This window comes from Litoribaculum gwangyangense (assembly GCF_039543505.1).
Lineage (GTDB): Bacteria > Bacteroidota > Bacteroidia > Flavobacteriales > Flavobacteriaceae > Litoribaculum > Litoribaculum gwangyangense.
The window spans coordinates 288357-519042 of the sequence record NZ_BAABJW010000001.1 but is presented as its reverse complement, the minus strand read 5'-3'; the positions used below and the strand labels follow the sequence as shown (position 1 = coordinate 519042).

At 33.6% G+C, this 230686-nt stretch carries 208 protein-coding genes, 3 tRNA genes and 1 pseudogene (2 of these 212 only partly in view); 112 read left to right on the top strand and 100 right to left on the bottom strand.

Annotated features, from left to right (window positions below):
* Positions 1–48, top strand: partial view of a hypothetical protein gene (locus ABD963_RS02255; protein WP_345275309.1) — the 3' portion only. It extends 147 nt beyond the left edge of the window; 48 of the gene's 195 nt are visible here — the last part of the coding sequence; its start codon lies beyond the left edge, outside the window; its stop codon occupies positions 46–48.
* Positions 49–56: 8 nt separating this feature from the next.
* Here ABD963_RS02255 and ABD963_RS02250 read toward each other — a convergent pair whose 3' ends face one another.
* Complete coding sequence (locus tag ABD963_RS02250) at positions 57–644, bottom strand: riboflavin synthase (protein WP_345275308.1); 588 nt, start codon at positions 642–644, stop codon at positions 57–59.
* Between the two features lie 66 nt (positions 645–710).
* On the opposite strand from ABD963_RS02250, the gene pdxA reads away from it, so the two are divergent.
* The 11 genes from pdxA to ABD963_RS02195 all read left to right on the top strand — a co-directional run bounded on the left by pdxA (position 711) and on the right by ABD963_RS02195 (position 10474).
* Positions 711–1763: a 4-hydroxythreonine-4-phosphate dehydrogenase PdxA gene (gene pdxA, locus ABD963_RS02245; RefSeq protein ID WP_345275307.1), complete on the top strand. Its 1053-nt coding sequence runs from the start codon at positions 711–713 to the stop codon at positions 1761–1763.
* A gap of 126 nt (positions 1764–1889) precedes the next feature.
* Entirely contained in the window at positions 1890–2429 is a 540-nt protein-coding gene (locus ABD963_RS02240) for a YceD family protein (protein ID WP_345275306.1), read from the top strand.
* Positions 2430–2438: 9 nt separating this feature from the next.
* Positions 2439–2642 (top strand): 50S ribosomal protein L32, encoded by a 204-nt coding sequence (gene rpmF, locus ABD963_RS02235; protein ID WP_345275305.1) that lies wholly within the window; start codon positions 2439–2441, stop codon positions 2640–2642.
* A gap of 181 nt (positions 2643–2823) precedes the next feature.
* On the top strand, positions 2824–3825 hold the full coding sequence (locus ABD963_RS02230) for a beta-ketoacyl-ACP synthase III (protein ID WP_345275304.1): 1002 nt from the start codon (positions 2824–2826) through the stop codon (positions 3823–3825).
* Between the two features lie 22 nt (positions 3826–3847).
* Positions 3848–4333 (top strand): acetyl-CoA carboxylase biotin carboxyl carrier protein, encoded by a 486-nt coding sequence (accB, locus tag ABD963_RS02225; protein WP_345275303.1) that lies wholly within the window; start codon positions 3848–3850, stop codon positions 4331–4333.
* A gap of 92 nt (positions 4334–4425) precedes the next feature.
* Positions 4426–5778 carry an acetyl-CoA carboxylase biotin carboxylase subunit gene (accC, locus tag ABD963_RS02220; RefSeq protein ID WP_345275302.1) on the top strand — a complete coding sequence of 451 codons (1353 nt, stop codon included), beginning with the start codon at positions 4426–4428 and terminating at the stop codon, positions 5776–5778.
* A 169-nt stretch (positions 5779–5947) separates the two neighbouring features.
* Positions 5948–7060 (top strand): NAD(P)/FAD-dependent oxidoreductase, encoded by a 1113-nt coding sequence (locus tag ABD963_RS02215; RefSeq protein WP_345275301.1) that lies wholly within the window; start codon positions 5948–5950, stop codon positions 7058–7060.
* Between the two features lies 1 nt (position 7061).
* A complete protein-coding gene (mtgA, locus tag ABD963_RS02210; protein WP_345275300.1) occupies positions 7062–7766 on the top strand; it encodes a monofunctional biosynthetic peptidoglycan transglycosylase in 705 nt (234 codons plus the stop codon).
* The gene (locus ABD963_RS02205) at positions 7747–8010 is read left to right on the top strand and encodes a hypothetical protein (RefSeq protein ID WP_345275299.1); all 264 of its coding nucleotides are present in this window, start codon (positions 7747–7749) and stop codon (positions 8008–8010) included. The genes mtgA and ABD963_RS02205 overlap by 20 nt, the downstream gene beginning before the upstream one ends.
* A 19-nt stretch (positions 8011–8029) precedes the next feature.
* On the top strand, positions 8030–8212 hold the full coding sequence (locus ABD963_RS02200; RefSeq protein WP_345275298.1) for a hypothetical protein: 183 nt from the start codon (positions 8030–8032) through the stop codon (positions 8210–8212).
* 9 nt (positions 8213–8221) lie between these two features.
* Positions 8222–10474 carry an efflux RND transporter permease subunit gene (locus ABD963_RS02195; RefSeq protein ID WP_345275297.1) on the top strand — a complete coding sequence of 751 codons (2253 nt, stop codon included), beginning with the start codon at positions 8222–8224 and terminating at the stop codon, positions 10472–10474.
* A 1-nt stretch (position 10475) separates the two neighbouring features.
* Here the strand turns inward: ABD963_RS02195 and ABD963_RS02190 are convergent, their stop codons facing one another.
* The 10 genes from ABD963_RS02190 to ABD963_RS02145 all read right to left on the bottom strand — a co-directional run bounded on the left by ABD963_RS02190 (position 10476) and on the right by ABD963_RS02145 (position 23549).
* Positions 10476–11387, bottom strand: a complete 912-nt coding sequence (locus ABD963_RS02190; RefSeq protein WP_345275296.1) for an ABC transporter ATP-binding protein — start codon at positions 11385–11387, stop codon at positions 10476–10478.
* An 84-nt stretch (positions 11388–11471) separates the two neighbouring features.
* A complete protein-coding gene (locus ABD963_RS02185; protein ID WP_345275295.1) occupies positions 11472–12920 on the bottom strand; it encodes a TolC family protein in 1449 nt (482 codons plus the stop codon).
* Positions 12907–16161: an efflux RND transporter permease subunit gene (locus ABD963_RS02180; RefSeq protein WP_345275294.1), complete on the bottom strand. Its 3255-nt coding sequence runs from the start codon at positions 16159–16161 to the stop codon at positions 12907–12909. Before ABD963_RS02180 ends, ABD963_RS02185 begins: the two co-directional genes overlap by 14 nt.
* A gap of 25 nt (positions 16162–16186) precedes the next feature.
* The gene (locus ABD963_RS02175; protein WP_345275293.1) at positions 16187–17269 is read right to left on the bottom strand and encodes an efflux RND transporter periplasmic adaptor subunit; all 1083 of its coding nucleotides are present in this window, start codon (positions 17267–17269) and stop codon (positions 16187–16189) included.
* A 129-nt stretch (positions 17270–17398) separates the two neighbouring features.
* Entirely contained in the window at positions 17399–17821 is a 423-nt protein-coding gene (locus ABD963_RS02170) for a hypothetical protein (RefSeq protein ID WP_345275292.1), read from the bottom strand.
* A gap of 186 nt (positions 17822–18007) precedes the next feature.
* On the bottom strand, positions 18008–20086 hold the full coding sequence (locus ABD963_RS02165; RefSeq protein ID WP_345275937.1) for a prolyl oligopeptidase family serine peptidase: 2079 nt from the start codon (positions 20084–20086) through the stop codon (positions 18008–18010).
* 144 nt (positions 20087–20230) lie between these two features.
* A complete protein-coding gene (locus ABD963_RS02160; RefSeq protein ID WP_345275291.1) occupies positions 20231–21220 on the bottom strand; it encodes an aspartate-semialdehyde dehydrogenase in 990 nt (329 codons plus the stop codon).
* A 110-nt stretch (positions 21221–21330) separates the two neighbouring features.
* Positions 21331–21732 (bottom strand): large-conductance mechanosensitive channel protein MscL, encoded by a 402-nt coding sequence (gene mscL / locus ABD963_RS02155; protein WP_345275290.1) that lies wholly within the window; start codon positions 21730–21732, stop codon positions 21331–21333.
* Positions 21733–21799: 67 nt separating this feature from the next.
* On the bottom strand, positions 21800–22906 hold the full coding sequence (gene alr / locus ABD963_RS02150) for an alanine racemase (protein WP_345275289.1): 1107 nt from the start codon (positions 22904–22906) through the stop codon (positions 21800–21802).
* Positions 22899–23549 carry a thymidine kinase gene (locus ABD963_RS02145; protein WP_345275288.1) on the bottom strand — a complete coding sequence of 217 codons (651 nt, stop codon included), beginning with the start codon at positions 23547–23549 and terminating at the stop codon, positions 22899–22901. The genes alr and ABD963_RS02145 overlap by 8 nt, the downstream gene beginning before the upstream one ends.
* A 107-nt stretch (positions 23550–23656) precedes the next feature.
* Between ABD963_RS02145 and ABD963_RS02140 the strand changes: the two genes are divergently transcribed.
* Together ABD963_RS02140 and rsmI are read left to right on the top strand one after the other, a co-directional pair.
* Complete coding sequence (locus ABD963_RS02140; RefSeq protein ID WP_345275287.1) at positions 23657–24409, top strand: hypothetical protein; 753 nt, start codon at positions 23657–23659, stop codon at positions 24407–24409.
* Positions 24409–25080 carry a 16S rRNA (cytidine(1402)-2'-O)-methyltransferase gene (gene rsmI, locus ABD963_RS02135; RefSeq protein WP_345275286.1) on the top strand — a complete coding sequence of 224 codons (672 nt, stop codon included), beginning with the start codon at positions 24409–24411 and terminating at the stop codon, positions 25078–25080. The genes ABD963_RS02140 and rsmI overlap by 1 nt, the downstream gene beginning before the upstream one ends.
* Before the next feature lie 8 nt (positions 25081–25088).
* Here the strand turns inward: rsmI and ABD963_RS02130 are convergent, their stop codons facing one another.
* Both ABD963_RS02130 and ABD963_RS02125 read right to left on the bottom strand, forming a co-directional pair.
* On the bottom strand, positions 25089–25871 hold the full coding sequence (locus ABD963_RS02130; RefSeq protein WP_345275285.1) for a toxin-antitoxin system YwqK family antitoxin: 783 nt from the start codon (positions 25869–25871) through the stop codon (positions 25089–25091).
* Between the two features lie 13 nt (positions 25872–25884).
* Positions 25885–26475 (bottom strand): carboxymuconolactone decarboxylase family protein, encoded by a 591-nt coding sequence (locus ABD963_RS02125; RefSeq protein WP_345275284.1) that lies wholly within the window; start codon positions 26473–26475, stop codon positions 25885–25887.
* 145 nt (positions 26476–26620) lie between these two features.
* Here ABD963_RS02125 and ABD963_RS02120 point away from each other — a divergent pair, with 145 nt between their 5' ends.
* Genes ABD963_RS02120 through ABD963_RS02110 form a run of 3 tightly spaced genes read left to right on the top strand, consistent with a single transcriptional unit; the run spans position 26621 to position 30036 of the window.
* Entirely contained in the window at positions 26621–27043 is a 423-nt protein-coding gene (locus ABD963_RS02120) for an OsmC family protein (protein ID WP_345275283.1), read from the top strand.
* Positions 27044–27072: 29 nt separating this feature from the next.
* Entirely contained in the window at positions 27073–28767 is a 1695-nt protein-coding gene (recJ, locus tag ABD963_RS02115) for a single-stranded-DNA-specific exonuclease RecJ (RefSeq protein ID WP_345275282.1), read from the top strand.
* 3 nt (positions 28768–28770) lie between these two features.
* Positions 28771–30036 carry an MFS transporter gene (locus ABD963_RS02110; protein WP_345275281.1) on the top strand — a complete coding sequence of 422 codons (1266 nt, stop codon included), beginning with the start codon at positions 28771–28773 and terminating at the stop codon, positions 30034–30036.
* On the opposite strand, the gene ABD963_RS02105 is transcribed toward ABD963_RS02110, so the two are convergent.
* Both ABD963_RS02105 and ABD963_RS02100 read right to left on the bottom strand, forming a co-directional pair.
* On the bottom strand, positions 30033–30791 hold the full coding sequence (locus ABD963_RS02105; RefSeq protein ID WP_345275280.1) for a UDP-2,3-diacylglucosamine diphosphatase: 759 nt from the start codon (positions 30789–30791) through the stop codon (positions 30033–30035). The genes ABD963_RS02110 and ABD963_RS02105 overlap by 4 nt on opposite strands.
* Positions 30792–30931: 140 nt before the next feature.
* Positions 30932–31387, bottom strand: coding sequence for a 6-pyruvoyl trahydropterin synthase family protein (locus ABD963_RS02100; protein ID WP_345275279.1), 456 nt, complete (start codon positions 31385–31387; stop codon positions 30932–30934).
* A 110-nt stretch (positions 31388–31497) separates the two neighbouring features.
* On the opposite strand from ABD963_RS02100, the gene ABD963_RS02095 reads away from it, so the two are divergent.
* Positions 31498–32127 (top strand): 2OG-Fe(II) oxygenase, encoded by a 630-nt coding sequence (locus tag ABD963_RS02095; protein ID WP_345275278.1) that lies wholly within the window; start codon positions 31498–31500, stop codon positions 32125–32127.
* A gap of 108 nt (positions 32128–32235) precedes the next feature.
* On the opposite strand, the gene ABD963_RS02090 is transcribed toward ABD963_RS02095, so the two are convergent.
* The gene (locus ABD963_RS02090) at positions 32236–33570 is read right to left on the bottom strand and encodes an MATE family efflux transporter (protein ID WP_345275277.1); all 1335 of its coding nucleotides are present in this window, start codon (positions 33568–33570) and stop codon (positions 32236–32238) included.
* The gene (locus ABD963_RS02085) at positions 33567–34067 is read right to left on the bottom strand and encodes a GNAT family N-acetyltransferase (protein ID WP_345275276.1); all 501 of its coding nucleotides are present in this window, start codon (positions 34065–34067) and stop codon (positions 33567–33569) included. Before ABD963_RS02085 ends, ABD963_RS02090 begins: the two co-directional genes overlap by 4 nt.
* Positions 34068–34124: 57 nt before the next feature.
* On the opposite strand from ABD963_RS02085, the gene ABD963_RS02080 reads away from it, so the two are divergent.
* Complete coding sequence (locus tag ABD963_RS02080; RefSeq protein ID WP_345275275.1) at positions 34125–34919, top strand: universal stress protein; 795 nt, start codon at positions 34125–34127, stop codon at positions 34917–34919.
* A gap of 6 nt (positions 34920–34925) precedes the next feature.
* Positions 34926–34999, top strand: a tRNA-Ala gene (locus tag ABD963_RS02075).
* Positions 35000–35103: 104 nt separating this feature from the next.
* On the opposite strand, the gene ABD963_RS02070 is transcribed toward ABD963_RS02075, so the two are convergent.
* The 7 genes from ABD963_RS02070 to ABD963_RS02040 form a co-directional block, all read right to left on the bottom strand.
* Positions 35104–35991 carry a T9SS type A sorting domain-containing protein gene (locus ABD963_RS02070; RefSeq protein ID WP_345275274.1) on the bottom strand — a complete coding sequence of 296 codons (888 nt, stop codon included), beginning with the start codon at positions 35989–35991 and terminating at the stop codon, positions 35104–35106.
* 95 nt (positions 35992–36086) lie between these two features.
* The gene (locus tag ABD963_RS02065) at positions 36087–37463 is read right to left on the bottom strand and encodes an Ig-like domain-containing protein (protein ID WP_345275273.1); all 1377 of its coding nucleotides are present in this window, start codon (positions 37461–37463) and stop codon (positions 36087–36089) included.
* A 63-nt stretch (positions 37464–37526) separates the two neighbouring features.
* Positions 37527–39302, bottom strand: coding sequence for an Ig-like domain-containing protein (locus tag ABD963_RS02060; protein WP_345275272.1), 1776 nt, complete (start codon positions 39300–39302; stop codon positions 37527–37529).
* A gap of 37 nt (positions 39303–39339) precedes the next feature.
* Positions 39340–40809 (bottom strand): SLC13 family permease, encoded by a 1470-nt coding sequence (locus tag ABD963_RS02055; protein WP_345275271.1) that lies wholly within the window; start codon positions 40807–40809, stop codon positions 39340–39342.
* Positions 40806–41588: a hypothetical protein gene (locus ABD963_RS02050; RefSeq protein ID WP_345275270.1), complete on the bottom strand. Its 783-nt coding sequence runs from the start codon at positions 41586–41588 to the stop codon at positions 40806–40808. Before ABD963_RS02050 ends, ABD963_RS02055 begins: the two co-directional genes overlap by 4 nt.
* A 15-nt stretch (positions 41589–41603) precedes the next feature.
* Positions 41604–43007, bottom strand: a complete 1404-nt coding sequence (locus tag ABD963_RS02045; protein WP_345275269.1) for a SusD/RagB family nutrient-binding outer membrane lipoprotein — start codon at positions 43005–43007, stop codon at positions 41604–41606.
* Between the two features lie 103 nt (positions 43008–43110).
* Positions 43111–46371 carry a SusC/RagA family TonB-linked outer membrane protein gene (locus tag ABD963_RS02040; protein WP_345275268.1) on the bottom strand — a complete coding sequence of 1087 codons (3261 nt, stop codon included), beginning with the start codon at positions 46369–46371 and terminating at the stop codon, positions 43111–43113.
* A gap of 204 nt (positions 46372–46575) precedes the next feature.
* On the opposite strand from ABD963_RS02040, the gene ABD963_RS02035 reads away from it, so the two are divergent.
* Entirely contained in the window at positions 46576–47733 is a 1158-nt protein-coding gene (locus ABD963_RS02035) for a hypothetical protein (RefSeq protein ID WP_345275267.1), read from the top strand.
* Positions 47734–47768: 35 nt separating this feature from the next.
* Here the strand turns inward: ABD963_RS02035 and ABD963_RS02030 are convergent, their stop codons facing one another.
* The 5 genes from ABD963_RS02030 to ABD963_RS02010 form a co-directional block, all read right to left on the bottom strand.
* Positions 47769–48611, bottom strand: coding sequence for an alpha/beta hydrolase family protein (locus ABD963_RS02030; RefSeq protein WP_345275266.1), 843 nt, complete (start codon positions 48609–48611; stop codon positions 47769–47771).
* On the bottom strand, positions 48598–51366 hold the full coding sequence (locus ABD963_RS02025) for a PD-(D/E)XK nuclease family protein (protein WP_345275265.1): 2769 nt from the start codon (positions 51364–51366) through the stop codon (positions 48598–48600). The genes ABD963_RS02030 and ABD963_RS02025 overlap by 14 nt, the downstream gene beginning before the upstream one ends.
* A gap of 77 nt (positions 51367–51443) precedes the next feature.
* Positions 51444–52811, bottom strand: a complete 1368-nt coding sequence (locus tag ABD963_RS02020) for an OmpA family protein (protein WP_345275264.1) — start codon at positions 52809–52811, stop codon at positions 51444–51446.
* A 123-nt stretch (positions 52812–52934) separates the two neighbouring features.
* Entirely contained in the window at positions 52935–54128 is a 1194-nt protein-coding gene (gene kbl, locus ABD963_RS02015) for a glycine C-acetyltransferase (protein WP_345275263.1), read from the bottom strand.
* A 21-nt stretch (positions 54129–54149) separates the two neighbouring features.
* Positions 54150–57284 carry a UvrD-helicase domain-containing protein gene (locus tag ABD963_RS02010; RefSeq protein WP_345275262.1) on the bottom strand — a complete coding sequence of 1045 codons (3135 nt, stop codon included), beginning with the start codon at positions 57282–57284 and terminating at the stop codon, positions 54150–54152.
* 133 nt (positions 57285–57417) lie between these two features.
* Here ABD963_RS02010 and ABD963_RS02005 point away from each other — a divergent pair, with 133 nt between their 5' ends.
* On the top strand, positions 57418–58026 hold the full coding sequence (locus ABD963_RS02005; RefSeq protein ID WP_345275261.1) for a superoxide dismutase: 609 nt from the start codon (positions 57418–57420) through the stop codon (positions 58024–58026).
* Between the two features lie 64 nt (positions 58027–58090).
* On the opposite strand, the gene ABD963_RS02000 is transcribed toward ABD963_RS02005, so the two are convergent.
* The 5 genes from ABD963_RS02000 to purN all read right to left on the bottom strand — a co-directional run bounded on the left by ABD963_RS02000 (position 58091) and on the right by purN (position 63573).
* On the bottom strand, positions 58091–58825 hold the full coding sequence (locus tag ABD963_RS02000) for a DUF6090 family protein (RefSeq protein WP_345275260.1): 735 nt from the start codon (positions 58823–58825) through the stop codon (positions 58091–58093).
* Positions 58826–59348: 523 nt separating this feature from the next.
* The gene (locus ABD963_RS01995; protein ID WP_345275259.1) at positions 59349–61247 is read right to left on the bottom strand and encodes an amidophosphoribosyltransferase; all 1899 of its coding nucleotides are present in this window, start codon (positions 61245–61247) and stop codon (positions 59349–59351) included.
* Between the two features lie 91 nt (positions 61248–61338).
* Positions 61339–62265 (bottom strand): PfkB family carbohydrate kinase, encoded by a 927-nt coding sequence (locus ABD963_RS01990; protein WP_345275258.1) that lies wholly within the window; start codon positions 62263–62265, stop codon positions 61339–61341.
* A gap of 56 nt (positions 62266–62321) precedes the next feature.
* Positions 62322–62960 (bottom strand): ribonuclease H1 domain-containing protein, encoded by a 639-nt coding sequence (locus ABD963_RS01985; protein ID WP_345275936.1) that lies wholly within the window; start codon positions 62958–62960, stop codon positions 62322–62324.
* Positions 62961–63003: 43 nt separating this feature from the next.
* Positions 63004–63573: a phosphoribosylglycinamide formyltransferase gene (gene purN / locus ABD963_RS01980; RefSeq protein WP_345275257.1), complete on the bottom strand. Its 570-nt coding sequence runs from the start codon at positions 63571–63573 to the stop codon at positions 63004–63006.
* 275 nt (positions 63574–63848) lie between these two features.
* Between purN and ABD963_RS01975 the strand changes: the two genes are divergently transcribed.
* The 5 genes from ABD963_RS01975 to pyk all read left to right on the top strand — a co-directional run bounded on the left by ABD963_RS01975 (position 63849) and on the right by pyk (position 68125).
* Positions 63849–64082, top strand: coding sequence for an acyl carrier protein (locus ABD963_RS01975; RefSeq protein WP_007647141.1), 234 nt, complete (start codon positions 63849–63851; stop codon positions 64080–64082).
* Between the two features lie 12 nt (positions 64083–64094).
* Entirely contained in the window at positions 64095–65345 is a 1251-nt protein-coding gene (fabF, locus tag ABD963_RS01970; RefSeq protein WP_345275256.1) for a beta-ketoacyl-ACP synthase II, read from the top strand.
* Between the two features lie 7 nt (positions 65346–65352).
* Positions 65353–66093, top strand: a complete 741-nt coding sequence (gene rnc, locus ABD963_RS01965) for a ribonuclease III (RefSeq protein ID WP_345275255.1) — start codon at positions 65353–65355, stop codon at positions 66091–66093.
* A gap of 116 nt (positions 66094–66209) precedes the next feature.
* Positions 66210–66689: an IPExxxVDY family protein gene (locus ABD963_RS01960; protein WP_345275254.1), complete on the top strand. Its 480-nt coding sequence runs from the start codon at positions 66210–66212 to the stop codon at positions 66687–66689.
* Entirely contained in the window at positions 66689–68125 is a 1437-nt protein-coding gene (pyk, locus tag ABD963_RS01955) for a pyruvate kinase (RefSeq protein ID WP_345275253.1), read from the top strand. Before ABD963_RS01960 ends, pyk begins: the two co-directional genes overlap by 1 nt.
* Before the next feature lie 123 nt (positions 68126–68248).
* Here pyk and ABD963_RS01950 read toward each other — a convergent pair whose 3' ends face one another.
* Together ABD963_RS01950 and dinB are read right to left on the bottom strand one after the other, a co-directional pair.
* Positions 68249–69028: a hypothetical protein gene (locus ABD963_RS01950; protein WP_345275252.1), complete on the bottom strand. Its 780-nt coding sequence runs from the start codon at positions 69026–69028 to the stop codon at positions 68249–68251.
* A gap of 356 nt (positions 69029–69384) precedes the next feature.
* Complete coding sequence (dinB, locus tag ABD963_RS01945; RefSeq protein ID WP_345275251.1) at positions 69385–70482, bottom strand: DNA polymerase IV; 1098 nt, start codon at positions 70480–70482, stop codon at positions 69385–69387.
* A gap of 74 nt (positions 70483–70556) precedes the next feature.
* Between dinB and ABD963_RS01940 the strand changes: the two genes are divergently transcribed.
* The 3 genes from ABD963_RS01940 to ABD963_RS01930 all read left to right on the top strand — a co-directional run bounded on the left by ABD963_RS01940 (position 70557) and on the right by ABD963_RS01930 (position 73778).
* Complete coding sequence (locus ABD963_RS01940; protein ID WP_345275250.1) at positions 70557–71030, top strand: CYTH domain-containing protein; 474 nt, start codon at positions 70557–70559, stop codon at positions 71028–71030.
* 10 nt (positions 71031–71040) lie between these two features.
* A complete protein-coding gene (locus ABD963_RS01935; RefSeq protein ID WP_345275249.1) occupies positions 71041–71592 on the top strand; it encodes a YciI family protein in 552 nt (183 codons plus the stop codon).
* Between the two features lie 287 nt (positions 71593–71879).
* Positions 71880–73778 (top strand): T9SS type B sorting domain-containing protein, encoded by a 1899-nt coding sequence (locus tag ABD963_RS01930; protein ID WP_345275248.1) that lies wholly within the window; start codon positions 71880–71882, stop codon positions 73776–73778.
* Between the two features lie 7 nt (positions 73779–73785).
* On the opposite strand, the gene ABD963_RS01925 is transcribed toward ABD963_RS01930, so the two are convergent.
* Positions 73786–74241: a hypothetical protein gene (locus ABD963_RS01925; RefSeq protein WP_345275247.1), complete on the bottom strand. Its 456-nt coding sequence runs from the start codon at positions 74239–74241 to the stop codon at positions 73786–73788.
* A gap of 266 nt (positions 74242–74507) precedes the next feature.
* Positions 74508–75562, bottom strand: a pseudogene (locus ABD963_RS01920) (isoaspartyl peptidase/L-asparaginase family protein).
* Between the two features lie 122 nt (positions 75563–75684).
* Here ABD963_RS01920 and amaB point away from each other — a divergent pair.
* A complete protein-coding gene (gene amaB, locus ABD963_RS01915) occupies positions 75685–77235 on the top strand; it encodes an L-piperidine-6-carboxylate dehydrogenase (protein ID WP_345275246.1) in 1551 nt (516 codons plus the stop codon).
* A 147-nt stretch (positions 77236–77382) separates the two neighbouring features.
* On the opposite strand, the gene ABD963_RS01910 is transcribed toward amaB, so the two are convergent.
* Together ABD963_RS01910 and ABD963_RS01905 are read right to left on the bottom strand one after the other, a co-directional pair.
* Positions 77383–78516 (bottom strand): ATP-binding protein, encoded by a 1134-nt coding sequence (locus ABD963_RS01910; protein ID WP_345275245.1) that lies wholly within the window; start codon positions 78514–78516, stop codon positions 77383–77385.
* A gap of 30 nt (positions 78517–78546) precedes the next feature.
* Positions 78547–79299, bottom strand: a complete 753-nt coding sequence (locus tag ABD963_RS01905) for an SDR family NAD(P)-dependent oxidoreductase (protein ID WP_345275935.1) — start codon at positions 79297–79299, stop codon at positions 78547–78549.
* Positions 79300–79535: 236 nt separating this feature from the next.
* Between ABD963_RS01905 and ABD963_RS01900 the strand changes: the two genes are divergently transcribed.
* The 17 genes from ABD963_RS01900 (at position 79536) to ABD963_RS01820 (ending at position 97397) form a co-directional block, all read left to right on the top strand.
* Positions 79536–80633, top strand: a complete 1098-nt coding sequence (locus ABD963_RS01900; RefSeq protein WP_345275244.1) for a DUF4382 domain-containing protein — start codon at positions 79536–79538, stop codon at positions 80631–80633.
* Positions 80634–80818: 185 nt separating this feature from the next.
* Entirely contained in the window at positions 80819–81820 is a 1002-nt protein-coding gene (locus ABD963_RS01895) for an AAA family ATPase (RefSeq protein ID WP_345275934.1), read from the top strand.
* Between the two features lie 77 nt (positions 81821–81897).
* Positions 81898–82764 (top strand): DUF58 domain-containing protein, encoded by an 867-nt coding sequence (locus tag ABD963_RS01890; RefSeq protein ID WP_345275243.1) that lies wholly within the window; start codon positions 81898–81900, stop codon positions 82762–82764.
* 4 nt (positions 82765–82768) lie between these two features.
* On the top strand, positions 82769–84421 hold the full coding sequence (locus tag ABD963_RS01885) for a BatD family protein (protein WP_425562784.1): 1653 nt from the start codon (positions 82769–82771) through the stop codon (positions 84419–84421).
* Positions 84421–85428: a vWA domain-containing protein gene (locus ABD963_RS01880; RefSeq protein WP_345275241.1), complete on the top strand. Its 1008-nt coding sequence runs from the start codon at positions 84421–84423 to the stop codon at positions 85426–85428. The genes ABD963_RS01885 and ABD963_RS01880 overlap by 1 nt, the downstream gene beginning before the upstream one ends.
* A gap of 11 nt (positions 85429–85439) precedes the next feature.
* Entirely contained in the window at positions 85440–86486 is a 1047-nt protein-coding gene (locus tag ABD963_RS01875) for a VWA domain-containing protein (protein ID WP_345275240.1), read from the top strand.
* A gap of 19 nt (positions 86487–86505) precedes the next feature.
* Positions 86506–86997: a hypothetical protein gene (locus ABD963_RS01870; RefSeq protein WP_345275239.1), complete on the top strand. Its 492-nt coding sequence runs from the start codon at positions 86506–86508 to the stop codon at positions 86995–86997.
* Between the two features lie 111 nt (positions 86998–87108).
* Positions 87109–87975 carry a tetratricopeptide repeat protein gene (locus ABD963_RS01865; protein WP_345275238.1) on the top strand — a complete coding sequence of 289 codons (867 nt, stop codon included), beginning with the start codon at positions 87109–87111 and terminating at the stop codon, positions 87973–87975.
* A 100-nt stretch (positions 87976–88075) separates the two neighbouring features.
* Positions 88076–89848: a BatD family protein gene (locus ABD963_RS01860; RefSeq protein ID WP_345275237.1), complete on the top strand. Its 1773-nt coding sequence runs from the start codon at positions 88076–88078 to the stop codon at positions 89846–89848.
* 1 nt (position 89849) lies between these two features.
* Positions 89850–90608 carry a tetratricopeptide repeat protein gene (locus ABD963_RS01855; protein ID WP_345275236.1) on the top strand — a complete coding sequence of 253 codons (759 nt, stop codon included), beginning with the start codon at positions 89850–89852 and terminating at the stop codon, positions 90606–90608.
* Positions 90609–90666: 58 nt separating this feature from the next.
* Positions 90667–90951, top strand: coding sequence for a hypothetical protein (locus ABD963_RS01850; RefSeq protein ID WP_345275235.1), 285 nt, complete (start codon positions 90667–90669; stop codon positions 90949–90951).
* 85 nt (positions 90952–91036) lie between these two features.
* On the top strand, positions 91037–92629 hold the full coding sequence (locus ABD963_RS01845; RefSeq protein WP_345275234.1) for a SulP family inorganic anion transporter: 1593 nt from the start codon (positions 91037–91039) through the stop codon (positions 92627–92629).
* 5 nt (positions 92630–92634) lie between these two features.
* A complete protein-coding gene (locus ABD963_RS01840) occupies positions 92635–93471 on the top strand; it encodes a universal stress protein (RefSeq protein ID WP_345275233.1) in 837 nt (278 codons plus the stop codon).
* Positions 93472–93478: 7 nt separating this feature from the next.
* Positions 93479–94108: a carbonic anhydrase family protein gene (locus ABD963_RS01835; protein ID WP_345275232.1), complete on the top strand. Its 630-nt coding sequence runs from the start codon at positions 93479–93481 to the stop codon at positions 94106–94108.
* Positions 94109–94175: 67 nt separating this feature from the next.
* A complete protein-coding gene (locus tag ABD963_RS01830) occupies positions 94176–94796 on the top strand; it encodes a DUF2490 domain-containing protein (protein WP_345275231.1) in 621 nt (206 codons plus the stop codon).
* Between the two features lie 102 nt (positions 94797–94898).
* On the top strand, positions 94899–96761 hold the full coding sequence (locus tag ABD963_RS01825; protein WP_345275230.1) for a SulP family inorganic anion transporter: 1863 nt from the start codon (positions 94899–94901) through the stop codon (positions 96759–96761).
* 9 nt (positions 96762–96770) lie between these two features.
* Complete coding sequence (locus ABD963_RS01820) at positions 96771–97397, top strand: carbonic anhydrase (RefSeq protein WP_345275229.1); 627 nt, start codon at positions 96771–96773, stop codon at positions 97395–97397.
* 28 nt (positions 97398–97425) lie between these two features.
* Here the strand turns inward: ABD963_RS01820 and ABD963_RS01815 are convergent, their stop codons facing one another.
* Positions 97426–97941: a CvpA family protein gene (locus ABD963_RS01815; RefSeq protein WP_345275228.1), complete on the bottom strand. Its 516-nt coding sequence runs from the start codon at positions 97939–97941 to the stop codon at positions 97426–97428.
* A 73-nt stretch (positions 97942–98014) separates the two neighbouring features.
* On the opposite strand from ABD963_RS01815, the gene ABD963_RS01810 reads away from it, so the two are divergent.
* The 3 genes from ABD963_RS01810 to ABD963_RS01800 all read left to right on the top strand — a co-directional run bounded on the left by ABD963_RS01810 (position 98015) and on the right by ABD963_RS01800 (position 99925).
* The gene (locus ABD963_RS01810) at positions 98015–98371 is read left to right on the top strand and encodes a hypothetical protein (RefSeq protein WP_345275227.1); all 357 of its coding nucleotides are present in this window, start codon (positions 98015–98017) and stop codon (positions 98369–98371) included.
* 34 nt (positions 98372–98405) lie between these two features.
* Complete coding sequence (gene pheS, locus ABD963_RS01805) at positions 98406–99425, top strand: phenylalanine--tRNA ligase subunit alpha (protein WP_345275226.1); 1020 nt, start codon at positions 98406–98408, stop codon at positions 99423–99425.
* A 104-nt stretch (positions 99426–99529) separates the two neighbouring features.
* Positions 99530–99925, top strand: coding sequence for a hypothetical protein (locus tag ABD963_RS01800; RefSeq protein ID WP_345275225.1), 396 nt, complete (start codon positions 99530–99532; stop codon positions 99923–99925).
* Between the two features lie 61 nt (positions 99926–99986).
* Here the strand turns inward: ABD963_RS01800 and ABD963_RS01795 are convergent, their stop codons facing one another.
* Complete coding sequence (locus ABD963_RS01795; protein WP_345275224.1) at positions 99987–100988, bottom strand: NAD(P)H-dependent glycerol-3-phosphate dehydrogenase; 1002 nt, start codon at positions 100986–100988, stop codon at positions 99987–99989.
* Between the two features lie 131 nt (positions 100989–101119).
* Here ABD963_RS01795 and ABD963_RS01790 point away from each other — a divergent pair, with 131 nt between their 5' ends.
* Complete coding sequence (locus ABD963_RS01790; protein WP_345275223.1) at positions 101120–102070, top strand: nicotinic acid mononucleotide adenyltransferase; 951 nt, start codon at positions 101120–101122, stop codon at positions 102068–102070.
* Positions 102071–102118: 48 nt separating this feature from the next.
* Here ABD963_RS01790 and ABD963_RS01785 read toward each other — a convergent pair whose 3' ends face one another.
* The 7 genes from ABD963_RS01785 to ABD963_RS01755 form a co-directional block, all read right to left on the bottom strand.
* Positions 102119–102376: a hypothetical protein gene (locus ABD963_RS01785; RefSeq protein ID WP_345275222.1), complete on the bottom strand. Its 258-nt coding sequence runs from the start codon at positions 102374–102376 to the stop codon at positions 102119–102121.
* Positions 102377–102512: 136 nt separating this feature from the next.
* Complete coding sequence (locus ABD963_RS01780; RefSeq protein ID WP_345275221.1) at positions 102513–103100, bottom strand: exosortase/archaeosortase family protein; 588 nt, start codon at positions 103098–103100, stop codon at positions 102513–102515.
* On the bottom strand, positions 103100–103348 hold the full coding sequence (locus ABD963_RS01775) for a PID-CTERM protein-sorting domain-containing protein (protein ID WP_345275220.1): 249 nt from the start codon (positions 103346–103348) through the stop codon (positions 103100–103102). The genes ABD963_RS01780 and ABD963_RS01775 overlap by 1 nt, the downstream gene beginning before the upstream one ends.
* A 241-nt stretch (positions 103349–103589) precedes the next feature.
* Positions 103590–103769: a PID-CTERM protein-sorting domain-containing protein gene (locus tag ABD963_RS01770; RefSeq protein ID WP_345275219.1), complete on the bottom strand. Its 180-nt coding sequence runs from the start codon at positions 103767–103769 to the stop codon at positions 103590–103592.
* A 237-nt stretch (positions 103770–104006) separates the two neighbouring features.
* The gene (gene nadD, locus ABD963_RS01765; protein WP_345275218.1) at positions 104007–104585 is read right to left on the bottom strand and encodes a nicotinate (nicotinamide) nucleotide adenylyltransferase; all 579 of its coding nucleotides are present in this window, start codon (positions 104583–104585) and stop codon (positions 104007–104009) included.
* A 2-nt stretch (positions 104586–104587) separates the two neighbouring features.
* Complete coding sequence (gene gmk, locus ABD963_RS01760) at positions 104588–105175, bottom strand: guanylate kinase (protein ID WP_345275217.1); 588 nt, start codon at positions 105173–105175, stop codon at positions 104588–104590.
* A gap of 14 nt (positions 105176–105189) precedes the next feature.
* Positions 105190–106047, bottom strand: a complete 858-nt coding sequence (locus ABD963_RS01755; protein WP_345275216.1) for a YicC/YloC family endoribonuclease — start codon at positions 106045–106047, stop codon at positions 105190–105192.
* Between the two features lie 161 nt (positions 106048–106208).
* Between ABD963_RS01755 and ABD963_RS01750 the strand changes: the two genes are divergently transcribed.
* Together ABD963_RS01750 and ABD963_RS01745 are read left to right on the top strand one after the other, a co-directional pair.
* Entirely contained in the window at positions 106209–107315 is a 1107-nt protein-coding gene (locus ABD963_RS01750; RefSeq protein WP_345275215.1) for a formylglycine-generating enzyme family protein, read from the top strand.
* A gap of 61 nt (positions 107316–107376) precedes the next feature.
* Entirely contained in the window at positions 107377–107937 is a 561-nt protein-coding gene (locus ABD963_RS01745; protein WP_345275214.1) for a hypothetical protein, read from the top strand.
* A 133-nt stretch (positions 107938–108070) separates the two neighbouring features.
* Here ABD963_RS01745 and ABD963_RS01740 read toward each other — a convergent pair whose 3' ends face one another.
* From ABD963_RS01740 to ABD963_RS01730, 3 genes are all read right to left on the bottom strand, one after another.
* Complete coding sequence (locus ABD963_RS01740; protein ID WP_345275213.1) at positions 108071–109558, bottom strand: aminotransferase class V-fold PLP-dependent enzyme; 1488 nt, start codon at positions 109556–109558, stop codon at positions 108071–108073.
* A gap of 2 nt (positions 109559–109560) precedes the next feature.
* Complete coding sequence (locus ABD963_RS01735; RefSeq protein ID WP_345275212.1) at positions 109561–111576, bottom strand: protein-disulfide reductase DsbD family protein; 2016 nt, start codon at positions 111574–111576, stop codon at positions 109561–109563.
* A 307-nt stretch (positions 111577–111883) separates the two neighbouring features.
* Positions 111884–111965: transfer RNA gene (locus ABD963_RS01730), tRNA-Leu, on the bottom strand.
* 146 nt (positions 111966–112111) lie between these two features.
* On the opposite strand from ABD963_RS01730, the gene ABD963_RS01725 reads away from it, so the two are divergent.
* From ABD963_RS01725 to pth, 3 genes are all read left to right on the top strand, one after another.
* Complete coding sequence (locus ABD963_RS01725; RefSeq protein ID WP_345275211.1) at positions 112112–113053, top strand: ribose-phosphate pyrophosphokinase; 942 nt, start codon at positions 112112–112114, stop codon at positions 113051–113053.
* Positions 113054–113096: 43 nt separating this feature from the next.
* Complete coding sequence (locus tag ABD963_RS01720) at positions 113097–113747, top strand: 50S ribosomal protein L25/general stress protein Ctc (RefSeq protein ID WP_345275210.1); 651 nt, start codon at positions 113097–113099, stop codon at positions 113745–113747.
* A gap of 140 nt (positions 113748–113887) precedes the next feature.
* Positions 113888–114454: an aminoacyl-tRNA hydrolase gene (pth, locus tag ABD963_RS01715; protein WP_425562783.1), complete on the top strand. Its 567-nt coding sequence runs from the start codon at positions 113888–113890 to the stop codon at positions 114452–114454.
* 26 nt (positions 114455–114480) lie between these two features.
* Here the strand turns inward: pth and ABD963_RS01710 are convergent, their stop codons facing one another.
* On the bottom strand, positions 114481–117126 hold the full coding sequence (locus ABD963_RS01710; RefSeq protein WP_345275208.1) for a zinc-dependent metalloprotease: 2646 nt from the start codon (positions 117124–117126) through the stop codon (positions 114481–114483).
* An 82-nt stretch (positions 117127–117208) separates the two neighbouring features.
* Here ABD963_RS01710 and ABD963_RS01705 point away from each other — a divergent pair, with 82 nt between their 5' ends.
* The 19 genes from ABD963_RS01705 to ABD963_RS01615 all read left to right on the top strand — a co-directional run bounded on the left by ABD963_RS01705 (position 117209) and on the right by ABD963_RS01615 (position 131824).
* Positions 117209–118144 carry a bifunctional riboflavin kinase/FAD synthetase gene (locus ABD963_RS01705; RefSeq protein ID WP_345275207.1) on the top strand — a complete coding sequence of 312 codons (936 nt, stop codon included), beginning with the start codon at positions 117209–117211 and terminating at the stop codon, positions 118142–118144.
* A complete protein-coding gene (locus ABD963_RS01700; protein ID WP_345275933.1) occupies positions 118137–119453 on the top strand; it encodes an HTTM domain-containing protein in 1317 nt (438 codons plus the stop codon). Before ABD963_RS01705 ends, ABD963_RS01700 begins: the two co-directional genes overlap by 8 nt.
* Before the next feature lie 44 nt (positions 119454–119497).
* The gene (serS, locus tag ABD963_RS01695; protein ID WP_345275206.1) at positions 119498–120769 is read left to right on the top strand and encodes a serine--tRNA ligase; all 1272 of its coding nucleotides are present in this window, start codon (positions 119498–119500) and stop codon (positions 120767–120769) included.
* A 158-nt stretch (positions 120770–120927) separates the two neighbouring features.
* Positions 120928–121050 carry a hypothetical protein gene (locus ABD963_RS01690; protein WP_345275205.1) on the top strand — a complete coding sequence of 41 codons (123 nt, stop codon included), beginning with the start codon at positions 120928–120930 and terminating at the stop codon, positions 121048–121050.
* A 218-nt stretch (positions 121051–121268) separates the two neighbouring features.
* Positions 121269–123044: a tetratricopeptide repeat protein gene (locus ABD963_RS01685; RefSeq protein ID WP_345275204.1), complete on the top strand. Its 1776-nt coding sequence runs from the start codon at positions 121269–121271 to the stop codon at positions 123042–123044.
* Between the two features lie 19 nt (positions 123045–123063).
* On the top strand, positions 123064–123384 hold the full coding sequence (locus ABD963_RS01680; RefSeq protein WP_345275203.1) for a DUF4286 family protein: 321 nt from the start codon (positions 123064–123066) through the stop codon (positions 123382–123384).
* 67 nt (positions 123385–123451) lie between these two features.
* Positions 123452–124246 carry a 16S rRNA (adenine(1518)-N(6)/adenine(1519)-N(6))-dimethyltransferase RsmA gene (gene rsmA / locus ABD963_RS01675; RefSeq protein WP_345275202.1) on the top strand — a complete coding sequence of 265 codons (795 nt, stop codon included), beginning with the start codon at positions 123452–123454 and terminating at the stop codon, positions 124244–124246.
* Between the two features lie 18 nt (positions 124247–124264).
* A complete protein-coding gene (gene mgtE / locus ABD963_RS01670; RefSeq protein WP_345275932.1) occupies positions 124265–125635 on the top strand; it encodes a magnesium transporter in 1371 nt (456 codons plus the stop codon).
* A 122-nt stretch (positions 125636–125757) separates the two neighbouring features.
* Positions 125758–126714, top strand: coding sequence for a 2-hydroxyacid dehydrogenase (locus ABD963_RS01665; RefSeq protein ID WP_345275201.1), 957 nt, complete (start codon positions 125758–125760; stop codon positions 126712–126714).
* 9 nt (positions 126715–126723) lie between these two features.
* Positions 126724–127134, top strand: a complete 411-nt coding sequence (locus ABD963_RS01660) for a LuxR C-terminal-related transcriptional regulator (protein WP_345275200.1) — start codon at positions 126724–126726, stop codon at positions 127132–127134.
* Between the two features lie 104 nt (positions 127135–127238).
* Positions 127239–127745 (top strand): DUF4199 domain-containing protein, encoded by a 507-nt coding sequence (locus ABD963_RS01655; protein WP_345275199.1) that lies wholly within the window; start codon positions 127239–127241, stop codon positions 127743–127745.
* A 7-nt stretch (positions 127746–127752) separates the two neighbouring features.
* Positions 127753–128217 (top strand): DUF1801 domain-containing protein, encoded by a 465-nt coding sequence (locus ABD963_RS01650; RefSeq protein ID WP_345275198.1) that lies wholly within the window; start codon positions 127753–127755, stop codon positions 128215–128217.
* 11 nt (positions 128218–128228) lie between these two features.
* The gene (locus ABD963_RS01645) at positions 128229–128600 is read left to right on the top strand and encodes a VOC family protein (protein ID WP_345275197.1); all 372 of its coding nucleotides are present in this window, start codon (positions 128229–128231) and stop codon (positions 128598–128600) included.
* Positions 128601–128614: 14 nt separating this feature from the next.
* The gene (locus ABD963_RS01640) at positions 128615–129001 is read left to right on the top strand and encodes a VOC family protein (protein ID WP_345275196.1); all 387 of its coding nucleotides are present in this window, start codon (positions 128615–128617) and stop codon (positions 128999–129001) included.
* Positions 129002–129025: 24 nt separating this feature from the next.
* Positions 129026–129790 (top strand): sulfite exporter TauE/SafE family protein, encoded by a 765-nt coding sequence (locus ABD963_RS01635; protein ID WP_345275195.1) that lies wholly within the window; start codon positions 129026–129028, stop codon positions 129788–129790.
* 93 nt (positions 129791–129883) lie between these two features.
* Positions 129884–130330, top strand: a complete 447-nt coding sequence (locus tag ABD963_RS01630) for a TM2 domain-containing protein (protein ID WP_345275194.1) — start codon at positions 129884–129886, stop codon at positions 130328–130330.
* Positions 130331–130441: 111 nt separating this feature from the next.
* Positions 130442–130765, top strand: coding sequence for an ArsR/SmtB family transcription factor (locus ABD963_RS01625; RefSeq protein WP_345275193.1), 324 nt, complete (start codon positions 130442–130444; stop codon positions 130763–130765).
* A gap of 41 nt (positions 130766–130806) precedes the next feature.
* Complete coding sequence (locus tag ABD963_RS01620; RefSeq protein WP_345275192.1) at positions 130807–131304, top strand: DUF6428 family protein; 498 nt, start codon at positions 130807–130809, stop codon at positions 131302–131304.
* Positions 131305–131398: 94 nt separating this feature from the next.
* Positions 131399–131824: an arsenate reductase ArsC gene (locus ABD963_RS01615; protein ID WP_345275191.1), complete on the top strand. Its 426-nt coding sequence runs from the start codon at positions 131399–131401 to the stop codon at positions 131822–131824.
* Here ABD963_RS01615 and ABD963_RS01610 read toward each other — a convergent pair.
* Genes ABD963_RS01610 through ABD963_RS01600 form a run of 3 tightly spaced genes read right to left on the bottom strand, consistent with a single transcriptional unit; the run spans position 131821 to position 135405 of the window.
* Positions 131821–133650 carry a GNAT family N-acyltransferase gene (locus tag ABD963_RS01610; protein ID WP_345275190.1) on the bottom strand — a complete coding sequence of 610 codons (1830 nt, stop codon included), beginning with the start codon at positions 133648–133650 and terminating at the stop codon, positions 131821–131823. The two genes, ABD963_RS01615 and ABD963_RS01610, sit on opposite strands and share 4 nt — an antisense overlap.
* 23 nt (positions 133651–133673) lie before the next feature.
* The gene (locus ABD963_RS01605; protein WP_345275189.1) at positions 133674–134924 is read right to left on the bottom strand and encodes an aspartate kinase; all 1251 of its coding nucleotides are present in this window, start codon (positions 134922–134924) and stop codon (positions 133674–133676) included.
* 1 nt (position 134925) lies between these two features.
* Positions 134926–135405, bottom strand: coding sequence for a GNAT family N-acetyltransferase (locus tag ABD963_RS01600; RefSeq protein ID WP_345275188.1), 480 nt, complete (start codon positions 135403–135405; stop codon positions 134926–134928).
* Between the two features lie 117 nt (positions 135406–135522).
* On the opposite strand from ABD963_RS01600, the gene fbp reads away from it, so the two are divergent.
* Positions 135523–136527, top strand: a complete 1005-nt coding sequence (gene fbp / locus ABD963_RS01595) for a class 1 fructose-bisphosphatase (protein ID WP_345275187.1) — start codon at positions 135523–135525, stop codon at positions 136525–136527.
* Positions 136528–136578: 51 nt separating this feature from the next.
* Here the strand turns inward: fbp and ABD963_RS01590 are convergent, their stop codons facing one another.
* The gene (locus ABD963_RS01590) at positions 136579–138042 is read right to left on the bottom strand and encodes a glutamate synthase subunit beta (protein ID WP_345275186.1); all 1464 of its coding nucleotides are present in this window, start codon (positions 138040–138042) and stop codon (positions 136579–136581) included.
* A 4-nt stretch (positions 138043–138046) separates the two neighbouring features.
* The gene (gltB, locus tag ABD963_RS01585) at positions 138047–142561 is read right to left on the bottom strand and encodes a glutamate synthase large subunit (RefSeq protein WP_345275185.1); all 4515 of its coding nucleotides are present in this window, start codon (positions 142559–142561) and stop codon (positions 138047–138049) included.
* A 465-nt stretch (positions 142562–143026) separates the two neighbouring features.
* Here gltB and ABD963_RS01580 point away from each other — a divergent pair, with 465 nt between their 5' ends.
* The 4 genes from ABD963_RS01580 to ABD963_RS01565 all read left to right on the top strand — a co-directional run bounded on the left by ABD963_RS01580 (position 143027) and on the right by ABD963_RS01565 (position 147220).
* Positions 143027–144061: a porin gene (locus tag ABD963_RS01580; protein WP_345275184.1), complete on the top strand. Its 1035-nt coding sequence runs from the start codon at positions 143027–143029 to the stop codon at positions 144059–144061.
* Positions 144062–144146: 85 nt separating this feature from the next.
* Positions 144147–145433 carry an ammonium transporter gene (locus tag ABD963_RS01575; RefSeq protein ID WP_345275183.1) on the top strand — a complete coding sequence of 429 codons (1287 nt, stop codon included), beginning with the start codon at positions 144147–144149 and terminating at the stop codon, positions 145431–145433.
* Positions 145434–145622: 189 nt separating this feature from the next.
* The gene (locus ABD963_RS01570; RefSeq protein ID WP_345275182.1) at positions 145623–145961 is read left to right on the top strand and encodes a P-II family nitrogen regulator; all 339 of its coding nucleotides are present in this window, start codon (positions 145623–145625) and stop codon (positions 145959–145961) included.
* Between the two features lie 26 nt (positions 145962–145987).
* On the top strand, positions 145988–147220 hold the full coding sequence (locus ABD963_RS01565; protein WP_345275181.1) for an ammonium transporter: 1233 nt from the start codon (positions 145988–145990) through the stop codon (positions 147218–147220).
* Between the two features lie 88 nt (positions 147221–147308).
* Here the strand turns inward: ABD963_RS01565 and ABD963_RS01560 are convergent, their stop codons facing one another.
* From ABD963_RS01560 to ABD963_RS01550, 3 genes are all read right to left on the bottom strand, one after another.
* Positions 147309–148724, bottom strand: coding sequence for an amidohydrolase family protein (locus ABD963_RS01560; RefSeq protein WP_345275180.1), 1416 nt, complete (start codon positions 148722–148724; stop codon positions 147309–147311).
* A gap of 67 nt (positions 148725–148791) precedes the next feature.
* A complete protein-coding gene (locus tag ABD963_RS01555; protein WP_345275179.1) occupies positions 148792–151380 on the bottom strand; it encodes a phosphoenolpyruvate carboxylase in 2589 nt (862 codons plus the stop codon).
* Between the two features lie 268 nt (positions 151381–151648).
* Complete coding sequence (locus ABD963_RS01550; RefSeq protein ID WP_345275178.1) at positions 151649–151981, bottom strand: single-stranded DNA-binding protein; 333 nt, start codon at positions 151979–151981, stop codon at positions 151649–151651.
* 192 nt (positions 151982–152173) lie between these two features.
* Here ABD963_RS01550 and ABD963_RS01545 point away from each other — a divergent pair, with 192 nt between their 5' ends.
* Entirely contained in the window at positions 152174–152521 is a 348-nt protein-coding gene (locus ABD963_RS01545; protein ID WP_345275177.1) for a hypothetical protein, read from the top strand.
* A gap of 59 nt (positions 152522–152580) precedes the next feature.
* On the top strand, positions 152581–153282 hold the full coding sequence (locus tag ABD963_RS01540; protein ID WP_345275176.1) for a hypothetical protein: 702 nt from the start codon (positions 152581–152583) through the stop codon (positions 153280–153282).
* Position 153283: 1 nt separating this feature from the next.
* On the opposite strand, the gene ABD963_RS01535 is transcribed toward ABD963_RS01540, so the two are convergent.
* Positions 153284–153751 (bottom strand): CBS domain-containing protein, encoded by a 468-nt coding sequence (locus ABD963_RS01535; protein WP_345275175.1) that lies wholly within the window; start codon positions 153749–153751, stop codon positions 153284–153286.
* Positions 153752–153942: 191 nt separating this feature from the next.
* On the opposite strand from ABD963_RS01535, the gene ABD963_RS01530 reads away from it, so the two are divergent.
* The gene (locus tag ABD963_RS01530; RefSeq protein WP_345275174.1) at positions 153943–154656 is read left to right on the top strand and encodes a tetratricopeptide repeat protein; all 714 of its coding nucleotides are present in this window, start codon (positions 153943–153945) and stop codon (positions 154654–154656) included.
* Between the two features lie 73 nt (positions 154657–154729).
* On the opposite strand, the gene ABD963_RS01525 is transcribed toward ABD963_RS01530, so the two are convergent.
* Entirely contained in the window at positions 154730–155251 is a 522-nt protein-coding gene (locus tag ABD963_RS01525) for a hypothetical protein (protein WP_345275173.1), read from the bottom strand.
* 165 nt (positions 155252–155416) lie between these two features.
* On the opposite strand from ABD963_RS01525, the gene ABD963_RS01520 reads away from it, so the two are divergent.
* The 4 genes from ABD963_RS01520 to ABD963_RS01505 all read left to right on the top strand — a co-directional run bounded on the left by ABD963_RS01520 (position 155417) and on the right by ABD963_RS01505 (position 159227).
* Positions 155417–156388 (top strand): NAD-dependent epimerase/dehydratase family protein, encoded by a 972-nt coding sequence (locus tag ABD963_RS01520; RefSeq protein ID WP_345275172.1) that lies wholly within the window; start codon positions 155417–155419, stop codon positions 156386–156388.
* A gap of 36 nt (positions 156389–156424) precedes the next feature.
* Positions 156425–157015 carry a HupE/UreJ family protein gene (locus tag ABD963_RS01515; RefSeq protein WP_345275171.1) on the top strand — a complete coding sequence of 197 codons (591 nt, stop codon included), beginning with the start codon at positions 156425–156427 and terminating at the stop codon, positions 157013–157015.
* A 188-nt stretch (positions 157016–157203) separates the two neighbouring features.
* Positions 157204–157635: a deoxycytidylate deaminase gene (locus ABD963_RS01510; protein ID WP_345275170.1), complete on the top strand. Its 432-nt coding sequence runs from the start codon at positions 157204–157206 to the stop codon at positions 157633–157635.
* Positions 157635–159227 (top strand): S41 family peptidase, encoded by a 1593-nt coding sequence (locus ABD963_RS01505; RefSeq protein WP_345275169.1) that lies wholly within the window; start codon positions 157635–157637, stop codon positions 159225–159227. The genes ABD963_RS01510 and ABD963_RS01505 overlap by 1 nt, the downstream gene beginning before the upstream one ends.
* Here the strand turns inward: ABD963_RS01505 and ABD963_RS01500 are convergent.
* The 3 genes from ABD963_RS01500 to ABD963_RS01490 are packed head-to-tail and all read right to left on the bottom strand — an operon-like array spanning position 159224 to position 160638.
* Positions 159224–159832 (bottom strand): FAD-dependent oxidoreductase, encoded by a 609-nt coding sequence (locus ABD963_RS01500; protein WP_345275168.1) that lies wholly within the window; start codon positions 159830–159832, stop codon positions 159224–159226. The two genes, ABD963_RS01505 and ABD963_RS01500, sit on opposite strands and share 4 nt — an antisense overlap.
* Before the next feature lies 1 nt (position 159833).
* The gene (locus tag ABD963_RS01495) at positions 159834–160037 is read right to left on the bottom strand and encodes a hypothetical protein (protein WP_345275167.1); all 204 of its coding nucleotides are present in this window, start codon (positions 160035–160037) and stop codon (positions 159834–159836) included.
* 13 nt (positions 160038–160050) lie between these two features.
* Positions 160051–160638, bottom strand: coding sequence for a MarC family protein (locus ABD963_RS01490; protein ID WP_345275931.1), 588 nt, complete (start codon positions 160636–160638; stop codon positions 160051–160053).
* A gap of 99 nt (positions 160639–160737) precedes the next feature.
* Between ABD963_RS01490 and ABD963_RS01485 the strand changes: the two genes are divergently transcribed.
* The 3 genes from ABD963_RS01485 to ABD963_RS01475 all read left to right on the top strand — a co-directional run bounded on the left by ABD963_RS01485 (position 160738) and on the right by ABD963_RS01475 (position 165254).
* Positions 160738–161313: a DUF3109 family protein gene (locus ABD963_RS01485; protein ID WP_345275166.1), complete on the top strand. Its 576-nt coding sequence runs from the start codon at positions 160738–160740 to the stop codon at positions 161311–161313.
* Between the two features lie 286 nt (positions 161314–161599).
* Entirely contained in the window at positions 161600–162583 is a 984-nt protein-coding gene (locus ABD963_RS01480; RefSeq protein ID WP_345275165.1) for a ribonucleotide-diphosphate reductase subunit beta, read from the top strand.
* 178 nt (positions 162584–162761) lie between these two features.
* Complete coding sequence (locus tag ABD963_RS01475; RefSeq protein ID WP_345275164.1) at positions 162762–165254, top strand: ribonucleoside-diphosphate reductase subunit alpha; 2493 nt, start codon at positions 162762–162764, stop codon at positions 165252–165254.
* A gap of 94 nt (positions 165255–165348) precedes the next feature.
* Here the strand turns inward: ABD963_RS01475 and ABD963_RS01470 are convergent, their stop codons facing one another.
* Positions 165349–166071: a DUF6503 family protein gene (locus tag ABD963_RS01470; protein WP_345275163.1), complete on the bottom strand. Its 723-nt coding sequence runs from the start codon at positions 166069–166071 to the stop codon at positions 165349–165351.
* A 145-nt stretch (positions 166072–166216) separates the two neighbouring features.
* Between ABD963_RS01470 and ABD963_RS01465 the strand changes: the two genes are divergently transcribed.
* On the top strand, positions 166217–168694 hold the full coding sequence (locus ABD963_RS01465) for a TonB-dependent receptor (RefSeq protein WP_345275162.1): 2478 nt from the start codon (positions 166217–166219) through the stop codon (positions 168692–168694).
* A gap of 70 nt (positions 168695–168764) precedes the next feature.
* Here ABD963_RS01465 and ABD963_RS01460 read toward each other — a convergent pair whose 3' ends face one another.
* On the bottom strand, positions 168765–171050 hold the full coding sequence (locus ABD963_RS01460) for an inorganic phosphate transporter (protein WP_345275161.1): 2286 nt from the start codon (positions 171048–171050) through the stop codon (positions 168765–168767).
* 289 nt (positions 171051–171339) lie between these two features.
* On the opposite strand from ABD963_RS01460, the gene ABD963_RS01455 reads away from it, so the two are divergent.
* The gene (locus ABD963_RS01455; RefSeq protein WP_345275160.1) at positions 171340–171654 is read left to right on the top strand and encodes a toxin-antitoxin system YwqK family antitoxin; all 315 of its coding nucleotides are present in this window, start codon (positions 171340–171342) and stop codon (positions 171652–171654) included.
* A 78-nt stretch (positions 171655–171732) separates the two neighbouring features.
* Here the strand turns inward: ABD963_RS01455 and ABD963_RS01450 are convergent, their stop codons facing one another.
* The 3 genes from ABD963_RS01450 to ABD963_RS01440 all read right to left on the bottom strand — a co-directional run bounded on the left by ABD963_RS01450 (position 171733) and on the right by ABD963_RS01440 (position 176449).
* The gene (locus ABD963_RS01450; RefSeq protein WP_345275159.1) at positions 171733–172959 is read right to left on the bottom strand and encodes a multidrug transporter; all 1227 of its coding nucleotides are present in this window, start codon (positions 172957–172959) and stop codon (positions 171733–171735) included.
* A gap of 40 nt (positions 172960–172999) precedes the next feature.
* Complete coding sequence (locus ABD963_RS01445; RefSeq protein ID WP_345275158.1) at positions 173000–175810, bottom strand: TonB-dependent receptor; 2811 nt, start codon at positions 175808–175810, stop codon at positions 173000–173002.
* 252 nt (positions 175811–176062) lie between these two features.
* Positions 176063–176449, bottom strand: coding sequence for a carboxypeptidase-like regulatory domain-containing protein (locus ABD963_RS01440; protein WP_345275157.1), 387 nt, complete (start codon positions 176447–176449; stop codon positions 176063–176065).
* A gap of 161 nt (positions 176450–176610) precedes the next feature.
* Here ABD963_RS01440 and dgt point away from each other — a divergent pair, with 161 nt between their 5' ends.
* Entirely contained in the window at positions 176611–177951 is a 1341-nt protein-coding gene (gene dgt / locus ABD963_RS01435) for a dGTP triphosphohydrolase (RefSeq protein ID WP_345275156.1), read from the top strand.
* A 78-nt stretch (positions 177952–178029) separates the two neighbouring features.
* Here dgt and ABD963_RS01430 read toward each other — a convergent pair whose 3' ends face one another.
* Both ABD963_RS01430 and dxs read right to left on the bottom strand, forming a co-directional pair.
* On the bottom strand, positions 178030–179568 hold the full coding sequence (locus tag ABD963_RS01430) for a sugar porter family MFS transporter (RefSeq protein ID WP_345275155.1): 1539 nt from the start codon (positions 179566–179568) through the stop codon (positions 178030–178032).
* Between the two features lie 167 nt (positions 179569–179735).
* Positions 179736–181493, bottom strand: coding sequence for a 1-deoxy-D-xylulose-5-phosphate synthase (dxs, locus tag ABD963_RS01425; RefSeq protein ID WP_345275154.1), 1758 nt, complete (start codon positions 181491–181493; stop codon positions 179736–179738).
* A gap of 39 nt (positions 181494–181532) precedes the next feature.
* Here dxs and ABD963_RS01420 point away from each other — a divergent pair, with 39 nt between their 5' ends.
* Entirely contained in the window at positions 181533–181982 is a 450-nt protein-coding gene (locus ABD963_RS01420) for a nucleoside deaminase (RefSeq protein ID WP_345275153.1), read from the top strand.
* Here ABD963_RS01420 and ABD963_RS01415 read toward each other — a convergent pair.
* Genes ABD963_RS01415 through aspS form a run of 3 tightly spaced genes read right to left on the bottom strand, consistent with a single transcriptional unit; the run spans position 181979 to position 185850 of the window.
* Positions 181979–182215, bottom strand: a complete 237-nt coding sequence (locus ABD963_RS01415; protein ID WP_345275152.1) for a hypothetical protein — start codon at positions 182213–182215, stop codon at positions 181979–181981. The genes ABD963_RS01420 and ABD963_RS01415 overlap by 4 nt on opposite strands.
* A gap of 37 nt (positions 182216–182252) precedes the next feature.
* Positions 182253–184040, bottom strand: coding sequence for a chloride channel protein (locus tag ABD963_RS01410; protein ID WP_345275151.1), 1788 nt, complete (start codon positions 184038–184040; stop codon positions 182253–182255).
* A 55-nt stretch (positions 184041–184095) separates the two neighbouring features.
* Positions 184096–185850 carry an aspartate--tRNA ligase gene (gene aspS / locus ABD963_RS01405; protein WP_345275150.1) on the bottom strand — a complete coding sequence of 585 codons (1755 nt, stop codon included), beginning with the start codon at positions 185848–185850 and terminating at the stop codon, positions 184096–184098.
* A 260-nt stretch (positions 185851–186110) separates the two neighbouring features.
* Here aspS and ABD963_RS01400 point away from each other — a divergent pair, with 260 nt between their 5' ends.
* Positions 186111–189011, top strand: a complete 2901-nt coding sequence (locus ABD963_RS01400; protein ID WP_345275149.1) for a TonB-dependent receptor — start codon at positions 186111–186113, stop codon at positions 189009–189011.
* A gap of 92 nt (positions 189012–189103) precedes the next feature.
* Here ABD963_RS01400 and ABD963_RS01395 read toward each other — a convergent pair whose 3' ends face one another.
* Complete coding sequence (locus ABD963_RS01395) at positions 189104–190021, bottom strand: LysR family transcriptional regulator (RefSeq protein ID WP_345275148.1); 918 nt, start codon at positions 190019–190021, stop codon at positions 189104–189106.
* 98 nt (positions 190022–190119) lie between these two features.
* Here ABD963_RS01395 and ABD963_RS01390 point away from each other — a divergent pair, with 98 nt between their 5' ends.
* The 3 genes from ABD963_RS01390 (at position 190120) to ABD963_RS01380 (ending at position 194485) form a co-directional block, all read left to right on the top strand.
* Positions 190120–190449 (top strand): hypothetical protein, encoded by a 330-nt coding sequence (locus ABD963_RS01390; protein WP_345275147.1) that lies wholly within the window; start codon positions 190120–190122, stop codon positions 190447–190449.
* A gap of 206 nt (positions 190450–190655) precedes the next feature.
* Entirely contained in the window at positions 190656–192089 is a 1434-nt protein-coding gene (locus ABD963_RS01385; protein ID WP_345275146.1) for a proton-conducting transporter transmembrane domain-containing protein, read from the top strand.
* Between the two features lie 2 nt (positions 192090–192091).
* Positions 192092–194485, top strand: a complete 2394-nt coding sequence (locus tag ABD963_RS01380; RefSeq protein ID WP_345275145.1) for a DUF2309 domain-containing protein — start codon at positions 192092–192094, stop codon at positions 194483–194485.
* Between the two features lie 62 nt (positions 194486–194547).
* On the opposite strand, the gene ABD963_RS01375 is transcribed toward ABD963_RS01380, so the two are convergent.
* From ABD963_RS01375 to ABD963_RS01360, 4 genes are read right to left on the bottom strand one after another with little or no spacing between them, the layout of a single operon-like run.
* Positions 194548–198078, bottom strand: a complete 3531-nt coding sequence (locus ABD963_RS01375) for an efflux RND transporter permease subunit (RefSeq protein ID WP_345275144.1) — start codon at positions 198076–198078, stop codon at positions 194548–194550.
* Positions 198079–198099: 21 nt separating this feature from the next.
* Positions 198100–199278 carry an efflux RND transporter periplasmic adaptor subunit gene (locus ABD963_RS01370; protein WP_345275143.1) on the bottom strand — a complete coding sequence of 393 codons (1179 nt, stop codon included), beginning with the start codon at positions 199276–199278 and terminating at the stop codon, positions 198100–198102.
* Positions 199279–199282: 4 nt separating this feature from the next.
* Positions 199283–200608 (bottom strand): TolC family protein, encoded by a 1326-nt coding sequence (locus ABD963_RS01365; protein ID WP_345275142.1) that lies wholly within the window; start codon positions 200606–200608, stop codon positions 199283–199285.
* Between the two features lie 3 nt (positions 200609–200611).
* Positions 200612–201217, bottom strand: a complete 606-nt coding sequence (locus ABD963_RS01360) for a TetR/AcrR family transcriptional regulator (RefSeq protein ID WP_345275141.1) — start codon at positions 201215–201217, stop codon at positions 200612–200614.
* Positions 201218–201330: 113 nt separating this feature from the next.
* Here ABD963_RS01360 and ABD963_RS01355 point away from each other — a divergent pair, with 113 nt between their 5' ends.
* Both ABD963_RS01355 and ABD963_RS01350 read left to right on the top strand, forming a co-directional pair.
* Positions 201331–202305 (top strand): polyprenyl synthetase family protein, encoded by a 975-nt coding sequence (locus ABD963_RS01355; protein WP_345275140.1) that lies wholly within the window; start codon positions 201331–201333, stop codon positions 202303–202305.
* A complete protein-coding gene (locus ABD963_RS01350) occupies positions 202305–202655 on the top strand; it encodes a hypothetical protein (RefSeq protein ID WP_345275139.1) in 351 nt (116 codons plus the stop codon). The genes ABD963_RS01355 and ABD963_RS01350 overlap by 1 nt, the downstream gene beginning before the upstream one ends.
* Here the strand turns inward: ABD963_RS01350 and ABD963_RS01345 are convergent.
* The 8 genes from ABD963_RS01345 to ABD963_RS01310 form a co-directional block, all read right to left on the bottom strand.
* Positions 202652–203434, bottom strand: a complete 783-nt coding sequence (locus tag ABD963_RS01345; RefSeq protein ID WP_345275138.1) for an ABC transporter permease — start codon at positions 203432–203434, stop codon at positions 202652–202654. The two genes, ABD963_RS01350 and ABD963_RS01345, sit on opposite strands and share 4 nt — an antisense overlap.
* Positions 203427–204134, bottom strand: coding sequence for an ABC transporter ATP-binding protein (locus ABD963_RS01340; protein ID WP_345275137.1), 708 nt, complete (start codon positions 204132–204134; stop codon positions 203427–203429). The genes ABD963_RS01345 and ABD963_RS01340 overlap by 8 nt, the downstream gene beginning before the upstream one ends.
* Positions 204128–205363 carry a nitrous oxide reductase family maturation protein NosD gene (locus ABD963_RS01335; RefSeq protein WP_345275136.1) on the bottom strand — a complete coding sequence of 412 codons (1236 nt, stop codon included), beginning with the start codon at positions 205361–205363 and terminating at the stop codon, positions 204128–204130. Before ABD963_RS01335 ends, ABD963_RS01340 begins: the two co-directional genes overlap by 7 nt.
* A gap of 4 nt (positions 205364–205367) precedes the next feature.
* A complete protein-coding gene (locus ABD963_RS01330; RefSeq protein WP_345275135.1) occupies positions 205368–205808 on the bottom strand; it encodes a nitrous oxide reductase accessory protein NosL in 441 nt (146 codons plus the stop codon).
* Positions 205809–205819: 11 nt separating this feature from the next.
* Positions 205820–206416 carry a hypothetical protein gene (locus ABD963_RS01325; RefSeq protein ID WP_345275134.1) on the bottom strand — a complete coding sequence of 199 codons (597 nt, stop codon included), beginning with the start codon at positions 206414–206416 and terminating at the stop codon, positions 205820–205822.
* Between the two features lie 136 nt (positions 206417–206552).
* Entirely contained in the window at positions 206553–208523 is a 1971-nt protein-coding gene (gene nosZ, locus ABD963_RS01320; RefSeq protein WP_345275133.1) for a Sec-dependent nitrous-oxide reductase, read from the bottom strand.
* 27 nt (positions 208524–208550) lie between these two features.
* A complete protein-coding gene (locus ABD963_RS01315; protein ID WP_345275132.1) occupies positions 208551–209129 on the bottom strand; it encodes a fasciclin domain-containing protein in 579 nt (192 codons plus the stop codon).
* 7 nt (positions 209130–209136) lie between these two features.
* Complete coding sequence (locus ABD963_RS01310) at positions 209137–209640, bottom strand: c-type cytochrome (protein ID WP_345275131.1); 504 nt, start codon at positions 209638–209640, stop codon at positions 209137–209139.
* 115 nt (positions 209641–209755) lie between these two features.
* Here ABD963_RS01310 and ABD963_RS01305 point away from each other — a divergent pair, with 115 nt between their 5' ends.
* A complete protein-coding gene (locus tag ABD963_RS01305; protein WP_345275130.1) occupies positions 209756–210187 on the top strand; it encodes an RrF2 family transcriptional regulator in 432 nt (143 codons plus the stop codon).
* 1 nt (position 210188) lies between these two features.
* Here the strand turns inward: ABD963_RS01305 and ABD963_RS01300 are convergent, their stop codons facing one another.
* A complete protein-coding gene (locus ABD963_RS01300; RefSeq protein ID WP_345275129.1) occupies positions 210189–210719 on the bottom strand; it encodes an alpha-ketoglutarate decarboxylase in 531 nt (176 codons plus the stop codon).
* Positions 210720–210878: 159 nt separating this feature from the next.
* Between ABD963_RS01300 and ABD963_RS01295 the strand changes: the two genes are divergently transcribed.
* A complete protein-coding gene (locus ABD963_RS01295; RefSeq protein ID WP_345275128.1) occupies positions 210879–213623 on the top strand; it encodes a 2-oxoglutarate dehydrogenase E1 component in 2745 nt (914 codons plus the stop codon).
* Positions 213624–213655: 32 nt separating this feature from the next.
* Complete coding sequence (gene odhB / locus ABD963_RS01290) at positions 213656–214867, top strand: 2-oxoglutarate dehydrogenase complex dihydrolipoyllysine-residue succinyltransferase (protein WP_345275127.1); 1212 nt, start codon at positions 213656–213658, stop codon at positions 214865–214867.
* A 479-nt stretch (positions 214868–215346) separates the two neighbouring features.
* Here the strand turns inward: odhB and ABD963_RS01285 are convergent, their stop codons facing one another.
* Both ABD963_RS01285 and ABD963_RS01280 read right to left on the bottom strand, forming a co-directional pair.
* Positions 215347–215979, bottom strand: coding sequence for a response regulator (locus ABD963_RS01285; RefSeq protein WP_345275126.1), 633 nt, complete (start codon positions 215977–215979; stop codon positions 215347–215349).
* Positions 215980–216009: 30 nt separating this feature from the next.
* A complete protein-coding gene (locus ABD963_RS01280; RefSeq protein ID WP_345275125.1) occupies positions 216010–216444 on the bottom strand; it encodes a retropepsin-like aspartic protease in 435 nt (144 codons plus the stop codon).
* 56 nt (positions 216445–216500) lie between these two features.
* Between ABD963_RS01280 and ABD963_RS01275 the strand changes: the two genes are divergently transcribed.
* The 8 genes from ABD963_RS01275 (at position 216501) to ABD963_RS01240 (ending at position 221679) form a co-directional block, all read left to right on the top strand.
* Positions 216501–217268 (top strand): TatD family hydrolase, encoded by a 768-nt coding sequence (locus ABD963_RS01275; protein ID WP_345275124.1) that lies wholly within the window; start codon positions 216501–216503, stop codon positions 217266–217268.
* Positions 217269–217271: 3 nt separating this feature from the next.
* Positions 217272–218303 (top strand): asparaginase, encoded by a 1032-nt coding sequence (locus ABD963_RS01270; RefSeq protein ID WP_345275123.1) that lies wholly within the window; start codon positions 217272–217274, stop codon positions 218301–218303.
* A gap of 75 nt (positions 218304–218378) precedes the next feature.
* A tRNA-Ser gene (locus ABD963_RS01265) sits at positions 218379–218466 on the top strand.
* Between the two features lie 73 nt (positions 218467–218539).
* Positions 218540–219313 carry a MotA/TolQ/ExbB proton channel family protein gene (locus ABD963_RS01260; RefSeq protein ID WP_345275122.1) on the top strand — a complete coding sequence of 258 codons (774 nt, stop codon included), beginning with the start codon at positions 218540–218542 and terminating at the stop codon, positions 219311–219313.
* A gap of 23 nt (positions 219314–219336) precedes the next feature.
* Complete coding sequence (locus tag ABD963_RS01255; RefSeq protein WP_345275121.1) at positions 219337–219768, top strand: hypothetical protein; 432 nt, start codon at positions 219337–219339, stop codon at positions 219766–219768.
* Between the two features lie 3 nt (positions 219769–219771).
* Positions 219772–220359, top strand: coding sequence for an ExbD/TolR family protein (locus ABD963_RS01250; RefSeq protein WP_345275120.1), 588 nt, complete (start codon positions 219772–219774; stop codon positions 220357–220359).
* Positions 220360–220382: 23 nt separating this feature from the next.
* Positions 220383–220859, top strand: coding sequence for an ExbD/TolR family protein (locus tag ABD963_RS01245; RefSeq protein WP_345275119.1), 477 nt, complete (start codon positions 220383–220385; stop codon positions 220857–220859).
* A 130-nt stretch (positions 220860–220989) separates the two neighbouring features.
* On the top strand, positions 220990–221679 hold the full coding sequence (locus ABD963_RS01240; RefSeq protein ID WP_345275118.1) for a porin family protein: 690 nt from the start codon (positions 220990–220992) through the stop codon (positions 221677–221679).
* Here the strand turns inward: ABD963_RS01240 and ABD963_RS01235 are convergent.
* The 8 genes from ABD963_RS01235 to tsf form a co-directional block, all read right to left on the bottom strand.
* On the bottom strand, positions 221674–222279 hold the full coding sequence (locus tag ABD963_RS01235) for a hypothetical protein (RefSeq protein WP_345275117.1): 606 nt from the start codon (positions 222277–222279) through the stop codon (positions 221674–221676). The genes ABD963_RS01240 and ABD963_RS01235 overlap by 6 nt on opposite strands.
* Complete coding sequence (gene rpoN / locus ABD963_RS01230) at positions 222279–223739, bottom strand: RNA polymerase factor sigma-54 (protein WP_345275116.1); 1461 nt, start codon at positions 223737–223739, stop codon at positions 222279–222281. Before rpoN ends, ABD963_RS01235 begins: the two co-directional genes overlap by 1 nt.
* 78 nt (positions 223740–223817) lie before the next feature.
* Positions 223818–225251 carry an asparagine--tRNA ligase gene (gene asnS, locus ABD963_RS01225; protein WP_345275115.1) on the bottom strand — a complete coding sequence of 478 codons (1434 nt, stop codon included), beginning with the start codon at positions 225249–225251 and terminating at the stop codon, positions 223818–223820.
* Between the two features lie 77 nt (positions 225252–225328).
* Positions 225329–227716: an efflux RND transporter permease subunit gene (locus ABD963_RS01220; RefSeq protein ID WP_345275114.1), complete on the bottom strand. Its 2388-nt coding sequence runs from the start codon at positions 227714–227716 to the stop codon at positions 225329–225331.
* Positions 227717–227763: 47 nt separating this feature from the next.
* Positions 227764–229026 (bottom strand): hypothetical protein, encoded by a 1263-nt coding sequence (locus ABD963_RS01215; protein ID WP_345275113.1) that lies wholly within the window; start codon positions 229024–229026, stop codon positions 227764–227766.
* A gap of 54 nt (positions 229027–229080) precedes the next feature.
* Positions 229081–229638 carry a ribosome recycling factor gene (gene frr, locus ABD963_RS01210; protein ID WP_345275112.1) on the bottom strand — a complete coding sequence of 186 codons (558 nt, stop codon included), beginning with the start codon at positions 229636–229638 and terminating at the stop codon, positions 229081–229083.
* Between the two features lie 45 nt (positions 229639–229683).
* Positions 229684–230391, bottom strand: coding sequence for a UMP kinase (pyrH, locus tag ABD963_RS01205; RefSeq protein ID WP_345275111.1), 708 nt, complete (start codon positions 230389–230391; stop codon positions 229684–229686).
* A gap of 140 nt (positions 230392–230531) precedes the next feature.
* Positions 230532–230686, bottom strand: partial view of a translation elongation factor Ts gene (gene tsf / locus ABD963_RS01200; protein ID WP_345275110.1) — the end only. It continues 820 nt past the right edge of the window; the window shows 155 of its 975 coding nt (coding positions 821–975); its start codon lies off the right edge, out of view — the gene reads right to left on this strand; its stop codon occupies positions 230532–230534.

The following is a 230686-nucleotide window of genomic DNA, read 5'->3' as shown; positions in this document are numbered from 1 at the left end:
GCTTTATTTTATGGTGTTAAAAAAATATTGTTAAAAAAAGAAGACTAAACAGTTTTCTAGTTAAGGTCTACAAGTTTCGCTACATATTTTCCCAAAACATCAAATTCCAAATTCACTATCGTGCCAACGGTAAAGGTATTGAAGTTCGTATGCCCATAAGTGTAAGGTATGATGGCCACACTAAAAGTATCTTTTTTTGAATTTACAACAGTTAAACTTACCCCGTTTACGGTAATAGACCCTTTTTCAATAGTGATATTATTAAAAGCGGCATCATAACTAAAAGTAAATACCCAACTGCCATTGGCTTCTTCAACATGAGTACAGGTGGCGGTTTGATCTACATGACCTTGTACAATATGGCCATCCAGTCTATCCCCTAGTTTCATAGCGCGTTCCAGATTCACTTTATCATGAAGCTTCAAGGAATTAAGGTTGGTTTTATCCAAGGTTTCCTTAATAGCCGTTACTGTGTATTCATCATTATTGATAGAAACCACTGTTAAACAAACACCATTATGTGCCACACTTTGGTCTATTTTCAATTCTGAAGTCATGTTACTTTTAATGGATACATGAAGATTACCTAATTCTTCTTTTAAATTCGATACGACACCTATGTCTTCAATTATTCCTGTAAACATATTATTATGTATTTATTTAGTTAAATTTGCAACATCAAAATTACAAACAAAAGTTATCATTTTTTAATGAAGGAAGCAGAAAATATAATAGTTGGCATTTCCATTGGCGATTTAAATGGCATAGGTGGTGAAATCATTTTAAAGACATTTGAAGACAGTAGAATGTTGGAATTTTGCACACCAGTGGTTTTTGCTTCATCAAAAGCAATGAACTTTTTTAAAACACATTTTAAATCTGAGATTAATTTTCATGTTATAAATAATTTGGACCAAATAACCATTGGAAAAGTAAATGTTTTTAACTGTTGGCAAGAACCTGTAAATATTGAGTTTGGTAAAGAAGACCAAAATATAGGTGCTTATGCTATTAAATCCTTACAAGAAGCAACAAAAGCCTTAAAAAATAATGTGATTGATGTTCTGGTTACTGCTCCCATAAATAAGCATAATATTCAATCAGAAGAGTTTAAATTTCCGGGTCACACCGATTATTTGGCAAAAGAACTTGGAGGAGACAGTTTAATGTTTATGATAACCGAAAACTTAAGGGTTGGATTGTTAACAGACCATGTTCCGGTAAAGGATATTGCCAACCATATTACTCCAGATTTAATTAAGAAAAAAATAAATACGGTTTACGAATCATTAAAAGTAGATTTCAATATTCAAAAACCAAAAATTGCAGTTTTGGGTATTAACCCCCACACTGGCGATAACGGCGTTATAGGGAAAGAAGATGACGATGTTTTAAGACCGACGCTTCAAAAAATTAAGGCCTCTGGAAAATTAGTTTTTGGTCCTTATGCGGCCGATAGTTTTTTTGGATCAAACAATTACAAAAATTTTGATGCGATTATAGCATCATACCACGATCAAGGTTTAATACCTTTTAAAACGCTATCTTTTGGACAAGGTGTTAATTACACAGCAGGATTAAATAGGGTTAGAACATCGCCCGACCACGGAACAGCTTATGAAATTGCAGGAAAAGGAGTCGCTGATGAAAACTCATTCAAGGAAGCTATTTTCAGTGCCATTCAAATTTTTAAAAATAGGGCTGATTACGAGCAACTTACCCAAAATCCATTAAAGAAAGCCTCAAAAAAGCAATTAAGTTAAGAGAGGTTTAATAGCTTAAAAATAAATGAACTCGTGTTGTTTTAAGATATGAACAAAAAATTGTTTGTAAGTAATGCCGAGTAAATAAAAATTTATATATTTGCAGGCTCAAATTAGAAGCGAGAAATGAAGCCATTGAAAGAATTTACGATTCCATTTGTGGGATTAAAGATAGGGAAGCATCATTTTGAGTATAAAGTTGAACAAGCGTTCTTTGAACATTTTGAGTATGAAGATTTTAATGATGTAAACATCGACGTAAATGTTGAATTAGAAAAAAAATCAACATTATTGGAATTGCATTTTAAAATTTCGGGATGGGTTAATGTTAATTGTGATATAACCAACGAGCCTTACAATCAAAACATAGAAAATAATTTTGATTTAGTAGTTAAGTTTGGAGACGAATATAATGATGAATATATAGACATTCTTATAGTTCCACATGGAACTTACGAAATTAATATTCAGCAATATATTTACGAACTCAGTATATTAGCCGTGCCCATCAAAAGAGTCCATCCAGGAGTTAATGATGGAACATTAGATTCCGATATACTCAAAAAATTAGAAGAGCTAAGCCCAAAGGTAAAAGAAAAAAAAGAAAAAGAAGAGGATATTGACCCTCGATGGAATACATTAAAGAAATTATTAACGGATAAATAAACATATAAAATGGCACATCCTAAAAGAAAAATCTCAAAAACCAGAAGAGATAAAAGAAGAACTCATTATAAAGCAACTGCGCCAACAATTGCTACATGCCCAACAACAGGTGAAGCACATTTATATCACAGAGCTCACTGGCATGAAGGAAAACTGTACTACAGAGGACAAGTATTAATTGACAATTCTGAAGAAGTAGAAAACGTTGCATAAATCTAATGTGCAAGTGAATTATAAAACGCTCATAATTGAGCGTTTTTTTTATGAAATGCTTTTTCTAAATCACAAAAACACTTAATTTGCATGATATTACGTCAAAATTCAGTAATTTTCGTGAAATTTTTAACGTTTTTGCCCAATTTTAACGATTTTTGATCGAATTAATAATTAAGGTATGAGTAAAATCTCAGCAGCCATCACAGCTGTAGGCGCCTATGTGCCAGAATATGTATTAACCAATCAAATTCTTGAGACCATGGTTGATACAAATGACGAATGGATTACTACCCGAACTGGAATAAAAGAGCGACGAATTCTAAAAGAAGAAGGAAAGGGCACCTCTTTTCTCGCCGTAAAAGCAGCTCAAGATTTAATAAATAAGAAGGGAATTAACCCTAAGGACATAGAACTTGTTATTGTAGCCACTGCGACCCCAGACATGAAGGCAGCATCAACTGCGGCATTTACTGCGTCTGAAATTGGAGCAACAAATGCTTTTTCATTTGATATGGACGCCGCTTGCTCAAGTTTTTTATATGGAATGTCCGTTGCATCGAGCTACATAGAGTCTGGAAGGTATAAAAGTATTTTATTAATTGGAGCAGATAAAATGTCTTCATTAATAAACTATAAAGACAGAGCGACTTGTATTATTTTTGGGGATGGGGCAGGAGCCGTTTTATTTGAACCTAATAGAGACGGTTTAGGCTTACAAGATGAATATTTAAGAAGTGATGGAACTGGTAGAGAGTTTTTACAAGCGACTTATGGTGGTTCTCAGCATCCTTTAACACATGAAAAACTTGATGAAGGAGGGCATTATGCCTTCCAAGAAGGGAAGACAGTTTTCAAAAATGCTGTTTTTAATATGGCCGATGCGACAGTTAAAATTTTAGAACGAAATAACCTTACCAAAGACGATGTCAATTGGCTAGTAGCCCATCAAGCTAACAAGCGTATTATTGATGCTACGGCCCAAAGAATAGATTTAGAAGAAGAAAAGGTAATGATGAATATTCAAAAGTATGGCAACACCACATCTGCCACATTACCATTACTTTTAAATGATTATGAATCGCAACTAAAAAAAGGAGATAACTTAATATTCGCTGCTTTTGGTGGCGGATTTAATTGGGGAGCCATTTATTTAAAATGGGCCTATAATTCAGTAAACTAACCATTAACTAATTAGCAAAATTATGGACATAAAAGAAATTCAAAACTTAATTAAGTTTGTTGCCAAATCTGGTGCAAGTGAGGTTAAATTGGAAATGGACGATATTAAAATTACCATTAAAACAGGAACGGAAACTGAAGGTACGGCCATCCAGTACGCACCTGTTGCAGCGCCAGTACCACAACAAGTTGCAGCGCCTGTCGCACCAGTAACTGAAGCTTCTTCGCCTCAAAAACCAGCTGCTCCAGCAGCTTCGGATGATTCAAAATATATTACTATAAAATCCCCCATCATTGGGACATTCTACAGAAAGCCAGCTCCAGACAAACCGTTGTTTGTTGAGGTAGGTCAAACTATATCAGAAGGAGATGTGCTTTGTATTATTGAAGCGATGAAACTTTTCAACGAAATTGAATCTGAAGTTTCAGGAAAGATTGTGAAAATATTAGTTGACGATTCTTCGCCAGTAGAGTTCGATCAACCTTTATTTCTAGTAGACCCATCCTAATTTGAAGTTTAAAGTTTAAAGTTTAAAGTTCGAACGCAATAGCAATTAAACTTATAAACAACTAAACCATAAACTCTTAAACTCAAAAGATTATGTTTAAAAAAATATTGATTGCCAATAGAGGGGAAATAGCATTACGCGTTATTAGAACCTGTAAAGAAATGGGTATTAAAACAGTGGCGGTTTATTCCACTGTAGATGCTGAAAGCTTACATGTTAAATTTGCCGATGAAGCTGTTTGTATTGGGCCAGCACCAAGTAGTGAATCGTACCTTAAAATGTCTAATATTATTGCGGCTGCCGAAATTACAAATGCAGACGCCATTCACCCCGGATATGGGTTTTTATCTGAAAATGCTAAATTCTCAAAAATTTGTGAAGAGCATGGTATCAAATTCATTGGTGCTTCACCAGAAATGATAGATAAAATGGGAGACAAGGCAAATGCAAAAGCTACTATGAAAGCAGCTGGCGTACCTTGTGTACCTGGTAGCGATGGTGTTATACAAACATTTGAAGAATGTCAAAAAGTTGCCAAAACAACGGGATATCCTGTAATGCTTAAAGCATCAGCTGGAGGAGGAGGGAAAGGGATGCGTGCCGTATGGAAACCAGAAGATTTAAAAGCGGCATGGGACTCTGCTAGACAAGAAAGTAAAGCCGCGTTTGGTAATGATGATATGTATATGGAAAAGCTTATTGAAGAACCGCGCCATATTGAAATTCAGGTGGTTGGTGATTCTCGTGGCAAAGCCTGTCATTTATCAGAAAGAGATTGTTCCATTCAACGTCGTCATCAAAAACTAACAGAAGAAACACCGTCTCCATTTATGACGGAGAAACTTCGTAATGATATGGGTAACGCCGCAGTAAAAGCAGCAGAATATATTAATTACGAAGGGGCTGGAACCATAGAGTTTTTAGTGGATAAGCATCGTAATTTTTACTTCATGGAAATGAATACGCGTATTCAAGTGGAGCATCCAATTACAGAACAAGTCATTGATTTCGATTTAATACGTGAACAGATTTTAGTAGCAGCAGGTGTGCCAATTTCAGGTAAAAACTACACACCGAAACTACACTCCATAGAGTGTCGTATTAATGCTGAAGACCCTTATAATGGATTTCGTCCATCGCCTGGGGTAATTACTACCCTTCACGCTCCTGGAGGCCATGGGGTACGATTAGACACCCATGTTTATGCAGGTTATGCGATTCCTCCAAACTATGACTCTATGATTGCTAAGTTGATTACAACCGCACAAACTAGAGAAGAAGCTATCAATAAAATGAAGCGCGCTTTGGATGAGTTTGTGATTGAAGGTATAAAAACTACGATTCCTTTCCACAGGCAGCTCATGGATCATCCAGATTATTTAGCAGGTAATTATACCACTAAGTTTATGGAAGATTTCGTTATGGAAAAGCGAGTAGAAGAATAAATAATGATAACTCCGGAAGCACTTTCGGAGTTTTTTTATGATGTGATTTTGATTTTTAAAATCAAAATAAAGTTTTCACAAGTTGTTTTTCAAATAACACAGCCTATTGATCCATTTCTAACACCTCTGTTTAAAATTCTTAAATTTAAAAACAGCTAATTTAGCAAAGATGAATTTGTCTTACTGGGAAATAAAATCATGGTTAACAAATATTGACTTCACGATAGTGGGTAGCGGTATCGTTGGTTTAAGTTGTGCTTTACATTTAAAGGAGCGTTATCCCAAAACTAAAATTTTAATTCTCGAAAAAGGGATTTTGCCTCAAGGTGCCAGCACAAAAAATGCTGGTTTTGCATGTTTTGGAAGCCTAAGTGAAATTATTGAGGATTTAAAAACCCATACAGAACAAGAAGTTGTTGAATTAATTCAAAAACGCATTGATGGGCTGCACCTATTAAGACAAACGTTAGGCGATAAAAACATGGACTACCAACAATTCGGTGGTTACGAGTTATTTTCAAAAAACGATGATTTATTTGAAACCTGTTTTGCAAAAAAAGACTCTATAAATCAATTACTTAAACCTGTTATTAAGGACCAGGTTTTCAGGTTGAAAGAGAATTCGTTTAATTTCAAAAATATAAAAAACCAATATATTTTTAATGCTTTTGAAGGACAATTGGACACCGGTAAAATGATGGAAGCTTTATTAAAAAAGGCACAATCAAAAGGTATTAAAGTTTTGAATAACATTAAGGTTGAAAGGTTTTCAGAAGAACAAGAATCGGTAAAAATCTTGACTAATCAATTTGAGGTTTCTACTTCAAAATTACTATTAGCCACCAACGGCTTTGCTTTGGAACTAAACATACAAGATGTTAAACCGGCAAGAGCCCAAATACTCATTACCAAACCCATTAAAAACTTACATATTAAAGGGACCTTTCATTTGGATAAGGGCTATTACTATTTTAGAAATATAGACGATAGGATTTTGTTTGGCGGTGGACGTCATCTGGATTTCAAAACCGAAGAAACCACTGTTTTTGCTGAAACCAGTTTAATTCAAAATAAGCTGGAGGAGCTTTTAAAAACCACTATTTTACCCAAAACTCACTTTGAAATTGAACACCGATGGAGTGGTATTATGGGAATTGGCAACCAAAAGAAAGCACTTGTTAAGCCATTGTCAAGCCATGTATTTTGTGGAGTACGCTTAGGTGGTATGGGTGTTGCTATTGGTAGTTTAATAGGTAAGGAATTAGCGGAATTAATAGATTAATATGATAAAAAAGCTTTTAAAGTTAGTCGTTAATGTTGTTGTTTGGTTTTTTATCATTTCGATAGGTTTAGTCGTTATATTTAAATGGGTTCCCGTTCCAGCTACACCACTAATGGTGATAAGAAGTATTCAACAAAAGTCTGAAGGGCAAGATATAATTTGGAAACATGATTGGATTTCTAAGGGTCATATTTCAAAAAACATGCAACTTGCTGTAATTTGTAGTGAAGACCAAAACTTTTTGAGCCATAATGGATTTGATTTTGATGCTATTAAAAAAGCTATGGAGAACAATCAAAAAGGCAGACGCATAAAAGGCGCCAGCACCATAAGTCAACAAACCGCAAAAAATGTGTTTTTATGGCCTGAACGTAGTTGGTTTCGTAAAGGGTTGGAAGCTTATTTTACGTTTTTAATCGAAATCGTCTGGACTAAAGAACGCATTTTAGAAGTTTATTTAAACAGTATTGAAATGGGGAATGGTATTTATGGCATTGAAGCAGCATCGCAATATTGGTTTAAAAAACCAGCTTCCAAATTATCGCGTTATGAAGCTGCTGCCATTGCAGCCATTTTACCCAGACCTTTAAAATATAAAGCCAATCCTGCCTCAACTTACATACAAGGAAGAAAGGAATGGATAGTTCGCCAAATGGGTTATTACGGTGCTTTAGATTTCGAATTAAATGAAGATGAGCGAAAGTAATATTAAGCAACAATTACATGAAGCGTGTTTGGAGTTTATTGATAACAGATTTCAAGCGGTTAAAAAAACGATAAATGAAATCCAAGAATCACTGCTTTCCGAAACTAAAAGTAGTGCAGGAGATAAGCATGAAACGGGACGTGCTATGATTCAAATAGAGCGTGAAAAAGCGGGAAATCAACTCGCTGAAATTGAAAAAACGAAACAAATTCTTTCTAAAATAAACACTCAGCATTCCCAGTAAAATAGTTGCTTTTGGTAGTTTGGTATACACAACAAAATTCAATTATTTCATTGCTATAAGTGCAGGAGAAATTACTATTGGTGAAGAAAAATTTTATGCTATTTCTTCATACACACCTATTGCTAAACTCCTATTAACAAAAACTATTGGTGATAAAATTCAGTTTTTAAACGATACCTTTGTTATTAAAAAAATTGAATAGAAAACAGCAATGCAAAAGCTCGAGCAAATCATTTCCCTAATTATAAAATTTAGAATCTCAATTATTGTTTTGATTTCGGTTTTAATGGCCATTTCAGGATATCAAACCATTAATAAATTACGTATTGACAATTCCCTTTCTATTTGGTTCTTAGAAGACGACCCTAGTTATAAAGCTTACATCGATTTTCAAGAAAAATTTGGTTCAGACGAGATTTTTATAGCGATGTTGCCAGTAGAAAATGCCATTGGAGACAATGAAAAAGGGCAATTACTTAAATTACATAAAGCCATTGATAGCTTACAATATGTGAACACGTCATTTAGTATAGCCAAGGCCAAATACCCTATTTATACCAACAATACTATTGTTTTTGATGAACTTTATAATACAGAGAGAAGCGAAAAGGGATTAAAAAATTTATTATCGAAGCTTCCTAATATCAGCACTCAATTGGTGTCGGAGGATTTTAAAAATCAGTTTTTTTATATTCAGTTGAATCCAACGCCTACTATTGAAACCAAACGAAAAGATATTCTGGGGGAAATATCAGGAATCATTCAACAAAATTACGACAACTATTATTTGACCGGACCACCAGTTTTAAATGAGGCTTACAGTAAAGGAATTTATAAAGAAAGTCTCATTTTTGGTGTCTTAACGGTTTTGGTAATCACACTAATGCTTGTGTTTTTGTTACCAAGTAAACGCTATTTAATAATTTCTTTGTTATCAGTAGCAGTTCCTGTATCACTATTATTTGGCATTATTACCTCTCAAGGGTATGCTCTAAACATGATTTCGATGCTTATTCCAACCATTTTAATGGTTTACAGTGTTAGTGATGTTGTACATATTATTAATATTTATCATAAAGAAGGACTTGTAAACAAATCGTTTACAAAAATTCAGTTATTGACTATGGCGGTTCGAAAAAGTTTTACGCCTTGTTTTTATACCACACTAACTACTTTTGTTGGATATTTTGCATTGTTTTTATCACCTTTACCAGCCTTTAAAAATATGGGTATTTTTACTTGTATTGGTTTAGTATTGAGTTTCTTGTTGGTTTACGTTATCACTATTATTGGCTTTAGTTTTATGAGTCTTAATTTTAAAGAAGCAAAACCTTTTATTGCTTTTAAAAGGATTAGTCAACATGGATTTATAACCTGGTTAAATGGGTTTACAACACAATATAAAAACAGCATCATTATCACGTTTACTTTTATTTTGATATATGGTATATACTCAGTGTTTCAAGTTAAAATTGATACTAATTCTCAAGACCTTTTAGCTGAAGGAAAAGAAAAACAAGATTTACGTATTGTGGAAAGTCAGCTTAAGGGAAGCTCAAGAATGCAGTTAAACATCTCCACAGTTAATGGCGATAAAATTCTAACTAAAGATGCGATGTCTCAGTTGGAAGATTTTCAAAAGGAGCTAGAAAAAAACCCATTGATTAATGCACCAGTTTCTGCTGTAAATATTAAATCCTTTTTAGAAAAAAGAACACCTGTACTTTTTCAAACAACTGTTTCAGATGAAAAGATAGAGAACACATTGGCATCTGTTGATAATAGTGATAATAGTTTTTTTAAGTTATTCTCAAACGATTTTACTTCGGCAGGTATTACAATTAGTTTTAAAGATATTAAAACGTCACAACTAGAACAACTTATAAGTGATATTCAAAAGGATTTTGAGGCAACTTTTAATATAAAAGATTACCAATTAAAAATTAATGGGTTTGCAGTGGTTTTTGCTCAATTAAACAACTTTATACTTCAAACGCAGTTCAAATCTTTTTTTGCTGCCTTTTTTGTGGCTTTTATTTGTCTTTGGTTTTTTATCAGAAGTATAAAAACCACCTTTTTAGTATTAATCCCTAATATATTACCATTAGCTATATTAGCTATTTTAATGAGTTGGTTAGATATTCCATTAGATGTTACAACGGCCATGATAACGCCCATTATGTTGGGAATTGCTATGGACGACACCATACATTTAGTATACAAATACAGAAAAAATGAAGTTAAAACAGAAACACCTGAGACCAGAATGAATAATGCGATGCGTTATACTGGTAGCGCTTTGTTTTCAACAACTTTTGCGTTGGTAGCAGGGTTTTTAATTATTGCATCAAGCGCAACGCCATCGGTAAGGGATTTTGGATTGCTATGCGCTGTAACGGTGGCTATAGCTTTAATTACGGATATTTTTTATTTACCAGCGCTTTTAAAGAAGTATGACAGGTAAATTATGCTGTAATTTTTAAATAAATCGTTTGATTTTTTTCCAATATTGAATGATGTTGAAAAAATACTTTTTCTGCTTCTAAATTCGCTTCAATTAAAAAATAATGCCCTTTAAAATAGCTTTGAATAACGGTTGCTTTTAAATTCGATTTTTCAGTTAGTTTAACTTGATGTGCATAAATTATTTTGTTTTTAATCACATTAAATTCTCCAAAAAAAGAAGCAATTAAAGGCGTTTTCGGATTTTGATATAAGACTTCTGGATGGTCGTTTACTGCAATGCTATTATTATTTAAAACAATCATGCAATCGGCGAAACCCAAAACATCTTCTCTATCATGGGTAGCAACAATACAGGTAATATTTTTGTTTTTTAAGTATTTAAAAACACTGCGTCTTAAACTTTGTTTTTGAAAATTATCAATATGGCTAAAAGGCTCATCCAATAAAATAATTTCGGGTTCTTTAGCTAAAGCACGTGCTAATGCCACACGTTGTTTTTGTCCGCCACTTAAGGTTTTCACTTTAACATTTGCAAATTCAGTAAGCTCAACAACCTCCAGAAGTTCTGCTGTTCTGGCTTTTTTTTCTTCTGGAAAGAAGTTTGAAAGATGTTTGCCAATATTTTCTGCTACGGTTATAAAAGGCATCAAATTGAATTCTTGAGACACGTATTTCATGAACTCATAACCCACAACAAGGTTGTATTTAGGCCCTAAAATCTCAGTATCTTTCCAAAAAATGCTTCCTTCATTTACATCGAATTCACCGTAAAGTAAATTTAATAAGGTGCTTTTCCCTGAGCCACTTTCCCCAATAATAGCTAGGTTTTCGCCCTCTTTTGCTTCAAAAGAAATAGCTTTTAAAACAGGGGTTTTAGTATATGAAAAACTTATGTTTTCTACTTTAAGCATAAATTTTATTAAGATGTAAAAATAGCATAAAAAAACCGCTCGACTTTTAAGCGGAGCGGTTTTTAATTTTAGTTCGTTTTGGTTTTATTTCCAACCGCCACCTAAAGCTTGATACAACCTTACGTTTGCCAATAGCTGGTCGCGTTTGGTTTCTATAATTTCAATTTTTGAGTCTAAAGCCTCTCTTTGAGTCAATAAAACTTCGGTATATTCGGCTCTTGCCGATTTAAAAAGTTGAATGGATAAATCAATCGATTCTGTAAGTGCTTTTACCTGTGCTTCTTTTAGCAAGTAACTTTCCTTTAAATTTTTAACGTTAGATAACTGATTTTCAACCTCAATGTAAGCATTTAATATGGCTTTTTCATACTCGAAAACAGCATGTAATTGTCGCTTATTGGCAGTGCTATATTCCGCTTTAATTGCGTTTCTGTTAATTAATGGCGATACCAAATCTCCAACCAGCGAATAGGCTAACGACTCTGGCGTGTGGGTTAAAAATTTAGGTTTAAAAGCTTCTAAACCTAAACCAGCTTTAATACCAACAGATGGGAAAAAGTTGGCTTTTGCCACCTTAACATTCAATTTTGAAGCAGATAATTCGAATTCAGCTTTTCTAATATCTGGTCGATTGACTAATAATTGTGAAGGTAATCCAGAGGTAATTGTATCAACCTTGGTAGTAATAAATTCTTGAGAACTTCTTTGAACTTTTTGCGGATAACGACCCATTAAAAAGTTAATTAAATTCTCGGTTTCTACAATTTTTTGCTGAATTTGAAATTTATTACTTTGGTTTTTAAACACCTCAGCTTCAAAACGTCTAACCCCCAATTGGGTTGCACGTGCCGCTTCTTTTTGAAGCTTAACCATTTCTAGTGCGTTTTGCTGAATATCTAAATTCTGCTCGATAATGCTTAATTGATTATCTAAAGCTAAAAGCTCGTAATAGGCACTTGCAATTTCTGAAACCAGTTGCGTTACCATGAAATTTTTACCTTCAACAGATGCTAGGTATTCTAAAACCGCTGCTTTTTTTCCGTTGCGCAGTTTTTTCCAAATGTCCAATTCCCATGAAGCAGAAAGACCAGCAGAAAAATTGGTTAAAGGTTCTGGAAACTCCTCATCTTCGCGAATGTTAAGGTTTTTTTCAACAGCACCATTTCTAGTAAATTCTCCAACTTTCTCCACTTCTGCACCGGCATAAAAACCTACAAAAGGTAAATATTCGCCTTGTCTTGCTTTAATTTCATTTTTCGACATGTCTACCTTTTGCAACATCATGTTTAGCTCTTGGTTATTTGCCAAAGCACTATCGATTAAGGTGACTAAATTAGCATCTGAAAAAAAGGCTTTCCAGTTTACGGTTGCTATGTTTGTGGTATCTAAAGATTGGTTTTTGTACTGTTCTGGAACTTCTTTGTTTTCTTCACGAATGCTTTTTGTAGGCACACAAGAATACAAAGCCATTAAAGCCAGTACAACAACCAAACCGTGTTTCCTTAGGTTCATATGTGTTTTAATATGATTCATCTTGATTGTTTTTACGAAGTTTTTTCAACAATTTCTTTAATTTACTGATGCTATCGGTGTTCACTTTTGTTTGGTTTTCCACCTCATTATGTCGGATGAATTCCTCTGAAAGTGGTTCGCTAGATTCATCATTAATCAGGTTTTTGCCTTCGGCCATTTTAGCAAAAATGTAATACAGACCAGGTATGATAAGAACCCCAAACAGCGTTCCAATAAGCATTCCTCCTAAAGACGATCCACCTATGGTTCGATTACCAATAGCGCCTGCGCCAGTGGCGACAACCAAGGGTATTAATCCTGCAATGAATGCAAAAGAGGTCATTAAAATAGGTCTAAAACGTGCTTTTGAGCCTTCGATAGCGGCTTCTAAAATGGTGGCACCTTGCCTATGTTTTTGTACCGCAAATTCAACAATTAACACCGCATTTTTACCTAATAAACCCACAAGCATAATCACACCAATTTGTGCGTAAACATCGTTTGCTAATCCCATGGCTTTTAAGAGTACGAAAGACCCAAAAACCCCAACAGGTAGCGATAAAATAACTGCAAATGGCAATAAGAAACTTTCGTATTGTGCCGCTAGAACAAAGTACACAAATACCAATACAACTATGAAAATGTATAACGACTCGTTGCCTCTTTGTGCCTCATCAAACGATAAGCCTTCCCAAGCAATATCATACCCTTGTGGTAATTGTTTTGCAGCCACTTCTTTAATGGCATTAATAGCATCACCGCTTGTAAAACCCTCAGAAGGAAGCCCTCTAATGGAAGCTGAATTATAAAGATTATATCGAGTAATTTCATTAGGCCCCAATTTTTTCTCAATACTCATAAATGCAGAATAAGGCACCATCTCGCCAGCTTCATTTTTAACAAACAACTTTTCAAGATCCGATGGTAAACGCCTGTACTCGGGTGCTGCTTGGGTATATACTTTGAAGAATCTACCAAAACGAATAAATCCTTGCTCGTAAGTACTACCAATTAAGATGTTGAGGTTTTCCATAGCATTCCCTATAGTAACCCCTTTTTGCATCGCAATTTTGTTATTAATCTTCAATTCGTATTGCGGATAGTTTGCCGAAAAGAACGTGAATAATCCAGTAAGCTCTTTGCGCTTAGACAAAGCCTCCATAAATTCGTTATTGATTTTCTCAAATTGATGATAGTCTGTAGAGTTTGTTTTATCTAATAAACGCAGCGAAAATCCACCAGATGAACCAAATCCAGGTACTGCAGGTGGCTCAAAATACTCGATAACGGCGCCTAAATTTTTGGTTTCTTCTTCCAGTTCTTCCATAATTTGATGCACGGAATGATGACGCTCCGACCAGGGTTTTAAGTTAATTAAACAGGTACCCGCGTTAGAACCACGACCTTCAGTCATAATTTCGTAACCCGCTAATGAGGAAACCGACTCAACACCTTCTGTTTCTTCACAAATTTTTTGAAGTTTTCTGGCAACATCATTAGTACGCTCTAAAGTGGCACCTGGAGGCGTTTGGATGATGGCGTAAATCATCCCTTGATCTTCATTCGGTATAAAACCTGCTGGTAATACCCGGTTTGTTAAATAGATACCGGCACAAAACGCTGCTAAAATTCCGAAAGTAACAATACGTCTAGCAACGATTTTGTTAAGAATGGTAACATATTTTCCTGTTAAGCGCTCAAAACCTTTATTAAACCAATTAATAAAACGGTCTAAGGGCGATTTTTTTACTTTCCCATGATTGTTTTTAAGTAACATGGCGCATAAAACTGGGGTAAGTGTAAGCGCTACAACCGCAGAAATGATGATAGATCCTGCCATGGTAATAGAGAACTGGCGGTAGAACACACCCACTGGACCCGTCATAAAAGAAATAGGAATAAACACAGACACCATAACCAAGGTAATAGCTATAATAGCGCCACCAATTTCACCCAAAACTTCAGTCGAGGCTTTGTAAGGCGACAAATGTTCTTCTTCCATTTTAACGTGTACCGCTTCAACCACAACAATGGCGTTATCTACCACAATACCAATGGCCAATACAAGTGCAAAAAGGGTAATTAAATTAATGGAAAGTCCAAACAATTGCATCACAAAAAAAGCACCAATTAACGATACAGGCACCGCTATAATAGGAATGAGTGTAGAGCGCCAATCGCCTAAAAATAAGAATACCACTATAGCCACCAGAATAAACGCATCTCTTAGAGTGTGCAATACTTGTTCTATAGAAGCATCTAAAAAGCTAGAAACGTCGTAACTAATTTGAAAATCTACATCGGGTGGTAAATCTACTTTTAGCTCGTCTAGTTTTTCTTTAACTGCTTTAATAACATCGCTACCATTACTTCCAAAGGTTTGTTTTAATATGATAGAGGCTGAAGGTTTCCCATCGAGATTGGAATAGATATCGAAAAATTCGCTACCTAACTTTACATCGGCAATATCTTCTAGTTTGATGATTTCACCTTCTTCATTAGCACGAATAATAATGACTTTATACTGTTCAGGTTCGTTATATCGGTCTTGATAGGTTAATACATATTCTAACGACTGTGAAGTAATGCCCGAACTTTGTCCTAATCGCCCTGGTCTTGCCAAAATACTTTGGTCTTGCATGGCTTCTAAAACTTCTTCAGCAGAGATATTGTAAGCTCGCATACGGTCTGGTTTTAACCAAACGCGCATAGCGTATTTTCTACTACCTAAAATTTGTGCACTCGCAATACCATTAATACGTTGAATTTCTGGAATTACCTTTGTATAGGCGTAATTGTAAAGAAACTTTTCGTCATTATTTTTATCGGAACTAGAGAGGTTAACGTACATTAACATACTAGGTTGTACCGGTGTAATAATAATACCTTCGCGTTGCACCAATTCAGGAAGTAAAGGCATCACTTGGTCTACACGTGTTTTTACCCTAACAACAGCTTCGTTAGGGTCTACACCGGGTTCAAAAATTACACGAATGGTAGCTTCACCTGCACTGGTAGCATCGGAAGCTATGTATCGCATGTCTTCTACACCATTGATGGCAGTTTCTAAAGGAATTAAGGTGGAGTTAACCAACACCTCTGAACTCGACCCTGGATACGCAATAAAAATATTAACTGTAGTGGGTGCTATTTGAGGAAATTGTGAAATAGGTAGTTGCTTTATGGCAAGCCCACCTATAAAAACGATCATTACCGAAATGACGATTGCCAAAACGGGTCTTTTTATAAATTTTTTAAACATGTCTTTTGTAGATTAAATTCTAAAATTATTCAGCATATAAGTCTAATTCAGACAATATTTTGTTGGGTTCTAAATATTTGGTTAGAATTTTTTGGTTGTTTTTCACCATTCTAATACCATCAAGTAAAATGGTATCTTTTTCTGTAAGCCCTTTATTAACAATGTATAAATGAGGTAACTCTGCACCAATAGTAATCTCTTGTTGTCTTACAATATGGTCTTTCCCAATAACAAAAACATAGGTTTTATCTAAAATTTCAAAGGTGGCTTTTTGTGGTATGATAATAACATCTTTAAAAGGCACATTCATTAAAACACTGCCAGTTTCACCGTGTCTTAAAATCCCATCAGGATTAGGAAAAGTAGCTCTAAAAGCAATATTTCCTGTTTCACTATTAAACTCGCCTTCAATGGTTTCGACAATCCCTTTTTGATTAAAAAGTTTATTGTTTGCCATTAAAAGGCTCACTTCTTTTTTAGTACCCTTGTCTGCGCTAATAATATAATCTAGATATTCAGCCTCTGGCACATTAAAATACACCCACATTTTACTATTGTCAGACAACTTGGTTAAGAGCTCGCCTTCATCTAAAAGGCTTCCTTCGCGCGCTTCCAAATGGTCCATAATACCATCAAAAGGCGCACTAATTTTTGTAAAACCTAAGTGTGTTTGTGCTAGCACTACCTCAGCATTTGCTTTATCATAATTTGCCTTGGCTATTGCTAATTCGTTTGGTGATACTACATTACCATCAGCTAAAAGTTTGGTGTTTTTCAGCTCAATTTCTGCAGCATTCGATTCAGCTTTGGCTTTTTGCAATTCTGCCTGATAAATATTTGGCATGATTTGAAACATGGCTTGCCCCGTTTTTACATGCTGGCCTTCGTCTACAAAAATTTGCTTTAAATAGCCTTTTTCCAAGGCCCTTATTTCTATGTGTTTAATTGAGTGAATTTGACTCACATAGTCTTTGGTAATTATGGTATCTTTTTTAATGGGGCTGGTAACAAGAAAAGCGGTTTCGGCTTTCTTTTCTTCTTTTTTTGATTGGCAACTTGTTTGAAATAAAAACACAAACAAGCCAACATAAACAATTGTTTTTTTCATAAAAAATTTATTTAAAATTTGAATTTAAACCCTGTAATGGAATGCCTTAACGTATTTAGAGGCTAGCCATTTTTTACTAGAATTGAATTAAAATGAGTAAATCAGTGAATTGATTTACAGGGAGTTTTATCAAATAATAAATACTTGAAGCCTTACATGAAGTTTTGTTGCAGACTTATCAAAATAATTTTTATGATGATTTAATAAAACCTGATGTAACTTAAATGCTAATTCATTAAATAATTGAGCATTTAAAACATGAGCTGTTTGAGGAAAGTAAGATAAAAAAGCGCTCTCACCAGATGATTCTTCATTTTCTATTTCTAGAACTTCAGGAATTTCAAAAGGAATATACCTTTGGTTTTCCTCATTTGAAGAATGAAATATTAAAACATTTGAATAGGAGTTTACGTGAGCATTACAAGTATTAAGATAGGTTTCTAAAATATTGTTATTGGAATTTTCAAATTCAGAATTTGCATGAAGGTTTAATCCACTTGTAAAAAGCAGAATACTTAAAAGCCATGTAAAATTTTTGAAAATTTTGCTCATTTCAACTGCGAAATTATATTAAACGCAGCTTATAAACAAATAATGGTTATTTAAAATTATGGGACAATCAATAAATATGTTTTTAACGAAAAAGCTAATGAGTTTTTAATAAAAATTAAAATATGAGCTAGCTATTTTAACTTATTGTATATCTATTTAAAACGGATTGCTATAAAATTTCTATGATTATTTTTCAGTTAACGTTTTAAAACCCATATTATAAAATGTAAACCCTAAAATATCAGCGTGTAATTCAATGGTTTTACTTAGTGGAGTTCCAGCACCATGGCCAGCATTTGTTTCAATCCGGATTAAGGTGGGGTTGTTACCCGTTTGTTTGCTCTGTAACTCGGCTGCAAATTTAAAACTATGTGCAGGTACAACTCTATCATCGTGATCTGCAGTTGTAATTAAGGTAGCTGGATACGAAACGCTTTCTTTCACATTATGGACTGGTGAATACGCTTTTAAATATTCAAACATCTCTATACTATCATCTGAAGTTCCATAATCGTATGCCCAAGCAGCTCCAATAGTAAATTTATGATATCGTAACATATCTAAAACGCCTACTGCAGGTAATGCTACTTTTGCCAAATCTGGTCGCTGAGTCATAACAGCACCTACTAATAAACCCCCATTAGAGCCCCCTGATAAAGCTAAATAGTTTGATGAGGTGTACTTATTATCTATAAGAAATTCAGCTGCAGCTATAAAATCATCAAAAACATTTTGTTTTTGCATTTTTGTGCCTGCATCATGCCATTTTTTGCCATATTCGCCTCCTCCTCGAATGTTTGCTACCGCATAAATTCCACCTTGCTCCATCCATACAGCATTGGGAATTCTAAAATTAGGTGTTTGACTGATATTAAAACCACCATAACCATACAAAATAGTTGGGTTTTTACCAGAAGGCTTAATGCCTTTTTTATGAGTAATAATCATAGGTATTCGAGTACCATCTTTTGAGGTGAAGAAGACTTGATTACTTATATAATCTTCACTATTAAACGATATTTCTGGTTCCCAGTAAAGGGAAACGTCACCAGTTACAGTATCTAATTTATAAATACTTGTAGGAGTATTATAGTTGGTAAACGAAAAGTAATCTATGCTTTCTTGTTTTTTACCCCCAAATCCACTTGCAGACCCAATACCGGGAAGTTTAATTTCTCTGATTAATAAGCCTTCAAAGTTGTATTGCTTTACTTTAGAAATGGCATCAATCATATAATGAGCCAAGATAAAGTTTCCACTAATAGATGCGCTCAATACATTAGTGGTTTCTGGAATAACATCAATCCAATTTTCAGGTTTTGGATTTGAGGCATCTACCGAGACTACTTTTTTATTTGGCGCGTTTAAGTTTGTAGTAAAAAACAATTTACTGCCAATATTTTCAAGTAAGTAAGTATCGCTCTCTAAATCATCTAAAATTGTTACAAAATCACTATTCGGGATTGATAAGTCTTTAATTAATAATTTATTGCCTGATGATGATTCAGCTGGTAAAATAACGAGATAGTTATCATCTCTTGTTACGTAGGCTCTGGTATATAAGTGTTTTTCATTGCTTTTTCCTCCGTAAATTAAAACATCATCTTTTTGAGACGTGCCTATTTTATGATAAAATACTTTATGATTATTATTTTCCTCTGAAAGTTCGCTACCATGAGGTTTATCATAACTAGAGTAATAAAAACCATCATTTTTAAACCATGAAATACCACTAAATTTTATGTTTTTAAGGGTGTCACTTATAGGTTCTTTGGTTTCAGCATCTATTACAATTACTTTCCTCCAATCGCTTCCACTCTCTGAAATAGAATAAGCTGCTTTTTTCCCGTTTTTTGAAAAATGTAATCCGTATAGAGAAATAGTGCCGTCTTTAGAAAACATATTTGGGTCCAAGAATATCTCAGGCCTTTGATTGTCTTTTTTCCTGTAGATTACATTTTGATTTTGTAAACCATTATTTTTTGTAAAATAGGTATAATCACCTTCTTTAAATGGCGCACCAAGCTTTTCATAATTCCAAATTTCGGATAATCTTACTTTTAAATCTTCTCTATAAGGAATAGTACTTAAATAATTACTGGTAATGTTATTTTGAGCTTTAACCCATTCTTCGGTTTCTTCACTTCTATCGTTTTCTAACCATCTGTAAGGGTCTTTTACTTCTATATCAAAAAAAGTTTCGATGGTATCAACAGTTTTAGTTTGAGGATACAATATTTTAGAAGGAATTAAATTCTGTGCCATAAAATTGGTAGAAATCAAAAAAGAGAATATTTTAATGTATAAACCTTTCATGATTAAGCTATTTTGAATTTTTCAAAAATAAACAAAAAAGCTCCTTCATTAATATTGAAGGAGCTTAAAGTTGTAGTTTGGTTGATAAAAGTATTACACCAAACCATGTTCAATTAAATATTCGGCGATTTGGATAGTGTTTGTTGCTGCTCCTTTGCGAAGGTTATCGGCAACTATCCACATATTTAAAGTATTGGGTTGCGATTCGTCTCTTCTAATTCTTCCCACAAAAACCTCATCTTTATCGTGTGCATAAATGGGCATGGGGTAAGTATTTGTGTCCGTATTGTCTTGAACTACAACACCCGGTGTTTCATTTAATAGCCTTCTTACTTCAGACAAGTCGAAATCATTTTCAAACTCTACATTTACAGATTCTGAATGCCCACCCGAAGTTGGAATTCTAACAGCGGTGGCTGACACAGAAAATGAACGGTCGTTCATTATTTTTTGAGGCTCTCTGGCAAGTTTCATTTCTTCTTTGGTGTATCCGTTTTCTTCAAAAACATCACAATGAGGTAATGCATTTCTTCCTATAGGATATGGATATGCCATCTCACCTTGCACGCCTGCAATTTCGTTTTCTAATTGTCTTACAGCTTTTACACCTGTTCCTGAAACCGATTGATAGGTTGAAACGACTACTCGTTTCATTTTATATTTTTTATGAAGAGGGTTTAATGCCATGACTAATTGAATAGTTGAGCAATTTGGATTGGCAATAATTTTATCGTCTTTTGTTAATTCGGATGCATTAATTTCTGGAACCACCAATTTTTTTGTAGGATCCATTCTCCAAGCCGAAGAATTATCAACAACGGTGGTGCCTACTTCAGCAAATTTGGGAGCCCATTCCAATGATGTTCCTCCTCCAGCTGAAAATAAGGCAATATCAGGTCGCATGGAAACTGCCGTTTCCAATCCAACCACTTTATAATCAGTTCCTTCATACGAGATTGTTTTCCCAACAGATCTTTCAGAAGCTACAGGGATTAATTCTGTAACAGGGAAATTACGTTCTGCCAAAACTCTTAGCATTACTTCGCCAACCATACCAGTGGCACCAACAACAGCTACTTTCATTTTTAAATTCAGTTTTAATTTGAGGCAAATCTAAATAAAAAAAGACCTTATTTTTATAAAACAAGGTCTTTTAACAAGAAATAACACTAGGTTATATATTTAACACTAAGTTATTTTTTTAACAAATCTCTAATTTCAGCAAGTAGGTCTTCTTGCGATGGACCTTTAGGAGCTTCAGGAGCCGGCTCTTCTTTTTTCTTCATGCTGTTTACACCTTTAATAATCATGAACATAACAAAAGCCACAATGATGAAATCTATAACATTTGTTAAAAAATCACCCCACATGACGGCTACCTCTCCTACTGTTTCACCAGCATCATTTATAGCACCTTCGGTTATAATCCATTTTTGGTCTTTGAAGTCTGATTTGAAAATCAATCCAATAAGCGGGGACACAATGCCACCAGTAAATGAGCTTACCACTTTATTGAAAGCAGCACCCATTACAAAAGCAACAGCAATGTCGACAAGGTTGCCTTTCATTGCAAATTCTTTAAACTCTTTTAACATAATACATTAAATTTTTAGTTAGTGAAATACTAAAGTAGTTAAAAACTTTAACATTTGTTAATTTTTTTTACTTGATATAGTGCCGTTTTACACGTTGAGAAATGGCGGTAATTAGCTCGTAAGAGATTGTGTTGGCTGTTTCGGCAAAAGACTCGGCGGTGCTTTCAGGTCCAAAAACAATAACCTCATCACCTTCTTTACAATCAATATGGGTAATGTTTACCATAATCATGTCCATGCAAACATTTCCAATAATTGGGGCCTTTTTCCCATTAATCATCACAAAACCTTTGCCGTTACCGTATTGTCGTCCAATGCCATCAGCATGGCCAATAGGCAAGGTTGCCGTTTTTAAGAAGCCATCACTTTTAAATGCGCGATTATAACCCACAGACTCGCCTTTTTTTATAGTATGAATTTGGGATATAATGGTTTTTAAAGTTCCTATGGGTTTTAAATTTTTGTTTTCTTTTTCTGAATTTCCAAACCCATATAACCCAATACCACTTCTTACCATATCTAAATGAGCTTCTGGATAGTTTAAAATTCCAGAAGTATTGCATATATGAAGCATGGGTTTGTAGCCTAATGTTGTAATGACATTATCTGCAATTGAGATAAAGTTTCCTATTTGATTTTCTGTAAATACTTTTTCATTCAAATCTTCACTAGCAGCTAAATGGGAAAAGATGGATTTTACTTTGATAGCATTTGTGCCTTTTAATTTTGAAGCGATGTAATCCACATCGTTTTCCCAAAACCCCAAACGGTTTAAGCCTGTGTTAAATTTAATATGTACAGGATAATTTGTTTGTTTTTCCTTAGTAGCAATTTCAATAAATTCGTTAAAAATTTTTGAGCTGTAAAGGCTAGGTTCCAAACAATATTCTATTAAATTTTTGAAATTCACAGCTTGAGGGTGTAGCACTAAAATAGGCGTTTTCACTCCAGCATTTCTTAGGGCAATACCTTCCTTAACATAGGCTACAGCAAAATAATCCACGTTTAGCTCTTGAAGATATTTGGCAATTTCAATAGCATCGCTACCATAAGCAAAAGCCTTAACAACCGCTAAAAATTTAGTGTTGGATTTTAATTTAGATTTAAGATGTTCAAAATTATGTTTTAGAGCTTTTAAATCAATTTCTAGAACCGTTTCTTGTGCTTTAGGCATTGGAGTCTTTGGTTGATTTAGGGCTAACTTCCTGTGGGTCATTAACCTTCATATTTCTAACTTTATCGCGCATCATGGCTTTATAATACGCGGCTCTACTTAAGGGTTCATATTCATCAACCTCACCTAATAGCACTAAGTTATCGCTTTTGGCTTTTCGGTAACTGTACTGTGCCAAATTTCCAGTTCTGGTACAAACGGCGTGTACTTTGGTCACATATTCGGCGGTTGCCATCAGGTTGGGCATGGGGCCAAAGGGGTTGCCTTTAAAATCCATGTCTAATCCAGCAACAATTACCCGAACCCCTTTATTAGCTAAATCGTTACAAATTCGTACAATTTCATCATCAAAAAACTGGGCTTCATCAATACCAACCACATCACAACCATCAGCTAAAATAGGGATGTTGGCTGCAGCAGGCACCGGTGTAGAGCGAATTTCATTAGCATCATGAGATACCACCATATCTTCATTATAGCGCACATCAATGGTAGGTTTAAAAATTTCAACTTTCTGTCTTGCAAATTGGGCGCGTTTTAACCTTCGAATCAGTTCTTCGGTTTTTCCAGAAAACATGGAGCCGCAGATAACTTCAATCCAACCAAATTGTTCTTTATGATTTACCGTATTTTCAAGAAACATTTCGTAAATTTAACACTAAAACCAAGCGATTATTCGTTTGTATAAAGGTGACGTAAATTTATTAAAAATCAAAAGCCAACATAATAATAATTAAAAAATTATAAACAATGAAGAAGAAGTTGGAATCTGAACTCATTAGTATAGCTCACAGAATCCTAAAACTTAAGGGTAAGGAAGATGTTATTAAAATGCATGCTGAAGTTTCTTTGCTCCATGAAAAACTCTCTGTATTAAAATTTGCTCATGATAACTTTGAAGGAAACATACCTACCATTGGCAGCGACTCTTCATTTTTTGGCATGTTGGACGATGCTTTTAATAATAAAATAAGCGATACTATTGAGGTTGAAGATAAATTATACATCAATCTTGATGAGGTTGAAGATGATGGTATTATGGAGCCTGTAATGAACAAAATCAAAGATATGGTTTCGCACATGCCTGATGAATCTCAAGAATCTGAAGAAATAGATGCTGTTTTTGAAGAGGCTATTACACAAAAGAAATACCATAAAATAGATTTTGAGGAAATTACGGCTGGGTTTAAGGAGACACCGGTTTTTGAGCCTGTTTCGAAAATAAAAAATGGCGTTTCAAACGAAAAAAAATCTTTAAACGATAAACTTAAAGCACATAATTTTAACATTGGCTTGAATGATAAAATAGCTTTTATAAAACATTTATTTGCCGGAAATAGTGACGACTATAACAGAGTGGTGTCTCAATTAAATACTTTAGAATCTTATAAAGATGCTCAACATTTTATTGAAAACATGGTAAAGCCAGATTACAATAATTGGATAGGTAAAGAAGAATTTGAAGAGCGCTTTTTAGAAATTATAGAAGCAAAGTTTGATTAATGAGTAAACTTTTTATAGTTCCTACGCCTATAGGTAATTTAAAAGACATGACTTTTAGGGCTATTGACGTTTTAAAAGAGGTCGATTTAATACTGGCCGAAGACACCCGAACTTCAGGAAAGCTTTTAAAACATTTTGAAATTTCAACTCATATGCAATCGCACCACATGCATAATGAGCATAAAGCTGTTGAAAATTTAATACAAAAATTAAAAAGCGGAATAAACATGGCTTTAATAAGTGATGCCGGAACACCTGCTATTTCCGATCCTGGGTTCTTACTTATAAGAGCTTGTATAGAAAATAATATTGAGGTGGATTGTTTACCTGGAGCCACAGCATTTGTCCCTGCCTTAGTGAATTCTGGATTGCCAAATGATAAGTTTGTTTTTGAGGGCTTTTTGCCTGTAAAAAAAGGACGTCAAACCAGATTGTTGGCGCTTGCTGAAGAAACCCGAACCATGATTTTTTATGAAAGCCCGCATAAACTTATTAAAACATTAGGGCATTTTAGCGAGTATTTTGGTGAAGATAGACCTGTTTCTGTTTCAAGAGAGTTAACAAAATTGTACGAAGAAACCATTCGTGGCTCAGCCAAAGAAGTTTTAGAACATTATACCAACAAACCCCCTAAAGGTGAAATTGTTATTTGTGTTGGTGGGAAGAAATAGGATATTATTTAAAACTCACCAAAAAGAGCTCTAAATTTTAAAGCCTCTTCAGGGTTTTCTTTTAGGTTAATTCGCTTTATTTCTTCACCATTTTCATTTCTTTCAATTATAAAAGCATTTTCTTCATCAACTAACATCTGTATAAACAATTTTAGAGAACCATCTTCATTATAGAATTTTACAGCTTCAAAATTGTCATAAGTTGAAGAAATACTTTCTGAAAAAACCTTTCCATTTTTTATATATTGTGTTATCTTTTTACCGTCTTCAATAAACATTTGAGACTCTATTTTACCAATAATATCATAGGAAATAGATTCAATAACTTTTTCATTTTCAATTTTAGATTCCGATTGAAGTTCCCCACTTTCATAATAACTAAGACTTTTACCGTACTTAACACCGTTTTTGTAAGTATTAAGTGTTTTTAATTTTCCTGATAAAGAATAAATTTTCTCCTCACCGTCTAGTTTTCCGTTTAAATAATTAGTTTCTGAAAAAACTTCACCATTGTTATGAAAAACAAAACTTGGTCCATTCAAAATACCATTTTCAACTCTGAACTCTTCCCATTTTTTAAATTTATCGCCTACCACATAATAACCATTTAGTGGTTTCCTGGTTTCATTATCTCTGTAAACACTAATACCATCATAGTTGTCTATGAAATATGAGTTTCTTTCAACAAGTTTGAAGTTTGAATCGTCTGTATTTGATTTGTTTTTACATGAAAAGATTGATACGGCTAGAAAAAGAATAGCAACTGACAGCTTATTTTTAATTAATTTCATAAATAATCAATTTTTATAAATGCTTCCCTTTCTCCCACCCATGTTTACCTAAATAGTGCACACCACTTTCAACGGCACCATCCTCCATAGAAGTCCCCATACTATCATTCCACCGGTTTAAATATCCAAACAAGGAAATCACCCCCAACATTTCTACAATCTCCCCTTCATCCCAGTGCTCATACAAACGTTCTTTAATAGCTTCATCAACCGCATTTGGTACTTGGCTTGCCGCTAAACTAAAATCCAATGCAGCACGTTCGGCCTCATTAAATGCAGGGTGTGTTCGGTAGTCCCAAATATTATTCAATTGTTCTTGTTCTGCACCATAACGCTCTGCGGCACGAATGGCATGTGCTTGACAATACCGACAACCTGTAGCGTTACTACTTACCCAAGCAATCATGCGTTTTAAAGCAGAGGTTACACGTCCTTCATTCGCCATAACCGCTTTATTCAAATTAATAAAAGCCTTACTTATGGCAGGACGACGTTGCATGGTTAAAACTGAATTTGGGCAAAAGCCTAAGGTTTCGTTAAAGAATGTGGCGAGTTCTTTGGTCTCCAAATCATGGTCAGCAGATAATGGTGTTACTAAAGGCATAATTAATTTTTTAAATAGTATTTTTGGCATCTACAAGAAACATCCTTAATTAGTACCATAAATTTTAAAAGAATAGTTTAAGATGTTACTTGTGTCCGACTTTTTAAATATTTTCACCACAAGAAACAAAAAATAATTCACAATAATGGCAGATCATATTACTACAACTTGGTTAGGCGACATGAAGTTTGAAAGCACTAATCCATCGGGACACAATTTATTTATTGAAGCAGGACCAGATAGCGGAGGCAAAGGGGAAGGCTATCGCCCAAAAGCTTTAATGCTATCTAGTTTGGCTGGATGTTCAGGATTGGATGTGGCCGCTATTATTGAAAAAATGAAGTTAAAGTTAGATACTTTTAAAATTGAAATTGAGGCTAATTTAACTGAAGAGCATCCAAAATATTATGATAAAGTATCGATGCATTTTCATTTTTACGGGAATGAATTGAATGAAAAAAGACTTCAAAAGGCGGTTGACTTATCTGTTGAAAAATATTGTGGTGTCATGGAAATGTTTCGTCAGTTTTCGGAAATGGAAATAAAAACTCATTTTCATAAAAAATAAATTTCACCTTTGCGTAATTAAAAAGGGATATGCGCTGGACATTAAAACCCAAACCTCAAACTAAAAAAGTTGAAACCTTGCAAAAGGCTTTAGACGTTGATGCTAATATTGCCTCATTGTTAGTACAAAGAGGTATTGAAACTTTTGAGGAAGCCAAAGCGTTTTTTAGACCCAGTTTAGATGATTTGCACGATCCATTCTTGATGAAAGATATGGATAGAGCTGTTGCTAGAATAGAAAAAGCTGTAGCTAATGAGGAGAATATTTTAGTATATGGAGATTATGATGTTGATGGTACAACATCTGTAGCACTAGTAGCGTCTTATTTAAAAACAAAAACAGAAAATATTGCGACTTATATTCCCGATAGGTATGATGAAGGATACGGTATTTCATATTTAAGTATTGATTATGCTTTAGACAATGAATTCACCCTCATAATCGCACTGGATTGCGGAATAAAAGCCATCGAAAAAGTGGCTCATGCAAAAAGTCTGGGTATCGATTTTATTATATGCGACCATCATAGACCTGGAGAACACTTACCAAAGGCAGAAGCTGTTTTAGACCCTAAAAGAGACGATTGTTATTATCCTTACAAAGAACTTTGCGGATGTGGGGTTGGTTTTAAATTAGTTCAAGCCCTGGCTTTAAGGGAAGGAAAAACCATTGATGACTTAACGGAATATCTGGATTTAGTAGCCACGGCCATTGGGGCAGATATTGTTCCTATTGATGGCGAAAACCGCGTGTTGGCATATTTTGGCCTTCAAGTTATAAACCATAAACCACGTCCGGGAATAGCTGCGCTGATTTCAGAAATTAACAAAAAGGAACTTTCCATAACCGATGTGGTTTTTATTATTGCACCAAGAATAAATGCGGCAGGGCGCATGAAGCATGGAGATTATGCCGTTTCGCTTTTAACTGAAACTAATTACAGTTTAGCACAAAAATATGCGGTTGAAATTGAAACGTTTAATACCGACAGGCGTGATGCAGATAAACAAATTACCGAACAAGCCCTTAAACAAATTGAAGAACAAAATGAACAGAATCGCCTCACTACTGTTGTTTACCATAAAGATTGGCATAAAGGCGTTATTGGTATTGTTGCTTCTAGATTAACAGAAACCTATTACAGACCAACCTTGGTTTTTACTAAAAGCGGCGATTTTTTGGCGGCATCGGCACGTTCGGTTAGGGATTTCGATATTTATAATGCTTTGGAAGCTTGTAGCGAAAACATTGAACAATTTGGAGGCCATAAATACGCTGCAGGTTTAACCCTGAAGGAAGAAAATTATGAAGCCTTCAAACGAGCTTTTGAAGAAGTAGTAACTAAAACTATTGACAGGAATTTACTAACACCAGAAATCAAAATTGATTGTAAAATTGATTTAGACGATATTACTCCTAAATTTTATAGAATCTTAAAACAATTTGCTCCTTATGGCCCCAGTAATATGACGCCTGTTTTTATGACCGAAAATTTAGTGGATACAGGCTACGGAAAATGTGTTGGAACTGATGAAACCCATTTACGATTAACCGTAACCCAACCCAACTCAAATGTGCGATTTGTAGGTATTGGGTTTAGTATGGGCGATAAATTTGATATTATTTCTGAAGGAAAATCTTTTAAAGCCGCTTACTCCCTTGATGAAAACGAATGGCAAGGAAATGTGAGTTTGCAGCTTAAATTAAGAGATATAAAAGCATAAATCATGGCTCAAAAAGATCCGTATGCAGCACTGAGAATTAAAGAATTTAATATCTTTTTATTGGTTCGTTTTGTCTTGGTATTTGGGTGGTCTATGCAATTCATAGTTATTGAGTGGCAAGTATATAGCTTAACCAAGGATCCATTATCCCTGGGCATAATTGGATTAATGGAAATTATACCAGCCTTCACCATGGCTTTGTTTGCAGGGCATATTGTAGACCAAAAAGAAAAACGAAACCTTTTGGCAACCTGTATTGCTGCGTTTTCCTTGATTAGTTTAGGACTGTTTTTATTAACGTGGGATGCCGTTGTTGGTGATTGGTCCACCCAAACCATTTTATATTCTATATATGCGCTTGTATTTTTTGGAGGGTTTTTGAGGTCATTCTTTGGGCCAACTATTTTTTCACTGGTAGCGCTTATTGTCCCCAAAAAAATATATCCCAATGCTGCCACTTGGAACAGTTCCACATGGCAAATGGCAAGTGTTTTAGGACCTGCATTTGGTGGTTTTTCAATTGGATTAATTGGGGTTCATTGGTCGCTTTGTATTGTATTTGGGTTAGTATTGTTGTCACTTTTCATTTTAGTACAGATTAAGAGAAAGCCTATTTTGAATCCAAAAATTGGCGAACCTGTTATTGAAAGTTTAAAGGAAGGTGTGCGTTTTGTATTTAAAACCAAAGCCATTTTGGGCGCTATGACCTTGGATATGATAGCTGTTTTATTTGGTGGCGCTATTGCACTTTTACCGGTTTTTGCTCAAGATATTTTAAAAGTAGGAAGTGAAGGTTTTGGGGTGTTAAGAGCAGCTCCAGCAGTGGGCGCTTTTATCACCATGTTGGTTACAGCATACATACCAATTAGTAAAAATGCGGGTATGAAATTATTGATTGCAGTGTTTGGTTTTGGGATATGCATTATTGTTTTCGGCTTATCCTCTGTGTTTTGGATTTCACTTCTGGCACTATTTTTCAGCGGAGTTACAGATGGCGTTTCCATGGTGATACGTCAAACCATTTTACAAATTAAAACCCCCGACCACATGCGCGGTCGCGTGTCATCGGTAAACTCTATGTTTGTTGGTTCTTCAAACGAGTTAGGTGCTTTTGAAAGTGGTTTGACCGCAAAACTTATGGGAACCGTTACCGCTGTGGTTTTTGGAGGCACTATGACGTTACTAACCGTTATCACAACAGGGTTGGTGTCGCCGTCTTTTAGAAAACTGGATTTAACTAAGGATTTGGAAGAACACGAGAAAGATTAAGGTTGATATTCCTTCAACTGAAAAGTATCACCATCAAAAACACCGTAGGTATAATAGGTTATCCAATCGCCCAAATTGATATATTTTGAGGTTTCGTTTAGGTCGATATTTAAGGGTAAATGTCGGTGTCCAAACACGAAATAATCGCGGTGTTTGTCTTTTAATTTTTCTTTGGAATACTGCACCAACCACTCGTTATCTTCCCCTAAAAAGGTAGCATCATCATCACCAGAAATCAATTTGTTTTTAACTGATAAATATTGAGCAATTCGCATACCGATATCAGGGTGTGCCCATTTAAAAACCCATTTAAAAAACGGATTAGTGAACACCTTTTTCATGCGTTTGTAGCCTTTATCGTAGGGTCCCAAACCATCGCCATGACCTATAAAAAAGGTTTTTTTGTTAAAGGTAAATTCTTTTGGTTTATGGTAAACGGGTATGTTTAGTTCTTCTTCAAAATAGCCATGCATCCACAAATCGTGGTTGCCTACAAAGTAATAGATAGGAATTCCAGAATCGCTAATTTCGGCAAGTTTTCCTAAGGTACGCGTAAAGCCTTTGGGAACTACTTTACTATACTCAAACCAGAAGTCGAATAAATCTCCCAAAAGGAAAATCGCAGCGGCGTCATGTTTTATAGTATCTAACCAAGCTACAAATTTTTTTTCGCGAGGTCGGGAAGCTTCCTGAGTAGGAGCTCCTAAGTGATTATCGGAAGCGAAATAAATGTTTTTGCCTTTTGGTATTTGCATGCTGTAAATATAGATAATTCCTGCGAACGCAGGAATCTCTTTTTTGCGTTAGGCATTAAAGTGGAAATCCTATTTTAATTTTTTTAAAATATTTCGACTGCAATCAATATGACAAATTGAAAAGGGTATCATGTAACGCCTTAAATATTATCATAAGCAAACCATTCGGCAAAGGAGCTTTCGGTTTCTTGCAATTTTAATGAGTGTAGTGTAATATGACTTGGTAGGTGTTTTTTAATTTTTTTTGCAAAATCTATCACCATCATTTCGCTAGTTGGTTGGTAATCTACCAGCAACACATTATGTCCGCGGTCTTCAAGTTCTTTGGCAAGTTCAACATGCGGGGTGTTTTTATTAAATACGGTAGCGTGGTCGAATACATTCACAATTTCTTCTTTCACTATTTTTTTTAAGTCGCCAAAATCGATAACCATTCCAAATTTAACGTGATTTTTGTCGGTAATAGGTTTGCCTATAACGGTTACCGAGAGTTTGTAACTATGCCCATGAACATTTCTACATTTTCCATCATAACCATAAAGGGCATGACCTGTTTCAAAAGAGAATTGTTTTGTAATGCGAATATGATAGCTCATGAAATAAAAATTTAGATTACAAAGATATTCATTTTGTTTAACGAAAACATTTTTAGATTACATTTGCGCACTTTTATCTACAATAGATAGATGGTTTATTATTTAAACTTATGGGTCATCTATTTGAGGCGATTGATTTTGTTGAAAATCCGCTATACGAAAAAATAATTTCGGATATAGCTAAACAACGCTTTAGTATTACAGACGATTTTTTTTCTTTAGAAGAAGTGGACTTATTGAGGCAATCACTTTTTGAAAGACATGCCGAAGACGGTTTTAAAAAGGCAGCTATTGGCAATAAATTGAATGAAACGATTGTGAAATCTATTAGGGGTGATTTGATTTTTTGGATGGATGAAACAAAGGCCAACACTGAAGAAAATCTGTTTTTTAACAAGATAAACAGTCTGGTAAGTTATCTTAACAAAACCTGTTTTTTAGGTATTTTACATAAGGAATTTCATTATGCTATTTACCCAAAAGGAACCTTTTACAAAAAACATATTGATACCTTTCAAAATGATGATAGGCGTAAATTATCGTTTGTTTGTTATTTAAATGAAGATGGCTGGTTGCCAGAAAATGGTGGGGAATTGGTGTTGTATTTGGAACATGAAGAAAAAATAATCTACCCTTTACCAGGTAGGGTAGTTATTTTTGAAAGCCAAATTATTGAACACGAGGTAAAACCTGTAAATTCTGAAAGGTTGAGTATAACAGGCTGGTTAAAAACCCGATAAATTAACGTTTTCTATTTCTATTGTAAAAGTAGATAATAATCAAAACGATAGCCAGAATAAGAAATAATCTATTTCCCATGATGTTTATTTTATAAATGTGTAATAAAGTTAATTCTTTTTAGCGAGTGGCATAAAAATTTGTCTAAATTTTATGATTAGGGGAAACCCTCTTGAAGCTATCCAAACCGTAAGCGCAATAAAAATGGCATAGAGTTTATAATCTAAATAATCTAGCCAAAACAAAACAGGTACAAATACCAGAAAGGTTGAAAACAATAAAACATTTCTAAGGTATTTCATTTTACCTAAGCCTTTAAAGATACCGTCAAAAATAAAAGCCAAAGCACAAAGAGGCTGAATGAGTAAAACAATATAAAAAACCGAATAAAAAGCTTGTAAAACTTCAGGGTCGTCTGTAAATATGGTTCCTATGGGGTAATATAAAACAGCACCCAAGCTAGCGGTTATAACCCCCAAGATAATACCGTATTTAATAAGCTTGTTACTAAGCAAAATTAAGGTGCTGTATTCTTTTCCTCCCAATAATTTTCCAGACAAAATATTGCCTGCACTGGCATAACCATCAATTATAAAAGCCCCCAGAAACCAAAGATTTATAGCAATAGTGTAAGCAGCGATGTATTTAGCCCCATAACTTGTAGCAAAAGCGCTGGCAAAGTACAGCGTAACGTTTAGCGCAAGGGTTCTAACAAAAAGGTTGAGAATCATTAATACGAAACGATTAATTTCCTTATTAAAAGGAAAGCTAATTTTTAATGGAATAACCGTTTTTTTCAATAAATAATAGGCCGATAGAAGCGCCATAAAAAATTGCGCTATAACACTCGCATAAGCCGCTCCTTTGATATTCATTGCAGGTAAAACGCCTTCAATTCCATAAACTAAAACAATATCTAAGACAATATTTAATAAAGAACCTAATATAGCAATAATCATAGGGTAATAGGTGTTTTGCAAACCTCTAAAAGCACCAAAAACGGCTATGGTGAAAAGGGTAAAAGGAAATCCAAAAACGCGAATTCTATAATAATCAATACAATAATTTAAAATTAAATCTGAGGCGTTATAAAGTTTAAAAATACTTTTCGCAAAAGGATATGTGCCTAAAATTATTAAAAGACTTAAAGATGTAATTATAAAAATAGCTTGAGCAGGTAGGTTTTTTATTTTATCCAATTCGTTGGCGCCAACATATTGAGATACTATGGATGAAATGGCACTTCGTGTTTGCCCTAAAATCCAAATGAGCATGGATAAAAATGTTGTAACTATACCAACGGCTGCCAACGATTCCGTAGCATTGAAGTTAATATTACCAACAATGGCAGCATCAGTTAACGATAAAATAGGCTCTGATATTCCAGAAATTAATGCGGGAATGGCCAATTTATTTATATGTTTCAGGCTGATATCTGTTTTCAAATCACAAGTTCATAACAGTAAAAGGGATATTCACTTTGTTTAGGAAAGAAAACCTCTCCCAAACGGATATAGCCTCTTAATTCGTAAAATTTTAGGTTTCTCGGGTTTTGTGAAAATGTATCGAGCCTAATGGAAACAACATTATTTTGTTTCGCATAATTTTCGGCATAGTCCATAAGTCTTTGGGCATAACCTTTTCCTTGTTGTTCTGGGTGAACGGCCAATCTATGTATATAAATGTTTTTTGTATTTGGGGTTAACCAATGGATGGGGATATATTCTTCATCCATAAAAGTTGAAATAGTGATACAACCAGAAATAGCATTATCAATTGTAATAACATATAATTCATCTCGCGACAAATCTTTTAAAAAGGCTTTTTTATTGGGGTAATATTCGTTCCATTGAAAAATATTTTTACTTACCATATAACGGGCACATGCTCTGGTTATCTCTAAAAGTTCATCAATATCTTTAGCTGTTGCTTTACGAATCATATAAATGTTTACTTTTGCTTCAAATTTATTGTAAATTTAGCTTTAAACTTTATAGTTATGAAGAATATTTTAGTTCCTGTTGGGTCTTCTAAAAATGCATCAAGCCATTTGCAATATGCAGTAGATTTCGCCAAATCCTTTGGTTCAAAACTTTTTGTGGTACAAGTTTACAATGTATATACAAAAGCTGGAACGATGATTAAGGTAAATCATATTATTGAGAGAGAAAGTTTGGCTTATTTAAACGATTTGATATCAAAATTAGATACGAAAGGCGTAGATATTACCGTAAAAGTTTTAAAAGGAAAACTTATTGATACTTTAGAGCTGGCCTGTAAAGCTGCCGATATTGATTTGATATTGATTGAACCTAGAACGAACTCCATAAGGGAAGAGGTTTTTTTAGGGAAAACGTCGGGCAAAATTATCAAGCAAACCCAATTACCCTCTCTTATTGTACCAGAAGGCTATAAGTTTAAACCTGTTACCAATATATTGTTTGCAGTAAAATCGGCAATTATCAAAAAGAACAATGCACTTGAACCTTTAATTTCTGTAAAAAGCCATTTTAAAGCTATAGTGAACTTATTGTTGGTGAAAACGCCGTTTTACAATAAAGGTGATTTTGAACTGAAAAAAGAAATAAAAGATATTGTAGATAAGGTTACCAAAACAGAAAATGCTACGACCTTTCAAGGGGTATTACAGCATTTACAATCCATAAATCCAGATATGCTTTGTGTAGTGAGACGAAAAAGAGGATTTTTTGCTCAAAAATGGGAAAATAATGTAATTTTGAAAAAAGATTTTTCAAGCAATATTCCTGTATTGGTTTTAAGAGGCTTGAAATAAGAAAATGGGGATGTAGCTCAGTTGGCTAGAGCGCTTGACTGGCAGTCAAGAGGTCGTCGGTTCGAGCCCGATCTTCTCCACAATTTATCAATAAATGTTTATTTAACACAAACATTATTAAGGGTTTAAACAAAAAAAGCATTTTAGGAAACTAAAATGCTTTTTTTATAATAATAATATTTCACTACTTAATTAGTATTTTATTTATTGAAGAACGATCTTCTATTGTAACCTTTAAAAGGTATAAACCAGAGCCTAAAGAGCGAACATCTAATACATCTGTATTTAATTTAGTGTTAATTACACTTCTTCCCATGACATCAAACAACTCTATGTTTTTGTCTCCAGATAAATTAGACTTAATGTTAACAAGACCGTTGTTTACAGGGTTTGGAAAAATAGATAATTCAGATTTTGAATAACTAGAATTAGATAATGTTTTCCATGAACCTAAAGTAATTACTGTTTCATACAAAGCGCCAACAAACATACTAGATTTAGCACAATTGCCATAATCATCTAAAAAATTTAAAGCAGATATGTTCCAATCACTAATAACGAATGTACCTGTTTCTGTAGTTCCAGCTTTTCTTTCAGCAAAGGCATCTCCATGTTCCCAAGGTTTCCCTGTTCCATCTTCTAAGTCAACACCAAATTGACTAATAACAGTGCCATCTGTCTTGGCAAGTTGATAAGCATCATTTCCATTAGTAGCAGTACTAACAATAACTGAATTTGATGACGTGATTCCTGCATTAGGAAAATCGGCTTGCATTAATGCTAAGTCCCTAATTATGTATACATAGGTATTGGTTTGAACTCCAAGGCCTGAGATATCAATTAAATTTGGAGCCGAATTGTCGCCACTTGGGTCAAATCCATTTCCATTTTGGCTATAACGTAATTGGATATCATCATTTGCAAAATCAATAGTTCCAGTTACAGCAATTTCAACCGTTTTAATAAAAGGAGAAGAACAAGGTGTTTCAATAACCTTTGTTATAGTGGCGTTTTGTCCAAATAGTAATGAGGACATGCCTGTTAAAATAAATAAAACGTAAAGTTTTTTCATAATTATAATTGTTTAGTTAATAGGTTATAAAAAATGATTTAGGGAGTATGTTCATTTAAAGTTACTAAAAATAAGAATAACTATTAATTTTTTAATTATTGATTATCAATTATATACTGCTTAAATTCAGAGGAATTAAACATGCTATTGGCATCATGACCCACATTATTAACAATAATTTTTTTATGATTGTTGGTCGTGGGATAGAATGTTTCCATATATAAAAACATGTTTTCGCCTCGTTTTAATCGGTTTTCGCCTAATAGCACTGCTTGACATTCCGAGGTGTTTAAAGAGCCTACAGTGGAGGTATCATTACTGCCCAACAAATAAGTGGTATTTCTGGTAACTTGTTGCTCTGTTATAACAGATTGCTCAATACCACTAAGATAAGGTACAGCAAATTGATATCCGTAAGGCCAAAAGTCATACCCAGAACATCCTATGGGGGTTACAAATTGTTGCGTGGTTTCATCATATCTCAATCCGTCAGGATAATAAAAATATTGATTATTGGCAATGCCATATTCAAAGTTAATTTCCGGAAATGAATTTTCGGATTTGTTAGCTAAAGCATAATGTTGAGCAAAAGCCGCACCAGATGAGTGACCAATTACAAAAACAGTATTTAAATTAGGGAAATTACCAGAAGCAAGGACTTTATCAATAACCGAATCAATAACTGTAAATGAGCTTATAGAAGCAGATGTATTGCCTGAATTGGCACCTTCTCTCCATCTAGTATCCCAATATAAATCACTACCAGTTGCAGCTGCATTGTCTTTAAAATAAGGCGATACAAGCAATGTCGTTTCTTCCTTATTTATGCTCTTCAAAGAGTTACCCATGTATGAGAAATACTCGTCAGCATTTCTTGTTAAACCATGTACAACAATAACTAATTGATTTATGGAATTATATGTAAATTGTGTATCATCAATAAAATCATAATTGCTATACATATCAAAATTAAATTCCGCACCAGACCCATTCACAAGCTTCATTTTTTGTATACAAGCACTGCTTCCGTTCAAACAAGGTGTTTTGCCTAAATTAGTCACAAATGATATCTCCAGCCCACCTTTAAAAAGTTCTCCGTTTGGGCCTAAATTGCCTGCTTGTATAGATAGGCTATACGAAGTATTAACATCCATTTGAGCAAGACTTATAGTCGCTTTTGTGGAAGCATTTGAATATGAAACCGTATATTCAAGATTAGAAGACCCATTTGTTATGGAAAGCAATCCTTCAAATTTAGAAGGGACAATTTCCGATGAAAAAGCCACATCTATAACAGAATTTAAAGGAATATTTAAAGATCCATCTTCAAGAGGGGTGCCATTTGCTGATATAGATAATATGGATAGTGACAACAAATCATTGTCATCATCATTACAGCTCACCAAGAATGTCAATGATAAAACCATTAAAAAGACACTGACTTTTTTAAAAATAGTTCTTGTTGTATTCATAAAGTATTTATTTTTTTTAAGGTAACTATAAAATGGAAACATGTAAAAGCGCATAATTCAAAATTAATCACACTGAGGATAAGCACAAGATGAACTTTGGGTGGAGGTGGATCCAGCGGCACAATCTACGCCGCCTGTTATCCAATTCCCATTTAGTTTATAGGCCCATGAACCTGCATATTCCCAACTTTGGCCAGTACCATCAACGTTTGCATCTCCATAAGTTTCAATCACATCATTACCCTCAAAAAGTTCTATAGCATCATCTCCATTTTGATTCATTGAACCAGATTCAATAATATGCTCAAACGTGTTAATACAAGCCCCAAAGTAGCTAGCAATTGTAGCTGTTTCTCTTGCCAGCAAAATATCTTCTCCTTCTGAAACAGATATAGCGGGGAATGTAAATTCTATACCGTCTGTTCCTCCGCCATTATTGGCAACACCAATGCTGTAAATGCTTAAGTCGGCAATATTTTTTTGGGCTTTTAAATGAACTGCCTTACCACCGTTAACACCGCTTCCATCCCATAGTATGGCCATAACACCTTGAAGTATTAAAGGTTGTGCGCAAATGGGGTATACACAACTTGAACTTTGTGTGGTTGTAGAGCCAATAGAACAATCAATACCCCCGTAGGTCCAAACTCCATCAAACTTATAGGCCCAAGAGCCTGTGTATTCCCATACTTCACCAGTTCCGTCAACATCAGCATCGCCATAGGTTTCAATTACTGTTGTTTCACTAAATAATTCAATCGCGTCATCTCCATTTTGGCTAATTGAAGTATTAGCTTGAAAGATATGTTCAAATTCGTTGGCGCAATCACCAAAATAGGTTGATAACAAGGCTGGTTCTCTGGCTACAAGGATATCATCGCCTGCAGAAACAGATTGCACTGGGAATGAATATTCCAATCCATCGGTACCTCCTCCATTATTAGCTACCCCAAGGCCGTAAACGCTCAAATCTGCTATATCTTGATTGGCAATTAAATGAATGGCCTTTCCATCATTAGTGCCAGAGCCATCCCATGTTAAGGCCATGACGCCCTTTAATGAAATAGCAGGTAATTGTTCTTTAAGAATGATTGTAAGATTTTGAGAACTATTATTAGCATTAACAACGTTAGTTAATGATAATATGATGGTTTCATCACCCTCATTTTCACTATCTAATATAGAAGTCAACAAGATTGATGTTGACGTGCTTCCTGCAGGGATGGATATATTTAAACTTCCTGAAATATTATAATCTTCCGTATCTGTTGCAGTACCACTTATTTCGATCGTAGCTGTCACATCATCTTGTGAGGCCTTATCTAAACTTATTGTTATGGTTGCTGTATCAGAGTTTTCTTCTAATTCTAATTTATCACTAGATAAACTTAGTACAGGAGGCACAAATGGTGCGGTTGTAAAACTCAATGACAAGGCTTCTTTAAATGATTCTCCAGCTAAGCCATAATCTCCAGCAGGCAATGTTAGAGTATATCTACTTTCGTAGGCCAATGGTGTATTTGGAGTTAAAGTTATTGTTGAGTTAGTATTTGAAAAAATTAGAGAATAATCAACATTTCCAGAGTCAGAATTGAGTTTTAATGATGAGGTAAATAATTCTGTATTTAAAGTATGAGAAAAAATAATTTCAATACTTGCATTTACATTTACATTTTCAATACCATTATCAAATTTAATATCATTAATAGTTTTTACCATAACTATTAATGTGTTATCAACAATAGAACCATCATCATCTTTATCACATCCTACTAAAAATATTGTAAGAAATACCATTGGGATAAGCATGTAAACAGAAATTTTTTTAATAATCTTCATGATATGTTTAGTTTTACGTTTTATTATAGGTTTCTTTTTATCTTATGAATTCTTTGAAATCGCTGGGATTAAAATCCCATATTATAGGTAGTAAAAAATACACCATTACCGTTAAAAATATTATTGACAAAATATTCATCCAGACCCCAGATTTTATCATATCGGGTATTCTTAGATAACCCGATCCAAATACTACCGCATTTGGAGGAGTTGCAACTGGCATCATAAATGCACATGAAGCAGCTATGGTACATGACACCATGAGAATATAGGGATTCGTATTTAATGAAATTGCTATAGGAGCCAAAATCGGCAACAGCATAGCCGTAGTTGCTAAATTTGATGTAAACTCAGTAAAGAAGTTAACCAAAGTAATGATTACAAGCACCAATAAAAGAAGCGATAAACCTTGAAGCATAGACATTTGAGAACCTAACCATGCGGCTAGTCCTGTAATTTGAAATCCTGCAGCTAGAGCCATACCTCCACCAAATAACAGAATAATTCCCCAAGGTAATTTTACAGCATCTTCCCACGTAATAAGACGTTTTTTGAAATCGCTAGCCGGAACAATAAATAATAATATCCCTGCAGCTATAGCTATTATAGTATCGTCTATAAAAGGAAAAAATTTCTGTAAAATAAACGATCTGGTAATCCAGCAAAACGCTGTTAAAATAAAAATTATAGAAACAATTTTTTCTTCTTGTTTCATTGGTCCGATAGCTAATAATAGCCTATTAATTTCGTTTTTTCCACCAGGGAATTCTTTTTGCTTAAACTTAAAAGCAAATTTTGTTAAATAAATCCATGCTACCAATAATAATGGAATAGCTATTGGTAATCCAAATTTTAACCATTGCAAAAATGTGATTTCAATACCATAAACCTCTTCGACATACCCAGCAAACACTAAATTTGGAGGTGTGCCTATAAGTGTTGCCATACCACCTATTGAGGCGCTATAAGCAATACTTAGCATAAGTGCTTTACCAAAAATTAAATTCTCGTTTTCTTCGGTGTTTGGATTATCTTGAAGTTGAGTCACTATGGACATTCCTATTGGTAACATCATTACAGCTGTTGCTGTATTAGATATCCACATAGATAAAAACGCTGTGGCTACCATAAACCCTAAAATAATTTTAGAGACGTTAGTGCCTATTATTTTAATAATATTTAAAGCGATACGTTTATGTAAATTCCACTTTTCAATTGCAATAGCCAGCATAAAACCACCCATGTAAAGAAATATGTATTTATGTCCAAATGAAGCTGTAGTGGTTTCTAAATCAATAGCTCCAGTCATTGGAAATAATATTATGGGTAGAAGTGCTGTTACAGATATTGGAACAGATTCAGTAACCCACCATAAGGCCATCCATAAGGTTATTGAAAGTAAGTCATATGCTTTGTCTGGCATACCAACTGGTGGATCAAAACACTGTAATAAAACAAACAGTAAAGGTCCAGAGATTAAAAAAATACTTTTTTGTATCGACTTCATTCCTTTTCTGTTTTGATAGATTCAATATTAGACTCTTCAACGAGTTGTTTAAAGAACAACGAATTTTCTTCTAACACAAAAGATAGGTATAGCTTTTCTCCATCTTTATCAAAAGTTGTTACTCTATGAGGTATGTCGGCAATGGATTTTCCTGTAAGTGTCTTATAAAAAATTAAAGCTATTAAATAACTTCCATCATATGACGGATGTTTATCATCAAAATAAAAATTTAAATCAGGTCTAAGCTCTCTAGCCCTCATCCAAATAGGACCAACGGGAATTACTTTAGCATTTAATTTATTTGCTAAGTCTAAGTAACCTTTTGTGATTGTAGGTTGCATTAAAGGATTAGATTTATATGCCCAAGTAAGATAGAATAGAGGTTCAGCACCAATAGAACGAACTAAATCAGAAAACTTTTTTGCATATTCATCAAAACGTTCAGGTGCCTCAATAGTACTTAAACTGTGGTCACCAAGAATTACATAATCCCATTTTTTTTCTTTTAAAAGTTTTCTAGTAAGTGTTCCTTTTTCTTCATTCCAATGCTGTTTTAAATTACTTCCTCCTACTGTAGATTGATGGATATCTAAAGAAACTCCTTGAAACTCACCCATAGCTTTTACCAATTGAGGCATATTCCAGAAAAAGGTAAAACTATTACCTACAAATAATACTTTAAGAGGTTTTTCTTCCTGTGAAAACAAACCTGTAGGAAACAGTATTATTATTACTAAAACTAAAAGGAAATGGATTCTTATATGTTTAAGTTCTCTCATTTAAATCAAAGTTTGCTATTGGTTTATTTGTGTTTTATCAAAGAAATCAGGTATAGGATTAGGAATGTTGGAGTTCCTGTCAATCTCTGATTGCGGATAAATAAAACGTTGAGGTAAAACACTACCATTATTCGGAGTAATTGGAACTCTAACGGCAGACTCTGTTTCTGTTCTTCGAGTATCATTAAAAACTTCAATTTGTCCAAATAAAGTAACATAACGTTCTTCCAGTATTTCCCTTAGTAGCGCATTATCGGCACTTATGTTATCAGGGTTTTCTATGCCACCAGAATTAAAATCTGATGCCGTATAAGCTTCATATAAAATATTTGCGGCATTGGCATTTCTCAAGTAGCCGCCGCTATTCATAAATGCTCTAAAATTATTTAGGTGAGTTAATCCGTTTGCAAATCCATTTGTTCTGAATCCCGCTTCGGCTAAAATTAAAAGATTTTCTTGATAAGTAACCAAAGCAGCTGGAGCAGTTTGGGCTGCAAAGCCATTACTTGTATTAGGTTGAACGCCTAAAGCGTTGGTTGTAAAATAAAAATTGTTTCTACCAATTTCATTAGTTTTAGAATTCCCTCTATACGTTGAACTTGTTGGATTGATTAAACCAGACATGAAACTGGAAACAACCAAATCACTTTGTCTAACCTCAACTGCGAAAAATTGATAGTTTAAATTAGAGTCCTCAGCAGCAGTACCATGAGGACCATTCATGCTATTATTTAACGAATTAATACCGTTTTGCGCAGCAGCATAGGCTTTAGGATAATCTTTTACATGCATATAAAATCGTGCCTTTAAGGTATAAGCGTTTTGGATCCAAGCCTGAGGGTTTCCATCAAAATAAATATCAGAACCCGTAGCTGGTCTGCCTGAACCTTGCTGTAAATTTGAAATGGCTTTATCCAACAATGCTTGAATTTTAGAGTAAACGGCCATTTGATTTTCAAACATTGGATCTGAAAAATTGATATCAACAGCTTCATCAAAAGGAATATCGCCATAAAGTGAGGCTAGAGTGCCAAATGCTTGCGCTTGCAAAACCTGTGTTATTCCAATAGTTATGGCTCCTGCACCATCAGTTATTGCTGTTTCTTCAGTAACTTTTGCATTTCTTAAGGCATCTACAAAGCCATCATTCCAGAGACTATTAAAGTCACCTGGTGTAACAGAGTACTCATTAAATCCAAGATGTTGTCTGTTTATTCCGGTATATTGGCCCGCAAAAATACAAGCTCTTCTGGCATTTTCTCCAGTTTGAAATAAAATACTGCCCACCTGAGCCCCTGTTAAAATATTTTGATAAGCACTTTGGGTTAGGTTATTAGGATCATTATTTATGTCCGCTACCAAATCACTACAAGATTGTGTTAGAATAGCTATAAGAAATAATAAAATATATGATTTCATAATTAAATATTTGTTATTTGGATTTTTATATGTTGTAGCCTCAACTGTTTTTGTTAAAGTGGTGAAAGTTTGTGATAACGAATTCATAATATTATTTTCTTGATTATAAATTTAATGTTACACTAAAAAGAAACGACTTGGTAGCAGGATTATTAAAATAATCAATTCCTCTTGCTGCACTAACCCCAGATAAATTAGTATCTGGGTCATTACCTTCAAACTTAGTCCATAAAAACAAATTTCGTCCTGTTGCAGAAAACTCAACAGATTTTAAGCTTGTTGTATTTTTTAACCAATCTGATTGCCATAAATATGATAAAGTAAGCTCTCGTAATCTCGTCCAAGAACCATCTTCTATATATAATTCATCATTCCCCCCACTAAAAAAACCACCATCACCAGTATACCAAGGCTCAGTTAAAGCTACGGGACCTGCACCAAAATCTGCTACATTACCACGAAACGTTTCACCTATGTTGATGATGTTGCCATTAGCTTCAAAATAATTTCTTGTGGCAGTTACTTGATTTCCTGTATCATACCATATTCCATAATCTCTTAGAGCAGATTTTGTTCCGGCAAAAATATCAGCTCCTTGGTAGGTTTCAAATAAAACGGAAAGTCTAAAATTTTTATATTTAAATGTACTGGTAATACCACCTTGCCAATCTGGATTTGGATCACCAATAACCCCTTCTCCTGTTCTATCTTGCTCAGGAAATCCATACTCATCAAATACTATCTCCCCATCTTCATTTCGCAAAGTTCTAGACCCCCATAAAACACCTAGGGGTTGTCCTTCTACGGCTCTAGAGTCTACTGCTGCTAAGCCCCCTAGAGGTACTGATAATGCACCATCTAAATCTGTAACTAAATTCCTAACTCTTGTAAAATTAGCATCAATTGACCAAGAAAAATCATTCGTGTTTAATATTTTATATCCTAAATCTATTTCTAATCCTTTGTTTTCTATTTCTGCCCCATTGGTATAAATTAAAGAATAACCAATTGAGTTTGCAACTGGAAAATTCAAAAGAACATCCTCGGTAACATTTTCAAAATAGGTTATCCCAAAAGAAAGTTTATTTTTAAAAAACCTCAAATCTGTACCAAGTTCAAATTCTTTTTTACGTTCTGGTTTAAGGGACGCATTACCTCTATTTGTGCTAGGTACAAAAGTGCCGTTGCCAAACAACCCAGCATTTAATCCTCCTCCAAGAGCATCGCTATATGTTGGTGATACAAAGGTATTTAGGGTTTTATAGCGTTCAGGTTGAACACCAACTTCGGCATATGATGCTCTAAGCTTTCCAAAGGATAAAAAATCACTATTCTTAAAAATATCTAATTGTGAAAATTGCCATGCTAAGGATGTTGAAGGGAACATAAAAGGTTTGTCTGAATTTTCACCGAATGTTGATGCGTTTTCAATTCTAATGGTACTTTCAACAAAAAACATATCATAAGCCGAAAAAGAGAGTGATGAATATAAACCAGCTGTTCGTTCTTGACCAAATGAACTGCTGACCACCGTATTTTCTATAAGTGTATTATCGATATCGCGAATACCACTAGCTACATCTAAAAATTGTATAAAACCTGTTCCTTCTACACCATTAACGTTTCTAGATTTACTGTTGTAATTAAAGCCTATTAAAAAACTACCATCAGTAATAATGTCTTCAATATTAAATGTAGTTTTAGCTATAAAATCGGTATTAAAAATGGTGTTAGAAGCAGTAGATTGGTCTATGAAGCCTGATGAAAATGCACCAGAGGCAGAGCCAGGGGTTATAAATTCAGACTTATTCTCACTGTAATGATCAACCCCCGCTCTGGCTATAAAGGTTAACCAGCTGTTGGGCGAGGTCATAAACTCAAAATTAGTAATAAAACGATTGACATTTGCAGTATTTTCTTGCTCGTTAATAGTCCAAAGCGGGTTGTTAAACCTTGCGTTATTATTTTCTCCAATTGGATCTCTATAAGATCGATGTCTATTTGGAATTGGTGAACTATTACTAGAGGCATAATAGTCCCCGCGATAACCAGAAATATCAAAATCGACAGGAGTTCTTAGTAAACCCAAGTAAAGCCCCGAGGAATTAGCACCTAACCTAATACGATTTGAAGATGTTCTTGAATAGGTAGAACTTACTTTTAAACTGGTGGCATCTGTAAAATTTTGTTTAGCATTAAACCTAACCGTAGATCTTCTATAATCAGAATTATTTCTTACTATTCCCTTTTGATCCAAATCACTTAAACTAAAAAACATAGTACTTTTTGCAGTGCCTCCACTAATGCTTAAATTATTTTCTAAAAAATGCCCATTACCAAAAATTTGGTCAAAATTAGAATCATTATAGAGGGCTTGTGAGTTCTTATTTAAAATAGGATAATAAACTCGTCCGTCCTGGTCTAAATAAAACCCTCCTGAAGTATCGAATTCATCATTTCCACCAGATCGGGCTGAAATTAAATCCCCCCAAGAGTTTGTTACTCTAGGATCATTATTGAAAAGTCCATTTTCTCCTTGGCCATATTTTGTTTGAACAGGATACTTTGCATTAATCTGGTCTAAGGAATAAGTGGATTTTAAACTTACAGACAGCTTGCTATTATTCTTTCCCGTTTTGGTCGTAATATTAATAACCCCCCCTAGAGCTTGCGTACCCCATAAAGCCGCTGCTGAAGCTCCTTTTAACACAGTAATGGATTCAATATCATTTGGATTGATATCGTTAAGACGAGATTGTTGGCTAACACCTCCTCTATCGCTATTTCCACGAACATCATTGCTTATTGGGATACCATCTAAAATAATTAGTGGTTGATTTTCTCTGGTTATTGTTGAAAGCCCTCTAATTTGAATAAATGAACCAGCTCCTGGATCACCTGAGTTTCTCGATATTCTCACACCAGATGATTTACCAGATAACCCATTTATAACATTACCTTCGCCAGACTCAGCTATGGCACCCCCTTTGACAGTTGAACTTGCATAACCCAAATTATCCTTTTTCTTTGTGAATCCTATGGCATTTACAATTACAGCATCTAAATTTTCCACATCCTCTATCATGATGACATCTATGATAGTTTTATCTTTTACTTCAATCGTTACGGTTTTAAAACCTATATAGCTAAAAGTTAAACTAGGATTATTTGTTTCCAAGGTAATTAAATACTTTCCGTCAAAATCTGAAATAGCCCCGTTGGAGACATTTTTTTCTATAACACTTACACCCGATAATGGTACACCCTGCTCGTCTGTAATAGTTCCTTCAACAACCACTTGAGATATTAACATTTGAAATGAAAAGAGAAAAAGAAAAATTAATGTTTTAGTTATGCATTTCATCTTAATATTGTTTTTAAAAGTTTAGTTTTACTTTAAAATTATAATTCATTTACAGAAGGACTTAAATAGGAAAGCCTTAAATAATCAGTGAAATTTTTCTCAAGTATATAATTTTTTGACATTATTTTTATGGTTTTAATAAATTTTATCAAATTTTATCAAATTTAATTACATTTAAGTACTTTTAAATCTATACAATTTTTAATGGAGAGTCATAAAAATACAGAAGACCTACACAAAAAATTTATTGCTAAATTGGCAATACGCTATGGCGTATTTGATGATTTAACAAATAAATTTGAGTCTACAAGCAACTCTATTGTTGCAAGGGATTTATTTTATAGCGATTCTCAGTTTTCTAGACTAATAAATAATACGGCCTCTGAAGGAGAATTTAAAAGAGCTTTGGGCAATATAGAACGCCTACTTGTTTTAGATCGTTTAAAAGAAGGAGTACCAGAAAGTGTAATTAATCCTAGGAAAAAAGAGCCTTTAAACAGAAATATTTTATTTTTAGCTATTGGTGTTTTAGGACTTTTAATAATTCTATCATCATTATACTTTAATAAATTTGTCGGTAATAAAAACGGGAATGTAGCCACTAGCGATTCTCGGTACGATATGCTTCAATGGGGTTTTGAGAACAACTTTATACAACCTTATGTAAAGCTAAAAGAACTTCCTAAAGATTGCTATTACCCTTGTTATAAATATCAAGGAAAATGGCGTTTAAAAAATGAGTATAAAATACCATTTTACAGAGAAAGAAATGGGTTTCACTATGTAGCAAAGGAAGCGATTATGTATGCGAGATGTATGGATGAAAGGGATGATAGAGGCGAATCTTTTGAAGGATATGAATATCAAAAACACGAGATATGGTACGATAAGAGAGAGTTTCCAATTGACTCTTTCATAACCAAAGGATCGAACACACAAATAAGAGATTCCTATAATTTTTCTGATTTAAACGAAGATGAAAATTTTATTAAAATTGCTTATGTACATACTTTTTTTAGAACAGAATTTAAAATTGATAGTAGTTTAATAAGTAGAACAGGAAAGGCACTTGGACGAGATATTGAATTTGTAAATGATAAATTATTAAAAGAGCAACTCAAAAATGATGGTTCTTTAGTTGGAATAAAAGATGAAATAAAAGCCATATCAATAAACCGTTTAGAAGATTATTCAAAACCGATTACTTGTCAACCTACACTTGCCCCTGATGTTAATTTTAACCTTGTAGAGGAGGGTGATGAGATGAGTTTTAATTGTCATTTTAGTATTGGTCATTTTATTGTCAATTATAATAAAACTTATGTTTTTCAAGATCAATACATAAATAATTATTGTAGATAATTATTTATTTCCATCTTATTTCCACAATAACTTATTTAGTCTTTTATAAAAGCTGTCGTTTTTTTTATAACTATTTTTAATTCCTTTGGTAATGAATCTTTTTTCCATGGGTGACTTGCTGAAAAGACATGATTGGCTCCTTCAATAATTTCAAGGCAACTTTTTTTGTTCCACTTATGCAAGCTATAAGCTTCATCAATTAAAACACTCGTATCATCATCTCCATGAATGATTAAATAAGGTATTTTTAAATTTGAAACCGCTCGTTTTATGGAAAGACGTTCTTCATTAGCAATAAAGTCTTCATAAAATTGGTAATAGTGTGGCATTTGTTGTTTGGTTCGCCCGTTTAAAACATATTTGACTCCGTCATTTTTCCATTGTTCTAAATCACCTTTGTTAGAAGTTCTAGCACCAAAATCACAAACACCTGCAAGACTTATTACTTTTGTTATTCGAGAGTCTTCTTCAGCTTTTATGGTTACAATGCCACCAGCCCTGCTATGCCCAATAAGGTTTATATTGTTTACGTCTCCTTCTTTTTTTATTTTGTTGTTTGCATATAACCAATCTATTACAGTTTCTAAATCGTCCAACTCCTTGGTATAATTATTATTCCCAAAAGCCTCTAAATCTGGAAAGTCTATGGGTTGTACAACGGTTCCTCCATTGTGTGAGAAATTAAATTTTATAAAATAAAAACCAGTTTTAGCAAAAGCTTCAGCCATCAAATTCCATGCGCCCCAATCTTTAAACCCTTTATAGCCATGGCAAAATACAATAATGGGTTTGGGCTTCTTATTTTCAACATAAAATACATCAGTAAGAATGGGTTTACCGTGCTTACCTTCTAAAATAATATTTTTAGTGATTTTCATTTAACACCTCTTTTTCAATAAAATCAATATTAGGATTACAAATTTCTAGTATAAGTTTTTTGAGTTCTTCACTAAAATTTTCTATGGTTTCTTGGGTAATTAAAAAGTTTTTGTTTCTGTTAAATGCACTTTCTTTTTTTGAGAATTTTAAAAACCCTGAACTTAAATTTTTAAATGAAATAATACCGGCCTCAATAGGAAGATGTATCGTTTTTGATTGTACCATCATTAAGGCATAACATAGTACTTGAAAGCTTTTGCTATACTTTTTATAATCGGTGTTCAAATCTTCCCAATTAACAATCTCCACTTGATTTTGTTGTACACTTCCCGTTTTATAATCAATAATTCTGGTGGTTCCGTTATATATATCAACTCTATCAACTTTTCCTTTTAACTTAACAGGAAAGTTAAGTTCTGGAATATCAAGTAAAATAGTATTCTCAGTTTCAATAGCTAATATTTTTATTTCATCTCCAGCTTCTAAATTTTTTATTTCCAAATCTAAAAAATTTGACACATAGCGTTTGGCTATTTCAAAGATGATGAGGTTTTTGCCTTTATTTATATCACCTTCTTTATATTCATTTTTAAAATGATAAGTGACGGTTTCTTCTATTTTAAACTTGAGTTTTTTAATGGTTTTAGGAGTTAAAAATTGTCCTTCTAAAGGCTTGTAAAAGTCCTCTAAAGTATTATGCACTACGGTTCCTAAAGTATTGGCGGCAACGGTTTCCTCAACATCGTTATGTTCTTTTATTTTTAATATTTTTTGATAATAAAAATCAATAGGATTTCTAATATAATTAGTTAATGATGATGGTGAGAAACCAACATTTGCTAATGGGATAATCTCTTTTAGAAGCGTATCCGTTTTCCTAACTATATTTAAATGAGTTTGAATAATGGGTACCTTTGGCGTTACAATTTGATGATTTATATGATGTATGCCTTCTAATTCTAATTGGGTAATAAATCTACTCTTTTCACCCCCAGTCAGCACGTCTGCTTCAGTGTTGTATAAAATGAAAATATTTTTTGCGCGCTGTAATAGATGGTAAAAATGGTAAGTATAAACAGCGTCCTTTTCTTTATAGGTTGGTAAATTATTTTCCAATTTCAAATCAAAAGGAATAAATGAATTGTTGCTTTTGCCTGATGGTAAAATACCTTCATTGACAGAAGAAATAATAACGTTTTCAAAATCTAAAACACGCGATTCCAACATCCCCATTATTTGCAATCCCTGCAAAGGCTCACCTTGAAAATCCAAACTATTATTGTTTAAAATATCCTTGTAAACGTTATGCAGTGATGATATATCTGAGATATGATTATATTCTGAATTTAATCTTATAAGTTCGTTAAAAAGTTCATGGAAACGAAAGGTATATTCTAAAGCTAGCAAATGTCTTGGTTTATCTTTCTCCAAGTAATTTTTAATGGATACAATTAACTCTTGACAATTTTTAAGACAGGTTTCGATTGAATTATACCAATCTGAGAATAATAAATGTAATATATGTGAAGCTTCTTCATTAGTTATTTCTAAAATTCTGCCCTTATTTAAGTAAACTAAATTATTGGCATCAATAGTTTCAATTATTTTAGCTGATAAATCGTTACCATTAATATTAAGCAATGGTTTTATAAATTGATGCGACAAAATTTTAATTACGTCTTTGTAATAAAATGAATTCGAAGTTTTGTGTAAATGAAACAAGGCTTCAAATAGGGTAGCCAAAGGAATGGATTTTAAAGGGAAACCCATAGTTATGTTTAACGCAATAATAGATTTAGGAAGTGAATTAAGAACGGGAATTAATAAATTTTCATCACTTAAAACTATTGCGGTATTTTGCAATGAGGGGTTATTTTTTTGTAAGTTTGATAAAAGCGATCCCATGTGTTTTGCTTGACCAATATTTTTTGGAATACCATATACAGATATGTTTTTTGGTTTTGAATAGTATTCTGTTATCCAATTGAAAGGATGGTTTTTAAAAAATGGCCATTTTTTATGCTGTCTTATAAATAATGCAGCGTCGTGATTGGGGTTATTTGTGAAAACAGCATCAGTATCCCAAAAAATGGTTGCCATATCGTTTTGGAGTAATTCCTGAATGATTGTTTCTTCAGCGGTATTTAAGGCATTAAAACCTAAAAATACGTGTTGTTTTTTGGAATTATTTTGAATATAATCTTCCAGGCTGGAGACAGCTTCTCTATAGATTAAGCCTTGATATCCTAGTTTTTTACCTATAAGAGATTTAGTAAATTGGTTGTAATATTTATGGAGCTTATTCCAAAAAGATAAATATTTTTTAACAAAATCTGTCTTATTTTCTTCTAACGACCAGTGTTTTAAATCTTGAATAGCACTTAGATAATTAAATATTTTTTCCTGCGGAATTAAATAGCGATCTATTTCGTTGAAATCCTGAAGTAATATTTGTGCCCACTTTGAAAACGATTCAAAAGTATCTCGATCTTCTTTTTTAGTTATTTCTTTATAAGTATTGTAAAATTCAAAAAGAAGTTCTGTATTTGTAATGGTTTTTAATTGTGATAATACCTCAACAAATTCCTCTATACTAAGGATTTCAGGAGAGAATATGGTTTGTTTGGTAATAATGTGTAATTGATGTTTTAGAAAAAGACCAGCTCTTTTACTAGGCAAAATAAAAGTTAGCTCGGAAAGATTTTTGTTATTATTTTTTAAATCTTGTAAAACATCAAAAATGAAAGTAGTCATATCATAAAAATAAAAAACGCTTCGGATTTCCGAAGCGTTTTTTGTAAACTTATTTTAAGGAATTAATTAGCTAATAATTATTTTGCTAAGTTAATTTCTACACGTCTATTGTTAGCTCTACCAGCTCTAGTATTGTTAGTGTCAATTGGTTTAGATTCACCGTAACCAAGAGCAGATAATCTAAATTCATCAATACCATTTTCAACTAAATATTCTTTCACTGAAAGTGCTCTAGCTTCAGATAATGATTGGTTTAGTTTTTCACTACCAACACTATCAGTATGTCCTTCAACTGTAAATTTAGCACTTGGATATTCTTTAAGAATAGCAATAATATCCGCTAAAACTTTTGCAGACTGTGCTTTTATAGTTGATTTGCCAGTATCAAATAAGATTGTTTTAGCATATTCGTTAAGCGTTTTTTGAACTTCAGCACTAACTTCTGGACAACCATTGTTAGCTACAGTACCTTTAACATCTGGACATTTATCATCTTTATCTATTACACCGTCACCATCAGTGTCTGGCCATGGGCAACCTTTGTTTGCAGCAGGACCAGCTGTATTAGGACAAGCATCGTCAGCATCAGTTACACCATCACCATCAGCATCTGGACAACCAGCTAAAGCTTTTAAACCAGCTACAGTAGGACAGTTGTCATCTTTATCAGCAACACCGTCACCATCAGTATCAGGACATCCATTCATTTCAGCTAAACCAGCTTCATTGGGACAATCATCTTTAGAGTCTTCAATGCCATCACCATCAGTATCAGGACATCCATTGAAAGCTTCTAAGCCAGGAACATCTGGACAAGCATCATCTTTATCATAAATACCATCACCATCAGTATCTGTACCACCAAATTTAATTGATAGACCAACTGTATGTTGGAAATGCGTTTGTAAATAATCTTCAAAAGCATGTTTGTATGCTGTCTGAACTGTTAAGCCGATATTTTCACTGAACCAAACATTTAAACCTAAAGTTCCGTTTAAAGTACCAGCACCAATTTCATCTACCCAAGTGTAACCACCACCAACACCTAAATAAGGATCGATTTTTGTTCCAGATAAGAAATTGTATTTGATGGTACCATCAACAGCATAATAAGATAAATCATCCACTCTTAAGGCACTCCCATCAGGATTTTCACCCCATTTTTCTATTTTGTTTATGGATCCAGCTACACCAAATGAAAATCCATCACTTAGATATTTGGATACAGAGATGGTTGACAAAGAAGGTAAAATGTTGTAGTTGTCAACATCAAAGAATTTACTAAAAACAGTTTCACTAAAAGGCACATCGTCTCCAGAGGGATATGCATCAACTGCGTTAATACCTATGGTAATTTGCCAAGGGTTGTTTTCGTCTTGCGCATTTACGTTGCTATAACCAAGTACAAGCAACATAGCGAACAATAATCTGCTAAGATTTTTCATATTCAAAAGTTTAATTTTTAAGTGTTAATTGTAAACAAAAGTAAGTTGTTAAATGTTATTAACAAAGACAAATATATAAAAAAATACAACAAATGGTTTATTCATCGATATTTCAGAATGATTTTAGATAATTTTTAATTTTTTGCCAACCTTAGTGAAAGCTTCAATGGCTCTATCTATATGTGATTTAGTATGGGCTGCCGACAATTGCACTCTTATTCTGGCTTTTTCTTTTGGAACTACGGGAAAAAAGAACCCAATTACGTAAATCCCTTCCTGCAAAAGCATATTTGCCATGGTTTGCGATAATTTAGCATCATAGAGCATGACTGGAACAATCGCAGAATCCCCATCAATAATATCAAAACCAGCTTCTTTCATGCCTTTTTTAAAATAGTTGGTGTTCCATTCTAGAGTATCTCTTAACTTGGTATTGTTTTTCAGCATGTCAAAAACCTTAATGGAAGCGCCAACAATAGCTGGAGCCAGCGAGTTAGAAAATAAATATGGTCTTGACCGTTGGCGCAACATATCGATAATTTCCTTTTTACCTGTTGTATAACCACCCATGGCGCCACCCAAAGCCTTTCCAAGTGTGCCAGTAATGATATCAATTCTACCCATTACACCTTTTTCTTCTAGCGTTCCCTTTCCTGTTTTTCCAATAAAACCAGCAGCATGACATTCGTCAATCATTACCAAAGCATCATATTTCTCAGCTAAATCACAAATTTTATCAAGCGGCGCAACTAATCCATCCATTGAGAAAACACCATCGGTAACTATAATTTTAAAACGGGCACCGTTTTCATTCGCGGCAATAAGTTGTTTTTCCAAATCCTCCATATTACTGTTTTCATAACGATAACGAGCTGCTTTACATAAACGAACACCATCAATAATGGAAGCATGGTTTAAAGAATCTGAAATAATAGCGTCTTCAGCCCCGAGTATAGGCTCAAAAACACCACCGTTGGCATCAAAGGCGGCAGCATACAATATGGTATCTTCGGTTTGATAAAATTCTGCTATTTTTTGTTCAAGTTCTTTGTGGATGTCTTGTGTGCCACAAATAAAGCGAACCGAACTCATTCCAAAACCATGGCTATCCAAAGTATCTTTTGCAGCTTGAACAACTTCTGGATGTGATGATAGCCCAAGATAATTGTTGGCGCAAAAGTTTAAAACGGTTTCTCCTGTATTTAAAGTTATTTCCGCCCCTTGAGATGATGTGATGATGCGTTCTTCCTTAAAAAGTCCGTTATTTTTAATCTCTTGAAGTTCTTCTTTTAAATAATCTTGCAGTTTTCCGTACATAGTTTTGAGTTTTATGCAAATTTAAACATCTTTCACTTTTATATCATCGTTTATGTACACAAGTATTTTCTTTTTTATTTTCAAATTCATGTCTTCCAAAACATCTTGATATAATTGCAATTGTTGTTCGTGTTTTTTGTCTTCAACACCGGTTTTGTAATCAATTATTACAACTTCATTTCCTTTCACAACGAGCCTATCAGGTCTAAGAATTTGGCCGTTTTTAGAAATGATATCTCGCTCGTTATAAATGGTGTAGTTTGATGTGAAAAAATCTTCAAGTTTTGGGTGTTCTAGAATTTGAAGCACCAAAGGCTTTAGTATAATTGCTTGTTTTTCATTAAGCAAGGAAGTATTTAAAAAATCACTGATTGCAAAATCGATGTCTTCTTTAGTTTTTATTTCAGCCAATATATTATGTATGAGATTTCCTTTTTCAATGGCCTCTTGTTGATTGGTATCCCAGAGCAAACCAGATTTTGTTACTAATTTTATATTATGGTCTTCTTTTGATGTTGAAATAAATTGATTCTGTAAAGTAGTGGCTTTTGAAGGTGATGTATTTTGAACAGTTCTTTCTGGATTTCCGAAGCTGTACTTTAATTGCGAATCTTGCCATAAACCTAAATGAGAGAGATAATTAATAAGCAATCCCGAATATTTTTTTTCATTGACGATACCTTTTGAGGAGATATCTTTTGCTGAAATAACATACAATTGCTCGATAGCTCTTGTTAATGTTACGTAAAACAAATTAATATTGTCTAACTCCAGTTCAGATTGATGCTTGTTGTAAATTTCTAAACCTTCTTCGCCAAAACACTCAAAATCTTTATTGTAATTTAAGAGTGTATAAGAGAAACCTTGGTATTTTTCTTCATCCAGTTTAAACCATTCTTTTGGCTCCAATTCTCTGTATATATCCAAATCGGCATAAGGGAAAATAACCACAGGAAATTCTAATCCTTTGGATTTATGGATGGTCATAATTTGAACCGCATTTTGTCCTTTGGGCGAAATAATACTTAAACTTTCTTTTTTCTTATTGAAATACTCTAAAAACCCAGAAATATCAGAGCCTTTTTTTTGCGAAAAATCTAAAACAACATCCAAATAAAATTGTATGTAAGCATTGGATATTTCAACCAAATTAAAACTTCTTACAATGGTTTCGGCTAAGTCATAAAGCGGCAGTTGCAATAAGTTTTCACTGTTTATAAAAACATTAAAAGCCTCGAAACTTTTAAATAGTTTATTAAGCGAAAGGCCTAAATGCTCATTAAAAAAACCGTGTTTATCTTCAATATTATAAAGTGTGGTTAAATAATTTAAAACCGAAATTTTTATTTCGTTGTTTTTGGGTTGAATTAATAGCGATAAAATATCATTTATAAAAGCAACTTCAGGAGCCTTGTAAATCAAAAGAGTTTCAGATGAAATGATAGGAATATTACGTTGGCTTAAATAATTTGCCACAGCAACACCTTCCTTTTTCTTACGTACCAAAACACAAATGTCCTCGAGATTATAACCGTTTTCTATGCAATTTTTGATGGTTTTAAAAACGTCCTCTGAAAACAATTCATCTCTATCATCTTCTTTTTCAATATCCAAAAAAGATAATTCCACATAGCCGCTTTCTTTTTTTGTTATAATTTGGTTTGAGTTTTCATATAGGTTTTTATAATCATCATTGTTAAAAACGGTATGTGCTAAAAACTTAAAAAAGCCATTGTTAAAATCGACAATTTCTCTAAAGCTTCTGAAGTTTGAAGGAAGATTTTCAACATGCTGATTAACAAACGGAAATGGTATTTTATCTTTATTGAACAAATTTATAAACTGTTCTGCTTTTCCGCCTCGCCATCGGTATATGGCCTGTTTAGCATCGCCAACCAACAAGGAGCTTCCCGATTCGGTAGACAGTGAATTTCCTAATAAGGGCATTAAGTTTTCCCATTGCATTACGGAGGTATCCTGAAACTCATCAATGAAATAATGGCTAAATTTTTCGCCAATACGCTCGTAAATAAATGGAGTAGGTTGTTCTTTAATTTCGTTGCTAATAATGGAGTTGAATTCTGAAATAAGCATTTTGTTTTGGGCTTCTTTCAAGGTGTTTAATTCTTTATTTATGGCATTTAAAACCGAAAGCGGTGTGATGTTTTTATAGAAATTTTTCAAGAATTTAATTTGAAAAACAGCCTGCTTTGTCTCATTAAAAGCGGATGCTATTTGTGGTTGAATTTGATCAATTGTTGATGCAAGATCTTCTGTTACGCGTTTGGGGTATAAGGTATTTGATTCTATATTTTCTTGCCATTTTGTACCAAAACTCACATCAAAATTCTTTTCAGTTAACTTTTGAAAATGCTTGGGCAAATAACTTCCAGAGAAATCATCAAACTGTAAACCCGCTTCTTCAATTAAGGTTAAAATATGTTTTGCTCTTTCAACAATGGTTGTTTCGGTAGCTGCAATATCTTTTTTAAGTTGGTTTTTTAAAGCCTTAAAATCGTCTAAAGTTTTGTCCTTTAACTTCTCAATAAAAGGAATATCATTTTCGTTAACCAATAATTTCGCAATCTTATTAAAATCAAAAGACACGTCCCAGCTTTTATCGTCATCAGCTTTTTCAATGGCAAAATCCACCAAAATATTTGTTAGTTCTTCATCTGTTCCAGCTTTAGATATTAAGCTATCAACAGCTTCATTTAAAAGAGTGTCTTGGTCTAATTCCACTTCAAAATTTAAAGGTAGTTTTAAATCGTGGGCAAAAGTCCTGATGATTTTATGGGTAAAACCATCAATAGTCGAAATATCAAAAGCCGCATAATTGTGTATGATGGTATTTAGTAATATGTCTGCTTTTTTATGAAGATCTATTTGATTCATTTTTAACTCTTCAGCAATGGCAACAAACATTTCGTTTGTGTTCTCTAAAATGTTTGTATCGGCAAAGGTTTTTAGCATATCAATTATGCGATCTTTCATCTCGGCGACGGCCTTATTGGTAAATGTAATGGCTAAAATATTTTTAAAATGATAGAGGTTGTTTGACGCTAATAAAATTTTTAAATACTCTTTTACAAGTGTGTATGTTTTTCCGCTCCCAGCAGAAGCATTGTAAATTGTAAAAGGAGTATTATGTTGCATCTAACAAAATTTGCATACAAGATAAAAACTATCAATGAGTTGATAGCAATTAATTATTTTAATTGAAGTCTTTTTGTCTGTAAATGTTTAAATTTGATAGAAATTGAATATTAATATTATAAAACAATAAATTATGGCTTTCGAATTACCGAAATTAGGATATGCTTATGATGCTTTAGAACCTCATATAGATGCAAGAACCATGGAAATACACCATACTAAACATCATCAAGGATATACAAACAATTTAAACAATGCAATAGCAGGAACCGATTTAGAAGGAAAATCTATTGAAGATATTCTTACAAATTTAGACATGAATAATATGGCCGTTAGAAATAATGGTGGCGGATTTTACAACCATTCCTTATTCTGGGAGGTTATGAATCCTGAAGGAAAAGGCTATTTATCCGGAGAGCTTAAAGACGCTATTGAAACTGCTTTTGGTTCAAAGGAAGGTTTTATGGATGCTTTCTCAAAGGCTGCAGCCACGCGTTTTGGTTCAGGATGGGCTTGGTTGTGTGTTCACAAGGGTGGTAAAGTTGATGTTTGTTCAACACCTAATCAAGACAATCCATTAATGCCTGGAGTTGGCTGTGGAGGAACCCCGATTTTAGGAATTGATGTTTGGGAACACGCTTACTACTTAAACTATCAAAACCGTCGTCCAGATTACATCAATGCCTTTTTTAATGTAATTAATTGGAACGAAGTTGAAAAACGTTACGCAGAAGCTAAGTAAAACAAACTTTATTTAATAAAAAAACCCACTAATTGTGGGTTTTTTTATGATTTTATAATACCTTTTATTTGCCTCTTTCGCTTAATTCTATCTCTATAAGTTTTTGTAATTCTTCGTTTTCCATTATTCCGTTTTCATACAACTTGTTCATGTAAACATAAAAAATTAGTGCTTGTTTAAGGGCTTCTTTAAAATGTATATTGTTTTGTGTCTCCAATAAATTAATGGGTTCTGCTAAAGTTTGTCCTTCGCCAAATATCACTTTAACATTTTTATGGAATTCACTTTCATGGAGTACTTTGGTAGACTCATAATCTCTTCTCAAATCTTCAGTGATATAATAATATTTAAAATCGTATAATTCTGAAATAGCAATTCTAAGAGAATCACTTTTAATAATATCCACTCCCTTGGCTTTTAGGTTTGCATATGCTACGGTTATGGGTTCAAAATTACCTCTGCCAATTAAGTTAAAATAAGACAACCTTAAGGAATCTGTTAAAGGCGTTTTTGCTTCCAGATGCTCTAATACCTTTTTATTAACTGTTATTTTATCTAGGTTAAAATTAATCTTAGAATTTAGATTGTTAACATCCTTTTTAAGATTAACTAAAATTTCTTTTAGGATATTAGTTTCAAGTTTTCGTTCAATTCTTTCATTATTCCAATTATTGATTTGTAACGCAATCAATATTCCAATAACCACAAGGATAATTTCGCCAAATGCATATTTTAGGTATTTGCTAGTTTCCCCATTTACAAGTAGTTGCCGCCGGATGTGTCTAAAAAATTTTATCATGGGTTAGAGGTTTCAGCGAAAAGAAAGGATAATACATTTCCTATAAACTTTTATCGCCATATCATGTAAAGATAGTTTTTTAGGCAAAATTGAGTACAAGAAAAGGTATCCATTTTTATGGAAACAATAGAAAATGAAAAAGGCGGACGAGTGTCCACCTTTTTGCCCCAAATCTACCATAAACTTAACCTACTTATGTTATGGTGGTTCAAATATATAATGGTTAACGAGCTTACAAAAATATTTTAGTTAAACGACGTAAATATTGGCTTAAAAGAGATTGTAGAAAAAAAAGGGAATTCTATAAAATTATAATTAGGGATTTTTAGTTCCATAAAAAAAGGCGAACAGATGTTCACCTTTTTTTGCCCCAAATCTACCATGAACTTAACCTACTTATGTTATGGTGAAACTAAAGTATATGTAATTTTACATATTCTATTTATTTTTAGATAAACGGCATATATATCGGACGAAATGTATTTTGAAGATTTTTTCATGGCTAAAATTATTAATTTGATAATTAATAGGCACGTTCTTTGTTGCCTTCGTAAAAGTTAATAAAAGCTCTGTTTACAACTCGGTTACCACCAACGGTTGGATAGTTTCCTGTAAAATACCAATCGCCCAAATGTTCCGGGCAAGCCTTATGCAAATTTTCTACAGGTTGAAAGATAATTTTAACTTCAGCATTGATGCTTTCATGACTTAATAGTTCTGATATTTTATCTGAAATTTGTTCTTCTGTAAAAGGGTCGTAAATTTCCTTTACAAAGTTTTGCACATATCTATCCTCTAGTTCTGTTTGCTCAATACACTTCTTATAAACCTCTTCTATAATATGATATGTATTGGCTTCTTTTAATAATTCTAACGCCGCTCTAAAAGCTACTAAATCTTCCAATCGCGCCATATCAATCCCATAACAATCTGGATAACGTATTTGTGGCGCTGACGACACCACAATAATTTTCTTTGGATGTAAGCGATCCAACATTTTTAAGATACTCTTTTTTAATGTGGTACCTCTTACGATGCTGTCGTCAATTATAACCAAATTGTCTGTAGGCTTTATAACGCCATACGTTACGTCGTAAACGTGCGCTACCAAATCATCGCGACTACTATCTTCAGTAATAAAGGTTCTAAGTTTTACATCTTTGATAGCAATTTTTTCAACACGTATCCTTTCCGATAAAATTTCCGTCACTTTTTCTGCTGAAATATTTCGTTTTCCACTTAAAAGGGTTTTGGTTTTGGTTTTATTCAGTTCATTTTCGGCGGTTTCCACCATGCCAAAAAAGGATGTTTCAGCTGTGTTTGGAATGTATGAAAATACCGTATTTTTGGTATCATTATCAATTGCCTCCATAACTTTGGGCATTAATAATTTACCCAACATTTTGCGTTCTTTATATATTTCGGCATCACTTCCTCGAGAAAAATAAATACGCTCAAACGAACAGGCTTTTCTTTCTAAGGGCTCTAAAATTTTCTTGATAGATACTTTACCCGATTTTTTTGTGATGATGGCATGCCCGGGTTCTAACTCAAAAACATCCTCAAATTTTACATTAAAAACCGTTTGGATTACTGGACGTTCTGAAGCAACTACTACAATTTCGTCATCTTGATAATAATATGCAGGCCGAATACCAGCTGGATCTCTCAAAACAAACGAATCGCCATGACCAATAAGTCCCGCCATGGCATACCCGCCATCCCAGTTTTTAGCGGCACGTTTTAATATTTTGGCAACGTTTAAACGTTCGGCAATTTGAGGTGAAGCCTCTCTCTTATTATAACCTTCTTTTTTTAAATCTTTATATATTTTGCTAACGGCATCATCCAAAAAATGTCCTATTTTCTCCATAATAGTTATGGTATCTGTGTATTCTTTTGGATGTTGTCCTAATTCAATGAGATTACTGAAAAGCTCTTTAACGTTGGTCATATTAAAGTTTCCAGCCATAATTAAATTTCTGTGCATCCAGTTGTTTTGTCTTAAAAACGGATGTACACTTTCAACACTATTTTTACCAAAAGTTCCGTATCGCACATGGCCTAAAAACACTTCCCCTATATAAGGGATATTCTTTTTTTGAGCTGCTACATCATTTAAATATTCAGGATGTTCGTTAAACTCTTTATTAACTCTATCATTTATTTGAGCAAAGATATCTTGGATAGGTTGTTGGGCTACAGATCGTACTCTACTTATATAGCGTTCTCCAGGTTTCACATTTAGTTTAATGCTCGCAAAACCGGCGCCATCTTGCCCACGATTGTGTTGCTTTTCCATCATGAGGTACATTTTGTTTACGCCATAAAATGCACTTCCATATTTTTCTTTGTAATACTCTAATGGTTTTTTAAGTCTTATGAGGGCAATCCCGCACTCATGTTTTAAAGCATCGCTCATGGTTGTGTTGTAGTTTTTAATTGCTCCAAAATTATAATTTTTTTGGATTTAGTTTTAAATAAAAAACGCGCCCAATTTTGAGCGCGTTTTTTTATAATAATTCAATATTAAATTGTGTTAGTTGCTTAAATTCCTGCATGCGTTTTAAGACCTCATCGTCTTTCAAGTTCAACATACGTTCTGTACCAAATTTTTCTACACAAAAGGAGGCCAATGTAGAGCCATAAATGACCGCATTTTTCATGTTTTCAAACGAATAGTCCTCAGTTTTTGCCAGATATCCAGCAAAACCACCAGCAAATGTATCTCCAGCTCCTGTAGGGTCAAAGACTTCTTCTAATGGCAAAGCAGGGGCATAAAACATATGGCTATTATGAAACAACAAAGCACCATGCTCCCCTTTTTTAATCACGACATACTTTGGGCCCATACTATGGATTTTGCGAGCAGCAACCACTAACGAATATTCGCCTGTTAGTTGTCTAGCTTCCTCATCATTTATAGTAATCACATCAATGCGTTCAATAACCTTATGTAAATCATTCAAGGCACTATCCATCCAGAAATTCATGGTATCCAAAACCACTAATTTTGGTTTTTCCTTCATTTGGTCTAAAACACTAGATTGTATTATGGGGTGTAAATTCCCAAGCATAACCACTTCAGCATCACGATAATTTTCGGGAACAACCGGTTTAAAATCCGCAAGCGTATTCAGTTCTGTTATTAAAGTGTCGCGAGTATTCATATCGTTATGATACTTTCCACTCCAGAAAAATGTTTTGCCTTCTTTTACAATATCGACACCTTCAATATCTATGTTTCTATCTTTTAAAAGGTTTAAATATTCCTGCGGAAAATCACCACCAACCACTGAAACGGCTGCAGCATTAATCTTAAAATGTGAAGCAGCTAAACCTATAAAGGTAGCGGCACCACCAAGAATTTTATCGGTTTTCCCGAAAGGCGTTTCAATAGCATCAAAAGCTATGGTGCCTACTATAACTAATTTGCTCATTAAGGCATTTTAAAATTTGCTGCAAATATAAGCCTTTTAACTGCTAAAAACCGAATTTATTTTCTGCCAAAATCGGCAGGGATTTCGCCCCAAGCTTTGGTTTCCCATTTTACAATAGGCGTGCTGTAGGTATTATTTTTTAACCAATTAACGGCTCTATCAACCAGTTCAAACAAAGCTTTGTTTTTTTCGTTTCGCTCTAATTTAGTGTTACAGGTTTTCTTTTTCACCCAACTTATAGCCGTTTTAGAGTCGGTATAGATCATATGAGAACTATTGTTCTTTTTTAAAAACGCTAAACCATGCACAATGGCCAGAAACTCACCTATGTTATTGGTACCTTCTTCAAACGGTCCTTGAATAAAGAGTTGTTTTTTTGTTTTGGTATCAACGCCTCGATATTCCATTTTACCTGGATTTCCAGAGGAAGCGGCATCTACTGAAATGGAATGGTAATTAGGCTGCCCAATTTTTTTAAGTTGCGCTTCAGAAAGTTCACTTTTAAATTTTGAGGTTTTACCAATATAGTCTTTGTAGTTGCCTTTTAGAGCGGCTTTTGCAGCATCAAAGGTTGAAAACGATTTGTAAATAGCGCCTTCAAAATTGGTTATTTGGGCTTTACAATCGTCCCAAGATTCAAAAACGCCTGTGTTATGGCCTTTCCAAACGGTATAATATTTCTTTTTGTTTGACATATACGTCATCCTGCACTTGTTTCAGGATCTTTAGATTTATTATCTATTTATTCTTAAGAAGTTCCTCAATAACCTTCGGAAAATGTTCCATCTCTAATTCGTGAATTTTAGCTGCAACATCTTCTGCTGTATCAGTTGGGAGCACCTCACATGTTGCCTGAAAAATAATAGCACCTTCATCATAATGTTCATTAACGTAATGAATGGTAATGCCTGTTTCGGTTTCTTTATGGTTCACAACCGCTTCGTGCACATGTATACCATACATACCTTTCCCTCCATATTTGGGTAATAATGCAGGGTGAACATTAATCACTTTATTAGGAAATTCATTTAAAATAGCTTCAGGGAATTTCCACAAAAAACCGGCTAAAACAATTAGGTCTGGATGAGCTGCTTTAAGAATATTTAGCACATCATCTGTTTCATAAAACGCTGTTCGGTTAAACGATAAACCACTCACTTTCAAATTTTTAGCGCGTTCTAATACTTTGGCATGGGGATTGTTAGTAAGCACCTGAATAACAGATGCATGATTTCTGTTTTGAAAAAACTTAATTAAATTTTCAGCATTAGTACCACTTCCGGAAGCAAAAATCACAATACGTTTCATCAAATGAGCTTTATTTTAAAATTAATGTCAGATGTAATGAGTCAATTGAATTTACCTGAATGTTATCAAAATTCTTAAGTTCTTCTAAAAAACAGACCATCAATGTTAGGATTATTCAAACAAAAAAAAGAATAATTATTAACAATTAGAAGGTAAAATCCAAATACTTAAAAGTAATTTATTAAATTACAATCACATTTTTAAATTAAAGATGTGTTTTAAAAATAAAGTTTTTTATTTTTGCCAACTAATTAAAACCTTAAAACTAAAAGATTATGTCAGACATTGCATCAAGAGTAAAAGCGATTATCGTAGACAAATTAGGAGTTGATGAAAACGAAGTTGTAACTGAAGCTAGCTTCACAAACGATTTAGGAGCAGACTCTTTAGATACTGTAGAATTAATCATGGAATTTGAAAAAGAATTCGACATCCAAATTCCAGATGATCAAGCTGAAAATATTGCAACAGTTGGTCAAGCTATATCATACATAGAAGCTGCAAAATAAGCAAAACACTTTATGGATTTAAAGCGAGTTGTAGTCACAGGATTAGGAGCTTTAACACCTGTAGGCAATACCAAAGATGAATATTGGGAAGGCTTAATTGGTGGCAAAAGTGGTGCTGCGCCTATAACCTATTTTGATACCGATAAGTTCAAAACAAAATTTGCTTGCGAATTAAAAAACTTTAATGCTACTGATTTTATAGACAGAAAAGAGGCCAGAAAAATGGACAAATTTGCGCAATACGCTATGGTTGCTGCAGACGAAGCCATTGGGGACTCTAAGTTAAATCTAGAAGAAGTTAATAAATTGCGAGTAGGTGTTATATGGGGTGCAGGAATTGGTGGTTTGGAAACCTTTCAAGACGAAGTTTTAAACTTTGCTTCAGGTGATGGAACACCGAGGTTTAACCCATTCTTTATTCCTAAAATGATTGCAGACATTGCGCCTGGTAACATTTCCATTAAGTATGGTTTTATGGGACCAAATTATACCACCGTCTCTGCTTGTGCGTCCTCTGCTAACGCTATGTTTGATGCCTTAAACTCCATACGTTTGGGACATTGTGATGTAGTTATTACAGGAGGTAGTGAAGCAGCAGTTACCATTGCAGGTATGGGTGGGTTTAATGCGATGCATGCCTTATCCACAAGAAACGAAAGTCCGGAAACTGCTTCTCGTCCGTTTGATGCTACCAGAGATGGTTTTGTATTGGGTGAAGGCGCTGGAGCTCTCGTTTTGGAAGAGTATGAGCATGCCAAAGCTAGAGGCGCAAAAATATATGCGGAATTTATTGGAGGAGGCTTATCCTCAGATGCTTACCACATGACGGCACCACATCCAGACGGTATAGGAGTTATTGCTGTTATGAAAAATTGTTTAGAGAATGCGGGAGTGAAACCAGAAGAAGTAGATCATATAAATACTCACGGTACCTCAACGCCTCTAGGCGATGTAGCAGAGCTTAAAGCCATTTCAGAAGTGTTTGGAAGTCATGCTAAAAACATAAATATAAATTCAACCAAATCAATGACGGGACACCTTTTAGGTGCAGCTGGAGCTATCGAAGCTATATCGGTTATTTTGGCTATGGAAAACGGCGTTGTCCCTCCAACCATTAATCATACAACAGTAGATGAAAACATTGATCCTGAATTAAATTTAACTCTTAACAAAGCTCAAAAGCGTGACGTTAAAATAGCTATGAGTAATACATTTGGATTTGGCGGACATAACGCTTGTGTATTATTCAAAAAATTAGATTAAATCCCGAATGAGGAACATTCGTAACATATTAAATTCCCGTTTTAAACGCAACGGGAATTTTTTTATGGAGTTAAATAACATTTTAGGATTTAAACCTAAACAAATAAAGTATTACCAAAAAGCCTTTACACACCGTTCTATGAACACAAAAGACAGTAAAGGCAATCCTTTTAACTATGAAAGGTTGGAGTTTTTGGGAGATGCTATGTTAAGTTCCGTTATTGCGTCTCATTTGTATTTGGAGGTGCCAAGTGGAGACGAAGGGTACTTAACCAAAATGCGCTCAAAAATTGTAAGTCGAGAACATTTAAATGAATTGGGAAGAGACTTAAAGCTTATTAATTTTGTGGAAAGCAAAATTCCCGCAGGACATTTTGGAGATAATATTCACGGTAATTTATTCGAAGCTTTGGTTGGAGCTATATTTTTGGACAGGGGCTATAAATACTGCGAAAAATTTATTTATAAACGCGTTATTACCCCTTATGTTGATATTGAAACTTTGGAAGGTAAGGTAATTAGCTATAAAAGTCTGTTAATTGAATGGTGCCAAAAGGAGAAAAAGACTTTTGGTTACAACGTATACGAAGATACTGGGAATGATGAAGTAAGACATTTTTCGGTAAAACTTTCCATAGACGAAAAGGTAGTTGCAAAAGCAAGAGCAACTTCCAAGAAAAAGGCCGAAGAAAAAGCTTCAAAGCGCGCCTTTTTTGCTTACCAAAACAGAATTTCAAAAACCATTTAAAAATTTTAAAGTTAAAATACAACTACAACGTTTTAGTTGTCTTTGTTGTTAAGATTACTATAATCTTAATAAACTCAATATTATAAATATTATATTTACGAAGTTTTAGGTAAGTTATGGCTGTTCACAAACTTAATTTTGATGATGCTTTTGATGAGGTGTTATATACCTTAATAGCTATGCATTGTTCTCTTGAAGATTACAGATTAGCTTATCTTTTAAATAAAAATTTAGGAATATCTCTTAAAAGAAAATCGGAAGATTTAGATTACAGCAGTGGACTGGCGTCATACTCAATTTTTGAATGGGAAGACAGTAAACAATTAATAACTTGGAATTTGGTTTCTAACATATGTAAAACCCAAATCATTCAAAAGGCTGATTACCAATCGTTATTTAATACCACACAAACCAAAACTTTTTATTTATTACCAGAATACAAAGCGGTAAATTATTTTTTAAAAATAGACAGTGAGTTCAGTTTCAGTAAAGAAAAATTTATTTTAAACCATATCCTAAGTATGCCTCAAATTGTAACAGCATACAGTATTAATACCAATCAATTACAATCAAAAGAAAATCTAATTTTTAGCTAATGTCAATAACAAAAAAAACCAAAATAGTAGCCACTCTCGGACCCGCTACAAGTACCAAAGAAGTTTTAAAAGGCATGCTTGATGAAGGCGCAAACGTTTTTAGAATTAACTTTTCTCACGCCGATTATAAAGATGTTAAAGAACGCATCCAAATGATACGCGATTTAAATGACGAATTTGGTTACAATGCCGCTATACTAGCAGATTTACAGGGGCCTAAACTTCGTGTTGGGGTTATGAAAGAGGAGGTGGTTGTAAGTCCAGGAGACGAAATTATATTTGCCACAGGAAAACGATTTGAAGGCACAAAGGAACGTGTTTATATGACGTATGATAAATTCCCGCAAGACGCGAAACCAGGTGAGCGCATTCTTTTAGATGATGGCAAACTAATTTTTGAAGTCGTTTCAACTAATAAAAAAGACGAAGTAAAAGCGAAGGTTGTTCAAGGAGGACCATTAAAATCCAAAAAGGGTGTAAACTTACCTAACACCAATATTTCGCAACCAGCCTTAACCGAAAAAGATATTGAAGACGCTATTTTCGCTATAAAGGAAGACGTGGACTGGATTGCTTTATCCTTTGTTCGTCATGCAGAAGATTTAATGCAACTCCGCGATTTAATAGCTAAGCATAGTGATTACAAAATTCCCATTATAGCAAAAATTGAAAAGCCAGAAGCTGTAGAAAACATTGATAAAATTGTAGCACATTGTGATGGTTTAATGGTAGCTCGTGGCGATTTAGGAGTAGAGGTTCCAGCCCAAGAAGTACCGCTTATTCAAAAAGAATTAGTATTACGTGCAAAGAGAGCCAGAATTCCTGTAATTATAGCTACCCAAATGATGGAAACTATGATAACAAGTTTAACTCCTACACGAGCAGAAGTAAACGATGTAGCAAACTCTGTAATGGATGGTGCAGATGCGGTAATGCTTTCTGGTGAAACATCTGTTGGGAAATACCCCATACAAGTAATTAAGCAAATGGCAGACATTTTAAAGAGTGTCGAAAATTCAGAACTTATAAAAGTGCCACAACTACACCCTCATATTCGTACCAATCGTTACATTACAAAAGCGATCTGTTATCATGCCGCAAATATGGCGAATGAAATTAATGCCAAAGCCATTTCAACATTAACAAATAGTGGTTACACTGCATTTCAAATTTCATCTTGGAGGCCACTGTGTCACATACTAGTTTTCACATCCAACAAACGTATTTTAACCCAGTTAAGTTTACTATGGGGAGTTCAAGCCTTTTTCTATGACAGCTTTATCTCAACCGATCAAACAGTTGTAGATACGAATAGAATTGCAAAAGCTGAAGGATATGTAGCTAAAGGCGACATGGTTATTAGTTTAGCATCTATGCCAATGGCAGAAAAGGGTATGGTAAATACACTACGAGTAAGAGAAATTACAGGAGATTAACTTTTTTAAATTATCAATATTTGGGCGTTACCCTTTTTAACAAAATAAAAAGGGTAACGCTTTTTTTTTATCTGATAATTTAGCCGGTTTTTAATAACTTTATTAAGTTTGATTTACATTTTTTTACAGTTCGCGGTTTTCAATAGCATCATTCAACGAATTCACAAAGTTATTTTTATCATCTATATAAAAAGCTATATTATGGTAATTTCGTTTGATTCCATAAAGTCCTGTCAATGTGTTTTTTTCTTTCAAATGAATAACAATATTATGGCTTTCTAACTCACCCAAAAACGATAGTTTCCGAGTTTCTTTGTTTAATTCAATATCTTTTGATGATATCTCAATGCTGTCGATATTTCTCAAATCAATGATGGTTTCATTCATAATTCCATACCGAAGGTGTAACTTACCATTTTCTATTGATACAGGTCTTTGGTACATAGACTTTAAAAATCCGAAAATTTGAATTCCTGAATAAATACTTATAAAGGTCAAAACCCAAGCTGCTATGTCGCTCCATTTTGAGAGTAGAATATGTAGTACAACTGTTTCAATTGCAACAATACATATTATAGCAAGTAGTAAAGTTACTGTTCCGCTATCTTTATGGTAAGAAAATTCGTTTTTATAAAGTTTCCTCTTTCGCCAATTGATAAATCCATAGTAAAAAACGGCAATTTCGGTAACCACAGGAATGGCAACCCTTTTCGGGAGTATTTCAGAGCAAGTGCTTTTCAATGTTGTGAAGAAATCAAACGATTCGTTTTTGTTTAAATTAAAACGCTTAACAGCCTTACTAACCTTGTAAATCACGTATGATACTATAGAAAGTTCTACAATAGGAAATATCCAAGTCTTAAAAATGTCGAGATAGTATTGATTTTCGCTTGGAAGTATCATTGAGCATGTTACCATTCCGAGTATCAAAAAAGGTACGACTGTTGTTTTGGGAATTTTTGTTTTTCTAATTAATAAAAAAAATATAATAGGAACAGTAAATAATAAGTCGAACGTTATACCTGCTGATAAGCTATTTGGGCTTGTTGAAAAAACTGGTGATTTGGCAATGAAAACCATTATTCCGATTAATAATAATGGTATTCCGAAAATAATTAGATTATTCTGAAGGTTAAATGTTTTGTTCATCGGTTTGTGTTTAATGACTTACAACACTCTGAAAATGAATTCGTTTCGTTAAACAAAGCTATCCATTTTTTCTGACAAAATCAAGTTATACCATATTCGTTTTTCTAGGTTTAGAATTCAAATTTTAATTGGACACTTACACTTTTTTGTTCTTGCGTTTTCTTAGTTTCTGTATTTAAATTTGATAACGAAATACCTAACAATCGTACAGAGGTGTTCAGTTTTTCTTGGTACAATAAATCTTTTGCAGTGTCTAGAATAATATGTTTATCACTCATAAAATAGGGCAAGGTTTTACTGCGTGTATGTAAAGTAAAATCGCTATACTTTATTTTTAAAGTCACTGTTTTTCCAGCAACGTTACTTTTGCGCAATCTTCTAGAAACTTCTTCAGCTATGTGCTCTAGTTTTTCTAACATAAAAACTTCAGAAGATAAATTTTCACTAAATGTTCGTTCGGCAGCCAAACTTTTTCTGATGCGGTTTGGTTTAACTTCACTATTATGAATTCCCCGAACCACGTGATAATAATACCTGCCAGACTTACCAAAGTTTTCATCTAAATATTCCAAGGATTTTTGTTTCAAATCCCAACCGGTAAAAATCCCTTTTTGGTACATTTTTTCTGCAGTAACTTTACCAACCCCATAAAATTTCCGAATATCCAATTGCTCCAAAAATTGAATCACTTCTTCAGGATTTACGGTTTTTTGTCCGTTGGGTTTGTTATAATCACTAGCTACTTTAGCAATAAATTTATTGATGGATATGCCTGCAGAAGCCGTGAGTCCAATTTCATTTAAAATACGTTCTCTAATTTCTTTGGCAAGTAAAGACGCACTGGGATTACCCTTTTTATTTTCGGTCACATCTAAATATGCTTCATCTAGAGAAAGAGGTTCTACCAAATCGGTATATTCATGAAATATCCTCCTAATTTTTTTTGATATTTCAGTATATCTATCAAAACGGGGTTTTACAAAAATTAAATCAGGACATAATTTTGAAGCTAAATTCCCGGCCATGGCACTCTTTACACCAAATTTTCGCGCTTCATAACTCGCAGCACTAATTACACCACGTTTTTCACTACCGCCAACAGCCACAGGTTTTCCTTTTAAATCGGGGTTATCCATCTGCTCAACGGAGGCATAAAAGGCATCCATATCTACATGAATAATTTTTCGTATTGGTAAATCGACAGACATAGTGTAAATTTAGGCATTATATGCTTTTTAATTATTAAATTTTCAGAAAGCAAAATATTATAATTAGATGTTCGATGATAGAGATAGAGCGTAAATTTTTAGTAAAATCGGATGCGTTTAAAACAGATTCTTTTAAAAAAACTAGAATTATTCAAGGGTTTTTGAATTCTCATAAAGAACGCACTGTTAGGGTAAGAATAAAAGAGGAAGTGGGTTTTTTAACTATTAAAGGCATGTCATCAAAAAATGGATTATCACGGTTCGAATGGGAAAGGGAAATCAAAAAAGAGGATGCACAAGCGTTATTAAAACTCTGTGAACCTGGTATTATTGATAAAATGCGTTATGAGGTGATTATTAAAAATCATACTTTTGAAATAGATGAGTTTTTTGGTGACAACGAAGGGTTGGTAATCGCCGAAGTCGAGTTAATGCACGAAACCGACATTTTTGAAAAACCAAATTGGTTAGGTGAGGAAGTCACAGGAAACATAAAATATTATAATTCGCAATTGAGTCTAAATCCATACAAATCTTGGAAACAATAAATTTAAACCGATGAAAAAATTCGCAACTATCTGCATCTTATCATTCCTTTTTATAGCGTGTAAAAACGAACCCAAAACCTCAATATCTGAAATTGAAAATGATATTTCAGAATCTATTGATAAAGCTACAGATTCTTTAATTACTGAGACTAGTGAGGACATTAATTCTATAAAATCAACCAAAGCGCTTAAAGAAGAATTAACCTTAAATGGATTTGAAACTTTTGATTATGTAGATGAAAAAACCAAAGACACTATTTTAATGCAGAAATATTTTATAGTTTTTTTAAAAAGAGGTCCTATTAGAGGTCAAAATGAAGAAGAAACTGCCGAACTTCAAAAAGAACATTTAGCACATTTAGCAAAGATGTATGAGTTGGGTTATGCTGATATTTCTGGACCTTTTGGTGATGATGGTGAAATTAGAGGCATTACTATTTACAACGTGCCAACGCTTAAAATGGCCGATAGTTTAGCCAATGCAGACCCTATGGTGAAGGCTGGGCGTTTGGAAATAGAAGTACACCCCTGGTGGGCAGCAAAAGGATTTTCGCTTAGATAGACCTCCATCACATTAGTTTAAAAAAACCGTAGGGGTTTTGTATGGTTTTATTTCGATAAATGAATTTTAATTTCTTTAAGTTTTTTTTAATATAGCTTGTTGAAATTATATGCTATAATAGGGTTTTTAGCTTTTAAATTATAAATTCTGAATGCGCTATTATTTGTATAATTTTTGTTGTCATTTTTAAAGCGACAATTAGGGTTTTGTTTGAGAAATTAAGAAGTGGGTTGTTTCTTAACTCGCACAGTATTTTTAGCAACCTCTACCCTTTTAAAATAACTCAAATGCTTAAATACCTTATTGCCTTATTTGTAGTCCTACTAACCAGTTTTTCATTCGGTCAGATTGTTTTAACACAGAACCAAAGTGATGCAAGTATAGGGCTAGACAGGAAAGCTTGGAGTGGATTAGGCAATACAGCTCCATTAAGCGACGGATATGCCCATGATTTTATTTTGCCGACAAGGACAAATCCTTGTCAGCAGATAACAGGCATAAGAATAGAGATAAGTTTTACAAATTATTTTAATAATAATGTGTGTCCCCATTTCGAAACCTACTATAATCTATTTTATGGATGTACCACATACGCGGGTGGAGCTACATGTTTACCAGCGACCAATTTAATTGCAGAACCTAATTACGCTCCAATAACAAATCCACCAATATTTAATTATGGAAGCCCTTTGGGAAGTCCCCTTAATTCTAATATTGTCCCAGATTTTGGAGAAAACTTAAGTATAGATATAATACCTGTTTCTAATCCAGGATGCAATCCTGTGACTAATGGTAATATAAGGTATGAATATACCATAACAGTTACGGTTACAGTTACAGACATACTCACTGTACAACCTCCATCGGTGAACTGTTGGGACAACTATGTATTTAATACAACAACTTGTGTTTGGGAAAACTTGGGCACACAACCTGTACAACCTACTTCAGTGAATTGTTGGGATAATTATGTATTTAATACAACAACTTGTGCATGGGAAAATTTGGGTACGCAACCTGTACAACCTACTTCGGTGAACTGTTGGGATAACTATGTATTTAATACAGCAACTTGTGTTTGGGAAAACTTGGGCACGCAACCTGTACAACCTCCTTTGTTGAACTGTTGGGATAACTATGTATTTAATACAACAACTTGTGTTTGGGAAAATTTGGGTACACAACCTGTACAACCTTCTTCGGTGAACTGTTGGGATAACTATGTATTTAATACAACTGCTTGTGTTTGGGAAAATTTGGGTACACAACCTGTACAACCTCCTTTGTTGAATTGTTGGGATAATTATGTATTTAATAAAACAACTTGTGTTTGGGAAAATTTGGGTACGCAACCTGTACAACCTTCTTCGGTGAACTGTTGGGATAATTATGTATTTAATACCACGACTTGCGTTTGGGAAAATTTGGGTACGCAACCTGTACAACCTACTTCGGTGAACTGTTGGGACAACTATGTATTTAATACGAATGCTTGCGTTTGGGAAAATTTGGGTACGCAACCAGGAAATTTAAAAGAAGTAAATTTAAATTTATGTGTAGGAGAAACTATTGATTTGTTTGCTCAAACCAACATTATTAATCCAAGTTTTAATTGGAGTAACGGTGCTAATTCTCAATCTATAAGCATTACTAATGGTGGCAGATACACTGTTGAAATTACAAGTACGTTGTGTTCTTTTGAAACAGTAATTTTTAATGTAACACCTTTAGAAGCTCCTGTTTTAGATAATGTATTTACAGATGGAAACGATATTATTGTATCAACAGTGAACTCTGGAAATTTTCAGTATTCTTTAGATGGTTTTAATTTTCAGTCAACCCCTATATTTCGCGATGTTATAGGAGGTCTTTACACTATTTATGTGAAGCGTCAAGATTGCACAGAAGTAGTCACAACTCAACATTTACATTTTTATATTCCTAAGTTTTTTACACCAAATAATGATGGTGTTAACGACACTTTCAATTTGGCAGGTATTGAGTTTTATAGTGATTCCCAAGTCTCTATTTTTAATCGCTACGGAAAACTAATAAAATTTTCCAAAAATAGCCCACTAAATTGGGATGGTACTTATAATGGCGAACTGCTGCCGTCTGATGATTATTGGTACGAAATTATCATTGAGAATAATATTTTCACAGGGCATTTTACATTGAAGCGTTAATTTTTATTCATTTTATTACGGTTATTAGATAATTGCCATTATAATCCTCAATTGATAGGATATTACCGTTGTAAGTTGCAGTATTTAATGTAAAAAAATTTATGCCACAAATAGTAGAATCTAGAGTTAAGTCGAGAACCAAAGTATCTATAACACTATTCGATAATTCAATTTCATAATCATTTTTCCCATTTTTTCCAAAAAGGGTTAATGTGATGAGGTTTTTGATGGTTTCAACATTTTTAAAAACAACATTTGTATACTCATTTCCATTCATTCGTACTTTAATGTCCTCAGCTATATAAGTTTCATTTTCAATGAGGTTATTTCCACTATTATCTACAATTTTAATATGTAGATTTCTGACAAAAGGATCAAATAGGGCGCAATCAATATTAGAGTCATCATCGTTTTTACATGATAGTAAACACAAAAAGAAAAGCATTAATGTGAAGGATTTCATAGAGTATTTTTGTTGATAGATGCGTTGTTTAATAAAAGGTTGCGCTATTTATAGTTAATTATTAAAAATTAAAATGTTGCGTTTTTTTAACATTCCTAAATTAATCTACAACGATAATTAATTGTTCTCTATGTTTTGGTATTACAGCAAATTATTGAATTGATTTAGTTGAAGCTATGTGTAAAATAAAGTTGTATTTTATTAGAGTGTGCTTTCTTTAGCACGAAATCATTGGTTTTTTGTTTGTTATAAGGTAGCTAAATTTATTAATCTTTGTAAATTCCTATAATAAGTTCACCTTTATCATTCATGCTTGCGCGGTACATTCCTGCCGTATTAAATTCCATCGCTATAGCACCATTTTTGTCAATAGCAATAATACCACCATCACCTCCAAGGGCTGGTACTTTTTTTGAATCACTTCTTTTGCTGCTTCTTGTAATGATAATCCTTTGTATTCCATTAAAGCTGAAATATCATGAGCCACCATGGCACGAATAAAAAATTCACCCCAACCAGTACTTGAAACCGCACAGGTATTATTGTTGGCGTAAGTGCCTGCGCCAATAATTGGGGCATCACCTATACGTCCATACCGTTTGTTTGTCATACCTCCTGTTGAGGTTCCAGCAGCTAAATCTCCATTTTTATCTAAAGCTACACAACCTACAGTACCAAATTTAGAGTCCTTAATTTCAGGATCATAAAAAGCCAGCTTATTATTATGGTTTAGTTCTGTTTTTTCAGAATTTTTAATTTTTATTAGGGACTTTAATCTGTTTTCAGTAGAGAAATAACTTGGTTCAACAATAACCAAACCTTGTTCCTCAGCAAACGTTTCAGCACCTTTGCCAGAAAGCATCACATGGGGCGATTTTTCCATTATAGCTCTGGCTAGGTTTATTGGGTTTCTTACCGTGGTTGTCCCTGCCGAAGCTCCTGCATTTAAGGTCTTTCCATCCATAATAGATGCATCTAACTCAATGGTTTCGGCATTTGTAAATACAGCACCCTTTCCTGCATTAAACAAGGGTGAATCTTCTAAAACATTAATGGTTTTTTCAACAGCATCAAGACTACTGCCACCATTTTTTAAAATATTAAAACCAACTCTAATAGCTTCTTCAAGTTTAGCTTTATAAGCAGCTTCTTTTTCAGGGCTCATATTTTTTCTCAAAATAGTTCCTGCGCCACCATGGATAACAATTGAGAATTGGGCTTTTTCAGGTTCTTGAGTGGTTTGTGTATTGTTTGGCTTAACGTCATTTTTACAAGAAGTAAAGGCAAAGAAAACAGCAATTAAAAAGGGGATATTTTTCATAAAATATGGTATAATTTAGCGCTTTAAAGTTAATGGTTTTATCATTACTAAACTTTAATAAAAACGACTTTTTATTAGTATATTCGCAAATAATTCAAAGATAATTAATAAATCAATAATTAATGAAAGTGATAACTGATTTTGGGATTGAAAAAGCTCTTAAAACTTTAGGGGTTAAAGATATAAACGAGGGGACTTCAACGGGCTTAAATAACTTTTCAAATGGGGAAGTTTTAGAATCATGTTCTCCTGTGGATGGACTATTAATAGGTCGAGTGAAAACAACCACAAAAAAAGATTATGAAAATGTGATGGATGCCGCAACCAAGGCCTTTAAAACCTGGCGTGTAATGCCAGCCCCCCAGCGCGGTGAGATTGTGCGTCAATTTGGTGAAAAATTAAGAGAAAAAAAGGAAGCTCTGGGAAAATTGGTGTCCTATGAAATGGGGAAATCCTTTCAAGAAGGTTTAGGAGAAGTTCAAGAAATGATTGATATCTGCGATTTTGCAGTTGGTTTATCGCGTCAACTTCACGGATTAACGATGCATAGTGAACGCCCAGGACACAGAATGTATGAGCAATATCATCCATTAGGTGTTGTTGGCATAATATCAGCTTTCAACTTTCCAGTTGCCGTTTGGAGTTGGAATACAGCTTTGGCTTGGATTTGTGGGGATGTGTGTGTTTGGAAACCCAGTGAAAAAGCACCACTTTGTGGTATTGCCTGCCAAAATATCGTGGCTGAGGTTTTTGCAAAAAACAATTTACCAGAGGGCATTTCATGTTTAATTAATGGCGATTACCGTGTTGGGGAAATGATGACTAAAGATGTTAGGATACCATTAGTGTCTGCAACAGGATCTACCAGAATGGGTAAAATCGTAGCTCAAGAAGTAGCGTCTCGGTTAGGGAAAAGCTTACTAGAGTTAGGAGGCAATAATGCGATTATAGTAACTCCAGATGCCGATATAAAAATGACGGTTATCGGTGCTGTATTTGGCGCTGTTGGTACTGCAGGACAGCGTTGTACTTCAACCAGACGTTTAATAATTCATGAAAGCGTTTACGATAAGGTGAAAAACGCCATCGTTGACGCTTACAAGCAATTGCGAATAGGAAATCCCTTAGATGAAAATAATCACGTTGGACCATTAATTGATAAAGATGCTGTTAAGATGTATCTAAATGCTTTGGAAAATGTAGTTGAAGAAGGAGGAAATTTAGTTATTGAAGGTGGTGTTTTAAATGGTGAAGGTTATGAAAGTGGGTGTTATGTAAAGCCGGCTATTGCTGAAGCACAACCTCACTATAAAATAGTCCAGCATGAAACGTTTGCGCCAGTTTTATATTTATTGAAATACAAAGGTGGTGTAGAAAATGCCATTGAAATTCAAAATAATGTTGCTCAAGGATTAAGTTCTGCTATCATGACTAATAATTTGCGAGAAGCAGAACGTTTTTTGTCTGTTCAAGGTTCTGATTGTGGCATCGCTAATGTAAACATTGGAACTTCAGGCGCTGAAATTGGGGGTGCTTTTGGAGGTGAAAAAGAAACAGGTGGTGGACGCGAATCTGGTTCTGATGCTTGGAAAGTTTATATGCGCCGACAAACCAATACCATTAATTATACAACCGAATTACCTTTAGCACAAGGGATTAAGTTTGACTTATAGTTTAGAAAAGAAATAAAAAAAACCTTGCCTCAATGCCGATTTTTTCGGGAGAAACAAGGTCATATCTTAGAAAAGATTAATAGCACTGCAAAAATGTTATTTTCTTGTTTAATTTAGATAATTGATAGGTTAAATTATAGTTAAGTTTTAACTGTATTTTACTTTTCTTAAAATTCGCAAAGTTTCCTTGTGTAAGTTGTATAATTCTAGATTGTAAGCTTTTAAATAAGGTTTCGCTTCGTGAAGTTTGTCAATGGCCTCATGAAACAAATTAAGGTAGCAAATTAAATAAGTAGCTGGCAGATTTTTTAAATCTGATTCTTCTCTTCTTGTTAGGGTTACTCCTTTTTTAAGTTTTTCTAAAATAGCATTGTTAGCATTATAGATATGAAATAATACTTTTTTGTCGTATTGGGGTGGTTCAAATAAAAGTTTAGTATCAATATTATAACTCGCATTATTTTCAAATTTAATAATAGTTTCTTCTAAAGGGTAATATTTATTAGAACCCTGTAAGCCTAAATTAACATACTCTATAATTTTAAAATTATCTTCGTCCATATAAATCGACACTTCATCTAATGCCGAAAAAAACAATCTCACCTGTTCATTTATAAGTTCAATATCAACTCTTGAGAAGAATGTCTCATCTTTAACCACTTTTTTTTGTCCTGCCCAACAAACCACAAAATACTCTTTAAAAACTTTGTATTGTGCATTATAATCTTTACGTTTATTCATAAAATCGAAAACTCCATTTAATGTATGTTCAATATTGTTTTGAGCATTGTTTTCAATGGCCTCTACAATCTTAGAGTTGACATCTTTTATTTCAATGTCGAATACTTTGGGCATACTCATACTACCATCTCTAAAAAACACCGAGCCACCATAGTATTTCCAAATGTTTTTTCGGAGTGATGTTATTTTACCTGTGGCTCTTATAGTTACCAAGCCTACTACCTTATCGTCAGGTAAATGTGGAAATGGAATATTTTCGTACTGAACGATGGGGGGATGGGTTAAATAGGCATTGATAAGATTTTGAATTTTACTGTCATCAAAAAAATCAACACCAACAATATTGTTATCTTCATCTTCCACACCAATAACAATGTACGAGTTGTTTTTTGGGTTACTGTTGGATAGTGCGCAAATATGCTTTAAAAACTTAGCTTTTCCTTCTTTATGGCTAATGTCAATTTTACGCTTTTTATCATAAAAACTATTCTCATCGTTATGAGCTAAAAGATGTTTTATGAGTAGGCGTTTGTTAATCATGATTTTATTTCTGGGAATGCAGAATCTAATTTAAATATCCTTTTTTACGGTAGTGCTATTGGCCTGAGCCGTTGGAAACACCAATAAATCTGCAATATTTACATGGTTTGGTCTGGAAACAACAAAGTAGATAATTTCAGCAATATCTTTTGCTTGCAATGCCTTAAAGCCTTTATAAACCGTTTCCGCAATTGCATCACCCTTAAAGCGCACTTTAGAAAATTCGGTTTCAACCAATCCAGGGTTAACAGCACCCACTTTTATTCCATAGGGGTTTAAATCTACGCGCATACCTTCTGTAATAGCTAAAACGGCATGCTTACTGGCACAATACACATTGCCTTTAGGGTATACCTCTTTTCCAGCTGAGGAGCCTATATTGATAATATGCCCTGATTGGCGCTCAGTCATTTGAGGAATGATGGCTTTACTAACATACAAAAGCCCTTTTACATTGATATCCATCATGGCATCCCAATCGTCTAAACTTCCTTCGTTTATGGGGTCCAATCCATGTGCGTTTCCGGCGTTATTTATTAAAATATCGATTTCCTTAAAGGTCTCGGGTAATGATTCAATGGCTATAAATGTGTCTTTTTTATTGCTTACATCAAAGTTTAAAATATGTACATCGGTTAATCGCTCCAAAGCTTTCTTTATGGTTTGAAGTCGTTCCAATCGTCTTCCACAAAGCACCAACTTAATGCCTTGTTTAGCAAACTCATAAGCGGTTGCTTCTCCAATACCACTTGTTGCACCTGTAATTAGGGCTGTTTTTTTCATCATGCTTTTATATTTTCGTTCAAGCATAAAAATACTCAAAACAGATTTAATATTATTATCTAGAAAATAAATGAGTTTATTTTTAAATGAAAAATTATTTTATCCTGAAATTCAGCATAATAACTATTTTTTTTTCTTAAAGCAGAATGTTAAACTAAATTTGCAGAGTCCAAATTCACATTAACTAACGTATATCTTTGTGACACTAATAATTATTAAGAACTAAAATTTAAAATATGATTAAGAAACTTAAAATTACCATTTTTTCAGTCTTATTATTATCTAGCATGGGATGTAGTAATAGTAATAATACTCCAGACCTAAATGCATCGGCTCCAACCATTACGGTTCGGCTTGTAGACGCTCCAGGTGATTACAAAGCAGTTAATGTTGAAGTTGTTGATGTTAAGATTAAAATGGATAATGAAAGTGATGACGAAAGTGGTTGGATTTCATTGAATGCACAAAACGAAACAATTAACTTACTTGATTTTACAGGAGGCGTTAGCAAAGTTCTTGTTGATAGATTTCCAATTCCTGCAGGCACCTTAACTCAGATGCGTTTAGTGTTAGGGGATGGAAACACCATTGTTATTGAAGAAGAAAATGAGACCGAGGTTGAATACGATTTAAAAACCCCAAGTGCGCAACAATCTGGTTTAAAACTAAAAACTAGTGCATTAATTGAAGAAGGATTTACTTATGATTTCGTGTTAGATTTTGATGTTGAAAAATCAATTGTAAAGGCTGGAAATTCGGGTAATATTATTCTTAAGCCAGTACTTTATATGAGTGCGGAGGTAAATTCAGGAATTATAGAAGGAACTGTTGTTCCTGCCGATGTGCCATCTATGGTTTCTGTTTTGGTAGATGATATGGATAATGATGATCCAGTTGATGATTTTGTAATTTCAGCCTACACTAATGATTCTGGAGCATTCGCATTATGGGGTGTTCCTGAAGGAACTTACGATGTAGTTGTTACACCAACTGATGAAACCTCAGATTATGACGTAACTACCATATCAGGAATTGTTGTTACCAAAGGAGAGATTACCACTATTTCAGATCCTATAGAACTTAATCTTAAGCCTGCCACGATTAATGGGACTATATCTGGTTTAGCCGACGGGGTTATAGCAACCATTTCTATTAATGATACAAATTCCACTACTGTTGTAACAAATACTAGTGGAGAATATACTATGGAAGGTATTGTGCCTGGGGGTTATATAGTAACCATAGGTGCTACCGGATATGTAACAAAAGAATTTACCATTACATTAGAGCCCGCAGAAGTTGAAGTACTTGATGCAACTTTAGTATTACAATAAAAGAGATAAAAATAAAAATATTTAGAGAGCAATACCATTTGGTATTGCTCTTTTTTTAAGCTTTAATTAACGCAACAAAGTCTAATATTTTAACCAATTGTTAACAAGGTTTAAAGAAAATTTTTAACAATTTGCGATGCTTAAGCAAGGACATTACATTTGGGCCTTTAATTAAATAAAAAATGATGGAAGAAACAGGTACAATTGATATTAAGACAATTAACGAGAAAATTGAGAAGGAGAGCGCTTTTGTAGATTTACTGATGCTGGAGATGAATAAAGTCATCGTGGGTCAAAAACACATGGTAGAGAGGTTACTTATTGGTCTTCTTGGACAAGGACATATTTTATTGGAAGGTGTTCCGGGGTTAGCAAAAACGCTAGCCATCAATACCTTGGCACAAGCGGTAGATGGAAGTTTTAGCAGGATACAATTTACTCCTGATTTATTACCGGCGGATGTTACAGGGACATTAATTTATAACATGAAAGCCAATGATTTCTCTATAAAAAAAGGACCCATTTTTGCCAACTTTGTTCTCGCAGATGAGATTAACAGAGCACCTGCAAAAGTTCAATCAGCGTTGTTGGAAGCTATGCAAGAAAAGCAAGTTACTATTGGTGATGAAACCTTTATTTTAGACAAACCATTTTTAGTAATGGCCACCCAAAACCCTGTAGAGCAAGAAGGAACTTATCCCTTACCAGAAGCTCAGGTAGACCGTTTTATGTTGAAAACCGTTATTGACTACCCAAAAATTGCGGAAGAACAACTTATTATGAGAGCCAATATGAAAGGCGCTTGGGAAAAAGTAAACTCAGTTATTTCAACCCAAAAAATCCTTGATGCCCAAAAAGCCGTGAGAGAGGTTTACATGGATGAGAAAATTGAAAAATATATTTTGGATATTATTTTCGCTTCGCGTTATCCTGAAAAATATAAACTTGCCGATTTAAAACCACTTATTTCGTTCGGTGCTTCACCACGTGGTAGTATCAACTTAGCAACCGCTGCAAAATGCTACGCTTTTATTAAACGTCGCGGATATGTGATTCCCGAAGACGTGCGTGCCGTTGTTTATGATGTATTGCGCCATAGAATAGGTATTACCTACGAAGCAGAGGCAGAAAACGTTACCTCAGTTGACATCATCAACAAGATAATAAACGAAATAGAAGTACCTTAAAATTGACAATTGATAATTGACAATTGATTATTAATATTGACAAATAATCAATTAAATATTCAATAGACAATTAAAGTATGGATACTAAAGAATTACTAAAAAAAGTACGGAAAATTGAGATTAAGACACGTCGTTTGTCTGATCACATTTTTGGAGGCGAATACCACTCTACCTTCAAGGGGCGTGGTATGACTTTTAGTGAAGTTCGCCAGTATCAATTTGGAGATGATGTTAGAAATATAGACTGGAATGTAACTGCACGTTACAATGAACCTTTTATTAAGGTTTTTGAGGAAGAACGCGAACTTACTATGATGCTTATGGTTGATGTTTCGGGTTCTGAAATGTTTGGTACCAGTCAGCAATTTAAAAATGAAGTTGTTACTGAAATAGCAGCAACCTTAGCCTTTTCCGCAACCCAAAACAATGATAAAATAGGATTGATTTTATTTTCGGATAAAGTTGAATTATACATTCCTCCAAAAAAGGGACGTTCGCACGTACTTAGAATCATTCGTGAACTGATAGAATTCGAACCAGAAAGTAAGCAAACCAATTTAGCTGAAGCCTTAAAATTTATGCAAAACGTTATGAAAAAAAAGGCGATAGTGTTTGTGTTATCTGATTTTATTGCAGATGATTATCATCAAACAATGAAAATTGTCTCAGGGAAACACGATGTTACAGGTATTAGAGTTTATGATAAACGTGAAGAGGAGATACCAAATTTAGGTCTGGTACAAATGGAGGATGAAGAAACGGGCGAATTGATGTTGGTTAATACATCCTCAAAAAAAGTAAGGCTTAATTACGGCAAGTATTATCGTGATAAAGTAGAATATTTTAAAGAAAGCTTTAATAAATCAGGAGCTGGAAGTATAGATTGTAGAGTGGATGAAAGCTATGTAAAAAAGCTTTTGGGTTATTTTAAAAGAAGAGGATAAAAGGATGTTGAATTACGGATTGTGCATTACGAATTTTAAAACAAAAAAATCAAGAAGTATTATTTTTTACATTTACTTGGTTTTTTCTTCTTGGTTCTCTTTTGCGCAAGTTTCATCTGCTATTGATTCTACTTCAATAAAAATAGGTGAACAAATCACGTATCAAATTCAAGTAGAAACCGATACTACAAGTTTAGTGGTTTTTCCTGAAGGACAAACATTTTCACCTTTGGAAATGATAGATTCTTATCCCGTTGATACGATCAAAAACAAGGACAAATACAACCTAATTAAAAAATACGGTTTAACTCAGTTCGATTCCGGAAAATATACCATACCTAAACAAAAAATTATAGTTGGGGATAAAACTTTTTTCACCGATTCTCTGAAAGTTGAAGTTAACAATATTGCAGTAGATACCACAAAACAAGGCCTGTATGAAATAAAACCAATTATTGATGTTGAAAAACCATCGAGCAATTGGTGGAAATATCTTCTCATAATCCTTCTAATTATAGGTGTTATAGCCTTTTTAATATATTGGTTTATATGGCGAAAAAAACCATTAACCGAGCAAGAACAAATAGCCTTATTACCACCTTATGACAGAGCTAAACTGGCCCTAAAAAAACTAGATGAAAGCCATTATTTAGAGAACGAAAATTTAAAAGATTATTATTCTGATCTGACGTTTATCATTAGGAAATATCTAGATGAAAAGGTTTATGATAGAGCTTTAGAAAGCACTACCGATGAGCTTATAGGCCGATTAAAATTATTAAAAGAGGGTAATCAGGTCGATTTAAGCAATGACGATATTAAAAACTTAGAAAGTATATTAAAACGTGCCGATTTAGTAAAATTCGCAAAATCTGCCCCAGACATTGAGTTGGCAAAAATTGACCGTGATACCATTGATGTGGAGATAGATCATGTAAAAGAAGCTTTACCCGAGCCAACCGAGGAAGAAAAGCTTCTTGACGCGAAGTATAGAGAAGAATTGGAGCGTAAAAAGAAGCGCAACAAAATAATTCTAACGGTTGCATTAAGCTTGTTTTTAATTGCTGCTACCATTGTTGGCTTTTCCATAAAATATGGTTTTAATTATGTAAAAGACACCATCATTGGGCACCAAAGCAAAGAACTTTTAGAAGGCGATTGGGTATCTAGTGATTATGGTTTTCCACCCATAACAATTAGTACACCTGAAGTTTTAAAAAGAATAGAAACTCCAATCCCCAACGAATTGCAAGGTCAAATGAAAGTAAACACATTTGGTTTTGAACAAAAGGCCAGAATTACAATAGTAGTATCCAATACGGTACTTGTTCAGGCTCAAGATAGTTTAGATATTAATCAAGCTATTGAAGGTAATTTAAAAACCATTGAGAGTAGAGGGGCTAAAAATATATTAACCAAAAACGAAAAATTCACAACACCAAATGGTGCAGAGGGAGTCAAAACTCATGGCACTTTGGATTATCCCTTAGAAAGCAGTGAGAAATATGTTAAAGGAAAATATACGTTATTAAGCTTTATAAGTAGCAATAAAGTGATTCAGCAAATTATTTTGAGTTGGAGACAAGACGATATTTATGCCGACGAGATTATGCAGCGCATCATAAATTCTATTGAACTTAAAAAACCAGATAGATAATGCTTGAAGGAATAGATTTTGTAAACAAAGAATTTTTCTGGTTGCTATTGGCACTACCACTGGCCATTTTGTGGTATGTTTTTAAAAATAAAAAACAAACAGCAGAACTTAAAATATCAAGTTTAAAAGGTTTTAAGATAACCAATTCTTGGTTGCCAAAATTAAGACATTTATTATTTATACTTCGTCTTACAGCTTTAGTGTTATTAATAATGGCACTAGCAAGACCTCAAACCGTTGATGTGTCAACAAAAACAAAAACAACCAGAGGTATTGATATTGTTATGGCTATTGATGTCTCAGCTAGTATGCTAGCAAAAGATTTATCACCAAATAGATTGGAGGCACTTAAAGAAGTCGCTTCAGATTTTATAAAAGGCAGACCCAATGATAGAATTGGCTTGGTGGAATATGCAGGAGAAAGTTATACAAAAACACCAATCACAAGTGATAAAGCCATAGTTTTACGTTCGTTAAGTTCCATTAGGTACAACACTATTATTGAAGGTGGTACAGCCATTGGCATGGGGTTGGCAACTGCTGTAAACCGCTTAAAAGATAGTAAAGCGACCAGTAAGGTTATTATTCTATTAACCGATGGAGTCAATAATTCAGGATTCATAGATCCAAAAATTGCAAGTGAATTAGCTGTTGAATACGGTATCAAGGTATATACTATAGGCTTAGGAACAAATGGAATGGCATTAACTCCTATAGCGATTGATCCCAGAACAGGTAATTTCCAATATGGACGAAGTCAAGTTGAAATAGACGAAACCTTACTGAAAGAAATTGCAGACGCGACAGGCGGTAAATATTTTAGAGCCACGAATAATAAAAAATTAGAAGAAATATATAAAGAAATAAATAAACTTGAAAAGACAGAAATTGAAGAATTTAAGTTTTACAATTACGAAGAAAAGTATCGCCCATTGGTACTTTTAGCTGGCATTTTGTTGCTTTTGGAATTGCTGTTGCGCTATACGGTTTTTAGAAGTTTTGTGTAAAAAAAAGATTAATGAATCAATTATATCAATTAGAAGAGAAAATATGGTTTTGGGCTTTAGTGATTATTCCAGTAATCATCCTAATCTTTTTGGCACTTCAATTTTGGAAATATAGAGCGCAAAGTAAATTTGCAGATAAGTCGCTTCTTAAAAGATTGAGTCCTAATAAATCCGTATTTAAATCGGTATTAAAAATCATTGTTTTGTGTTTGGCATTTCTGTGTTTAACCATTGCATTGGTAAACCCTAAAATAGGAACCAAATTGGAAACTGTAAAGCGTGAAGGAGTTGATATCGTTTTTGCTGTTGATGTTTCCAAAAGTATGTTGGCTGAAGATATCGCACCGAATCGTCTTGAAAAGTCAAAACAACTCGTTACTCAAATCATTAACAATCTAGCAAGCGATCGTGTAGGTATTATTGCTTATGCAGGAAAAGCATTTCCACAATTGCCCATTACAACAGATTACGCATCAGCAAAAATGTTTTTACAAAGCATGAATACGGATATGTTATCTTCACAAGGGACAGCTATAAATGAGGCCATTAAATTGGCTAAAACGTATTTTGATGATGAAGAGCAAACCAATCGAGTGCTTATCATTATTTCAGATGGGGAAGACCACAGTGATGAAGCAGCCTCTGTTGCAGAAGAAGCCCATAATGAGGGCATTAGAATTTTCACTATAGGTGTAGGTGATGTTAAAGGAGGGCCAATACCAGAAAAAAGAAATGGGATTGTGTTAAACTATAAAAAAGACAATCAAGGGGAGACCGTAATTACCAAATTAAATGAGGATACCCTTAAAAACATAGCTCAATCAGCCAACGGTGCTTATTTAAATGGTAAAAACACTAATGAGGTGGTTGAAAACATCAGGGAAATATTAAACACCATGGATAAAACCGAGTTTGAAGCGAAGCAATTCGCCGATTTTAAAGATCAATTTCAATGGTTTTTAGCTTTTGGCATTTTCTTTTTGTTATTGGATATTTTCTTGTTGGAACGAAAAACAGCTTGGTTGAAGAAATTGGATTTATTTAACGAAAATTTTTAAGTCTTAAAACAATTTTTCAATGAAAATAAAAATCTTAATACTATTTCTAAGTTTATGCATATTATCATTTTCACAAACTAGAGAATTGAGAAGTTTTAATTTTCAAGGTCATGAAATCGACTACAGTAGAATTGATTATTCAAAATATGGCATTGCACACTTCTTTATAACAATGTATAGTACTGATTCTGAGTATAATTTAATTGAGCAAAGTGCTTATAATTGTTTACTGAAAGAAGATAACCTTTATCATACTCTATTCTTTTTTGTGAGAGTGCCACCAAGTATAAAAGATCTAGATATTAAGAGCTTACTTTTCTCTGAATTTGTTAATCTAATCAAACGAGAGGAAAATATTGAAAAAGTCAATTTGTATTTAAATTTTGATGAAGACTGTTCAAAAATTTATCAAATGGAAAAGAAATTGGAAAATGCTAATGATGTTAAAAGAGTTATAAAAAATATAAGCGTTAAAAATATTTGTAAAAACTTAACTGTTAGTTTGCAATAAAGTTTAGGTTGTATTCATAATATAACTTTGATTTAATCAACCTTTTCTTTGAAAAATGTTTTATACTTTTTTTAACGAATAGAAAAACAAGGTTTTATAATTTTGAGAGTCATGATAAGAAAAGAGAATTTAAAAATGAAGATAGCGGTTTATATAATGATTGCTATTTCAGCAATTACAGGGGCTCAAAATACTGATAAATTACAGTTATTGACCCAAAAAAAAGCGAATAACTATGTTTATGAAGGCAATAATCTGTTAAATGAAGACGACTTTGTTTCTGCAGAAATGGAATACAGAAAAGCCATTTCAGAAAAGCCTACATCCGTTGCGGGTACTTATAATTTGGGCAATGCCTATTATAGTAAAGGCAATTTAGAAGAAGCTTTATATCGTCATCAACAAGCTGCCGAAACAGCAATATCCAAATCAGAAAAGCATATGGCTTTCCATAATATTGGCAATATTTTGATGAAAAACAAGCAATGTAAAGAAGCTGTTGAAGCTTATAAAAATGCTCTGAGAAACGATCCTACTGATGAAGAAACCAGATACAATTTAGGTATTGCAAAGGAATGCGCCGAGCAGCAGCAGGATCAAAATAAGGATGACAATAAAGAAGATAAACAAGACGAAAATAAAGAAAATCAAGACCAAAAAGATAACCAAGAAAAAAAGGATAAAGAAGGCGAGAATAAAGACCAACAGGATAAAAAAGACGAAGGCGACCAAGATAAAAAAGAAGGAGAAGACCAAAAAGATGACGAAGGAAAACCTAAAGATGAAAAAGAGGATAAGGGCAAGGGCGATGAAGAAAAGAAAGATCAAAAACCTCCAAAACCACAACCCGGGCAATTATCACCACAGCAAATAAAAAATTTGTTGGAGGCTATGAATAATCAAGAGCAAAAAGTTCAAGAAAAAATAAATGCTGAAAAGCAAAAAGGCGTCAAGGTAAAAACTGAAAAAGATTGGTAATTAATTGTAAGAGATTCTAAGCATAAATAGTAAGCGTAAATATAATTGATATAATCATTTTATCATTCCTGCTTATGCAGTCATCCACTTTGAAAAACAAATGAAATTTATAAAACAAATATCCATATTTCTAGTAATACTTGTTTCAAGTATGGCTTCAGCACAAGTTCAATTTGAGGCCAAAGTAAGCAAGCAAAAGTTAGGAGTTAATGAACGTTTGCGTGTGGATTTTGAAATGAATCAGGATGGAGATAATTTCAATCCACCAGATTTTGCAAATTTTACGGTAGTTGGTGGGCCAAATCAATCAGTTAGTAATTCATGGATAAATGGCGTTCGAACTTACAAAAAAACATATAGTTATTTTTTAGCACCAAAATCGCGTGGAAATTTTACTATTTCCCAAGCTTCCATAACCATTGAAGGAGAAACTTATAAGACTACCCCTATTAAAATTGAAGTGACTGCAGCTGTTGAAGTTCCAAAAGACCCCAACGACCCCAATTATTTAGCAGCAGAAAATATTCATTTAGTTGCAGAGGTATCAAAAACAAACCCCTATCTAAACGAAGCTATCACAGTAGTGTATAAACTTTATGTTTCGCCAAGAATATCTGTAACTAATTATAGCGAGATTGACAGCCCAAGATATAATGATTTTTGGAGTCAGAATATTGATACCCAAGGACAAAAAGTTGAAAACGGCACATTTAATGGTGAAGATTATCGTTACGTAGTCCTCAGAAAAACGGTTTTGTACCCTCAAAAAACAGGTAAACTGGATATTGAGCCACTAAGTTTAAATATTGATATGCGTGTACCCACCAATAGGCGCGATATTTTTGGAAGCATATTGATGACTCGTGTTACTAGAACCGTTTCTGCAGGAAATAAAACCATTAATGTAAAACCTTTACCAGAAGTTGGTAAACCACTAGATTTTACAGGTGCTGTTGGCGATTTTAAATTTGACGTGAATGCTTCAAAAACCGAATTAGATGCTACGGAATCTTTACAGTTGAAAGTTAACGTTAGGGGTAATGGTAATCTTAAACTTTTTAAACTTCCAAAGGTATCTTTACCAAGTTCTCTTGAGGTTTACGAGCCTGAACATAATGAAAGTGTTAATACTAATTTATCAGGAATGCAAGGAAGTATTTCAGATAGTTATACCATTGTGCCTCAATATAAAGGAAAGTATCCCATACCCAGTATTTCATTTTCATATTTTGATTTAAAAACCGAAACATACAAGCGTTTATCTTCAAATGAAATCATTATCAATGTTCTTAATGGTCCAAATAGTAATGATGCTTCAGAAGGAAATTCAACTTCAAGTATAAATAAACAAGCTGTTGTTTTTAATAATGAACAATTTGCATTTATAAAAACTAAAACAACTTTTTCGTCAATAAAACAAAACTATTTTTTTAAAACCAATTTGTTTTGGAGCTTGTTGTTATTGCCATTTTTAGCAATTCCATTGGCAATTTTGATTAGAAATAAAAAAGCAAGTAGAGATGCTGATGTTTACGGAAATAGAATTAGAAAAGCCAATAGGCTCGCTAGAAAATATTTAACTAATGCCAAAAAATCATTAGGAAAAAAAGAAGCGTTTTATATTGCGCTTGAAAAAGCATTACATAACTATTTGAAGGCTAAATTACACATTGAAACTAGTGATTTAAGTAAAGATATCATTAATAATTTGCTTAAAGAAAAACAAGTTAACAATCAAGTAATTAGTGATTTTATCAGTATTTTAGAAAGTTGTGAATTAGCACGTTACACACCTATTGATAGTGTAACTATGCAAGAAGATTATGATAAAGCGGCAAAAACGATTTCCTTAATTGATAAACAAGCTAAATAAGATGAAACACCTATTGTATATCATATTATTTTTATTAAGTTTTTCAGCTTTTGCCCAAAATCAAGCCTTGTTTGAGAGAGCAAATGCGTTATACAACGAAGGTAAATATGCCGAAGCCATTGATGCATATAATACTATTTTGGAAACTGGAAACCATTCTGCGGATTTGTATTTTAATATGGCAAATGCACATTATAAGCTTAACCATATAGGACCAAGTATCTATTTTTATGAAAAAGCTTTACAATTGACGCCTGATGATGCTGATATAAATAACAATATAGCATACGCTAGGAATATGACCATAGATGCCATTGATGTTATCCCAGATGTAGGGTTTGCAAAACTTATAAAAAATATAACTAATAAATTGTCTTTTGATGTTTGGGCAAAAGCCTCTGTTTTTTTAGTGTTTTGTTTCGTAGTTTTGTTCTTAATTTATTACTTTACTTACTCTACAATAAAAAAACGCGTCACTTTCATTTCTAGTTTAACTGCCTTGGTACTTGTTTGTATAACATTAGCTCTAGCCTTTCACAGGTATAGTTTAGATAAAAATGACAATCCAGCCATTGTATTTGCTCAAGAAAGTAAGGTAAAAAGCGACCCTAACAATAGAAGTGAAGAATCCTTTAGGCTTCACGAAGGCACCAAAGTCCAGGTTTTACAAACTTACAACAATTGGAAAAAAATAAGGCTTTCTGATGGTAAAACTGGGTGGGTCTTATCTCAAGACATCAAACTATTAAACGACATTTAAAAGCAGTTTTACAGTTTTATTGGATTGAAGTGTTATATTTGTTAATAAACACTTCAAAATGTGTAAAAACGTTATTGCAATTTTCTTCACCATATTACTGATGGCACTTATATCAGCGCCTTCAATAATTATTGCAATAGATGACTCCGCAGATACATCCATTTTTTACAGCGTAACAGAAGAAGAGGAAACGAATAAAATCGAACTAAAGGCCTCTGAAAGCTTTGTTGTAACTGAATATTTATGGGTGCTTGAAAGTGCAGAGGGTATTGAATATTATTTTAAAAAATACCCAAAACCACACCTCAATTTAATTTTTCCACCTCCTGAATTCATATCTTAAATTTTGTAATCTTAGGATTTTTGTTCAAAAAAGTGTTTAAAAATAGCTGATGGGTTTCTCCTTATCAGTAAAAATGAATTTATTTATGTTTAAAACTATTAAAAATGACTTGCCTGCTAGTATAGTCGTATTCTTTGTAGCATTACCATTATGTTTGGGCATTGCTTTAGCAAGTGGAGCACCATTATTTTCTGGAGTCATTGCAGGTATTATTGGCGGTATTGTTGTTGGATCTTTAAGTGGATCCAAAATTGGGGTTAGTGGACCTGCTGCAGGATTGGCTGCAATTGTTTTGGCCGCTATTGGCACTCTTGGAGGTTATCAAAACTTTTTAGTAGCCGTTGTTTTAGGGGGTATTATTCAAATGCTATTTGGTGTTTTAAAAGCTGGAGTTATAGGATATTATTTCCCTTCTTCAGTTATAAAAGGGATGTTAACAGGCATTGGTATCATTATTATCCTAAAGCAAATTCCTCACTTTTTTGGTTATGATGCTGAACCAGAAGGAGCCGATAGCTTTTTTGAAACTTCTGGTGAAAATACCTTTTCAGCAATTTTAAATATTACCGATAATATAACGCTAGGCTCAACGATTATTGGGATTATTGGACTGGGGATTTTAATATTATGGGATAAAATATTATCAAAAAAAGGTAAGATTTTCCAATTAGTACAAGGTCCATTGGTAGCTGTTGTTTTAGGCATTATTTTTTACGCTATTACAAATTCGCATGATACTTTATCTATTTCAACCTCACATTTAGTAAGTGTGCCAGTTCCAGACGATACTGCATCTTTTTTAGGCCAATTTAGTTTTCCTAATTTTAAGATCATAACCAACCCAGATGTTTGGATTGTTGCATTTACAATTGCCTTAGTAGCAAGTTTGGAAACCTTACTATGTGTTGAGGCTACCGATAAGTTAGATCCTCATAAGAATGTAACCCCAACTAATAGAGAGTTGTTGGCTCAAGGCGCGGGTAATATCCTTTCTGGCCTAGTAGGAGGTTTACCGATTACTCAGGTAATTGTGCGTAGTTCTGCAAATATCCAATCTGGAGGTCGTAGTAAGGCATCTGCTATCATTCATGGCTTCTTTCTATTAATTTCTGTAGTACTTATTCCAAGGTTATTAAATATGATACCTTTATCTGTTTTAGCAGCCATTTTGCTGGTAGTTGGATATAAACTGGCAAAGCCAGCCTTATTCAAAAAAATGTACGACTTAGGTTGGAAACAATCAATCCCTTTCACAGTAACTGTTTTAGGGATAGTGTTTATAGACCTTTTATATGGCATAGGTCTCGGGCTTGCGGTTGGCATTGTAGTTATCTTATTGAAAAGCTACCAGAATTCACATTTCCTTCATATTGAAGATAAAAGCAATGGAAAACATAGAATAAAAATGACTTTGGCCGAAGAAGTAACTTTTTTTAATAAAGGAGCTATTTTAAAGGAGTTAGAGAGTTTGCCAATGGAAACTTACTTAGAAATAAACCTTTTAAATACGAGGTATTTGGATAACGATATTATTGAAATTCTAGAGGATTTTCTTTTTAAAGCCAAAGAGAGAAATATAGATATCAAGTTAGTTTCTAAAAGAGGGACTAAAGAAAACCCATCTAGTTTTGTTGAGTTTTTTAGGGACAAACCAAAGTCAAGTTTAAGTTTAAATTAAACATCATGAAAAATAAAAAATATAAAATTCTAGTACTTTCAGATTTAATAAAATCTATGGACTCAACATTGAAAAGTACCATAAGTTTATCGAACATAATTAATGCAGATATTGAGTTATTTTATGTTAAAAAACCTACTGATATTATTAAAAAAGAAAATCAACTAACCGCTTTTCGCACAATAAATCAGGAACATGTTCAAACAAAAAGGAAGCTGGACAATCTTGTTAAATCTGTTTATCAGAATTATGGAGTCAATATTAAGTGCACATTTGCCTTTGGGAATATTAAAAATCAAATTGAGGCACAGATCAATAAATTAAAACCAGACATTATTGTTTTGGGCAAGAGAAAACCAAAGGCTATCAGTTTTCTTGGAAATAACATAACAAATTTTGTTTTAAGCAAGCATGAAGGGATGGTTTTAATAGCTTCTGGTAAAAACACCTTTGAGCCAAACGATGATTTATCACTAGGTATTTTGAATCCCAATGAAGAATTGGTTAATTTGGATTTTACTGAAACTTTAATAAAACACACTAAAAAACCATTAAAATCTTTCAGAATCATTAAAAATTCTAGTAATTTAAAAGAAGTCAATCAAGACTCAACGCTTCCTAAAACTGTGGAATATGTTTTTGAAGAAAATGGTCATACACTAAAAAACCTATCAAATTATGTATCAAAAAATAACATAAATTTGCTTTGGTTGGCTGGTGATGATAGCGCTCAAAATATGTCAAGTTCCATTAAGACAAGCCTAAAAGATATTATTAACAATCTTGATGTCTCTCTTCTATTAACTAGAGGTCAAAAACTAAAAATTCAACAAAACACCTAAGAAAATTATGAAAGCACATACAAGAGAAACCCAAGCAACCATGACACCCGAAAAGTCATTGCGATATTTAAAAGAGGGTAATGTTAGATTTCAAAACAACTTAAAAGCCAATAGAAATTTACTGGAACAAGTAAACGATACAAGCGAAGGTCAATTTCCGTTTGCTACCATTTTAAGTTGTATAGACTCCAGAGTATCTGCTGAATTAGTTTTCGACCAAGGATTAGGTGATATTTTTAGTGTAAGGATTGCAGGAAACTTTGTTAACGAAGATATATTAGGAAGTATGGAGTTTGCATGTAAACTTGCCGGCACCAAATTAATAGTGGTTTTGGGGCATACCAGTTGTGGAGCGATTAAGGGGGCTTGCGATGATGCTAAGATGGGTAATCTCACCAAGCTTATTGAAAAAATAACACCTGCTGTAAAGGCCACTGAAGAGCCTAAAGATACGAGTTTAAGAAATTCAAAAAACTTGGAGTTTGTGGATAATGTATCAAAAAAGAACGTAGAGTTAACTATTGATAGAATACACAGAGAAAGCCCAATACTTACGGATATGGAAAAAATTGGTGAGATTAAAATTATTGGTGCTATGTATGATATTAATACTGGTGCTGTAGAATTTTATGAGTAGAATGCCTTAGATGGGAAAAAGGAACAGTATAAAAAAAGTAAATGTAATAGCATTAATAATACTGTTAATGTTACCATTATTGTCACAAAGTCAAGAAAGTAATTTTGGTAATTGGTTAATATATATAGGCAACAAAAAACTTAACCAAAAATGGAATCTTCATAATGAGGTCCAATACCGAAATTACAACGCTATTGGCAATCTTGAACAGTTGTTACTTCGTACAGGGTTAGGCTATAATTTTAATGAGGGGAAAAATAATGTTTTGTTGGGATATGGATATATTTTATCCGAAAACTACCTTGCAAACACTGATGACAAGATATCCCTAAAAGAGCACAGGATTTTTCAACAATTCCTTTCCAACCAAAAATTTGGAAATGTGAAATTAGGTCACCGGTATAGGTTTGAGCAACGTTTTGTTGAAAATGATTTTAAAATGCGTTTTCGATATTTTCTATCCATTAATGTTCCTCTTGGCAAAGATGACGCGAGTAAATATTATCTTTCGACTTACAATGAAATTTTTCTGAATACAGAAACCTCAATTTTTGATCGAAACAGGTTATATGGAGGCATTGGCTATCAGGTGAACAGAAATGTCAAAATTGAAGCCGGTTACATGAACCAGTTTTTTGAAACCACAAGTAGAGATCAGTTTAATGTAATAACATTTGTAAACTTTTAACTTAAAACCATATTAAGAAATAAAGGTCAATACTTTTTGGTGTTGACTTTTTTTTTGGACTTTTATAAGTTATATTAGAAGTTCTAATAATGATAACAGTTTATGAAAAACCTTTTTTCTAACATTAAAGGTGATGCTTTTGGAGGAATCACAGCTGGAATTGTAGCGCTTCCCTTAGCTTTGGCATTCGGGGTTTCTTCAGGTTTAGGTCCTACAGCTGGACTTTATGGTGCTATTTTCATCAGTTTTTTTGCAGCACTTTTTGGGGGTACCAGCACCCAGATTTCTGGTCCTACAGCACCTATGACGGCTGTGAGTATGGTGGTTATTGCAAGTATTATTGCAGTAAACGATGGTGATGTTAATAAAGCATTGCCAGTAATTCTAACGGTTTTTTTATTGGCAGGATTAATGCAAATAGGATTAGGGGTTTTAGGGCTAGGTAAGTACATAAGATATATTCCCTATCCCGTGGTTTCCGGATTTATGACAGCCATTGGCGTTATTATTTTACTCACACAAATTTTACCATCATTAGGATATTATCCAAAAGAAGATATGGCATTTGTTAAAACTTTTAAACCAGAGGCAGAGGAAGTGATTTTAGAGAATATTTTAAAAGAAGAAGCAGGTGAAGGTATTTTGGTCTTAGAAGATTTCAAAGAAACCATTGATAGGGCAGAACATATCACCCAAGAAGATATTTTAAAGGAATCACAAACATTGGCAGCTAAAGACGCCTCAGGAGCTTTAGGCGCTATAAAAGCCATACCAAAAGCTTTGAAAAATGTTAATTGGCTTGAATTGATATTGGCCGTAGGAACCATTTTAATCATTTATGGTTTCAAGCGAATTACCAAAGCGGTTCCTAGTACTTTGGTGGCATTAATTGTGATGTCTGGAATTGCTGTGGGTTTCGGGTTAAATTACAGGCCTATTGAAGAGATTCCTAGCGGATTGCCAATTCCAAATTTAGAGATATTTACCAGTTTTTCACTTGGTAGCATAACACCCTACATTTTTACAGCTTTAACCTTAGCACTTTTAGGAGCTATCGATTCATTGCTTACCAGTGTAGTGGCCGATAATATGACTAAAACGAAACATAAGCCAAACAAGGAACTAGTTGGTCAAGGAATAGGAAATAGTATAGCAGCAGTATTTGGTGGTATTCCTGGCGCAGGAGCGACTATTAGAACGGTTGTTAACATCACATCTGGTGGAAAAACAAAATTATCTGGCATGATAGCCGGCGTCATGTTACTAATTATTCTTTTGGGGTTAGGTCCTGTAGCATCAAAAATTCCTGCAGCGGTTTTAGCAGGTATTTTAATAACAGTAGGTATTGGTGTTATGGATTATAAAGGCTTAAAAGCCATTCCAAGTTTGCCGAAAGATATTAAAATTGGACCTCTAAAAATGAGTTCAGAGGTTTTAATCATGCTTGTGGTTCTAGTGCTTTCAACCTTTTGGAATCTAGTTTATGCCGTTGGTATTGGTTTGGTAATAGCTTCTTTAATGTTCATGAAAAAAATTGGCGATTTAACGGCTGAACGAAGCGATGTAAAACCATTAAAAGAGGAATCTTGGGCCGATGAAGGTAATTTTCCAGAAAATTTAAAAGAAGAAGTTTTTATCAAACATTTAAAGGGGCCTTTGTTTTTTGGCTCCACAAGCGATTTTCAGCAGTTATCAACCCAAATTCCAGATACTGCGAAAACAGTTATTTTAAGATTAGGACGCATGCAATACATGGATCAATCAGGGTTATATGCCATGGAAGATATGCTTCAAGACCTAAATAAAAAGAGTATAGAAGTTTTATTTGTAGGTTTGCTAAAACAGCCTAAATACATGATGGAACGCATTGATATTATTCCAGATTTAATTCCAAGAGAGCACATTTTTGAGAGTTTCAAGGAATGTTTAAATTGGATAAAATTAAACGTAAAAGACCAATATTAACGATAACCTATGGATTTAAATAAAGTATTCGAAAATAACGAAAAATGGATTGCTGATAAACTTGCTCTAAACAATAATTATTTTGGAGAACTTGGCAAAGGGCAAAATCCTGAGTTATTGTATATAGGTTGTAGTGACAGTCGTGTAACTGCCGAAGAGCTGATGGGTGCAGAACCAGGTGAAGTTTTTGTACACCGTAATATAGCCAATATGATTTCTGGCATCGATTTGAACGCCATGTCTGTGGTAGAATATGCGGTTACCCATTTAAGAGTAAAACATGTAATTGTTTGTGGGCATTATGCCTGTGGAGGAGTAAAGGCCGCTATGCAATCGGCTGATTTAGGCGTTCTTAATGGTTGGCTGCGCAATATTCGTGATGTCTATCGAATTCATAAATTAGAATTGAATGGTATTAAGGATGAAGAAAAAAAATATGACCGTTTGGTAGAACTAAACGTGAAAGAACAGTGTGTTAATTTAATTAAAACAGCTGCAGTTCAAAAAGCTTATCGAGATAGAGGTTTGCAAGTTCACGGCTGGGTGTTTGACGTACATACAGGAAGGCTGATTGACTTAAAAATCAATTTTGAAAAGTATCTCATAGATATCATGGAAATTTATCATTTGGATTAAACCAAAAAGATTTTTTTAACAACCTTTTTTAAGCCTCACTTTCAGAAGTTATATCATCTTCTTTAAGCAATAAAATATGCGGAAAAATCATGGGTACTAAACTTTTTACAGGCTTGTAAATTACGGTATCGTCTATTTCTTCCACATCAACAAACGTAATGGTACTGTTCATTTTATCAAAAATATTCAAAACCACACTTAAAATTAGGGCAATTTTCAAAGCCCCAAAAACACCACCAAGAAATTTATTAATAAGACCAAGAGCAGCAAAATCAGCCAATTTGGTCAATGCTTTTCCAGCCAAAGCAATGGCTAAAACTATAACAACAAAGGTTATAGCAAAGGCCGTTATATTAATGGTTTTTTCGTTCCATTCAGTTCGGGTTTGCAAGAATTCAGCAGCAAAATTACTAAAATGAATGGCACCATAAACACCAGCAATCAAAGCTGCCAAAGAGGCCACTTCAACAAAAAGCCCTTTCATAAAACCTCTTACCAATCCAAATAAAATGAAAGCGATTAAAACAATATCTAAAACACCCATAATGATACAATTTAAACAAATATAAAATAATAGTCACACTTAGGTTTATTAACTTTGCAACTTTCAGAATATTATGTCAAGAGACGAACAATTAAAAGAACGCTGGGAGGTGGTGGTTGAAAAACTATCCAAACAATTTGCAGATGGAGACACGTTAGATCTGGATGCCATCATATTTTTAATTGGGGTACAAGAATTAGGACAGTTAGAACGTAGTTTTAAAAAAGACCAAAAATTAGACCTCATGCACATTGCCATTTGTAAATTATTAGCACCTTATGGCTATTACGAATTCGATTTTGTGGATGATGATGGTTGGCCACATTATAAAGTTTTAGAAACGTTGCCTCATTTAAAAGCAGGTGAACAGTCTATTTTAATGAAAGAAGCCATTGTAAACTATTTTGTTGAAACCGATTATATAGACTAGAAATTATTAAATTTGCCATCTATTTTAAGGATCTATGATAGAAAAGATAAAAGAACTTATAGCAGAAGCAGAAGCATTTAAAGCCCAAACCAAAGAAGAGGTTGAAGTTTTCCGTATAAAATATTTAGGAAAAAAAGGATTGCTGAATGAGTTTTTTGCGGAGTTTAAAAATGTAGCAAACGACCAAAAAAAGGACTTCGGTCAAGCCATCAATAAGCTTAAAAAAGCGGCTGAAGACAAAGTTAACTCTTTAAAAGAAGAACTTGAAAATAAAGAAGAAGTAAAAGGTATTTATGGGGACTTATCGCGTCCAGGTGAGCCCATTCAAATTGGGGCACGCCACCCCATATCTATTGTAAAAAATCAAATTATTGATATATTTTCACGCATAGGATTTAATGTTAGCGAGGGTCCAGAAATTGAAGATGATTGGCACAATTTTACAGCGTTAAATTTGCCAGAGTACCATCCAGCTCGCGATATGCAAGATACATTTTTTATCCAAACTAACCCTGAAATTTTATTGCGCACGCACACCAGTTCTGTGCAAGTACGCTATATGGAAAATAATAAACCACCTATCCGCACAATTTCGCCGGGTAGAGTTTATAGAAACGAAGCGATTTCAGCACGTTCTCATTGTTTTTTCCATCAGGTAGAAGGATTGTATATTGATAAAGACGTAAGTTTTGCCGATTTAAAACAAACGCTTCAACATTTTACCACCGAAATGTTTGGTAAAAGTAAAATTCGTTTACGCCCGTCGTACTTCCCATTTACAGAACCAAGTGCCGAGGTAGATGTGTATTGGGGTTTAGAAACCGAAATTGACTATCGCATTACTAAAGGGACGGGATGGTTAGAGATTATGGGCTGTGGTATGGTTGATCCCAATGTATTGGAAAACTGCGGGATAGATTCCAAAGAATATTCTGGGTTTGCTTTTGGTATGGGTATCGATCGCATAGCAATGCTACTTCATCAAATTGGTGATATCCGTTTGCTAAGTGAGAATGATGTGCGTTTTTTAGAACAGTTTAAATCAGCTCTTTAATTTTAGGATTATTAGGAGTGAAATTCGAAGCAATTAGTTTTATTATAAATATAGCTTCAACTTTTAAAAAATTTTCAAAATGACATATTTCTTCATGTTTTAGAATGAAAAAAGATATACAAATTCCAAAAGTTCAAGACGTTTATGTTGCTGTGGTTAATGAATATAACGAAGTATATAAAACAAATGACTGGAACGCGTATATTATTAACGATAAAGAGTCAGATTTAGAGATGGTTATCATTGTAACCAGCGGTTATTCTGAAGATAAAAAAACAGCGACTTTTAGAAAGAAAATAGATGTTCTTCCTAAAAAAAGTTATGCTAAAATTGAGTTGATACCTGAAGAATTGTTTTCGCTGAACAATACTTTTAAAGTGTCTTTTTTTGAAGGCAACCAAATGTTCGATAAAACCTATTTGTTTAGAAAAAACACAATTAATTTAAAAGCTTTACAAAACATACCTTTAATGAATTCAAAAGGAGTTTTAGTGAAGTAAACCTTTCTTTAATTTTCACAAAAATTAAATCTACCTTCCTGTGTAAGGTGAAGAATTAATATCAATCCAACTGCTCAGTCAATTTCTTGAATACCTTTTTAGGGTTTTTATTCTCGTATAAAATCTCGTAAACAGCGTTTATAATAGGGAGTCGCGTTTTTTTGGCATTTTTTTCGTTTAATAAATGCGCACTTTTTGTGGCGTAATATCCTTCAGCAACCATGCTCATTTCCATTTGAGCTGATTTAACAGTGTAGCCTTTGCCAATCATGTTTCCAAACATGCGGTTTCTGGAAAAGGTAGAATATCCCGTCACCAACAAATCTCCTAAATAAGCCGAATTGTTAATGTTACGTTTCATTTTATGCATCTTTTTAATAAAACGTTTCATTTCGCGAATAGAGTTACTCATTAAAACACTTTGGAAATTATCGCCATAACCTAAACCATGAGCAATACCAGCAGCAATAGCATAAATATTTTTAAGCATCACAGCATATTCTACACCAATAATATCATCGCTGATTTTTGTTTTTATATAATCACTCGATAAGTTTTTAGCAATGGCTTTCGCTTTTTTAGCATCAGAGCATGAAATAGTTAAGTAAGATAAACGCTCTAAAGCCACTTCTTCTGCATGACAAGGACCTGCAATCACGGCTATATTTTCAAATGGTACTTTATAAATATCATGGAAATGTTCGCCAACTAATAAACCACTCTCTGGCATAATACCTTTTACGGCAGAAACAATTATTTTATTGGAAATGTCAATGGTTAGTTTTTCAAGTTCATTATGTATAAAAGCGGAAGGAATTACAAAGATAAGCACATCGGCATAATCAGCAATTTCATTGATGTCGTTACTAAGCTTTAATTGCTCTAAATGAAACTCAACCGAACTTAAATAACTAGGGTTATGTTGTTCCCTTAATAGGTGTTCTTTTATATAAACACTTCGCATATACCAGCCCACTTCATCTAAATTTTCGCAAAGCATTTTTACAATAGCTGTTGCCCAACTTCCTGCTCCAAAAACCGCATATTTTAAAGGTTTATCCATAAAAATTGTATTGTTATCAGTTTCAAAAATACATAAAATATTGCTTAGAGTTAATCTATTAAAAACATTAAGAATTTTTTTTGGCACGCGTTTTGAAACTTAGAAAGTAGAAACCCTAAAAATATTTGATTATGAGGACTGTAAAATTACTTTTAAGCTTTTCAATAATAGCAACTCTTTTTACTTCTTGTTATACAGAAGTAATTGTAGAAGAATATGTAGATAATACACCACAAATTTCAATTAATCAATTATTAAGTTCTTATGAACTTTGGTATGTTGATATTAATTCAACTGTTGGATATGGAGAAACCCCATTTTTACAAAAGGCCTTTACCATATCATTTATAAATGGAATAGTATATGCCAATAATAATATTGTTGGTCTCGGTAACAGTGGAAATGGTTTTGGGATAGATGTAGGTGAATATGATGCTTACAATATGATTTTAGATGTAAATCATGATCTTGATGGGTTTTCAACCTTTGATGTTTATCAAATTGATGGAAATACTATCGAGCTATATAATCCAAACAATGATACATCATACTTTTTAGATGGTTATCAAAGAAACAATTTTGATTACGACTTTGTTTTCTATGATAACATTCATTACTTCTTACAAGAATATGAAGCTTGGGAAAAAACTTTTACCAGCGAGTTTGGAGCTATTAATGAATTTGATAACGAAAATTATTTACAGTTTTTAGCTGGTGGAAATGATTCTACTTTTAGAAGTTCACAAGATATAAATATTAATAACCCAAATAATTTATATTGGGATTATACCGGGATTTATGGTGTAGGAAATATAACTGGGAATATGTATTTGAAAACTTTAACATTAGATTATGATTATTTGGGCAATGAATATTTCGAATTGAGCGTTATAAATGACGGAAAGATAGAGTTGTATCACCCAAATTCTGGAACTGTTTATGAGTTTGAAGGTAGAGGCTATATACAATTCTTGAAAACTGGTAATACAAAAGGGGATTCTAAAGATCTAAATATTGAAAAGAAACGTAAATTTAGAAAAGATAAAGTAGATAACCCGAGAGAAAACACGAGGGTTAAATAAAAATTTTGGTTGGTTATTTAGTTTAGAAGCCGTTTAAAGTGTCTTACTTTAGGCGGTTTCTTTTTTTAGACTTCTATTAAGTAAACCCATAGCCACATATAATACTGGCGATATTAAAATTTCTTGAATAGTATGAGCAAAGTTTTTAATATCTCGACTTAATTCCATAATAAACCAATCAAACAAACCTAAACTAGTAATTATAATAAGTCCTGAAATATGAACAAGATGCCAAATAGAAGACATCCATTTATCCTTTAATTTTCCCAGATGAAAGGTGCCAATAAAATATACTAGGATAGTCACTCCAAATCTGATTAGATGAAAAGTTAATTTAGGGAGTAATAACCATTCCCCACTTTCAGTAATGAAAAAGAGATAGTACCAAGAATAGATAATAATAATAAATATAAGTCCAGCGATGAAACGGAACTTATCTGATTTATACAACTTCATCTTTTTTTAAACTAATTTTTCTTGCGTAAACCATCCACATCAAAAATGTAGCCGTGTATACTGCAGCTTTAAATAAATAATGGTGGGCAAAGTCAAAATATGCATGGTAATATTCCCGTAAGTATATAAGCCCTGTACATCTGAGTATATTTATAAAGTCAATCAATATTACACCGATAATAACATATTTAACTTTACGCCAAAATCTTGAGGGCATACAAACAATAAAACCAATATACAAAACCATTAATTCTAAACCATTGCATATGTCGGCTATGTAGAGCACAAGCTTATCGTAATGATAAATCTTAGATGCTTTTTGAGTAACTAGTCCCTCTCCCTCTATGTAAGTAGAAAGTTCGGTTTTTGAGGTAAAACCAGACATATCGCCTAAACCATTTAAAACGAATACAGATGCATTCGCAACATGTGTTGTTAATGGGCTGTCCAATAATCTTGAGTCAGACAGAAATAGGCCATAAACGAGTTTCCAAATAATAAAAACCAATAAGGCTTTTCCTAGGAAAAGCCTTATTGGTTTTGGAATATCGTTTATAAGTGATTTTAAATTCACTATTTTTTATTTTCACGTAATTTTTTGATTCCAAAAGCTGCGGCTCCAAGCAATAAGATACCCAAACCACCATCAAGTGGAACAGAGTCATGATTGTTGTTTTGTTGATAGTGCCCACAAGTTCTTGAATGTTTGTGAGTCCACCAACTCCACCATCCCCAAGCATGAGAGCTGGTTGGAAATGTTAGTGCTAAAACTATGGCAATTAATGCCACCCTTTTGGATAAGGTTTGTTTTTCGTTTTTCATTGTTTTGGGATAAAATGGATTAATAGCATCATAAAAATAATTAGAATTTCATTGTCAAATAATTGTAAACTTCTTTTTTCGATGAAATTTAATTTTTGGTCTTTAAAAAAACACCCACATTCGGTTAAATACATTTTTATTCTATGAACAAACGTGGCCAATTAATTTATTTAGTAAAAAAACAAGCAAGTTTTTATAGACAAACTTGCTTGTTTTAATAATTTAAATTTTGTTTGATGTACTATTTTCTAGTATCATGTAATTTTTTTGCTCCAAATGCAGCAGCACCCAATAAAAGGATACTTAAGCCACCATCCAATGGAACACAGTCACCTCCATTGTTGTCTTTTGAATCAGAACTATCACTACTAAAATCGTCGACAGGAGAGGAACTAGCGTAAGTATTAGTTGCAAGCAACAAAGAAAAAAGAACGACTAGAAGGCCAATATTTTTTTTAAAATTTTTCATTGCGTATTTAAATTTAAATTGATTAATAGCATTGTAAAATTAGTTGGGTGTAATGAAATATAAATGTTTTCTTTATTTTTTTCGTTGATTTGCTTTTTTCTCCTTTAAATGGTTATACTTAATTCGTTTTGCCGATTTATTTTACACATCAACGCTACTGTAAATTAGATATTTAAGTGATTTTTTGAATTACTTATAAAAATTCATTTCATCTAAATACTCCCAAACAAATTCTGGAAGCATAGGCTTGACATTTTTGCCAGCTTTAATGGCTTTTCTAATAAAAGTAGAAGAGAGTTCCATTACAGGGGCATCAATGTGATGTATCTTAGTATGGTTATCAAATTGAGTTTCTATATGATTTCCTGAAATTCTGGGGTAAACATATACATGATGGTTTTCAAGAATGACGTCATAATTTTTCCACTTATGAAAACTTTTCAAATTGTCTTCACCCATAATTAAAGCAAATTCAAAGTTAGCATATTTGTCCTGCAAATAAGCAAGTGTGTTAATTGTATAATTGGGTTGTGGCAGTTTGAATTCAATATCACTGGGTTTTAATTTAGTATAATCTTTTGTGGCGCGATATACCATTTCTAGGCGTTGGTAATCATCTAGTAAACTGTTTTTCTTTTTGAACGGATTATGGGGCGTCACTACAAACCAAACTTGATCTAAATCACTATATTCTGCCATATGGTTTGCTATTACCAAGTGCCCAACATGTATCGGGTTAAAAGAACCGAAATACAAGCCTACTTTCATGACTAAGATTTTAAAAAATTGCCAACTATAGTTTCAGCTTCTTTTAAAGCGTTTTCTAAAGTGTCATTTACAATGATGGTATCAAAAAGTGGTGCAGTGGCCAATTCTGCTGATGCTTTAGCTACGCGCATGTTAATTTTATCGGCGCTTTCGGTTTTGCGTTTTTTCAACCTAATTTTAAGTTCATCAATACTTGGAGGTTTTACAAAAACAGCCAGTGTTTGTTCAGGAAATTTACGTTTTATTCTAAGTCCACCAGAAACATCAATATCAAAAATCACGTTTTTACCTAGTGACCAGATGCGCTCTACTTCGGTTTTTAATGTACCGTAAAAGTTATCGCGATACACTTCTTCCCACTCTAAAAATTCGTCATTTTTTATTTTATTTTTGAATTCTTTAGAAGATAGAAAATAATAATCTTTACCATTAACTTCCTTTCCTCTTTTTTCCCGTGAAGTTGCCGATATTGAAAATTCTAAATTTAATGATTCGATACCCAATAGATGCCTTACAATGGTTGTTTTTCCAGAACCTGAAGGTGCTGAAAACACGATAAGTTTACCTTGATTTTTGTTTAGTTTTGCCACTAATTGTTTTTATTTTAAAGTACGTTCAATAACTGTTCCTTAATTTTTTCAAGCTCGTCTTTCATTTGAACCACCAATTGTTGCATGGGCGCATAATTACTTTTAGAGCCAATGGTGTTTATTTCCCTACCCATTTCTTGACTTATAAACCCTAGTTTTTTTCCGTTGGAATCTTCAGAATTTATGGATTCGGTAAAATAATTTAAATGGTTTTTTAATCGTACCTTTTCTTCGGTTATATCAAACTTTTCAATGTAGTAAACAAGTTCTTGCTCAAAACGGTTTTCGTCATATTTATCTTTCAATTCTTCAACCCCTTTAAGTAAACGCTCGCGAACGCCTTCAATACGTTCAGGGTCCATTGCAACCACTTCTTCCAATAATTTTTCAATAGTAACCACGCGACTGTTAAAATCTTTTTCAAGCACTTTACCTTCATCAAGTCTGTGATTAATTAAATCGTTAACTGCTGCGTATATTTCTGTTTCGATAGCTTGCCATTCATTTTCATCTATTTCTTCACGCACCGTATTTAAGGCATCAGGAAAACGAACCGCCATTTTTAGAAGTTCCAGATCACTGCCTTCAACAATCGTTTTTAATTGCTCCATATATTGTTTAACAACAGGCGTATTTATTTGGGTGGAGGTGTCTTCGGCAGTGGCTTCAACATATATCGAAAAATCAATTTTACCACGTTCCAATTTATCAGCAAGAATTTTTCTAATGGCTAATTCTTTTTCCCTATAAATAGAAGGCATTCGAGTGTTTAAATCCAAATTTTTACTATTCAAGGATTTTAACTCAATAGTTATTTTTTTGGTAGGTAACTGTAATACAGATTTTCCGTAACCTGTCATTGAAAATATCATAAACTAATATATTAGGTTAAGCAAAGGTAATTAAAACCATAAGTATAGAAAACAAATATAAACTATGTTAAAATCAAACACTTTAAAAACACATTAGTGTCTTTTGAAATAATAAATAAATACTTTTGTTATTTATTAAATAATTGTCACAATAATACCAAATGAAAATAAAGCAAAAAATCATAGCCATCCTTGCTGTCTTAACGGTTTTTACTTGTAAGGAAAAAGCTGATAAAACCATCGTTCAAGAGAAAGTTGTGAATGAAAAAATATCAAAAAGGGTAATAGATAGTCTTATTACACATCCACCAAAAGGAATGGTTTGGATACCTGGTGGCACTTTTTTACAAGGTGCTGTGCCGCAAGACCAGATGGCCATGAAGCACGAAAAGCCACAACATCCTGTTACGGTTGATGGATTTTTTATGGATATTACTGAAGTTACCAATACTGAATTCTCAAAATTTGTTGAAGATACGGGCTATGTAACTGTTGCAGAACGACCCATTGATTGGGAAGAAATGAAAAAACAATTACCTGAAGGCACTCCTAAGCCTCATGATAGCATTATGCAACCAGGATCTTTAATGTTTAAAAAAACAAAATCTTCAGTTCCTAATTTGTATGATTTTTCACAGTGGTGGCAGTGGGTTATTGGTGTAAATTGGAAACATCCAAGTGGACCAGATAGTACCATTGAAGGTAAAGAGAATCACCCAGTTGTTCATATTAGTTATGAGGATGCTAGAGCATATTGTAAATGGGCTGGAAGACGCTTGCCCACAGAAGCCGAATGGGAGTTCGCCGCCAGAGGAGATAAAACAAGTACCGTTTATTTTTGGGGTGATGATAGATCTAAATTAACCAATCAAGCCAATAGTTGGGAAGGTGAGTTCCCAGTTTATAATACTTTAGAAGATGGTTTTGAAAGAACAGCTCCCGTAAAATCGTATCCGCCTAATGATTTTGGTTTGTATGATATGGCAGGAAATGTTTGGGAGTTTACCTCTGATTGGTACAATATAAACTATTATAATGAGTTGGCCTCAAATAATACCACAATTAATAACCCAAAAGGAGCTGATAAAGCTTATAATCCAAATAGCCCATATTTACAGGAGAAGATCATAAAAGGGGGCTCCTTTTTGTGCAGCGACTCCTACTGCGCTAGTTATAGAGTGTCCTCTAGGATGGGCACAAGTACAGATTCTTCCGCTGAACATATTGGTTTTAGAACAGTTGTAACACCAGATATGTTAATGAATTGAAAAACACCTGGGTTTTTACTTAATTTTTTTCATTATTTTTACTGAAACCAAAAAATCTATCATGAAAAAGTTCATATTATTTTTAACTATATCTTGTTCTGTATCAATTTTTTCTCAAAACAAATCTGATAAGTTTAATTTTGATAAGGACGGATTGAAGCCTGAAAAGATATTCGTTGATGTTCAAGGAATGGACAAAAATGAAATGTTAGAAAAAGCCAAAGATTGGGTCAAAGAAAAAACAGGAAAGTCTGACGAAATTAAAGATGACGAAACAGAGAAAGGCAAAAAATCTAAAAAACTCAAGTTTGAAGGTTTTACGCATAATGCCATTTGTTTTACTGAAGCGTCTGAATTTAACTGTCATGATGTCGAATTTACGATATCTATAAAATTTGAAGACGATGGTTTTAGTTTTGAGCCTAAAAAACTATCCTATCAAACCAGTTCAAAAAACAAAAAAACAAGTCTAAACTTTAAATCGAGTGACTTTCATTCAAATAATGGTAATTTAAAAGTAGATTATTCAAAAGTTCCTTCTCAAATCGAAAGCCTTTTTAATGGCTTAAGTAAAAGTTTATTTAATTATTTAATAGATAAAGAGCAAGAAGACGAGTGGTAAATTTTGTTGTTTTGCGGTAAAAAAAGATATATCGTTGCATACAACCTGTTGTAAAGGATATTTATTTGTTATCGAATCAATCCAAATGAATAAACCTAAATTGCATCGGTCATTAATCCGTAATTATAGAAAATTACGTGTTAAACCATACTTTCGTTAAATTTCTCTCTACATTCATTTTGTTGTAATGCTCAAACTCGTTTTTTAAGGCATTATAGGTATAATGCTTTTCCCATTCTCTGTAGTTGTTTGCTACTTGCTCAATGGCATCACAAATAAACTCTATTTCGGTATTTGTCATGGTAGGGTGAAGGGACATTCTAACCCAACCTGGACGCTCCATTAAACAGCCTTCCAATATCTTTTGTTCAATCGCTTTAGAGGTGAGTTGGTCCACATGCAACAGATAATGCCCGTACGTACCTGCGCAAGAACAACCACCACGAGTTTGTATCCCAAAGTGGTCATTCAATAGCTTAACTATCAAATTGTAATGGGTGTTTTCTATGTAGAATGAAAAAACGCCCAATCTTTCCTTATGCTCAGGCGCTAAAATGGTTAAGTTGTCAATTCTTGAAAGTTTGTTAAATACAATTTCACACAATTCGTGTTCCCTATCCAGAATATTTTGGATACCCATTTCTTCTTTTAATTGAATGGAAAGCGCAATTTTTATAGCCTGTAAAAAGCCTGGGGTGCCACCGTCCTCTCGGGTTTCAATATCATCAATATAATCATGATCGCCCCAAGGGTTTGTGTAGCTAACCGTACCACCTCCCGGATTATCTGGCACTAAATTTTTATAAAGTTTTTTGTTGAATATCAACACACCAGACGTTCCAGGCCCACCTAAAAATTTATGTGGTGAAAAGGTAATCGCATCCAAATAGGCTTCTTCATCTTTTGGATGCATATCGATTGAAACGTAAGGTGCTGAACATGCAAAATCAACAAAACATAAACCATTGTTTTGATGCATGATTTTAGCAACTTGATGGTAATTTGTTCTAATACCTGTAACATTAGAACAACCTGTGATAGCAGCTATTTTAATAGGAACATCTTGATGTTCTTTTAATAAATTTTCTAGGCTTTCCAAGCAAGGTAAACCATTATGGTTAGAAGGGATTACCTTAACCCTAGCAATAGTTTCCAACCATGAAGTTTGGTTGGAATGATGTTCCATATGGGATACAAAAATAATAGGGCGTTTTTCTTCTGGAATCTGTGTATGGTCTTTTAAATTTTCATTGAGTTTAATACCTAAAATTCGTTGAAACTTATTGATAGCTCCCGTCATGCCTGTGCCTACAGTTATCAGCACATCATCTTTTGAAGCATTAACATGAGTTTTTATAATATTTCTGGCTTCATGATACGCTAAAGTCATGGCAGATCCAGTGATTGATGTCTCTGTATGAGTATTGGCTACAAAAGGACCTATGTCGTTTAAAAGCTTTTCTTCAATAGGTCTATAAAGTCTTCCACTTGCAGTCCAATCAGCATAAATAATTTTTTTTCTTCCATAAGGGGAATCAAATTCTGCATCAATACCAACAATGTTTTTTCTAAATGATGAAAAATGCTTTTCTAGTTTTGACGGACTTAATACTTCACTCATGACTATTTATTTTTAAAAACTTCCAATCCACATTCTAAAAATGTAGCGTACTCATTTTCATCAGGTGTGTAACCAACCGGTTGATTTAAGACCTTAGTTCCATCCGCGTTCAATAAAACATAATAGGGTTGCGAATTGGTTTGAAAAAATTGTGTTTGAAAATTGGCCCATTTATGTCCATAATTTTTTAACTGCCTGGTGCCGCCATTGATTCTATTCACCGACATCTGCTCATCTTCAGGGAGCTCTTTTTTATCATCTACATACAATGATATTAACACATAATCATTTCTCAAGTAATCATCAATACTCTTTTTTGACCACACATGTTCTTCCATTTTTCTACAATTCACGCAAGCATAACCTGTAAAATCCAACATAATGGGTTTATTAACCTTTTTAGAATAGGCAATACCTGTTTTTAAATCCTTAAAACAATCCAAATTATTGGGGCAATCGTTAGGATACAAAAAGCTATAACCTACTGGAGGTGCTAAACCACTTAAGAGTGTTAAAGGCGTAAAAGTATTGGTTTCTTTATTAACCCTAAAGCCCGATACCAAATAGACAACAAATGATGCTATTAATATGCCTCCTGCTATTCTCGAGAATGATAACTTTTTAATGGGTGAGTCATGTGGGAATTTAATTTTACCAAACAGATATAAAGCTAATCCAGCAAAAATAATAATCCAAATGATTAAGAAAGGTTCAATTTTCAAGATGCCCCAGTGTTGAACCAAATCAGCATTTGATAAAAATTTGAAGGCTAATGCCAATTCTAAAAACCCCAAAATGACCTTAGTAGTATTTAACCAACCACCTGATTTTGGCAACGCGTTCATCATATTAGGAAACATGGCGAATAGTGCAAAAGGTAAACCTAAAGATACCCCAAACCCTGCCATACCAGCTGTAAGTTGCCATGCGCCACCGTCGGCTGTTAAAGAACCAGCTAATAGCGAACCTAAAATGGGTCCCGTACAAGAAAAGGATACAATTGCTAAGGTTAGCGCCATAAAAAAGATACCTATCAATCCTCCTGCATTTTCACCTTGAGTGGTTTTGTTTGTCCAACTGGAGGGTAAAGTCAATTCATAATACCCAAAGAACGAAAAGGCAAAAAATAGAAAAATCGCAAAGAAAACAACGTTTAACCACACATTCGTGGAGATTTCATTTAAAATATCTGGATTTACAGAATCCAATAAGTGAAATGGTACACTTAAAATGATATAAACTGCAAAAATAAAAAAGCCATATAAAAGCGCTTTTGAAATACCTGAAGCTTTATTTTGACCACTTTTTTTAGTAAAAAAACTAACCGTTAAAGGAATCATAGGAAATACACAAGGCGTTAACAAAGCTAATAGACCGCCTAAAAAACCCAACCAAAAGATACTCCAAAGTGATTTTCCGGTATTTAAGCTATTTGAGTTGATAGCAGCTTCATTGGCACAACTTGTTGAAGATTTGCTGATATCCTCAGGCGATAAACCATATAGTAAATTATTTACTTCGGTATTATCTACTGAAGAAAGGTTTTCAACAGTGCTATTGCTTGTATTAGAACCATCTAAATTAAAAATCAATTCCTCTTCTGTTGGTGGTGTGCAGCGCTCGTCGTTACAGGCCATAAACTCCACCAAACCATTTATGGTAGTAAATTCTTTTTCAACTTTAATTCTTTGTTTAAAGGTAGCCTTGTTTTCAAAGTATTTAATTTTCATCTCAAAAACAGGGTCATCAACCGTATGGCCTTCTTCTTCTGAAGTATTATTTATTAGTTTGAAAGATCCATCCTCGTTGGTGTACGAAAACGTGGTGGGTATGGGGCCATCTTCCGGAACACTTTGCGAATATAAATGCCAACCAGATTCTATGGTAGCTATAGAAATCAAGTCATATTCTTTATCTGATATTTTTTCAACGGCAGTTTCCCACTTTACAGGGTTATAAATTTGGGCATTGCTAAAACTTACTGCTAAAATTGCTAAAATCAAAAGTGCTTTTTTCATAGATTCATTTCAGGTTACTATTGAACTCATTTCAATAAGTTTCATGCTAATTTAATATTATTGTTTTGGTTTGAAAACAACTTCGTAAGATTTTCATTTTCAATTATATCTTTTTACAATATCGAAGACATATTTACATTTTATACTGAATATAACTAAATTAAGTTTGTAAGTAAACAATTCAGTTTTTTCGATTTTCAAAACCAACTTGATAACTTCTTAGTATAATAAAACTTTAGTTTTGAAATCACTTCTAAATTGAAAGTAAAAAGGGACAAATCAAATGATAATGATTTGTCCCATGGTGTACTCAAGGTGGGAATCGAACCCACACTTCCGAAGAAACTGGATTTTGAATCCAGCGCGTCTACCAATTCCGCCACTTGAGCTTATTTCGGACAGCAAAAATATATATTTTTTCGATATGAAACATAAAAATACTAGCCAATATACTTTTTAGGTTAAAATAAATGTATAAATTTGCACCTCGCTAAAAATCAGATAGCGTTTGCACACTCAAAAACAATAAGTTAACATGCCCATAGTAATTACTGAAGCTAAAATTTTTGCTTGTACACAAAGTAAGGTTCTTGGTGAAAAAATAGCCAAAGCATTTGGTGCGGAGTTGGGTAATGTGATTACTTCTACTTATAGCGACGGTGAATTCCAGCCTTCCTATGAAGAATCCATTCGCGGTACAAGGATATTTATTATTGGTTCTACCAATCCAGGTCCTGAAAACTTAATGGAAATGTTATTAATGATTGATGCTGCAAAACGTGCTTCAGCCAGACATATTACAGCTGTATTGCCTTATTTTGGTTGGGCAAGACAAGATAGAAAAGACAAACCAAGAGTACCTATTGCGGCCAAGTTGGTAGCTAAAATGTTGGAAGCAGCAGGAGCTACCCGCATTATCACAATGGATTTGCATGCAGATCAAATTCAAGGTTTTTTTGAAAAACCAGTAGATCATCTGTTTGCATCTACCATATTTTTACCTTATTTAAAAAGCTTAAACTTAGATAATCTAACCATTGCATCGCCAGATATGGGTGGTTCTAAAAGAGCTTATGCCTATTCAAAAGCATTGGAAAGCGATGTTGTGATTTGCTATAAACAACGAGCCAAAGCGAATATCATTTCTCATATGGAACTTATTGGTGACGTTACAGGGAAAAATGTCGTTTTAGTAGATGATATGGTCGATACAGCAGGTACTTTAACCAAAGCAGCCGACTTAATGATGGAACGAGGAGCGCTTAGTGTAAGAGCGATTTGTACACATCCTATTTTATCTGGAAAAGCATATGACAACTTGAATAAATCAAAATTAGAAGAACTCATAGTAACCGATTCTATACCAATAAAACCATTAAGTGATAAGATTAGAGTTTTAAGTTGTGCCGATTTATTTGCAGAGGTTATGGAAAAGGTTCATAATAATCAGTCAATTAGTTCAAAATTTGTGATGTAAATCACATCAATATAGAGTATTAATAATTATATATAAATAGAAAATGAAATCAATTACAATCAACGGATCTCAAAGAGAAAGCGTGGGCAAAAAAGCAACAAAAGCCTTACGTAATGCTGGTCAGGTTCCTTGCGTATTATACGGAGGAGATAAGCCAGTTCATTTCTCAGCAGAAGAATTAGCTTTCTCTAAACTTGTATACACTCCAAATGCGCATACAGTTGTGATTGCTTTAAACAATGGCGAAAAATTCAACGCTATTTTACAAGACATTCAATTTCACCCAGTAACAGACAGAATCTTACACGTAGATTTCTATCAGTTATTCGAAGACAAAGAGATTACTATGGAAATTCCAGTGGTATTTGTTGGTAACTCACGTGGTGTTAAAAATGGTGGGGTATTGCGAAAAAACAGACGTAGCTTACGTGTGAAAGCCTTACCAGCTAACTTACCAGATTTTATAGAGGCTGACATTACACCTTTAAAAATAGGAAGTAAACTTTACATTACAACCTTACAAAACGACGCTTATAAATTTATGCATCCAGATAATACAGTTGTTTGTTTGGTAAGACGTTCAAGAGTGTCAATAGATGAGTTTGAAGATGAAGAAGAAGCAGCAGCAGAAGCAGCAGAGGCTGCTGAAGCAGGAGAAACAGCAACTGCTGAAGCATCTACAGCTCAAGAATAAAACATATTCTTAACTAAATATTAAAAGCATCCTGTTTAATTAAGGATGCTTTTTTATTTTTACAAAAACAAGCATTTTTTATGTGGCAATTTTTAAGAAATTTATTCAAGGAGAAAAAACACATAGAAGAACAAAATCCTATGAAAAAATATTTGATAGTTGGTTTAGGAAATATTGGTGAAAAGTATGAAAACACGCGTCATAATATAGGCTTTAAAGTTTTGGATAATTTTGCAAAAGAAGAAGGCTTAACCTTTGAAACGCAAAAATTGGGCGATATTGCAACCTATAAATTAAAAGGAAGAACTTTTATTTTGCTTAAACCAAATACTTACATGAATTTGAGTGGAAAGGCTGTATTGTATTGGTTGAATAAAGAAAATATACCATTAGAAAATCTCTTGGTTATCACGGATGATTTAAACTTACCTTTTGGAAGTATAAGATTAAAAACCAAAGGGAGTGATGGGGGACATAATGGTTTGAAAGACATTCAAGACAAACTAAATACTACAAACTATAACCGGTTTAGATTTGGTATTAGTGATGCTTTTAACAAAGGAAAACAGATTGATTACGTTCTGGGAGAATGGACCGATGAGGAAAATGAAAACCTAAACGAGCGCTTGCAAAAATCAATTGAACTAATAAAATCTTTTGCACTTGCTGGTGTTAATAATACGATGAACGCCTACAACGGCAAATAAAAATATAAGTAATCAAAACTTTATATCTATTCAATAATAATTTTTCTTAAATAATTTCTTGAACCATCGGTTACGTTTAAAATATACATGCCCGTTTGTATATTAGTTAAGCGAATAGTTTCATTAAAATCATCGGCATTATTATAGGTGTTGTAAAAAATATTTCTACCTCTTAAATCAAATACTTCAACCGATATTTCATTTGATAAGGAATTATTTAATTTAATTGTAAATTCTCCTTTATTTGGGTTTGGATAAAGTTTAAAGTTGGATATTTCATGGCCATCAGTATTTAGTAACGTTTCAGTTGTTTCGCAAATTTCAACAAACCAAGAATTTAACGTTCCATTATCACCTGCTTCAAAATCACCCACCTGAATAGTCCAATTACCTGATGCATTTTCGCCATTTAAACTGGACAACAAATCATTTAAAGATTTTGATGCTATGTTTGCCGATGAATTTAAACAATTATAGGTTATTGCTTGATCGTCAAATATTCCCAATAAATCTTCTTCTGAATCACAATCACTTGGGGATTTTAATAATACACCAGTCCCATTTGGACTTAATACAGCCACTGCTAAATCTCCAATATACGTATGAGAAATATTAACGCCAATATTAACATCGGTAATCGTTGTTGCATCGGTAACATTTATAATATGGCTTTGTGTAAAATTACCGGCATTATCTGTAATGGAAATTCCTAAACCTGAAGGCGAATTGTACTGAGTACATGTGGTGGTGATGTTATAATCGATTGCAAAATCTTCAGAATTTATGGCAAAGAAATTATTATTAGTGGGCTCAATCATAATTCTGCAGTATGGGGCAGGAGTATTTGGTACCGTTAGAGTATAGCTTCCATTATTGGGTATGTTGCTAACTATATTCGTATATGTTTCTCCCCCATCCGTTGACAATAAAATATTAACATTAGAAGCTCCAACTAAATTATTTGTGTTATTGACGTTCCAAGTAATGGTTTCAGTGGTTCCGCTAGTCCACAAAATTCCAGATGTATTTTGGGATGTAATTTCAAAAGGGCCATAGTTAGAGTCAAAAGTAACCAGCATATCATCATGAGAATTATTAGCACCGCCGGGTTTGTTGTCCCTCACGGTTAATCTAAAATCTGCCGTTCTGTTAACATTTGGTATTTTTTCCCATTGCGTTGCATTAATACCAAATTTTAAATCAGCCAAATTTGGAAAATATCTTGTATTACTAATTGTAGGCGGGAAGGATCTAAATAACACTGAATTTGAGTTTGTTGAACTTGGATTTGGGTAAGTAGTAGCAGCATCATCTTCGTCAATTTGCTCCCAACAGTAAGTAATAATATCTCCATCAACATCATTCCCAGAGCCAACCAATTTAAAAGCAGTACCAATGGGTAATACTAAATTACTGCCAGCACTCACAGTAGGTGTTGTATTTCCTGTATTTGTTATTGCAGCGCAGGAAGTGTTTTTAATCACGGTTGTAATTTGTTGAATGGAAATGGCATGAAAATAGGGGTCGCTATGCAGTTGTACATTGGTAGAACCTGTAATACCTGCATACCCCATAACAGTGCTTCCGCTACCTGCTTCCATTTGAACATTTTCTCCTTCATTGCCTCCATGCGTCCAAGTGTGATTTGCCCCAAACTGATGACCTAATTCATGTGCTACTAGGTCAATATCAAAATTAAAACCATCGGGTTCAGTATCAGAAGTGTAGGCACTACCTTTATTTCCAGAATTACAAATACAACCTATACAACCAGCATCTCCTCCAAATTCTGATGCAGCCAATAAATGCCCTACATCATAATTTAAGTTCATAATCACTGCATCCAATGTGCTTTGAACTTCGCTGTTGTAGTTGGAAGAATTTGAGTAGGGATCTGTACTAGGGTTTAAATAAATAACAGCATCATTATTGGCAACTAACTCCATATTAGCATTTAAATCATTTTCAAAAACAGCATTAACATTGGTTAAAGTTGCCACAATAGCAGCATTTACTGAGGCTAAGGTTCCACCGTGAAAAGCCGAGTATTCTCCAGTAACAGATAATGCTAGTCTGTAGGTTCTTTTTTGACTGTCATCCGCATCTTTAATACTACTTGATTTAGAACTTTTTTCATAAAAAGAATTTAGCGTTTTACATTCAAAACCATCAGCCTTAATTAAATCAGATTTATATTGCACTGATAATTGGTTTGGGTTTTTAGGAATAGGGTTGTAAACAATTGTTTTTTCTTTTCCTAAAATAATACCCGTAAGTCCTTTATAGGGAGATAAACTAAATCGAATGACAGACGAAGATTTATCAAGGGCATATCCTGCATACGATCTAATTTCAGGATATTTGGCCTGCAAATCAGGGTGCATAACTGAGGCTTCAAAGACTTCATAATTAATTAATTCACCATCTATGTTTGGGAAACCAATAACAATTTTTGGAGAGATTTTTTTGCTATTATTTTTTTTGGCTAATAATAATTTTTCGGATAATTCTTTATAATTGAACTCATAAGTAATTCCATGAATAGATGTTTTGGAATTTTTAAAAGATTTGTTTTCAGAAGAAACTTTTTCAAAAAAATTCTTTTGTCCAAAGCTTGAAAATACAAACAAAAGCATGGCTATTGTTAAAACATAATGTAGTTTTGTTTTCATAAATAATATTTTGGGGTCATCTTCTAAAACTATTGTAACAAATCTAGTTTTTTTAAGCCATAAAAACAATATGTGCCATTAAATGAGTAAGATTAAGAATATTGAAACTTACAAATCTAGCGAACCAACAGTGGTTACTATTGGTACTTTTGATGGTGTACATATTGGGCATCAAAAGATAATTAAACGCCTTATTAATAGCGGAAAATTAAATGGTTTGAAGTCTGTAATTCTCACTTTTTTCCCACATCCCCGAATGGTATTGCAAAAAGATTCCAATATCAAATTAATTAATACTATTGATGAACGCTATGCAATCTTAGACGCTTTAGGACTAGATAACTTACTCATTAAAAAATTTACAAAAGAATTTTCTAGACTTTCCGCTGAAGATTTTGTGAAATACATTTTAGTTGAAAAGCTCAATGCCAAAAAAGTTATTATTGGGTACGATCATCGATTTGGAAGAAATAGAAATGCAGATATAAACGATTTAAAATTATTTGGAGAAACTTACGGTTTTGATGTTGAGGAAATTTCTGCGCAAGATATTGATGAGGTTGCAGTAAGTTCAACAAAAATTAGGAAAGCTTTAAACGAAGGAGATATTGAAAAAGCGAATAGCTTTTTAGGATATCATTTTATGTTAAGCGGTACTGTGGTAAAAGGTAGAGGGCTAGGCAAGCAATTGCAATATCCAACAGCTAACATTTTGATTGAAGAAGCATATAAACTTATACCAAAACAGGGTGTTTATATTGTAAAATCCAATATAAATAATACCGTTTTTTATGGCATGATGAACATTGGAATAAACCCGACGGTTGATGGTAATAAACAAAGCATTGAAGTTCATTTTTTTGATTTTGATAAAGATATTTATGGAACCAAAATTCAGATAGATATACTACAACGTATCAGAGATGAGGAAAAATTTGAATCTATTGAAGGTTTAAAAACGCAGTTAGCAAATGATAAAAAAGTAGCACTGGATTATATTGCTAAACATGATACTTAACAAATTCTTGTTCAAACATATTGATAATTCAGCCCTTGTAGTTTTTAGAATTATTTTCGGATTGTTATGCTTCCTGGAATCTGTAGGCGCCATTTTTACGGGGTGGGTAAAAGACACACTAATAGAACCCGCTTTCACATTTTCATTTATTGGTTTTGAATGGTTGCAGCCACTTCCCGGCAATGGCATGTATTTTTATTATGTTGTTATGGGTATTTTTGGGCTTTTTGTTATGGTTGGTTATAAATACCGATTTAGTATAATATGCTTTACATTCATGTGGACAGCAACTTACCTCATGCAAAAATCAGCTTACAATAATCATTATTATTTGTTAGTATTAGTAAGCAGTATAATGGTTTTTCTGCCTGCACACAAATACGCTTCTTTGGATGTTAAATTGAACCCTAAATTAAAAAGTATTTCCATGGCACAGTGGTGTAAATGGGTTATTGTTTTGCAACTTTTTATTGTTTATACCTATGCGTCGTTAGCAAAATTATATCCAGATTGGTTGGACAATACATTTATAGAATTATTATTAAAACCCAAAAGCAATTATTTTTTAGTGGGCGACTGGCTTCAGCAAAAATGGGTACATTATACTTTAACTTACGGGGGGATCTTGTTTGACGGATTAATAATACCCTTGTTACTTTTTAAACCTACACGAAAATATGCTTTTATTGTGGCTTTATTTTTTCATTTATTCAATTCATTTGTATTACAAATTGGCATTTTTCCATATTTAGCCTTGGCTTTTACATTATTCTTTTTTGAACCTCAAACCATTAGGAATATATTTTTAAAAAAGAAACCCCTTTACAGTTCAGAAGAAGTTATTGTCCCTAACTTTAAAACACCCGCAATCATCATTTTTTTAATTTACTTTTTGCTACAAATAGGTTTTCCGTTGAGGCATTATTTTTTTGAAGATGATGTACTTTGGACAGAAGAAGGCCACAGACTTTCATGGCGTATGATGCTACGTGCGAAAAGCGGATATGCCATCTATAAAGTTGAAAATAAAGAAACCGGTAAAATTCACAATATTAATTTAGATAATTATTTAACCAAAAAACAACAGCGTTCGGCAACCACAAAACCAGATATTATTTGGCAATTTGCTCAACGTTTAAAAAAGCAATTTAAACAGGATGGACAAGACGTATCTGTATATGTAAATTGTAAGGTAAGTATTAACGGAAAACCTTATAAAACCTTGATAAATCCTGAAATTGATTTAGCAAATGAGAAATGGAACCCTTTTAAACACAGTTCCTGGATTTTACCTTCAAATAACGAGTGAATATCTGCCTAATTCATTAAATTTACGGCTTAAATTTTCAACACATGTTACAAGTTGCTTTTATTAGAGAAAACAAAGAATTAGTTATTAAACGTTTAGAAAAACGAAACCTTGATGCTACCAAAATGATTGAGGATGTTATTGCTTTTGATGAAGACAGAAGACGCATTCAAACGGAATTGGATAATACGTTAGCCGAATCAAATGCACTATCTAAAGAAATTGGCAACTTGTTTAAATCTGGTGAAGTACAAAAAGCAAATCTTTTAAAAGAGAAAACAGGCGAGTTAAAAGAAACTTCAAAAGAACTTACAGATGCCTTAAACAACAAAATAGAAGCTTTAAACGAACTCTTGTATAAAATCCCTAATATTCCAAGTGATTTGGTTAAAAGAGGAAATTCAGAATTAGATAATGAAGAGGTTTTTAGAGCTGGTGAGGTTCCCAAATTACACCAAAATGCATTACCGCATTGGGAATTGGCAAAGAAGTACGATATCATCGATTTTGAATTGGGGAATAAAATTACGGGTGCTGGATTTCCTGTTTATAAAGGAAAAGGAGCCAAATTACAACGCGCCCTAATCACTTATTTTTTAGATAAAAATACGGCTGCTGGATACACTGAATACCAATTACCACATTTGGTTAACGAAGCATCTGGTTTTGGCACTGGTCAATTACCCGACAAAGAGGGGCAAATGTACCATGTAACTGAAGATAATTTATACCTCATACCAACTGCCGAAGTGCCAGGAACCAATATTTTTAGGGATGTTGTTTTAAACGAAAACGAATTACCCATTGGCATTACAGGTTATACGCCCTGTTTTCGTCGGGAGGCGGGAAGTTATGGTGCCCATGTAAGAGGATTGAACAGGTTGCATCAATTTGATAAAGTTGAAATTATTAGAGTGGAGCACCCAACGAAATCTTATGATGCTTTGGATGGTATGGTAGAGCACGTAAAAGGAATTTTAAAAGAATTAAAATTACCTTACAGGATTTTGCGTTTATGTGGAGGTGATACCTCATTTGCCTCTGCTTTGACATATGATTTTGAAGTGTTTTCAACCGCACAAGATCGATGGTTAGAAATTTCTTCGGTGTCTAATTTTGAAACTTTTCAAGCGAACCGGTTAAAACTTCGATTTAAAAATAGCGAAGGGAAAAATGAACTAGCCCATACACTAAACGGAAGTTCTTTAGCATTACCCAGAGTACTTGCTGGGATTTTAGAAAATTACCAAACAGAAAAAGGCATTGAAATCCCTGAAGTTTTGCAACCATATACAGGTTTTAAGACCATTGATTAACCAGATGTAAAATCTTACAATTATTTAGATTATAATTCAAATAAATCGATTAAGTGTAAAATATACCTGTTGTTTAACGATTTTTATGCTGTTTTTTTTGTTTTTTAAAATTTATTTATCAAGTTAGCAGGACCAAAAATACTTAACCTACTAACTACATGAAAAACATTAAACGCATCGTGCTTTTAATTGCTCTAATTTTTTTCGCTAGTAAAGTGTTGTTTTCAGATTTTGAGATTTTTAAATCTGAAGATAAAACTACTGCTGTTGTGAGTAAATAAGAAATTTGAACAGATCAATTTTTTTTGAAGCCATTTAAAATCTTTAAAAATAGTCATTTCTGATAATTCAGGAATATAAGACTGTCCCCAATCGAGTATTTAATTAATGTTAGTTAATAGCAAATTATTTTTGGTTGGTTAGTGCCCGAATTTATATTCGGGCATTTTTTATAATAATATTTACAATATCTAAAAAGCACATTTGCTATCTTTACAAGATGAGATTTCTTCTAATAACACTTTTATTTACAAGCATTTTTGCCTTTTCTCAAAACGATGCCATTGCTAAAGATTATTTTAATAATGGCGAATATGAAAAGGCACTTATTGAATATAAGAAACTATATTCAAAATCGCCCTCAAACATTAATTATATTAATCAAATAATAAGCACGCATCAAGAATTAGAACAATACAACGAGGCTGAAACATTTATATTACAATTGTTAGAACGCATAAATTATCCTGCTTTTACAGTAGAGTTAGGATATAATTACCAATTAAAAAACGATTTTGAAAATGCAGAGATTAATTATAAAAAAGCACTATTAAGTATAGATGAACGTGTAAGTAATGTGTTTGCTGTAGCCAGAGGGTTTCAAAATCACTCACTTTTAAACGAAGCCATAACCGCTTATGAAAAAGCCATGGTTTTAAATCCGGATTACAATTTTAATTTACAATTGGCACAAATTTATGGGGAGCAAGGTAATGTTGAAAAAATGTTTTATAGCTACATTAATTTTGCAGAAGCCAATCCATTGGCAGTTAGAGACGTAAAACGTGCGGTTACCGATTTTATTAGTGAGGATAGTGGAAATGAAAACAATGTTATATTCAGGAAAATTCTTCTCAAAAAAATACAAGAGCAACCCAATTTATTGTGGAACGAGCTGTTAAGTTGGCTATTCATTCAACAAAAAGATTTTAATAAAGCATTTACTCAAGAGAAGGCTATTTTTAATAGAAATCCACAAAGTTTAACTAGAATAGAAGAATTGGGTATTATGGCGTTAAATGACAATGAAAATGTTATTGCCAAAGAAATTTTTACTTACTTAACCGGAATAGCCCAAGATGCCGATACTAAATTGGAGGCTTACAGTAATTTACTTCAATTAGAAATTAAAGAAGCCTCAAAAGATGATTATGAAGCCATCAGAAATAAATATTTAGATCTGATCAATTCGTTTGGGAAACAACCCCAGACATTAAGTTTACAAATTGATTATGCCCATTTTTTGGCATTTTACATGAATGAAACAAATGAAGCTACGTTATTTTTAGAAAATACATTAAACCTTCCAATAACCGAATTAGAAAAAGCCAAAGTAAAATTAGAATTAGGAGATATTTTAGTCTTACAGGAAAAATTCAATCAAGCATTAATCTACTACACTCAAATTCAGCGTAACCTAAAAAATAGTACCATTTCACAAGAAGCACGGTTTAAAGTAGCTAAAGCCAGTTATTATAAGGGAGATTTTAAATGGGCAGAATCGCAGCTTAAAATTTTAAAATCATCAACATCGCAACTTATAGCCAATGATGCACTAGATTTAAAACTGCTTATTTCGGACAATAAATATGAAGATTCTCTTCAAACAGCACTAAAATTGTACGCAAAGGCAGATTTGTTAGCTTTTCAAAATAAAAATGATCGAGCTATTGATTTGCTTGATAAAATTTTAAACGATCATAAAACAGAACCTATTGTTGCGCAAACACTTTTCAAACAAGCACAATTATTTGAATTAACCTCCCAATATGAAAAAGCAAAAGCTAATTATGAGGTTATAATCGAAAACTATAGAGAAGGCATTTTAATTGATGATGCCTATTTTAACTTAGCTGAAATTTACGAAAAACGTTTAAACATGCCTGAAAAGGCCAAAGAATTATATGAGCAGATTATTTTTAATCATGCCGACAGCATTTATTTTGTGGAAGCCAGAAAACGCTTCCGAGCTTTACGTGGCGATGCGATTAATTAAGTTATAAATATTGAAACCAATGTACATATACAATGTTACAGTAAATATTGATGAAAGTATCCACAAGGAGTGGTTAATATGGATAAAAGAACACATCCCGCAAGTATTGTCTACAGGTAAATTTGAAAAGGCCACGTTAACCAAAGTGTTGGTTGAAGAAGACATGGGTGGTGTAACTTACTCCATTCAATATCGTTCCTATTCGCGGGAAGCATTAGATAGGTATTACAAAGAAGATGCCGAAAAATTGCGAAAAGACGCCTTAAGATTTGGCGATAAAGTACTGGCCTTTAGAACCGAGCTTCAAATTATTGATGAATATACCGTAGAGTTTAAATAGTGTTGTTATTCATGTGCAAGCAATTGCATTTATATTGTACTTTTGTTTTCATAACATTCTCGAATTCGTGACAAACAACCCAAACCAACACCAAGTAAAAGCAAAAAAACATTTAGGACAACATTTTTTAAATGATGAATCTGTTGCCCAAAAAATAGCCGATTCATTAACTTTGCAAGGCTACAAAAATATTTTGGAGATTGGTCCAGGCATGGGAGTTTTAACAAAGTATTTACTTAAAAAAGAGGTCACGACTTACGTTATTGAAATTGATAGCGAATCTGTTGAATATCTTAAAGCCAACTATTTAAATCTGGCCCCCAGAATTATTGAAAAAGATTTTTTGAAGTACGATTTAAATGCCTTTTTCAAACAAGAGAATTTTGCCATCATTGGTAATTTCCCATACAATATTTCTAGTCAAATTGTATTTAAGGCATTAGAAATGCGCAATCAAATCCCTGAGTTTTCAGGGATGTTTCAAAAGGAAGTTGCCTTACGTATTTGCTCAAATAAAGGCAGTAAAGTTTATGGTATTTTATCGGTTTTAGTGCAAGCGTTTTATAAAGCAGAATATTTATTTACCGTACCGCCAAATGTATTTAATCCACCACCAAAAGTAGATTCGGGAGTTTTAAGGCTCATAAGAAAAACAGATTACTCATTGCCTTGTGATGAAAAACTATTCTTCAAAACGGTAAAAACCGCTTTTCAACAACGCCGAAAAACCATCAGGAACAGTTTAAAAACCTTCAATTTATCAGATAATTTAAAAGCAAATAGTATATTTGACAAACGTCCAGAGCAATTAAGTGTTCAAGAGTTTATTGAGCTTACTCAATGGATAGAAAATGAGATATAACCCTTTTAAGCTTTGAATTTGTTAGAAGAAAAAGAAAACATACAATTCCAACTTACAGATGAACTTATCGAGCAGGTTGAGTTACTTATTGAGGAAAAAAACGATAAGGAACTCCACAAACTACTCGACGATTTTCATTATGCCGACATAGCTGAAATTCTAGATGAACTCAACCTAGAAGAGGCAATGTATGTTATCAAGCTTTTGGATTCTGAAACAACTTCAGACATTCTCATGGAGATGGATGAAGACAACAGGGAAAAAGTTTTAAAAAACCTTTCTGCCAAAGAAATTGCTGAAGAAATTGAGGAGTTAGACACCGATGATGCGGCGGATATTATTTCAGAATTACCCGAGGATCGTCAACAGGACGTTATCGCCCAAATTGAAGACGAAGACCATAAAGCTGAAATTAGAGAACTTTTAGCCTATGATGAAGACACTGCTGGTGGTTTGATGGCAAAAGAACTCGTTAAAGTTTATGAAACTTGGACGGTAGCAGGGTGTATGCGCAGAATTAGAGGGCAGGCAAAAGATGTTACTAGGGTACATTCCATTTATGTGGTAGACAAACAAGAACGATTGATAGGAAGACTATCATTAAAAGATTTGATAACAGCCAAAAGCGACCAAAAAATTGCTGAAATTAAAAACTCAAATGTAGATTCAGTAAATGTGAAAGATGACGCAGAAGATGTTATAAAGGTGATGCAGAAATATGATTTGGAAGCTGTTCCCGTAGTTGATGATAATCAAAAACTATTGGGTCGAATAACCATTGACGATATTGTTGATGTGATGAAAGAAGAGGCTGATAAAGATTATCAATTAGCTGCTGGTATTACAGGAGATGTTGATTCAGACGACAGTATTTATCAGCTTACAAAAGCACGCTTGCCATGGTTATTTTTAGGTTTAGTTGGTGGCGTGGGAGCATTTCTCATCATGGAAGGATTTCAAAGTGCTTTTTCAAAATATGCAGTGTTATTCTTTTTTACACCGCTTATTGCGGCCATGGCGGGTAATGTAGGTGTACAATCCAGCGCTATTATCGTGCAGGGTTTAGCAAATGATGATGTAAAGGGAAGTATTAATAGTCGATTAATTAAAGAAATGTTACTCGCCGCATTGAACGGTTCAATTTTAGCCCTTTTTCTTTTTGTATTCGTTTGGGTGACACAAGGCGATGTAAATACTGCATTAGCCATATCTACATCATTAGTAGTAGTTATTATAGTAGCAGGTTTAATAGGTACTTTTGTTCCACTTTTTTTAAACAAGCAAGGTATAGATCCAGCCATCGCTACAGGGCCATTCATAACAACGAGCAACGATATTTTTGGAATTCTTATCTATTTCTGGATAGCTAAATTAATTTTGGGTATTTGATACTTTGGCGTTACCCTATGGGTCGCGCTTTCCATTGCAATCTTTTGTTCGTGACTCACAAAAGGATTTTCACTACAATCCCTAACGCAAAACTTCGTAATTTTGTAGCTTAAATTACACTAATGAAAATCCTCCACCTCGATACTAATCACAAACTCTTAATCCATCAATTAAATAGTTTAGGCTTTGTAAATGATGAAGATTACACCTCTTCAAAAGAAGAAATTGAAACCAAAATTCAAGATTATGATGGCATTATTTTAAGAAGTCGTTTTACCATAGACAAGACATTTCTAGATGCTGCTAAAAACTTAAAATTTATAGGTCGCGTTGGCGCAGGTTTAGAAAATATTGATTGCGATTATGCCCATTTAAAAGGCATCGAGCTTATAGCTGCGCCAGAAGGCAATCGTAATGCCGTAGGAGAACATACATTAGGTATGTTATTATCTTTATTTAATAAACTCAATAAAGCTGATGCTGAGGTTAGACAAGGCAAATGGTTGAGAGAAGAGAATAGAGGTATAGAATTAGATGGTAAAACAGTAGGTTTAATTGGTTATGGAAACATGGGTAAAGCCTTTGCAAAAAAGCTTAAAGGTTTTGATGTCGAAGTTTTGTGTTATGACATCAAAGCAAACGCAGGTGATGAAAATGCCAAACAAGTTTCATTGGACGAATTTCAAAAAAAAGTTGATATATTGAGTTTACACACACCACAAACACCTTTAACTTTAAAGATGGTAAATTCAGATTTTATAAATAATTTTCAAAAACCTTTCTGGTTTTTTAATACGGCAAGGGGTAAGAGCGTGGTTACTGAAGACCTAGTTATAGCGTTAAAATCAGGTAAGATTTTAGGAGCTGGTTTGGATGTTTTAGAATACGAAAAGGCCTCATTTGAGAACCTTTTTAAAAAAGATGTCACATCGAGCGCAGTCGAGATACCAGAAGCTTTTCAATATCTTATAAAGGCACAAAATGTATTGTTAACGCCTCATGTAGCAGGTTGGACAGTAGAAAGTAAAGAAAAATTAGCCCAAACCATTGTAGATAAAATAAAGGCAAAATTTTGTTAATTTTATTGCATGAGACAAACAGTCGTAGTTTTTTCACTGCTTATTTTAGCACTTTTATTATTATTTCAGTTTAGTAAGTATTCATTAATTAGTGGCGATTTACAAGTGGAATATATAATGGCATTTGTAGCTCTTGTTTTTCTAGGTATTGGGATATTTATAAATAAAAAAACCCAAAAACAACAATCTGCTTCATCCAAAACTTTAGATTTTAAAAGAATTGAAGAATTAGGTCTTAGTAAACGAGAATATGAGGTATTAAAAGAAGTCGCTTCAGGTTTGTCTAATCAAGAAATTGCCAAAAAATTATTTGTTTCAGAAAGTACTATTAAAACACATGTTTCTAATTTGTTGGTTAAATTAAATGCGAAACGACGTACACAGGCCATTCAAATTTCAAAAGACCTAAATATCATTTAATTTATTAGCTTTACAACTTAAGTGCTAGCAATTTAGTACTTTAGTATGAGTCCTCTTTTACTTAATCAATCTACTTTTGTTTTATTAATCAATATTTTATTTAAATGAAAAATACGGTAATTAAATTTGGACTTTATGCATTAATAAGTGGTTTTGTATTATTTGGTTTACCTTTCTTTTTAGGAATGGGTGTAGGTTTTGAATATGGAGAGCTTATAGGGTACACTGCCATGATACTCTCCTTATTGTTTGTTTATTTTGGAGTAAAACACTATCGAGACTCCGTAAATAATGGAAAATTAACATTAGCTAAAGCTATCGGATTAGGAATGTGCATTACCTTGTTTTCTGCTCTAGGTGTTGCTGTTTTTGATTACATTTATACTTCTCAAATCAATCCAGATTTTGCCAATGAGTATTTAGAATATTCTATTAATAAAATGCAAGACACGTTGTCTGCTGAAGAGTTGAAAGTTAAAACGGAAGAATTAGCAAAGCAAATGCAAGATTATGGAAGTCCTGGATTTATGGCTTTCATGATGTTTTCAACTGTTATCATACTTGGGTTCATGGTTTCTTTAATTTCAGGTTTAATTCTTCAACGCAAATAATCTTATTATGCAATCTAACGCAACATCACCACAGCAATATTTGGATGAATTACCATCAGAAAGAAAAGCGCCCATTCAAAAGCTGAGACAGCAAATTTTAGAAAACCTTCCCATGGGGGTTGAAGAAACAATGTCTTATGGTATGTTAGGTTATGTGATACCGCATACGGTATATCCAGAAGGGTATCATTGCAACCCAAAAGACCCTTTGCCTTTTATGAATCTGGCTTCACAAAAAAACTTCATTGCCGTTTATAGTATGGTGCTTTATTCAAAAAAGGAATTGTTAGATTGGTTTACTTCCGAATATGGCAAACGCTGTAAATACAAATTGGATATGGGTAAAAGTTGTATTCGCTTTAAAAGAATGGACGATATTCCTTTTGATCTTATTGGAGAGTTAACCAAAAAAGTATCTTGTGATGAATGGATTAGTATTTATGAAACTACCATAAAAAAGAGTAATCAATAAAAACTTATAATATGAAATTAGGAGCCTTTTCAGCTAGTTTAAGTGTTAAAGACATTAAAGCTTCAAAGCAATTTTATGAAACCTTAGGGTTTAAAGTGTTTGCAGGGGAGTTAGAAAAAAATTATCTAATCATGAAAAACGGTAACGCCCTTATTGGATTGTTTCAAGGGATGTTCGAGCAAAATATTTTAACCTTTAACCCAGGTTGGGACGAAAGCGCAAACAAAGTAGAGTCTTTTGATGATGTTAGAAGTATTCAAAAACATTTAAAAAGCAATAATATAAAGTTGGAGACAGAAGCAGACGATAGCACTTCTGGACCTGCCAGCATCGTATTATATGACCCTGATGGAAATACCATTCTTATCGATCAACACGTATAAATTAAACATCAAAAATGGAAAAAAGAGTAACAGGGATAGGCGGGTTGTTTTTTAAAACCAGAAATCCCAAAGCTACCAGAGAGTGGTATAAAAAACATTTAGGATTTAGTACGGATGATTATGGCTTTACTTTCTGGTGGAAAGATCAATTGGGGAAGGATTGTACAACCCAATGGAGTCCATTTCCTGAAGACACAAAATATTATGAGCCTTCAAAAAAGGATTTTATGTTTAATTATCGAGTTGAAAATTTAAAAAAATTACTTGAGGTTTTAAAAGAAGAAGGTGTAACAGTTGTAGGAGATATTCAGGAATACGAGTATGGAAAATTCGGTTGGATTCTTGATAACGATGGAAATAAAATTGAACTTTGGGAACCAGTTGATAGTGCGTTTTTGTAAATTGCTTGCTTCAAAAAACGACTATTGACTTATATAGAGATAATTCAATCATACCAATTAACTGCATTACAATGGGTAGCCATAGGTCTTGCAGTTTTTTTATTAGGTTTATCTAAGTCTGGAATAAAAGGAATCGGGATTATTATTGTTGTAATTTTAGCCTTTGTTTTTGGTGAAAAAGCATCAACCGGTATATTACTACCCATGTTGATTTTTGCAGATATTTTTGCGGTGGTTTATTACAACAAACATGCCCAATGGCATATTATTAAGAAACTTATTCCATGGATGATTGTTGGTGTTTTAGTGGGTGTTTGGATTGGTAATGATGTTTCTGAAATTTTGTTTAAAAGACTCATGGCAGTTATTATAATTGCCTCAGTAATCATCATGTTTTTTACAGAAATTCGAAATTCTACCAAAGTACCAACCAACAAGTGGTTTGCTTATATCACAGGGTTTTTGGCAGGTTTTACAACCATGATAGGTAATTTGGCCGGTCCTATTTCAAACATATATTTTTTAGCTATGCGTTTCCCAAAAAACGAATTCATAGGAACAGCGGCTTGGTTATTTTTTATCATTAATGTATTTAAATTGCCATTTCACTTCTTCGTTTGGAAAACCGTTTCATTAGAAACTTTAGCTTTGAATACTATTTTAATTCCCATGGTTCTTGCAGGTTTTTTTGTTGGAGTTACCATTGTGAAACGTATTTCTAATTTAAATTACAGGCGTTTTATTTTAATTGTAACTGCTATAGGAGGCATTGTTTTATTTTTCAGATAATTTATTTGTAACGTTCTTTTAATTTGAAAGACACATCCTTAGTAATGAAGTTTATTTTTATTACTTTTAAAAAACAAATCAAAACTAAAAATTATGTCTGACGAAAAAAATTTAAGCGACGACCTAAATGAGATGTTAGGCGATGCAAAAGAAGGCACTAAGAAAGCTGCTGATAAAGCTGAAAAACTAGCTGGTGAAGCTAAGGAAAAGGCTAAAGAATACGCAAAGGAAGCTAAAGAGACAGCTTCAGAGTTTTCCAAAAGTGCTAAAGAAACATTTGCCTCAAGTGATAATAAAAAAATATTAGCAGGTGTTTTAGCTATTTTACTTGGTGTTTTTGGAATCCACAAGTTTATTCTTGGATACAATAAAGAAGGAATTATAATATTAGTAATTACTTTGATTTTAGGTGTTTTAACCTGTGGAATAGCTGGTTGGGTAATGAGTATTTTAGGTCTTATAGAAGGAATTATTTACTTAACTAAATCTGATGAGGAATTTTACAACACTTATCAAGTTGGTAAAAAACCATGGTTTTAAAAATTGCTTAATAATTTCCTTTAAAGAATTATTATGAAAAGCCAAAAAACGATATTTTGGCTTTTTTATTTAAAATTAACATCGTAATATTGCAATATATAAATATAAAAAATGGGTGTTACTAAAACAGAGATATTCACCGGGCAACAAAACGACTTAGCTCAGTTTTTTAAGGTATTGGGGCATCCCGCTAGAGTGGCTATCCTGCAATATATAAGTAATCAAAATGCTTGTATATGCAGCGATTTAGTTGAAGAAATTGGGCTCGCGCAAGCTACTATTTCACAACATCTAAAGGAACTCAAAAGTATAGGGTTGCTTAAAGGTGAGATTGAAGGTAAAAGCATGTGCTATTGTATTAATATAGAAAGATGGTCACAAATACAGCATCAATTAAACACATTTTTCAATAAAACAAAATCCAATTGCTGTTAGCCGATTATTGGCATGTGGCAACTCATTTAAAACAAAAGACTATGAAAACACAAGAATTCTTTAAAATACTTGAGGCAAATAAAGACAAATCTTTATGGTTCGAATATGCACCAACTAGATTTGTTGGAGCCAATTACCATATTACTGAAGTAAAGCACATCACGGTTGATTCTGTAGATTGCGGCATACAAAATCATGCTTGGAAAGAAACCATTATTCAACTTTGGGAAAGCCCAAGTGAATTCGATAAAAAAGATTATATGAGTGTTTATAAAGCCTTAAGCATTTTAAAAAAAGTAGGTAAAATGAAAGCTTATGTTTTAGATGCTGAGATCAAGTTTGAATATAGCAATGCAAATTTTCACACAGCACAACTTTTTGTTAACGATTTTGAAATACAAAACAACAATTTAATATTTAAATTAGCTGTTGAAAAAACAGATTGTAAAGCCAAAGTAGCTTGTGGCGTAAAGGAAGTTTTAGAGCCAGTTTTAGAAAGTGATGAACCTTGTTGTTCACCAAATGGAAATTGTTGTTAATTTAATTCGTCATTGCGAAGAGGTAAGACGAAGCAATCTGTTCATCAACAATTTATTTTAATTAAAAGACTCTTACTAGGGTAATAAAAAATATATGAAAAATATTTTAGTATTATGTACAGGAAATTCCTGTAGAAGCCAAATGGCACATGGGTATTTAAACCATTTTTTAGATAATCGAAAAGTAAAAGTATATAGCGCAGGCATTGAAACTCACGGATTGAACCCTGGTGCTTTGGCCATCATGAAAGAAGATGGATTAGATATTTCCCATCATACTTCAAACAACGTGGACGGGTATAAGGATCTAGATTTTGATTACATCATTACCGTGTGCGATCATGCCAACGAAAATTGCCCGTACATACCTAGTAAAAATGCAATAAGATTACATCATAATTTCTTCGACCCATCAAAAGTGGTGGGAAGTAAAAAAGAAAAACACGCCGCATTTTTAAAAGCCAGAGAGGAAATTAAAAACTATTTTAAAAAGTTTGTTGAGCAATACGAGCTGATTTAACCTCCATTTTTTTCCATAAACTTGCGTTCCAATTCGGCTTGAAATTCCTCCATTACAGGACGCACGGTACTTTCTGGCAAATCGGCAATTTTAATATACATCAATCCATCTACAGAGTTGTTGAAAAGTGGGTCGACATTAAATGCTACTAATCTGGCATTTTGTTTAATATACTTTTTCAATAAAACCGGTAAGCGTAATGCTCCGGGTTCTATTTCATCAATAAACTTATCGAACTTATTTAAATCGGCCTCGGCTTCATCAAAAACAAAATCCTTATCGGCATCTTTCAGTTTCACTTTAAATTCTTTCTTAGGGCGCACATATTGTGCAATGTATGGGTCGTAATAATGCGATTTCATAAATTCCACCATCAATGATTTTGAGAAGTTTGAAAACTGATTACTTATACTAACACCTCCAATTAAATATTTATGTTCTGGGTAGCGAAGCGTAATGTGTACAATACCTTTCCAAAGTAAAAACAGAGGCATGGGTTTTTGTTGGTATTCTTTAATAATAAATGCACGCCCCATTTCAATGGATTGACTCATCATTTTATAGAGCTCGGGTTCAAATCGGAATAAATCTTGTAGATAAAACCCATCTATTCCGTAGCGCTCAAAAATTTTAGAACCCAAGCCCATCCGATAGGCACCAGCTAATAAATTATTTTCATTATCCCACAAAAACATATGGTGGTAATAATTGTCAAAATTATCGAGATCGATGGCTTCATTAGTTCCTTCACCAACTTCTCTAAAAGTAATTTCACGAAGACGACCAATTTCACGTAAAATGTTGGGAATTTTATTTGCTTGAGCTAAAAATACTTCATAATTCTTACTTTCTAAAAGCCTTGAATTATCATTTCTGAGCGCTTCCACTTCTTTTACCATTAGCTCCGTTTCAACTGGAGTAACAATGCGTTTTGGTGTTTTTGGTGCTTTAAGTGTAGATTGAATGTTGTCTAGTATTTTTGGTTTGTCTTCAAAAGCATTAGATAGCATGTAGGTTTTTCGTCTTAAAAATTCTGAGAATTCCTCAAGTGTGGTGTATTCTTTTTGGTCTTCAACAGAGATTGGTCTTCCAATTCTAACTTTTATAACCCGTCTTTTCTGGGTTAATAATTCTGATGGTAATTTAGCAGTTCTAAAAGTGTCGTTAATTTTTGAAAGCTTATAAAAAAGTTTACTATTTTTTGCATGAAAATAGATGGGAACTACTGGCACTTCGGCTTTTTTTACTAGTTTCATAGCGGCTTCTTCCCAAGGTCTGTCAACCACTAATTTACCATCACGATAGGTAGAAACTTCACCTGCTGGGAAAATACCTAGCGGGTGTCCTTCTCGTAAATGGAGAATAGAATTTTTAAAACCAGAAATACTCGATTTAACATCTTTCCTATCCTCGAAAGGGTTTACAGGCATGATGTAAGGCACTAAAGGCTCAATTCTGTGCAATAAAAAATTGGCGATTATTTTAAAATCCTTTCGTTGTTCCAGCATTAACTTTAATAGTAAAATACCATCAATACCACCAAGTGGATGGTTGGAAATGGTTATGTAAGCTCCATCTTTTGGTAAGCGTTTTAAATCTTCTTCAGGGATTTCAAATTTTATTTGAAAATCATCTAGAATGGCGTTTAGAAAAGGTAATTCTTCTAGGTGTTTATTGCGGTTGTATATTTTATTGAGCTTAGAAATCTTAAGTAATTTCATTAAAAGCCAACCAATAAAGGTGCCAATGAAGCCATATTTGTCTAATTGAATGGCTTTGGCGACTTCTTTTGCGGTTACTAAACCTGTATTTGGTTGTTTAGTCATGGTTGTAAATGTACTAAATTGTTTTATTTAGTTACTACTTGAACGGTTTCTTGGGTTAATTGTTTTAATAATACGGTTTTACCAGCTTCAATTTGATTAATGGCGGATTCATTATAATGTCGAATCGTATATAGCGAGACATTTTCGTTGTAAGATACTTTAAATTTTGCCTTTAGATGATGTAATAACTTCTCTAAGTTATTGTAAATATTATCGACACACACAGAAAAACTGATGGCAGAATTTTGAATGACATCAACCTTCATTTTATAATGGTGCAAAAGATTAAAAATCTCGCTAATGTTTTCTTCAACGATATATGAAAAATCCAGAGATGATAATGAAATCAATACTTGATTTTTCTTTACTATAAAGCATGGTGTCATAGGTTCTAAGGCTACATTTTTGCCTATTCTTGTTCCGGATGCTTCTGGGTTTAAAAACGATTTCACATACAACGGAATTTCTTTCCCCTGTATAGGTTGTAAGGTTTTTGGATGAATTACTGAAGCACCATAAAACGCCAACTCAATAGCCTCCGTATATGATATTTTGTTTAAAAGTTTGGCGTTTTCAAAATATCTGGGGTCTGCATTTAAAACTCCAGGTACATCTTTCCAAATAGTTACACTGTTGGCGTTTAAGCAATAGGCGAAAATGGCAGCAGTATAATCGCTTCCCTCTCTACCTAGTGTTGTTGTAAAATTATTGGTATCGCTACCTATAAATCCTTGTGTTATGTTTAAAGTTGATGTATTAAAGTTTTTTGTTATTAAACTTTGGGTGTCTTCCCAATTGATATTGGCACGTCTAAAATAACTATCGGTTTTAATAAAATGTCTAACATCTAACCAATTATTTTTTAATCCAATAGTATTTAAATACTCGCTGATTATGGTGGTAGAAACCAGTTCGCCAAAACCGATGGTTTGGTCGTAAACAAAATTATAATCAGGAGATTTATTGGTGTTTAAAAAGCTATTTAACTCATTGAAAAGGGCAGCTACTTTTTTAAATACAAGGTGGTTTTCATTGTCAAACAATTCCAAAAGAATTTCATTATGATATTTCTTTACATCTTGCAGAGAACTTTGCAATTCCGTTTTGTTTTCAAAATAATTTTTAATAACCACTTCTAGAGCATTGGTCGTTTTCCCCATAGCAGACACTACGATAAGCGTGTTTTCATAACCCACTTTTTTTATTACAGAAACTAAGTTTTTTACGCCATTGGCGTCTTTAACCGAAGCACCACCAAACTTAAATACTTGCATACTATAAATTTGCTATATAATTATTAATACCAGTTTCGTCTAACCAAACCACATCCCAATCACGTAAAACTTTTGCTCCTTTTTTTTCATAAAAGGTGATGGCAGGTTCATTCCAATCTATGACTTCCCAATTAATACGTCTTACTCCCAAATTCTTGGCATATTTTACTACTTCATCTAAAAGCGCTGTACCCAAACCAGAACCCCGCATATCTTGACTTACTATCAAGTCTTCTAAATGTATTATTTTTCCTTTCCAAGTTGAATATCTGTGGAATGTTAATGCGATACCTTCAATTTTTGAGTTTACCTCTGCAACAAAACAATGAAAAGCAGGGTGTTCTCCAAATCCATCATTTTTCAAATCTTCTACAGTAACTTCAACAGCATCTGGTTCTTTCTCAAATTTTGCAAGCTCCTTGATTAATTTAAGAACTTGTGGCATATCAGATTCTTTCGATTTTCTAATTGTAAATTTCATATTTCTTAAAAATTAAACCAAATATAGTTTAAAGTTGAATAATTACTTAATCTAGGTCTAAAACGTTGTAGTTTGTTAAAAAATAATGTTAATTTGTATAAACAAATCTACAGGTTAATGACTCACAAAAAACAAACTTTAGGAGAATTTATTATTGAAAACCAGGCGTCTTTTAAGTATTCATCAGGAGAGTTGTCAAGCTTAATAAATTCCATTCGTTTGGCTGCCAAAGTAGTAAATCACGAGGTTAATAAAGCTGGTTTAGTTGATATAATAGGTGCAGCTGGAGACACAAATATTCAAGGTGAGGATCAACAAAAGTTAGATGTTTATGCTAACAATAAGTTTATTCAAACCCTGACTAATAGAAATATAGTTTGTGGCATAGCCAGTGAGGAAGAAGATGATTTTATATCAATAAATAGTCAAGATGAAAACCATCAGAACAAATATATTGTTTTAATTGACCCATTGGATGGCTCGTCAAATATCGATGTTAATGTATCGGTGGGTACTATTTTTTCAATATATAGACGTGTTACCCCTGTTGGAACACCAGTAACCCTTGAAGATTTTTTACAAAAGGGTAATAAACAAGTTGCTGCGGGTTATGTGGTTTATGGTACATCAACCATGTTAGTTTATACCACTGGAGATGGCGTTAATGGTTTCACTTTAAACCCTGCCATTGGATCGTTTTATTTATCGCATCCTAATATGCAGTTTCCAGTAGATGGAAGTATTTACTCGGTTAATGAAGGTAATTACTTTGATTTTCCTCAAGGGATTAAAAATTATATTAAATATTGTCAAAAAGAAGAAGAGGATAGACCTTACACATCTAGATATATTGGTTCTTTGGTTTCTGATTTTCATAGGAACATGATTAAAGGAGGTATCTATATGTATCCACAGGGGTCTAAAAATCCAAAGGGTAAATTGAGATTGTTGTATGAGTGTAATCCTATGGCCTTTTTAGCAGAACAAGCCAATGGAAAAGCCAGTGATGGTTTTACAAGAATTATGGATATTGAACCTACCGAGCTCCATCAACGTGTGCCATTTATTTGTGGAAGTAAAAATATGGTTGAAAAATGTGAGGAATTTATGCGAAATTCTTAATAAAAAATGCGAACTGAAAAGTTCGCATTTTTTATTAAAATTATTTTGATTTTACATCCCTATCAAATCACCAGCAATATCTTTTGAAGGTAAATCAGATTTACCCATTAAGTATATATCCACTTGTCTAGCGGCTTCTCTTCCTTCAGAAATGGCCCAAACAATTAGGGACTGTCCCCTGCGCATATCACCAGCTGTAAAAATATTGGGAATATTAGTTTGGTATTTACCGTATTCCGCTTTATAATTAGAGCGTGCATCTGTTTGGACACCTAATTTGTTTGCTAAAGTATTTTCTGGACCTGTAAATCCTAGTGCTAACAGTGCTAAATCACAAGGCCATATTTTTTCGGTACCTTCAATTTCAATGAGTTGTGGGCGTTCCCCGGGAACCATTTTCCACTCTACATTAACGGTTTTTAAAGCGGTTAATTTGTTATTCTCATCAGTTATAAATTCCTTAGTATTGATTAACCAGTTGCGCTCAACACCTTCTTCATGTGATGAAGATGTTTTAAGCTGTAGTGGCCAATAGGGCCATGGTGTCGTTGGAGAACGATGTCCAGGAGGTTTTGGCATGATTTCAAAATTCACTACGGATTTTGCTCCATGACGGTTGGATGTACCAACACAATCAGATCCCGTGTCTCCACCACCAATGACTATCACATGCTTATCGGTTGCTAAAACTTGATTTTCGACCTTTTTACCAAACAACACTTTGGTTTGTTGTGTTAAAAAATCCATGGCTTGAACCACACCGTCCGCATCTATTCCGGGAGTTGGTAAACTACGTCTTTCAGTAGCGCCACCGCATAATACAACGGCGTCGAATTTTTTCAATTCTTTAACATCGTAATTTACACCAACATTCACATTGGTTTTAAAAGTAATACCTTCCGCTTTTAAAATGACTAAACGACGGTCGATAATTTCTTTTTCCATTTTAAAATTAGGGATACCGTAGCGTAATAACCCACCAATTTCATCATCGCGTTCAAAAACAGTTACAGTATGACCAGCTCTGTTTAATTGCTGTGCAGCTGCTAAACCTGCTGGTCCAGAACCTATTACAGCAACCGTTTTATCCGTTCTAATTTTTGGAGGTTGTGGTTTAATCCAACCTTCTTTAAAAGCACGCTCTACAATATTTTTTTCTATATTTTCTATGGAGATTGGGTCTTCAATAAGTCCTAGAACACAAGCTTTTTCACAAGGTGCAGGACATAATCGGCCAGTAAATTCCGGGAAATTATTGGTAGAATGCAATATCCATGAAGCTTTTTGCCATTCGCCCTGATGTACCATATGGTTGAAATCCGGGATTAAATTCCCCAATGGGCAACCACTATGACAAAAAGGAATGCCGCAGTCCATACATCGAGATCCTTGTTTTGTGATTTCTTCCTCGCTTAAGGGTACTGTAAATTCCTTATAATGTTTTACACGTTCCTCTACGGGAGTGTATTTTTCATCTTGTCTTTCAAACTCTTTAAATCCTGTTACTTTTCCCATGACATTATGCTATTGTTAATTCCTCTACCATTGGTTCTTCGGTTTCTAAACGTTTTAAGGCACGTTTATACTCTGTAGGCATCACTTTTATGAAGTTTCTTAAACTTTCATCCCAATTGTCCAACAATCTAGTAGCGAGTTTACTATCTGTATATAATTTATGTTTTTCAATTAAGGCTTTTAAATCTGAAGCGTCTTCTCCTAAAACCTCTTCAAATTCAATGGTCTCGGTATTACATAATCCATTAACAAATTTATTTTCAGGATCGTAAACATAAGCAATACCACCACTCATACCAGCCGCAAAGTTTCTGCCTGTCTTACCAAGAACCACTACTTTTCCACCTGTCATATATTCACAACAATGGTCTCCTACCCCTTCCACTACGGCAGTAGCTCCTGAGTTTCGTACGGCAAAACGTTCACCTGCTATACCATTTATGAATGCTTGACCATGAACGGCTCCAAATAAACAAACATTACCAACAATGATGTTCTCTTCAGCTACAAAATCTGCTTTCGTTGGTTTTTTTATAATAAGCTTTGCACCAGATAATCCTTTACCCAAATAGTCGTTAGTATTTCCTTCAAGTGTAAAGGTTAAGCCATGTGCCCCAAAAGCACCGAAACTTTGACCCGCCGAGCCATTAAAATTAATATTTAAAGTGTCTTCAGGCAGTCCTAAATGGCCATAAATTTTTGAAATTTCATTACTTACAATAGCTCCAACGGTTCTATTTATATTTCTAATGGGGTATTGCAATGTCATTTTTTCCTTTCTGTATAAGGCTCTATGTGAGTCTTTTAAAATGGTAAAATCCAAAACACCATCTAAATTATGATCTTGTTTTTCGGTATTTTTTACAATCATTTGCTTGTAAGCCGAAGGCCTGTGTAAAATACTCGACAAGTCTAATCCTTTAGCTTTGTAGTGCTTTATAGCTTTATTAGCATTGATTTTATGAGTTTGTCCCACCATCTCTCCAAGAGTTCTGAAGCCTAATTGCGCCATAATACTTCTTAATTCTTCAGCTATATAATAGAAGAAATTGATAACGTGCTCTGGTGTACCTTTAAAGTTTTTACGCAGTTCTTTGTCTTGAGTGGCTACACCTACAGGGCAGGTGTTTAAATGACACTTTCGCATCATAATGCAGCCTGAGGCTACCAGAGGTGCTGTTGCAAAACCAAATTCTTCAGCTCCTAATAATGCTGCGATGGCTACATCACGACCTGTTTTTAATTGTCCGTCGCACTCAACAACGATTCTACTTCTTAAATTGTTTAAAACCAAGGTTTGCTGTGCTTCTGCTAAACCAAGTTCCCATGGTAAACCAGCATGTTTTAATGAGGTTAAGGGAGAAGCTCCTGTACCACCGTCATATCCTGAAATAAGTACCACATCGGCTTTGGCTTTGGCAACACCAGCTGCAATAGTACCAACACCCACCTCAGAAACTAATTTCACATTAATTCTAGCTTCACGATTGGCATTTTTTAAATCAAAAATCAGTTGTGCTAAATCTTCAATAGAATAAATGTCGTGATGTGGCGGAGGCGAAATTAATCCTACAAAAGGCGTAGAGTTTCGAGCAGCAGCAATCCAAGGCAATACTTTGTATCCTGGTAATTGACCACCTTCACCTGGTTTTGCACCTTGTGCCATTTTTATTTGAATTTCCCTAGCATTTGTTAGATAATGTGAAGTAACTCCAAAGCGTCCAGAAGCAACTTGTTTAATAGCCGAGTTTCGACTATCACCGTTGGTGTCTGGATGGAAGCGTCTTCTGTCTTCACCACCTTCACCAGAATTGGATTTTCCACCAATTCGGTTCATGGCTATAGCGAGATTTTCATGTGCTTCACGAGAAATAGAACCGTATGACATGGCTCCCGTTTTGAAACGCTTTACAATTTCTGTCCAAGGTTCTACTTCATCTATTGGAATAGGGTCTAAATTATCAAATTCAAATAATCCACGAATGGTCATTAAATTTTCCGCTTGTTCGTTTATGGCTTTCGAGTAAACATCATAAGCGTTTTGATCACTTAACCTAACAGCCTGTTGAAGTTTTGCAACCGTAGTTGGGTTAAACAGATGTCTTTCACCATTTCGTCGCCATCTATAATCGCCACCAATATTTAAGCCTAATTTCTTGTCAATCTGATTGTCAGGATAAGCTTGCTTATAGCGTTCATTAATTTCTTTTTCTATTTCATAAAGACCTATACCTTCAATTCTTGAAGCAGTGTATGGGAAATATTTTTCTACAAATTGTGAGTTAAAACCAACAATTTCAAAAATTTGGGAACCTCTGTAAGAGTGTAGGGTAGAGATTCCAATTTTATTCATGATTTTTAAGATGCCCTTTCCTATGGCCTTGTTGAAGTTATCAACCGCTTTTTGTTCATCCATATTGGTTATAAAACCTTCTGTAACCTGCATTCTAATAATTTCATTAACCATATACGGGTTGATGGCACTTGCTCCATAACCAAACAATGTTGCAAAATGGTGTGGCTCCCTTGGTTCGGCAGATTCTATAATGATATCAAAATAAGAACGTTTACGTAAACGGTTCATTTGATGATTTACGTAAGAACAGGCTAGTAAAGCAGGAATTGGCGCAAAATCTTGATTAACACCTCTATCTGAAAGGATGATAATGTTAGTTCCGCGCTCCAAAGCCTTTGTGGTTTGAACAATAATATCTTCTAAGGCATCTTCCAGACCATTAAGTCCTTGCGATTTAGGATATAAAATTTGAATAGTTTCTGCTTTGAAACCATCAATATTTATCGTTCGTATCTTTTCTAAATCATCGTTTGATATCACAGGATTTTGAATGCGTAGTTTTCTACATTGTCTTTCGGTAATGCTGAAAATATTTCTGTCTTTTCCTAGATTTAATGCAATATCGGTTACAATTTCTTCACGAATACCGTCCAATGGAGGGTTGGTAACTTGCGCAAATAATTGTTTAAAGTAGTTTGAAATAAGCTGTGGTCTGTCTGATAAAACTGCAAGCGGGGTATCGATTCCCATAGAGCCCAAAGCCTCTTTGCCATCAAGTGCCATTGGGGTTATAACTTCTTGTATGTCTTCAAACGTATAGTTAAATAATCGTTGTCTTGTTTTTATATCAATAGTTTCAATGGGGCATGTAGTGTTGGTGTAAGGTACATCTCTTAAATGCAAACGCGTTTTGTCGAGCCATTCTTTATAAGGTCTTTCCGAAACAATTTTGCTCTTAATTTCTTCATCTTTAATGATTCGTCCTTCATTCATATCTACCAAAAACATCTTTCCAGGTTCTAAACGACCATGGCTTAAAATGTCTTCTGGAGCGATATCGACCACACCAATTTCTGAGGACATAATTAATTTGCCACTTTTGGTTACGGTATATCTAGAAGGTCTTAAACCATTCCTGTCTAATAAAGCACCAATGTAATCTCCATCTGTAAATGGCACTGAAGCCGGGCCATCCCAAGGTTCCATAATGCATGCATTATATTCGTAAAAAGCCTTTCTTTCTGGCGACATGGTAGCGTGTTTTTCCCAGGCTTCAGGAATCATCATCATCATGATTTCAGGTAATGATCTTCCGGTATGTGTTAATAATTCAACCACCATATCCATGGATGCGGAATCAGATTTTCCTGGAAGAATTATTGGGAACAACTTCTCTATTTGAGGCCCAAATACGTCACTTTTCATAATTTCCTCTCGAACACGCATCCTGCTTACATTGCCACGAAGAGTATTTATTTCACCATTTTGACACATAAAACGGAAAGGTTGGGCCAATTCCCATGTTGGCATAGTGTTGGTTGAAAAACGCTGATGTACCAAGGCTAAACGGGTTACCAAATCTATTTGTTGTAAATCAGTATAGTATGGACCTATATCTTCAGGCATAATTATACCCTTATATATGAGGGTTGTAGTCGATAAACTAGGCAAATAAAAATAGCTGCTTTCAGAAATTTTGGAGTTTCTTATTTCATGTTCGGTAATTTTCCGAGCTGCGTAGAGCTTTGCTTTAAAAGTACCTTCATCTATGGTGTCGGTTTTACCCACAAATATTTGCTCTATAATGGGTTCTGATGCTTTAGCAATTTCACCTAGATGTGAAGAATCTACAGGTACTTTTCGCCATCCCAAAACTGTAAGCCCTTGAGTTTTTATTTCTTTTTCAAAGATATTTTTACAAAATTCATATTGGTTTTTGATTTTAGGTAAAAAAACCATACCAACAGCATATTCTCTGGGTTGAGGAATGGTGAAATTACAAACTCTTTGAAAGTATTCGTGAGGGATATCAATTAATAAACCTGCGCCATCACCTGTTTTTCCATCAGCACTTACACCGCCTCGGTGCTCCAATTTTACCAAAATTTCTAGGGCATCATGAATAATTTGGTTTGTTTTCTCTCCTTTAAGGTTACAAATAAAACCAGCACCACAATTTTCATGTTCAAATTCAGGTAAATACAGTCCTTGTTTCTTCAGCATAATCAACAATTATTGGATTAAAATTTAAGTTGAAACGTAAAGATATGTACTAGTATTTGAATAACAATAAGGGCTAATTCATTATTTCGATTTTAGAAGCGAAGTCTTGAAAAAAATATTTAAATATCAATATTAAACACTTTTTTTATTAAATACTCAATTCAAAAAACTATAGTAATATGTATAGATATATGAATAAATAGTATTAAAACATGATTTTTTCAAAAATAATAGCATGAAAATTAAAAAAAAACTGATGATTATTCAAATATTTAATTTGTCGAAAATTCAAAAAAACAATAAATAATACAAATACCCCTAAAAAAATAGGGTAAAAATTAGAATATTGATAAAAGTGATTTAAATAGCCCTATTTTTTATGGGGGTTAAAAGTTTTTCACATAGTTTTACGCCGTTCTTAATGAAAATTAACTAAAAAATTTAATAACTTAAATGAAAACAATTATGAGAAAATTAATTACACTTTCAATGTTCTTTATAGCATGTAGTTTATTTGCACAAGAAGAGGAAACTAAACCTTCATTTACTGTAAGTGGTAGCATTGATGCTTATTACAGAGCTAACTTTACGGCTCCAAACGATGAAAATGCTATTGCTCCTGGATCTTCCTTCGCTAATTTACCTGGCTTTGCTTTGGGTATGGCTAATGTAGTTTTAGGCTATGAAGGAGAAAAAGTAGGTTTTGTTGCTGATTTAGTATTTGGACCAAGAGGTGCAGATGCAGTCTTTAATTCCCCGCAAGCAGATCCTTTTTATGCTTCATCTAATATAGTAAACCAACTTTATGCTTACTGGAATGTAAGTGAGTCTGTAACATTAACCATGGGTAACTTTAATACCTTTTTAGGTTATGAGGTAATTTCTCCAACTGCTAACTTTAACTACAGTACATCTTATTTATTCTCTTACGGACCTTTCAGCCATACAGGTTTAAAAGCTGATATAGCTTTAAGTGATGATTTTAGTTTAATGTTGGCTGTTATGAACGATACTGATTTTACAGAGTTTAACTCAACAGGAGACTACGCCTTTGGGGCTCAACTTGGATATTCAGGTCAGTTTTTAAACTTTTTATTAGATCCTTCTTTCACTGAAATTGATTTTACAGGTGGATTTGATTTATCTGATGATTTCTTCTTAGGTATCAATGCCGCTTATCTAGATATAGAAGATGCTGGCTCATTTGCAGGTGTAGCTTTATATCCTCAATTATCTACTTCTGATTCTTTTACCATTGGATTAAGAGGTGAATATTTTACAGAGACAGAATTTGGAGCAGGAGCTATTGGAGGCTATGATGCCGATGGCGATGGTTCTGTATTTGCATTAACATTAACAGGTAGTTTAGCAATCGACAATTTAACTATTAAACCAGAGATTAGATTGGATAGTGCTTCAGAAGAAGCGTTTATTGACAATGATTTAGCTGGAACAAAAAGCTTAGGGTCTTTTGTTTTAGCCGCAATCTACTCATTCTAAACATATATTATGCCCGTTCGAGAAATTGAACGGGCATTTCTTTCTAAAAAATTAATTAATTACTAACCATTAAAAACTATTTATTATGTCAATATTAAATATGTCACTTTTTATTCAAGATACTGCCGCTGTTGAAGGCGATATGGGAATGATGTGGATGCTTATTTCTGGTATCCTAGTATTCTTTATGCAAGCAGGATTTTTCTTAGTAGAATCTGGTATGACAGATTCTAAAAACGCGGTTAACATCGCTATGAAGAATTTCTTAGACATAGCAGTTGGTTCTTTAGCCTTCTGGTTTGTTGGATATTCTTTAATGTATGGCTCAGATATGGGTGGAGGTTGGTTCCACTGGGGAGGTTTTATCTTCTCACAAGGAGCAGCCGATTTATTCTTTCAAACGGTATTTGCTGCAACGGCTGCAACTATTGTTTCTGGAGCCATAGCTGGAAGAACAAAATATACTACCTATGCTATTTTTAGTATTGTATTAACTGCTATCATTTACCCTATCGCTGGTGGTTGGGAATGGAATGGTGGTTGGTTAAACAACACAGATGGAATTATGCCTGCAGAATTTATAGATTTCGCTGGATCTTCAATTGTTCACTCTGTGGGTGGATGGGCTGCTTTAGTTGCTGCTTGGATGGTAGGTCCAAGAATTGGAAAATACCTTGATGGTAAGCCAGTTGAAATGCATGGTCATAACCAAATGTACGCTACTTTGGGGGTATTTATTCTTTGGTTAGGATGGTTTGGTTTTAACGGTGGTTCTCAACTAGCATGGGGTGGTGATGATGCTACTGCTGCTTCTCAAGTTGTTTTGGTAACTAACTTAGCTGCTGCTGCTGGTGCCTTAGGTGGATTATTATTTACTTGGATTAAGAATGGTAAACCAAATTTAGGAATGACTTTAAATGGTGCGCTTGCTGGTCTTGTAAGTATTACTGCTGGATGTGGTAACATGACTGAAGGAGGTGCTGTATTAGCAGGTTTATTAGGAGGTATCCTTGTTGTACTTTCTATTGGATTCATAGAGAAAACATTAAAAATTGATGATGCTGTAGGGGCTATTTCTGTACATGGCGTTGCTGGTGCTTGGGGAACTTTAGTTATAGGTCTTTGGGGTGTTGACGGTGATACGGGAATTGGTTTATTCAACGGTGGAGGTGCTGCTCAATTAGGTGCACAAGCCATTGGGGTTTTAGCTTATGCTGTTTGGGCACTGTTATTATCATTTATATTCTTATTTATTATTAAGAAAGCTTTCGGAGGATTAAGAGTTACTGAAGAAGAAGAAATAGCAGGTCTTGATATTTCAGAACATGGTACCATCGCGTATCCTGGTAAGAGACAAAGAGAAATGGAATAATTGTAAAACAATATTTCAAATCATAAAATTTTAAATATAAAATTATCTAAAAGATGCCTTAATTTTTAAGGCATCTTTTTAAATTTTCAAAAATTAATAAGAAAAAGGCATAAATAATCTATATGTTTTTCGAACACTGAATTATTTTCTATTTTAACCAACTAAATAATACAATTAAGATAATGAATTATGAAAAAAATTGAAGCAATTATCAGAAAATCAAAGTATCGTGAAGTTAAAGAGGCGTTACATAGCGTGGGCGTTAATTTCTTTTCCTATTGGGATGTAACCGGTTTAGGAAACGAAAAGGAAGGTCATGTTTATCGAGGCGTTTCTTATAGTACGAGCGATATACAGCGACGATATTTATCTATTGTTGTAAATGATGATTTTGAGGAAATTACCATTCAAGCAATTCTTAACTCAGCTGCAACTGGCGATGTCGGGGATGGTAAAATTTTCGTATCGGAAATAAAGGAATGTTACCGAATTAGAACAGGAGAAAAAGGTGGCGACACTTTAAAATAATAACCATCAAAAACTAAATAATTATTATGGAATTATTAACAACAAACAATGTATGGATGATGATCTGTACAGCTCTAGTTTTTTTCATGCACTTAGGTTTTGCATTTTTAGAAATTGGATTAACACGTCAAAAAAACACAATCAATATACTTTTTAAAAACATTTTTATTATTACCATTGGGCTGCTTTTATATTGCTTAGTTGGTTTTAACTTAATGTATCCAGGTGAATTTAATGGTTTTCTTGGTTTTGCAGGTATTGGATTGGATTCGCCACTTACTGCCGAAGGGGCTTTGGATTTAACTTATAATGAAGGCTATACCTATTGGACCGATTTCCTTTTTCAAGGTATGTTTGCTGCTACTGCTGCAACAATTGTGTCTGGTGCGGTAGCTGAACGTATGAAAATTGTACCCTTTATGATTTTTACTATTTTTTATGTTGGATTGGTTTATCCCATAGCGGGTTCTTGGAAATGGGGCGGGGGCTTTTTACAAACTCTAGAAACCCCTTTTTATGATTTTGCAGGTTCTACATTGGTGCATTCAGTTGGCGGATGGGCAGCTATAATAGCGGTTTGGTTATTAGGCTCAAGAATTGGAAAGTTTAAAGATGGAAAACCACAAGCGATTCCAGGTCACAACATTCCTTTGGCAACTGCTGGAGTTTTAGTACTATGGTTAGGTTGGTTTGGTTTTAATGGTGGCTCAGTACTTTCTGCAGATCCAGGATTAACCTCATTGGTTTTGGTAACAACGTGTTTAGCCGCAGCAGCAGGAGGTGTAGTTGCTATGTTGGTATCAACAGCGATGTATAAAAATTTAGATTTAACCATGTTCTTAAATGGTATTTTAGGAGGTTTGGTTGGTATTACCGCTGGAGCAGACCAAATGAGTCCTACGGATGCCATTATTATTGGAGCTGTTGCAGGTGTAATTATTGTGTTAGCTGTAAGATTTATTGATAGTTTAAGGTTAGATGATCCTGTTGGAGCTATTGCAGTTCACCTAGTTTGTGGTATTTGGGGGACCTTAGCTGTTGGGATTTTTGGTGAATTAGCAGGAGTAGATCAATTTATCAGCCAGTTAATTGGTGTAGGTTCTTATGCTGTATTTTGTATAGTAACCGCATTTATTATCATATTTACCTTGAAGAAAACTATTGGAATAAGAGTTTCTGAAAAAGAAGAAATAGAAGGATTAGATGCCCACGAGCATGGTATGGACGCCTATCCAGATTTTAGATTGAATGAACATTAAAATATAATATATTAGTTAGTGTTGAAAAAAAGGATGCCTTAAAACATAAGGCATCCTTTTTATTTTATCAAAACTTTTGAAAGCGCGTTTATCTAATACCTACAATACCATCAGCTGCTTTAAAGAGTTTTTTGGAATCGTATCCAATACCATTTTTAAATGTAATTTCAATAGATCGTATAGCTCTAATATCCTGACTTATATCTTCATTTAAAATAATGATATCTGCTGTTTTTGATGGCTCTAATGTTCCAATGGTTTTATCTTGTTCTAAATATTTGGCCCCATTAAGGGTACATATTTTTATAGCCTCAGGGATGGTAAAACCCATTTCCACAAACAATTCCAATAACCGCATATTGGCGTAACCGGCTACAATTCTGCCATCATAGGTTGGATCAGTGCCAGCAACTAATAATCCACCAGCATCATGGAATGCTTTTTCCCATACTTTTGATTTATTAAACATCACGTAATCAAGTGAGTCTCTGCCTTGTTTGCTGGCCCATCTTTTATAAACCTTTTCTTTAGCATCTGTATATAAGGCATCAATACCACCACCTGGAACAATTTCTCTATTTGTATAAGGTTCAAAAACGTTTATTGTTGATGTTAAAGCCACTTTTTTACTTACCAAATGGTTGATAAGATTAGTCATTTCTTCAGAGTCAACAGGTAATTCCAATAAAGATTTTGATTGTTTGAAGGGTTCACAAGCATCAGGTTCCTTATCAGTAATAAAATCACTGCTGGCATAAAAACCATGCTCTAAATTATCAATGCCGATATCGGCAGCTTCTTCATAAGTAATTGAGCATAAATGTCCAGTAACTTTTAAACCCCTTTTGTGGGCAGCATCGACAATGGCTTTTAAATCTTCTTTTGTAATAAAATTATAGACTTTAAAAGAAGTAGCGCCCATGTCTGCATAAAAATTGACGGCATCTACTGCTTGTTTGGTCGATTTTAGAGGTGTTAATTCAATAAGTCCAGTGCCTTCTCTATCTAAAAAGGGGCTGGTTACATCCATTTTAGGACCAGGAATCATTCCCTTTTCAATAAAATTTTTAAGATTAATATCCGCCTGTGGCATGATACTGCCTGCGGTTCGCATAGTTGTAATGCCCCCTGCCAAATATAATTTTGGAAAAGAGTAGCTCATTTGATTTACACCAAAACCACCGGGTGTAGCTTTTGGGTAGAAAAGATGTTCATGTAACATTACCATTCCTGGAATGGCACTTTTGCCTGCCATGTTTATTACTTTGTAATTTTTAGGAATGGGCAAATCCTTACCTATAGCCTCAATGATATCCCCTTTTATGATAATATCTTGATCAATTTTAGGGAGGTTGCCTTTACCGTCAACAATGGTTAAATTTTGTAAGACATAGTTTCCTCTGGCATGAGAAACATAGGATTGGGTTTCTTTAGAAAGAGAAACTTGTCCAAAGGATAATAATGATACTAAGCAAAGTATTAATAATGGGAATAGATCTTTCATAATATTTTATTCATTAATGCTAGATTATGAAGGTAACAAATATTAATGTAAAATCAGGTAAAAAAAACTAGGCTGAATTTCTACTAGCATTTATATTCCCAAATAGCGATCTGGTTACTATTTTTTCAAAAACTTTAAGTTCATCACTTTCATTAACGCCTTGTTTTTGTAGTTCTTGAATTTTTTTAAGAGCATATTGTTGAATGGTAAGCAATGGCAAAACAATGGATTCCCTTACCTCTATAGAGGCTTTACCAGCCGGTTCATTTTCCATTAATTCTTGGTAGCCTGTAAGTTTTAGTAATAAATTTTTGGTTGTAGTGTATTCTGTAAAAATAATATTCCAGAATTCACCAAATTCTTCATCCTCAGACATATATTTTGTTAGGTCGAAGAAAGATTTCGTTAAAGACATCATACTGTTTTCAAGCAAGGTTTTGAAGAATTTGGAATTCTTGTAAAGCTGTTCTACTTTATAAAAATCACCCCTTTCTTCATATTGCTTTAGTGCTGTACCAACACCAAAAAATCCTGGAACATTTTGTTTTAATTGACTCCAAGAACCCACAAACGGGATGGCTCTTAAATCAGAAAAAACTAATTTATCTGAATTTCCTCGTTTTGATGGTCTGCTCCCGATGTTGGTTTTGGCATAGTATTTTAAAGTACTCATACGCTCTAAATAGGGAATAAACATAGGATGACTTTTGAAGTCTTTATAAACTTGGTAGCTAGTTTCAGCTAAATCATTCATTACAATTCTGTCTTCATCGGACATTTTGTTTTTTTCGCTACCTATTCTGTTTTTAATTCCAGAACTTATCAATTGTTCCAAGTTATATTGAGAGGATTCCAAAGTTCCAAAATTAGAACTAATAGTCTGCCCTTGAATGGTAAGTTGAACTTCTTTGTCTTCTATGGTTGGTCCTAAGGAAGCGTAAAATTGGTGTGTTTTTCCACCACCACGAGCTGGTGGGCCTCCTCGACCATCAAAAAATATGGCGGTAATGTCATATTTTCTAGACATTTCAGTGAGCAATTCCTTAGCTTTGTAAATACCCCAGTTTGCCATTAAATAGCCACCATCTTTAGTGCCATCTGAGAAGCCCAGCATAATAGTTTGTTTGCTGCCTCTTTTTCTTAAATGTGCCATATACTCAGGGTTGGTATATAGCTGTTCCATAACGCTTGGTGCATTTTCCAAATCGGTAATAGTTTCAAATAAAGGCCCAATATCAACCGTTAATTCATCTTTAAATGCCATTATTTTTAACATAGCGAATAATTGCATCACGTTCAGAGCCGTTTGGTTGTTACTAATGATGTAGCGGTTGGCTCCTCGTTCGCCATTACTGGCTTGTATATCCTTTATTATCGATATGGTTTTTAATGTATTGTAAACCATTTCATCTTCAAACACTTCTAAATCAGGAATATTATCATTGGCTTTTGATAGAATTTCTATTTGTTCTGCTTCTGATAAATCATGGTAATTATCTGGGAATGAGGAATTTTTCGTTTTAATTAAGTAATCAATAACGGTTGTGAAAACAGAGTGATGAATCCTGCTATCTTGACGTATATCCAAGGTTGCAAAATAATAACCAAACATATGAACTCTGTTTATAAGGTTATTTATGTCGTTTACATAAAGAGATTGATGTTGTTCAACAACAACATTTCTAATACTTAGTAATTCCCGAATAAGCTCTTTTGAAGAAATGGCCTCAGGATAGTCCAGATTAATACTATAGTTATAAAGAATGGTTTCTAGCCTAATTACACGATCTTCAACGCCTCTAAAAGATAATTTTCGTCTTAAATTCTTCAGATCTGCATAATACTTCTTTAAAATGGCCTGTTTTAATTTGGCAGCTACTTTAAGTGTGGTATCTGGTTTTACAAATGGGTTACCGTCACGGTCTCCACCTGGCCAAAATCCTATATTAATAATTTCGTTATGCTTTTTACCGTCATCATAAATGTTTTGTTGAATGTAATTATATATTTCTCCAAACGATTTATAAAACACATTTTCTAAATACCATATTAAACTTATAGCTTCATCATAAGGTGTGGGTTTTTCTCTTTTGAAAAATGGCGTTTTACCTAATTGCCCAAATAGATTGTTTATTTTTGATAAGTCGTTATCTTTTATAGCTTCTGTTAAATCGGTAATGATGCCTAAAACAGAACCTGGATAAAATTGGGTTGGATGCGCTGTTAAAACAATACGAACTTTAAATTCCTCCAGATAATTTTGTAGTTCTTCAAGTTTATTTTCTGAAGTGGCAGATTCTTTTAGGTTTCTTAATGTACCAATACCTTCCATGTTGTTCACGATTGGGAAAGCGGCATCTTCAATAGCATCAAACAAAACCACTTGTCGTTCTATATATTGAATAAATCTAAAGAGTAAATTTATTTGGCTTTCTTTTGTACGACGAGCTTGGTATTTTTTGAAAAACGTATCAACGATGGTAGTCGGGTTGTCACCATTTGCAAATCCTTTTTTACAAGTTTCATGAAATAAAGGCAATAATACACCAGTTTTAGTAATAGCATCAAAAGGTAATGTCATAAATATACTGTTGTATATTTGGTATTTAGACAAAACATTTTGTTTAAATCGTGTTAATTTTGGCTCTACAGACATAGTGACGTTCTATTGAAAATTAATCATAAATGTAGTAAAGCTTAAATTAAAGAAGGTATTATAAATAAAGTTTTATTGATTTTTTTGCTTTGATGAATTCTAATTGAGAATAATTAAAAAAAACAGATATTAAATAAATTTTTTACAATTACGAACCGCACTATTCATGGACTTAGATTTAGATTTGTTAACAAGCCCATTTTTATTTGATGGATGTGAAATTACGGTAAAGAAAAGGGCGGTTTTAAACCGCCCTTTAAATGAAGTGTTATTTACCCAACATAAGTAGTTCGCTACAGACCACTTCGGTTATGTAGCGCTTGTTTCCGTCTTTATCGTCGTAGCTTCTAGAAGTTAATTTACCCTCAATGGCCACTTCTTTACCTTTAGTGACATATTTTTCAATAATTTGAGCTGTTTTTCCCCAAGCCACTACATTGTGCCACTGAGTGTCTGTTACTTTTTCACCTTTATTATTGGTGTAACTCTCATTGGTGGCAATATTAAATTTTGCTAATGTTTTTCCTGATTCTAAATTGATGATTTCCGGATCGTTTCCTAAGTTACCAATCAACTGTACTTTGTTTCTAAGTGTGTTCATAATTTTAAATTTTTAATCGTTAAACAGTTAATACTATCGAGTTCTTATGTTTCGACACTGCAAAGATGTGGTGGTTTCAAAATTATAATCGGTTAGTAAACATTTGTGTTCGTTTGTAAATATTTGTAGTCGTTTAAATCGTTTTAGTTGTATATTATTATTGAATTTTTTAACTTTGATGAAAATTCAATAATGAGCAAAACTTGTCTAGAATGCGGCGAAAAGCTTATTGGTAGAAGCGATAAAAAATTCTGTAGCGATTATTGCCGAAATGCTTATAACAATACCATTAATAAAGATTCTAAAAATCTTATCAGGAATATCAACAATAGATTGCGGAAAAATTGGCGCATTCTTGAAACGTTGAACCCCAATCAAAAAACCAAAACTACTAGAAGTAAATTGATTCAACATGGGTTTGATTTCAATTTTTATACAAGTACTTATATTACCAAGGCTGGAACTGTTTATTATTTTGTGTATGATCAAGGTTATTTGCCTCTAGAAGATGAATATTATGCCTTGGTTAAAAGAGAGTAATCTGTAATAGTAACATTTTAGGAAAAGTAAATACTCATTGTAAAAGTTTTTTATTGTAGATGTCTCAAAATTTCGAATTTCTTATTCCAATTTTAATAGTTCTAGCTTTTGGTTTATTAATCTTTACCATTACATATTTTAATGATAAAAACATCATACTTAGGAAGCTTTCTAAAATTAAGCATAAGCGCATCACTCAATTTAGAACGGATGAATTAACTAAAGTTTCAGGCAAAGTTTTAAAAGTATCGCAACCTTTTTTGGCACCTCTAAGTAAACGAAAATGCGTTGCTTATATTTTTGAGGTTAAGCAAAGGGTTAGTTCAGGCAAAAGTTCGCATTGGAAAACCCTTGTTAAAAAAGAGGATATGCAAGACTTTTTTCTTGAGCAGAATGGCGAATTGGTTATGATTAAACCCTCAAGAGAAAACCGTAATTATGTGAGTTACATGGTTGAAGATAAAAATATTAAGTCGGGGTCATTTAAGGATCCTTCACCAGAATTTAAAAAGGTTTTGGATGATTTTGGCATTAAAAGTGAAAATTGGCTTGGGTTTAATAAAACCTTAAAATATAGCGAACGAATTATAGAAATAGGCGAAACTATTACAGTTGCGGGGATTGCCAAATGGAAAATTTTGAAAGAGCCGATTGAAGGATATAGTTTTTCTAAAATTGCAGCATTAGAAAGCAACAAAAATCATAAATTGATTATTACAGATTACCCAGGCGCTATGAAACCCCTTGATAGAGGGTGGTGAATTATCTCCAAGTATGGCCTTTTAGTTTCATGGCAGCCTTTAAAATATCTTTTTGACTTATTTGACCAACCAATTTACCATTTTCCACTATAGGAAAGCGTCTTCGTTTCGATTCTAAAAACTTACTAGCGGCATCAAAAATATTCATATTCCCATCAATGGTTTCAACATTTTTCACCATACATTTCTCAACGGTATTATTTTCCATAGGTAAATTATGGTAACGGCTTTCATTAATTTGTTTGATGCAATCACCTTCAGATATGATGCCAATTAATTCATTTTTTTCATTAACCACCGGACCGCCAGAAATTCTATGCTTTATTAAAGAATCGATAACTTTTTCAATTTGTTCTTCAGATTTAAAAGTTATAAGTTTCGTGGTCATATAATCACTAACCTTCAAAGGTACATCTGCAGTAACCTTTTGCTGATTTTTTCTCGAGGCTAAAAAACTTTTAATTCCCATAATTGTTTAGTTTAGTAAACCTAATATACTTATTTTTTTTAATTCTTCCGAAAAATTATTGGTTTATTGCCTTGTTAAAAGGGCGCGGTTTAATCATTGTATGATTAAAATAAAAATAATTAGCATTCTTTTAATAGATTAAATGTCAATTTTTTATAGTTTTGGCGCACTAAAAATAAATTTAAAAACAGATGAAAAAAATATTTGGATTAGCTTTATTGGTATGTGGTTTTATGATGAGTGCACAGACTAACTCAGAATTACTTAAGCATTACGAAGCTTATTACAATCAAATGAAAGTACAAGGTGATATTCAAGGCATTATTAATGCCATGACCCATCTTAATGTGTTAGAACCTTCTCAAGCAAGACAAGATACTTTGGCTTACATTTACATGAGTGAAGGTAAATATGTACAAGCTATTAATACCATTGGTTACGAAAGGGTTCCAACCGACTCAGATATCGCTGTTGAGGTAAAAGCGGTATCGTTAAAGGCGGTTAAACAACCTGAAATGGCCATTGGGCTTTTTGAGGAAATGTTCAAAAGAAATCCCAATGCTTTAATAGCATATGAATTGGCTGAACTTAATTTACAAACTCAAAAAATTGCTGAGGCAGAAAAGCATATTAATTATGGATTAGCCAATGCTAAAGATGATATGAAAAAGGCGTTTTACGAAACGCAACAACCTTATGAAGTGCCTTTGAAATCAGCATTTATGTATTTAAATGCATTGACGGTTTACAATAAAGATAAAAAAGCTAATATTGATGCTGCGGTTGATATATTAGATGCTACTTTAAAATTATCACCCAATTTCAGCTTAATTCAATTGACAAAATCGGAGTTGTTAAGACAAAAACAAGCGGCACAAGCGCAAGCTGCTCAGCCAAAAAATTAAATAATTTTAGTAAATTATAACAATAAGGCTTGGGCAAAACCCAAGCCTTATTTATTTTACGGACATATCTATTCTATGGTTTTTCTATAGTTCTACTATCAAATTCAACTTTTTTGTTCATTTGAAAGTTAACATGAGAAAAGGCCACTAAGAACTCCTTAATCGTGTTTAAAAGTTCTTCTTTGCTTGTGGTTGAGAGGTTAGACAAGCTCTCGAGTTTAAACAATTTGGTTTCCAAAACCAAAAGCCTTGCGAGTATACTTTCAGAATTCAATTCTTCAGGTATGCTTTCTTTTAACTTTTCAGGTATGCTTTTAATATTTTCTTCATTGTTGTTAAAAAAACTTAAATCGGCTTTCTTTACATTATTTATAACATCTTGGAGTTGGTAATATTCTTGCCAATCTTTAATCACCTCTTCCGTTTTACTATCCAATATATAGTCAGTATACTTTAACTTTGCAATATCTTGCTCGGTAATATTTTGATTTTGTAGATATTCTGAATTGTCCATTGAAGTTGAGGTTTCTTGATTTTTTTTACATGAAACCAACAGCATTAATAAACCTACTGCACTTAATATTTTAATAATCATTGAGTTTTTAGTGATACTAACATTCACTTGCAAAGATATGAGTATTACTTCATTTTTTGGATTGAAACATAAAACTATCAAATTGAAAAACATTTGACTTTCAAAATATCATATTATCAATATAATCTTATTATTTTTAAAAAATTTTTATAAAGAAGGATTTTAATGAGCTCTAAAATATTGATAATTGGTGCTTGTGGGCAAATAGGTTCGGAATTAACATTTAAGTTACGAAATATCTATGGAGATAATAATGTTATTGCCAGTGATATTAGTTACAGTAATCCTGATATTGTTAATTCGGGAATTTTTGAAATTGTTGATGCACAAGATTATGCCAGTGTTAAAATTTGTGTTGAAAAGCATGATGTTGACACCGTGTATTTAATGGCCGCTATGTTAAGTGCCACTGGTGAAAAATACCCGATGAAAGCTTGGGATTTGAACATGACATCCTTGTTTCATGTATTGAACTTAGCACGTGCAAAATTCATAAAAAAAGTATTTTGGCCTTCAAGTATTGCGGTTTTTGGCCCCACCACTCCTAAAGATTATACGCCACAATATACCATTATGGAACCTTCAACTGTTTACGGAATAACCAAGCAAGTAGGTGAGCGATGGTGTGAATATTACTTTAATAAATACGACGTGGATGTTCGCAGTTTGCGTTATCCTGGCATCATAAGTTGGAAAACTTTACCTGGTGGTGGCACTACCGATTATGCAGTTGAAATTTACCACGAAGCAATAAAAAACAAATTTTACAATTGTTTTTTAAAGGAAGACACCAAACTCCCTATGATGTTTATGGACGATGCCATTAATGCAACCGTTGATATTATGAGTGCTAACTCTGAAGACATCAAAATAAGATCATCCTACAATTTGGCAGCCATAAGTTTTACGCCTAAAGAAGTTGCAGAGTCCATAAAAAAATACATACCAGATTTTGAAATAAAATATGAACCAGATTACAGGCAAGATATTGCCAATACTTGGCCAAAAAGTATCAATGATTCTTATGCAAGGCAAGATTGGAAATGGAAGCATAAATTCTCATTGGAGGGTATTACTAAAGAAATGCTTTTAGAGTTGGATAAAAAGTACAACCAAATTCTAAAGAAAAACAATTAATTGTATATTTGAAATATACCCTAAATACTAATTACAATGCTTGAAAATTTTTGGTTCAATGTACAATATGGTATCAACCATGTTTTAGATATTAATGCCTACGACCATGTTCTGTTTCTCATCGTTTTAACCGTACCATATGTATTTAAAGATTGGAAGCGAGTTTTGTTGCTAGTTTCCATGTTTACGTTAGGTCATACCTTATCTCTGGTTTTAGCCGCTTACAATGTTATAAGTGTAAATGCTACCATCGTTGAGTTTTTAATACCCATAACCATTATGGTGGTGGCACTTTTTAATGTGTTTACGTCAGGTAAAGGCGCCCAAAAAGAAAAAGTAGGCGTACTGTTTTTGTCAACTTTATTTTTTGGATTGATACACGGTTTAGGTTTTGCACGTGAGTTTCAAATGTTTTTGGGAGATTCTGATAATAAACTGGTATTGTTGTTAGAATTTGCTTTGGGTATAGAATTGGCACAGGTTATTATTGTATTTATAGTATTGTTTTTGGGCTATATCGTACAAACTATCTTCAGGTTTTCAAAACGTGATTGGATTATGGTTATTTCTGCTATCGTCGTAGGTCTTGTGATTCCCATGATACTCAATAGCGATTTCTTATCATGATTTTTTAGCAATCTTATAAAAACTTTAACTTACTTGCGTTGTAATTAAAATACGAACCAAGTATATTCGTTATTATGTTTTTGTGGTAAGGATTGAAACGGTATCCTTTAAAGTGTTTAAAAAGATATGTTATATAGCCTTAAACAAAATTTTTATTTTGGCGAAACCATTATGTAAAGAAAAAATGAATGCTTAAAAACAAACAACTTAAGTACGACAAAGCTTATTTACGAATTGCTGAAGAATGGGGTAAACTCTCATATTGCAAACGCAGGCAGGTTGGTGCGCTTATTGTTAAGGATAGGATGATTATTTCAGATGGTTATAATGGTACACCAACAGGATTTGAAAATTTTTGTGAAGACGAAGCAGGATATACCAAATGGTATGTGTTACATGCCGAGGCCAATGCCATTTTAAAAGTGGCATCGTCTACCCAATCGTGTAAAGGAGCAACCCTCTACATAACCATGTCGCCCTGTAAAGAATGTAGTAAATTAATCCATCAAGCAGGTATAGTAAAAGTGGTTTATAACCAAGCATATAAAGATGATTCCGGACTTAGATTTTTAAAAAAAGCAGGAATTGAGTTAGAACATATTGAAGATTTAACAGCATAATGCCCTACAAAAAAAAATATCTACCATTGGTTTTAGGAGTTGCTATAGCAGCGGGCATATTTATTGGTGGAAAATTGGATTTTACCGATGCTCCAGACCGCTTGTTTTCAACCAATAGCAAAAAAGATAAACTCAATAGGCTTATTGATTATATAGAATACGATTATGTTGATGAGATTAATACCGATAGCATTGTTGATGTCACGGTTAACGGTATTTTGGATAACCTCGATCCGCATTCGGTTTATATTCCCAAAGAAGATATGGCTCGAGTAACTGAAGAAATGAAAGGAGATTTTGTTGGTATTGGTGTTAGTTTTTATACGTATAAAGATACGATTGCAGTAATAAGGGCTATTGAAAATGGACCAAGTGCTAAAGCAGGTATTAAAGGCGGTGATAGAATTATTATGGCCGATGGCGATTCGCTTTTTGGTGATAGGTTGAAAGATGGTGAAATTATTAAAAAACTTAAGGGTGCAAAAAACTCTAAAGTTAAACTGAGAGTTTACAGAAGGGGTGAACCGGAATTGTTAGATTTTACCGTAAAGCGTTCCACCATTCCTATAAAAAGTGTAGACGCTTCTTACATGCTAACCGAAAAATTAGGTTATATAAAAATAAACCGTTTTGCTGAATCTACCTATAAAGAATTTAAAGCAGGTATTGAAAAATTAAAAGCCTTGGGGGCTACTGAAATAACGTTAGATTTGCGAAATAACCCTGGTGGATTTTTGGGGATTGCAGAGCAAATTGTAGATGAATTTTTAGAAGATGATAAACTCATTCTTTTTACAAAAAATAAACGAGGTAATATTGAAAAAAGCTACGCTACTGATAAAGGTGATTTTGAAGATGGCAAAGTATATGTATTGATTGACGAAAATTCAGCTTCGGCAAGCGAAATTGTTGCAGGTGCTTTGCAAGATAATGATAAGGGCACTATCGTTGGCCGTCGTTCTTACGGAAAAGGTTTGGTACAACGCGAAATGGATTTAGGTGATGGTAGTGCGGTGCGCTTAACAGTGTCTAGATATTATACACCTACAGGACGTTCTATTCAGCGACCTTATAAAAATGGTCACAAAGATTATTATGATGAGTACTTCGATAGGTTGGATAGAGGGGAACTTTTAGATCCAGAAAAAATTCAGGTTGAAGATTCTTTGAAATTCATAACGCCTGCAGGAAAGGTAGTTTATGGTGGTGGGGGTATTATTCCTGATATTTTTGTCCCTATAGATACAAGTATGCAAAACGAAACCTTATCCTTTTTAATGCGTCGTGGGTATTTTGGAAATTTTGTTTTTGAACAATTGGAAAAAGACCGTCATGCCTATGATGACCTATCAAGACAGGAGTTTATTGATACATTTGTTGTAAATGATGATTTGGTGTTTGCGTTTCAAGATTATTTAAACCTCAGAGCAGACTCAAAAGTTACTTTTGTGGCCTACCACGAGGAGGTAAAACAATACATTAAAGCAACCCTTGCCGACCAACTTTACGGTGCTGGTGCTTTTGAAGAAATTTACAACCAACGCGACATCATGATTGATGAGGTAATTAAGTTGAGTAAAAAGAATAATTAATTTCCAACCTTATCATGCACTTTAGCATGTTTTCCATCATTCCAAAGCGTTAAAATATCGGTAGCTACATGTGCTCCGCTACCAGAAGCAATAGCAAATTGGCTTCGCCAACCCGCAAGTGTTCCAGCAACATAAAGATTTTCCTCAATTTTATGATCTGTATTTTTTAACCAAATACGCTCTTTTTCAATGGCTGCTCTGGGATGAGGCTCTATATATTTTTCTAAACCTTTTATAGTCATTAAATTGGTGTAACCCACGGCAATCACAACCAATTTTGAAGTATATATATTTTTGTTGGTTTTTACTAAAAACAAATCATTGGTTTTAGTGATTTCCAGAACTTTTTCTTTATCAATTTGTTCAACATGGGGATATAAAGTAGCGAGTTGCTCTTTACCGCTTTGTAAAATAGAAACTCCCGTAGTTCCGGGATGCATTCCTAAAACATTATTAAATAAAGCGGTTTGTAAATGAGATGTTTTTTGGTGAGTAATAATACCTATACGCTTATCTTTTGCAAAAACTTTATCCTTGGCCGACCCTAGAACCAAAGCACAAGACAAACCAGAGGCGCCTCCACCAATAATCAACGCATCAAACATATTACCGGCGTTCTTTTACTTTTTGTTCTATACGTTTCGAAATCCTGAGAATAGACATCATTAAAATCACACAAAGGGATGCTAAAATGGTTATTAAAGCAATAGTGCTATCACCTTCAAAAGGATTGTTAAAATTTACCTTGGTTAAGTTGAAAACAAGAAGTCCTAAGGCAATAATACTGATTATAATAGTTGCTAATTTCATTTGGAAATAGGTTTTATGTCAGCTCAAATAACGCTTTGATGTTGTGTGCGAAAAGTTTAACAGCTATGGCTAACAACACAACACCGAAAACTTTTCTAATAATGTTAATTCCGTTTTGCCCCAAAAAGCGTTCAATTTTAGCTGATGTTTTTAAAACTATAAAAATAACAATAACATTTAGTAAAACCGCAACAATAATGTTTTCTGTTCTAAATTCAGCTCTTAACGAGAGTAATGTTGTTAAACTTCCAGGGCCAGCAATTAAAGGAAAAGCCAAAGGAAAAATAGAAGCTGTCATGGCAGTATGTTCCTCTTGTTTGTAAAGAGTAATGCCTAAAATCATTTCCAAAGCAATAAAAAACAAAATGAACGAACCTGCTACTGCAAATGAATTCACATCAATACCAATAAGATTTAAAATACTTTTACCTAAAAACAGAAAAACAATTAGAATTACACCAGCAATTACGGAAGCCTTTTCACTTTGAATATGCCCCACTTTTTTACGCAAATCAATTACAATGGGGATATTGCCAACAATATCAATGACGGCAAATAATACCATAAAAGCAGTAAATATTTCTTTAAAGTTAAGTTGTATCATTTCAGGTTTAAAATTTTCGGCAAAAGTAGCACAATATCTTAATTTAATTCATTTAAAGTTTAACTATTTTTGCACCTTACAAGATAATTAAAAATTATGTTTCAGTTAGGTAAAACCATTGTATCTGAGGATGTTATAGAGAAAGATTTTTTATGTAACCTTTCCGCTTGTAAAGGGGCTTGTTGTATTGATGGTGATGCTGGTGCGCCTCTGGATGCCGATGAAACAAAAATTCTTGAAGACATCTATCCAAAAGTGAAGCCTTTTCTTCGAAAAGAAGGCATTGATGCCATTGAAAAACAAGGTGTTTTTATTACTACTGAAGAAGGTGATTTTGAAACCCCTTTAATAAACAATGCCGATTGTGCCTATGTTATTTTTGATGAAAAGAAGGTAGCACTTTGTGCTATTGAAGAAGCCTACAACCAAGGAGAAATTTCATGGAAGAAACCGGTTTCCTGTCATTTGTACCCTATTAGGGTTCAAGAATACTCGGAATTTTCAGCAGTAAATTATCATAAATGGCAAATTTGTGATGATGCTTGCACATTAGGTGAAGAGTTAGGAATTCCTGTTTATAAATTCGTAAAAGAAGCTTTAATTAGAAAATTTGGTGAAGATTGGTATATGGAATTGGAAACAGTAGCGGCAAAAATGAAAACCTCAAAATAATCCTTAAAAAACATGAGTAAAACACCTTTAAACAGGGTGTTTTTAGCTTCAAAATTTCAAAAATTTCCAAGTACAAGTTTTTTTAAAGATAAGCATAAATAATTGATTATTAAGTATTTATAAAACAAACTAAGCTTAGAGTGTTTTTTTTGTAAGATTTTATCATTGTTAAAAACTTGTTGACAATGTTTATAACTATACCTTTCATTTTTGGGTTCAATTTTCAATCTTTGTTGTTCCCTAAATCGAAAAAATTTCGTTAAACTTTAATAAAAAACCAAAAACAATGTCGCAAGTAGCAGTTGAACCCATTTTGCAAGAGAATAAAGATCGATTTGTAATTTTCCCTATACAACATCATGATATTTGGGAATGGTACAAAAAATCGGAGGCAAGTTTCTGGACTGCAGAAGAAATTGATTTACACCAAGATTTAACAGATTGGTCTACAAAATTAAATGATGATGAGCGTTATTTTATAAAACACATTTTAGCGTTTTTCGCAGCTAGCGATGGTATTGTAAATGAGAATTTAGCTGAAAATTTCGTTAACGAAGTACAATATAGTGAGGCAAAATTCTTTTATGGATTCCAAATTATGATGGAAAACATTCATAGTGAGACCTACTCGCTTTTAATTGATACCTACGTAAAAGACGAAAAAGAAAAAGACTTGTTGTTTAATGCTATAGAGAATTTTCCTGCTATCAAAAAGAAAGCAGAGTGGGCTTTAAAATGGATTGAGTCTCCAAGTTTTGCGGAAAGATTGATAGCTTTTGCAGCAGTTGAAGGTATTTTCTTTTCAGGGGCTTTTTGTTCTATTTTCTGGTTAAAGAAAAGAGGGCTTATGCCGGGATTAACATTCTCAAATGAGTTGATCTCTCGTGATGAAGGTGTGCATTGTGACTTCGCCGTACACCTACACAACAAACATTTAGTAAATAAAGTGCCTAAATCTCGTATTACCGAGATTTTAATAGACGCTTTAGATATAGAACGCGAATTTATAACGGAATCTTTACCCGCTAGTTTAATTGGTATGAATGCTGTGTTAATGTCGCAATATTTAGAATTTGTGACCGACAGATTGCTATTTGAACTAGGTTGTGATAAAGTTTACAACACTGCAAACCCATTTGATTTTATGGACATGATTTCATTGCAAGGGAAAACCAATTTCTTTGAAAAACGAGTTTCTGAATACCAAAAAGCAGGTGTTTTAAACAAAGAAGAAGAGAAAGACAAATTCAGTTTTGACGCCGATTTTTAATTGAATAACAATTAAAATGATATTTCCACAAAGTGGAAAACTAAACTAAGTACCATTTATTAGAATTAATTAATCTTCTAGATTTAGTTTCTTTCAAAAAAAGGAATTTCAAATTTAGGCTAACTAACTAACCCCAATTTCTGAAGGTGTATCAGAAATATTAAAAAAGTGTAAAACAATGTATGTAGTAAAAAGAGACGGAAGAAAAGAACAGGTGATGTTCGACAAAATCACTGCCAGAGTGAGAAAATTATGTTATGGATTAAACGAATTGGTTGATCCATTAAAAGTAGCCATGCGCGTTATAGAAGGTTTATACGATGGTGTTACCACGAGTGAACTTGATAATTTAGCAGCGGAGGTTGCAGCAACAATGACCACGGCACATCCTGATTATGCAAGGTTGGCAGCACGTATTTCCGTTTCAAACTTACACAAAAACACTAAGAAAACGTTTAGTGAGGTTATGCACGATTTGTATACCTATGTGAACCCAAGAACAGGAAAGGATGCCCCTTTATTATCGGATGAGGTTTATAATGTCATTATGGAGAATAAGGATCGTCTGGACTCTACAATTATATATAATCGTGATTTTGGTTATGATTATTTCGGGTTTAAAACATTAGAACGTTCGTATCTTTTAAAGTTAAATGGGCAAATAGCAGAGCGCCCTCAACACATGTTGATGCGCGTTTCTATAGGCATTCATTTAAATGATATAGAATCGGCTATTGAGACTTATGAACTCATGTCCAAGAAATATTTTACACACGCTACACCAACATTATTTAATTCAGGTACACCAAAGCCACAAATGTCATCTTGTTTCCTTTTAACCATGAAAGATGATAGTATTGAAGGTATTTATGACACCCTAAAACAAACCGCAAAAATCTCACAATCTGCAGGAGGCATTGGGTTGGCTATTCATAATGTTCGTGCTACAGGCAGTTACATAGCAGGTACTAACGGAACTAGTAATGGGATTGTTCCGATGCTTCAAGTGTTTAATGATACAGCACGTTATGTAGATCAAGGTGGTGGAAAGCGTAAGGGTAGTTTTGCTATTTATATTGAAACATGGCACGCTGATATTTTTGATTTCTTGGATTTAAAGAAAAATCATGGTAAGGAAGAAATGCGTGCGCGTGATTTATTTTATGCGATGTGGATTTCAGATTTATTCATGAGACGTGTACAAGAAGATGGTCCTTGGACTTTAATGTGTCCTAATGAATGCCCAGGATTACCAGAAACCCACAGTGAAGAGTTTGAAGCACTTTATTTAAAATACGAAGCAGAAGGCAAAGGACGTAAAACGATTAAGGCACGTGAACTTTGGGAGAAAATATTGGAATCCCAAATTGAAACCGGAACACCTTACATGTTGTACAAAGATGCTGCTAATCGTAAATCTAATCAGAAAAATTTAGGAACCATTCGTTCTTCAAATTTATGTACGGAGATTTTAGAGTACACTTCGCCAGATGAAGTTGCAGTATGTAACTTAGCATCCATAGCTTTGCCCATGTTTGTTAAAAATGGTGAATTTGATCATAAAGAGCTCTTCCGTATCACTAAACGTGTTACCAAAAACCTAAACAAAGTTATTGATAGAAATTACTATCCTGTAAAAGAGGCCGAAAACTCCAATATGCGTCACAGACCAATTGGATTGGGTGTTCAAGGATTAGCGGATACTTTTATTCAATTGCGTTTACCTTTTACGAGTGATGAGGCAAAAAAATTAAACCAAGATATTTTTGAAACCCTTTATTATGCAGCAGTTACAGCTAGTATGGAGGAAGCCAAAGAAGATGGTCCATACCAATCATACAAAGGGTCTCCAATAAGTAAAGGCCAGTTCCAACATAACCTTTGGAATATAAAAGATGAAGAATTAAGTGGTAATTGGGATTGGGATAAATTACGTAAACAAGTGCTAAAACATGGGGTGCGTAACTCGTTATTAGTGGCCCCGATGCCAACGGCTTCAACTTCTCAAATCCTTGGGAACAATGAGTGTTTTGAGCCCTATACTTCAAATATTTACACACGTCGTGTATTGTCAGGCGAGTTTATTGTTGTTAATAAGCATTTACTTGAAGATTTGGTGGAATTAGGCTTGTGGAATGAAAGTTTAAAGCAAGATATTATGAGAGCCAATGGTTCTGTTCAAGGTATAGATGTGATACCTCAAGACATTAAGGAGCTTTATAAGACTGTTTGGGAATTGAGCATGAAAGATATCATAGACATGTCTCGCCAACGAGGATATTTTATTGATCAGTCTCAATCACTAAACTTGTTCTTGGAAGGTGCAACAATGGCAAAATTAACATCTATGCATTTTTACGCTTGGAAAAGTGGTTTAAAAACAGGAATGTATTATTTACGCACCAAGAGTGCCGTAGACGCCATAAAATTCACGCTTCAAACCACAAAAACCGAGGAACCCTCTGCCGAAGTAGTGGAAGTTAACAATGGAGTTACTGCTCAAAAAGAAGATGCTAAAAAAATGAAATTAGCAGCGCAAAACGCTGCAAAGTTTGCTAAACAAAACACCCAAGAAGTAGACGTACAACCTATGACTGCTGAGGAAATGAAGGCCCTTATTGCACAAGCTAAGGCAAGCGAAGGTGATGATTGTCTCATGTGCGGATCTTAAATTTTTCACTTTCAAATGTTTCTCAGTACTAACCTCAAGGTATTTGAGAGGGATTTAATTAAGTGTTTCAAAGCACCTCGAAGGAGGTGCTTTTTTATTGCATTAAAAGATCTGTTCCCAAATATTTATCGTCTTTATTATAATACCAGGTTCTTATTTTGGGCATTTTTATATGATTTATTAAAGCTTCATCTTTTAGTAAAATATACTCACCACTATCTGGTTTAATGTTCCCCTGTTCATCCGTTCTAAAAAACTGATAAATCTCCATAGCATAAGTAGTGGGATTAAAATAAAAACACCATACATCACTACCAACTTCAGAGTCATAATCCACCCTAAATGTTAAATAGTCTTTTCCTTTAAATCGTTTCGTCTCAACTTTATCACTTATGTTGGTTCCAGGGTCCTTAAGTTTCATGGGTAAACCATATAAATAGGTGTAATAGTTTTTATAAAGCTCGGTTGTTTCACAGTGAGAACGATTTGGTTTTGTTGTTTGTTTGGCAATTCTTAAAGAATCACTTTTAGTTATAATACATGCTCCCTTATCTGAAGTATGTGTAGTTATGAGACTATCTCGTTTTGATATCAACTTGAAGTAAGATTCTGGTAAGTTAATAGTTACTTCACTATCTCTTTTACCACTATTTGGCGTTTCCATGGTTATAAAAAGTGTACCATTAAAAGTTTTCCAATTCCCTTCAGGATCGTGATAAGCAATAGCTTTATCTAATAATTGCTCACCTGTTATATCCTGACTGAAACAGCATGAATTAACTAAAAAAAGACAAAAAATTAAAAAATATGTTTTCATAAAATGTAAATTATCGTTCTAAGTTAATCTATCGTAGCAGGGAAAACAAACAAAAGAATAAATTAGTATTCAAAATATAAATGAATAAAATATTTTATTTGATTAGCTTTGAAATCAAAAATATAGCATCATATACAACTAATAAATGTTCCTCAAATTTACACATGAACTCCTTGCAGTTTTTTGCACATTCATCTTTTTTAAAACGCAAGCGCAAATTCAAGGAAAATTGGTTGATGAGCAAAATTCACCACTTGAATATGGGACTGCTGCCCTTTATGAAATTAAAAGTGGAGTCTTAATAGCAGGAGTAGTTTCAAATGAAAGCGGACTTTTTATAATAAACAATGTTGAAAGCGGGATGTATTATTTAGAAGCTTCATTTTTAGGTTACGAAAAAAAAAGAATCGATAATATCATCATTACTCAAAATGCAGAATTACTTGATTTGGGGACGGTTCAATTGGTTTTAGGAACCCAGTTGAATGAGGTTATAGTTACCACAGAGCGCGCAACCGTTCTTAATAAAATAGACCGTCAGGTTTATGAGGTCTCAAAATTTAAAAGTGCTCAAGGGGGCTCTGGGATGGATGTTATTAGAAATTTACCATCGGTTAGCATGGATAGTCAAGGTGAAATTAGCGTTCGTGGAAGTAAAGGCTTTGTATTGCTACTAAACGGGAAACCTATCCAAGGTGATGCGGGTAATTTAATAGCTCAACTGCCAGCCAACGCCATAGAAAGGGTGGTAATTATTACAGCCCCTTCAGCAAAATATGACCCAGAGGGTAAAGCGGGAATCATGAATATTTTAACCAAAAAGGGAGCAACTAATGGAGCTTATGGTCAGTTAAATATCAAAGCAGGGTTACCTTCTATCGAAACTTATGGCAACGATGAGTCTCACAAACGCCACGGAATTGATGCTACCTATAATGTGCGTACTGATTTATGGAATATTTCCTTAGGTGCAAATTACCAAAGAAACGATTTGGGAGGAAGACGAGAAGGCGATGTTTTCACCATTATTAACAACACTAAAACACTATTCCCTTCTACAGGAGAACGCAGTTTTGACGAAACAAATTATAGCGGACGTTTTACAGTCGATTTTACACCTAGTAATAAAGATAGTTATTCGTTAGGCTTTTTTGCGGGAAAGCGCAGTAAAGATCGATTAGCCGATATTGTATATTTTGACAATCATTCATTAACGCCAGCAAATAGTGTTAACAGAGACTATACATTTCAATATTTTAATCATAATTTAAGAGAGCGTAAAGGCGATTTTATTTTAGGAAGTATAGATTGGTTACACAACTTTCAAGATGCTTCGGAATTATCGGTCTCATTTTTATATGAATATACCTTTTTAGGCGGGCCAACAGTAAATCAAAACTTAGGAGAACCAGATAGGTCTATTTTATACCAGGATGAATTTAATACCAATGATAACCCGTTGAATGGTATTCGTTTTCAATTAGATTATAGTTTTAAACCATATGAATTTGGTACGTTAGAAGCAGGATATCAATATCGAGATTTAAAACACACAGGAGATTTTATATATGAAAGACGAACCGATTTTAATGACAATTTTCAATTGGTGCCCGAGTTTTCAAGTGAGGTAGATTTGGAACGAACTATACATTCCGGGTATCTACAATTATCAGGTAAAAAGGGTAAATGGGATTATTCAGCTGGATCTAGATTGGAAGTTATGGATAGAAAGTTTAGACTTAAAGATAAAAGCAATACAGTTGATGAAACCTTATTTTATGATTTTGTAAAATTATACCCATCTGCATCGGTTCAATATTCAGTTAATGATAACACCAATATTAAGGTAGCATATAGCAAACGTGTAGAGCGAAATTCAACTTTTAAAATGAATCCTTTTGCAGAGCGGGAGCATTCTGAAACTCTGGAGCAAGGTGATAAAAATTTGCGGCCAGAATTTATTGATTTGGTTGATTTAGGGATTAATAAGGATATGAAAGGAGGTAACTCCCTTTTTGTAACGACATATTTTAGACATGTTGAAAATGTGGTAAATCGTGTTAATACCGTTTATAATGATACCATTTTGAATAGAATATACTCTAATGCTGGCAACGCTAAGGCTATTGGACTTGAGGTTGGAGCAGAATTAAAACCTACTAAAAACTGGAGTAATTTTATAGGAGCAAATATTTATAATTATAGTATAAATGGTAGTTTTGATAATAGGGTCATAGATACTGATGCCACAATTTATTCATTTAACGTGAATTCTACATGGCGATTTTGGGAAAATGCCTCGTTGCAATTTACTATGAATTATTTGTCAGACACCAATACGGCACAAGGTGAAGATTCTAGGTTTTATTCGCCTAATATCACCTTTCAAAAATCATTTTTAGACTCAAGGATTACGGCAACTTTACAATGGCAAAATATTGATATGGGGCTTTTAAAGACGAATGAACAGCGTATTTCCACCAGGAGGCCAAATGAGTTTTTTACCACAACTAACTATATTTATGAAGTTGATATAGTAATGTTAAATCTCTCATATACCTTTAAAAAAGGAAATAATAAATCTAAATTTATTGATAGTGAATTTGGAAAAAAGGAGTTTTAGTGATGAGGAGATATCTTAAACAAAAAAAGCACCTGTCAAGAGGCGCTTTTTAATTTTTTTTAAAAATATATTATTCCTCTTCTTCAGGATTCGAAACTATTTTTGCAGGTTTTACAGAAGCATCATGAGAGTTGTAATATTCTTCCAAAAGATTCATAGTGGCGTTTAATAAATCTTTAGTTTCTAAAAGTAGGCTGAAATAAAGGGTCGTATTTTTTGGACTCGATTCTTCATTGCGGGTACGATCAACCTGTTTTTGTATTTTACTGGTTACAAGTCCTAAAATTTCTTGTTTTCTGCCTAAAATAGTTCCAATTTCTTCAAAGGAGCGTGAGTCAAAAGCATTTTTAGTATTGTTAAAAAAGGTTTCAAAACGAGCATCAACTTCCTTTAACTCCTTTATTTGGTTAAATTTTAGTTTTTTATGATTATTGCTTACATGTTTATGACTCACTTTACTTATGTATTCAAGCGATTGTGTCATATCCTGTAAATATCCTAAAATATGTATGTAGAAATTACTAGCACCAACACTAGTTTCGTCTAAATTTTTAATAAAATAGAAAATATTGTCTCTGAGTTCATCAACTTCATTGGAGAGTTTCGTGACTTGTTTTTTGTTCTTTTTCAATAAATCCAAATCTTGTTTAGCTAAACCGTTAATGGCATTGGTGTAAATTTTATTGCCACGTTTTACTACATTGGCTATGTTATTAGCACTTTCGTGAATAACACCCTGAATGGAACTGCTCTCAGCCTTCTGTAAACTATCTTCTACTTGTAGTTCTTTTGTCTTTTTTCTGTGGCTCAAATAATTTCTAAAAAGCAACACAATTGCTAAACTCAAGAGTATGGTTAGTGCAATACCTTTACCATAGTATAAAATTAAAGCCATTATTGCGGCTGCGGCAAAGGCACTTATAGCCGTAAAAAACCATCCGCCTATCACGTTTAAAACCCCCGCAACTCTATACACAGCACTTTCACTTCCCCATGCACGGTCTGCTAGTGAGGTTCCCATAGCGACCATAAACGTTACGTAAGTGGTCGATAAAGGTAACTTCATGGAAGTGGCTAAAGATATTAATACACTAGCTACCATAAGGTTTACTGCTGCCCGAACCAAATCAAAAGCAGGTAAATCTTCAGGTTTTATGGCTTTTGAAATAATTGGTTTTTGAAACTGTTTATTTATGTAGGTGTTGAAGGAATTTGGTAAAAGGTTATTTAAACCGTCAGACGTGGCTATGCTATATCTTACAATCGTTCTTGATAGAAAATTGGGTTCAAAACGTTCTTTACCTTCGTCTTGACGAGATAAATCTACCGATGTTTTTACTACTGCAATGGCTTTACTGGAAAACCATAAAGTCAAGACCATAATTAATCCAGCAATAAGCAATAAAATAGGTTTTGTTGCAACGGCTTCAGAAAGACCTGTCATTCTAAAATCGCTAGGAAGAATCCCACTGGTATTCCAATGCAGATAAGAATCGTAAGCAGCTATAGGAACACCTATAAAGTTTACTAAATCATTGCCAGCAAAAGCCACTGCCAGTGCAAACGTACCAACTACTATTATGATTTTATAAATGTTTATTTTAAAGAAAGACATTAGAAGCATCGAAATTATTGTAAATGCAACAAAGCTTATGCTTAATAATGTTATGGGGTTTGATGATACTGAGTTTATAAAAGCATCGTTCATAAAAGAAGCGTTTTTAATGCCCTTTATTAGAATAAAATACATGATAGATGTAACTGCGAAACCACTAAAAATAGCCCCTAAAAGCTTGGGTCTGTCATTAAAATTAAAAGTCAATAAAAGCCTTGAAACAAATTGTATAATAGCCCCTACAGTAAAAGCAATGACCACAGAGAGCAAGATGCCTAATATAATTTCTATGGCTTTTTCATTATTAATGTAATTGCCAACATCCAATAAGGTTTGCGAGTCATCTTGCGCAATTTTTATAAGCGCAACGCATACAGAGGCCCCTAAAAGCTCAAAAACAATCGATACTGTTGTAGATGTTGGAAGTCCAAGTGTGTTAAAAAAATCAAGCAATAATATATCTGTAATCATTACTGCCATAAAAACAATCATGATTTCATCAAACATGAATTCACTGGGATTAAAAATCCCTTTCCGGGCTACTTCCATCATGCCACTAGAAGACAAAGCACCCAATGCTACACCCAAACTAGCAACGATCATAATGGTTTTAAATGAAACTGCTTTAGAGCCAATAGCTGAGTTTAGAAAATTTACAGCGTCGTTACTAACTCCAACAACTAAATCGGCAACGGCTAAAAAAGCTAATGCCACTAGCATATAGATATAAATATCTCCCATTTAAAAAAGTCAAAAAAATATTAAAACAAATGTCGAATTTTAAATTGAACTCAATGTTATGGAAATGTTATGTTCTTTTCATATTAAGCCAAAAAACACCTCTCTAACAAGCTATTTTTTCTCTGTTTTATTTACAAATAGGATATGTTTTTAATTTTTTTTAAAATATAATGCATTGAAAAACAGTAACAAAGAAATTTAATGTTAATTTAATGTTACGTAAACATTGTTTAAATGTAAATTTTTAAATACTTTTGTAAAGTAAACATTAACTTAAACCCCATAGAAAATGAAAAATATACTAGTTTTTGCCATAGCACTTTTTACTACGTTTGCTTTTGCTCAAAAAGAAAGAACCTTAACTCTAAATAAGGAAACGAATTTAATAGAAGTTGTATATTATCATGATAATGGTGAAGTAAGTCAAACTGGAACTTATACAGCTGATGGAAAATTGGAAGGAAAATGGCTGAGTTTTGATAAAAAAGGCAATAAAACCGTAACTGCCTTTTATAAAGAAGGCAAAAAAATAGGTAAATGGGTTTATGTGATTGATGGCAAATTAAAAGAGGTAGATTATAACAATAATGTGGCGTCACTTTAAAATTCTATATACCAAAAACACGAAAGCATCCTAAATTTAGGATGCTTTCGTGTTTTATATTATAAGTTTTTGTAATAATTATTGTCTAGTCCATCCTGCACCCCAAGTAGCATAGTTAGTACCTGTTCCGCTTCCGTCTCCAGAGATGAAATCTGCTTCGGTGAAGCTTACACCAGTATCGTTCTTTAATTTATTAGTGACATCAGTGAAAGTAATGTTATTCACTTGTAATTTATCAGCAATAACGGCAGCACCCGTTGGGTCAGTGGTATCATTACCGTCTAAATCAAAAGCCTCTGCATAACCAGAAATAACTACATTAGTAAAAATAGCTTCAGTACCTCGCCTTAAACGAATAGCTTCATAGGCGCTAGTAGTAGAACCGTCTTGGAAAGTATTAGATGAACCTACACCAATAATTGTTACGTTATTTACGGTAGGGCTTGAAAAGAATACAGGAGATGAGTTATTACCAAAATCATCATTATAACCATCACATTCAAAAGCTTTATCAGAGTTAAATGACTCTGTTGGGTTTTGAATGGGTTGTACGTAAACGTCACTGATAGTTCCAGAATAACCTTCAGTCCAATCAATAGAATCATCTTGTAAATTAATAACTGACACATAACTTACATTAACGGTACCACCAAAAAATTCTACTCCATCATCCTTACCCTCATATATTTGTATATACTCAACAGAAGTACCATTACCAACAGCATAAAAAGATAAACCATTATTTTCAGATTGCCCATCGGCAGAACCACCTGAATATTCAATTCTTACATATCTTAATGAACCAGAATCATCATCAGCGATATTGCCACCGTAAGGTAAACCAGCAATTTCTGAGGTAGAAGTAGCAGTGCCAGTAACTGAGTTTATAGGTGCTTTACCTAGTAAAATTAAACCGCCCCAATCACCAGCTTCTGGAGAAGCAGCATCGGAAGTAAATACAATGGGAGCTGTTGAAGTTCCTTCAGCTACAATTTTAGCCCCCTGAGAAATAGCTACATAAACATCGGATCCAGCAGCTAGCGCTTTTATCGTCATTCCAGCTGGAATTGTAAGGGTAGTACCACTGGCCATTACTAACGAACCATTAATTTTATAGTTTACGCCACTTTCTAAAGTTAAATCATTTGTATAAGTTCCAGAAAGAAATACATCTGCAGAGCCTGATCCACCACCTTCGTTGTTAGTAATGTTGAATATAATATCTGCTGTATCGTCATTTGCACATGACACAAAAAGCATAGTTATTGAAACTAAACTAAGCAATAAATAATTTTTAATTCTCATTGTTTCTAATTTTAAGTTTTTATTGTTTATAAGAGTTTTGTTAAAATTTGTATTTGAATTGAAGTCCAAAAGTGATTCCTCTTTTGAAACTGGATAGTAATACATCGCCATCTCCTGTATTTTCTCTAATCGTTTCAATACTTGGATCTAATAAGTTTTTAGCACTTAGATTGATTTCTGTGTTTTTACCTATTTGATTTTTTAATATGAAATCTAGCTTAGGAACTGCTTTTTCAATAATATTTCCAACATCACCAGAGCCCAATGAAAAGATTCGGTCTGAAGAATAGTTAAAGATTAAATTCGCGGCAGGCTTGAAAGATTCGCTAATTACAGGTTTATAGCTTAGATCGGCATTTATTATAATTGGAGACGCCCCTTCCAATTCATCAGTAGCTCTATTAAACGATGTACCATATGAACCTTCTATACTGCTGTAAAGGTCTTGTTTGGTATGCATGTAAGTAAAGTTTAATCCAGCAGAAAGAACAGTATCATCATTTTCGTCCATCAACACGTTTTTTCTCGCTTCTAACTCTACTCCTAAAACCTCGGCTTTTTCACCAGTTCTAAAGTAACGTTGTGTTCCTGTAGCATCTGCAGCAAGAACCAAGTTGATAGGATCGCTTATTTGTTTTGCAAAAGCACCGATTGATAAAATCTCACCTTTGGTAATAAACCATTCATATTTTAAATCTAAGTTGTAAATATCGGAGTAGGCTTTATCGGTTAAATTAACTCCGGTATTTGTCCCCAATAAATCTTGGTTACCACCTATTCTGTAGCTAATACCTTCGTAAACAAAAGGCGCAATTTCTTTAAACTCAGGGAATGATATGGTTTTACTAACTGCTAAACGTAGATTTTGGTCTTCATTTAAGCTGTATTTAATATTTAAACTTGGTAATACAAAGGATTCTTTGGCCTCAGCAAAGCCAGGATCGTCAGGACGCAAGTTAATGGCATTATACTCGATGCGTTGATCATAGTTTTCAAATCGCACTCCAGGAACAAATAACCAATTATCGCCTGCATTTATTTCAAGAGATAAATATCCAGCATAAATATCCAACATACCTTTATAAGTGTTTTCTAGGTTTCCGGGAAAATTTGTTTGATTAATGCCGTTTTCTGGACTTATAGGATTGAAAACATGCGTTTGGTATAAACCGTCAACAAAGTTTTGAAGATTAAATAAATCGTTCAAATTACGAGTATCGGTAATAGTGTACGTATTGGTATCTATATTTTTGTAACCATATCTGGAGTTATCAAAAAGTCTTTCTCTACTTTTCCCGTCATAACCAACTGTTACCTTAAAGTTATCGGATGCCTTGTAAGTTAAAGACAATCTACTGTTTAGTTCTTCATCCTCTATATTTTGAAAATAACGTTGATTATTAAAGTTGTTATTTTGTGCAAAATTTGGGCTTGTTGTTGGATCGTTATCTAATAAATTGTCATAATTCAACAAAGAAAAACGCTTTCTATCTGGTTCATGTGCAAATACACGGTTGTAACCTATTCCCCAGTCTAAATCAAGTTTACCAAAATTATGCTCACCAACTAATTGATTCACCAAAACAATGTCCTGGTTAAATTGGTAGTTGCTTTGAAAATAACCACTAGGTTCGTCAGAGAAATCATAAAGAATACCTTGTCCACTAACACCATAAAATCCAACTTGATCGTTAGAGCTATTTATAAATAAGGAATTGTATTTCAATCTATTTTCATTATTTATTTTATAAATGGCAGTAGCCATAGCTGTTGAGGTAGTAGAATAGTTATATTCCTCAGAATCTGGAAATAGTTTATTATATCCAGCTGTATAATCTGCTACGATACCATCTCTGTAATTAAAGCTATTGTCAAATGAAGCCGTTAAAAACAAACTCAAACGAGAATCATTTTTAAATGAGAATGATTTTCCACCGGAAAGGCTTATGCCAATATTTATAGGTGTTTCACCTTGTACAGGATCTGGACCATGAGAAAGTATCACCGCAAATGGATTATGTTGATATCTGGCATAATCACCTATATAGCCGGTGCCTTCATTTCTTAAAAAATCTTTACCTACTGCTCTTGTATTAGCTCCAGAACTTAAAGCAACATCAAAGAATCCTTGTCCTGTGTAATCTTTTGAAGTGATATCTATATTACCAGCAGAGAAATCGCCATAAAATTTAGCTGAATAGGCTTTACTTATAGATATGTTTTCAATCACATCCGACGAGAAAAGATTTAAATCTATATTCTTGTTATTGATGTTGTTTGATGGCAAAGATAAACCGTTCATGGTGGTGTTTAAATATCTATCACCTAAACCACGTACGTAAACATTATTGGAGCCTTCTTGCTGAGAAACCCCAGATATTTTGGCAACAGCTCCGGCAGCATCACTAACACCTTTATTAGATAATTCCTCCGAACCAATACTTACTTGAATTTCAGATGCTTTTTTCTGTTCTAATAATAATGCTGTGACGCTTTCTCTTTTGGTAGTGGTTGTGATCACTACCTCATCAAGTGAAGCAGCACTGGCACCCATAGGCACATTTAATTCAGTCACTTTTCCAGCAACAATGGAAACCTCTATTTCTTGAGTTTCATACCCCACAAAACTAAATATCAAAGTAAGGGTTCCTGGTTCTAAATTTTCAAATTGATATAAGCCATCAAAATCTGATGTGGTACCCTTTGTGGTACCTTTTATTAACACATTAGCGAATGCTAAGGGCTCATTATTATATTCTTTATCTGTTAGTTTTCCAACTACGGAACCTGTGTTCTGAGCATATGAAAACGTTGTGATTAACAGTATAAATAATAGTATAAATTTTTTCATTAGTTTTTTTAAATTTCTTGCTGCAAAGAAACCACCACATTGTGAATATAGTGTTACCTCAAGATTAAAGAACAGTAATAAAAGTGTTAGGTTAATGTTATCTTATTGAAGTGATTTTTATGATAGATTACATTTAGTTAACATTGGAAACTAAAATATTGGGGTTTGTGAAGTAACGTTTATTTTGTAAACTAAAAAAGCAACTTTCCTTTAACAGAAAGTTGCTTTTAAAATTAATAGATTTTATAAAATTTAATTGTTTGTAACCGAAGCAGTTTCTTTTTTGTCTTCACTAGCGAAAGCTAACATTAAATCATCCAAAGACAAAGTGCTCGCGCCTAATTGCAATGTAACAGTATTGGTTTTATTTGAGACAACCATAGTTTCTAATGCTTTGGTTTCATAACCAACAAAACTTGATACCAAAGTGTAAGAACCTTCTTTTAAATTTTCAAACTTAAAGTTTCCGTTTTCGTCACTTAATGCTTCAGCACCAGTTTCTTTAAGGATTACTTTAGCTAAGGTTAAAGGCGTATTGTTTTCTTCAACATCCAATACACTACCAACTATCGAACCTGTATTTTGAGCAAATGTGAAAGCCGATATTAAAAAGGCAACTAAAAATATAATTTGTTTCATTATTTGGTAACTTATTTACAATGCAAATTAACCACTCTAATATCATCCAGATGTTACCGAAATATTAAACAACCATGATTAAAATGTTACGTTAATGTTAACTGATTTTTCATTTAAATTTTAACAGGAAATGTTATATTGCCAACACATAAATTTTTACCATGAACTGGGAACAATTACTATCCTTAAAACGCTTTGGCGATACCCATAAACGTATACGAAAAGAACAAGATGAAACTCGTTTAGGTTTTGAAGTGGATTACGATCGTGTTATTTTTTCAACGGAATTTAGAAGCCTACAGGACAAAACCCAAGTGATTCCATTATCACAAACCGATTTTGTCCACACACGTTTAACACATAGTTTAGAAGTTAGTGTTGTTGGCCGTTCTTTGGGTAGACTTGCTGGTAAAAAAATATTAGAAAAGTACCCACATTTACAAAATATTCATGGCTACCAACCTAACGATTTTGGAGCCATTGTTGCGGCGGCAGCTTTGGCCCATGATATTGGTAACCCACCTTTTGGTCATTCGGGTGAAAAGGCAATAGGTGAGTTCTTTAAAACGGGTTTAGGTTTAAAATATAAAGACCAATTAACAGCTAAAGAATATCAAGATTTATGTGATTTTGAAGGAAATGCGAATGGTTTTAAAATTTTAACCGAAAGTAGGGCAGGACGCCATGGCGGTCTCCGGTTAAGTTATGCAACTCTAGGTGCCTTTATGAAATATCCTAAAGAATCGCTACCAAAAAAACCAACAAACCACATTTCTGATAAGAAATATGGATTTTTTCAAAGTGAAAAAGACGCTTTTAAAGAGGTGGCTCATGACTTAGGTTTGTTGAATAGAAGTAGCAAAGATTTAAGTTTTTCACGTCATCCATTGGCCTATTTGGTTGAAGCTGCCGATGATATTTGCTACACGATTATCGATTTTGAAGATGGTATCAATCTGGGACTTATACAGGAAGAATTTGCACTAGAATACTTAATTAATATTGTCCGGGATAAAATAAAAACCAAAAATTACTATGAGCTGACAAACAAACAGGACCGAGTGAGCTATTTACGGGCTTTGGCCATAGGGACTTTAATTGACGAAGCTGTAGATATTTTCATGAAAAATGAAGAAGCCATTTTAAATGGCGAATTCGATTCCGCTTTGTTGGATAAAAGTAAGTATGAAGCCCAAATAAACGATATTATTAAAATAAGCATCGAAAACATTTACCAATCTACCGAGGTTATTGACAAAGAAATTGCTGGCTATGGTGTTTTAAATACGTTATTAAAAACCTATTCTACAGCAATTAACAACTGTTACAACAATACGGCTTCTAATTATGACAAACTTATTTTAAAGGGCTTGCCAAAAACCATTAAAGCTCACGATGATAGTTTATACAATCGGTTATCAAGCATATGTTACCATGTATCCCTGCTGTCCGACAGCAAAGCCATTTTAGAGTACAAAAAGATAAAGGGAATTAGCTTTTAATAATCGCAATCTATTGACTTAGTTAAATTCAATCATACCATTCAACGCCATTAAAGTTTATGACGTGAATTAATAAACTTAATTTTTAACCAATTCCAACTCAATTTGTTCTAATGATTTCCCTTTGGTTTCCGGCAGAATTTTTAGCATTATAAAAAATCCAACTAAAGCAATCATCCCGAAAATAAAAAAGGTAGTTGCATTGCCAAGAACAGATAATTCCCATGGGAAAATAAGTTGAACCATGGCACTAATAAAAGAGTTAATAAAGGCTATAAAACCAATCATTAAGCCTCTAAATTTTATTGGAAATAATTCTGATAATAAAACCCACATAACTGGTCCTAAAGAAAACGCAAAACAAGCAATAAAACCTAAAATACCTATTAAAACTAAGGTAGCATTCATAGTGGTTGCTGCCTCTAAAATGGCCCCGTCATTTTTTAAAAAAACTTGATTGCCCAAAGCCATTTTCATATCGTTTTTAAAGTCCAAATCATTATCATACTCCTTATTAGAAAAGGGCATAAGTTTGCTTGATTCTTCAAATTGAAGTTGCGAAATTTTATCTGATGTCAATTTATAAGTGGCTCCACTAAAACTATATGCACACATTAATAAGCTTATTGCAATTCCTGCAGCACCAAATAATAATAAGGGTCTTCTTCCCATTCTGTCAATTAAATACATCGATACGACAGTGAAAATAACTGAAATAGTACTTAATAATACCCCAGATGAAAATGATGCGTCAGTGCCAATTCCTGTTTGCTTAAAAATAGAGGTAGCATAAAAATAAACCGCGTTAATGCCCGTAATTTGTTGTAATACACCTACAACCAAACCTACAATCAGTATAAAACGTAAAGACTTTTTTAGTAAATCGGTAATAACCACCTTATCTTTATTTTTTTCCGCATTAATGGCGTTTTCTATGGTTTTTATTTCTAATGCACTTCGCTCAGGTCCATGTATTTGGTTTAAAACCATTTTTGCTTCTATAATTTCATTTTTTAAGTATAACCAGCGAGGGCTTTTAGGTACTAAAAATAATGCGCCAAAGTACAATAAAGCAGGAATGAGCTCTACACCCAACATCCAACGCCATACATTTTCGTCTGTTAGAAAAGTGCTGTCCGCTGTGTTGTATTTATTAAAAAGATAGTTACTCAAAAAGGCCGCAAAAAATCCAAAAACAATGTTTAATTGTTGTATAGCTACCAATTTTCCTCGGTTTTCTGCTGGAGAAACTTCAGCAATGTACATAGGTGCCAATACAAGTGCAGCACCAAATGCTAAACCACCAATGATACGTGCAATGTATAGCATTTCGTAAGAGTTAGCAAAAGCTGACATTATAGCAGAAAAAGCATATAAGAAGGCTACAATAATTAGTATTTTTTTTCTACCTAAAATATCGCTTAACCTTCCTGAAATAAGCATGGCTAGCATTGCTGCGAAAGAAGGGGAACTCACAACCCAGCCAGTTTGCCCTTCGGTTAAGTTAAACTCTGGAGAAGCGTAAGACATGACACCTGATATGATACCTGCATCGAAGCCAAATAAGAATCCACCTAAGGATACTACAAAGGCTATAAATATTATTTTTTTAGACATAATAATGAACAAGTTTAGTTAGTTGGTAATTATCAAAAAGATTAAAAACGAATATATTGTTTTCCAGTCAGATACTTTCTCCGAAAGTTAATAAAATTTAGTTTGACTCAATGAAATAAGCTTTTATGGTCTAAAACAAGAATTTAATTTAGAATGGTCTTTAATGTTTACTGGAGAGAGTTAAATACTTTTTTTAAACTTTCAACATCCAAACTAATAGATTGTTGTAATTCATCAACATTTCCATGTTCAATAAACCTATCAGGGATTCCAAGATTTTTTATATGGTTTTTATAATTATTGTCTGAAGCAAACTCTAGAACAGCACTTCCAAAACCGCCTTTAATAGTATTTTCTTCAACCGTCACTAAAGTACTATAATTTTCAAAAATGGTATGTAACAAATTTTCATCCAAAGGCTTTAGAAAACGCATATCGTAATGCGAAATATTTAAACCTGAAATAGCTTCACTAACATTTTTGGCAATTGTTCCTATGGTTAAAATAGCTGTTTTCTTACCTTTTTTTAGTTGAACCCCTTTTCCTATGTCAATAGTTTCAAAAGGTTGTTTCCAGTTTAAAGTCACGCCTCTGCCACGAGGGTAGCGAATGGCAATAGGGTATTCTAAACCTAATTGAGAGGTATACATGATGTTGCGTAATTCTAACTCATTTCGTGGTGCAAAAATGATCATATTTGGAATACATCTTAAATAGCTCAAATCAAAAACACCATGATGAGTCGCTCCGTCTTCACCAACCAAACCTGCTCGATCTAGACAAAAAATAACGGGTAATTTTTGTAAGGCCACATCATGTACAATTTGGTCGTATGCGCGCTGTAAAAACGTGGAATAGATATTGCAAAAGGAGACTAAACCTTGAGTAGCCATTCCTGCAGCTAAAGTAACCGCATGCTGTTCGGCAATCCCAACATCAAAAGCACGTTTGGGTAGCTCATCCATCATGTATTTTAAAGAACTCCCTGTAGGCATTGCAGGTGTGATACCCACTATGTATTTGTTTTTTTTGGCAAGTTCCACTATAGTATGGCCAAAAACATCTTGGTATTTTGGAGGTTCTTTAGTTTTAGATTTTGGCTCTAAATTGCCGGTTCTGGCATCAAATTTTCCTGGTGCATGATATTTAACTTGGTCCGTTTCCGCTTGTTTTAATCCTTTTCCTTTGGTAGTAATAACATGCAAAAACTTAGGTCCTTTAACGGTTTTTAATCGGTTTAATTCGGAAATAATTTTATGAATATCATGACCATCAATAGGTCCAGAATAATTAAAATTTAAAGCTTCAAAAATATTATCTTGTTTTTGAGTACCTTTTTTTACGTTGGTTAAATACATTTTTAAGGCCCCTACACTAGGATCTATACCAATAGCGTTATCATTTAGTATAACGAGTAAATTGGCATCGGTAACCCCCGCGTGATTTAAACCTTCAAAAGCCATTCCGCTTGCAATTGAGGCATCACCAATGACTGCAATATGGTGTTTATCAAAATCACCTTTTAATTGTGATGCAATGGCCATGCCTAAAGCTGCAGAGATTGAAGTTGATGAATGCCCAACACCAAAACTATCATATTCGCTTTCATCACGTTTGGGGAAGCCACTAATTCCATGAAGTTGACGATTGCTATGAAAAATATCTCTCCTACCCGTTAATATTTTGTGGCCATAGGCTTGATGTCCTACATCCCAAATCAATACATCTTCAGGGGTATTAAACACGTAATGAAGCGCAATTGTAAGTTCTACTACACCTAAGCTAGCACCTAAATGACCTTGTTTGGTTGCGACCACATTAATGATGAATTCACGTAATTCTTTTGCAAGTTTAGGCAGGTCTTTTTGGTTTAAAAAACGTAATTCTACAGGTGAATCGATTTTATTTAAAATAGATTTTTGCACAAAGCAAAAGTACGAGATTGAAATTGTATTTTTGCTATTATGATACAACCTTTTGATGATATCTATTTTATGAAGAAGGCTCTGCAAGAAGCTGAGTTAGCCTTTGAAAAGGGGGAAATACCTGTGGGTGCCGTTATTGTAATAGATAATAAAATAATTGCACGCGGGCATAATTTGACTGAAACCTTAACGGATGTTACAGCTCATGCTGAAATGCAGGCTATTACGGCTGCCTCTAATTTTTTAGGGGGTAAATATCTTCAAAAAAGTACCTTGTACGTTACTCTAGAGCCCTGTCAAATGTGTGCTGGTGCTTTATATTGGAGCCAAATTTCCAATATTGTTTTTGCTGCTAGAGATATGGAACGAGGCTGCATCAATTTAAAAACCAAATTACATCCAAAAACAAAAATTAAAGGAGGGATATTAGAGGAAGAAGCCTCGGCCCTTTTAAAACGTTTTTTTATTGAAAAGCGAAACTTGAACTAATATTTTTTTTCTTTTTGGGTTTCACGCATTTTGTCCAAATTTTCTTTGGTAAGCATGTAGTCTTTTAGGTTTTTATCTTTCCAACGATGGTATGAAAACAAAGGAAAAACCACTATAAACAAAACCAATACGCCAAAACCAATAAGTCTTTCTGAAGATTCAATCTCTAAAAAAAAGCCTAAGGCTATACAAGCTATTGCCGCTATAGTTAATATTAAAATGAGGTATTTCATAATTTATATATCCAAACTGGTTTAATATCGAATAAAACTATTTAGTAAAATTAATGAGTTGCTGCCGGTATGCCGTTAGTAATTTTGATTTTGAAATATATCCAAAGTATTTACCTTCTTTGATAACGGGTAAATTCCATGCGCCACTGGTTTTAAATTTGGTCATAATGTCTTGCATCGAATCTTCTTCATAATTTATAATGCCTGCATCAGCATGCATAAGACTGGCTGCATCGACCTTGTCATAGAGGTCAGAATCAAACATAATATGCCTAATATCGTCTAGCCTGATGACGCCCAAAAATTTTTGATCTTCATCTACCACCGGAAAATGATTTCTCGATGATTTTGCAACGGCATTTTTTAAGATTTCCCGAAGTTTCATCTCTGGATTTAAAGTAATAAAATTCGTTTCAATTACCTTATCAACATCTAAAACCATAAGCACATTCTGGTCCTTATCATGTGTCATTAATTCCCCGCGTTCTGCTAGTTTGAGTGTGTAAATAGAATGTGAAATATAGTATTTTGTAATGGCAAATGATACGGCTGAGACGATCATTAACGGCACAAATAGTTCGTAACCGCCTGTTATTTCAGCAATTAAGAAAATAGCAGTTAATGGGGCGTGTAAAACACCAGCCATTAAACCTGTCATACCTATTAAGGTGAAATTGGACTCGGATACCTGAAAATCCAATCCAATGTTATTAATGATTTTTGCAAAGGCATTTCCCAGAGCACTTCCCATAACAAGGGTTGGAATGAAAACACCACCGACTCCACCTGCTCCAAATGTGGTGGTCATGGCGATGGCTTTGAATACCGAAATCCCAAGAAGCAAACCAATAACAATCCAAATATTTGATAAGTCTAAATCAAAAGGAATTATTCCAATGGCTGATAAATGGTCGCCCTTCAATAAATTATTCATGATGCCATAACCTTCACCATAAAGTGGCGGAATAAAATAAAGGATGGTTCCAATGGCTATGGCCCCAATTAAAAGTCTCTTTGCCCTGCTTTCAAACCGTTTAAAAAAGTTTGTAATAGCAAAAAAAACTTTTGAAAAATATACAGATGCAAACCCAGTAACTACTGCCAGTAATGCGTAAAATAAAATATCATTAATTTGGAATTTATCTGTTAACTCAAAACGAAGCAAGACATCTGTCCCTAAGAAAAAATATGAGGTTACCACAGCAGAAACCGAAGCTAGGAGTAAAGGAACCAATGAAGTAAAGGCTATATCTAAACTAAAGATCTCTATAGCAAAAATAATGGCAGCAATAGGTGCTTTAAACATGGATGCCATAGCACCAGCAGCGGCACAACCAATTAAAAGCATTCTTGTTTTTTGATTCATATGGAATAATTGCGCAGCGTTTGAGCCTAGAGCAGCACCAACACTAACCGCTGGACCTTGTAACCCCACAGAACCACCAAAACCTACAGTAAGGGGAGCCGTTATCAAAGCCGCAAAAATATTGTATCTAGGAATAATGCCATTCAGTTTGGATATTGCATATAAAGTCGAGGAAATACCATGCCCTATATGCTTTTTTAACCATAATTGTTTTATGATGTAAACTAGAACCAAGCCGATTATTGGAAAAATAAAGTATAATGAATTTTGATAATTATTAAAAAAATCCAATTCGAAAAGTAACCTAATATAATGCGTTAAGTTTTTAAGGGTAACCGTTCCAATACCAGCTAAAAAGCCTACAAGAATACTTAGTATGTAGATGAATTGTCTTTCGGAAATATGCTTGTATCTCCAAATTAAGAATTTACGCAACAGACTTTTAGAGTTGAAAGACATTCGATAAAGCTAGTAAAAAATAGGTTCCGATAATAAACGGGATAGGATTTAAATATTATGGTTTTAAATTAAGTTTTAAGCTCAATTCTGATAATTGAACATCGTCAATGGGTGCAGGTGCATCAATCATAACATCGCGACCATTGTTGTTTTTTGGAAACGCAATAAAATCTCTTATCGTTTCTTGTCCTCCTAAAATAGCAACAAGTCTGTCTAAACCAAAGGCCAATCCACCATGTGGAGGTGCGCCATATTGAAAGGCATCCATTAAGAATCCAAATTGAGCTTTGGCTTCCTCTGGTGTAAATCCCAAATAATCGAACATTAAAGATTGTGTTTCTTTATCATGAATACGAATGGAACCACCACCTATTTCATTGCCATTCAATACCAAATCATAAGCATTCGCTTTAACCTCACCAGGGTTTGTTTTAAGTAATTCTAATTGACCAGGTTTTGGGGATGTAAATGGGTGATGCATAGCGTGGTAACGTTGGGTATCTTCATCCCATTCTAATAGTGGAAAATCCATTACCCAAAGTGGCGCAAATTCTTTTGGATTTCTAAGCCCTAAGCGTTCTGCTAATTCCATACGCAAGGCACTTAATTGTGGGCGTACTTTATTTTTGTCGCCTGAAAGTACGCAAATTAAATCGCCTGCTTTAGCGCCAGTAACTTCTGCCCATTTTTCTAAATCGGTTTCATCGTAAAATTTATCGACGGAAGATTTGAAGGTACCATCATCATTACAACGCACATATACCATCCCTAAAGCTCCAATTTGTGGGCGCTTAATCCAATCAATTAAATTATCGATCTCTTTCCTAGTATAACTGTTTCCTCCCGGAACAGCGATTCCAACTACCAACTCGGCATTATTAAAAACACCAAAATCTTTATGCTGGGCTATCTCATTCAACTCTCCAAATTGCATCCCAAAACGAATATCGGGCTTATCGTTGCCATATAAACGCATGGCGTCATCGTAAAGCATTCTGGGGAATTTATCGATTTCTACACCAACCACTTCTTTTAATAAGTGACGTGTTAAACCTTCAAAAGCATTTAAAATATCTTCTTGCTCAATAAACGCCATTTCACAATCTATTTGTGTGAATTCTGGTTGCCTATCAGCACGTAAATCTTCGTCTCTAAAACATTTTACAATTTGGAAATATTTATCCATACCACCAACCATAAGCAATTGCTTAAAGGTTTGTGGAGATTGTGGAAGTGCATAAAATTGACCGGCATTCATTCGGGAAGGGACCACAAAATCGCGTGCGCCCTCCGGAGTTGATTTTATCAAATAAGGTGTTTCCACTTCAATAAAACCTTCTTTTGATAAATAGTTCCTTACTTCTTGGGTAACTTTATGCCTAAAAATCAAGCTTTTTTTTACTGGATTTCGACGAATATCAAGATAGCGATATTTCATACGTAACTCCTCACCACCATCGGTTTTATCTTCTATAGTAAAAGGGGGTAATAAGGCTTCATTTAAAACAGTTAATTCTGAAACCAATATTTCAATATCGCCGGTTGGAATATTTGTGTTTTTTGAAGCACGTTCTATAACTGTTCCCTTTACTTGAATTACAAACTCTCTTCCTAAATTTTGGGCTTGCGCTATCAAGGTTTTTGAGGTACGCTCTTCGTCAAAAACCAATTGTGTGATGCCATAACGGTCACGCAAATCTACCCAAACAATAAATCCTTTATCTCTTGATTTTTGAACCCAACCCGCTAAGGTAACCTCAGTATTAATGTGTGATGCTCTTAACTCACCACAGTTATGACTTCTGTACATTGTTGTTTAATTGAGTTGCAAATTTAAGGAAATAGAATATAGCTCAAATTTTTTAATACATTTTTTGCATATGGTTTGAACGTTAAAAATATCAGATCATTATCAAATGTAAAATCTTGGTTGAATTTTTAATTATTTAACAATAAAATTAAATATCTGTTAAATATGAATACTTTTTTTTGAGTATTTGCCATAATAACAAGTGTTTTAACAAAAAAAAATACATATATTAGCTTTAACTAACTCAAAAAAATATAATTATGACTAAACAATTATCTATTCATTTTTTTTCAATTTTGATGTTCTTAGGGTCAATAAATATAATGGCTCAAGAGGTTTCCGGCACGGTAACTGATGAATCTGGGCCATTACCTGGGGTGTCCGTTATTGTGAAAGGCACGACTATAGGAACTACAACAGACTTTGATGGAAAGTACTCTATAAACGCCAACAATGGGGACATTTTAGTGTTTTCATATGTAGGTTATGATACTCAACAAATAACAGTAACAAGTAAAACTATAAATGTTTTATTAAAAGCGGGAGTGGCATTGGATGAGGTGGTCTTAATTGGATCTAGAAATCCAAGTAGAACTGCAATAGACACACCTGTGCCAGTTGATGTTATTGATATTTCAGAATTAACTTCGGCTGGACCGCAGGTAAATTTAAATCAAATTTTAAATTTTGTGGCGCCTTCATTTACTTCAAACACGCAAACCATTTCTGATGGAACCGATCATATTGATCCTGCTTCTTTAAGAGGTTTAGGTCCAGATCAGGTATTGGTCTTGATAAACGGAAAAAGACGGCATAATTCATCTTTGGTTAATGTAAATGGAACCTTTGGTAGAGGTAGTGTTGGAACAGATTTAAACGCGATACCCTCAGGAGCTATTCAACGTTTGGAAGTTTTACGTGATGGGGCAGCTGCTCAATACGGATCTGATGCCATAGCTGGTGTTATTAATATTGTTTTAAATGATAATGTAAACGAATTGACCTTGAACATGACGACAGGAGGACATTTTTCTGAAAATGCCAACGGTCAAACGGGTGGTGTTGATGGAGAAACAGTAAATATTAGCGCTAATTATGGATTAGCTTTGGGAGATAAAGGAGGATATATAAACTTTACGGGTGATTTTGATTTTAGAGAAGATTACAGCAGAATGAAGGAATGGGAAGGCACTGTTTTTAATTTATATAACACTGTTGAGCGCTTTGCGAATGCTGATGGCTATGATTTATCCCAATTACTGGATGATGATGTAACGGATGTGATACAATATGCTAATACTGCTGGGATAGCTTTAGGTGGTGCGAGCACCAAAGCAGATTTACAACCAATATTGAGAGCTGACAATACCGCTGCAGAATTGGCAGCTAGAGGTTTGACCAGAAGCGATTTCAATATGCGTGTTGGCCAATCTCAAGTACGAGGTGGTCGTTTTTTTGCCAACATGTCTATTCCATTAGATGATAATGGTACTGAATTATATTCTTTTGCAGGGGTAAGTTCTAGAAAAGGTAACTCAGCAGGATTTTACAGATTACCGAATCAAGAACGAACTTACACACCGGCATACATTAATGGTTTTTTACCCGAAATTAATTCAACTATTACTGATCAATCTATGGCTGTCGGTATAAAAGGAGTCGTAAATGGGTGGAATATTGATTTAAGCAACACATGGGGTAAAAATGAATTTTTATATACTATCGGAAACACGTTCAACGCGTCCTTACAAAACGCATCTCCAACTACTTTTGATGCAGGTGGATTTAATTTTGCTCAGAATACGGTAAACTTAGATATCAATCAATTTTATGATGATATTTTAAATGGATTAAACGTTGCTTTTGGAGCCGAATACCGTTTAGAAAATTATGAAATTATAGCAGGAGAAGAAGAGTCTTATGGTCAGTATACTCAGGCAGGAGAATTAATCACATTGCCAACTCAAAATCCTTCAGCCGATTTCTTTGGTCGTTCAAGACCAGGAGGTTCTCAAGTATTTCCAGGATTTAGTCCAGCAAATGAGTTGTCAAGAGATCGCAGCAGTATTGCTGGGTACTTCGATTTAGAGGCCGATTTTTCTGAAACCTTCTTAGCCAGTTTTGCTACACGTTTTGAAAACTATTCAGATTTCGGATCAACAATAAATTTCAAATTAGCAACTCGATTAAAAGCCAGTGACAATGTAAACATTAGGGCCGCGTTAAATACAGGGTTTAGAGCACCCTCATTACACCAGTTAAACTTTAATTCTACGTCAACTATTTTTCAAGACGGCATACCAGTTGAAGTAGGAACCTTCTCTAACGATAGTAGAGCAGCAAAACTTCTAGGAATTCCTGAGTTAAAGCAAGAGACTTCTCGAAGTGTTAGTTTAGGTTTTACTGCAAAAATGCCTGACGCTAATTTAACCGTTACGGTTGATGGATTTTTTGTAGCTATTGATGACCGAGTGGTTTATACAGGCCAATTTGCACCAACTCCAGATCCTGGAACAGGAACAGGAGGCGTACCTCCAGTTTATTCAGGAGTTCAATTAGAACTTTTTAATTTACTATCACAAGCTAACGCATCTGCAGCTTCATTTTTTGCAAATGCTATAGATACTGAGTCTAAAGGGTTGGATATTGTATTGACTCATAAAACCAATGTAGGTACTAAAGGGCAATTAAAATCGGATTTAGCAGGAACATTCTCTAAAACAAAACGGGTTGGCGATGTAAAAGCATCAGATTTATTAGAAAGAGCCGGAAAAGTAGGCACCTATTTCCCCGAAGATAGTAGAATCTATTTAGAGCAAGCCGTGCCCAGATCGAAAGTAAATTTGACCAATAATTTCACAACAGGAAATTGGAATGTATTCCTTAGAAATGTTTGGTTTGGAGAAGTCTCTGAGGCTACTCCTACTGTGGCCAATCAACAGACTTACGGGTCGAAATTAGTAACCGACTTATCATTTGGTTATAAAGCGTCAGAAAGTTTAACATTAACTGTAGGAGCCAATAATTTATTGGATGTATATCCAGATAGAACTATTGAAGCAAATCGAAGTGATGGTCGTTTTGATTGGTCTAGACGTTCTCAACAATTTGGTATTGGCGGTAGATTCCTTTTTGCTAGATTAAGCTTTAAACTGAAATAACATAAAATTAATAATCTTTGATATAAAAGCCCCAACAATTGTTGGGGCTTTTAGTTTTCATTTATTTCATAACAAAATAAGTACTTTAGAAACTAATAATTGTTAATCCAGGAAAATTGAGTTTTAATGATATCCTTCTTTTTTGCATCTATAAATTCTAAATATGCCGTTGCAGCAGGCGATAATTTTTTTGATTGAAGCCATACTAAATTCCAAGTAGTTATGATGGGAAGTCCTTTTATAGGTATAATTCGCAGGTCATTATTTTTTAATTCATTTTTTATTCCAATAAGAGGCATAATAGAGCAACCCAAACCTGAAATAACAGCTTGTTTAACGGCCTCATTGGAGGTAAGTTCTATTTTTTTTTGAACCGAAAACTTATTTTTAAAAATAAAACTTTCCATAGCATTCCTAGTGGCCGAGCCTTGTTCACGATAAATTAATGGGTTCTTTTCAAACAAATCTCTTTTATTATTTTTTCTAATATTCTCATTGTTTGCCACATAAAGTAGTCTGTTTTGCATAAGTTCGACATAGTTTACTTTTAATTTTTCTGGCAAAACGGAAACAAGTGCAAAATCCACTTCGTTTTGCTCAAGACTCTCTATGACCCTCGCTTTATTGGTAACATCAATATTGAGCTCTACTCCAGGATTTTCCTTGGTAAATCCAGATAAAAAGTAAGGCATAACATATTTCCCCGTGGAGACTATGGATATTTTTAGTCTACCAGAAAGTTGCCCTTGATATGACAGCGTTTTGTAATTAATGGCATATACTTCAGTTATTATTTTTTCTGCGGCTTGAGCAATTTCTTTACCAAATTCAGTGATATAAAGTTTTCTTCCAATGACTTCAGTTAAAGGAATGGGAAATTGATCTTGAAAGTTTTTTAGTTGAATGGATACTGCTGGCTGGGTCAGATACAACTCTTCAGAAGCCTTCGTAATACTCTGTAATTCGGCTATTTTTAAGAATATTTGAAGCTGATGCAGTGTATAATTCATAAATAATATTTATATATATCATAACAAATATAAATAAAAATTTATGTATTATTTATATAATATTTGCACCAACATTTAAAATTCTAACAATTAAATAAATGCAAATGGAAACCAAAGATTTAGTCAAGCCAGAAAAAATTAAGCAAAAAGTTCAATTAGTTAAAGGGGAATTTTCGCCGTCAGATGCATCCTATGTTATCATGTCTTTAATAGATGAAAAAATTAATTTTCACAAAATCCAAAGACTTCAAAAATGGGAGGGTAATCACCATGCAAGTACTAATGAATTGGATGATCGCATCACAGAGCTTGAAAAAGAGAAAGAAATTGCTCGAGAATTTATAGCAAAATCGAGGAAACTTAATAGTAACTTAAAAATTAATGGCATCCTTGAAATTACGATGTCTGATAATCAATCTCAAATATAAAAAACATGTTTACACAAAAACAAATGGTTTTGCCAATTCTAGGAATGATAATTTTACTGTTATTCATCACATTGGCTTATGTAAGAGAGTCAGTTTTTATGGATAAAATTTTAGTATGTAGTTTCATAATTACAACAGTATTTATTGCTAGAGTTAGAGCCAAATCAAATTAAATTAAGATAATTAGAAAATTAAATACCTTAACAATGATTCAAAATAATTTCAACTCTTATTCCATATCTAAAGTAATAACATATGTACTTTGGTTCATGTTTCTGGGGAATTTAGCTCATCTGGTGTTTAACGCACCAAACATACCTTTATGGGAATATGAGAATATCTTAAAGATTAACGGTTTTACAGTTCTTATCTGGACCGTAGTTACGTTTTTTAGTGCCCTTATAGCTAGCTATGGGAAAAACTATATGAAAGGCTTTCAGCATCATTCCAAATTCTCATTGTTGTGTTTCGGGTTTACACTGTCTATCATGACTTTTGTAATGTCCAATCACATATCACTTTTATTAATAACGTGGTTACTGATGGGAATTTTTATGTCCAAAATAATAGGTGTAGATTCCAATTGGGGAGAAGCGAGAGAAGCATCAAAATTCGCCCTTAAATATTTTGTTTCAGGGAGCTTGCTTCTCAGTGTAGGGGTGTTGATTTTAGCTTTCCAAACAGAGTCTTTCACATTGAGCGCTATCATATCAAATCTAGATGGTTTACCTAGGCACATCACAATAATATCTGGGTTGTGCATCATCACAGCAGCCATCATTCAATCGGCCATTTATCCTTTTCACCGTTGGTTACTTTCAGCAATGACAGCACCAACACCCGCATCAGCACTTATGCATGCAGGGTTTGTAAATGGCTCAGGAATTTTATTGGCTTTATTTTCAACCTTATTGTTTGCATCCAATACCTTAATCATATTGTTTATTATTGGTGGTTTAACAGCAGTGATTGCGCAGTTTACTAAACTTATTCAAGTAAACGTTAAGCAAAAACTTGCCTGCTCTACCATTGCACAAATGGGGTTTATGATTATGCAATGTGGTTTAGGACTTTTTAATGCAGCGGTGGTACATTTAATACTCCATGGTTTTTACAAAGCCTATTTGTTTTTATCTTCTGGAGAAGAAGTACAGCATAACACCCCACAAAAACCTCTGCATCTTACCATTAAACCATTGCAAGCCATAGTTGTATTGTTTTTTGGTGTTTTAGGAGCCTTTTTATTCAACTATTTAACGGGTAAAGGTATGGCGTTAAACAGTGGTATATTTTTAACCCTTATCGTAGCCATAACCGTTGGTCAGGTAACTTATAATATAGTAAAAGAACAAAGTTTAACGGTTTTTCAAAAAGCATTTTTGCCCCCTGTACTATTCATATCAGGTATCATAACTTATGCGTTGATGTATAATGGTGTAACGGCGTTAATGTTCGACATGCCAATGGTAGCAACACCGCTACCGATATCTGCCATTGAAGTAGCTTTTGGAATTGTTTTCTTAATAGGTTTCTTTATAATGAAACTTGGAGTATACCGAAAATTCCCTTGGCTATATGTTAAACTATTAAACATATCACAACCTTACAAAAAAACGGTTTTAATGTATAAATCTAAATAATCATGATAAATCAAACTATAAATAAAAGCATCGAAGAAGCCTCTAAAGTTATAGGCAAAACATGGCCACTTTACTCTTTTGTGACTTCCAATCCTTTATCAGGTTATGAGCAAAAAACGTTTGAAGAAGCTGTTAATCATGCTGAAAAACTTTTGAATGCCCAAGTGTTGCCCGATGCAAACCTTTTTAAGGATGCTTTGAAACAGGGAAGTATTGACAGAGAGATACTTTTAGGAATCCTAAAAGAAAATCAACTTTTAGAATCACCAGAGTTTTATTTACAACAAATGACAACCCAAAAGCGGGTAGAGCACATAAATTCAAATAATGACTTGGATAGAATCCTAGCAAAATGGCTAGCTGCCTTTATGGATGAAGGTTTGGCGGAATGGGATATGCCTAATAAACATGAAGGGTTTTATGGAGCTTGGCGAAAATTGGCTATCTATGATAATGAGTTGCCTAAAACTACAATTTCTGAAATTCCAAAAACAAGTTTGGAAGCTTTAGAAGAAGTTTTGAAAGAGTATTCTAAAGATGATTATACTAAAATATTTACTTATCATTTAGCGGCCTTACCAGGTTGGACTGGTTATATAAATCATAGAACAGAGACCCATACGTCCTGGCAACAAGAATATCCAATAACCTTACAAGATTATTTAGCGGCAAGACTTTGGACTGCAAAAAAAATAGGAGCAGATTTTGTGCCAAAAAAAGAAGACGTATCGGTAATAGATTCAGTTGCTAAATTACAATACATCTGGTTAAAAGCTTGGGAAAAAAGTTGGCAAAACGAATTGGAAAAATTATTGGATAAACAAGCGATAAGTTCAAAATCAACCCAAAAAAGTGATCTAATTCCTGATGCCCAATTGGTTTTTTGTATAGACACCAGATCAGAACTCATTAGAAGACACGTTGAAAACCAAGGGAATTATGAAACCTTTGGTTACGCAGGTTTCTTTGGAATTGCCATGGATTACGAAAGCTTGGAAGATGGCTTAACACGAAAATCATGCCCTCCAATTTTAAATTCAGCTTATCTTGTTTCAGAGACAGCTCAAGAGAATCATTCAAAAGAAGTTCAAACGTTTAAAAGTAAAAATGAAGTTAAAAAGTTCAGAAACTATTTTCTAAAACGAATGAAAAATATGTTGCCTTCAGCATTTGGCTTTGTGGAAGGCTCGGGATTTTTCTATGGTTTGTCGTTAATAGCTAGAACACTTACACCAAGTTATTTTTATAAACTAAGCACAAAGAACAGCAAAGATTTTGAGACCATTTGTGAACTAAAAATCACTCAAGCATGTTCTCATGAACATAACGAATTAGGCATTCCTTTAGCTGACAAAGTTGCCATTGTAAAATCGGGTTTTGATTTGATGGGCTGGGAAAAATTCGCGCCATTGGTAGTTTTTGCAGGCCATGGCAGTCATTCTGCCAATAACCCATTTGGTTCTAGTTTGGATTGTGGTGCTTGTGCTGCAAGCCCAGGAAGACATAATGCCAGAATGTTAGCTAAATTGGCTAATGATTCCGAGGTTAAAAAGGCTTTAAAAGAAGATCATCAAATAGAAATTCCTCTAAGCACTATTTTTATAGGGGCAGAACATAATACAACCACTGATGAAATCGTACTATTTGACTCCGAAGTTCCAAGCTCACACTACGGTGAGCTACAAAAGTTGAAACAAAATTTAAAGAAAGCACAACAAACAGCTACCCAAGAACGATTACATACTGAAAAAAACAGTGTTGCTTTTGCTAATAGAAAAGCAAATGATTGGGGAGAAACTCGACCAGAATGGGGTTTAGCTAAAAACGCGGGATTTGTTGTGGGACCAAGAAATTTAACTAAAAGCCATAACTTGGATGGACGTTGCTTTTTGCACTCTTACAATTGGGAAATGGATGAAACCGGAAAAGCTTTGGAAGGTATCATGCAAGGCCCTATGGTGGTAACACAATGGATAAACAACCATTACTATTTCTCGACGGTTGACAATAAGACCTTTGGTAGTGGCTCAAAAATAACCCACAATGTTACGGGAAAATTTGGAGTGTTACAAGGTAATGGCGGAGATTTAAAAATGGGACTTCCTTTACAATCCCTAATGCAATCAGACTCTGAAATGTACCACCAACCACTAAGATTATCGGTAGTTATACAGGCACCAATATCTAGAGTGAGTGAGATTATTATAAGAAACAAGAATCTTAAAAATTTGTTAGATAATGAATGGATTTATTTGATGGTTATGGATCCAATGGATAAAAACAACATATATCATTACAATAAAGACCTCAATTGGATTTCTAAAAATATTGAAAAACAGAAAAATAAAATCTTTAATAATAAAAAAGAGAAAAATTTTGAAGAAATACTAGCTTAAGTAGTTTGTTTTAGTTAATTAGTTAAGAAGCCTCAACAATTGTTGAGGCTTCTTTTGTTTTATTATTCCAATTGTTTGTTCATATTAAAAGTAGTCACTGGAGAAGGGTCAGGGTATGAAGCAAGACGGTCTTTATACAACCACATTTTAAATCTTGTTACCAAGTAAAATAAAATAGGAACTACAATGAGTGTCAAAAATGTGGCTACAAATAAACCATAAATAACAGTCCAAGCAAGGGGCCCCCAGAAAATAACATTGTCACCACCCATATAGATATTGGGATCAAATTCACTAAACAAGGTGAAGAAATTAATATTTAAGCCAGTAGCTAATGGAATTAAACCTAAAATAGTAGTTATGGCTGTTAATAATACGGGTCGTAAACGCGCTTTACCACCTTTTATAATAGCATCTAACAGTTCACTATTTTCAATATATTGGTCGTCTTCTAAATCATGTTCTACCTTTTTTCTGTCAATTAAAAGTTGCGTATAATCCAAAAGAACCACACCATTATTTACAACAATTCCTGCTAATGAAATAATACCCATCATGGTCATCATAATAACGAACGAAGCACCTGTAATAATCAATCCACCAAACACACCGATTAAACTTAAAAAGATGGCCAACATAATAATACCAGGTTTTGAAACCGAATTAAATTGGAAAATTAGAATGAAGAAAATCAATCCTAATCCAGTAAAAAATGCACCCATCAAGAAAGCCATTTGTTTATTTTGTTCTTCAATTTGTCCGGTATAATCGATTTTAATATCATCAGGCATTTCATTAAAATCCTGCATTTCATTTTTAATTAGAGACACAATAGCGCCAGCATCAGTAAACCCTGGAGCTAAAGCAGAATACAGTGTTACCACGCGGTTAACATCTCTATGTTTTATAGCACTAAATCCAGAATTGTTATTTTGACTGGCAACTGTTGATACAGGAATTTCTTTAATCTGGCCAGTGGCCATATCCCTAAAGGTTATTTTCTGATTGAAAATAGCACTGGTGTTATACCTGTTTTCTTCATTGAAACGCACATATATATCATAGTCTTCCCCATCTTTTTTATAAATACCAGCTTTAGCGCCAAAAATGGAATTACGCAATTGCTGCCCCACTTGACCCGAAGTAACGCCCAATTCTCCAGCTTTTTTTCTGTCAATGTGCACTTGCATAGAGGGTTTTGATTTGTTTACGTCAATTTTCAACTCATCAATACCTTGAATATTTTTGGAATTAATATAATCGCGCATTCTTTCGGCAGTAGTAATTAACTCAGAATAATCCTCACCTTCCAATTCTATATTTATAGGATAACCAGCGGGTGGCCCAACAGCATCTTTTTCAACTGAAATGGCAACTCCAGGATAAATATCTTTTAAAGCAGCCTGTACTTTTTTGAGAAGCTCGTTACTATCGGCTCCTTTTCTAAATTTATATTCGCGCATGGTAGCGGTAATTTTTCCACGATGGGGCATTTCAGCAGCAGAACCTCCATCGGTTTGCGGGTTGCCAGCACCTTCACCTACTTGCGATACAGCACTTTCGGTTAAATAATTGAAATTACCATCCATGTATTCAGGGGCGTTTATAATTTTATAAACCCGCTCTTCAATATCTTTTGTAATAGCATTGGTTTTTTTGATATCGGTACCTTCAGGGTATTCTATATAAACAATAATTTGGTTAGGTGTATTGTCTGGGAAAAATTCCACTTTGGTACGTTGACTTCCAACGGATGCCCCAAAACCCATAAAAGCAATTATCAGTAAGATGAAAGTGCCAATGGCTATAAATGCTGGCTTTTTACCGCTAAGTGCACTGCGCAACGTGTTTTCATAAAAATTTTCTAAACGAGGCAAAGTTTTAGTTTGGAAGTTATTGGCCCATTTTCGAAGAAATAATCGATATATCCAAAGCAAACCTACAGTAACTACCATGAGGGTTCCAAGGCCTCTGTAGCTTCCGCCGAAAGCAAAAATTAAAACACCAATAATACCAAATATAACTGAAATCCTGATGATTTGTTTTAAGGGCATATTTTTATCTTCAAGGGTCATAAATTGTGATACCATAACTGAGTTGAAAAATATAGCAACGAATAAAGAAGACCCTAAAACAACAGATAACGTTATGGGAAAATAAATCATGAATTGCCCCATAATTCCAGGCCATAAACCTAGTGGCACAAATGCTGCCACCGTTGTGGCTGTTGATATGATGATGGGAAATGCGATTTCACCAATGCCCTTTTTGGCAGCTTCAATTCTACTCATGCCTTCATCTTCCATGAGTCGATATACGTTTTCTACCACAACAATACCATTGTCTACTAGCATGCCTAGTCCCATAATCAATCCAAAAAGAATCATGGTGTTCATGGTATAGCCTAAATAATTTAATATCATTAGGGACATAAACATAGACATAGGAATGGCAAACCCAACAAATAAGGCGTTTTTAAATCCTAAAAAGAACATTAAAACGGTCACTACTAGAATAATACCGAAGATAATGTTGTTTACCAAATCATCTACCTGGCCAATGGTTTTTGATGATTGGTCGTTAGCAATGGTTACTTTTAAATCTGGCGGAAATACATTATCAACAGCATCTTTTACAATCGCTTGAATTTGTTCTGCAGCGGCAACCATGTTTTTACCAGCGCGTTTTTTTACATCCAGCATCACCACAGGCTCTCCAAATTCTCTAGCGTATGTAGTTTTATCTTCGTCTTTAAAAGTAACTTTGGCCACATCTCTTAGATAAATAGGATTATCTCGCTCAGATTTTACTACAAAGTTTTCAAGTTCGCCAGGGTCTTCAATTTCTCCTAAAATTCGAATGGTTCGCCTTTGTCCACTAGTTATTAAATTACCAGCAGACATAGTCATATTTTCCCTACTAATAGTATTTATGATGTCATCAAAACTAACCTGGGCAGCCATCATTTTATAAATATCAACAGCTACTTCAACCTCTTTTTCTTGCGCACCCCGAATATCCACTTGCTTGATTTCTATCAAGCCTTCAATTTCATCTTCCAAATATTCGCCATATTCCTTAAGTTTATCTACTGGATAATCGCCTGAAATATTGATGTTTAGTATGGGGATTTCTTCAGACATACTCAAGTCGAAAATATTAGGTTCTACTTTGGCGCCATTAAATGTGGGCCAATCTTCTCCTGAAGTTTCAGAATCCACTTCATCCTTTACTTTTTGTTTTGCTGCTTCAACAGAGATACTTTCGTCAAACTCAACAATAATAATAGAGTAATCTTCTTGTGATGTTGAGGTGATTTCAACAACATTACTAACTGTTTTTAGCTTATCTTCAATAGGATCTGTGATAAGTTTTTCAATATCTTCGGCTGTGTTTCCTGGGTATATAGAACTTATATAGATTTTGGTTTCTTTAATTTCCGGGAAATTTTCGCGGGGCATACTAAAGTATGCACCAGCACCTAGGAAGAGTATCAAAACAATTAACACATACATGGTTGTTTTGTTGTTGATAGCCCATGAGGATAAACCAAACTCTTTGTTTACCTTTTTTTCTTTTAAATCCTTTGTCATCGGTGGAGTCTTTTTTGTTATTTATTTGGTGTCCTCTAACACAAGAATTTTTACTTCTTGACCTTCTTTAACACTGCGTGCACCTTCATCAATGATTTCTTCCCCGTTTTTTATACCTGAAAGCACTTCAATGTAATCACCTTGGGTACGGCCCGTTTCAATGATTTCTCGTTTTACGGTGGCTTTATTTTCAGATTTATCAATAATGGTGTAGACATACTGTTGACCCTCGGCATTTTCAGAAATGATGCTTTGCGGAATTAAAATCGCTTTTTCATTGGTATAATCATTAATTTTTAATTTCGCCGTAAGGTTAGGCTTAATAGAAGCATCTTTATTTGGAATAGCAATTTCTACTTTAAATGTTCTATTTGCTGGATTTATGAAGTTTCCTGCTTGTCGCACTTGGGCATCCATTTCTTTCCCTAGAACAGGGAATTCCACTTTCACTTCTTTACCTTTAATGATATCTGAAACATATCGCTCGGGGACTTCAGTTTCTATATACATGTCATCCAGATTTACAATTCTAAATAATTGAGAAAGGCCTGGTGAAACTACCGAGCCTTGCTCGGTAATAACATCGTCAATAGTGCCAGAGAAGGGGGCGCGCACCAATGTTTTGCCAAGTTGTTGTTCCAGTTGATTAACTGCTTGTTGTTGTGATTCATAGCTAGATTTAGCTTGTAAATATTGAATTTCACTACCTATTTTTTGATCCCAAAGTCGTTTTTGACGTTCGAATGTTGTTTTTGCTAAATCTGACTGAATTTTTAATTGTGCTAATTGTTGATTTAAACCACCGTCATCAATCTTTGCCAAAAGTTGACCTTTGCTAACTCTTTCGCCTTCTTTAACATAAACCCGAGTTAAAACCCCAGAAAATTCTGGTTGAATTACCAAATTTTGCTTAGTGCTTACACTTCCCTGCAGTTCAACAAAATGTGAAAAAACGGCTTCTTTTACTGTAAAAGTGGTTATTAATGGCACCTTTTCTTGAGGATCTAATTCCTTAATTTTTTCTTCCAGTTGCTTTAATTGGGCTGAAAGTTCTTCGGCCGATGCGTCTAATTCAGACTTCTTTTGTCTAATAAGTTCTAAGTTATCTGATGCTATTATTTCTTCAACGGTTTGTTTCTTACTACCATCACAAGAGGTTAAAATAAGGGTTATTAATAATAGAGAATATATATTTTTCATGTTCTTAATTTTGGATGTTTAATAGGTTTTTTAATTCCGCTTTTTTGTTAATTACGTTAATAATAGCTTGCAGATATTCTTGTTGACTTGTGTAAAGTTGTAGTTGGGCTTGTCTCAAATCGAAACTTCCGGCAATACCTTCCTTGTATTTGATGGTATTTTTCTTCTCAATTTTTTCAGCAAGTTCAAGGTTTCTTTGTTTGTTGGCATACGTTTCAATAGCTAAATTGTATTCGTTTTTGGCGTTTTGAAACTCTAATTCCAATTGGCTTTCCTTTAAATTAAGGTTGTTTACAGCTTTATCCCATTCAATTTTAGCTTTTTGGCGTTTAGCTTTACCTCCAAATGAACTAAATATTGGAAATTTAAAACTAACCCCGCCTGTTACGGTAAACAACCAATCTTGTTCATTTGTGAAATAATTTGAGAATTCATCACTGTAACCTAAATAACTCGAGTTGATAAAAGCATTTAATTTAGGTAACTGTTCAGATTTTTCCAGTTTGTACTCTAGACTTTTTGCTTCCACTTCGTTTGAGGCTATTTTATAATCTATATTATTAGAAACAGGATGTTGCTCACTTATTAATTCTAACGATATATTTTGAAGAATCAAGTCTTCTAAACCATCAGTAAGTTCTATAGAGTCCTTTAAATTGATATTCAGCAAAACTTTTAGGTAACCTTCCGAAATATTGTAGAGGGTTTCTAAGTTTTTCAGGTTGATTTCTAAACTGGAAAGGGTTATTTGAAGTTGCTCAACATCTTCTTCTTCAGCTAATCCATTTTCAAAAATCTTTTTGGTTTCGTTTAGGTTTTCCTCTAATACAGCAATATTGTTTTTTGTAATATTGATACTCTCTTTAGTAAGTAAAACATTATTATAAGCACTTACCACAGATGTTTCAATTTGGTTAACAGTTTTGTCTTTGGCGTTTTTCGAAATTTCCAAAAACACTTTATTAGACTGTAAACCTACTAAATAACCTCCATCAAAAAGTAATTGCGAAAGTGAAACACTGGGTGTTAAATTGTGTTTAGGGAATAAAAATCGAAATGGATCATCAGGAGCAAGTGATGAAATGTCAAATGGAGATCTCAGGAAAATTTGATAATCAACAGAGCCGTTTATTTGAGGTAAACCCAATGCGGTAGTTTCCCAAACTTGCTCTTTGGCAGCTAAAATATCCAGATCTGCGCTTTTAATATTTTGGTTGTTTTCTAAGGCGTAATCAATAGCTTCTTTTAAAGAAAAACGTTGTGGATTTTCTTGAGAAAATCCAGATATAGAAATTAACAAACTAAAGTATAAAATGAGTTTATTCTTCATGTTTTATGATTGATGAGTGTTTATGTATTTAGTTAATGTTTCTAACCCTTTTGGTGTGCATATACCTCTAAGGTGATATTCTAAAAAATTCTCCATAAGTGTGTTCATTGAAAAATCTTTTAGTGGGAAAAGCTCTTTATCTTTCAAACATATCATGTTGTTAATGTATAATCTTGAAATGAAATCAATGTTTATTGTGCTTCTGTATAAACCTTTTTCCACCCCTTTTTTAAGGTTTTCCGTTACACATTGTTGCATGACGCAGGTTTGTTTTGATTTTAAAGACTCATATATTTTGGGATAATATTTTTGTAATTGGTACTGCGGTGAAGATTTTTCATCCTTTAAATGCTCCATTACAAATTGCTTTATTTCAAAAATTTCTTCAATAGGGTTTTTGTCCAGGGCACAAATACAATCTATCCCATGTGAGATAATTTCAAACATATGTAATGTAGCGGCTTCAACCAACTTGGTTTTATTATCAAAATGTTGATAAATGGTTTTTTTTGAAATGCCAATTTTGTTAGCAATATCATCCATGGTAATGCTTTTAAAACCAAAGGTTATAAATAGATCAGCAGCGTTTATTAGAATTTTTTCTCTCATAATGGAGTGCAAATATAAATGAGGAAACTTTAAAAACAATAAAAGTTTCCATAGTTTTACAATTATTTAACATTAGAAGTTTTAGATACAGGTTTTTAATTTATTTTTGCCCTATGTTATCCATTGAAAAATACCAACAAATTTTTGTTGAATATTTAGAAAAGTATTCAGCAGTTAAAGAGCCGAAAAACCTTTATGAACCCATTGAATACATATTGAATTTAGGCGGAAAACGTCTCAGACCTGTTTTAACCCTCATGTCTACAAATATTTTTAATGGGGATCATAAAAAAGCCCTGAATGCTGCTTTAAGTATAGAGGTGTTTCATAATTTTTCCTTGGTTCATGACGATATTATGGATGATGCACCACTAAGAAGGGGTAAAGAAACAGTGCATGAAAAGTGGAATATCAATACTGGAATTTTATCAGGAGACGCCATGTTAATTTTGGCGTATCAGCTTTTTGAAAATTATGATGCCAGTACGTTTCAAGCATTGGCGAAACTATTTAGCAAAACAGCTTTAGAGGTTTGTGAAGGCCAACAATACGATGTAGATTTTGAAACCAGACAAGATGTTACCATATCGGAATATTTAAAAATGATAGAATACAAAACGGCCGTTTTGGTGGGTGCTGCTATGAAAATGGGAGCCATTGTTGCTGAAGCTTCTTCAGAAGACCAAAACAGTATTTATAATTTTGGTAAAAATTTAGGTATAGCTTTTCAATTACAAGATGATTATTTAGATGCTTTTGGCGACCCAAAAATGTTTGGAAAACAAGTTGGAGGCGATATTATTGAAAATAAAAAGACATATTTATATTTAAAAGCTTTAGAGTTTTCAAATGAATCGGATAAGTTAATTTTAGAACAACTATTTTCGTCAAATCCTGAGGATATTTCCAATAAAATTACTTTAGCTAAGCAAATTTTTGAATCATCGGGATCTGCTGAAGCTACAAAAAAAGCCATTCAAGACTATACCAATATGGCATTCGAGGTTTTAAATTCTTTAAATATTTCAGATGAAAAAAAGCAACTATTGAAAGATTTTGGAATAGGTTTAATGAACAGAACCATTTAATGAATTTACCAGCTACATTTGATGATTTAATTGAAGAAGCGAATAAACTGGATTTATATAAAAAACTGATTGTTCAAATAAATAAAGATTTTCTTTTAGCTAATATTGATTTAGATTTTCATGAGGATGTTTTACCATCAAGTTTAAAATTGATACTCCATGAAACTATTTACAGACTCATTCAAGAAAAGTTTACGGAATATTTAAACCTACTTTACATTATTGATGTTCCAGAAAAAGCAATAAAAGCTTTGGATGGTGAAGACATACTTAATTTGTCTGAAAACGTATCGTTTTTAATTCTGAAACGCGAATGGCAAAAAGTTTGGTTTAGAAATAAGTATTCTTAGAAATCTTTTTTCTTTGATTTAAAAACAATTCTCCAAACTGGGAGCGTTACCCAAACCAATAATACAGCAAATGATACCATTAATCCAAAACTAGTTCCAAAAAATTGCTTAAATACTGCTCCAGTATAACCTAATAATGCTGAGATATCGAGCTTTAATAAAATAAGCGTTCTTGATAAATCTATCGGATTTAACATGGTACCAACAAGTGACAATTTATCTAGTGGATAGTCTTCAAACAAAATGAGTGTCATTAAAAAGACACCATCATAAATTATTGCCAGTAGCAACCATAAAAGAATAGCATAACCAAATCCTTTTATCTTGTTTTCATTAGATAAGGCGATATTGAATGCTAATGCAGTAAAAATGAGTGTTAGAAAAACACCAGTAATGAGTAATAATGAAAAATCCCAAATAGCTGCACTTTTAAACAATCCATAAAATACAAACGGAATACCTAAGCCTAAAATAAGACTCATTGAAAGTGATAAGGCAACACCTAAATATTGTCCTAAAAATATAGATGAGCGTTTTAAGGGTTGCGCCAATAATAACTCCGTAAATTCTTTAGAATTGTAGTAGTACATCACACCAAAAATTGTACCTATTAATGGCACTAATACTATAATAACATTCATTAAAGTAATGACTGCTTTGGATAAATCGTTATTTAAAAATAAGAGCACGATACCAAGTAATAAGTAAAATGCAAAGTACACATAACTCCAGCGACTGCGCATTAAATCGTAAAAACTGTATTTTAATATTTTAAGCATGATTGTTGGTTAATATAGACGCAATAGCATGCTCAAAATCTGGCTGCTTGGTCTTGGTTTTTAAATCTTGAATGGTGCCTTTAAAGTAAATTTTACCCTCTAATAGGAATACAATTTCATCTGATACTTCTTCAACAAAACTCATAATATGAGAGGTAATTAATATAGTTTTTCCTTTTGCTTTTTCAGCTTGAATTAAGTCTTTTAGTCTTATCAGTGAAATCGGATCTAATCCTGAAGTAGGCTCGTCTAAGATAATGAGGGGACTATCAAACATAAAGGTTAAAACAATATTCACTTTTTGTTTTGTACCTCCAGAAAGATTGCCAAGTTTCTTATCTAAAAAAGGTTCAAGCTTAAACAACTCTATCAAACGTGTTTCTTCCTTTGTAGGCTTACGCAAATCCTTTATCATTTTTATAAGTTCCTTGACTTTTAAGTTACTCGGGAAATTGGCTATTTGTGGTAAATAATCAATTTTATGTCTGTATTCCGAGCTTTTTTTTATGTTTTTACCTTGGACTTCAATAGTACCTTTATCTGGAATTACCATGCCTAAAACAGACTTTATTAAGGTGGTTTTACCTGATCCATTTGGTCCAAGGACTGCAAAAATTCCGCCTTCATTAATACTGAGGTCTACACCTTTTAAGACTTGATTTTTACCAAATTTTTTATGTAAATTTTCAATACTTACCATGTTGCTTTTTTAATTAAAGGGTTATTGTCCAATAAATTATCAGGCGTGAAAACTGGTGATACTTTTTCAGAAAAATCAATGATATCAATAAATAAGCTACGTAAAAGAATAATTGTTTCCGGAGTTCTGTTTACTATATATGAAAATAGCTTAACAGGTCTATAAGGGACATCACCTACTCCATCTTTATCAAGATCGTATCCTGTGTAGTTACTCCAAAAGTTTCTATCAAATACATTGTCGTTTACTTTACTATTGTAGGATATATCAAAAGAATTATACAAAAAATTATTCTCCAAAAAACTATTAGTATAACAAGCTCCTCGAACCTTAACAGCCCAACCATTATTTATAAAATTGTTGTTCTTGTAAACAATTCTGTTAGAACCTTCAATATTTATACCTATGGTGTTTTCCTGAAAAGTATTTCCAATAATTTCGGCATCATTAATCTCTTTTAATAGCATACCATAAGATGCTGTTCCCCAATTTTCTTTAAAGGTGTTATTTATCATCTTTATTTTTTTGGAAAACATCACTGCAACTCCTGCTCCATTATTTTCAAAGGTGTTGTCTTCATAAAGATCATCGTTCGAAAACATAAAATGTAAGCCATAACGTAAATTTTGCTCACTGACGTTGTTTTTAATAATACAGTTATTAGAAAACTCTAAATATATCCCATCACGAACATGTTCAACAAAGTTGTGTTCTATTTCTATATAATTGCTGTACCATAATTGAATGCCATTTCCGGAGTTGTATTCTTCAACAGCATCACCAATTATTTTGTTATGATAAATTTTTCCGTAATTCGATTTTTCAATGTAAATACCAAAAAACAGGTTTTCTAGAACCACATTTTGAATGACAAAGTTTTTGCTCTTTCTAACTCGTATAGCGGCATAATCTTCGGTATAACTCGTTCCTACATTAATCACAAACAAGCCATCAACAGTTACATTGTCTGAAATTATGGTAATTATTTCACCTTTTAGCTCTCCATCAATTACTGGATAGTTTTCACCAATAATTGTTAATGGTTTGTTTATTGTAATGTCATGCTCTTTATAAGTTCCTTTTTTAACAATAATGGTATCAAAATCTTTGGCTTGAGCAATAGCTTCGGATAAGGTTGAAACAGAACAAGAACTGCATACCTCAATGTTTTGAGCATACATTATGTTAGCCATAAAAATGACCGTTAAAAATGTGATTAATTTGTTCATGAAACTAGTTCTTTAAATGTGCTAGTAGTTTTTCCCAAGAATACAGCTCACCTCCTTTTTCTGATTGAATTTTTTCAGCATCAACCTTATTTTTAAAGGCAGATAAGAAAGCTCCCATTGGACTTGGTACATTCTCGCTTATTAAAAAAGTAGCTTTAGTAGCATCGATTAAAACTTCAGGTTCGGTAAAATGATTAGTGAGAAAAATTTTTATTTCTGATGAATCCTCAAACTCATGTAGAAAATTAATCATACATTCTGAAGCATCAAACTTATAGACCTTTCCTTTGTTGGTCACAATTTCTGCTCCGTGAACCTTGTCAACAATGGTCATTTTACAAAAATGACATCCATCATTGCCATAATCAATAGCTTGTGGTGATACATTACAACTAAATAAAAAAAGCAGTAATGCAATAATTGAATAGTGTTTTAGTGTTTGCATTTTTTAGTGTTTTAGTGTTTTGTCTTTTCTTTACATAGCAAAGCTTTTTTATGATTTTTCTTTCCAACTAAATAGGCTACTAATCCCATTGCAATTCCTAATCCTAGAAAGTAAGCTCCTAGTCTCGGATAAGAATGAGCTTTAAAATTTAAAATGTCTTTACTACCAAATAATGGAGGCTGAAAGCCCATTACTGTTCCATCGGGATTGGTAAATTTCATTATAGCCTTTGGATCTAAATTGTGACCATAATCATGCTCCCAAAGGTAAAAGTCATATAGTCCAGCACTACTTAAAACAACCATTAAGATAAACCAATATAAGAACCATTTGTAATTGCCTTTAAAGGCAATTAACAAGCCTATGATGGTGGTAATGATTATTCCTGCAGGAAATATTTTAAATTCTGGGATAGCCTCAGGAATATACTTCATACCAACATAATGATTCATCAAGTTGATGTTTTTAATATCGTGTGGGTTGACATCAGCAAAATCATTAATGTAAATGTACATACCCAACGGCGTTGGATATTGTGGAGCTTCCAGTGTAATTTTCCAAAGTGGAAAAAGAAACAATCCTAGTGGTAAAATTGCTGCAAGCAGCATGATGATATTTGACTTTTTCATCGTTAAGGCTTTTAGTGATTTTTTTAGCGTTTTAAAAAGAAAGGCGAGAGCGAAAAGACTACTCTCGCCTTTGTTAGGAAAATAAACACTAAAACAAAATTCTCCTAAGTTTGTTTTATTCTATATCTTCCCCTAGTGACCACTTCAATGGTGTGTTAGCATTCGCTGCAGATACTCTAACATATCCTTGCATTTCTTGGTGCAAAGCAGAACAGAAATCTGTACAATAGAACGGCCAAACACCTTCTTGTTTAGGCTCCCAAAGGAAGGTCTCCGTTTGTCCTGGCATGATAAGTAACTCAGAGGTGTTTGCACCAATCATACTAATACCATGAGGGACATCATAATCCTGCTCGAGGTTAGTGACATGGAAGTACACTTTATCTCCTACTTTTATACCTTCAATGTTATCTGGAGCAAAGTGACTACGAATGGTTGTCATATAAATATGAACTGTTTTACCATCACGTACAACTTTTGTATCTGCCTCACTTTTTGCAGCGTAAGGATGCTTGTTGTCTTCTAAGTTAAATATCTTTTTAGAACGAGGTTTGATTAAATCTGCAGGACATCCAGCAGCATAATGTGGCTCACCAATAGTTGGAAAATCCAACAACAATTCCATTTTATCGCCAGAAATATCATATAACTGTGCAGATTGTGTAACCTCTGGACCTGTTGGTAAATAACGATCTTTTGTGATCTTATTCATTGCTACCACATATTTACCAAATGGTTTTTGTGAGTTACCTCCAGGAATCATTAGGTGACCAACTGAATAGTAACATGGTTGTCTGTCTAAAACTTCCCAAGTACCAACTTTCCATTTAACCACTTCTGATGAAATAAAGAATGTGGTATATGCATTTCCTTTGTCATCAAACTCAGTATGTAAAGGCCCTAAACCTGGTTGTTCTACAACACCAGCTAATGAAGCTTCAAACTCAATAATTGGAATACCATAAGCATCACCTGCAAAACTTTCATTTTCAATGGCAGCCAACATTTTTGTAAATGAGTGAACTGTTAAGTTAGCAGAAAGCTTTCCACTACCTACAATATATTCACCTGTTGGGTCCACATCACAACCATGTGGTGATTTTGGAGTTGGCATTAAATAAACTGCTCCAGGAACGTCCAACGGATTCACTGTAAGTACTTCTTTTTTCATGGTAGAAGTTGCCATGTGTGTATTTTCATCATTCACATTATGTGCATAATTAGTTGGCATCATTGTTCCTCCTCCATTGTTCACATATTCTTCAATTTTCTTCCAGTTTACAGCAGCAATAAAATCTTTATCATTTTGAGAGGCATTGACTTCCATAAGTGTGCTTGCTTCTTCAGTGTTGTACGTTGAGAAGAAGAACCAACCATGAGATTTTCCACGACCTGGATGTGATAAATCATAATCAAATCCTGGCATGATTAATTGGAATTTAATATCCATATTTCCATGTTCTGGATCGACAGTAATAAAGGTTAATGATCCTTTAAAATTTCCTTTGTAATCCTTAATTGGCATATCTTTTTGAGGAATAGGAACAGAAAAACGTGTTCCAGCTACAACATACTCCGTATTTTCAGTCACAAAAGATGAACTATGGTTACCAGCACTATTAGGAATCTCAATGATTTCTGTAGTTTCAAATGTTGATAAATCAATTTTTGCAATACGCGGCGTATTGTTACCATTAATAAATACCCAACGACCATCAATTACTCCATTTGTTTGTGAAATATCTGGATGGTGAGCGTCGTCCCACGGCACAAAACCATGAGAAGTATTTAACATTGGTTTTGTTTCTTCATTATAACCATAAGCTTTTTCAGCGTCTTGTGAAAACACTGGAATCACTTTAAATAAACGTCCTGATGGTAATCCGTAAACAGATAACTGTCCACTAAATCCACCAGATATAAAAGCATAAAACTCGTCATGCTCTCCTGGTGCTACATATACTTTTTCGGCAACATTATTTGCCAGAGCGCCAGAATTTTTTCCTGATTTTGCTCCATTATTACAACTTGTAAATGCTACAAGAACAGCTACAATTGCAAGAGTTGATTTTAATAAATTCTTCATTGTTAAATTATATTAGATTAGTGTTTTTTATTCTTCAGATGGAGGTAATAATACCTTATCTATGACATGTACAATTCCATTTCCAGCTTTCACACTAGCAATAATATTGGCCCCACCTATTACAGGTTTACCATCAATTACTTCAACATTAACATATTGATTATTTGCTTGACCTAACTTAGGAAGCTTAGTTAAAATGGTGGTGCTTAAATTTCCCGGAGTTACATGATATTTTAAGATATTGGCCAAAACCTCTTTGTTTTCTGGTTTAATGAGATTTTCAACGGTGCCCTCTGGTAAAGCAGCGAAAGCTGCATCTGTTGGAGCAAATACAGTAAGAGGGCCAACATTTACCAACGCATTTTCCACTTGTGCAGCTTGTACGGCAGCTACAAGAGTTTTATGGTCTGGAGACCCAATTGCTATCTGTAAACAATTAGGGGTGGCTTCATCATCCTCAATAAATGCTTGTCCGGTATTTTCATTTGATTGTTCACTCATATTTGTAGACGTATCTACCTGTGGGGCACCTTGGTTCTTGTTCTTACATGAATAAAATAGGCTTATGCTGGCAAAAACAAGAAATAATTTTTTTGTTGTTCTCATTGCTTATTTATTTTAGTGTTCGAAAATATTCTAATACTGCCCTAGCTTCCTCTTGAGTTAAGTTTTGATTTGCCATCGGGGAGCCATTAAATTCTATTAATAATTCTTTAGCTAAAGGGTCATTTTGAACCATGCCTTCAGGATTAAGAATCATATTCATGATCCATTCTGGAGAACGACGTTCCAAAATTCCTGTAGGAGCAGGACCAATAAATTTTTTATCTGGTCTGTGGCAAGCAGAACACATTTTTTTAAAGACTTCGCTTCCGTGTGTTGCCATGACCTGATCAATTTCCGTATTTAAGTTTACTGAAGATATCGGACCAATACCCTTATTGTTTAAATCAATTTTTTTTGAAGCAGGTATTTTTTCTGCGCTTGTATTGGCTTTGTTTTCACTTTTAGTTGGTTTTTCGTAAGAAAAATTTTCTTTCTTTTTGTCTTCTTTACCACCACAGCTTAACAAAATTAGCAATAGTAATGACGATAAAATTTTTAGTGTTGTTCTCATATAGATTTATTTTATAGGGCAAATCTATCATGAAGTGGGTAGAAATAATATGATAAAAATCATATTTAAGACAAAAATATCTTTTTTATATTTGTTTGAAATTTAATACTTAAAAATGCTTTCAAACTCTTCAAAATATGCAATTAAAGCCGTTTTATTTATAGCCGTAAACTCCAAAAGGGGAAAAAAGGTAATGGTTAAGGATATTGCTAATCCTATAAATGTACCCAAGCCTTATATTGCTAAATTATTGCAGAAGTTAGTTAAGGAAAAGATTATATCCTCTACTAGAGGACCTAGAGGAGGATTTTATTTAAATAATGAAAATTTCAAGGTTTCAATAATGAAAATAATTCACGCCATTGATGGGGAAAAAACCCTGAAATCATGCATGCTAAGCTTAGATACCTGTAATGAAGAAAAGCCTTGCCCCTTGCACAATATTCTTAGTATATCCAGAGATAACATCCTAAAACACCTTAACCAAAAGACTATAGAAGATTTATCTAACGATATTAATTTAGGGCAATCATTTCTTCCTTTATGAGTTAAAAATAAAATCTCATAAAAGGTGCCCAAGGATCCAAATAAATACTCCTTTCACGGTCAAACAAAACATCGTATCTAACACCAAAAGTAATATTACCACTTCTATAACCAGCGCCCAAAAACAACGCAGGCGACCAATAGTTGTCATCAGGAATATTCAAATTAACATTATAGCGTCTATTCACGTTGAGTTCTTCAAATTCAGCTGATAACTGTAACTCAGGAATAACATTAAACAAAGAAATTAAACTACCCCCTAAAATAGTCGATTTATAAACACTTTTTTGATTATTAAACGTAGCGTTAAGACCGAGGCCAAGAGCAAAATAATTATTAAATTCATAAATAGCACTTGGTGCCAACGTGGCGCTAAAAAAACCGTCACCAAAGTTGAGTCCTACACCGCCTCCATATCTTACTTGGTTCCAAAAATTACTGCTTTCACTTTGTGCTCTTGAGCACAGAATATAGCATGAAAATGCTATTAAAAGCACAATTGTTTTTCTTACAGAATTAAAAAATGAAATCATAGGAATTTAAGGTAAAATCAAAAATTTAACAGGGATATGCCATCGTTTAATTAAAATAACAATATCCATTATAAATATAGTTAAAGAAACATCTAATTTTAGTAAAAGTTGTATTTTTGCTGAATATTTTGACTAACCCAAACGGGATTATAAGAAACAATGGATAAATTTTCATTCTTAAACGCAGCTCATACAGCTTATTTTGCTGATTTATACGACCAATATTTACAAAATCCGGATACTGTTGAACCTAGTTGGAGAGCCTTTTTTCAAGGTTATGATTTTGGTAGTGAAAACTATGGTTTAAATGGTGAAATTGTTGAAGGTGTTTCAACACAAATACCCGAGTATGTCCAAAAAGAATTCCATGTAGTTAGGCTTATTGATGGTTATAGAATGCGAGGGCATTTGTTTACTAAAACAAACCCCGTTCGTGAAAGAAGAAGTTACACACCCACGCTAGAATTGCACAATTTTGATTTATCAGAAAGCGATTTAGATACGGTTTTCAATGCCGGTGAAATTTTGGGTATTGGAGCGCAAACCTTACGCGAAATTGTTAAACATTTAGAGCGCATTTATTGCGACTCTATTGGGGTTGAGTATATGTATTTGCGCAATCCTGAGGTTATTAAATGGTGGCAAAACCAACTCAATAAAAATGATAACCAACCTAATTTTTCGGTCGACACTAAAAAATATATACTTTCAAAATTAAACCAAGCTGTTAACTTCGAAAACTTTTTGCAAACCAAATATGTAGGTCAAAAACGCTTTTCGTTAGAAGGAGGGGAGTCTTTGATTCCTGCTATAAGTAATGTGCTTTTTTATTCCGTCGAAAAGTACGGTGTAAAAGAGTGTGTTTTAGGAATGGCACATCGTGGCCGATTAAGCACATTGGTTAATATTTTTAGAAAGCCCATGCGCGAACTTTTTAGTGAGTTTGATGGAAAAGATTTTGAAGATGAAAATATTGATGGTGACGTTAAATATCACCTGGGGTTAACCTTAGATAAAACCTATCAAAATGGTAAAAATATTAAGATGAATTTGGTGCCAAATCCATCGCATCTTGAGACTGTTGCATCTGTAGCTCAAGGAATTACTCGAGCAAAAATCGATAGTGATTATGGTGGAGATAATTCTAAAATCATTCCCATCATAGTGCATGGTGATGCAGCTATTGCTGGTCAAGGTATTGCGTATGAAGTAGCACAAATGAGTCAATTAAATGGGTATAAAACAGGTGGAACCATTCATATTGTAGTTAACAATCAAATAGGTTTTACTACAAACTATTTAGATGCACGTTCAAGTACTTATTGTACCGATGTTGCAAAAGTAACCCTTTCACCTGTATTACATGTAAACGCTGATGATGCAGAAGCTGTGGTTCATGCTGTTGAGTTAGCTTTGGAATATAGAATGCGCTACAAAAAGGATGTTTATATTGATTTGTTGGGGTACAGAAAATATGGTCATAATGAAGGAGATGAACCTCGTTTTACACAACCCAAACTATATAAGGAAATAGCAAAACACCCCAATCCGTTTGAAATTTATTCTAAAAAGTTAATATCTGAAAACACTATTGATAAAGCCTATGTTGATAAAATTGTAGATGATTTTAAAGAAACTTTAGAAAATGAATACAATAAGTCCAAAGAAGCTGACGCATCAATAGTTAGGGAGTTTATGCAAGAACGTTGGACAGATTTCAAACGTAAAGGGTCAGAAGCAATGCTTGAAAATGAAGACACTACTTATCCAAAAGATAAATTAGAAAACATTTCTAAAGTGGTTTCAACGGTTCCAAAAGGCGTCAAGTTTTTACGAAAAGCAGAACGAATTCTTGAGGGTCGAGCTAAAATGGTATTTGAAACTGATACTTTAGACTGGGGGATGGCAGAAACCTTGGCTTACGGAAGTTTAATGGAAGAAGGCTTTAATGTCCGTATTTCAGGTCAAGATGTTGAACGCGGTACCTTTAGCCATAGGCACGCTATAATGCGTGATGAAATTTCCGAAGAACGCATCAATCTTTTAAACACCAATCCTAATAATAAAGGTAAAATGGATATTTACAATTCCTTTTTATCAGAGTATGGGGTGTTAGGTTTTGACTATGGTTATGCCATGGCAAACCCTAATACATTAACCATTTGGGAAGCACAGTTTGGAGATTTTAGTAATGGTGCCCAAATAATTTTTGATCAATACTTATCAGCAGCTGAAGATAAATGGAAGTCCCAAAATGGAATTGTTGTTTTATTGCCTCATGGTTACGAAGGCCAAGGTTCAGAACATTCATCGGCTAGAATGGAACGTTTTTTACAACTTTGCGGCGTGGATAATATGACGGTTGCAGATTGTACAACGCCTGCGAATTTTTATCATTTACTTCGGCGTCAAATGAAACGTGATTTCAGAAAACCATTAATTGTCTTTACTCCCAAAAGTTTATTGCGCCATCCAAAAGCTGTATCATCATTAAATGAATTAGCAGCTGGTGAGTTCCAAGAAGTTATAGACGATAATATAAATCCAAAAGACGTAAAAAAATTAGTATTCTGTACAGGTAAGTTCTATTACGATTTGTTAGAAAAAAGGGAAGAATTAGCTACTAAAGAAGTTGCTTTGGTAAGGATAGAACAATTATTTCCTTTGCATATGCAAAAAATACAAGCTGTTATTGATAGATATCCAAATGTTACAAAATACATCTGGGCACAAGAGGAACCAAAAAACATGGGATCATGGACGCACATGGCGCAACGTATTGATTTGGTTAAGCTTGAAGTGAAATCAAGACCCTACAGTTCTGTTCCCGCTCCAGGTTCCAGTACACGTGATAAAAGAAGGCAACAGCGCGTTATTAACGCGGTTTTTGATATAGAAGAATAAAAATTAAAAAACACTATTAAAATTATAAATCAATGATTTTAGAAATGAAAGTACCCTCGCCAGGGGAATCTATAACCGAAGTAGAAATAGCAACATGGCTAGTTGAAGATGGCGATTATGTGGAAAAAGACCAAGCTATTGCTGAGGTTGATAGTGATAAGGCAACTCTTGAATTGCCTGCTGAAGTTAGTGGAATTATTACACTTAAAGCAGAAGAAGGAGATGCTGTTGAGGTAGGAGCTGTTGTTTGCTTAATTGACACTGATGGGAAAAAGCCTGAAGGCAGTCCGTCTTCAAAAGAAGAGAAAAAAGAAGAAACTCCAAAATCAGAAAAACCACAACCTGCAACTACAGAAACTAAAACTTATGCAACTGGTACTGCGAGTCCTGCGGCAAAAAAGATTTTAGATGAAAAAGGGATAGATTCCAAATCGGTTTCTGGAACTGGTAAAGACGGAAGAATCACCAAAGAGGATGCAGTAAAAGCTGTACCTTCAATGGGAACTCCATCGGGAGGAAATAGAAGTACCTCTAGAAGTAAAATGTCTATGTTACGTCGTAAAGTAGCAGAGCGACTTGTGGAAGCCAAAAATACGACAGCCATGTTAACAACCTTTAATGAGGTTGATATGTCACCTATTTTCAATTTACGCAATGAGCACAAAGAAAACTTTAAAGCCAAACATGGTGTAAGTTTAGGTTTTATGAGTTTCTTCACTCTAGCGGTGGTCAGAGCATTAAAAATGTATCCCGCTGTTAACTCTATGATAGATGGTCAAGAGATGATTTCATTCGATTTTTGCGACATCAGTATAGCGGTTTCTGGACCAAAAGGACTCATGGTTCCAGTCATGCGAAATGCAGAAAACTTAAGTTTTAGAGGCGTTGAAAGTGAAGTAAAACGTTTAGCTATTCGTGCACGTGACGGACAAATAACCGTAGATGAAATGACTGGCGGAACATTCACCATTTCTAACGGGGGTGTATTTGGTAGTATGTTATCAACGCCTATAATAAATCCTCCTCAAAGCGGTATTTTAGGGATGCATAACATAGTGGAGCGTCCTGTTGCCGTAAATGGTAAAGTGGAAATTCGACCCATTATGTACGTAGCTTTATCTTATGATCACAGAATTATTGATGGTAAAGAAAGTGTGGGCTTTTTGGTGGCCGTAAAAGAAGCTTTGGAAAATCCTGTTGAATTATTAATGAATAATGATGTAAAAAAAGCTTTGGAGTTATAAGAGATAAAACCAATAAACAAAAATAAAAAAAGGTGTTACATATCTATGCAACACCTTTTTTTTGAAAAATAACTAACTAAATAAAAAGAACAATGATATTGATAGAAATAATCACCACAATTAAAGCCACTAAGCCTATTAAACAATATTTATTGATAAGATTATTTTCTTTTTCCATGGGGTTAAATAAATTTTTTCAAAAGGTTTTTATTAGAAACTCTGTGCTTTTAAAGACACAGAGTTTCCTTTAAAAAATCTCTCAAAAAAGAGTTGACTAATAGCTTTGTAAAAGTAAAAGAGTTCATTGTGAAAACAAATACGTACTTCTACGTATTTTTAAAGAAAGAAACTCTATAAAAGGCGAAAGCTCTAAACCGTTACGGTTTAGAGCTTTCTATAATTCTCCCTAAGAACTAATTAATAGCACTGTAAATGTAGTTTATGTTACGGATAAAAAAAATACGTACTTCTACGTATTTTTATAAATAAGCTTTATTTAACCCTGCCCATATGGTTAGTGAGGTTGGTTTGTCATCTAAGCCTACTTTAGCAACAATATTGCTACGGTGTTTGTCAACCGTTCGAACCGATATAGATAACTCTTTCGCTATATCATGACTAGTTTTGTTTTCTGAAATGAGCTTTACTATTTTTAATTCAGATTTTGTTAGCAAATCTATAGTTTCAGGTTTTTTCTCTATGTTATTAACTTTTAAATAATGGGCTATTTCTTCACTAAAATAAGGTTTGTTGTTTACTACATTTTCAATACAGATTTCAATTTCTTCAATTGCAAATTCTTTTAAAATATATCCGTAAACATTAAACTCTTTAGCTTTATCATAAAGCGCTTCCTCTTTATCAAAAGTAATAAGTATAATTTTAGTTGGTAAGTTGTTTTTTTTACAGGCTTCCGCAATTTCCAAACCTGTTTTATGGGGCATTCTTATGTCAAGAATCGCAATTTTGGGTTTTAATTTTACTATCAAGTTGTAGGCTCTATTCCCATCGGTTGCACTTCCAACAATGTGATAGCCTTTAGAGGTTAAAAAATCGGTTAAACCACGCAACATTAAAGGATGATCATCTGCAATAACAATGGAGGTGTTCATTAATTTTTTAAGCTATTTTTTGCTGTTAATTTATAATTTTAAATATAAATATTTCTTTTCATAATCTATTATGGCTTTCCCTTTTTTTAAAATATCAGCCCCTATTATACCATCTACTGGTTTTGAATTATGGTTCACTAATGCTGTATTTACATGGGTAAGATTAAATAAAACCAATACAACTTTTTTGTTAGACCATTTACCTATTTTAACTTCATTTTTTTTAGACATTTTGGTGTCCATATCAATAGCACCTGCGCCAGCAGCTTTAATTATAGAGTCTTCCGCTTCTAGTTTAAAGTTTTCAATAGCCTCAAAACCCACGCATGAACTTGATGCACCTGTATCTAAAATAAATAAGCCTTCTTTGCCATTGATGGTTGCTTTAATTTCAAAATGATTGGTTTTAGTAAGGTGTAATTTTATTTTAGTATAGCCTTTTTCTAAAAGAAATTCCTTGAGCATCTTATCAAATTAATTTTAAACAAATATAATCATGTAAAAACATTTATTTTTACAAAATGATAATTACTGATACTCATACACATTTATACAGTGAAGCTTTTGATGAAGATAGAAACGAGATGATAAATCGAGCTATTGATAAGGGCATTTCACGATTTTTTATTCCTGCAATAGATTCTACCTACATCCAAGCTATGCTAGAACTTGAAAAAGCTTTCCCTGAAAATATCTTTTTAATGATGGGTTTGCATCCCACACATGTTAAAGGCAACTATGAAGAAGAGTTAAAATTTGTTGAGCAGATGCTGGCATCAAGGAAATTTTATGCCATTGGTGAAATTGGTATCGATTTATATTGGGACAAATCAACATTAAATATCCAAAAAGAAGCTTTTAAATATCAAATCAATCTAGCAAAAAAACATAAGCTCCCGATAGTAATTCACTGTAGAGAGGCTTTTGATGAAATATTTGAGGTTTTAGAAACCGAAAAGGATGATAATTTATTCGGTATTTTCCATTGCTTTACAGGATCTGTAGAGCAAGCCTATAAAGCTATTTCTTATAACATGAAATTAGGTATAGGAGGCGTTACAACCTTTAAAAACGGCAAGATTGATCAATTTTTGCATCAAATTGATTTAGAACATATTGTTTTGGAAACCGATTCGCCCTATTTAGCACCAGTTCCTTATAGAGGAAAGCGCAATGAAAGTGTATATATATTAAAGGTTCTAGAAAAATTATCAGAAATTTATAATATTCCTCAAGAGGAAATAGCAAGAATAACCACAGAAAACTCAAAAGATATTTTTAAAATTTAAAATATGAGCAATTCAAAACCCAAAATATTACTTATTTATACTGGGGGCACTATAGGTATGGTAAAAGATTTTAAAACAGGTGTTTTGAGAGCTTTCGATTTTAAAACACTGCTAGATAAAATACCTGAATTACAACTTTTAGACTGTAATATAGATACAGTTTCATTTGAAAAACCTATAGATTCCAGTAATATGAATCCGAAATACTGGGTTCAAATAGTAGAAATTATTGAAAACCGCTACAATGCTTTTGATGGTTTCGTGATTCTTCACGGAAGCGATACCATGAGTTATTCAGCATCAGCATTAAGTTTTATGTTGGAAAATTTAGCAAAACCAGTAGTGTTTACAGGTTCTCAATTACCTATTGGTGATTTACGTACCGATGCTAAAGAAAATTTAATTACTTCAATTCAAGTGGCCTCAATGCAGGTTAAAGGTAAACCTGCTATAAAGGAAGTATGCTTGTATTTTGAATATAAATTATACCGAGGAAATAGAACAACAAAAATAAATGCAGAGCACTTTCAGGCATTTGCCTCATTAAATTATCCGGATTTAGCTGAATCAGGAGTGTATTTAAAAATTAACCATGAATATTTATTCAAGCCAAATACTAGAAAAAAATTAATTGTTCATAAGAATCTGGATGAAAATATAGCATTGATAAAACTGTTTCCAGGTATTACAAAAGCGGTTTTTGAAAGTGTTTTTAATATTCCAAATCTTAAGGCAGTAATTATTGAAACTTACGGAGCAGGAAACTGTACAACAGAAAAATGGTTTATTGATTTATTGAAAGAAAACATTTTTAAAGGTATTTACATAATAAATATTACACAATGCTCAGGTGGTAGCGTAATGATGGGGCATTACGAAACTAGTAGTCAATTGAAAAAAATAGGAGTTATTTCTGGAAAAGATATTACTACCGAAGCTGCTGTTGGTAAACTTATGTGCCTCTTGGGGCTGAAAACACCTCGTAAAGTATTCAAAACCATGTACGAAACTTCATTACGTGGAGAAATCACTTAAAATTAACGGTTAAAATTTTAGTGTTCAAAGTTTTTTTTGTTATTTGACACGCTAAATTAAAGTAACTAAAAATATAGAGAGGTGGCCGAGTGGTCGAAGGCGCACGCCTGGAAAGTGTGTATACCTCAAAAGGGTATCGAGGGTTCGAATCCCTTCCTCTCTGCTGTTATTTTTATTTTTAATTGCTTTTTTTTTATATCTTTAACACTTTAACTAATAAAATTAAGATCTAGAACATGAAAAGATTATTTTCTATCCTTGCCATTACAGGAATAATGGCATTCGGAACTGCTAATGCAACTACAATTGCTAACACAAGTACAGCTGTAACAACTGTAGCCAGTATGACACAAGATGAAGACGCAGCACCTGCTGAAGAACTTGGATTTCATCAAGAATTAAAAAAGCGCTTTATTGAAGGAGGCCCGGGATTCATGGGTATTGTATTGTTATGTTTGATTTTAGGATTAGCAATTGCTATAGAAAGAATTATCTTTTTAAATCTTTCAACTACCAACACTAAAAAATTAACTCAAGATGTTGAGGATGCTTTAGCTTCTGGCGGAGTTGAAGCTGCAAAAGAAGTTTGTAGAAATACAAAAGGACCCATTGCTTCAATTTACTACCAGGGTTTAGATAGAACAGATGAAGGATTAGATGCTGCTGAGAAAGCGGTTGTGGCTTACGGTGGCGTACAAATGGGACAATTAGAGAAAAATGTATCTTGGATTTCATTATTTATTGCACTAGCACCAATGCTTGGTTTCATGGGTACGGTAATAGGTATGATTCAAGCTTTTGATAAAATTGAAGCTGCTGGAGATATGCAACCGTCACTTGTAGCTGGAGGTATTAAGGTAGCACTTTTAACAACCGTATTTGGTCTTGTGGTGGCTATTATACTTCAAATTTTTTACAATTATATTATTGCTAAAATTGATAGTATTGTTAACGATATGGAAGATGCTTCTATCACGTTAATGGATCTATTGATTAGAAACAAAAAATAATAATATAATTAAATAAAGGAATTATGAATTTACACAAAATAATAAAAATAGTGGCTTTCGCCCTAGCTATTATTGGTGCTATTTTTGCGCTAATGATAATGGCAGGTAGCGATGAGAACGCTGAAAGTATGAGTGGTAATATGCTTTATGTAGCCTATACTGTTTTGGGTATAGTATTATTACTAGTTGTTTTATTTGTAGTTAAAGGTCTATTTGCTGGAAACATTAAGAAAACGCTCATGACTGTTGGTGCCTTTTTAGCAGTTGTTATAATATCATATGTTATTTCTTCTGGTACAGATTTAGATTTGAAGCCATTTAATGATAAAGGGCTCGGAATTACAGAATCTATTTCTAAGAATGTTGGAGCCGGTTTATATGCATTTTATCTTTTAGCTATACTAGCTATAGGTTCTATGTTATATGGAGGAGCTAAAAAACTATTTAATAAATAAATTATGGCAAAAAGAGCAGCACCAGAAGTAAATGCAGGCTCCATGGCCGACATTGCTTTCTTATTATTAATTTTCTTCTTAGTAACAACAACTATAGAAACAGATTCTGGTATTAACAGAAAACTTCCACCTATCGAAGAGTCTGAAGAAGATGTAATTATCAAGCAGAAAAATATCTTTACTGTTTTAGTGAACGGTAAGGACCAGTTGCTCGTGGAAGACGAGTTGATGGAACTTAAAAATTTAAGAAAAGCAGCTGTTGAGTTTTTAGATAACGGTGGAGACGGAACTTGCGATTATTGCAAAGGAAAAAAAGATCCTTCATCTTCTGATAACCCAGATAAAGCAATTATTTCTTTGAAGAACGATCGTGAGACTACTTACAAAACTTATATAGCTGTACAAAACGAATTAGTAGCAGCTTATAATCAGTTGAGAGATTCCAGAGCCCAATCATTATATGGAAAATCCTTTGCAGAAATGGAAGCCAATTATAATGATGTAAACTGGCCAGGAAATAAAACAAAGTTGAAAGAGCAGATAGAACAAATTAAAATTGAATATCCTCAAAAACTTTCAGAAGTACAATAATTTAAAATTTAACATCTATAAATATGTCTAAATTTAAAAAGAAAAAGGGAGGTGAAATTCCAGCAGTAAATACAGCAGCTTTACCAGATATTGTATTCATGCTATTGTTCTTTTTTATGGTTGCCACAGTTATGAGGCAAAACACCTTAATGATAGAGAATAATTTGCCATTTGCAGATCAGGTTGAGAAATTAGATAAGAAAGATTTGGTTATGTATATTTATGCAGGAAAACCAAGCGCTAATTACAAACAATATGGAACTGAGGCTAAAATTCAATTAAATGATAAATTTGCTGATGTAAGAGATATTGCAGCTTTTATTGCAGCTGAGCGGGCTTCCAAACGAGAAGAATTAATCCCGTTTTTAACAACTGCATTGAAAGTAGATAGTGATGCTAATATGGGCTTAATTGGCGATATTAAACAAGAACTACGTAAAGTTAATGCACTAAAAATAAACTACACTACCAAGAAAGGTAGCGTTTTTGGAAGAAATTAATTTTACTTTCTTAATTTTATATAAAGGGCGTTTTGATAATTTCAAAACGCCTTTTAATTTTTATAGCTTTGTAATTTAATATGTCATTAAGATGTTATCATTTAAGAGGAAAATAATAATTACTATTTTAATGAAATATGCTATTATAATTCATATGTTTTTATTAAGCGGAACTTTATGTTTTGCTCAAGAAATTGAAGAAAAAGAAGTTGATTCACTTTATAAAGAAGACCAATTTTATGCAGGAATAACTTATAATTTAATTGGTAAATTACCCAATAACCTTTCTCAAAGCGGGTTCTCATTAGGATTTCATTTAGGGTTTATCAAAGATATTCCCATCAATAAACAAAGAGATATCGCAATTGGGATTGGTCTTGGTTATTCGGCAAATTCATTTAATCAAAATTTACTCATAAATAAAGATGGAAGTGGCAATTTGACCTACGAAATTCTTGATAAAAACAGTTTTATTAAAAACAAGTTTTCGAATCATTTAATTGAATTGCCCATTGAGTTTAGATGGAGAACTTCAACCCCAACGGATTATAATTTTTGGCGTATTTATATGGGTTTTAAACTTGGATATGTCTTTACGAATACAACAAAGTATAAAGGGGATTTAGGAACTATTAAATATAATAACAACAAAGACTTCAATAATTTACAATATGGTTTAACACTAAGTGCGGGTTATAATACCTGGAATTTATATTTGTACTATGGATTAAATCCAATTTTCTCAAAAGAAGCTCAGCTTAACGGAAGAAGAATTGAGATGAATGCGATTAAAGTGGGCCTTATGTTTTATATTTTATAGCCAGTAATTAACTAAGACCAACTGCGGGATAACTCCAATAAAAATACCAAGAACAAGTTCTATAGCAGTATGTGCCTTTACATGCAATCTAGATGTTGCTACGGCACCCATAATAATACTCATTAACGCCAAAGTTCCATTAATATTGATATTAAAATGAATGCTTAATGCTATAAAAAACATAGTTATACCAGATATAGCTATCATATGTATACTTGCTTTAAATTTAAATATTGCTAGTATCAGGCAAGCTAGGTTAGATAGAAGTATGCCTAAAAAGAAATAATAAAGCTCTACAACTTGAGAGGGCGTTACAATACGCTTTAATACCAATATAATAATAACGCTGTTAAGCATTAAAGGATAAATTCTCTCATTCGTTGTTACTAATTTTATTGATTTTACCTTGCCTAAAGTTTTTAAAAGAAAATAGAGCAAAATGGGCAGTATAATCGTGAGTATAAAGAGAGAAATTAATTTGGCTTGAACAACTTCCTCTGGAATAAAACGTGGGGATTTAGAAAAATAAAAAATAACACCTAAAAGTGGCATTATTAATGGATGGAAAATATACGAGACACTTTTTAGAACCTTGTCCATTATATTTTTTTACGCAACCTAGCTACAGGAATATCCAGTTGTTCTCTGTATTTCGCCACTGTTCTACGAGCAATAGGGTAACCTTTATCTTTTAAGATTTTTGCTAAGGTTTCATCAGTTAAAGGTTTTTTCTTGTTTTCTTCTTCAATAACAGTTTCTAAAATCTTTTTTATTTCTCTAGTTGAAACGTCTTCACCTTGGTCGTTTTTCATGGATTCTGAAAAGAACTCCTTAATCAATTTGGTACCGTAAGGTGTATCAACGTATTTACTATTGGCTACTCTAGAAACAGTTGAGACATCCATATTTATTTCATCTGCAATATCTTTAAGAATCATGGGTCTTAGGTTACGCTCATCACCTGTTAAAAAGTACTCGCTTTGGTAGTGCATAATGGCACTCATAGTTATAAATAGGGTTTGCTGACGCTGTTTAATAGCTTCAATAAACCATTTGGCGGCATCCAATTTTTGTTTTATGAAGACTACTGCATCTTTTTGCGATTGCGATTTATCTTTGGAATCTTTATAACCTTTTAACATGTTATTATATTCCCTAGACACGTGAAGCTCGGGAGCATTTCTGCCATTTAGTGTCAATTCAAGTTCACCATCAACAATTCTTATAGCGAAATCTGGCACTACATGCTCAACAATTCTATTGTTACCAGAATAGGAACCACCTGGTTTTGGATTTAAGTGCTCAATTTCTGAAATAGCATCTTTGAGTTGAATTTCCGAAACATCAAATTTCTGCAGTAACTTTTTGTAATGCTTTTTTGTAAACTGGTCGAAGGAATTATCAATAATATCTATAGCTAATTCGGTGTCCGGGGTTTTTTCTTTTCGGTGTAGTTGGATACTTAAACATTCTTGTAAATTTCTAGCACCTACACCTGCGGGATCTAATTGATGAACAATTTTTAAAACTTTTTTAATGTTTTCTTCTGTAGTATAAACATTTTGGGTGAATGCTAAATCATCCATGATATCACTTAAATCCCTCCTTATATAACCACTTTCATCAATACTACCTACTAAAAATTCAGCAATTTCACGTTCCTCGTCATTTAATCGATAAGTGTTTAGCTGACTTATTAAATGTTGGGTAAAAGACGTTCCAGCAGCATAGGGCATCGTTTTTTCTTCATCATCGCTACTATAATTATTTGCTTGGGTACGATAATCTGGTATTTCATCGTCACTTAAATACTCATCTACATTAATGTCATCGTTCCCAATAGATTCACTATCGTTAAAGTCCTCACCAGAATTATCCAAATCAGAATCATAATCACTTTCAATCTCTTCTTTACCACCTTCAAGTGCAGGGTTTTCCTCTAATTCTTGCTTTAAACGTTGCTCAAAAGCCTGTGTAGGCAACTGTATCAATTTCATCAATTGAATTTGTTGAGGCGACAGTTTTTGCGACAGTTTAAATTGTAAATGTTGTTTAAGCATGTTTCGATTTAAGGTGGTTTAATCAAATATAAAAAAAGGAATTAGGTTACCAAAGTTATGTCAAGTTTCAAAACTATTTTAAAATTCTGCATTTTGAGGTGTTCTAGGGTAGGGAATTACATCCCTTATATTACTCATTCCAGTTACAAACATCACCAAGCGCTCAAAACCTAAACCAAAACCTGAATGAACAGCCGTTCCGTATTTACGCAAATCTAAATACCACCAAAGTTCTTCCTCAGGAATATTTATGGCGGCCATTTTTTGTTTTAAAACATCCAATCGTTCCTCACGTTGCGCACCACCCACAATTTCACCAATGCCTGGGAATAGGATGTCCATAGCACGCACGGTCTTTCCGTCATCATTCAATCGCATGTAAAAGGCTTTAATATTGGCTGGATAATCAAATAAGATTACCGGGCAGTTAAAGTGTTTTTCAACTAAATAGCGTTCGTGTTCACTTTGCAAATCGGTGCCCCAATCATCAATTAAATATTTGAATTTCTTTTTCTTGTTGGGTTTACTATCACGAAGAATGTCTATGGCTTCGGTATAACTTACACGTTTAAAATGATTATCAGTTACAAAGTTTAATTTTTCAATTAAATTCATATCACTTCGCTCTAATTGTGGTTTGCCTTTTTCTTCATCTTGTAAGCGTTTGTTCAAAAACTCTAAATCTTCACGATTATTTTTAAGCACATAAGAAATTACATATTTCATAAAATCTTCCGCCAAATCCATATTGCCAGCAAGATCCATAAAAGCCACTTCTGGTTCAATCATCCAAAATTCTGCCAAATGACGCGATGTGTTTGAATTTTCAGCTCTGAAGGTTGGCCCAAAGGTATAAACTTTACCAAGAGACATGGCATAAGTTTCAGCTTCTAACTGACCCGAAACGGTTAAATTGGTTTCCTTGCCAAAGAAATCTTTTGAATAATCTATATTTCCAGTTTCATCTTTTGGCAGATTTTTGATATCAAGACTGGTTACTTGGAACATTTCGCCTGCACCTTCGGCATCACTACCTGTAATAATTGGGGCGTGCATGTAGTAAAATCCGTTATCATTAAAGTATTTATGAATAGCAAAGGATAATGCAGAACGCAAACGCATCACTGCACTAAATGTATTGGTGCGAGTACGTAAATGGGCATTTTCCCGTAAAAACTCAAAGGAGTGTTTTTTTGGTTGAATAGGATAGGTTTCAGGATCGGAATCTCCTAAAACAAATAATTCATTAACTTGTATTTCTACTTTTTGCCCTTGCCCTTGGCTTTCAACTAATTCACCTTTAACATGGATAGCGGCCCCTGTAGTAACACGTTTTAAAAGGGCTTCATCAAACTTTTCAAAATCAACCACACATTGTATATTATTTAAGGTTGAGCCATCATTTAAAGCTATAAATCTATTAGCTCTAAAGGTTCTTACCCATCCTTTAATTTCTACCTCTGGTATAACAATTTCTTGTGACAGTAATTCTGAAACGGTTCTTGTTTGCATATATTAAAATTTATATTGTAAAGATAAAAAAGCACATTGGCTTTTCATTACAACTAGATTAAAAAAGATATCTAAATTTACTCTTCCTCGTCTTCTTCAGGAATAATATTAATAGATGGTTCCCTTAACACCTCTTTGTTGGCGATGCTACGTTCTAAGGATAATAATAAAGATGGCAATAGTAGTAAGTTTGATAACATAGCAAAAAGTAGGGTGGCAGACACTAAGGCTCCTAATGCCACTGTGCCACCAAAACTGGAAATGGTAAATACAGAAAACCCAAAAAACAATACAATAGAAGTATAAAACATGCTAACTCCTGTTTCACGTAAAGCACCATAAACCGATACTTTGATTTTCCAATGATTTGCTTGTAACTCTTGTCTGTATTTAGCCAAAAAGTGAATGGTATCATCAACCGAAATACCAAAGGCTATGCTAAAAACCAGTATAGTGGAAGGTTTTATTGGAACGCCTAAATAACCCATTAAACCTGCTGTAACAAGTAGTGGAAGTAGATTTGGAATCAATGAAACAATAATCATTCTTCCAGACCTAAACATATAGGCCATGAATAACGCGATTAATAAAATGGCCAATGATAATGAAATAGCAAGGTTTTTAACCAAGTATTTTGTTCCTTTTTGGAATACCAAGGCTTTACCCGTCATGGTAACATTATATTGTTCTTTCGGGAATACTTTATCTATTTTAGTTTGTATATTTTCTTCAATCCGTTCCATTTTATCCGTGCCAATATCCTTCATAAAGGTGGTAATGCGAGCGAATTGTCCTGTACTATCTACAAAGTTTTTAAGTAAATCAACATTTGAAGATGAGTTTTTCGCATAGGATAAAATAAAGCTATTTTCTTGTAAGGTTGGTAATTGATAAAATTTGGGGTTACCGTTATAATATGCTTGTTTCGAATATTTAACCAAACCAACCACCGATATAGGTTTTGATAATTCAGGAGTTTCAGCAATCAAATCCTCTAGTTCTTCCATACGTTTTAGGGTAGAAAGTTTCATAACACCTTTCTTACGTTTGGTATCAATCATAAATTCTAAAGGCATTATGCCATTAAACTCTTCTTCAAAAAAGCGAATATCATTGACAAATTTTGAATCTTGAGGCATATCTTCAATTAAGCTACCTGAAATTTTTATTTGATAAATCCCTATAATACTAACTACCAATAGAGCTACTGACGTTATATAAATAGCTATTCTTTTTTGCCTTACCATGTGTTCCATCCAATCAACAAAACCTCCAATCCAACGCTTGTTAAGATGCTCTAAATGCCGATCTTTAGGATAAGGTAAAAACGTGTAAATAATTGGAATAATAAGTAAGCATAAAATGAAAATAGCTAAAATACTTAATGAGGCTACAATGCCAAATTCCTTTAAAAGTTTACTTTCCGTCAGTATAAAGGTTGCAAAACCAGAAGCTGTAGTTACGTTAGTCATTAAAGTGGCATTGCCAATTTTAGTAATAACGCGCTGTAACGATTTTACTTTGTTGCCATGTAATTTAACTTCATGCTGATATTTATTAATCAAAAATATACAGTTGGGAATACCAATTACAATAATGAGAGGTGGAATAAGTGCGGTTAAAACAGTAATTTCATAATTTAATAAACCTATAATACCTAGTGTCCACATCACACCAATACAAACTACGATAAGCGAAATGAAAGTGGCTCTAAAAGATCTAAAAAAGAAGAAGAAAATAAGAGACGTAACTAATAAAGCCGCTATAATAAATTTGCCAATTTCATCCACAATATTTTGAGAATTTAAAGTGCGGATATATGGCATTCCAGATATTCTTACATCTAAATTATGGGTGGTTTCAAAATTATTTATAGTAGGTATTAGAGTATTGATAACAAAGTCTTTTCTTGCCGATGTATTTACGATATCCTTATTAAGGTATATAGCAGTTCTAATGGTTTTTGATTCTTTATTAAAAAGAAAATTGTCATAAAAAGGATACTGTTTAAAAAGTTCGTTTTGTAAAGTTTCAATTTGTGTTGAGGACTTAATAGAATCTTTGATGAAAGGTTCTAAAGTAAACTTTTCATTTTTTGTGTCTTTGATAAGTTTTTGGAGGTCTTTAATGGAAACAACAGTTTCAACAGCATCATGCTTTTTAAAATCGTTTGAAAGTTTATTCCAAGCATTTAGTTTTTCAACAGTGAAAAGTGTGCTGTCTTTAACCCCTAAAACAATCAAATTACCTTCTTCTCCAAAGGTTTTTAAAAAACGGGTATAAGTAACATTAACCTCATGATCATCGGGCAATAAATTAGCCTCGGTATAGGTAAAGCGCATGTTTTCCCATTTCTGGCTAAACAGAAAAGTGGCTAAAAGGATACCTGCAAGAATGATGATTTTGTTACGTAAAATCAATCTTGCGATAACATCCCAAAAGGTGTTAGTAAAAAGTTTAAACATGCTACGGTTAAAAGTTGCGCAAAGGTAGAAAAAACAAGTATATTACCTTATAAAGAGACGTTAAATGTAAACTTAAAAGCAATATTATCGCTAAATTCTGGTAAGTGATAAGCACCATATCTGTAAGTAAAACTTAAACCAAAGCCAAAAAGTAATTTATTGATTTCAAAACCAGATTCTGTGTATCCTTTTTTAAGAGATTCAAAACTTATGTTTTGGTGCCTTTCAGGGTTTTCTATGTCGCCAATAGCATAGCGTGTAATTAGCACCATTTGTGGTTTATAACGTTGAGATATATTGAATGGTTTTAAAAAATGTTTTAGCTGAATAGTAGTAAATTTATCTGAAAAAAATTCATTGAAAAACATGGTTTCAAAACTATTTAATCCAGCAACCGAAAATCTTTGAAGAATGGTTTCTTTTGTAATATTATTAGGGTAGGCATGATATAAATGTGTTAATGGCGTATTTCCATAAGCAATCCCAGAAACTAATGTAATTTCAGAAAACATATTGTTTTCATCACCAAATTTATGGATGGTTCTAAAATCAATTTTTGAAAAATTAAAATCACCACTCATAACATCTTTAAAACTTTTTGTATATTGAAAAGTGAATTTTGGATAACCATCTTTCATGTCTTTTTCTAAACCCTCTACCTCATCAAAAGGGCTCCATTGAAAGGCTATTCTAGTTGTAGCTAAATCAAAATTCTCAAAAGTATTTCCTTCAATATTGAAACCGTATGCATAAGTTGGGTCAATTTTACTCAATGCAAATTCTGTAGAGGTTAATAATTTTAGAGATAGCTCATGTTCCAAATTAACAGCTTTTGTAATGTGCTTGTGAAACAAATCGATGTTTAATAAACGGGGTTCAAAAAACTGGAAGAAGCGTTTATCGGTTAAAAACTTTGTGCTTCCCGTTTCTTGTAAATCATCTGTATAAGAAAGGTTTAACCAGGTATTTGTTTTTTCAGAAAGTCTAAAACCACCTCCAATACTGTATTTAAAACGATGGTCTCTAAATCCATAAACCACATAACTGTTAATTCGGTATTTTTCTGAGAAAGCATCATTCGTTTCAATACCAATACCAGTTCTTATACCTTCGTACTGATTGAATTTTATTAAATAGCGTAAATCAAAATTAAAATATCTAGTTGGGAAAAAGCCGTTACCAAGTTGTTTTAAAAACTCACTTTTTTTAAGGGAATCTTGTTCGGGTTCATATGGTGTTTCTATTAAAGACTGTGTGTGTACTAGTGTCGTACAAAAAACAAATAGAAATAGAACGAGGTATTTATACATTAATTGGGCCAACTAGGGGTTTAAAAAAAGCGACTAAATTGTCGCTTTTGAATATTAAACGGTCATGATTTCCTTTTCTTTGTTTTCGAAAAGGTCATCAACCTTTTTAACGTACTTATCAGTCATTTCTTGCACGTCTATTTCGGCATTCTTTTTTAAATCTTCAGAGATATCATCATTTTTCTTAATCTCGTTATTGGCATCTTTACGAGCTGTTCTAATACTAATTTTTGCTTCTTCAGCTTCTCCCTTTGCTTGCTTTGCCAAGTCTCGTCTGCGTTCTTCTGTTAAAGGTGGAACATTTATTATAATGGTTTCTCCATTATTCATAGGGTTAAACCCTAAGTTTGCATAGGCAATACCACGCTCAATTTCTTGTAGCATACTTTTTTCCCAAGGTTGAACAGTTATGGTTCTTCCATCGGGGGTATTAACATTAGCTACTTGATTTAAAGGTGTTTGCGACCCGTAATAATCTACCATAACACTGCCAAGCATTGCAGGACTTGCTTTTCCTGCTCTAATGTTAACAAATTGTTTTTCCAAGTGCTTTATGGCATTATCCATAGCCTCTTTAGCCGTGTCTAATATAAATTGTATGTCTTCGTTCATTGTTTAAACTTTTTTGTGTATCAAAGTTTCAAAAATTACGCCAAATTAAACATTAACTTCTGTCCCTACTTTTTCTCCAGAAACAACTTTAAGCAAATTACCTTTCTTGTTCATGTCAAATACAATAATAGGAAGCTCATTTTCTTGACTAAGAGTAAAAGCGGTGGTGTCCATTACTTTTAAACCTTTGCGTAAAACTTCATCAAAAGATATAAAATTAAATTTAATTGCTTTTTCATCTTTCTCAGGATCGGTGTTGTAAATTCCATCAACACGTGTTCCTTTTAGGATCACATCTGCTTCAATTTCTATAGCCCTTAAAACCGCAGCTGAATCTGTTGTAAAATAAGGATTTCCTGTACCACCTCCAAAAATTACAACTCGTCCTTTTTCTAAATGGCGCATGGCTCTTCTTCTAATAAAAGGTTCGGCAACCTCATTGATTTTGATAGCTGATTGTAGCCTTGTTGCTATACCAGCATCTTCCAAAGCGCCCTGCAATGCTAATCCATTTATAACAGTAGCTAGCATACCCATATGATCTCCTTGGACTCTATCCATTCCTTTGCTAGCACCGGCAACACCTCTAAAAATATTTCCACCTCCAATAACAATAGCAACTTCCACGCCTTTATCTGTAATCGTTTTAATGTCTTGAGCATATTCTGCTAATCGTTCTGGATCTATGCCATATTGACGCTTTCCCATTAAAGCTTCGCCAGATAATTTTAGGAGTATTCTTTTATATTTCATAAGTAGCATTGAAAGTTTAACAAATATAAACAATATCTTAATTTGCTAAAGTGGTTTTTTTATATAAAAAACCACTACGCTCTTTTAATGAAGTAGTGGCTTGTTATTCTGATTTTCTCTTTGAGAAAAGAGCTTTTGTGTTATCCTACTGATACTCGTTTGAAACCAGTAATTTCAACTTCTCCGTAAGACGACACATATTTAGCAACGTTTATTTTATCATCTTTAATGAAAGTTTGATCTAATAAACATTTTTCTTGATCTAAAGTTGTGTTATCGGAGATGAAACGAGCCA

Bases quoted from the DNA above. Each gene is read 5' to 3' on its own strand.
- ABD963_RS01705 (WP_345275207.1), top strand. From the start codon at position 117,209: ATGAGTAAGATTAAGAATATTGAAACTTACAAATCTAGCGAACCAACA.
- ABD963_RS01535 (WP_345275175.1), bottom strand. From the start codon at position 153,751: ATGGGAATTAAAAGTTTTTTAGCCTCGAGAAAAAATCAGCAAAAGGTT.
- ABD963_RS01500 (WP_345275168.1), bottom strand. From the start codon at position 159,832: ATGTTTGATGCGTTGATTATTGGTGGAGGCGCCTCTGGTTTGTCTTGT.
- ABD963_RS01875 (WP_345275240.1), top strand. From the start codon at position 85,440: ATGAATCAATTATATCAATTAGAAGAGAAAATATGGTTTTGGGCTTTA.
- ABD963_RS01415 (WP_345275152.1), bottom strand. From the start codon at position 182,215: ATGAAATACCTCATTTTAATATTAACTATAGCGGCAATAGCTTGTATA.
- ABD963_RS01905 (WP_345275935.1), bottom strand. From the start codon at position 79,299: ATGAAAAAAACAGCCCTAATTACAGGTGCAACAAGTGGTATTGGAGAA.
- ABD963_RS01740 (WP_345275213.1), bottom strand. From the start codon at position 109,558: ATGAGTGAAGTATTAAGTCCGTCAAAACTAGAAAAGCATTTTTCATCA.
- purN (WP_345275257.1), bottom strand. From the start codon at position 63,573: ATGAAACGTATTGTGATTTTTGCTTCCGGAAGTGGTACTAATGCTGAA.
- amaB (WP_345275246.1), top strand. From the start codon at position 75,685: ATGAAAGTGATAACTGATTTTGGGATTGAAAAAGCTCTTAAAACTTTA.
- frr (WP_345275112.1), bottom strand. From the start codon at position 229,638: ATGAACGAAGACATACAATTTATATTAGACACGGCTAAAGAGGCTATG.
- ABD963_RS01825 (WP_345275230.1), top strand. From the start codon at position 94,899: ATGAAAAACCTTTTTTCTAACATTAAAGGTGATGCTTTTGGAGGAATC.
- ABD963_RS02005 (WP_345275261.1), top strand. From the start codon at position 57,418: ATGGCTTTCGAATTACCGAAATTAGGATATGCTTATGATGCTTTAGAA.
- ABD963_RS01510 (WP_345275170.1), top strand. From the start codon at position 157,204: ATGCTTAAAAACAAACAACTTAAGTACGACAAAGCTTATTTACGAATT.
- ABD963_RS01245 (WP_345275119.1), top strand. From the start codon at position 220,383: ATGTCTAAATTTAAAAAGAAAAAGGGAGGTGAAATTCCAGCAGTAAAT.
- ABD963_RS02145 (WP_345275288.1), bottom strand. From the start codon at position 23,549: ATGTTTCTTGAAAATACGGTAAATCATAAAGAACAATTTGGTTGGATT.
- ABD963_RS02215 (WP_345275301.1), top strand. From the start codon at position 5,948: ATGAATTTGTCTTACTGGGAAATAAAATCATGGTTAACAAATATTGAC.
- ABD963_RS01795 (WP_345275224.1), bottom strand. From the start codon at position 100,988: ATGGATAAACCTTTAAAATATGCGGTTTTTGGAGCAGGAAGTTGGGCA.
- ABD963_RS01975 (WP_007647141.1), top strand. From the start codon at position 63,849: ATGTCAGACATTGCATCAAGAGTAAAAGCGATTATCGTAGACAAATTA.
- ABD963_RS01940 (WP_345275250.1), top strand. From the start codon at position 70,557: ATGATAGAGATAGAGCGTAAATTTTTAGTAAAATCGGATGCGTTTAAA.
- ABD963_RS01330 (WP_345275135.1), bottom strand. From the start codon at position 205,808: ATGCAAACACTAAAACACTATTCAATTATTGCATTACTGCTTTTTTTA.
- ABD963_RS01865 (WP_345275238.1), top strand. From the start codon at position 87,109: ATGATAAGAAAAGAGAATTTAAAAATGAAGATAGCGGTTTATATAATG.
- odhB (WP_345275127.1), top strand. From the start codon at position 213,656: ATGATTTTAGAAATGAAAGTACCCTCGCCAGGGGAATCTATAACCGAA.
- ABD963_RS01355 (WP_345275140.1), top strand. From the start codon at position 201,331: ATGTTATCCATTGAAAAATACCAACAAATTTTTGTTGAATATTTAGAA.
- ABD963_RS01555 (WP_345275179.1), bottom strand. From the start codon at position 151,380: ATGTCTGTAGAGCCAAAATTAACACGATTTAAACAAAATGTTTTGTCT.
- ABD963_RS01860 (WP_345275237.1), top strand. From the start codon at position 88,076: ATGAAATTTATAAAACAAATATCCATATTTCTAGTAATACTTGTTTCA.
- ABD963_RS01360 (WP_345275141.1), bottom strand. From the start codon at position 201,217: ATGAGAGAAAAAATTCTAATAAACGCTGCTGATCTATTTATAACCTTT.
- ABD963_RS02205 (WP_345275299.1), top strand. From the start codon at position 7,747: ATGAAGATGAGCGAAAGTAATATTAAGCAACAATTACATGAAGCGTGT.
- ABD963_RS02055 (WP_345275271.1), bottom strand. From the start codon at position 40,809: ATGAAGTCGATACAAAAAAGTATTTTTTTAATCTCTGGACCTTTACTG.
- ABD963_RS02185 (WP_345275295.1), bottom strand. From the start codon at position 12,920: ATGAATCATATTAAAACACATATGAACCTAAGGAAACACGGTTTGGTT.
- ABD963_RS01460 (WP_345275161.1), bottom strand. From the start codon at position 171,050: ATGGGAGATATTTATATCTATATGCTAGTGGCATTAGCTTTTTTAGCC.
- ABD963_RS01755 (WP_345275216.1), bottom strand. From the start codon at position 106,047: ATGATATTTTCAATGACAGGTTACGGAAAATCTGTATTACAGTTACCT.
- kbl (WP_345275263.1), bottom strand. From the start codon at position 54,128: ATGTACGGAAAACTGCAAGATTATTTAAAAGAAGAACTTCAAGAGATT.
- ABD963_RS01950 (WP_345275252.1), bottom strand. From the start codon at position 69,028: ATGATACTTCCAAGCGAAAATCAATACTATCTCGACATTTTTAAGACT.
- ABD963_RS01520 (WP_345275172.1), top strand. From the start codon at position 155,417: ATGAGCTCTAAAATATTGATAATTGGTGCTTGTGGGCAAATAGGTTCG.
- ABD963_RS01640 (WP_345275196.1), top strand. From the start codon at position 128,615: ATGGAAAAAAGAGTAACAGGGATAGGCGGGTTGTTTTTTAAAACCAGA.
- ABD963_RS01445 (WP_345275158.1), bottom strand. From the start codon at position 175,810: ATGAAAAAATTTATACTATTATTTATACTGTTAATCACAACGTTTTCA.
- ABD963_RS01605 (WP_345275189.1), bottom strand. From the start codon at position 134,924: ATGCAAGTATTTAAGTTTGGTGGTGCTTCGGTTAAAGACGCCAATGGC.
- ABD963_RS02190 (WP_345275296.1), bottom strand. From the start codon at position 11,387: ATGCTTAAAGTAGAAAACATAAGTTTTTCATATACTAAAACCCCTGTT.
- ABD963_RS01925 (WP_345275247.1), bottom strand. From the start codon at position 74,241: ATGAAATCCTTCACATTAATGCTTTTCTTTTTGTGTTTACTATCATGT.
- ABD963_RS01250 (WP_345275120.1), top strand. From the start codon at position 219,772: ATGGCAAAAAGAGCAGCACCAGAAGTAAATGCAGGCTCCATGGCCGAC.
- ABD963_RS01620 (WP_345275192.1), top strand. From the start codon at position 130,807: ATGAAAACACAAGAATTCTTTAAAATACTTGAGGCAAATAAAGACAAA.
- ABD963_RS01615 (WP_345275191.1), top strand. From the start codon at position 131,399: ATGAAAAATATTTTAGTATTATGTACAGGAAATTCCTGTAGAAGCCAA.
- ABD963_RS01530 (WP_345275174.1), top strand. From the start codon at position 153,943: ATGAAAAAAATATTTGGATTAGCTTTATTGGTATGTGGTTTTATGATG.
- ABD963_RS01280 (WP_345275125.1), bottom strand. From the start codon at position 216,444: ATGCTCAAGGAATTTCTTTTAGAAAAAGGCTATACTAAAATAAAATTA.
- ABD963_RS01815 (WP_345275228.1), bottom strand. From the start codon at position 97,941: ATGGGTGTTTTAGATATTGTTTTAATCGCTTTCATTTTATTTGGATTG.
- ABD963_RS01220 (WP_345275114.1), bottom strand. From the start codon at position 227,716: ATGTTTAAACTTTTTACTAACACCTTTTGGGATGTTATCGCAAGATTG.
- ABD963_RS02180 (WP_345275294.1), bottom strand. From the start codon at position 16,161: ATGTTTAAAAAATTTATAAAAAGACCCGTTTTGGCAATCGTCATTTCG.
- ABD963_RS01775 (WP_345275220.1), bottom strand. From the start codon at position 103,348: ATGAAAAACGAAAAACAAACCTTATCCAAAAGGGTGGCATTAATTGCC.
- ABD963_RS02140 (WP_345275287.1), top strand. From the start codon at position 23,657: ATGAAGAAGAAGTTGGAATCTGAACTCATTAGTATAGCTCACAGAATC.
- ABD963_RS01255 (WP_345275121.1), top strand. From the start codon at position 219,337: ATGAATTTACACAAAATAATAAAAATAGTGGCTTTCGCCCTAGCTATT.
- ABD963_RS01890 (WP_345275243.1), top strand. From the start codon at position 81,898: ATGGATACTAAAGAATTACTAAAAAAAGTACGGAAAATTGAGATTAAG.
- ABD963_RS01665 (WP_345275201.1), top strand. From the start codon at position 125,758: ATGAAAATCCTCCACCTCGATACTAATCACAAACTCTTAATCCATCAA.
- ABD963_RS02195 (WP_345275297.1), top strand. From the start codon at position 8,222: ATGCAAAAGCTCGAGCAAATCATTTCCCTAATTATAAAATTTAGAATC.
- ABD963_RS01350 (WP_345275139.1), top strand. From the start codon at position 202,305: ATGAATTTACCAGCTACATTTGATGATTTAATTGAAGAAGCGAATAAA.
- ABD963_RS02060 (WP_345275272.1), bottom strand. From the start codon at position 39,302: ATGAAGATTATTAAAAAAATTTCTGTTTACATGCTTATCCCAATGGTA.
- ABD963_RS01895 (WP_345275934.1), top strand. From the start codon at position 80,819: ATGGAAGAAACAGGTACAATTGATATTAAGACAATTAACGAGAAAATT.
- ABD963_RS02045 (WP_345275269.1), bottom strand. From the start codon at position 43,007: ATGAAATCATATATTTTATTATTTCTTATAGCTATTCTAACACAATCT.
- ABD963_RS01850 (WP_345275235.1), top strand. From the start codon at position 90,667: ATGTGTAAAAACGTTATTGCAATTTTCTTCACCATATTACTGATGGCA.
- ABD963_RS01880 (WP_345275241.1), top strand. From the start codon at position 84,421: ATGCTTGAAGGAATAGATTTTGTAAACAAAGAATTTTTCTGGTTGCTA.
- serS (WP_345275206.1), top strand. From the start codon at position 119,498: ATGTTACAAGTTGCTTTTATTAGAGAAAACAAAGAATTAGTTATTAAA.
- ABD963_RS01655 (WP_345275199.1), top strand. From the start codon at position 127,239: ATGAAAAATACGGTAATTAAATTTGGACTTTATGCATTAATAAGTGGT.
- fbp (WP_345275187.1), top strand. From the start codon at position 135,523: ATGACTCACAAAAAACAAACTTTAGGAGAATTTATTATTGAAAACCAG.
- ABD963_RS01580 (WP_345275184.1), top strand. From the start codon at position 143,027: ATGAGAAAATTAATTACACTTTCAATGTTCTTTATAGCATGTAGTTTA.
- dgt (WP_345275156.1), top strand. From the start codon at position 176,611: ATGAACTGGGAACAATTACTATCCTTAAAACGCTTTGGCGATACCCAT.
- aspS (WP_345275150.1), bottom strand. From the start codon at position 185,850: ATGTACAGAAGTCATAACTGTGGTGAGTTAAGAGCATCACACATTAAT.
- ABD963_RS01495 (WP_345275167.1), bottom strand. From the start codon at position 160,037: ATGAAATTAGCAACTATTATAATCAGTATTATTGCCTTAGGACTTCTT.
- ABD963_RS01450 (WP_345275159.1), bottom strand. From the start codon at position 172,959: ATGAGAATTAAAAATTATTTATTGCTTAGTTTAGTTTCAATAACTATG.
- ABD963_RS01420 (WP_345275153.1), top strand. From the start codon at position 181,533: ATGATACAACCTTTTGATGATATCTATTTTATGAAGAAGGCTCTGCAA.
- ABD963_RS02160 (WP_345275291.1), bottom strand. From the start codon at position 21,220: ATGAAAGTAGCTGTTGTTGGTGCCACTGGTATGGTTGGCGAAGTAATG.
- ABD963_RS01275 (WP_345275124.1), top strand. From the start codon at position 216,501: ATGATAATTACTGATACTCATACACATTTATACAGTGAAGCTTTTGAT.
- ABD963_RS01345 (WP_345275138.1), bottom strand. From the start codon at position 203,434: ATGCTTAAAATATTAAAATACAGTTTTTACGATTTAATGCGCAGTCGC.
- ABD963_RS01375 (WP_345275144.1), bottom strand. From the start codon at position 198,078: ATGACAAAGGATTTAAAAGAAAAAAAGGTAAACAAAGAGTTTGGTTTA.
- ABD963_RS01845 (WP_345275234.1), top strand. From the start codon at position 91,037: ATGTTTAAAACTATTAAAAATGACTTGCCTGCTAGTATAGTCGTATTC.
- ABD963_RS01610 (WP_345275190.1), bottom strand. From the start codon at position 133,650: ATGACTAAACAACCAAATACAGGTTTAGTAACCGCAAAAGAAGTCGCC.
- ABD963_RS01570 (WP_345275182.1), top strand. From the start codon at position 145,623: ATGAAAAAAATTGAAGCAATTATCAGAAAATCAAAGTATCGTGAAGTT.
- mtgA (WP_345275300.1), top strand. From the start codon at position 7,062: ATGATAAAAAAGCTTTTAAAGTTAGTCGTTAATGTTGTTGTTTGGTTT.
- ABD963_RS01305 (WP_345275130.1), top strand. From the start codon at position 209,756: ATGCTTTCAAACTCTTCAAAATATGCAATTAAAGCCGTTTTATTTATA.
- ABD963_RS01800 (WP_345275225.1), top strand. From the start codon at position 99,530: ATGAAAAAAGATATACAAATTCCAAAAGTTCAAGACGTTTATGTTGCT.
- ABD963_RS02000 (WP_345275260.1), bottom strand. From the start codon at position 58,825: ATGATAAAATTTTTTAGACACATCCGGCGGCAACTACTTGTAAATGGG.
- ABD963_RS01790 (WP_345275223.1), top strand. From the start codon at position 101,120: ATGAGGACTGTAAAATTACTTTTAAGCTTTTCAATAATAGCAACTCTT.
- ABD963_RS01590 (WP_345275186.1), bottom strand. From the start codon at position 138,042: ATGGGAAAAGTAACAGGATTTAAAGAGTTTGAAAGACAAGATGAAAAA.
- ABD963_RS01650 (WP_345275198.1), top strand. From the start codon at position 127,753: ATGCAATCTAACGCAACATCACCACAGCAATATTTGGATGAATTACCA.
- ABD963_RS01630 (WP_345275194.1), top strand. From the start codon at position 129,884: ATGTCTGACGAAAAAAATTTAAGCGACGACCTAAATGAGATGTTAGGC.
- ABD963_RS01270 (WP_345275123.1), top strand. From the start codon at position 217,272: ATGAGCAATTCAAAACCCAAAATATTACTTATTTATACTGGGGGCACT.
- ABD963_RS01710 (WP_345275208.1), bottom strand. From the start codon at position 117,126: ATGAAAACAAAACTACATTATGTTTTAACAATAGCCATGCTTTTGTTT.
- fabF (WP_345275256.1), top strand. From the start codon at position 64,095: ATGGATTTAAAGCGAGTTGTAGTCACAGGATTAGGAGCTTTAACACCT.
- ABD963_RS02165 (WP_345275937.1), bottom strand. From the start codon at position 20,086: ATGGCACAGAATTTAATTCCTTCTAAAATATTGTATCCTCAAACTAAA.
- rpmF (WP_345275305.1), top strand. From the start codon at position 2,439: ATGGCACATCCTAAAAGAAAAATCTCAAAAACCAGAAGAGATAAAAGA.
- ABD963_RS02100 (WP_345275279.1), bottom strand. From the start codon at position 31,387: ATGAGCTATCATATTCGCATTACAAAACAATTCTCTTTTGAAACAGGT.
- ABD963_RS02020 (WP_345275264.1), bottom strand. From the start codon at position 52,811: ATGAAAAATCTTAGCAGATTATTGTTCGCTATGTTGCTTGTACTTGGT.
- ABD963_RS01540 (WP_345275176.1), top strand. From the start codon at position 152,581: ATGTCTCAAAATTTCGAATTTCTTATTCCAATTTTAATAGTTCTAGCT.
- ABD963_RS01855 (WP_345275236.1), top strand. From the start codon at position 89,850: ATGAAACACCTATTGTATATCATATTATTTTTATTAAGTTTTTCAGCT.
- ABD963_RS01720 (WP_345275210.1), top strand. From the start codon at position 113,097: ATGAAATCAATTACAATCAACGGATCTCAAAGAGAAAGCGTGGGCAAA.
- ABD963_RS01910 (WP_345275245.1), bottom strand. From the start codon at position 78,516: ATGATTAACAAACGCCTACTCATAAAACATCTTTTAGCTCATAACGAT.
- nadD (WP_345275218.1), bottom strand. From the start codon at position 104,585: ATGAAAGTAGGCTTGTATTTCGGTTCTTTTAACCCGATACATGTTGGG.
- pth (WP_425562783.1), top strand. From the start codon at position 113,888: ATGAAAAAATATTTGATAGTTGGTTTAGGAAATATTGGTGAAAAGTAT.
- ABD963_RS01645 (WP_345275197.1), top strand. From the start codon at position 128,229: ATGAAATTAGGAGCCTTTTCAGCTAGTTTAAGTGTTAAAGACATTAAA.
- ABD963_RS01340 (WP_345275137.1), bottom strand. From the start codon at position 204,134: ATGGTAAGTATTGAAAATTTACATAAAAAATTTGGTAAAAATCAAGTC.
- ABD963_RS01840 (WP_345275233.1), top strand. From the start codon at position 92,635: ATGAAAAATAAAAAATATAAAATTCTAGTACTTTCAGATTTAATAAAA.
- ABD963_RS02125 (WP_345275284.1), bottom strand. From the start codon at position 26,475: ATGCCTTTAGTAACACCATTATCTGCTGACCATGATTTGGAGACCAAA.
- ABD963_RS01370 (WP_345275143.1), bottom strand. From the start codon at position 199,278: ATGAAAAATATATATTCTCTATTATTAATAACCCTTATTTTAACCTCT.
- pyk (WP_345275253.1), top strand. From the start codon at position 66,689: ATGTCAATAACAAAAAAAACCAAAATAGTAGCCACTCTCGGACCCGCT.
- ABD963_RS02080 (WP_345275275.1), top strand. From the start codon at position 34,125: ATGAAGAATATTTTAGTTCCTGTTGGGTCTTCTAAAAATGCATCAAGC.
- ABD963_RS01315 (WP_345275132.1), bottom strand. From the start codon at position 209,129: ATGAGAACAACAAAAAAATTATTTCTTGTTTTTGCCAGCATAAGCCTA.
- ABD963_RS01300 (WP_345275129.1), bottom strand. From the start codon at position 210,719: ATGATTTCATTTTTTAATTCTGTAAGAAAAACAATTGTGCTTTTAATA.
- ABD963_RS01440 (WP_345275157.1), bottom strand. From the start codon at position 176,449: ATGAAACAAATTATATTTTTAGTTGCCTTTTTAATATCGGCTTTCACA.
- ABD963_RS01990 (WP_345275258.1), bottom strand. From the start codon at position 62,265: ATGAGCAAATTAGTTATAGTAGGCACCATAGCTTTTGATGCTATTGAA.
- pheS (WP_345275226.1), top strand. From the start codon at position 98,406: ATGATAGAAAAGATAAAAGAACTTATAGCAGAAGCAGAAGCATTTAAA.
- ABD963_RS01985 (WP_345275936.1), bottom strand. From the start codon at position 62,960: ATGTCAAACAAAAAGAAATATTATACCGTTTGGAAAGGCCATAACACA.
- ABD963_RS02095 (WP_345275278.1), top strand. From the start codon at position 31,498: ATGGGTCATCTATTTGAGGCGATTGATTTTGTTGAAAATCCGCTATAC.
- ABD963_RS01725 (WP_345275211.1), top strand. From the start codon at position 112,112: ATGCCCATAGTAATTACTGAAGCTAAAATTTTTGCTTGTACACAAAGT.
- ABD963_RS01685 (WP_345275204.1), top strand. From the start codon at position 121,269: ATGAGATTTCTTCTAATAACACTTTTATTTACAAGCATTTTTGCCTTT.
- ABD963_RS01575 (WP_345275183.1), top strand. From the start codon at position 144,147: ATGTCAATATTAAATATGTCACTTTTTATTCAAGATACTGCCGCTGTT.
- ABD963_RS01240 (WP_345275118.1), top strand. From the start codon at position 220,990: ATGAAATATGCTATTATAATTCATATGTTTTTATTAAGCGGAACTTTA.
- ABD963_RS02105 (WP_345275280.1), bottom strand. From the start codon at position 30,791: ATGCAAATACCAAAAGGCAAAAACATTTATTTCGCTTCCGATAATCAC.
- accB (WP_345275303.1), top strand. From the start codon at position 3,848: ATGGACATAAAAGAAATTCAAAACTTAATTAAGTTTGTTGCCAAATCT.
- ABD963_RS01455 (WP_345275160.1), top strand. From the start codon at position 171,340: ATGAAAAATATACTAGTTTTTGCCATAGCACTTTTTACTACGTTTGCT.
- ABD963_RS01810 (WP_345275227.1), top strand. From the start codon at position 98,015: ATGTCAAGAGACGAACAATTAAAAGAACGCTGGGAGGTGGTGGTTGAA.
- ABD963_RS02175 (WP_345275293.1), bottom strand. From the start codon at position 17,269: ATGAAAAAAACAATTGTTTATGTTGGCTTGTTTGTGTTTTTATTTCAA.
- ABD963_RS02035 (WP_345275267.1), top strand. From the start codon at position 46,576: ATGGAGAGTCATAAAAATACAGAAGACCTACACAAAAAATTTATTGCT.
- ABD963_RS01385 (WP_345275146.1), top strand. From the start codon at position 190,656: ATGATTCAAAATAATTTCAACTCTTATTCCATATCTAAAGTAATAACA.
- ABD963_RS01930 (WP_345275248.1), top strand. From the start codon at position 71,880: ATGCTTAAATACCTTATTGCCTTATTTGTAGTCCTACTAACCAGTTTT.
- ABD963_RS01750 (WP_345275215.1), top strand. From the start codon at position 106,209: ATGAAAATAAAGCAAAAAATCATAGCCATCCTTGCTGTCTTAACGGTT.
- ABD963_RS02040 (WP_345275268.1), bottom strand. From the start codon at position 46,371: ATGAAATGCATAACTAAAACATTAATTTTTCTTTTTCTCTTTTCATTT.
- dinB (WP_345275251.1), bottom strand. From the start codon at position 70,482: ATGTCTGTCGATTTACCAATACGAAAAATTATTCATGTAGATATGGAT.
- ABD963_RS01475 (WP_345275164.1), top strand. From the start codon at position 162,762: ATGTATGTAGTAAAAAGAGACGGAAGAAAAGAACAGGTGATGTTCGAC.
- alr (WP_345275289.1), bottom strand. From the start codon at position 22,906: ATGCCTAAAGCACAAGAAACGGTTCTAGAAATTGATTTAAAAGCTCTA.
- ABD963_RS01735 (WP_345275212.1), bottom strand. From the start codon at position 111,576: ATGAAAAAAGCACTTTTGATTTTAGCAATTTTAGCAGTAAGTTTTAGC.
- mscL (WP_345275290.1), bottom strand. From the start codon at position 21,732: ATGTTAAAAGAGTTTAAAGAATTTGCAATGAAAGGCAACCTTGTCGAC.
- ABD963_RS01525 (WP_345275173.1), bottom strand. From the start codon at position 155,251: ATGATTATTAAAATATTAAGTGCAGTAGGTTTATTAATGCTGTTGGTT.
- pdxA (WP_345275307.1), top strand. From the start codon at position 711: ATGAAGGAAGCAGAAAATATAATAGTTGGCATTTCCATTGGCGATTTA.
- ABD963_RS02230 (WP_345275304.1), top strand. From the start codon at position 2,824: ATGAGTAAAATCTCAGCAGCCATCACAGCTGTAGGCGCCTATGTGCCA.
- ABD963_RS01660 (WP_345275200.1), top strand. From the start codon at position 126,724: ATGAGACAAACAGTCGTAGTTTTTTCACTGCTTATTTTAGCACTTTTA.
- ABD963_RS01835 (WP_345275232.1), top strand. From the start codon at position 93,479: ATGAAAGCACATACAAGAGAAACCCAAGCAACCATGACACCCGAAAAG.
- ABD963_RS02110 (WP_345275281.1), top strand. From the start codon at position 28,771: ATGGCTCAAAAAGATCCGTATGCAGCACTGAGAATTAAAGAATTTAAT.
- ABD963_RS01560 (WP_345275180.1), bottom strand. From the start codon at position 148,724: ATGAAAGATCTATTCCCATTATTAATACTTTGCTTAGTATCATTATTA.
- ABD963_RS01600 (WP_345275188.1), bottom strand. From the start codon at position 135,405: ATGAAATTTACAATTAGAAAATCGAAAGAATCTGATATGCCACAAGTT.
- ABD963_RS01410 (WP_345275151.1), bottom strand. From the start codon at position 184,040: ATGTCTTTCAACTCTAAAAGTCTGTTGCGTAAATTCTTAATTTGGAGA.
- ABD963_RS01515 (WP_345275171.1), top strand. From the start codon at position 156,425: ATGCTTGAAAATTTTTGGTTCAATGTACAATATGGTATCAACCATGTT.
- ABD963_RS01550 (WP_345275178.1), bottom strand. From the start codon at position 151,981: ATGAACACACTTAGAAACAAAGTACAGTTGATTGGTAACTTAGGAAAC.
- ABD963_RS02120 (WP_345275283.1), top strand. From the start codon at position 26,621: ATGGCAGATCATATTACTACAACTTGGTTAGGCGACATGAAGTTTGAA.
- recJ (WP_345275282.1), top strand. From the start codon at position 27,073: ATGCGCTGGACATTAAAACCCAAACCTCAAACTAAAAAAGTTGAAACC.
- ABD963_RS01680 (WP_345275203.1), top strand. From the start codon at position 123,064: ATGTACATATACAATGTTACAGTAAATATTGATGAAAGTATCCACAAG.
- ABD963_RS01310 (WP_345275131.1), bottom strand. From the start codon at position 209,640: ATGAGAACAACACTAAAAATTTTATCGTCATTACTATTGCTAATTTTG.
- ABD963_RS01365 (WP_345275142.1), bottom strand. From the start codon at position 200,608: ATGAAGAATAAACTCATTTTATACTTTAGTTTGTTAATTTCTATATCT.
- ABD963_RS01505 (WP_345275169.1), top strand. From the start codon at position 157,635: ATGCCCTACAAAAAAAAATATCTACCATTGGTTTTAGGAGTTGCTATA.
- ABD963_RS02070 (WP_345275274.1), bottom strand. From the start codon at position 35,991: ATGAAAAAACTTTACGTTTTATTTATTTTAACAGGCATGTCCTCATTA.
- pyrH (WP_345275111.1), bottom strand. From the start codon at position 230,391: ATGAAATATAAAAGAATACTCCTAAAATTATCTGGCGAAGCTTTAATG.
- ABD963_RS01935 (WP_345275249.1), top strand. From the start codon at position 71,041: ATGAAAAAATTCGCAACTATCTGCATCTTATCATTCCTTTTTATAGCG.
- rnc (WP_345275255.1), top strand. From the start codon at position 65,353: ATGAGGAACATTCGTAACATATTAAATTCCCGTTTTAAACGCAACGGG.
- rpoN (WP_345275116.1), bottom strand. From the start codon at position 223,739: ATGCTTAAACAACATTTACAATTTAAACTGTCGCAAAAACTGTCGCCT.
- ABD963_RS01480 (WP_345275165.1), top strand. From the start codon at position 161,600: ATGTCGCAAGTAGCAGTTGAACCCATTTTGCAAGAGAATAAAGATCGA.
- ABD963_RS01380 (WP_345275145.1), top strand. From the start codon at position 192,092: ATGATAAATCAAACTATAAATAAAAGCATCGAAGAAGCCTCTAAAGTT.
- ABD963_RS01400 (WP_345275149.1), top strand. From the start codon at position 186,111: ATGACTAAACAATTATCTATTCATTTTTTTTCAATTTTGATGTTCTTA.
- rsmI (WP_345275286.1), top strand. From the start codon at position 24,409: ATGAGTAAACTTTTTATAGTTCCTACGCCTATAGGTAATTTAAAAGAC.
- ABD963_RS02065 (WP_345275273.1), bottom strand. From the start codon at position 37,463: ATGAATACAACAAGAACTATTTTTAAAAAAGTCAGTGTCTTTTTAATG.
- ABD963_RS01470 (WP_345275163.1), bottom strand. From the start codon at position 166,071: ATGAAAACATATTTTTTAATTTTTTGTCTTTTTTTAGTTAATTCATGC.
- ABD963_RS01395 (WP_345275148.1), bottom strand. From the start codon at position 190,021: ATGAATTATACACTGCATCAGCTTCAAATATTCTTAAAAATAGCCGAA.
- ABD963_RS01885 (WP_425562784.1), top strand. From the start codon at position 82,769: ATGTTGAATTACGGATTGTGCATTACGAATTTTAAAACAAAAAAATCA.
- gltB (WP_345275185.1), bottom strand. From the start codon at position 142,561: ATGCTGAAGAAACAAGGACTGTATTTACCTGAATTTGAACATGAAAAT.
- ABD963_RS01390 (WP_345275147.1), top strand. From the start codon at position 190,120: ATGCAAATGGAAACCAAAGATTTAGTCAAGCCAGAAAAAATTAAGCAA.
- ABD963_RS01215 (WP_345275113.1), bottom strand. From the start codon at position 229,026: ATGTATAAATACCTCGTTCTATTTCTATTTGTTTTTTGTACGACACTA.
- ABD963_RS02170 (WP_345275292.1), bottom strand. From the start codon at position 17,821: ATGAGCAAAATTTTCAAAAATTTTACATGGCTTTTAAGTATTCTGCTT.
- ABD963_RS01465 (WP_345275162.1), top strand. From the start codon at position 166,217: ATGTTCCTCAAATTTACACATGAACTCCTTGCAGTTTTTTGCACATTC.
- ABD963_RS02130 (WP_345275285.1), bottom strand. From the start codon at position 25,871: ATGAAATTAATTAAAAATAAGCTGTCAGTTGCTATTCTTTTTCTAGCC.
- asnS (WP_345275115.1), bottom strand. From the start codon at position 225,251: ATGCAAACAAGAACCGTTTCAGAATTACTGTCACAAGAAATTGTTATA.
- ABD963_RS02050 (WP_345275270.1), bottom strand. From the start codon at position 41,588: ATGAGAGAACTTAAACATATAAGAATCCATTTCCTTTTAGTTTTAGTA.
- nosZ (WP_345275133.1), bottom strand. From the start codon at position 208,523: ATGAAGAATTTATTAAAATCAACTCTTGCAATTGTAGCTGTTCTTGTA.
- ABD963_RS01295 (WP_345275128.1), top strand. From the start codon at position 210,879: ATGGATAAATTTTCATTCTTAAACGCAGCTCATACAGCTTATTTTGCT.
- ABD963_RS02010 (WP_345275262.1), bottom strand. From the start codon at position 57,284: ATGCAACATAATACTCCTTTTACAATTTACAATGCTTCTGCTGGGAGC.
- ABD963_RS01325 (WP_345275134.1), bottom strand. From the start codon at position 206,416: ATGCTGCTTGCAGCAATTTTACCACTAGGATTGTTTCTTTTTCCACTT.
- ABD963_RS01285 (WP_345275126.1), bottom strand. From the start codon at position 215,979: ATGAACACCTCCATTGTTATTGCAGATGATCATCCTTTAATGTTGCGT.
- ABD963_RS01625 (WP_345275193.1), top strand. From the start codon at position 130,442: ATGGGTGTTACTAAAACAGAGATATTCACCGGGCAACAAAACGACTTA.
- ABD963_RS02240 (WP_345275306.1), top strand. From the start codon at position 1,890: ATGAAGCCATTGAAAGAATTTACGATTCCATTTGTGGGATTAAAGATA.
- ABD963_RS01870 (WP_345275239.1), top strand. From the start codon at position 86,506: ATGAAAATAAAAATCTTAATACTATTTCTAAGTTTATGCATATTATCA.
- ABD963_RS01260 (WP_345275122.1), top strand. From the start codon at position 218,540: ATGAAAAGATTATTTTCTATCCTTGCCATTACAGGAATAATGGCATTC.
- ABD963_RS01960 (WP_345275254.1), top strand. From the start codon at position 66,210: ATGGCTGTTCACAAACTTAATTTTGATGATGCTTTTGATGAGGTGTTA.
- ABD963_RS02030 (WP_345275266.1), bottom strand. From the start codon at position 48,611: ATGAAAATCACTAAAAATATTATTTTAGAAGGTAAGCACGGTAAACCC.
- ABD963_RS01820 (WP_345275229.1), top strand. From the start codon at position 96,771: ATGGATTTAAATAAAGTATTCGAAAATAACGAAAAATGGATTGCTGAT.
- ABD963_RS01235 (WP_345275117.1), bottom strand. From the start codon at position 222,279: ATGGACAAGGTTCTAAAAAGTGTCTCGTATATTTTCCATCCATTAATA.
- accC (WP_345275302.1), top strand. From the start codon at position 4,426: ATGTTTAAAAAAATATTGATTGCCAATAGAGGGGAAATAGCATTACGC.
- ABD963_RS01430 (WP_345275155.1), bottom strand. From the start codon at position 179,568: ATGTCTAAAAAAATAATATTTATAGCCTTTGTAGTATCCTTAGGTGGA.
- ABD963_RS01830 (WP_345275231.1), top strand. From the start codon at position 94,176: ATGTTACCATTATTGTCACAAAGTCAAGAAAGTAATTTTGGTAATTGG.
- ABD963_RS02025 (WP_345275265.1), bottom strand. From the start codon at position 51,366: ATGACTACTTTCATTTTTGATGTTTTACAAGATTTAAAAAATAATAAC.
- ABD963_RS01745 (WP_345275214.1), top strand. From the start codon at position 107,377: ATGAAAAAGTTCATATTATTTTTAACTATATCTTGTTCTGTATCAATT.
- ABD963_RS01545 (WP_345275177.1), top strand. From the start codon at position 152,174: ATGAGCAAAACTTGTCTAGAATGCGGCGAAAAGCTTATTGGTAGAAGC.
- ABD963_RS01335 (WP_345275136.1), bottom strand. From the start codon at position 205,363: ATGAACAAATTAATCACATTTTTAACGGTCATTTTTATGGCTAACATA.
- ABD963_RS02085 (WP_345275276.1), bottom strand. From the start codon at position 34,067: ATGATTCGTAAAGCAACAGCTAAAGATATTGATGAACTTTTAGAGATA.
- ABD963_RS01900 (WP_345275244.1), top strand. From the start codon at position 79,536: ATGATTAAGAAACTTAAAATTACCATTTTTTCAGTCTTATTATTATCT.
- ABD963_RS01565 (WP_345275181.1), top strand. From the start codon at position 145,988: ATGGAATTATTAACAACAAACAATGTATGGATGATGATCTGTACAGCT.
- ABD963_RS01995 (WP_345275259.1), bottom strand. From the start codon at position 61,247: ATGAGCGATGCTTTAAAACATGAGTGCGGGATTGCCCTCATAAGACTT.
- ABD963_RS01485 (WP_345275166.1), top strand. From the start codon at position 160,738: ATGTTTCAGTTAGGTAAAACCATTGTATCTGAGGATGTTATAGAGAAA.
- ABD963_RS01690 (WP_345275205.1), top strand. From the start codon at position 120,928: ATGAAAAACATTAAACGCATCGTGCTTTTAATTGCTCTAATTTTTTTC.
- ABD963_RS02250 (WP_345275308.1), bottom strand. From the start codon at position 644: ATGTTTACAGGAATAATTGAAGACATAGGTGTCGTATCGAATTTAAAA.